209 protein-coding genes, 3 tRNA genes, 2 pseudogenes, 1 riboswitch and 1 other annotated feature (2 of these 216 only partly in view) are annotated in these 230686 nt (G+C 57.2%); of the genes and pseudogenes, 126 read left to right on the top strand and 88 right to left on the bottom strand.

From position 1 onward, the window contains the following. Positions 1–43, bottom strand: a pseudogene (locus DTA24_RS28510) (hypothetical protein); it reaches 122 nt to the left of the window's first position. A 64-nt stretch (positions 44–107) separates the two neighbouring features. Here DTA24_RS28510 and hpaR point away from each other — a divergent pair. Further along, positions 108–548 carry a homoprotocatechuate degradation operon regulator HpaR gene (hpaR, locus tag DTA24_RS24520; protein ID WP_002887503.1) on the top strand — a complete coding sequence of 147 codons (441 nt, stop codon included), beginning with the start codon at positions 108–110 and terminating at the stop codon, positions 546–548. Between the two features lie 3 nt (positions 549–551). Here the strand turns inward: hpaR and DTA24_RS24515 are convergent, their stop codons facing one another. Genes DTA24_RS24515 through DTA24_RS24500 form a run of 4 tightly spaced genes read right to left on the bottom strand, consistent with a single transcriptional unit; the run spans position 552 to position 4108 of the window. Beyond that, positions 552–1814 (bottom strand): FAD/NAD(P)-binding oxidoreductase, encoded by a 1263-nt coding sequence (locus tag DTA24_RS24515; protein ID WP_050887437.1) that lies wholly within the window; start codon positions 1812–1814, stop codon positions 552–554. Beyond that, positions 1795–2058: a (2Fe-2S)-binding protein gene (locus DTA24_RS24510; RefSeq protein ID WP_039102812.1), complete on the bottom strand. Its 264-nt coding sequence runs from the start codon at positions 2056–2058 to the stop codon at positions 1795–1797. The genes DTA24_RS24515 and DTA24_RS24510 overlap by 20 nt, the downstream gene beginning before the upstream one ends. Beyond that, positions 2055–3164 carry an NAD(P)/FAD-dependent oxidoreductase gene (locus DTA24_RS24505; RefSeq protein WP_038422079.1) on the bottom strand — a complete coding sequence of 370 codons (1110 nt, stop codon included), beginning with the start codon at positions 3162–3164 and terminating at the stop codon, positions 2055–2057. The genes DTA24_RS24510 and DTA24_RS24505 overlap by 4 nt, the downstream gene beginning before the upstream one ends. Further along, on the bottom strand, positions 3161–4108 hold the full coding sequence (locus DTA24_RS24500; protein WP_016160240.1) for a 4-hydroxyproline epimerase: 948 nt from the start codon (positions 4106–4108) through the stop codon (positions 3161–3163). The genes DTA24_RS24505 and DTA24_RS24500 overlap by 4 nt, the downstream gene beginning before the upstream one ends. A gap of 310 nt (positions 4109–4418) precedes the next feature. Here DTA24_RS24500 and DTA24_RS24495 point away from each other — a divergent pair, with 310 nt between their 5' ends. The 5 genes from DTA24_RS24495 to DTA24_RS24475 all read left to right on the top strand — a co-directional run bounded on the left by DTA24_RS24495 (position 4419) and on the right by DTA24_RS24475 (position 10573). Continuing rightward, the gene (locus DTA24_RS24495; RefSeq protein WP_008807566.1) at positions 4419–5243 is read left to right on the top strand and encodes a helix-turn-helix domain-containing protein; all 825 of its coding nucleotides are present in this window, start codon (positions 4419–4421) and stop codon (positions 5241–5243) included. A gap of 151 nt (positions 5244–5394) precedes the next feature. Next, positions 5395–6315 (top strand): dihydrodipicolinate synthase family protein, encoded by a 921-nt coding sequence (locus DTA24_RS24490; RefSeq protein WP_008807565.1) that lies wholly within the window; start codon positions 5395–5397, stop codon positions 6313–6315. Positions 6316–6329: 14 nt separating this feature from the next. Then, positions 6330–7934: an aldehyde dehydrogenase (NADP(+)) gene (locus DTA24_RS24485; protein ID WP_038422081.1), complete on the top strand. Its 1605-nt coding sequence runs from the start codon at positions 6330–6332 to the stop codon at positions 7932–7934. Between the two features lie 15 nt (positions 7935–7949). Further along, the gene (locus DTA24_RS24480; RefSeq protein WP_012542949.1) at positions 7950–9551 is read left to right on the top strand and encodes an APC family permease; all 1602 of its coding nucleotides are present in this window, start codon (positions 7950–7952) and stop codon (positions 9549–9551) included. 11 nt (positions 9552–9562) lie between these two features. After that, positions 9563–10573 carry an Ldh family oxidoreductase gene (locus tag DTA24_RS24475; RefSeq protein WP_008807562.1) on the top strand — a complete coding sequence of 337 codons (1011 nt, stop codon included), beginning with the start codon at positions 9563–9565 and terminating at the stop codon, positions 10571–10573. A 28-nt stretch (positions 10574–10601) separates the two neighbouring features. Here DTA24_RS24475 and DTA24_RS24470 read toward each other — a convergent pair whose 3' ends face one another. Then, a complete protein-coding gene (locus DTA24_RS24470) occupies positions 10602–11135 on the bottom strand; it encodes a GNAT family N-acetyltransferase (RefSeq protein WP_022065571.1) in 534 nt (177 codons plus the stop codon). Between the two features lie 32 nt (positions 11136–11167). On the opposite strand from DTA24_RS24470, the gene DTA24_RS24465 reads away from it, so the two are divergent. After that, complete coding sequence (locus DTA24_RS24465; RefSeq protein ID WP_008807560.1) at positions 11168–12004, top strand: GNAT family N-acetyltransferase; 837 nt, start codon at positions 11168–11170, stop codon at positions 12002–12004. A 3-nt stretch (positions 12005–12007) separates the two neighbouring features. Here the strand turns inward: DTA24_RS24465 and DTA24_RS24460 are convergent, their stop codons facing one another. Both DTA24_RS24460 and DTA24_RS24455 read right to left on the bottom strand, forming a co-directional pair. After that, positions 12008–13369 (bottom strand): MFS transporter, encoded by a 1362-nt coding sequence (locus DTA24_RS24460; protein WP_012542946.1) that lies wholly within the window; start codon positions 13367–13369, stop codon positions 12008–12010. 179 nt (positions 13370–13548) lie between these two features. Next, on the bottom strand, positions 13549–14463 hold the full coding sequence (locus tag DTA24_RS24455) for a GntR family transcriptional regulator (protein ID WP_008807558.1): 915 nt from the start codon (positions 14461–14463) through the stop codon (positions 13549–13551). Between the two features lie 136 nt (positions 14464–14599). Between DTA24_RS24455 and DTA24_RS24450 the strand changes: the two genes are divergently transcribed. From DTA24_RS24450 to DTA24_RS24405, 10 genes are all read left to right on the top strand, one after another. After that, positions 14600–15622: a zinc-binding alcohol dehydrogenase family protein gene (locus DTA24_RS24450; RefSeq protein ID WP_023339546.1), complete on the top strand. Its 1023-nt coding sequence runs from the start codon at positions 14600–14602 to the stop codon at positions 15620–15622. A gap of 11 nt (positions 15623–15633) precedes the next feature. Next, on the top strand, positions 15634–17079 hold the full coding sequence (locus DTA24_RS24445; protein ID WP_008807556.1) for a tagaturonate reductase: 1446 nt from the start codon (positions 15634–15636) through the stop codon (positions 17077–17079). A 134-nt stretch (positions 17080–17213) separates the two neighbouring features. Next, positions 17214–19979, top strand: a complete 2766-nt coding sequence (locus DTA24_RS24440) for a sigma 54-interacting transcriptional regulator (protein ID WP_123837092.1) — start codon at positions 17214–17216, stop codon at positions 19977–19979. Positions 19980–20078: 99 nt separating this feature from the next. Then, the gene (locus DTA24_RS24435) at positions 20079–20501 is read left to right on the top strand and encodes a PTS sugar transporter subunit IIA (protein WP_012542942.1); all 423 of its coding nucleotides are present in this window, start codon (positions 20079–20081) and stop codon (positions 20499–20501) included. A gap of 14 nt (positions 20502–20515) precedes the next feature. Continuing rightward, on the top strand, positions 20516–20986 hold the full coding sequence (locus DTA24_RS24430; protein WP_038422774.1) for a PTS sugar transporter subunit IIB: 471 nt from the start codon (positions 20516–20518) through the stop codon (positions 20984–20986). Positions 20987–21002: 16 nt separating this feature from the next. Beyond that, complete coding sequence (locus DTA24_RS24425) at positions 21003–21782, top strand: PTS mannose/fructose/sorbose/N-acetylgalactosamine transporter subunit IIC (protein WP_008807552.1); 780 nt, start codon at positions 21003–21005, stop codon at positions 21780–21782. Next, positions 21760–22611, top strand: a complete 852-nt coding sequence (locus DTA24_RS24420) for a PTS system mannose/fructose/sorbose family transporter subunit IID (protein ID WP_012542940.1) — start codon at positions 21760–21762, stop codon at positions 22609–22611. The genes DTA24_RS24425 and DTA24_RS24420 overlap by 23 nt, the downstream gene beginning before the upstream one ends. Before the next feature lie 12 nt (positions 22612–22623). After that, positions 22624–23685: an SIS domain-containing protein gene (locus DTA24_RS24415; protein WP_043875835.1), complete on the top strand. Its 1062-nt coding sequence runs from the start codon at positions 22624–22626 to the stop codon at positions 23683–23685. A 17-nt stretch (positions 23686–23702) separates the two neighbouring features. Continuing rightward, positions 23703–24713, top strand: a complete 1011-nt coding sequence (locus tag DTA24_RS24410; protein ID WP_008807549.1) for an SIS domain-containing protein — start codon at positions 23703–23705, stop codon at positions 24711–24713. Positions 24714–24846: 133 nt separating this feature from the next. Then, positions 24847–25797 (top strand): Rpn family recombination-promoting nuclease/putative transposase, encoded by a 951-nt coding sequence (locus tag DTA24_RS24405; protein WP_162823402.1) that lies wholly within the window; start codon positions 24847–24849, stop codon positions 25795–25797. Positions 25798–25857: 60 nt separating this feature from the next. Here the strand turns inward: DTA24_RS24405 and opgB are convergent, their stop codons facing one another. The 6 genes from opgB to DTA24_RS24375 all read right to left on the bottom strand — a co-directional run bounded on the left by opgB (position 25858) and on the right by DTA24_RS24375 (position 31590). Beyond that, on the bottom strand, positions 25858–28149 hold the full coding sequence (opgB, locus tag DTA24_RS24400; protein ID WP_012542938.1) for a phosphatidylglycerol--membrane-oligosaccharide glycerophosphotransferase: 2292 nt from the start codon (positions 28147–28149) through the stop codon (positions 25858–25860). A 257-nt stretch (positions 28150–28406) separates the two neighbouring features. Next, complete coding sequence (locus DTA24_RS24395) at positions 28407–28901, bottom strand: DUF2501 domain-containing protein (protein ID WP_008807546.1); 495 nt, start codon at positions 28899–28901, stop codon at positions 28407–28409. A 65-nt stretch (positions 28902–28966) separates the two neighbouring features. After that, on the bottom strand, positions 28967–29704 hold the full coding sequence (gene dnaC / locus DTA24_RS24390) for a DNA replication protein DnaC (RefSeq protein WP_008807545.1): 738 nt from the start codon (positions 29702–29704) through the stop codon (positions 28967–28969). A 2-nt stretch (positions 29705–29706) separates the two neighbouring features. Further along, a complete protein-coding gene (gene dnaT / locus DTA24_RS24385) occupies positions 29707–30246 on the bottom strand; it encodes a primosomal protein DnaT (RefSeq protein WP_008807544.1) in 540 nt (179 codons plus the stop codon). Positions 30247–30349: 103 nt separating this feature from the next. Continuing rightward, positions 30350–30823, bottom strand: a complete 474-nt coding sequence (locus DTA24_RS24380) for a threonine/serine exporter (protein WP_012542936.1) — start codon at positions 30821–30823, stop codon at positions 30350–30352. Beyond that, positions 30814–31590 (bottom strand): threonine/serine ThrE exporter family protein, encoded by a 777-nt coding sequence (locus tag DTA24_RS24375; protein WP_008807542.1) that lies wholly within the window; start codon positions 31588–31590, stop codon positions 30814–30816. Before DTA24_RS24375 ends, DTA24_RS24380 begins: the two co-directional genes overlap by 10 nt. Before the next feature lie 281 nt (positions 31591–31871). On the opposite strand from DTA24_RS24375, the gene pobA reads away from it, so the two are divergent. The 4 genes from pobA to bglJ all read left to right on the top strand — a co-directional run bounded on the left by pobA (position 31872) and on the right by bglJ (position 35576). Next, positions 31872–33056 (top strand): 4-hydroxybenzoate 3-monooxygenase, encoded by a 1185-nt coding sequence (gene pobA / locus DTA24_RS24370; RefSeq protein WP_022065581.1) that lies wholly within the window; start codon positions 31872–31874, stop codon positions 33054–33056. A 16-nt stretch (positions 33057–33072) separates the two neighbouring features. Continuing rightward, positions 33073–33954 (top strand): helix-turn-helix domain-containing protein, encoded by an 882-nt coding sequence (locus tag DTA24_RS24365; RefSeq protein ID WP_023297031.1) that lies wholly within the window; start codon positions 33073–33075, stop codon positions 33952–33954. A gap of 264 nt (positions 33955–34218) precedes the next feature. After that, the gene (locus tag DTA24_RS24360; RefSeq protein WP_012542932.1) at positions 34219–34941 is read left to right on the top strand and encodes a helix-turn-helix transcriptional regulator; all 723 of its coding nucleotides are present in this window, start codon (positions 34219–34221) and stop codon (positions 34939–34941) included. Then, positions 34902–35576, top strand: a complete 675-nt coding sequence (gene bglJ / locus DTA24_RS24355; protein ID WP_023339553.1) for a DNA-binding transcriptional activator BglJ — start codon at positions 34902–34904, stop codon at positions 35574–35576. The genes DTA24_RS24360 and bglJ overlap by 40 nt, the downstream gene beginning before the upstream one ends. Positions 35577–35581: 5 nt before the next feature. Here the strand turns inward: bglJ and DTA24_RS24350 are convergent, their stop codons facing one another. After that, entirely contained in the window at positions 35582–36040 is a 459-nt protein-coding gene (locus tag DTA24_RS24350; protein WP_008807537.1) for a YbaK/EbsC family protein, read from the bottom strand. Positions 36041–36373: 333 nt separating this feature from the next. Between DTA24_RS24350 and DTA24_RS24345 the strand changes: the two genes are divergently transcribed. Then, complete coding sequence (locus tag DTA24_RS24345; protein WP_008807536.1) at positions 36374–37717, top strand: PTS cellobiose transporter subunit IIC; 1344 nt, start codon at positions 36374–36376, stop codon at positions 37715–37717. 48 nt (positions 37718–37765) lie between these two features. On the opposite strand, the gene fhuF is transcribed toward DTA24_RS24345, so the two are convergent. From fhuF to DTA24_RS28505, 3 genes are all read right to left on the bottom strand, one after another. Further along, positions 37766–38554 (bottom strand): siderophore-iron reductase FhuF, encoded by a 789-nt coding sequence (gene fhuF, locus DTA24_RS24340; protein ID WP_012542930.1) that lies wholly within the window; start codon positions 38552–38554, stop codon positions 37766–37768. Positions 38555–38665: 111 nt separating this feature from the next. Beyond that, positions 38666–39712, bottom strand: a complete 1047-nt coding sequence (locus tag DTA24_RS24335; protein ID WP_008807534.1) for a GGDEF domain-containing protein — start codon at positions 39710–39712, stop codon at positions 38666–38668. A gap of 23 nt (positions 39713–39735) precedes the next feature. Then, positions 39736–39906: a hypothetical protein gene (locus tag DTA24_RS28505; RefSeq protein ID WP_012542929.1), complete on the bottom strand. Its 171-nt coding sequence runs from the start codon at positions 39904–39906 to the stop codon at positions 39736–39738. Positions 39907–39976: 70 nt separating this feature from the next. On the opposite strand from DTA24_RS28505, the gene DTA24_RS24330 reads away from it, so the two are divergent. Continuing rightward, a complete protein-coding gene (locus tag DTA24_RS24330) occupies positions 39977–40216 on the top strand; it encodes a DUF1435 domain-containing protein (protein ID WP_012542928.1) in 240 nt (79 codons plus the stop codon). A 21-nt stretch (positions 40217–40237) separates the two neighbouring features. Here the strand turns inward: DTA24_RS24330 and DTA24_RS24325 are convergent. The 4 genes from DTA24_RS24325 to rsmC all read right to left on the bottom strand — a co-directional run bounded on the left by DTA24_RS24325 (position 40238) and on the right by rsmC (position 41757). After that, positions 40238–40324 (bottom strand) — tRNA-Leu (locus DTA24_RS24325). 31 nt (positions 40325–40355) lie between these two features. Next, positions 40356–40442: transfer RNA gene (locus tag DTA24_RS24320), tRNA-Leu, on the bottom strand. Between the two features lie 28 nt (positions 40443–40470). Continuing rightward, positions 40471–40557, bottom strand: a tRNA-Leu gene (locus DTA24_RS24315). A gap of 171 nt (positions 40558–40728) precedes the next feature. Continuing rightward, positions 40729–41757 (bottom strand): 16S rRNA (guanine(1207)-N(2))-methyltransferase RsmC, encoded by a 1029-nt coding sequence (gene rsmC, locus DTA24_RS24310; RefSeq protein ID WP_123837091.1) that lies wholly within the window; start codon positions 41755–41757, stop codon positions 40729–40731. Positions 41758–41859: 102 nt separating this feature from the next. Here rsmC and DTA24_RS24305 point away from each other — a divergent pair, with 102 nt between their 5' ends. The 12 genes from DTA24_RS24305 to deoD all read left to right on the top strand — a co-directional run bounded on the left by DTA24_RS24305 (position 41860) and on the right by deoD (position 52929). Next, entirely contained in the window at positions 41860–42273 is a 414-nt protein-coding gene (locus tag DTA24_RS24305) for a DNA polymerase III subunit psi (protein WP_023339555.1), read from the top strand. Further along, positions 42242–42688: a ribosomal protein S18-alanine N-acetyltransferase gene (gene rimI, locus DTA24_RS24300; protein ID WP_008807531.1), complete on the top strand. Its 447-nt coding sequence runs from the start codon at positions 42242–42244 to the stop codon at positions 42686–42688. The genes DTA24_RS24305 and rimI overlap by 32 nt, the downstream gene beginning before the upstream one ends. Positions 42689–42702: 14 nt before the next feature. Further along, a complete protein-coding gene (yjjG, locus tag DTA24_RS24295) occupies positions 42703–43380 on the top strand; it encodes a pyrimidine 5'-nucleotidase (RefSeq protein WP_008807530.1) in 678 nt (225 codons plus the stop codon). Between the two features lie 90 nt (positions 43381–43470). Next, positions 43471–45060: a peptide chain release factor 3 gene (gene prfC / locus DTA24_RS24290; RefSeq protein WP_008807529.1), complete on the top strand. Its 1590-nt coding sequence runs from the start codon at positions 43471–43473 to the stop codon at positions 45058–45060. A gap of 219 nt (positions 45061–45279) precedes the next feature. Next, the gene (osmY, locus tag DTA24_RS24285; protein WP_008807528.1) at positions 45280–45900 is read left to right on the top strand and encodes a molecular chaperone OsmY; all 621 of its coding nucleotides are present in this window, start codon (positions 45280–45282) and stop codon (positions 45898–45900) included. A gap of 129 nt (positions 45901–46029) precedes the next feature. After that, the gene (locus DTA24_RS24280; protein WP_002887716.1) at positions 46030–46191 is read left to right on the top strand and encodes a DUF1328 domain-containing protein; all 162 of its coding nucleotides are present in this window, start codon (positions 46030–46032) and stop codon (positions 46189–46191) included. Between the two features lie 153 nt (positions 46192–46344). After that, positions 46345–47418, top strand: a complete 1074-nt coding sequence (locus tag DTA24_RS24275; protein WP_008807527.1) for a patatin family protein — start codon at positions 46345–46347, stop codon at positions 47416–47418. Then, positions 47415–48200, top strand: coding sequence for a TatD family hydrolase (locus DTA24_RS24270; protein WP_123837090.1), 786 nt, complete (start codon positions 47415–47417; stop codon positions 48198–48200). Before DTA24_RS24275 ends, DTA24_RS24270 begins: the two co-directional genes overlap by 4 nt. A 415-nt stretch (positions 48201–48615) precedes the next feature. Continuing rightward, the gene (gene deoC / locus DTA24_RS24265; RefSeq protein ID WP_002887784.1) at positions 48616–49395 is read left to right on the top strand and encodes a deoxyribose-phosphate aldolase; all 780 of its coding nucleotides are present in this window, start codon (positions 48616–48618) and stop codon (positions 49393–49395) included. Positions 49396–49508: 113 nt separating this feature from the next. Then, a complete protein-coding gene (gene deoA, locus DTA24_RS24260; protein WP_008807525.1) occupies positions 49509–50831 on the top strand; it encodes a thymidine phosphorylase in 1323 nt (440 codons plus the stop codon). Between the two features lie 52 nt (positions 50832–50883). Continuing rightward, the gene (gene deoB / locus DTA24_RS24255; RefSeq protein ID WP_012542922.1) at positions 50884–52107 is read left to right on the top strand and encodes a phosphopentomutase; all 1224 of its coding nucleotides are present in this window, start codon (positions 50884–50886) and stop codon (positions 52105–52107) included. A gap of 102 nt (positions 52108–52209) precedes the next feature. Continuing rightward, the gene (gene deoD / locus DTA24_RS24250; RefSeq protein WP_004886539.1) at positions 52210–52929 is read left to right on the top strand and encodes a purine-nucleoside phosphorylase; all 720 of its coding nucleotides are present in this window, start codon (positions 52210–52212) and stop codon (positions 52927–52929) included. Between the two features lie 89 nt (positions 52930–53018). Here the strand turns inward: deoD and lplA are convergent, their stop codons facing one another. Together lplA and DTA24_RS24240 are read right to left on the bottom strand one after the other, a co-directional pair. Beyond that, positions 53019–54035, bottom strand: a complete 1017-nt coding sequence (gene lplA / locus DTA24_RS24245; protein WP_123837089.1) for a lipoate--protein ligase LplA — start codon at positions 54033–54035, stop codon at positions 53019–53021. Beyond that, positions 54035–54682: a YtjB family periplasmic protein gene (locus DTA24_RS24240; protein WP_012542920.1), complete on the bottom strand. Its 648-nt coding sequence runs from the start codon at positions 54680–54682 to the stop codon at positions 54035–54037. Before DTA24_RS24240 ends, lplA begins: the two co-directional genes overlap by 1 nt. A gap of 104 nt (positions 54683–54786) precedes the next feature. Between DTA24_RS24240 and serB the strand changes: the two genes are divergently transcribed. Genes serB through nadR form a run of 3 tightly spaced genes read left to right on the top strand, consistent with a single transcriptional unit; the run spans position 54787 to position 58404 of the window. Then, positions 54787–55758 (top strand): phosphoserine phosphatase, encoded by a 972-nt coding sequence (gene serB / locus DTA24_RS24230; protein WP_012542919.1) that lies wholly within the window; start codon positions 54787–54789, stop codon positions 55756–55758. Positions 55759–55767: 9 nt separating this feature from the next. After that, the gene (gene radA / locus DTA24_RS24225; RefSeq protein ID WP_002887800.1) at positions 55768–57150 is read left to right on the top strand and encodes a DNA repair protein RadA; all 1383 of its coding nucleotides are present in this window, start codon (positions 55768–55770) and stop codon (positions 57148–57150) included. 21 nt (positions 57151–57171) lie between these two features. Beyond that, complete coding sequence (nadR, locus tag DTA24_RS24220; protein ID WP_002887802.1) at positions 57172–58404, top strand: multifunctional transcriptional regulator/nicotinamide-nucleotide adenylyltransferase/ribosylnicotinamide kinase NadR; 1233 nt, start codon at positions 57172–57174, stop codon at positions 58402–58404. Between the two features lie 93 nt (positions 58405–58497). Here nadR and ettA read toward each other — a convergent pair whose 3' ends face one another. Then, a complete protein-coding gene (ettA, locus tag DTA24_RS24215; protein WP_012968984.1) occupies positions 58498–60165 on the bottom strand; it encodes an energy-dependent translational throttle protein EttA in 1668 nt (555 codons plus the stop codon). Positions 60166–60393: 228 nt separating this feature from the next. On the opposite strand from ettA, the gene sltY reads away from it, so the two are divergent. Then, a complete protein-coding gene (sltY, locus tag DTA24_RS24210; protein WP_008807519.1) occupies positions 60394–62331 on the top strand; it encodes a murein transglycosylase in 1938 nt (645 codons plus the stop codon). A gap of 88 nt (positions 62332–62419) precedes the next feature. After that, the gene (gene trpR, locus DTA24_RS24205) at positions 62420–62749 is read left to right on the top strand and encodes a trp operon repressor (RefSeq protein ID WP_012542918.1); all 330 of its coding nucleotides are present in this window, start codon (positions 62420–62422) and stop codon (positions 62747–62749) included. Here trpR and yjjX read toward each other — a convergent pair. Beyond that, positions 62736–63251 carry an inosine/xanthosine triphosphatase gene (yjjX, locus tag DTA24_RS24200; RefSeq protein ID WP_123837088.1) on the bottom strand — a complete coding sequence of 172 codons (516 nt, stop codon included), beginning with the start codon at positions 63249–63251 and terminating at the stop codon, positions 62736–62738. The two genes, trpR and yjjX, sit on opposite strands and share 14 nt — an antisense overlap. A gap of 113 nt (positions 63252–63364) precedes the next feature. On the opposite strand from yjjX, the gene gpmB reads away from it, so the two are divergent. Then, positions 63365–64012 carry a 2,3-diphosphoglycerate-dependent phosphoglycerate mutase GpmB gene (gene gpmB / locus DTA24_RS24195; RefSeq protein WP_008807516.1) on the top strand — a complete coding sequence of 216 codons (648 nt, stop codon included), beginning with the start codon at positions 63365–63367 and terminating at the stop codon, positions 64010–64012. Here gpmB and robA read toward each other — a convergent pair. Further along, positions 64009–64878, bottom strand: coding sequence for an MDR efflux pump AcrAB transcriptional activator RobA (gene robA / locus DTA24_RS24190; protein WP_008807515.1), 870 nt, complete (start codon positions 64876–64878; stop codon positions 64009–64011). The genes gpmB and robA overlap by 4 nt on opposite strands. 209 nt (positions 64879–65087) lie before the next feature. Here robA and creA point away from each other — a divergent pair, with 209 nt between their 5' ends. From creA to creD, 4 genes are read left to right on the top strand one after another with little or no spacing between them, the layout of a single operon-like run. Beyond that, positions 65088–65561 carry a protein CreA gene (gene creA / locus DTA24_RS24185; protein WP_012542917.1) on the top strand — a complete coding sequence of 158 codons (474 nt, stop codon included), beginning with the start codon at positions 65088–65090 and terminating at the stop codon, positions 65559–65561. 12 nt (positions 65562–65573) lie between these two features. Beyond that, positions 65574–66263 (top strand): two-component system response regulator CreB, encoded by a 690-nt coding sequence (gene creB, locus DTA24_RS24180; protein WP_123837087.1) that lies wholly within the window; start codon positions 65574–65576, stop codon positions 66261–66263. Next, positions 66263–67687 carry a two-component system sensor histidine kinase CreC gene (gene creC, locus DTA24_RS24175; RefSeq protein ID WP_049153333.1) on the top strand — a complete coding sequence of 475 codons (1425 nt, stop codon included), beginning with the start codon at positions 66263–66265 and terminating at the stop codon, positions 67685–67687. The genes creB and creC overlap by 1 nt, the downstream gene beginning before the upstream one ends. A 60-nt stretch (positions 67688–67747) precedes the next feature. Beyond that, the gene (gene creD / locus DTA24_RS24170; protein ID WP_032736643.1) at positions 67748–69106 is read left to right on the top strand and encodes a cell envelope integrity protein CreD; all 1359 of its coding nucleotides are present in this window, start codon (positions 67748–67750) and stop codon (positions 69104–69106) included. A 62-nt stretch (positions 69107–69168) separates the two neighbouring features. Here creD and arcA read toward each other — a convergent pair whose 3' ends face one another. Continuing rightward, a complete protein-coding gene (arcA, locus tag DTA24_RS24165; protein ID WP_002887843.1) occupies positions 69169–69885 on the bottom strand; it encodes a two-component system response regulator ArcA in 717 nt (238 codons plus the stop codon). Between the two features lie 95 nt (positions 69886–69980). On the opposite strand from arcA, the gene yjjY reads away from it, so the two are divergent. The 7 genes from yjjY to DTA24_RS24130 all read left to right on the top strand — a co-directional run bounded on the left by yjjY (position 69981) and on the right by DTA24_RS24130 (position 76737). Continuing rightward, positions 69981–70121 (top strand): protein YjjY, encoded by a 141-nt coding sequence (gene yjjY / locus DTA24_RS24160; protein WP_001541509.1) that lies wholly within the window; start codon positions 69981–69983, stop codon positions 70119–70121. A gap of 396 nt (positions 70122–70517) precedes the next feature. Next, entirely contained in the window at positions 70518–71204 is a 687-nt protein-coding gene (locus tag DTA24_RS24155) for a tRNA/rRNA methyltransferase (RefSeq protein ID WP_008807510.1), read from the top strand. Between the two features lie 211 nt (positions 71205–71415). Then, the gene (gene thrL, locus DTA24_RS24150) at positions 71416–71484 is read left to right on the top strand and encodes a thr operon leader peptide (RefSeq protein WP_004222578.1); all 69 of its coding nucleotides are present in this window, start codon (positions 71416–71418) and stop codon (positions 71482–71484) included. Beyond that, positions 71423–71540 (top strand) — a sequence feature (Thr leader region). It overlaps the preceding gene by 62 nt. Before the next feature lie 25 nt (positions 71541–71565). Beyond that, entirely contained in the window at positions 71566–74028 is a 2463-nt protein-coding gene (gene thrA, locus DTA24_RS24145) for a bifunctional aspartate kinase/homoserine dehydrogenase I (protein ID WP_050887447.1), read from the top strand. A 1-nt stretch (position 74029) separates the two neighbouring features. Continuing rightward, a complete protein-coding gene (gene thrB / locus DTA24_RS24140) occupies positions 74030–74959 on the top strand; it encodes a homoserine kinase (RefSeq protein WP_008807508.1) in 930 nt (309 codons plus the stop codon). Positions 74960–74962: 3 nt separating this feature from the next. Continuing rightward, the gene (gene thrC / locus DTA24_RS24135) at positions 74963–76243 is read left to right on the top strand and encodes a threonine synthase (RefSeq protein ID WP_008807507.1); all 1281 of its coding nucleotides are present in this window, start codon (positions 74963–74965) and stop codon (positions 76241–76243) included. A 194-nt stretch (positions 76244–76437) separates the two neighbouring features. Further along, positions 76438–76737 carry a DUF2502 domain-containing protein gene (locus DTA24_RS24130; RefSeq protein ID WP_012968980.1) on the top strand — a complete coding sequence of 100 codons (300 nt, stop codon included), beginning with the start codon at positions 76438–76440 and terminating at the stop codon, positions 76735–76737. Positions 76738–76776: 39 nt separating this feature from the next. On the opposite strand, the gene yaaA is transcribed toward DTA24_RS24130, so the two are convergent. Together yaaA and DTA24_RS24120 are read right to left on the bottom strand one after the other, a co-directional pair. Continuing rightward, entirely contained in the window at positions 76777–77550 is a 774-nt protein-coding gene (gene yaaA, locus DTA24_RS24125; protein ID WP_008807505.1) for a peroxide stress protein YaaA, read from the bottom strand. Between the two features lie 77 nt (positions 77551–77627). Beyond that, the gene (locus DTA24_RS24120; RefSeq protein WP_123837086.1) at positions 77628–79058 is read right to left on the bottom strand and encodes an alanine/glycine:cation symporter family protein; all 1431 of its coding nucleotides are present in this window, start codon (positions 79056–79058) and stop codon (positions 77628–77630) included. A 202-nt stretch (positions 79059–79260) separates the two neighbouring features. On the opposite strand from DTA24_RS24120, the gene tal reads away from it, so the two are divergent. The 3 genes from tal to DTA24_RS24105 all read left to right on the top strand — a co-directional run bounded on the left by tal (position 79261) and on the right by DTA24_RS24105 (position 82325). Further along, entirely contained in the window at positions 79261–80214 is a 954-nt protein-coding gene (tal, locus tag DTA24_RS24115; RefSeq protein ID WP_004204228.1) for a transaldolase, read from the top strand. 99 nt (positions 80215–80313) lie between these two features. Continuing rightward, the gene (mog, locus tag DTA24_RS24110) at positions 80314–80901 is read left to right on the top strand and encodes a molybdopterin adenylyltransferase (RefSeq protein ID WP_008807503.1); all 588 of its coding nucleotides are present in this window, start codon (positions 80314–80316) and stop codon (positions 80899–80901) included. Between the two features lie 119 nt (positions 80902–81020). Further along, positions 81021–82325: an MFS transporter gene (locus tag DTA24_RS24105; RefSeq protein ID WP_016160273.1), complete on the top strand. Its 1305-nt coding sequence runs from the start codon at positions 81021–81023 to the stop codon at positions 82323–82325. 56 nt (positions 82326–82381) lie between these two features. Here DTA24_RS24105 and satP read toward each other — a convergent pair whose 3' ends face one another. The 3 genes from satP to DTA24_RS24090 form a co-directional block, all read right to left on the bottom strand. Next, complete coding sequence (gene satP, locus DTA24_RS24100; protein ID WP_012542907.1) at positions 82382–82948, bottom strand: acetate uptake transporter; 567 nt, start codon at positions 82946–82948, stop codon at positions 82382–82384. Positions 82949–83036: 88 nt separating this feature from the next. Beyond that, positions 83037–83786 (bottom strand): acidic protein MsyB, encoded by a 750-nt coding sequence (msyB, locus tag DTA24_RS24095; RefSeq protein ID WP_117108744.1) that lies wholly within the window; start codon positions 83784–83786, stop codon positions 83037–83039. Between the two features lie 27 nt (positions 83787–83813). Then, positions 83814–84218, bottom strand: coding sequence for a DUF2541 family protein (locus DTA24_RS24090; RefSeq protein WP_008807499.1), 405 nt, complete (start codon positions 84216–84218; stop codon positions 83814–83816). Between the two features lie 386 nt (positions 84219–84604). Between DTA24_RS24090 and dnaK the strand changes: the two genes are divergently transcribed. The 4 genes from dnaK to nhaR all read left to right on the top strand — a co-directional run bounded on the left by dnaK (position 84605) and on the right by nhaR (position 90044). Further along, the gene (gene dnaK / locus DTA24_RS24085) at positions 84605–86521 is read left to right on the top strand and encodes a molecular chaperone DnaK (protein ID WP_008807498.1); all 1917 of its coding nucleotides are present in this window, start codon (positions 84605–84607) and stop codon (positions 86519–86521) included. An 87-nt stretch (positions 86522–86608) separates the two neighbouring features. After that, on the top strand, positions 86609–87742 hold the full coding sequence (gene dnaJ / locus DTA24_RS24080; protein WP_008807497.1) for a molecular chaperone DnaJ: 1134 nt from the start codon (positions 86609–86611) through the stop codon (positions 87740–87742). A 175-nt stretch (positions 87743–87917) separates the two neighbouring features. Beyond that, positions 87918–89093, top strand: coding sequence for a Na+/H+ antiporter NhaA (gene nhaA, locus DTA24_RS24075; protein ID WP_008807496.1), 1176 nt, complete (start codon positions 87918–87920; stop codon positions 89091–89093). Between the two features lie 54 nt (positions 89094–89147). Then, a complete protein-coding gene (gene nhaR, locus DTA24_RS24070) occupies positions 89148–90044 on the top strand; it encodes a transcriptional activator NhaR (RefSeq protein WP_047667409.1) in 897 nt (298 codons plus the stop codon). A 119-nt stretch (positions 90045–90163) separates the two neighbouring features. Here the strand turns inward: nhaR and rpsT are convergent, their stop codons facing one another. Continuing rightward, a complete protein-coding gene (rpsT, locus tag DTA24_RS24065) occupies positions 90164–90427 on the bottom strand; it encodes a 30S ribosomal protein S20 (protein WP_002887965.1) in 264 nt (87 codons plus the stop codon). Positions 90428–90543: 116 nt separating this feature from the next. Here rpsT and DTA24_RS29120 point away from each other — a divergent pair. From DTA24_RS29120 to DTA24_RS24025, 8 genes and pseudogenes are all read left to right on the top strand, one after another. Next, positions 90544–90749, top strand: a pseudogene (locus DTA24_RS29120) (DUF2575 domain-containing protein); the annotation flags it as partial. Positions 90750–90756: 7 nt separating this feature from the next. After that, positions 90757–91695 carry a bifunctional riboflavin kinase/FAD synthetase gene (gene ribF / locus DTA24_RS24055; protein WP_008807494.1) on the top strand — a complete coding sequence of 313 codons (939 nt, stop codon included), beginning with the start codon at positions 90757–90759 and terminating at the stop codon, positions 91693–91695. A gap of 43 nt (positions 91696–91738) precedes the next feature. Continuing rightward, a complete protein-coding gene (gene ileS, locus DTA24_RS24050) occupies positions 91739–94555 on the top strand; it encodes an isoleucine--tRNA ligase (protein WP_039104211.1) in 2817 nt (938 codons plus the stop codon). Further along, entirely contained in the window at positions 94555–95055 is a 501-nt protein-coding gene (gene lspA, locus DTA24_RS24045) for a signal peptidase II (RefSeq protein ID WP_008807492.1), read from the top strand. Before ileS ends, lspA begins: the two co-directional genes overlap by 1 nt. A gap of 117 nt (positions 95056–95172) precedes the next feature. After that, positions 95173–95622: an FKBP-type peptidyl-prolyl cis-trans isomerase gene (gene fkpB, locus DTA24_RS24040; protein WP_002887976.1), complete on the top strand. Its 450-nt coding sequence runs from the start codon at positions 95173–95175 to the stop codon at positions 95620–95622. 1 nt (position 95623) lies between these two features. Next, complete coding sequence (gene ispH, locus DTA24_RS24035) at positions 95624–96574, top strand: 4-hydroxy-3-methylbut-2-enyl diphosphate reductase (protein WP_002887979.1); 951 nt, start codon at positions 95624–95626, stop codon at positions 96572–96574. A 67-nt stretch (positions 96575–96641) separates the two neighbouring features. Then, positions 96642–97556, top strand: coding sequence for a ribonucleoside hydrolase RihC (gene rihC, locus DTA24_RS24030; RefSeq protein WP_080929080.1), 915 nt, complete (start codon positions 96642–96644; stop codon positions 97554–97556). A gap of 30 nt (positions 97557–97586) precedes the next feature. Continuing rightward, positions 97587–97952 (top strand): DUF805 domain-containing protein, encoded by a 366-nt coding sequence (locus tag DTA24_RS24025; protein WP_110196185.1) that lies wholly within the window; start codon positions 97587–97589, stop codon positions 97950–97952. Here the strand turns inward: DTA24_RS24025 and DTA24_RS24020 are convergent. After that, positions 97900–98829, bottom strand: a complete 930-nt coding sequence (locus tag DTA24_RS24020; RefSeq protein ID WP_023339571.1) for a LysR family transcriptional regulator — start codon at positions 98827–98829, stop codon at positions 97900–97902. The genes DTA24_RS24025 and DTA24_RS24020 overlap by 53 nt on opposite strands. 92 nt (positions 98830–98921) lie before the next feature. On the opposite strand from DTA24_RS24020, the gene DTA24_RS24015 reads away from it, so the two are divergent. From DTA24_RS24015 to DTA24_RS23995, 5 genes are all read left to right on the top strand, one after another. Next, on the top strand, positions 98922–99551 hold the full coding sequence (locus DTA24_RS24015; RefSeq protein WP_016160278.1) for a hypothetical protein: 630 nt from the start codon (positions 98922–98924) through the stop codon (positions 99549–99551). A gap of 294 nt (positions 99552–99845) precedes the next feature. Then, on the top strand, positions 99846–100667 hold the full coding sequence (gene dapB / locus DTA24_RS24010) for a 4-hydroxy-tetrahydrodipicolinate reductase (RefSeq protein WP_008807487.1): 822 nt from the start codon (positions 99846–99848) through the stop codon (positions 100665–100667). A 457-nt stretch (positions 100668–101124) separates the two neighbouring features. Beyond that, complete coding sequence (gene carA, locus DTA24_RS24005; protein WP_012542883.1) at positions 101125–102273, top strand: glutamine-hydrolyzing carbamoyl-phosphate synthase small subunit; 1149 nt, start codon at positions 101125–101127, stop codon at positions 102271–102273. Positions 102274–102290: 17 nt separating this feature from the next. Then, positions 102291–105515 (top strand): carbamoyl-phosphate synthase large subunit, encoded by a 3225-nt coding sequence (gene carB, locus DTA24_RS24000; RefSeq protein ID WP_008807485.1) that lies wholly within the window; start codon positions 102291–102293, stop codon positions 105513–105515. A 168-nt stretch (positions 105516–105683) separates the two neighbouring features. Next, positions 105684–105917, top strand: a complete 234-nt coding sequence (locus tag DTA24_RS23995; RefSeq protein ID WP_002888059.1) for a YgdI/YgdR family lipoprotein — start codon at positions 105684–105686, stop codon at positions 105915–105917. Positions 105918–105964: 47 nt separating this feature from the next. Here the strand turns inward: DTA24_RS23995 and DTA24_RS23990 are convergent, their stop codons facing one another. The 3 genes from DTA24_RS23990 to idnO are packed head-to-tail and all read right to left on the bottom strand — an operon-like array spanning position 105965 to position 107739. Continuing rightward, positions 105965–106432, bottom strand: coding sequence for a YhcH/YjgK/YiaL family protein (locus DTA24_RS23990; RefSeq protein ID WP_008807484.1), 468 nt, complete (start codon positions 106430–106432; stop codon positions 105965–105967). Next, positions 106429–106959, bottom strand: coding sequence for a gluconokinase (locus DTA24_RS23985; protein ID WP_008807483.1), 531 nt, complete (start codon positions 106957–106959; stop codon positions 106429–106431). Before DTA24_RS23985 ends, DTA24_RS23990 begins: the two co-directional genes overlap by 4 nt. A gap of 15 nt (positions 106960–106974) precedes the next feature. After that, positions 106975–107739 (bottom strand): gluconate 5-dehydrogenase, encoded by a 765-nt coding sequence (gene idnO / locus DTA24_RS23980; RefSeq protein WP_008807482.1) that lies wholly within the window; start codon positions 107737–107739, stop codon positions 106975–106977. A gap of 236 nt (positions 107740–107975) precedes the next feature. Here idnO and DTA24_RS23975 point away from each other — a divergent pair, with 236 nt between their 5' ends. The 6 genes from DTA24_RS23975 (at position 107976) to folA (ending at position 114645) form a co-directional block, all read left to right on the top strand. After that, the gene (locus tag DTA24_RS23975) at positions 107976–108968 is read left to right on the top strand and encodes a LacI family DNA-binding transcriptional regulator (RefSeq protein WP_012968956.1); all 993 of its coding nucleotides are present in this window, start codon (positions 107976–107978) and stop codon (positions 108966–108968) included. Positions 108969–109178: 210 nt separating this feature from the next. After that, entirely contained in the window at positions 109179–110129 is a 951-nt protein-coding gene (locus DTA24_RS23970) for a 2-hydroxyacid dehydrogenase (protein WP_123837085.1), read from the top strand. Between the two features lie 70 nt (positions 110130–110199). Continuing rightward, the gene (locus DTA24_RS23965) at positions 110200–111504 is read left to right on the top strand and encodes an MFS transporter (RefSeq protein WP_023297059.1); all 1305 of its coding nucleotides are present in this window, start codon (positions 110200–110202) and stop codon (positions 111502–111504) included. Positions 111505–111599: 95 nt separating this feature from the next. Then, positions 111600–112133, top strand: a complete 534-nt coding sequence (kefF, locus tag DTA24_RS23960; RefSeq protein WP_008807478.1) for a glutathione-regulated potassium-efflux system oxidoreductase KefF — start codon at positions 111600–111602, stop codon at positions 112131–112133. Next, entirely contained in the window at positions 112126–113991 is a 1866-nt protein-coding gene (gene kefC, locus DTA24_RS23955; RefSeq protein WP_123837084.1) for a glutathione-regulated potassium-efflux system protein KefC, read from the top strand. Before kefF ends, kefC begins: the two co-directional genes overlap by 8 nt. A gap of 174 nt (positions 113992–114165) precedes the next feature. Then, positions 114166–114645, top strand: coding sequence for a type 3 dihydrofolate reductase (folA, locus tag DTA24_RS23945; protein WP_008807476.1), 480 nt, complete (start codon positions 114166–114168; stop codon positions 114643–114645). 537 nt (positions 114646–115182) lie between these two features. Here the strand turns inward: folA and apaH are convergent. The 6 genes from apaH to lptD are packed head-to-tail and all read right to left on the bottom strand — an operon-like array spanning position 115183 to position 121918. Beyond that, positions 115183–116031, bottom strand: coding sequence for a bis(5'-nucleosyl)-tetraphosphatase (symmetrical) ApaH (gene apaH / locus DTA24_RS23940; RefSeq protein ID WP_008807475.1), 849 nt, complete (start codon positions 116029–116031; stop codon positions 115183–115185). A gap of 4 nt (positions 116032–116035) precedes the next feature. Further along, positions 116036–116413, bottom strand: coding sequence for a Co2+/Mg2+ efflux protein ApaG (gene apaG / locus DTA24_RS23935; RefSeq protein ID WP_004204274.1), 378 nt, complete (start codon positions 116411–116413; stop codon positions 116036–116038). A 2-nt stretch (positions 116414–116415) separates the two neighbouring features. Continuing rightward, entirely contained in the window at positions 116416–117237 is an 822-nt protein-coding gene (rsmA, locus tag DTA24_RS23930) for a 16S rRNA (adenine(1518)-N(6)/adenine(1519)-N(6))-dimethyltransferase RsmA (protein ID WP_008807474.1), read from the bottom strand. Beyond that, the gene (gene pdxA / locus DTA24_RS23925) at positions 117234–118223 is read right to left on the bottom strand and encodes a 4-hydroxythreonine-4-phosphate dehydrogenase PdxA (protein WP_008807473.1); all 990 of its coding nucleotides are present in this window, start codon (positions 118221–118223) and stop codon (positions 117234–117236) included. Before pdxA ends, rsmA begins: the two co-directional genes overlap by 4 nt. 5 nt (positions 118224–118228) lie before the next feature. Continuing rightward, positions 118229–119515: a peptidylprolyl isomerase SurA gene (surA, locus tag DTA24_RS23920; RefSeq protein ID WP_008807472.1), complete on the bottom strand. Its 1287-nt coding sequence runs from the start codon at positions 119513–119515 to the stop codon at positions 118229–118231. Positions 119516–119569: 54 nt separating this feature from the next. Further along, on the bottom strand, positions 119570–121918 hold the full coding sequence (gene lptD / locus DTA24_RS23915) for an LPS assembly protein LptD (RefSeq protein WP_008807471.1): 2349 nt from the start codon (positions 121916–121918) through the stop codon (positions 119570–119572). 243 nt (positions 121919–122161) lie between these two features. Between lptD and djlA the strand changes: the two genes are divergently transcribed. Beyond that, positions 122162–122989 (top strand): co-chaperone DjlA, encoded by an 828-nt coding sequence (gene djlA / locus DTA24_RS23910; protein WP_008807470.1) that lies wholly within the window; start codon positions 122162–122164, stop codon positions 122987–122989. A 32-nt stretch (positions 122990–123021) separates the two neighbouring features. Here the strand turns inward: djlA and DTA24_RS23905 are convergent, their stop codons facing one another. Further along, positions 123022–123720, bottom strand: a complete 699-nt coding sequence (locus DTA24_RS23905; protein ID WP_008807469.1) for a response regulator — start codon at positions 123718–123720, stop codon at positions 123022–123024. Then, a complete protein-coding gene (locus DTA24_RS23900; RefSeq protein ID WP_117137964.1) occupies positions 123710–125335 on the bottom strand; it encodes a sensor histidine kinase in 1626 nt (541 codons plus the stop codon). Before DTA24_RS23900 ends, DTA24_RS23905 begins: the two co-directional genes overlap by 11 nt. A 323-nt stretch (positions 125336–125658) precedes the next feature. On the opposite strand from DTA24_RS23900, the gene DTA24_RS23895 reads away from it, so the two are divergent. Both DTA24_RS23895 and citX read left to right on the top strand, forming a co-directional pair. Continuing rightward, positions 125659–127023: a 2-hydroxycarboxylate transporter family protein gene (locus tag DTA24_RS23895; protein ID WP_008807467.1), complete on the top strand. Its 1365-nt coding sequence runs from the start codon at positions 125659–125661 to the stop codon at positions 127021–127023. 179 nt (positions 127024–127202) lie between these two features. Further along, positions 127203–127742, top strand: a complete 540-nt coding sequence (gene citX / locus DTA24_RS23885; protein WP_008807466.1) for a citrate lyase holo-[acyl-carrier protein] synthase — start codon at positions 127203–127205, stop codon at positions 127740–127742. A 42-nt stretch (positions 127743–127784) separates the two neighbouring features. Here citX and rluA read toward each other — a convergent pair whose 3' ends face one another. The 6 genes from rluA to araB all read right to left on the bottom strand — a co-directional run bounded on the left by rluA (position 127785) and on the right by araB (position 138067). Beyond that, positions 127785–128444 carry a bifunctional tRNA pseudouridine(32) synthase/23S rRNA pseudouridine(746) synthase RluA gene (gene rluA / locus DTA24_RS23880; protein ID WP_008807465.1) on the bottom strand — a complete coding sequence of 220 codons (660 nt, stop codon included), beginning with the start codon at positions 128442–128444 and terminating at the stop codon, positions 127785–127787. Between the two features lie 12 nt (positions 128445–128456). Then, positions 128457–131363: an RNA polymerase-associated protein RapA gene (rapA, locus tag DTA24_RS23875; RefSeq protein ID WP_016160286.1), complete on the bottom strand. Its 2907-nt coding sequence runs from the start codon at positions 131361–131363 to the stop codon at positions 128457–128459. A gap of 186 nt (positions 131364–131549) precedes the next feature. After that, a complete protein-coding gene (polB, locus tag DTA24_RS23865) occupies positions 131550–133907 on the bottom strand; it encodes a DNA polymerase II (protein ID WP_110209657.1) in 2358 nt (785 codons plus the stop codon). Between the two features lie 104 nt (positions 133908–134011). Further along, positions 134012–134707: an L-ribulose-5-phosphate 4-epimerase gene (araD, locus tag DTA24_RS23860; protein WP_012968949.1), complete on the bottom strand. Its 696-nt coding sequence runs from the start codon at positions 134705–134707 to the stop codon at positions 134012–134014. Positions 134708–134844: 137 nt separating this feature from the next. After that, positions 134845–136347 (bottom strand): L-arabinose isomerase, encoded by a 1503-nt coding sequence (gene araA, locus DTA24_RS23855; protein ID WP_008807461.1) that lies wholly within the window; start codon positions 136345–136347, stop codon positions 134845–134847. A 10-nt stretch (positions 136348–136357) separates the two neighbouring features. Beyond that, entirely contained in the window at positions 136358–138067 is a 1710-nt protein-coding gene (gene araB, locus DTA24_RS23850; RefSeq protein ID WP_123837083.1) for a ribulokinase, read from the bottom strand. Positions 138068–138403: 336 nt separating this feature from the next. Here araB and araC point away from each other — a divergent pair, with 336 nt between their 5' ends. Both araC and DTA24_RS23840 read left to right on the top strand, forming a co-directional pair. Further along, complete coding sequence (gene araC, locus DTA24_RS23845; protein WP_004204301.1) at positions 138404–139249, top strand: arabinose operon transcriptional regulator AraC; 846 nt, start codon at positions 138404–138406, stop codon at positions 139247–139249. A gap of 128 nt (positions 139250–139377) precedes the next feature. Continuing rightward, positions 139378–140145, top strand: coding sequence for a DedA family protein (locus tag DTA24_RS23840; protein ID WP_008807458.1), 768 nt, complete (start codon positions 139378–139380; stop codon positions 140143–140145). Here the strand turns inward: DTA24_RS23840 and thiQ are convergent. From thiQ to sgrR, 4 genes are all read right to left on the bottom strand, one after another. Continuing rightward, positions 140132–140833 carry a thiamine ABC transporter ATP-binding protein ThiQ gene (thiQ, locus tag DTA24_RS23835; RefSeq protein WP_012542868.1) on the bottom strand — a complete coding sequence of 234 codons (702 nt, stop codon included), beginning with the start codon at positions 140831–140833 and terminating at the stop codon, positions 140132–140134. The genes DTA24_RS23840 and thiQ overlap by 14 nt on opposite strands. Then, entirely contained in the window at positions 140817–142427 is a 1611-nt protein-coding gene (gene thiP, locus DTA24_RS23830) for a thiamine/thiamine pyrophosphate ABC transporter permease ThiP (RefSeq protein WP_123837082.1), read from the bottom strand. Before thiP ends, thiQ begins: the two co-directional genes overlap by 17 nt. Continuing rightward, the gene (thiB, locus tag DTA24_RS23825) at positions 142403–143386 is read right to left on the bottom strand and encodes a thiamine ABC transporter substrate binding subunit (protein ID WP_123837081.1); all 984 of its coding nucleotides are present in this window, start codon (positions 143384–143386) and stop codon (positions 142403–142405) included. The genes thiP and thiB overlap by 25 nt, the downstream gene beginning before the upstream one ends. Positions 143387–143418: 32 nt before the next feature. Then, positions 143419–143638: riboswitch (TPP riboswitch) on the bottom strand. Positions 143639–143675: 37 nt separating this feature from the next. Beyond that, positions 143676–145331, bottom strand: a complete 1656-nt coding sequence (gene sgrR / locus DTA24_RS23820; protein ID WP_060619523.1) for an HTH-type transcriptional regulator SgrR — start codon at positions 145329–145331, stop codon at positions 143676–143678. A gap of 87 nt (positions 145332–145418) precedes the next feature. Between sgrR and sgrT the strand changes: the two genes are divergently transcribed. Together sgrT and DTA24_RS23805 are read left to right on the top strand one after the other, a co-directional pair. Beyond that, entirely contained in the window at positions 145419–145571 is a 153-nt protein-coding gene (gene sgrT, locus DTA24_RS23815; protein ID WP_012542866.1) for a glucose uptake inhibitor SgrT, read from the top strand. A 271-nt stretch (positions 145572–145842) separates the two neighbouring features. Then, positions 145843–147027 (top strand): sugar efflux transporter, encoded by a 1185-nt coding sequence (locus DTA24_RS23805; protein WP_008807453.1) that lies wholly within the window; start codon positions 145843–145845, stop codon positions 147025–147027. Between the two features lie 44 nt (positions 147028–147071). Here the strand turns inward: DTA24_RS23805 and DTA24_RS23800 are convergent, their stop codons facing one another. Next, positions 147072–148382: an MFS transporter gene (locus DTA24_RS23800; protein WP_012542864.1), complete on the bottom strand. Its 1311-nt coding sequence runs from the start codon at positions 148380–148382 to the stop codon at positions 147072–147074. Between the two features lie 231 nt (positions 148383–148613). Between DTA24_RS23800 and DTA24_RS23795 the strand changes: the two genes are divergently transcribed. Next, positions 148614–149510 carry a LysR family transcriptional regulator gene (locus DTA24_RS23795; RefSeq protein WP_012542863.1) on the top strand — a complete coding sequence of 299 codons (897 nt, stop codon included), beginning with the start codon at positions 148614–148616 and terminating at the stop codon, positions 149508–149510. A 37-nt stretch (positions 149511–149547) separates the two neighbouring features. Here the strand turns inward: DTA24_RS23795 and aroD are convergent, their stop codons facing one another. The 9 genes from aroD to leuL form a co-directional block, all read right to left on the bottom strand. Continuing rightward, the gene (gene aroD, locus DTA24_RS23790) at positions 149548–150303 is read right to left on the bottom strand and encodes a type I 3-dehydroquinate dehydratase (RefSeq protein WP_032701155.1); all 756 of its coding nucleotides are present in this window, start codon (positions 150301–150303) and stop codon (positions 149548–149550) included. Positions 150304–150333: 30 nt separating this feature from the next. Then, positions 150334–151548 carry an MFS transporter gene (locus DTA24_RS23785; RefSeq protein WP_012542861.1) on the bottom strand — a complete coding sequence of 405 codons (1215 nt, stop codon included), beginning with the start codon at positions 151546–151548 and terminating at the stop codon, positions 150334–150336. Positions 151549–151558: 10 nt separating this feature from the next. After that, positions 151559–152422: a shikimate dehydrogenase gene (locus DTA24_RS23780; RefSeq protein ID WP_008807448.1), complete on the bottom strand. Its 864-nt coding sequence runs from the start codon at positions 152420–152422 to the stop codon at positions 151559–151561. Positions 152423–152433: 11 nt separating this feature from the next. Next, positions 152434–154467, bottom strand: coding sequence for an FAD-dependent oxidoreductase (locus DTA24_RS23775; protein ID WP_016160290.1), 2034 nt, complete (start codon positions 154465–154467; stop codon positions 152434–152436). Positions 154468–154864: 397 nt separating this feature from the next. Beyond that, positions 154865–155470 carry a 3-isopropylmalate dehydratase small subunit gene (gene leuD, locus DTA24_RS23770; RefSeq protein WP_008807446.1) on the bottom strand — a complete coding sequence of 202 codons (606 nt, stop codon included), beginning with the start codon at positions 155468–155470 and terminating at the stop codon, positions 154865–154867. A 10-nt stretch (positions 155471–155480) separates the two neighbouring features. Then, positions 155481–156881, bottom strand: coding sequence for a 3-isopropylmalate dehydratase large subunit (gene leuC / locus DTA24_RS23765; protein WP_008807445.1), 1401 nt, complete (start codon positions 156879–156881; stop codon positions 155481–155483). A 2-nt stretch (positions 156882–156883) separates the two neighbouring features. Further along, the gene (leuB, locus tag DTA24_RS23760; protein ID WP_008807444.1) at positions 156884–157975 is read right to left on the bottom strand and encodes a 3-isopropylmalate dehydrogenase; all 1092 of its coding nucleotides are present in this window, start codon (positions 157973–157975) and stop codon (positions 156884–156886) included. Beyond that, complete coding sequence (leuA, locus tag DTA24_RS23755; protein WP_008807443.1) at positions 157975–159546, bottom strand: 2-isopropylmalate synthase; 1572 nt, start codon at positions 159544–159546, stop codon at positions 157975–157977. The genes leuB and leuA overlap by 1 nt, the downstream gene beginning before the upstream one ends. 95 nt (positions 159547–159641) lie before the next feature. Continuing rightward, complete coding sequence (leuL, locus tag DTA24_RS23750; protein ID WP_004222662.1) at positions 159642–159728, bottom strand: leu operon leader peptide; 87 nt, start codon at positions 159726–159728, stop codon at positions 159642–159644. Positions 159729–160340: 612 nt separating this feature from the next. On the opposite strand from leuL, the gene leuO reads away from it, so the two are divergent. From leuO to mutT, 23 genes are all read left to right on the top strand, one after another. After that, positions 160341–161309: a transcriptional regulator LeuO gene (leuO, locus tag DTA24_RS23740; RefSeq protein ID WP_072121929.1), complete on the top strand. Its 969-nt coding sequence runs from the start codon at positions 160341–160343 to the stop codon at positions 161307–161309. 394 nt (positions 161310–161703) lie between these two features. After that, entirely contained in the window at positions 161704–163428 is a 1725-nt protein-coding gene (gene ilvI / locus DTA24_RS23730; RefSeq protein WP_023297065.1) for an acetolactate synthase 3 large subunit, read from the top strand. A 2-nt stretch (positions 163429–163430) separates the two neighbouring features. After that, entirely contained in the window at positions 163431–163922 is a 492-nt protein-coding gene (ilvN, locus tag DTA24_RS23725; protein WP_002888536.1) for an acetolactate synthase small subunit, read from the top strand. A gap of 180 nt (positions 163923–164102) precedes the next feature. Then, positions 164103–165107, top strand: a complete 1005-nt coding sequence (gene cra / locus DTA24_RS23720; protein ID WP_004145952.1) for a catabolite repressor/activator — start codon at positions 164103–164105, stop codon at positions 165105–165107. Positions 165108–165747: 640 nt separating this feature from the next. Then, positions 165748–166206, top strand: a complete 459-nt coding sequence (mraZ, locus tag DTA24_RS23715) for a division/cell wall cluster transcriptional repressor MraZ (RefSeq protein ID WP_012542858.1) — start codon at positions 165748–165750, stop codon at positions 166204–166206. Between the two features lie 2 nt (positions 166207–166208). After that, entirely contained in the window at positions 166209–167150 is a 942-nt protein-coding gene (gene rsmH / locus DTA24_RS23710; protein ID WP_008807438.1) for a 16S rRNA (cytosine(1402)-N(4))-methyltransferase RsmH, read from the top strand. After that, entirely contained in the window at positions 167147–167512 is a 366-nt protein-coding gene (ftsL, locus tag DTA24_RS23705; protein WP_002888550.1) for a cell division protein FtsL, read from the top strand. Before rsmH ends, ftsL begins: the two co-directional genes overlap by 4 nt. 15 nt (positions 167513–167527) lie before the next feature. Further along, entirely contained in the window at positions 167528–169294 is a 1767-nt protein-coding gene (locus tag DTA24_RS23700; protein ID WP_008807437.1) for a peptidoglycan glycosyltransferase FtsI, read from the top strand. Beyond that, a complete protein-coding gene (gene murE, locus DTA24_RS23695; protein ID WP_008807436.1) occupies positions 169281–170768 on the top strand; it encodes a UDP-N-acetylmuramoyl-L-alanyl-D-glutamate--2,6-diaminopimelate ligase in 1488 nt (495 codons plus the stop codon). Before DTA24_RS23700 ends, murE begins: the two co-directional genes overlap by 14 nt. Beyond that, positions 170765–172123, top strand: coding sequence for a UDP-N-acetylmuramoyl-tripeptide--D-alanyl-D-alanine ligase (gene murF / locus DTA24_RS23690; RefSeq protein WP_012968939.1), 1359 nt, complete (start codon positions 170765–170767; stop codon positions 172121–172123). The genes murE and murF overlap by 4 nt, the downstream gene beginning before the upstream one ends. Further along, on the top strand, positions 172117–173199 hold the full coding sequence (gene mraY / locus DTA24_RS23685; RefSeq protein ID WP_008807434.1) for a phospho-N-acetylmuramoyl-pentapeptide-transferase: 1083 nt from the start codon (positions 172117–172119) through the stop codon (positions 173197–173199). Before murF ends, mraY begins: the two co-directional genes overlap by 7 nt. 2 nt (positions 173200–173201) lie before the next feature. Then, on the top strand, positions 173202–174518 hold the full coding sequence (gene murD / locus DTA24_RS23680) for a UDP-N-acetylmuramoyl-L-alanine--D-glutamate ligase (RefSeq protein ID WP_008807433.1): 1317 nt from the start codon (positions 173202–173204) through the stop codon (positions 174516–174518). Beyond that, positions 174518–175792: a cell division protein FtsW gene (ftsW, locus tag DTA24_RS23675; RefSeq protein ID WP_004204337.1), complete on the top strand. Its 1275-nt coding sequence runs from the start codon at positions 174518–174520 to the stop codon at positions 175790–175792. The genes murD and ftsW overlap by 1 nt, the downstream gene beginning before the upstream one ends. Continuing rightward, complete coding sequence (gene murG, locus DTA24_RS23670) at positions 175789–176859, top strand: undecaprenyldiphospho-muramoylpentapeptide beta-N-acetylglucosaminyltransferase (RefSeq protein WP_008807432.1); 1071 nt, start codon at positions 175789–175791, stop codon at positions 176857–176859. The genes ftsW and murG overlap by 4 nt, the downstream gene beginning before the upstream one ends. Positions 176860–176907: 48 nt before the next feature. Then, complete coding sequence (gene murC, locus DTA24_RS23665; protein WP_008807431.1) at positions 176908–178383, top strand: UDP-N-acetylmuramate--L-alanine ligase; 1476 nt, start codon at positions 176908–176910, stop codon at positions 178381–178383. Further along, a complete protein-coding gene (locus DTA24_RS23660; protein WP_008807430.1) occupies positions 178376–179296 on the top strand; it encodes a D-alanine--D-alanine ligase in 921 nt (306 codons plus the stop codon). Before murC ends, DTA24_RS23660 begins: the two co-directional genes overlap by 8 nt. Before the next feature lies 1 nt (position 179297). Continuing rightward, a complete protein-coding gene (ftsQ, locus tag DTA24_RS23655) occupies positions 179298–180128 on the top strand; it encodes a cell division protein FtsQ (RefSeq protein ID WP_008807429.1) in 831 nt (276 codons plus the stop codon). After that, positions 180125–181387 carry a cell division protein FtsA gene (gene ftsA, locus DTA24_RS23650; protein ID WP_004204343.1) on the top strand — a complete coding sequence of 421 codons (1263 nt, stop codon included), beginning with the start codon at positions 180125–180127 and terminating at the stop codon, positions 181385–181387. Before ftsQ ends, ftsA begins: the two co-directional genes overlap by 4 nt. Positions 181388–181449: 62 nt before the next feature. After that, on the top strand, positions 181450–182601 hold the full coding sequence (gene ftsZ / locus DTA24_RS23645; protein ID WP_002888628.1) for a cell division protein FtsZ: 1152 nt from the start codon (positions 181450–181452) through the stop codon (positions 182599–182601). Positions 182602–182701: 100 nt separating this feature from the next. Next, positions 182702–183619: a UDP-3-O-acyl-N-acetylglucosamine deacetylase gene (lpxC, locus tag DTA24_RS23640; protein ID WP_002888632.1), complete on the top strand. Its 918-nt coding sequence runs from the start codon at positions 182702–182704 to the stop codon at positions 183617–183619. A gap of 323 nt (positions 183620–183942) precedes the next feature. Next, on the top strand, positions 183943–184440 hold the full coding sequence (secM, locus tag DTA24_RS23635; RefSeq protein WP_049245540.1) for a secA translation cis-regulator SecM: 498 nt from the start codon (positions 183943–183945) through the stop codon (positions 184438–184440). A gap of 62 nt (positions 184441–184502) precedes the next feature. Further along, entirely contained in the window at positions 184503–187208 is a 2706-nt protein-coding gene (gene secA, locus DTA24_RS23630; protein WP_008807427.1) for a preprotein translocase subunit SecA, read from the top strand. A 57-nt stretch (positions 187209–187265) separates the two neighbouring features. Continuing rightward, positions 187266–187658 carry an 8-oxo-dGTP diphosphatase MutT gene (gene mutT / locus DTA24_RS23625; RefSeq protein WP_012968936.1) on the top strand — a complete coding sequence of 131 codons (393 nt, stop codon included), beginning with the start codon at positions 187266–187268 and terminating at the stop codon, positions 187656–187658. A 52-nt stretch (positions 187659–187710) separates the two neighbouring features. Here mutT and yacG read toward each other — a convergent pair whose 3' ends face one another. The 3 genes from yacG to coaE are packed head-to-tail and all read right to left on the bottom strand — an operon-like array spanning position 187711 to position 189278. Continuing rightward, positions 187711–187905 carry a DNA gyrase inhibitor YacG gene (yacG, locus tag DTA24_RS23620; protein ID WP_008807425.1) on the bottom strand — a complete coding sequence of 65 codons (195 nt, stop codon included), beginning with the start codon at positions 187903–187905 and terminating at the stop codon, positions 187711–187713. Between the two features lie 9 nt (positions 187906–187914). After that, entirely contained in the window at positions 187915–188658 is a 744-nt protein-coding gene (zapD, locus tag DTA24_RS23615; protein ID WP_023322067.1) for a cell division protein ZapD, read from the bottom strand. Continuing rightward, a complete protein-coding gene (gene coaE / locus DTA24_RS23610) occupies positions 188658–189278 on the bottom strand; it encodes a dephospho-CoA kinase (RefSeq protein WP_016160296.1) in 621 nt (206 codons plus the stop codon). The genes zapD and coaE overlap by 1 nt, the downstream gene beginning before the upstream one ends. 343 nt (positions 189279–189621) lie before the next feature. On the opposite strand from coaE, the gene DTA24_RS23605 reads away from it, so the two are divergent. Beyond that, on the top strand, positions 189622–190665 hold the full coding sequence (locus DTA24_RS23605) for a GMP reductase (protein WP_012542849.1): 1044 nt from the start codon (positions 189622–189624) through the stop codon (positions 190663–190665). 36 nt (positions 190666–190701) lie between these two features. Here the strand turns inward: DTA24_RS23605 and hofC are convergent, their stop codons facing one another. The 4 genes from hofC to nadC all read right to left on the bottom strand — a co-directional run bounded on the left by hofC (position 190702) and on the right by nadC (position 194799). Beyond that, positions 190702–191907, bottom strand: a complete 1206-nt coding sequence (hofC, locus tag DTA24_RS23600; protein ID WP_016160297.1) for a protein transport protein HofC — start codon at positions 191905–191907, stop codon at positions 190702–190704. After that, entirely contained in the window at positions 191897–193282 is a 1386-nt protein-coding gene (gspE, locus tag DTA24_RS23595) for a type II secretion system protein GspE (protein WP_032756219.1), read from the bottom strand. Before gspE ends, hofC begins: the two co-directional genes overlap by 11 nt. Positions 193283–193292: 10 nt before the next feature. Continuing rightward, positions 193293–193724 carry a prepilin peptidase-dependent pilin gene (gene ppdD / locus DTA24_RS23590; RefSeq protein WP_008807418.1) on the bottom strand — a complete coding sequence of 144 codons (432 nt, stop codon included), beginning with the start codon at positions 193722–193724 and terminating at the stop codon, positions 193293–193295. 181 nt (positions 193725–193905) lie between these two features. Beyond that, positions 193906–194799 carry a carboxylating nicotinate-nucleotide diphosphorylase gene (gene nadC, locus DTA24_RS23585; RefSeq protein ID WP_002888684.1) on the bottom strand — a complete coding sequence of 298 codons (894 nt, stop codon included), beginning with the start codon at positions 194797–194799 and terminating at the stop codon, positions 193906–193908. 133 nt (positions 194800–194932) lie between these two features. Between nadC and ampD the strand changes: the two genes are divergently transcribed. Next, a complete protein-coding gene (ampD, locus tag DTA24_RS23580) occupies positions 194933–195496 on the top strand; it encodes a 1,6-anhydro-N-acetylmuramyl-L-alanine amidase AmpD (RefSeq protein WP_012968932.1) in 564 nt (187 codons plus the stop codon). Next, positions 195493–196347, top strand: a complete 855-nt coding sequence (gene ampE, locus DTA24_RS23575; protein WP_012542846.1) for a beta-lactamase regulator AmpE — start codon at positions 195493–195495, stop codon at positions 196345–196347. Before ampD ends, ampE begins: the two co-directional genes overlap by 4 nt. A gap of 119 nt (positions 196348–196466) precedes the next feature. Here the strand turns inward: ampE and DTA24_RS23570 are convergent, their stop codons facing one another. The 3 genes from DTA24_RS23570 to aroP all read right to left on the bottom strand — a co-directional run bounded on the left by DTA24_RS23570 (position 196467) and on the right by aroP (position 200378). Then, positions 196467–197417: a family 43 glycosylhydrolase gene (locus DTA24_RS23570; RefSeq protein WP_044649833.1), complete on the bottom strand. Its 951-nt coding sequence runs from the start codon at positions 197415–197417 to the stop codon at positions 196467–196469. Beyond that, entirely contained in the window at positions 197417–198823 is a 1407-nt protein-coding gene (locus DTA24_RS23565) for a glycoside-pentoside-hexuronide (GPH):cation symporter (protein WP_123837080.1), read from the bottom strand. The genes DTA24_RS23570 and DTA24_RS23565 overlap by 1 nt, the downstream gene beginning before the upstream one ends. A 184-nt stretch (positions 198824–199007) precedes the next feature. Continuing rightward, the gene (aroP, locus tag DTA24_RS23560) at positions 199008–200378 is read right to left on the bottom strand and encodes an aromatic amino acid transporter AroP (protein WP_008807413.1); all 1371 of its coding nucleotides are present in this window, start codon (positions 200376–200378) and stop codon (positions 199008–199010) included. Between the two features lie 644 nt (positions 200379–201022). Between aroP and pdhR the strand changes: the two genes are divergently transcribed. The 5 genes from pdhR (at position 201023) to DTA24_RS23535 (ending at position 208596) form a co-directional block, all read left to right on the top strand. After that, complete coding sequence (gene pdhR / locus DTA24_RS23555) at positions 201023–201802, top strand: pyruvate dehydrogenase complex transcriptional repressor PdhR (RefSeq protein ID WP_002888699.1); 780 nt, start codon at positions 201023–201025, stop codon at positions 201800–201802. 137 nt (positions 201803–201939) lie between these two features. Further along, entirely contained in the window at positions 201940–204603 is a 2664-nt protein-coding gene (aceE, locus tag DTA24_RS23550; protein WP_123837079.1) for a pyruvate dehydrogenase (acetyl-transferring), homodimeric type, read from the top strand. Positions 204604–204617: 14 nt separating this feature from the next. Further along, the gene (gene aceF, locus DTA24_RS23545) at positions 204618–206516 is read left to right on the top strand and encodes a pyruvate dehydrogenase complex dihydrolipoyllysine-residue acetyltransferase (RefSeq protein ID WP_032731619.1); all 1899 of its coding nucleotides are present in this window, start codon (positions 204618–204620) and stop codon (positions 206514–206516) included. Positions 206517–206722: 206 nt separating this feature from the next. After that, positions 206723–208147, top strand: a complete 1425-nt coding sequence (gene lpdA / locus DTA24_RS23540) for a dihydrolipoyl dehydrogenase (RefSeq protein WP_002888731.1) — start codon at positions 206723–206725, stop codon at positions 208145–208147. A 164-nt stretch (positions 208148–208311) separates the two neighbouring features. Continuing rightward, positions 208312–208596: a hypothetical protein gene (locus DTA24_RS23535; protein ID WP_008807410.1), complete on the top strand. Its 285-nt coding sequence runs from the start codon at positions 208312–208314 to the stop codon at positions 208594–208596. 44 nt (positions 208597–208640) lie between these two features. Here DTA24_RS23535 and DTA24_RS23530 read toward each other — a convergent pair whose 3' ends face one another. Next, the gene (locus DTA24_RS23530) at positions 208641–209447 is read right to left on the bottom strand and encodes a DUF2950 family protein (protein WP_032701154.1); all 807 of its coding nucleotides are present in this window, start codon (positions 209445–209447) and stop codon (positions 208641–208643) included. A gap of 11 nt (positions 209448–209458) precedes the next feature. After that, positions 209459–211084: a DUF3300 domain-containing protein gene (locus DTA24_RS23525; protein WP_123837078.1), complete on the bottom strand. Its 1626-nt coding sequence runs from the start codon at positions 211082–211084 to the stop codon at positions 209459–209461. Positions 211085–211515: 431 nt separating this feature from the next. On the opposite strand from DTA24_RS23525, the gene acnB reads away from it, so the two are divergent. Continuing rightward, complete coding sequence (gene acnB / locus DTA24_RS23515) at positions 211516–214113, top strand: bifunctional aconitate hydratase 2/2-methylisocitrate dehydratase (RefSeq protein WP_008807407.1); 2598 nt, start codon at positions 211516–211518, stop codon at positions 214111–214113. Between the two features lie 187 nt (positions 214114–214300). Beyond that, entirely contained in the window at positions 214301–214663 is a 363-nt protein-coding gene (yacL, locus tag DTA24_RS23510) for a protein YacL (protein ID WP_004204373.1), read from the top strand. A gap of 157 nt (positions 214664–214820) precedes the next feature. Here yacL and speD read toward each other — a convergent pair whose 3' ends face one another. From speD to DTA24_RS23485, 5 genes are all read right to left on the bottom strand, one after another. Further along, positions 214821–215615 carry an adenosylmethionine decarboxylase gene (gene speD / locus DTA24_RS23505; RefSeq protein ID WP_008807406.1) on the bottom strand — a complete coding sequence of 265 codons (795 nt, stop codon included), beginning with the start codon at positions 215613–215615 and terminating at the stop codon, positions 214821–214823. A 24-nt stretch (positions 215616–215639) separates the two neighbouring features. Further along, positions 215640–216500: a polyamine aminopropyltransferase gene (gene speE / locus DTA24_RS23500; protein WP_008807405.1), complete on the bottom strand. Its 861-nt coding sequence runs from the start codon at positions 216498–216500 to the stop codon at positions 215640–215642. A gap of 146 nt (positions 216501–216646) precedes the next feature. Next, entirely contained in the window at positions 216647–217909 is a 1263-nt protein-coding gene (locus DTA24_RS28475; protein ID WP_131027579.1) for an FKBP-type peptidyl-prolyl cis-trans isomerase, read from the bottom strand. Between the two features lie 680 nt (positions 217910–218589). Beyond that, on the bottom strand, positions 218590–219000 hold the full coding sequence (locus DTA24_RS23490) for a hypothetical protein (RefSeq protein WP_023297070.1): 411 nt from the start codon (positions 218998–219000) through the stop codon (positions 218590–218592). A 253-nt stretch (positions 219001–219253) separates the two neighbouring features. After that, positions 219254–219601 carry a YacC family pilotin-like protein gene (locus DTA24_RS23485; RefSeq protein ID WP_002888808.1) on the bottom strand — a complete coding sequence of 116 codons (348 nt, stop codon included), beginning with the start codon at positions 219599–219601 and terminating at the stop codon, positions 219254–219256. A 146-nt stretch (positions 219602–219747) separates the two neighbouring features. Here DTA24_RS23485 and cueO point away from each other — a divergent pair, with 146 nt between their 5' ends. Next, a complete protein-coding gene (gene cueO / locus DTA24_RS23480; RefSeq protein WP_008807402.1) occupies positions 219748–221358 on the top strand; it encodes a multicopper oxidase CueO in 1611 nt (536 codons plus the stop codon). An 82-nt stretch (positions 221359–221440) separates the two neighbouring features. On the opposite strand, the gene DTA24_RS23475 is transcribed toward cueO, so the two are convergent. Continuing rightward, the gene (locus DTA24_RS23475; protein WP_008807401.1) at positions 221441–223831 is read right to left on the bottom strand and encodes a glucose/quinate/shikimate family membrane-bound PQQ-dependent dehydrogenase; all 2391 of its coding nucleotides are present in this window, start codon (positions 223829–223831) and stop codon (positions 221441–221443) included. 79 nt (positions 223832–223910) lie between these two features. Here DTA24_RS23475 and DTA24_RS28465 point away from each other — a divergent pair, with 79 nt between their 5' ends. Together DTA24_RS28465 and hpt are read left to right on the top strand one after the other, a co-directional pair. Then, positions 223911–224030, top strand: coding sequence for a hypothetical protein (locus DTA24_RS28465; protein WP_012542835.1), 120 nt, complete (start codon positions 223911–223913; stop codon positions 224028–224030). A 4-nt stretch (positions 224031–224034) separates the two neighbouring features. Continuing rightward, positions 224035–224571: a hypoxanthine phosphoribosyltransferase gene (hpt, locus tag DTA24_RS23470; protein WP_004204384.1), complete on the top strand. Its 537-nt coding sequence runs from the start codon at positions 224035–224037 to the stop codon at positions 224569–224571. Between the two features lie 57 nt (positions 224572–224628). On the opposite strand, the gene can is transcribed toward hpt, so the two are convergent. Next, positions 224629–225291 (bottom strand): carbonate dehydratase, encoded by a 663-nt coding sequence (can, locus tag DTA24_RS23465; protein WP_004204385.1) that lies wholly within the window; start codon positions 225289–225291, stop codon positions 224629–224631. A gap of 184 nt (positions 225292–225475) precedes the next feature. Here can and DTA24_RS23460 point away from each other — a divergent pair, with 184 nt between their 5' ends. The 4 genes from DTA24_RS23460 (at position 225476) to DTA24_RS23445 (ending at position 229044) form a co-directional block, all read left to right on the top strand. Next, a complete protein-coding gene (locus DTA24_RS23460) occupies positions 225476–226402 on the top strand; it encodes an ABC transporter ATP-binding protein (RefSeq protein ID WP_039102852.1) in 927 nt (308 codons plus the stop codon). Next, positions 226399–227169: an ABC transporter permease gene (locus tag DTA24_RS23455; protein ID WP_008807398.1), complete on the top strand. Its 771-nt coding sequence runs from the start codon at positions 226399–226401 to the stop codon at positions 227167–227169. Before DTA24_RS23460 ends, DTA24_RS23455 begins: the two co-directional genes overlap by 4 nt. A 122-nt stretch (positions 227170–227291) precedes the next feature. Next, entirely contained in the window at positions 227292–227732 is a 441-nt protein-coding gene (locus DTA24_RS23450; RefSeq protein WP_008807397.1) for a PTS sugar transporter subunit IIA, read from the top strand. Between the two features lie 58 nt (positions 227733–227790). Then, positions 227791–229044, top strand: a complete 1254-nt coding sequence (locus tag DTA24_RS23445) for a polysaccharide deacetylase family protein (RefSeq protein WP_023297072.1) — start codon at positions 227791–227793, stop codon at positions 229042–229044. A 35-nt stretch (positions 229045–229079) separates the two neighbouring features. Here the strand turns inward: DTA24_RS23445 and panD are convergent, their stop codons facing one another. The 3 genes from panD to panB all read right to left on the bottom strand — a co-directional run. Further along, positions 229080–229460: an aspartate 1-decarboxylase gene (panD, locus tag DTA24_RS23440; protein WP_004204397.1), complete on the bottom strand. Its 381-nt coding sequence runs from the start codon at positions 229458–229460 to the stop codon at positions 229080–229082. Positions 229461–229553: 93 nt separating this feature from the next. After that, positions 229554–230408 (bottom strand): pantoate--beta-alanine ligase, encoded by an 855-nt coding sequence (gene panC / locus DTA24_RS23435; protein ID WP_008807394.1) that lies wholly within the window; start codon positions 230406–230408, stop codon positions 229554–229556. An 11-nt stretch (positions 230409–230419) separates the two neighbouring features. Beyond that, positions 230420–230686, bottom strand: the end of a protein-coding gene (panB, locus tag DTA24_RS23430; protein ID WP_012542832.1) for a 3-methyl-2-oxobutanoate hydroxymethyltransferase. It continues 525 nt past the right edge of the window; the window shows 267 of its 792 coding nt (coding positions 526–792); the start codon falls outside the window, past its right edge — the gene reads right to left on this strand; the stop codon is at positions 230420–230422.

The following is a 230686-nucleotide window of genomic DNA, read 5'->3' as shown; positions in this document are numbered from 1 at the left end:
GGAAGGGGCTGGTACTTTTCAGGTGCAGAAACCGGTTGTACATGGCAGGATTAAAGCTAATTATTAAGTTGTTAATAAGTTTTGGATGAGGCTGTAGAGGGGATACTATGCATGATTCATTAACCATTGCCTTGTTGCAGGCGCGTGAGGCGGCGATGGCCTACTTTCGGCCGATCGTCAAACGGCACAATCTCACCGAACAGCAGTGGCGGATCGTGCGAATTCTCGCCGAACGTCCGTCGATGGATTTTCACGATCTGGCCTTTCGCGCCTGCATCCTGCGCCCCAGCCTGACCGGGATTTTGACGCGCATGGAGCGGGATGGGCTGGTGCTGCGCTTAAAGCCGGTTAACGATCAGCGCAAGCTGTACGTCTCGCTGACGCCTGCCGGAACCGCGCTGTATGAAAGCGCTCAGGCCGAGGTGGAAGAAACCTATCGTCTGCTGGAGGCCCAGTTCACCACGGAAAAGCTGCAGCAACTGACCTCGCTGCTGGAGGAGTTTATTGCGCTTGGCGTCCCTGCCGGGCGCGGTGATGAGGAAGAGTAGCGGTTACGGCTCGGCGCTCGGCCGGGCGAGGGCAATAAGCGTTTCCGCGCGGGCGGGGGCCAGCGGTTCTCTTGGCTGCGGCAGCGGCCAGCCGTACAACCAGCGGGCGCTGGCGGCGCAGGTACGCCCCTGACAGGCGCCCATTCCGCAGCGCTGGGTCAGTTTGGCCTGCAGCCAGCCTCCGGCGGCCGCCACATCGCCGCAGCGTACATCCTCGCAGCGGCACAGCAGGCTCTCCGGCGTTGCGGCGTCTTTCAAGGATTCCGTCAGCCGGAAGGTACGGTTGATTGCTTCGGCGAAACGCTGCCAGCGGGCGCGGCGGGTAAATAACGCCTGCGCTTGCTGGCTGGCCCCGGCGGCGGCATACCCGGCGATTTCGCCCTCCGCCAGCGCCAGCTCGCTACCGCCGAAACCGGTACACTCGCCGGCGGCATAGATATCCGTGACGCTGGTCTGCTGCCAGCGGTTAACCTGGATCGCCTCCTGTGCCGTGGCGCAGCCAAACAGCAGCCCCGTCTCGATATTGGGTATCAGCCCGTAGCCGATAGCCAGCCGATCGCAGGCGATAGTTCGCTCGACGCCGCGCTGGCGAAGCGTAACGGCTTCCAGCCGCGTTGCGCCGTGAGCGCGGATCGCCTGCGCGCCGCTCAGATAGCCTTTCGGGGCCAGCGTCGCTAACTGGCGCAGCTTCTGCGGCCAGCGCCACAGCCCGCTGGCGAAGCGCAGTAGCGCCGGGAGCGGCGCTTGCTCAATGATATTCGTCACGTCGCCTCCGGCCTTGTTCACCGTATCCGCCACCGCCAGCAGTAGCGGACCGCTGCCGGCAATCACCACCTTTTCTCCTTTCAGCGACAGGCCCTGTTTGATTTGCGCCTGCAGGCCGCCCGCGCCGGTCACGCCGGGTAAGGTCCAGCCGGGAAAGGGCAGCGACAGCTCGCGCGCGCCGCAGCAGAGGATCAGTTTCTGCCAGCAAACCACGCCGCCGCCGTCAGCGGTTTCAAACAGCACGCTGTGCGCGGAGGGGCGGGCAATCAGCCGCGCGCCGTTCACTACCCGGATGGCGGCAGATGCGGCGATGGCGTCGCGGTAGCGCCGGGCCAGGGCGGGCTGCGTCGCCTGCGGACCGGCCCGCCAGATTTGCCCGCCAGGGGCGGGATTATCGTCGAGAATAATCACCTGTTTATCGCAGGCGGCGGCGGAGAGCGCGGCCGCCATGCCGGCGGGGCCGGCGCCGAGGATTAAAATGTCACAGCGCAGCGTGTTCATCGTGGCTCCTTTCTATTTGCATACCGGCCCGGCACAGGGTCTGGCAGGCCAGCACCCGTAGGCCATCGACGGTGACCCGGCACTCCTGGCAGACGCCCATGCCGCAAAACGGCGCGCGGAGATCGCCGTTAACCGCCTGGCGGGTGGTGGGGTCGCCGGTCAACGCCAGCGCCGCCGCCACGCTAATGCCTTCCGGCACCGTCAGCGCTTCGCCATCAATGGTGATAGTGAGCGTGGCCTTCATGCAATCGCCTCCTGTTGACACAAACGGGCCGGGAGCCAGGCGTCGGGCGCCACTGGGCAGCGTTCATCGAGGATCTGCGCCGCCAGCAGTTCAGCTGTGGCCGGAGCGGTGGTGACGCCCAGCCCTTCATGGCCCAGCGCCAGCCATACGCCACGGCGCGTGGGATGCGGGCCGATCAGCGGGTTGCCATCCTGCGAGGCGGCGCGCAGGCCGCTCCAGCAGCGGATGATATTCAACGTCGCCAGCGCCGGCACGAAATGGCGGGCGCGATCGAGCATCTGCGCCAGCAAGGGCAGATCCAACTCGCGCTCACGGTTATCAAACTGACGCGAAGAGCCAATCAGCAGCTGGCCGGTTGGCCGCGGCTGAAGGTTAAACGCCACCGAGGTGCCGCCGCCATGGGCGCTGGCGCCGTAACCCAGCTCAACCAGCTGGTGATGCACCCGCGGCCGGTAGCGATCGGTAATCGCCAGTTGGCCTTTTTTCGGTCGCAGCCAGTTTTCCGCTAACAGCGCGTTGGCTTCAAGTCCGCAGGCCACCACGATGGCCCGCGCCTGTAGCCGTTGGCCGCTGGCGAGCAGCACCTGCGGTTCGGTAATCGCCTGCGCGCTGTCGTGCAGGCAGGTAAGATGGTCTCCGGCATCGGCCATCAGCCAGCGGGCGACGTTTGGCGCGTAGACGATACCATCGCCTGGCACCCACAGGCCGCCCGCCAGCCCGCCGCGCAGCAGCGGCTCGCGTCCGGCGATCTGCTGCGGGGTCTGGCGTTCGCTGGGTACCTGATGGCCGGCCAGCCGCCGCTGTTTTTCGCCCGCGACGGCCATCTCTTCTTCGCTTTCCGCCAGCCACAGCGTGCCGCAGCCGCGCCAGGCGCAATGGTCGGGCATCCGTGGCGTGATAGCGCGCCAGCGTTCCAGCGACCATGCCGACAAGGCAAGCTCGGCGGGGTCGTCATCCATGCACACCAGATGGCCCATACCGGCCGCCGTCGCGCCGGGCTGACCGTCGTCGATAAGCGTCACGCTCTGCCCCCGCTTCGCCAGCTGCCACGCGCAGGCGGCGCCGATGATCCCGGCGCCGATCACGATGACGTCGCACTGCTTCACGGCGCGATCCCCCAGCAGAAGGGATCGTCAGGGTTGAGGATCAACTGGTTGTCTCCACACACCCAGGCTTCGCCGCGGATCGTTGGGATGATGCTTTCCGCGGTGCGCTGGTAGCTGGCGGTAAACTGGCTGCCGATGATGCTGGCCTGACGCCAGATTTCCCCCGGCTGCAGCTTGCCATCCTGCGCCAGGCAGGCCAGCTTGGCGCTGGTGCCGGTACCGCACGGCGAGCGATCCCAGGCCTTTCCCGGACAGAGTACGAAGTTGCGGCTGTCGGCGGTATCGTCATCGGCGAAGAGTTCGATATGGTCGATAACGCCGCCGTCGTCGCCGCGGATCCCCGCGGCTTCCAGCCCCTCGCGCACTGCCCAGGCGTAGGCGGTGAGCTGTGGAATATGTTCGGGGGTAATGGCGAACGGGTGGTCGTTAATCAGGAAAAACCAGTTGCCGCCCCAGGCAATATCGCCGATGACGGGACCATGCGCGGTCTCAACGCGGATCTGTTTTTTCCAGCGGCGGGCCGGGACGTTTTGCACCGATACGCTGCCATCGTCGTGCAACGTAGCGCTTACGTCGCCGACCGGTGTTTCAATCAGATGTACGCCGGGCTGGATACGCCCAAGCCAGGCCAGCGAGGCGATAAGCCCGATTGTGCCGTGGCCGCACATATTCAGAAAACCGGCATTGTTGAAGAAAATCACGCCAGCGGTAGCCGCCGCCGAGACCGGTTTGCACAGCAGCGCGCCGACCAGTACGTCATTACCGCGCGGTTCGAGAATGGCCGCCTGACGCCAATGGTCAAAGTCGCGGGCGAAGCGGTCGCGGCGCTTCGCCATGCTGCCGCCGCCGAGATCGGGGAATCCGTCAACGATCAGGCGGGTCGGTTCGCCGCCGGTATGTGAATCAATAGCTCTCAACGTAACAGGGGGGCGTGGCGCGGTCATCAGGCTCTCCGGAAGTTAACAACATGTTTCATCATGCTGGCGCAACCTTTCCCGACCTGCTTGAGCGCTTTCGTCAGAGAAAATGACGAAATCTGCACAGTCATGAGCGCGGTATATTTCTATTTCACATAGTTATTTCTTATTAATCATTTGCTTAATGCTGTGGTAAACCGAAAGTGACCATTGCGCCAGTGGCTAAATCAGGGGAAGGCGTAAAGCGGATCCAGGATCGCAAAACCGAGGGATGCTGCTTGAGGTGTTAACGGAAAGTGAATAAATATCCTTCGGTCACTTACCATGAGGAGGCCTTATGATCGGTGTTTCTGATGCGGCGCCGCCGCGCGCGGTTAACCAACCTGAGCTGGCCGTCGATGAGCTGAGCCAGATCTGCGAAGGGCTGGCGCGCCAGCGGCCGGAAAATATGCCAGCGCTGCTGAATGCGCTGGCGCTGATTGCGCCCCTGCTCAATGCCATTCCTAATGTGGTCTTTTTTATCAAAGATCGTCAGGCGCGCTATCTGCTGGCGAACCTGACGCTGGCCCGCCGCTGTGGTTTCAAAAGCGTCTCCTCGCTGCTGGGCAAAACCTCCGCCGATGTCTTTCCTTCCGCGCTGGGTCAGGGTTATACCGAACAGGATCTGCGGGTGTTGCGCGAAGGTGTGACCCTGCGCGATCAGCTGGAAATGCATCTCTACAATGGCCGCGAGCGCGGCTGGTGCCTGACGCAGAAACTGGCGCTGCGCGATGTCCGCGGGCAGGTGATCGGCATGGCCGGGATCTCGCACGATCTGCAGGAGGCTCATGCCCGCCATCCGGCGTGGCAGCGGCTGGCGATCGTCGACGATCATATCCGCCGCCATTATCACCGGCCGATCGCCATGGAAGAGTTAACCGCCTTAAGCGGGATGTCGATTGCGCAGATCGAACGCTACTGCAAACGGATCTTTCATCTCACTCCGCGGCAGATGATCCACAAAGTGCGGCTGGAAAAAGCGACCGAACTGCTGGCTGGCGATACGCCGATTACCGATATCGCCCTGCAGTGCGGGTATACCGATCACAGCGCCTTTAGCCGCCAGTTCAAGGCGATGACCGGCTCGACGCCGCGCGATTTTCGCCTCACGCTGCTCGGATAAACGCTGGCTCACACTTTTGCCGACTGTGCTAATTTCGTCATCGTATTGAGGGAAAACCGACAAGCCGCCGGTTCCGCGACACGTCAATCTGTCAGTGAATATTCACCATTCATTCACTTCGACTTAACAAAATGACGACAAGGAACCGAGCATGAGCAAAAAAGCGATTCACTGGAGCGGCGTATTCCCGGCGGTCAGCACGCAGTTTCGTAGCGATTACTCCCTCGATTTAGACGCCACTCACGCGGTGATGAAAAACCTGGTGAAAGATGGCGTTTCCGGGCTGGTGGTATGCGGCAGCGTGGGTGAAAACACCTCGCTGAGCACCGATGAAAAACTACAGATTATCGAGGTGGCGAAGGATGCCGCCGGCGGCAAAATTCCGGTCATCGCCGGGGTGGCCGAGTTCACCACCGCCTTCGCCCAGAAAATGGCGAAAGAGGCGGAGCGCGTCGGCGTCGACGGGATCATGGTGATGCCGGCGCTGGTCTACTCCTCAAAACCGCATGAAACCGCGGCCCACTTCCGCAGCGTGGCGAGCGCTACCGACCTGCCGATTATGGTCTACAACAACCCGCCGATTTACAAAAACGACGTGACGCCGGACATTCTCGCCACCCTGACTGACTGCGACAACATCGTCTGCTTTAAAGACTCCTCCGGCGATACCCGCCGCTTTATCGACCTGCGTAACACCGTTGGCGACCGCTTCGTGCTGTTTGCCGGGCTGGATGACGTGGTGGTGGAAAGCATCGCCGTCGGCGCGGAAGGCTGGATCTCCGGAATGTCCAACGCCTTCCCGCGCGAAGGGGAAACGTTATTCCGTCTCGCCCGCCAGCAGCGTTACGAAGAGGCGATGGCGCTGTACCGCTGGTTCATGCCGCTGCTGCATCTCGATGCGCGTCCGGATCTGGTGCAGTGCATCAAGCTGTGTGAAGAGTTGCTGGGCCGCGGCAGCGCCATTACCCGTCCGCCGCGTCTGGCGCTGGAAGGCGAAACGCGCCAGCAGGTGGTGGCGATCGTTGAACAGGCGCTGGCCACTCGTCCGACGCTGCCGGATGTCGGCCTCTGAGCACAGGAGTCAATATGAATGCATCTCAGACCATGGCGGGACGGCAGTTTATCGCCGGACGCCGTATTGCCAGCGGTGAGGCGACGCTATTGAGCCTGCGGGCGGTGGACGGCGAAGCCACCGGCCACCGCTTTTATCCGGCTTCCTGTGAGGAAGCCGCTCAGGCCGCAGAAGCCGCGCAGGAGGCCTTTGCCGTCTATTCACAAACCACGCCGCAGCAGCGGGCGCGCTTTCTCAACGCCATTGCTGATGAACTCGATGCGCTGGGCGAGCCGTTTTTTGCTATCGCCGGGCAGGAGACCGCGCTGCCGCTGGCGCGGCTGCAGGGAGAACGGGCGCGCACCAGCGGCCAGTTGCGGATGTTTGCTGGCGTGATCCAGCGCGGCGATACCTTCGCCGCCCGTATTGATACCGCCTTAGCCGACCGTCAGCCGCTGCCGCGACCGGACCTGCGCCAGTATCAGCAGGCGTTAGGGCCGGTGGCGGTGTTTGGCGCCAGCAACTTTCCGTTGGCCTTTTCCACCGCCGGCGGCGATACCGCCTCGGCGCTGGCGGCTGGCTGTCCGGTGGTGGTGAAGGCCCATCCGGGCCATATGGCCACCGCCGAGCTGACCGCCGAGGCGATCGTCAGGGCGGTGGTACGGTGCGGTTTACCCGGCGGCGTATTCAATATGATTTTCGGGACCGATATCGGCGCCGAATTGGTCCGTCATCCGGCGATTCAGGCCGTTGGCTTTACCGGTTCGTTAGCCGGCGGTAAGGCGCTGTATCAGCTGGCGCAGCAGCGCCCGCAGCCAATTCCGCTGTTTGCTGAAATGTCGGCGATTAACCCATTGATTATTCTGCCGCAGGCGCTGCAGACGCGGGCCGAAGAGCTGGCAAACGAGCTGGTGGCGTCATTTACCCTCGGCGGCGGCCAGTTCTGTACCCGTCCGGGGCTGATTCTGGCGCTGCGCGGCGCCGGGCTGGAACGCTTTAAGTCGGCGCTGTGCGCGGCGGTAGCGGGCTCCACGCCGCAGGTGTTGCTCAATGCGCCGACCCTTCAGCACTACCGTCAGGGCGTGGCGGCGCTTGCGGCGCACCCGCGTATCGAGAAGTTGGCGAGCGGCATCGCCGCCGGCGCCGGGCAGGCGCAGACCCTGCTGTGGCAGGCTCAGGTCGAGGATCTGTTGGCGCAGGATACGCTGCTGCAGACCGAAGTTTTCGGCCCGCTATCGCTACTGGTGGAAGTGGATGATGAGGCCCAACTGCAGGCGGTGGTGAAAGCGCTGCAGGGGCAGCTCACCGCGACGGTGCATGCTGAGGCGGATGATGGCCCGCTGGCGGCGAGCCTGCTACCGCTGCTGTGTGAGAAGGCCGGACGGGTGCTGTTTAACGGGTATCCCACCGGCGTGGAAGTGTGCGATGCGATGGTCCACGGCGGCCCGTGGCCGGCGACCACCGACGCACGCGGGACCTCGGTCGGCAGCCGGGCGATTGAGCGTTTTCTGCGCCCGGTCTGTCTGCAGAACGCGCCGGCTGCCCTGTTACCGCCGGCGCTGCAGGATGCGAACCCTTTGAACCTGCTGCGCCTGGTCAACGGCCAGTGGACCCGGGAAGCGATTTCCTCCTCTCATTGACGCAAGGGCATCACCATGACCATTCACACTACGCATAACAGTCAAACCCGCGTTGCTGAGTCGGGTAAGTTTAAAAAACAGCTGACCCTGACCGATCTCACCTTTATCGGCCTGGGGGCGATATTCGGCTCCGGATGGTTATTCGCCGCCAGCCACGTGGCCTCCATCGCCGGTCCGGCCGGGATCGCCTCGTGGGTGATCGGCGGCTTTGCAGTATTGCTGCTGGGGATTGTCTACTGCGAACTGGGGGCGGCGCTGCCGCGCGCCGGCGGCATTATTCGCTACCCGGTCTTTTCCCACGGTGAGCTGATGGGCTATCTGCTGGGGTTCATCACCTTGATCGCTTTCTCCAGCCTGATCTCAATTGAAATCGTCGCCGCCCGGCAATATGCCGCGGCCTGGTTTCCGGCGCTGACCCAGCCGGGCTCCAGCTCGCCGACGCTGCTGGGGTGGGTGGTGCAGTTCCTGCTGCTCTGTTTCTTCTTTGCGCTTAACTACTACAGCGTTAAGACCTTCGCCCGATCGAACAACTTCATCAGCGTGCTCAAGTTTTTGGTGCCGCTGCTGGTGGTGGTGACGCTGTTCGCCTTCTTTAAACCGGAGAACCTGCACGCGCAGGGGATTGCGCCGTTTGGCATGTCCGGGGTGGAAGCGGCGATCAGCGCGGGCGGAATTATCTTCGCTTATCTGGGACTGACGCCGATTATCTCGGTGGCCAGCGAAGTACAAAAGCCGCAGCGGACTATCCCTATTGCGTTGATTTTATCAGTGGTGCTGTCGACGATTATCTACGTGCTGCTGCAACTGGCGTTCCTTGGCAGTATCCCCACCGAAATGCTGAACGGCGGTTGGGCCGAGGTGAGCAAACAGTTCTCGCTGCCGTATCGCGATATTGCCATTACCCTCGGCATGGGCTGGCTGGCCTTTATGGTGATAAGCGATGCGATCATCTCCCCGAGCGGCACCGGCAATATCTATATGAACGCGACGCCGCGGGTGATCTACGGCTGGGCGAAGGCGGGTACTTTCTTTAAAGCCTTTACCCATATCGATAAAGCGTCCGGGATTCCGCGTCCGGCGCTGTGGCTGACCTTCGGGCTTTCAATCTTCTGGACGCTGCCGTTCCCCTCCTGGGAACAGCTGATTAGCGTGGTGTCGGCGGCCCTGGTGCTGAGCTACGCCATCGCTCCGGTGACCGCTGCCGGGCTGCGCCGCAACGCGCCGGATCTGCCGCGGCCGTTCCGCGTGCGCGCCTTCGGCATCATCGGCCCGGTATCGTTTATGATCTCGGCGCTGATTGTCTACTGGTCAGGCTGGAATACGCTCTCGTGGCTGCTGGGGCTGCAAATCGTGATGTTTGTCGTCTACGTGATGTGCAAAGGTAAGGTGCCGGAACATACCGTGAGCCTGGCGCAGCAGGTGAAGTCTTCGCTGTGGCTGATCGTGTTTTATGCGTTGATTATCCTCTTTTCCTGGCTGGGCAGCTTCGGCGGGCTTAATGTTATCGGTCACCCCTGGGATACGGTGCTGGTGGCGGCGATGTCGTTGGGGATTTACTACTGGGGCGCGCGCAGCTGCCTGCCGCAGGCTAACTTTAGCGGAGACGAAGAAGAGTAAAGGAGAACAGTATGGAGTCGGTAACTCTATCGTTACCTGAAGCTTATGACCTGGCGCTGGAGGTACTCAGCGCCAATGGATTTAGCGCCGACCACGCGGCGGCGATTGCCCGCAATGTGACCGCCGGGGAACGCGATGGCTGCGCTTCCCACGGCCTGTGGCGGCTGTTGGGCATTGTCGATACCCTGCGCAAAGGTAAGGTATCGCCCGATGCCGAGCCGCAGATCCATGACCAGGCGCCGGCGATTGCGCGGGCGGACGCCGGGGGCGCTTTTTCACTGCTGGCCTACGAGCGCGCGCTGCCGCTGCTGCTGGAGAAGGCGCGGCAAAACGGCATTGCGGCGCTGGCGATTAACCGCTGCGTCCATTTTTCCGCGCTGTTTGCCGATATTGAGCCGTTGACCGAGGCAGGGCTGGTGGGGCTGGCCTGCACGCCAAGCCACGCCTGGGTCGCCCCGGCGGGCGGCACGCGTCCGCTGTTCGGCACCAACCCTATTGCCTTTGGCTGGCCGCGGCGGGATAAGCCGCCGTTTATTGTTGATATGGCGACCAGCGCCGCGGCGCGTGGTGAGATCCAGCTGCATCAGCGTGCCGGCAAAGCGCTACCGCAAGGATGGGGAATCGACAGTCAGGGACAGCCAACGACCGATGCTGCAGAGGTGCTGAACGGCGCGATGTTAACCTTTGGCGGCCATAAGGGCTCGGCGCTGGCGGCAATGGTTGAGCTGCTGGCCGGGCCGCTTATCGGCGATATGACCAGCGCCGAATCGCTGGCGTGGGATAACGGCGCGGGTGGGCTCCCCTACGGCGGCGAGCTTATCCTGGCGCTGGATCCGCAGCGCTTTCTCGGCGCGCAGGCACAAGAGCAGCTGGCGCGCGCCGAAACGCTGTTCAATGCGATGCAGGATCAGGGGGCGCGGCTGCCGGGCGAGCGGCGTTTCGCCTGCCGTCAGCAGAGTGAGCAGCAGGGGGTTACCATCAGCCGTTCATTGCATGATGAGATTTGCGCCTTGCGGCCATAGTAAAGCGCGGAGCGCGGCGGGCCGACCATCAGAGCGACAGGCGCATGGCGCAGCGCGACTCGGGCGGCAGGCCGTGCCGGGTCTCCTGTTCCCTTTTTGCCGCCAGTCCGGCAGGCAGGGTCAGCTCATCGAGCATGGTGAATCCCAGACGGGTATAAAACGGCGCATTCCACGGCACCTCGCGGAAGGTGGTGAGGGTTACCGCCGGATAGCCCATCTGCTGTGCGCCCTCAATAACCTGCTTCAGCAGCATCCGGCCGATGCCCTGATGCTGCCAGTTCTGATGGACGGCGACTTCGACGATAAATAATGCATCGTCGAGCGGTTCGGTCAGAATAAAGCCAATCGGCTGCCCGGCGGCTTCCGCCAGCAGGCTATGCTCGGTTTCCAGATAATCATGATGACGCGCAACGCTAATCACCTCGCTGTCCGCCAGCCAGGCGAGAGAGGGGATCTGGCGAAATGCCTGGGCGGCAGAACGTTCAATGGCGGGCAGAAGGGCGATATCGCTCTCCTGAGTCAGGCGTAATACGGCATCGGCAGTTATAGTGTTAGTTTTCATCACCTCAGCATAGCAGCCTTCGGGAGAAAAGTATGGAGCTGACCGCCGTTCCCGCCACGCAGTTCAGCAGCGTGCAGTTAACGGATATTCTCAACGCCTGTTTTGAAGCCTATCTGGTGCCTGTTACCCAGTCGGTGGCGGGATTTGTACAGCGTTTCAGCGCCGAGGGGATGAGCCTGATCGATTCCCGCGTCTGGCTGGCCGGAGATGAACCGGCGGCGATCGCGATTGTCGCCCGCCGGGGAAGTGCCGCTCGCCTGGCGGCCTTTGCCCTGCGCCCGGCCTGGCGCGGCAAAGGCCTGGGCCGGGAACTGATGCAAGATCTGCTAATGCTCCTGCAACAGCAGGGGGTTGAGACGGTATCTCTGGAGGTGATCCGCGATAACCATGCGGCCGTCGCGCTATATCAGACGCTGGGCTTTACGCGACGCTACGGGCTCTGCGGCTACCTGAGCAATGAACCTCTGGCTCCGGTAGCGGGCGTATTACAGCTTTATCCCACCCTGGCCCTGCTACGGCGCGCCATTGACGAGAGTAACAGTCAGCTCCCCTGGCTGCTGGATCCGCTCACCTTCGCCACCCTGCCATGTCAGGTCGTGACGCTGGAACAGCGCGCCTTCGCGGTTCTAACAACGGCGGGCTCACGGCCTGTACTGCAATTTTTGTGGGTGGAGCCCGCCGCCCGCCGTCAGGGGCTGGCGCGTGAGCTGCTGGTGACGCTGGCGCAGCAGCTCCCGGGTGTGGGGACTTCGGTGACGGTCCCGGAAACGTTTACACCGCTGTTTGCCGCGGCGGGATATGCGCCGCTATCGCTGCAGCAGTATGAAATGAGCGCAACGATGAATGCCCTGCGGTCAGCAGGGCGTTAAGATTCAGTCGTTACGCGGGTCACTAATCGGCTGGCGAACCAGGAAAATGTAGGCCAGTGCGCCGAGAGCGGTCACACAGCCGCATATAACCAGTGCCAGCTGGAAGGAATGGGTGGTATCGACAATAAATCCGGTCACCACCGGTGCGAATGAAGCGCAGATAAAGCTGGCGAAATTCTGAATACTGCCGACGGAAGCCGTCATTCTTGATGCTACGGCGACGTGGATCAATCCCCAGCAGGACGTTCCGGCAAAATGAATACAGAACAACGCCATACCGATTAACAGCACCGCCGCGATTGAGGTGGTGGCATGCGGCACGATCAGCGTAAACGCCGCGGAGCAGAACATCCCGGCAATAATGCAGATCTTGCGGCTTTTGATCGGGGCCATGCCGCCTTTGACCAGCCAGTCGGTGACGTAGCCATTGATCAGCATACCGGCGGCACCAAACAGGAAAGGAATGGCGGCCATAAACCCGGTACTTTTCAGATCGAGGTTATACGCCGTTTGCAGGTAACCCGGCAGCCATGCCAGATATAGCCAGGCGGTATAGTTGATGCCGCTGAAGCCGAACATCATTCCCCACATGGTTTTGTTTTTAAACAGACTGCGCCATTCGGCAAAGCTCAGCGGGTCGCGGCGCACGTTGACGCTTCCGGCATTAAGGTAGGCCTGCTCCTCGGCGGTGAGGGGGATATCCTCCCGGTTGCGATAAAGCATATACCAGCCGATAGCGACAAAGATCCCCAGTACGCCGATGGTAATAAACATCCAGCGCCAGCCCATCATCAGCATCATCGCGGCAAGGATCGGCGGGCTGATCGCCACGCCAATCGTCGAGGCGGCGTTAAAGAAGCCCATTGGGCGACCGCGCTCTTTAATATTAAACCAGTCGTTGATCACCTTGACGCCGCACGGGTTCATCGGCGCTTCGCCGATCCCCATGCCGATACGCACCAGGACAAACTGCGTAAAGCTGTGCACCATCCCGGAGACCGCCTGAAATAGCGACCAGAAAAACATGCCCAGCCCCAGCATGATGCGTGGACCTTTGCGATCCAGCAACGGCCCGCAGGGCAGTTGCGCAATGCCATAGGCCAGAGAGAAAACCGATAACAGCGCCCCGATTTCAGTGGCGGTAAGCCCTAACTCCTCGCGAATCGTTAAGTTCGCAACGGACAATGAACTTCGGTCGAGGTAGTTAATCACCGCCGCCAGAAATAACAGAATCATTGCCGTTGTTTGAATCTTTTTAATACGAGAACTACGTTGTAGTGTATTTTCTAAGGGAACTGAAAGGGTTTCCGCTTCCCCCTTTTTAAAGTCGGTCTGCGGGTCTATGGTTATATTTTGTGATTCCACGCCTGACTCCTGATTATTATGTTTGAATACCAAGTGACAACGAAGGGGGTAAACATCACCCACCTGTTTCACAGTAAAGTAAGTCGACTTGTTTTCAGCATAAATAACCTTTTTGAGGGCGCCGGATTACGTTTTTGGATTTGTGCTGTTGCTAATCATTTTCTGTTTTTAATCGGTACTTAATGTGCCAGCGATTCACTTTGCTTGAGAGAGTTAATCATGGATTGCTTCGCGGAGTTCAGGTGGTTACGTAGCGCCAGGTTGGCATCCAGATCGCTGCGACAGATGAGTGCGCTCAGGATCGTCATATGTTCATCAATGGCGATGATATTGCGCTGTTTAAGGTCACTTTCATCCCACTGATAGTGGAAGTGAAAGATCACGGAAATAATTTCAAGTGATTGATTAAAAAATATATTATCAGCAGCGGAAAGCAGCAGCGAATGAAAATCACGATCGAGCTGGGAGAACATACGAAAGCTGTTGCCGATGCTGTCCCGCAGGGTGCGGTGGCGCTCGAGCAGGGTTTTGGCCTGCAGCCAGCGGGCATCGCTGTCCGGCAGATTAAGAAAATGTTGAAGTGCGTGGGTTTCCAGCATTTCCCGCAATTCGAACAGTTGCTCGGCCCAGGATTGCTCAAATTTTTTCATGTTCCACTGGCCGCGCTTTTCGCTTTCAATCAGGTTGTAGCGGCTGAATTTCAGTAAAAATTCTCTGACCACGACCGGGCTGACGCCCGCGGCACGCGCCAGTTGCAGTTCGGAGAACCGCTCCCCGGCGCGTAGCTGACGCTGGTTAATCATGGTAAAAAACGCTTGTTCAAAGAGACGGTTTTGTTCGGTCAGCGAGGCGCTGGAACCATCGAAGCCGTCCTGTACTTCCGGCTGACGAAGGATCTGGTAGTCGTGATTGACCTGGCTCAAGACGCCGCGCTCGCATAAGTGGCAAAGGATATGGCGCACCGTGGTGCGGCTGATGTTATACATCTCCGCCAGTGCGCTTTGCGAGGGTAGCGGCGAGGGGATAAAGCCACGCGCCATATCGTTGATGACCTGGTTAATAACATTGTGACGTAGGTTTTGTGAGCGACTCATAACGTTTTCCTTTTTTATCCATTAAAGCCGGATTTAAAACAGTTTTGTGCGCGACATTTCACAGATTTTGCAATGAGTTTCACTCTGTTTCTATTTTTCATCGATATCTAAGCCAACAAATACGGAGGCAATTATTATGACATCGATGAATACTTTAGTGTGTCAGGAACCTAAAAAACTACACTGGGAAAAACGCCAGATTCCCATTCCCGGCGATGATGAAGTGCTCATTAAAATAAAGGCAGTGGGGATTTGTGGGACAGACATTCATGCATGGGGCGGCAATCAGCCTTTTTTTAGTTATCCGCGTGTTCTTGGACATGAAATATGCGGTGAGATAATTGGGCTGGGTAAAAATATTCTTAATTTGAAGAGCGGCCAACAGGTTGCTGTGATTCCCTATGTCGCCTGCCGCCAGTGTCCGGCCTGTCTGAACGGCCGGACAAACTGCTGCGAGAAGATTTCGGTGATCGGCGTGCATCGGGACGGCGGGTTTAGCGAGTATCTCTGCGTGCCGGTAAACAATCTGCTGGTGGTGGATGACGTTGAGCCGGAAGCCGCAGCGCTAATTGAACCCTTCGCCATCAGCGCCCACGCGGTGCGCCGCGCCGCTATCCGGGCAGGGGAGCAGGTGCTGGTGGTTGGCGCGGGCCCCATCGGCCTTGGGGCGGCGGCGATCGCTAAGGCTGACGGCGCGCAGGTGGTGGTGGCGGATACCAGCCCGGCGCGGCGCGATCATGTGGCACAGCACCTTGGTCTGACAACGCTCGACCCTTCCGACCCGCAGTTTATCGAACAGCTGTGCGCAGCCTTCGGCGGTTCTCTGGCGCAGAAAGTGATTGACGCGACGGGAAATCAGCAGGCGATGAATAACACCGTTAATTTAATCCGTCACGGCGGCAGCATCATTTTTGTTGGTCTGTTTAAGGGAGAACTGCAGTTCTCCGACCCGGAATTTCATAAGAAAGAGACGACGATGATGGGCAGCCGTAACGCGACGGAAGAGGATTTTGCCAAAGTTGGGCGGCTGATGGCCGAGGGGAAAATCACCGCCAGGATGATGCTGACCCACCGTTACGATTTCAGGTCGCTGGCGGACATTTACGAAAGCGAAGTGATTAACAATCGTCAGCTGATCAAAGGCGTTATTCATTTTTAGCAGGTAAGCTTATGAAATCGTTAAACCGACAAGATTTTCCCGGGCCGCAGTACCCGACGCGCGCGATTCAGTTTGGCGAGGGCAACTTCCTGCGGGCATTTATTGACTGGCAGCTGGATCTGCTGAATGAGCAAACCGATCTGGCGGCGGGCGTGACCATTATTCGCCCGATCAACACCGCGTTTCCGCCGTCGTTAAATACCCAGGACGGACTCTATACCACGATCATTCGTGGGTTGAATGAACGCGGCGAGGCGGTGAGCGAATCGCGGATTATTCGCTCCGTTAATAACGAGCTCAATCCCTGGCAGGATTTTGCCAGCTATCTGGCGCTGGCTCGTAATCCGGCGATCGCGTTCGTATTTTCAAATACTACCGAAGCGGGTATTAGCTATCATGCCGGAGACCGGCTTGACGATAAGCCGCCGGTTAGCTTCCCGGCGAAGCTGACCCAACTGCTGCTCGAACGTTTCCGCCATTTCAATGGCGCTGCGGATAAGGGGTGGACGATTATCCCCTGCGAGCTAATCGACTACAACGGCGAAGCGCTGAAGGCGCTGGTGCTACGCTACGCCAAAGAGTGGCAATTGCCCGCGGCTTTTCGCGACTGGGTTGAGACCGCCAATACGTTTTGTTCAACGCTGGTTGACCGCATCGTCACCGGCTACCCGCGTGATGAAGCAGAAAAGCTGGAAGCGGAGCTGGGCTACCATGATGCTTTCCTTGATACCGCCGAATACTTTTGGTTATTCGTCATTCAGGGTCCGCAGGCGCTGGCGGAAACGCTGCGGCTGGATCGCTACCCGCTTAATATCCGCATCGTAGAGGATATCCGGCCCTATAAAGCGCGCAAGGTTGCCATTCTTAACGGTGCGCATACCGCGCTGGTGCCGGTAGCATGGCTGTGCGGGGTGGATACCGTTGGCGAAGCGATGCAGGACGAAGCCATTCGCCATTATGTACAGCAGACGATTGATGAAGAGATTATCCCGGCGCTCGATTTACCGGCCGAGGAGCTTCGTCAGTTTGCCGATGCGGTCACCGGGCGCTTTCTTAATCCCTATATTCGCCATCAATTGCTCGCCATCGCCCTGAACGGCATGACTAAGTTCCGCACCCGGATCCTGCCGCAGCTGCTGACGACAATCCGCCAGCACGGCGCGATCCCGCCGCGGCTAACGTTTGCCCTGGCGGCGCTTATCGCCTTCTATCGCGGCCAGCGCGACGGACAGGTGTATCCGCTGCAGGATGATGACGTCTGGTTAACCCGCTTCTCGCAAGGATGGAAGCAGGTGGCGAACGGGAGCCCGCTGCATGGACTGGTGCTGGAGGTTTTACAGGATAACGCGCACTGGGGCGAGGATCTGACGGCTATTCCCGGCCTTTCCGACCAGGTCACGCGCTATCTGGAAATGATTTTGCGCTCAGGAATGCGGGAGGCCCTGGCGCGGCTGTAACGGTTTTGTTATGCGGCGTCCGCGGATTTGGGCGCCGTTTTTTTTGTGCTCCGAACCGCAAAAAGTGAATTTAGCGCCAACGCCTGGTGGATTTCCCGCATCATAAGCCTCTGTAAGGTGAAGAGGGGGATGTCATGCGTAAAACGGAACTGTTGGCTTTTCTGCAAAATCAGACCGATTTTTTTGATCCGGATAACCTGAGCGAGGTCTTCACCGCTGGCTACCTGGCCCGGCGTTTTGCGATGCAAAGAAATACCGCCAGCCACTATCTGAATCAGTTGGTGGCCCAGGATGTGCTGTTGAAGATCAATACTCGACCAGTCTATTTCCTGCATAAAGCCGCCTTCTGCCAGCAGTTTTTCCCTCTTTCCCGCAGCGAGTACGCCAGCATGGCGGAACTGCTCGCAGAGAGCGACCGGCAGCCGGAGCAGGCGGATCATTTCTCATTGCTGACCGGCCATGACGGTAGCCTGCGCAAGCCTATCGAACAGATGAAAACCGCGCTGTTTTATCCCAACGGTGGGCTTCCGCTGCTGATCGTTGGCGACAGCGGAACTGGCAAGAGCTATATGGCGGAGCTGATGCATGAGTTTGCTATCGCCCAGGGGCTGCTGCCGCCCGATGCGCCTTTTGTCAGCTTTAACTGCGCCCAGTATGCCAGCAACCCGGAGCTGTTGGCCGCCAACCTGTTTGGCTACGTCAAAGGCGCGTTTACCGGCGCGCAGAGCGATAAAGCCGGGGCGTTTGAAGCGGCAAACGGCGGCGTGCTGTTTCTCGACGAAGTCCACCGTCTGGATGCGCAGGGGCTGGAGAAGCTGTTCACCTGGCTGGACCGTAAGGAGATCTATCGGGTGGGGGAAACGGCGCAGGGGATGCCGATTTCGCTGAGGCTGGTGTTTGCCACCACCGAAGATATTCACAGCACGTTTCTGACCACCTTTATTCGTCGTATCCCGATCCTCGTTAGCCTGCCTGATTTACAGACCCGCAGCCGCCACGAAAAAGACGCGCTCACGCTGCAGTTTTTCTGGCAGGAGGCGCGCACGTTGGCTACCCGGCTGCAGCTGACGCCCCGGCTGCTACAGGTGCTGACGCACTATGTTTATCGCGGTAACGTCGGTGAGCTGAAGAATGTGGTGAAATACACCGTGGCGTCGGCCTGGGCCAGGTGTCCGGGCAGCGAGATGCTTACCGTGACGCTGCACGATCTGCCGGAAAATATCATGGCTGCGACGCCAGCGCTCAGTGAAGCGATGGGCCAGCAGGAGCCGCTGCTTATCGAGCCGCAGACCAGCCTGGTCTGGCTGCTGCGCGCGCGCGACCCGATTCAGGGGCTGATTTACGATACTCAGTGCCGCGTTCTCGCGCTGTATGAGGCGGTGCAGAGTAAAAAAACGCTTTGGGATGAGGCGCAAAAAAGCATGGGCGAGGAGATTGAAACCCTCTTCGATCGGCTGATTTTCGATAATCACGATGCCAATAGTTCGCATATGCTGCTACTGATAACGCATCAGGTGCGGGAGGAGTTTTATCGCCTTGAAAAGCGCTTCAATATCCAGTTTAACGGCAACTGTATCTACGCTATAAGCCACTACCTGATACATCGTTCCCGGCAGGGGCCGTCCACGATGAGCAACGAGAAAAGCCGCCTGCTGGAGGATTTTCTGGCGCAGAAATATCCGCTGCTGTATCGCTTTTGCGAAGAGATCCTCGCTGCGCTGGCGCTGAAGCTGGACATTGAACCCCGGCGCATTGACCTGCTGCTGCTGGTGCTGTGGTTACATAAAAATGGCGCCATCAGCCAGCAGCAGGTGACCCGGGCAATTATCCTCGCCCACGGTTACGCCACCGCCAGCAGCATCGCCAACGTGGCGAACCGGTTGCTGAAAAGCCAGCTGTTTGAGTCATTCGATATGCCGCTCGACGTGACGCCGGAGGCTATTGCTAACCAGGTGATGGCCTATATTGAGAGCCACGCTCTGGCGTCAGGGTTGATCATTCTGGTCGATATGGGATCGCTGAACGCCATTCATCGCCATTTTAATCGTCGGCTGAGTACGCCGATGGCGATAATTAATAACGTCTCGACCGGGATGGCGATGTACGTTGGGGAGCGCATTTTGCAGGGCGTTATGCTGGAAGATATCGTCCGCGACCTCGGCGATGACCTTGCGGTTGAGCACCAGCTCTATTACCCGCAAACCGATAAACCGCGGGCGATTCTTACGACCTGCGCGACCGGTCTGGGCGCGGCAGCGAATCTGTCGGCGCTGTTAAAAGCCAGCATTCCTGAAGCGCTGGGGATCGATATTGTGGCCTGTGATGTGGAAACGCTCGCCGATCCCGCGCGGCGGCAACCGATGCTCAGCCGCTATGAGGTGCTGGCGATCGTCGGTACCCTGGATCCGCAGCTTGCCGATCTGCCGTGGATCTCGCTGGATTCGCTGATTTCCGGCCAGGGCAGCCGCCCGCTGATGCGTATCTTCGGCGAGCTGGCCTCCTCTGAACAAGTCAGCGAGATCAATAACCTGATCCTGAAAAATTTCTCGCTGCGCCGGGTGATCGAGTCGGTGACGATCCTCGATACCGCAAAGGTCATCAATCAGGTCGAGCAGTTTTTACTGCGCTATGAGCATCTGGCCGGCTGCGACGTGCCCAACGATCGCAAGGTGGCGCTGTATGTGCATATCAGCTGTCTGATAGAGCGCCTGATCCGCAACGCGTCGCCATCCCATTATTCCGGAAGGCAGTGTCCGCAGAGCGAGCTGGCGACGCTCCGCGAGGCTTTTAGTGTCATAGAGAGCGGGTATAGTGTCAAAATCCCCGTCGTCGAGCTCTGCTACATTCATGATATCCTGACGCGGGAAACGGAATTTATTCAGGAAGATCAAGAGTTTTAGTTCCCTCAGTCCGTTCGTCTTTGCGCTAACCAGCGCGTCACTGTTTCTGGCACGCCGGTTGCAATTAAGAAAGCAGTGGAATGCGCTTTCGAGGTAAGGATGAAACGACACTATATTTTTGCCAGCCATGGCACCTTTGCTAACGGTTTGCTGAACTCCGTGGAGCTGATCCTCGGTAAACAGCCGGATATTCATACCCTGTGCGCCTATGTAGAAGAGGAGTCAGATCTCACGCAGCAGGTGGAGGCGCTACTGGCGCGTTTCCCGGCACAGGATGAGCTGATAGTGATTACGGATATTTTCGCCGGTAGTGTGAATAACGAGTTTGTGCGTTTTTTATCACGCCCACACTTCCATTTATTATCCGGTTTAAATCTGCCGTTAATTATTGACTTGCTGATTTCCGCAGCGGAAGAGAATACTGAAAAATTAATTACTGAAGCATTAACCAGCGCCAAAGAGAGCATTCAGTACTGCAATCAAACGATTGCCAGTGCGATGACTATGGATAAAGACTTCTGAAATGAGGAAGCATGATGATTACGTTATTAAGGGTAGACCATCGATTACTTCACGGCCAGGTGGCCTTTTCCTGGACCCAATATGTCAGCGCCGATTGCATTTTGATCGCCAACGACAGTGTCCCTGAAGATGAACTGCGGAAAACCACCATTAAGCTTGCCAAACCGTCCTCGGTAAAACTGGTGATTAAAAATATCAATGATGCTATTGAGGCGATAAAAAGTGGGGTGACCGATAAATATAATTTATTTATTGTCGTGGAATCGGTCAATGACGCCTGGCGTATTGCCTGCGCTATCGGGGAAATAAAAAGCATAAATCTCGGCGGAATTAAGGCTAAAGAGGGCAGTAAAAATATCTCTAAGGCGATTAATTTACTGCCGACAGAAATAGAGCAGCTACAACAACTGGTGGGGAAGGGCGTCGAGGTGGAGATTCGCCAGGTCCCGAACGATCGCAAACAGCTTTTTACGGAATGCGTGTAATTCCGGAGGACAGATTATGGTAGAGGCTCTCTTACTGGGTCTGGTGGCGTTTATCGCGCAATCGGAATATGCCTTAGGGACGTCGCTGATTTCCCGGCCTATCGTCACCGGGCTGTTGACCGGACTGGTGCTGGGGGATGTACAGACCGGCGTCATTATGGGCGCGACGCTGGAGCTGGCGTTTATCGGCTCTTTCTCCGTTGGTGCCTCGATCCCGCCCGACGTGGTGACGGGCGGTATTCTCGGCGTGGCGTTCGCCATCACCTCCGGCGCGGGCACGGAAACGGCGCTGTTGCTCGGCCTGCCTATCGCCACCCTGACCCTGATCCTGAAAAACGTTTATCTGGGGATGTTTATCCCGATGCTCAGCCAGAAGGCGGACGGGTATGCGGAACGGGCGGATACGCGGGGCATTGAGCGGATGCATCTGATTGCCGGCTTCGGGCTGTCGCTGATGCTGGCCACGGTGGTCACCGTTTCATTCCTGGTGGGCAGCAACGCGGTGAAATCCCTGCTCGATACCATCCCGGAATTTATCAAACACGGGCTCAGCGTCGCCACCGGCATGATCCCGGCGCTCGGCTTCGCGATGCTTGCCAGGTTGCTGATTAACAAGAAAGTTGCGCCGTACTTTTTCCTCGGCTTTGTGCTAATGGCTTATTTGAAAATCCCGGTGACCGGCATCGCCATTCTCGGCGCCATCGTGGCGGTGGTCATGGTTAACGTCACCGCGTTGAATTCACCTCGTACGACGACAGAACAAGGAGTCAGCGATGACGACGAAGACGATTTCTGAAGAGACCCTGCAACCGCAGGAGCAGGAAGAAACCCGGATTACGCCACGAGATTTACGCCGGGTGTTCTGGCGCTCCTTCCAGATGGAGTTCTCGTGGAACTATGAGCGGCAGATGAATCTCGCCTTTGTTTACGCGCTGATTCCGGTGCTGAAAAAGCTCTATCCGCGCAAAGAGGAGCTAGCCAGGGCGCTGAAACGTCATCTGGTGTTTTTCAATACCACGCCGCATATCGTCACCCTGCTGCTGGGGATCACCACGGCGATGGAGGAGAAAAACAGCCAGCAGAAAAACATGGATGCCACTGCGATTGATAACGTCAAAGCCTCGCTGATGGGGCCGCTGGCCGGGCTGGGGGACTCTTTCTTCTGGGGGACGCTGCGCCTGATCGCCACCGGGATCGGCACCAGCCTGGCGCTGAAGGGCAACATCCTCGGGCCGATCCTGTTTCTGCTGGTGTTTAACGTGCCGCACATTCTGGTGCGCTGGTGCTTTACCCGCTGGGGCTACGTGCTGGGAACCGGGGTCCTGCAGCGGATCCAGAAGAGCGGAATGATGGAGAGCCTGACCTACGGAGCGTCGATTATCGGCCTGATGGTGGTCGGGGCGATGACCGCCTCAATGATCGATATCACCATCCCTCTCTCCTTTGGTGCCGGAGAAGCCAAAACTCAGGTGCAGGACATTATCAATGACATTCTGCCCTGCATGCTGCCGCTGGTGAGTTTTGGCATCGTCTACTGGCTGCTGGGACGGAAAGTTAAACCGCTCTCAATTATTGGCGGCATGGCGCTGGTGGGCATTCTGGGTTCGTGGATCGGATTGTTTTAACGGGAGTGAGTTATGCGACCAACAATGATGACCTATATCAGTGAAGAGCCGGCCTGCCTGGCGCAGATCCTGCGTGGCTACCGGCAAAAGCTGGCGGCGATTGAGACCTTTGCCCGCCAGCACCCGGTACGCCGAATTTTGCTGCTGGCGACCGGATCGTCGCTGAATGCCGCGCTGTGCGCGCGCTATTTCTTTGAACAACGCTTCGGCGTGCTGGTTGACATTAAAGAGCCGTACAACTTTATCCATTACGAAGCGATCGACCCGCATACCGATCTGGTGGTGGCGATTTCACAGAGCGGGAAAAGCGCGTCAACGCTGGAGGCGATGCGTAAGGTACAGGCCTCAGGACTGCCGGTGTTTGCCCTGACCTCCGACCCGCAAAGCCCGATAGCCCGCGCTTGCGATGGCGTTCTGGATATCAATACCGGGATCGAGAGCGTAGGGTTTGTGACCCGCGGTTTTAGCGCGACGGTGCTGAATCTGTTGCTGATAGCGCTGATCATTGCTCGTCAGCAGGGGAAAGTCAGCGAGGTCGAGGAGCAGCACTATCTCGCTGAATTCCAGCGGCTGCTTGCGGCGATCCCGGATGTTATCGCCCGCACCTCGCGCTTTATCGACCGGTATAGCGAAACGCTGCGGAGCGGGGAGCGCTTTGTCGCCACCGGCTACGGTGCGCTGGTTGGCGTGGCGAAGGAATTTGAAACCAAATTTACTGAAACGGTGCGCGTGCCTTCCAGCGGCTTTGAGCTGGAAGCCTATATGCACGGTCCCTATCTGGAAGCCAACGCCCGCCATGTGATGCTGTTTATTGAAGATGCGCCGGATGCGCGAACCCGGGCGCTGCGGGACTATATGGCGCCGTCCATTGCCCGGGCTTTTACGCTAACGCTGAGCGATGACGAGGATGCGCAGACGCTGGCGCTAAACTGTCCGTGCGAGCATCACCTGGCGCCGCTGTTGCTGATTGTTCCCGTCCAGATGCTGGCCTGGCATACCGCCGGACTGAAAGGCATCGATCTGGCTAAACGTATTTTTGACGATTTTGACCGCGTATTAAAAAGTAAAATCTGAATATTCAGGAGAAAACTATGTTGGGTTTTAATCAGGACGAGTACCTGACCAGTGCTCGCGAGATCATCGCTGCGCGTAAACAGGCTGAAACCGTGGCCGACGATATTTATGACAGCGGCTGCAGCGCATTATTTTTTGCCTCGGTAGGCGGTTCTCTGGCACCGATGATGGCCATTAATGAGTTTGCCAAAGAATTAACCAGTGTGCCGGTATATCTTGAGCAGGCGGCCGAATTAATTCATCGCGGACATAAAAAATTAAATAAAGATGCAGTTGTCGTAACGTTATCTAAATCCGGTGATACCAAAGAGTCGGTAGCTATTGCCGAGTGGTGCAAGGCGCAGGGGATCCGCGTGGTGGCTATTACCCGTCATGCCGACTCGCCATTGGCCGCCGCCGCCAGCTGGCATATTCCGATGTGCCACAAAAACGGTGTGGAATATGAATATATGCTGCTGTACTGGTTATTCTTCCGCGTTATTTATCGTCACGGCGAGTTTGAAAATTATGCGCGATTTGCCAGCCAGCTCGAATTACTGCCGGAAAATCTTCTGCAGGCCAAACGCCAGTTCGATCTCCAGGCGGATAGCATTGCCGCACAATACCACGACTGCGACTATATGATGTGGATTGGCGGCGCGGAAATGTGGGGCGAGGTTTACCTGTTCTCAATGTGTATTCTCGAAGAGATGCAGTGGAAGCGGACGAAATCCGTGAGCTCGGCTGAATTTTTCCACGGCACCCTGGAGCTGCTGGAAAAAGAGGTCCCGCTGTTTCTGGTGAAAGGAGAGGGGAAATGCCGGGCGCTGGACGAGCGCGTCGAACGCTTTGCCGAAAAGATAACTGACCATCTGGTGGTGATCGACCCGCGCGACTATCCGCTGAACGGCATTGATGACGCGTTCCGCTGGATTATGGCGCCGTGCGTGGTGTCCACCCTGCTGGTGGATCGGCTGGCGGCCCACTTTGAACACCATACCGGCCACGACCTCAATATCCGCCGTTACTACCGTCAGTTTGATTACTAAGCCATGTTGATGGCGGCCAGCCGGGCTGGCCGCCATGCTATTCTCCGAGGCGCTTCCCAGAAAATTATCGTCAAATCCATTCGGGTAAAAACCGGTGGTAGAGTCCGGCTTTCCTTCTCTTTCAGGCAAGCGGATGGCCATGAAAAAACGGATGACCTCGACGCCGCACGATGCGGTCTTTAAACGATTTCTTCGCCACCCGGAGACGGCGAATGATTTCCTCGCCCTCTACCTTCCCGAAGCGATCCGCCAGCAGTGCGATTTCGCTACCCTGAGACTGCAATCGGCGAGCTTTATCGATGAGGATCTGCGCGCCTGGTATTCGGACGTCCTCTGGTCGGTGCAAACTACCTGCGGTGCGGGGTATGTTTATGTGGTGATAGAGCATCAGAGCTCACCGGATAACCATATGGCGTTTCGCCTGATGCGCTATGCGATTGCCGCAATGCAGCGCCATCTGGATGCCGGGCACAAAACGCTGCCGTTGGTGGTGCCGATGCTTTTTTATCACGGTGTGACCAGTCCATACCCCTTTTCCCTCAACTGGCTGGATGAATTTGCCGACCCGCAGCTGGCGAAGAGGCTCTACGGCAGTCAGTTTCCATTGATCGACGTCACGGTCATGCCGGACGATGACATCGTGCAGCATCGGCGGGTCGCCCTGCTGGAGCTGATGCAAAAACATATTCGCCAGCGCGATCTCAGCGGCATAACGGAGTCGTTGGCGGCCGTTGTGATGCTGGGATACACTAACCGTCGGCAGTTGAGAATGCTGTTTCACTATATGCTGCAGTATGGTAATACGGCCGAGCCGGGCGTGTTTCTCCGCCGGCTGGCCCGCCGTCTGCCACAGTATGAGGAGACACTGATGTCTATCGCGCAAAAGCTTAAGCAGGAAGGTCGGCAAGAAGGTCGGCAGGAAGGTCGACTAGAAGGCCGGGAAGAAGGGCACCAGGAGGGCTTGCAGGAAGGAAGCCGGCGCGAGGCGCTGCGCATTGCCGGCAGTATGTTACAAAATGGCCTCGACAAAGAGATGGTTCAGAAAATCACTGGACTGTCGGCTGATGAACTACAGCCGCTGTAGGGTTAACGCCCTGCCACGGCAACCGTTGCCCGGCGCGGAAACCCGCCGGGCAGGATGGTTTTAGCCTTCACTTTTCACCACTTTGATCTCCACCATGCCGATCCCCAGCTGACGTGGGGAGTGACCGAGGATATTGCCCTCGTTGGTGGACTGCGGGTCCGGCGGAGTGATGGTCAGGGTGTTGCTGCGCGACGGGTTGTCGAAATGCAGCGTCGTAGTGGTCACATCATTGGCCAGCGTAAGCACTTGCTCACTTTCACCTACCCGCACCGGGATCGGCTTATTGGCGTTTGGGCCGTAAGCTTTGGCGGTGATCACCAGATCAAATTTTTCCGGTAGCGGCTCTTTATATTCAATCTTCACGTCGCTGCCCAGCTGGGCATTGGACCACCGACCCCAGGACTCGGGACGCGAAATGCCGCTGAACTGCTTGACCTCTTCCGGGGCGCCGGCGACGTTAAACACGAAGCTGTCGGCCTTGTAGCGAATATCGTTGTCGACGACTTTTAGCGTATCGACGTTCCCCTTATAGCGCTCCATATCGATAAGGGTATCCCTGAAAGCGGTTTTGCCTTGCCACTGCGGCTTATCGACGTGCTGAACCTTTTGCTCACCGCCCAGCTGCCCCTGCGAGACGCACCAGTCGGTAGAGAGCGCGAGTTCAGGCGCCCACAGCTGCCCCATTTTATAGCAGCGATCGACCCAGACGAAATTATCCCGCGGCGCGAAATCGGCCAGCTGGAAGCGCAGCGGCGCGGAGTATTCGCTCTCCGGCAGCGGTTCAACGCGCTGGTTTGATACCCTGAGCAGTAGCGGCAGACGGAAATGGCTGCCGGAGAAGGCGATCATGTTCTTCTGCGAATCGATGGTGAAGTTTTTCATCTCTTTCGGGAAGTTCCACAGGCGGATCACGTCCGGTTTCCAGGCCAGGACCTTCTCTTTCATATTCATGAAAATACCGGAGAGCGACTGGCCGGAGAGGCTGCTGCGCCCGAGGCCGATATAGTTATCGCCGCCGAGAATATCGAGCACCGTCGCGCCGTTATCCATGGTGTTGCGTTTCACCGCCAGGGTCTCCTGCTGCGGTTTATCGCCGCGCAGGACGAAGAACAGATTGCTGCGATCGTGCTTGTTGAGGTAATCCCAGGCGCTGTTCTTCATGGCCAGGTGATCGGAAGAGACCACGATGACCGTGTTTTTGAAATAGGGTGAGGCTTTAATCTTCTCTATCAGCGCGGCGATATGTTCCTGGCTGCAGCTAACGGCGCTGAAGGAGAGGTTTTTCTTACCGTCCACGTCATAGCGTTTACGCTCGCAGGTGCGCGAGATAAAGCCGTCGGGGTGGTGGGTATCCACCGTCAGGGCGAACAGCGAGAAGCGTTTACCGGAGCGCGACAGCTCTTCGAATTTTTTCCACGTCTCATCGAGCACGGTGTCGTCATAGAAGCCCCAGTCGTTGCGATAGGCGGGATCCGCTACCGTAGTTTTGAGCTCTTCCGCCCCGTACAGGTGATCGAAGCCGTGGGATTTGAGAAACACGTCTTTGCCGGCAAAGCGCAGGTTGGCTCCCTGCACAAAATAGTTTTCATAGCCGGAGTTTTTCAGGATATCGCCAAGGCAGATATTCTGGGGAAAGAAGCTGGAGACCGAGGCCGAGGCGTTGCCTTCAAACGGCGCGAACAGCGGAATGCCGCACTGCGAGGCGACCATACCGGCGATGGTGTAATCCGTCCCCGGGAGCTGCATGGTATTGCTGAAATCGAGGCCCTGATCTTTTATTTTGCCGAGCTCAGGGGTGAGGTTAGGAAAGGCGTCGTTATCAAAATAGGTACGCTCGAGGCTTTCGCCATAGATATAGACCAGGTTCAGCTGTGGATTGTCGATACGCTTCGACGGCTCTTTGTAGTATGCGGCAAAGTCCGGGTCACCTTCCCGTGACTGCGATTTCACCAGCTCGCTGATCTGATGGAAGGCTGGGCTGGCATCCACGGAGGCCAGCGCCAGCAGCAGCGCCGCCAGGCTGTAACCGACGTGATGAGGATGATGCCGACGGCGGCGCAGCACCCAGCCCAGCGCGCCAAAGACGGCAACCAGCGCGACGCCCACCCCGACGCCCGGCAGAATGTATTTGCCGATCCCGGCGCCAGTCAGGCTGTTGGTCAGGGTATAGAGCACCGCGTCGTTGATGCCGTCGCCGGTAAAGTAGTCGCTGGCGTAGAGGGTGATATTCAGCACCACGAACAGACCTAACACCGTGAGCGTGGCGGCAAACCACCAGGTGTTACGACCCGCTTTCCAGGCATACAGCACCACCGAAGCTAAAAATAAGGCGATGGATAACAACTCTGACACAGCTCATCCTCATTAGCGCCAGTTGTCGGCTGGCAGAATAGATTACTTTTCACGCCACACTGTAATTGCAGCGCCATCTTGCTGCAATTCTAGCGTCATGAAACTGTGCAGTTATTCAGAATTGGTTTAGATGTTGCCTTTTTTGATCGGTGTCGCATCGGGTGTGGCGGGGAAGCGGAGAGGGAAAAAGGGTAAAAAAACCGTTTCAGGCCGCGCTGCCGTCGCGAAGGCAACAAACGCGGCATGAGCAGTACGTATCAGGAGAGGAAGTTAACGCCCTGTTTTAAGACCAGATCGCAGGCTTTGGTTTTCACCTGTTTCGCCAGCGAGCTGTTGCCAAGCGTATTCAGGTCCAGCTGCTGGCCGTTATTACTGTTGAGCAAGCCCTGCAGGCCATCAAGATAGTTGGTGTCTTGTTTCTGTTTTTCCGGCGTGCTGAGTCCCAGTTTATCCAGCACCTGGTTTTTGACGTTATCGGCGCTGGTCACGGAGGCCAGTTTCTGTTGCGCGCAATATGACAGGATCCCGGCCGCATTATTCATGCTGCTGGCGGTCAGAGACTGGCTGCTGCCGCTGAGCAGGCTGGTTAGCGAGGAGACGGACATGCCGCCGCTGCCAGCCTGGGTGCTGCTGCCGCTAAGCTGGCTGGCGGCGCTGTTAAGAGAATCCTGCCAGGAGGCAGCGTGAGCGCCGGCGAGGGTAAATGCACTGGCGGCAAAAGCGGCAAGTAAGCCATTTTTAAACGATTTCATAGACGGACTCATAAGCGTGACTGAATAATCGCTTTAGTATAACGCCGTCATCGTCCGGAAATCTCTTAATACTCCTTGCCAGTGACGCGGTGCCGGTAACTTTCCCAGTTGAAGATAACCCACAGACTGTTCCCCAGCCGCATACGGTCCATTACCCGTTCGCCGAGCAGCTTGTTCATCTCTTCCATATTACTGTTGGTGAGCATCCCGGTAGGCCGTTTGGATGAAGAACGACGGTCAACTATCTGATTGATAATGACCTTCTCATAGCGAGACTCCGTCTGCATACCAATTTCATCAATCACTAACAGGTCGACTTTGCTGAGGTCGCTCAGCAACTGCTCTTCGCTCGTTTCCCGGTTGCCAAAGGTATCTTTCATCGCCGACATAATATCGGCCACGGTGATGATTAAGACCGACTTCCCGCGCAGCAGCAGCTCGTTGCAGATGGCTGCCGCCAGGTGATTTTTACCGGTCCCCGGTTTACCGGAGAAGATAAAGCTGGCGATATTGCCATCGAACTCTTCCACATACTGACGTGCGCGGGCGAGGGCGTTCATCTGTCCTTCGCACTCGACGCGGTAGTTATCAAAGGAACAGTTCTGATGCAGCGGGCGGATCCCTGAGCGGTTGAAGGTGCGCTGCATTTTCATCGCGCGATTCTCCCGCTCCAGCGCTTCGGAACGCAGCCGGCCTTGCTCTTTTTGCCAGGCCAGCAGTTCTTCGCCGGTTTTAAACGCCGGTTCGATATGGGCCGGCATCATTTTCTGCAGACGCTTCATCAGGTCGCCCACGTTTTTCATGCTCATCCTCGGAAACCTCGCGGAATATGACTGTCGGGTTCGCTCACGCTGTTCACATCGCGCTTCGGCTGTCCGCCGTTGCTGGCGCGGCTGATTTGCACGCTACGTGCCAGCTTCTGCTGCCACTGCACGTGGTGAAACACTTTACCTTCCGCCTGCCAGTAAGCGACGAAGGCAGCCAGCTCTTCCGGCGTGACTGGCTGGCTCAGGGCAATGCCCCATAGCGCGGCCAGGCGCTGAAAATCGGCGTCCGGCTGCCAGTCGGCGTACATGGCAAATTTGCCCATTGGCACCGCAACTGGCGCCGCGGATGGCTCCTCGAAAAACTGCGGGTCAAGGGCGATGTCGCTGCCGGGGCGCGCCAGCCTGGCTTCCAGCTCCAGCAACTGCGCCAGCCGCGCTGGCGTCAGCGCATAGAATGCCGGCGCGTTATTGGCAAAAACGGCAACGGTGCCGTCAGTTGATTTCGCCAGCAGCGCCGCGTGCTGCTGGAGGAACTCTTCCAGGCCGCTAAAATGGGAGGTTAAAATTCGCGAAGACATAACTCTATCTCAACTCTGAACTGCAAAGAGTGGGGTGATCTGCACATAGTAGCACAGAGCCCGTCGCGGAAGGAGCGTCGCGGCTGTACCGCGACGCCGGGGGTCAGACGCGAGGGCGCTTACGATACAGCCACAGACCGGGTATCGACAGGCCAATAGAAAGGGCGCCCACAATAGACGATGCCTTTAAAAAATTGCTCAGCAGCAAAATCATCATCTCTTCAGAATAGCCAAAATGGCTGATCTTTACCGCGGAGATCATCGCGGTGTAGGCCGAGATGCCGGGAAACATCGGGATCACGGCGGCGACGGTAAAAATCTTCGGATGCGCCAGATACCAGCGTGACCACTGAATGCCGATGCTGCCCACCAGCAGCGCGGCGAGAAAGGTGGCCCATTCAATGTTAAAACCGGCGCTCATCATGACCATGCGCGAGCCGTGACCGATCGCCCCCAGCAGCGCGCACCAGCGCAAGGCGCGCTGGGGGACATTAAAGACCATGGCAAAACCAACGGCGGGGATTGCCGCCAGCAGCATGTCTTCCGCCAGTGCGAAAATAAACGAGATTATGCCCATCCGCGCAGCCCCCATACGGTCATCGCCATCACCACGCCAATGCAGGTGGCAAGGGTTAACAGGCTGGCGATCGCCCAGCGGGCGAGCCCCGTATTAATATGCCCTTTAAACATATCGGCGACGGCGTTGATCAAAGGAAAACCCGGAACCAGCAGCAGGACGCTGGCGGCCATGGCAATGGTCGGCGTACTGGCAAAGGCCGGGAGGCGCAGCAGCAGCCCGGAGATGGTGGTGGCGACAAAGGCGGTGATGCAGAAGTTGATCTGCGGATGCATGGACCGGTGGGTCAGCACCTGGCGAATGTACATGGCTACAGTACTGGCGCAGAAGCTGACCAGCGCGCCGTCCCAGCCGCCGTTATTCAGTTTGCAGAAACAGGCGCAGGAGAGCCCCACCATGATGACCAGCAGCCAGCGCGGATAACGCAAGGGAACGATCTGCGCAAAGCGCTTCTCGACATCGCGATAGTCGAGCAGCTTATGTTCGGCGAGGATCACAATGTGCTGCACTTCCGTTACCACATGCATATTGATGCCGCGGTCGACATTTTTACGCGTTGAGGTGAGACATTCGCCATCTTTAATGGTGGTCAGCACGATGGCATTAGACGAGATGGCGCTTTCGACGCTATCCATTCCCAGCGCCCGTCCGAGGCGGGTGGATAGCTCTTCCACCAGCGCACTTTCGGCGCCGTGCTGTAACAAAAAAAGACCACACTGGATGCACAATCGTGTGATTGCCCGCTGCTGTGACCGATCAACCTGCATAATTCCTCTGCTGTCCGCGACGTCTGGTTATCTGTCGATACTTTAACCTGAAGCGCCGTAGCGGCTGAGGGGGGCGGGATCAAATAATATGCAAAAATGTCCCGGCTGGCGGGGCGGCAGAATTTGAAGCGTCCCACACTTTTGCCAGTTTGGTGAAAAGTGCAATTTTTGCCGCCATTCATCCCTTCTTTTTCCCGTCTGACTTATCAAAAATGCAGGAAAGCACTTTTATTAAACAAAAAATATACAAATAATTAACCCTGCAAGAGTGAGACAACCCTATGAAAACACAGGTCGCGATTATTGGCGCAGGCCCCTCCGGGCTGCTGCTGGGGCAGTTGTTGCACAACGCCGGGATCCATACCGTGATCCTCGAGCGTCAAACGCCACAGTATGTGCTGGGGCGCATCCGCGCGGGAATTCTGGAAAGCGGCACCGTCGATCTGCTACGCGAAGCGGGCGTGGCGCAGCGGATGGATGCCGAAGGCCTGGTGCATCATGGGGTGGAGTTTCTGTTTGATGGCCAGCGGGTACCCGTCGCACTGAGCGAGCTGACTGACGGCAAGAGTGTGATGGTTTATGGCCAGACGGAAGTGACCCGCGATCTGATGGCGGCCCGGGCCGCCAGCGGCGCGCCGATCGTCTATGGCGTGAGCGAGGTGGCTATTCATGACGCGAAAAGCGACCGACCGACGGTCACCTACCTCAGCGAAGGTGAAACCTGCCGCCTGGAGTGCGACTTCATCGCCGGTTGCGACGGTTTTCACGGGGTGTCACGGCAAAGCATTCCCGCTGACATTCTCAAAACCTACGAGAGCGTGTGGCCGTTTGGTTGGTTAGGCCTGCTGGCGGATACGCCGCCGGTCAATCCGGAGCTGATTTATGCACACCATCAGCGGGGGTTTGTATTGTGTAGTCAGCGCTCACTTACGCGCAGCCGCTATTATCTACAGGTTCCGCTGAGCGATAAGGTTGAAGCCTGGTCGGACGAACGTTTCTGGCAGGAGCTGAAAAGCCGCTTGCCGGAGGACCTGGCATCCAGGTTAGTGACTGGTCACTCACTTGAGAAGAGCATTGCCCCGCTGCGCAGTTTCGTGGTGGAGCCGATGCAGTATGGGCGGCTGTTTCTGGTGGGAGATGCGGCACATATCGTTCCGCCAACCGGCGCCAAAGGGTTAAACCTGGCGGCATCGGATGTTAACTACCTGTGGCGGATCCTGCGTGAATACTATCATCGTGGCCGCAGCGATCTGCTGGCGACCTACTCGCAACTGGCGCTGGATCGGGTGTGGAAAGGGGAACGCTTTAGCTGGTTTATGACTCGCCTGCTGCATGATTTCCCGGACCAGAATGCGTTTGACGCCAAAATGCAGGCCGCCGACCGCCGCTACTACCTTGGCTCCCGCGCCGGGCTGACCACCATCGCGGAAAACTACGTGGGCTTGCCCATGGAACGCGTTACCTGACTAAAGAGGAGTGATTATGCCGCCCATGCAAGTCGTCCCCGTATTTAAGCTGTATGGCGAAGAGCGCGGCTGGCCAACGCCGGACCTGCTGCACTGCGAGTCGATTTTGCAGCGTAGCAGTCTGTATGAGTGGCATATTCGCGTTCATCAGCATGCGGAAATGGTCCAGCTCCTCTACCTGCATCAGGGCCGGGCGGAGATCGAAATTGAAGGCGCCACCGCGGTGATGACGGCGTCCTGCATCCAGGTGGTTCCCGCCCTTTGTATTCATGGGTTTCATTTTTCACCCGGGACACAAGGGTATGTGCTCTCTCTGGCGCTGCCGCTGCTGAGCCGGTTTGAAAACCAGTTCGGCCGGCCGCTGGATGTGCTTAGCGTACCGCAGTGCGTGCCGGTAGGCCGTTCCCGGGGGCATATGCATACGCTATTTTCGGCGCTTCGCGAGGAATATTGCGAAGAGCATGATGCCCGGGAGATGATGTTGTACTCGTTGCTGGGGACGCTGCTGGTCTGGCTGAACCGGCAGTGCCGCCCCGCACCGCCCGCGGAAGATAAAGCGGAGCGGAAGCGCAGTATGATGCGCCACTTTTCCCGGCTTATTGAGAGCCACTACCGGCAGCATCTCCCGCTGGCGGAGTATGCGAAGCTAATTGGGTTGTCGGTCACGCACTTAAATTATTTATGCCGCGAGTTCTATGGCTGTAGCGCGCTGGGAGTATTGCATCAACGCCTGATGCTGGAAGCGCGACGCAATCTGCAGTACACCCGCATGACGGTAACACAACTCTCTGATTACTTAGGGTTTAGTGATGCTGCCTATTTTTCTCGCTTTTTCCGCCGCTATAGCGGGATGTCGCCTAAAGCATTTAGAGAAACAATCAAAGATAATGCTTTATAACTCACGTGCCTGAAATTACTTTTGCTAAATAATAGTTTTATCTTTTCTAATTTATTAGCGCAGGAGCGTCTGTGCTAATATTAATCGCAAGTATACACAGCAATAATATTTACACGGTATGACCACGGTTCGGTCGTTACGTATACCGTGTACGCAGGCCATGAATATACTTTTTATATTCATTCAGAGAATGATAAGGCGATGATGTTAAGCGCCGATTGTTTGCCGGCAGGCGAAGGAACTTCGACAGGAAGCGGAGGTGTTATGTTACCAGGACAAGGTAAGTTTGGTGTTGTTATTAGTAAAATTCCCGTCATGCAGTCAGGGTTAAAGGTTATCTTCAATGAAAATCTCCCTGATTACGAACTCAGTTTTTGTCGTTCTCATGATGAGCTCACCCTTTTGCAACTGCGGCGGGCAGTGCTGGTCGTCGCGGATATCTCCGGCGAGATTGCGCATCCCCGTGCCGTCTGCGAGCGGTATTACTCTCTGATGACGCAGTATCGTGATATTCACTGGGTTTTTATGGTCAGTGACAGCCTCTATCCATTGGCCGTTGAGCTTTTAATTCGCCCTGAAAGTTCGCTGATCTCGGAGAGTGAGCCGGTTAACCGGTTGATTGAGGTGATTTGCGCCGGCAGTCGTGCCGCTGAGCAAATTAGCCGGACGTTGTTCACCGGAGACGAGGATAGCGATTTCGCAAGCTACCACTCTGCGGCGATGCTGACCCTTTCGGAACGCAAGGTTTTGCGTCTTCTGGCAAAGGGATGGGGAATCAATCAGATCGCTGCGCTGTTGAAAAAGAGCAATAAAACCATCAGTGCGCAGAAAAATAGCGCAATGCGACGCTTATCACTGCGAAGCAATGCTGAAATGTATGCCTGGATCAACAGCGTGCAGGGAATGCAAGAGCTGAATATCAATTCAGCTTACGGGGAGCAAATGGAATGGAAAAAAATAGCACAACCCACCATGTCGCCATCGTAGAGAAATGTGTGATGACGGAAATGGCCTGGCGCTATATCTTTAGTCGTGAAGATAATAGCCGATATCATATTCATCTGTTTAAAAATGTCAGTATGCTCAGGGCGGCGGAAACATCGTTTTCCTGGTCGGCCATTATCTTTTCTCTTTCGGGAAGCCGTTCTTCACGAGCTGAGAGTCTGCTTTTTGTTCATGAAATGGCGCGGTGTCGGCCGGAAGTCCAGGCAATTATTCTGGCTAATAATGAAAGTGAAATGCATCTGATCGGCCATCTTATGCCGGCCTGTCTGCACGGCATACTGAATAAATCCGCGCCGCGACGCGGGTTACAGGAGCGTTTGTTACAGTTGCTGGACAATCATCACCTCAGCGGCAGCGAACAATTTTGCGACAGAGAGGCGTGCAACGATCCGCTAAGTCCAACGGAGCACGCCATCCTTCGGTATATGTCGTGGGGATATTCGCTTTCTGATATTGCGATACAGCTGAACCGGAACATTAAAACTATCCGCGCGCATAAATTTAACGCCATGACCAAGCTCGGGGTTCGCTCAGACATCGGTTTATTAAACGCGGCGGATATCTTGCTGCATTTACCGATGAGCGGCGCGAACAACGCCGTTAAACAGGTGGCGTAACGCGGCTATAAACACACGTCTACCCATGTCGCATCGGTGAGCTGCGCCAATCGTTCTGGTTCAATACGAACGGCGCTGTGAATGGCTCCCGCTGCGGGTAGCACCTCCTGATAGTGCCTGAGCGAGACGTCGCAATAGACGGCCAGCGGATTTTCCAGACCAAAAGGGCACACGCCGCCTACCGGATGACCGGTCCAGGTCACCACCTCATCGCTGCTTAACATTCTGGCTTTCGCACCAAAGGTCTCTTTCAGCTTTTTGTTATCCAGCCGCGCATCGCCCCTGGCGACGATCAGTACAATCTTATCCTTGATCTTGAGCGACAGCGTTTTGGCGATTTGTCCAGGCTCAACGTTGTGTGCGGCAGCGGCGAGCGCGACGGTGGCGGTACTCTGATTTAACTCAATAATTTCGATATCGGGGGCGTGTTCGGCAAAAAACTGCCGTACAGACTGCAGACTCATTGGATTCTCCTGATTTAAGCCTGGTTAAATCTGTCACAAGCCTGGCGGAGTGTAAATAACAGCACGGACAATCCAGATTCTTTCTATTTTGTCGATCTCCTTCACATTCACCGTAACCGGTTACTGTAACCGGTTGCGGTTGTGCGCGTAGAGATGAATACTGGAACAGTCACTTCTCACTTTATTTATAACATAAGAGCCGTGTATGAATCGTTGCGTCATGAGCAGTATAGCCGGTAATCCATCAGCGGCCTGCTGCATCAAAAAGCGGTCATCGTAACGGCAGGGTAATCGTTGTTGGGCCAGTATCAATAGCCTGTCAGGAGGGCTACTATGTCTGCTAACCATGCTGCGTTTAATTTGATATTTCGCTTTGTAGAAAATTACATAAGCCCCATAGCAGGGCGGATCTCATCGCAGCGCCACGTCATGGCTATCCGTGACGGTTTTATCTCAGCGATGCCATTTATGATCGTCGGATCGTTCCTGCTGGTGTTTGCTTATCCACCTTTCTCACCGGATACCACCTGGGGTTTTGCCCGCGCCTGGCTGGATCTGGCAAAAGAGTTTGAGGGGCGTATTCTGACCCCCTTTGATATGACGATGGGGATCATGTCGATCTACATCTGCGCGGCGATCTCCTATAACCTCGGTAAGCACTACGAGAAATCCAATCAGCTCGATCCCTTTATGTGCGCAATGCTGTCGATCATGGCCTTTTTGCTGATTGCCGCGCCGAAGACCAATGGCACGCTGCCGGTGGATAGCCTCGGGGGGACCGGGATCTTTACCGCGATTCTGGTGGCGATCTATTGCGTGGAAATGATGCGTTTTTTGAAAGCGCACAACATTGGGATCCGCTTGCCGGACCAGGTTCCGCCGATGATCAAAAACTCCTTTGATCTGTTGATCCCAGTGCTGGTGGTCGTGCTGACGCTGTATCCGCTGAGTCTGTTTATCCAGCACCATTTTGACATGCTGATCCCGCAGGCCATTATGGCCATCTTCAAACCGCTCGTTTCGGCAGCCGACTCTCTGCCGGCAATTCTGCTGGCGGTGCTTATTGGCCACCTGTTGTGGTTCGCCGGGATCCACGGTGCTGCGATTGTGTCCGGGATGCTGCAGATGTTCTGGCTGACCAACCTCGGTATGAACCAGCAGGCGCTGGCCCAGGGGGCGCCTCTGCCGCATATCTTCATGGAGGCTTTCTGGACATTCTTCATAGTGGTTGGTGGTTCCGGGGCGACCATGGGGCTGGTGTTCTGTTATCTGCGTAGCCGCTCAGCGCATTTGCGCTCCATTGGTCGTCTGAGCGTGGTGCCAAGCCTGTTTAACATTAACGAGCCGGTTATCTTTGGGACGCCTATCGTCATGAATCCGGTGTTCTTTATTCCGTTCCTGCTGGCGCCAATGGTGAACGCGGTGCTGGCCTGGGCAGCAATGAAGCTGGATCTGATTGGCCGCGTTATCTCGGTGGTACCGTGGACGGCGCCAGCACCGATTGGCGGCGCCTGGGCGCTGGGCTGGGATTTTCGGGCGGCGGTTCTGGTGATCGTTCTGGCCTGCGTATCGGCGATTATCTACTTCCCGTTCTTTAAGGTGTATGAGAAACAGCTGCTTGCTCAGGAAGCGGAAGAGGCCGAGCGAGCAGAGCAGGAGAGTCAACAGACCGCATAAATAGCAACGGGCGGCAAGGGCCGCCCGTTAATTTTGAGGTAGGGGGCGTTATTTCAGCGTGCAGTCGCCGCACTGTTGGACATCCGGCAGGCGATAGCGCTGGCAGCAGGTGCGTCGGACTAACAGCCCTTCACGCAGCACCACCGTTCGCCACAGCGGGTTATCCTGACCATCGGCGAGCTGTTTTTCAAAAAAACAGTGTTGACGCAGAGCGGCGACCTGCTCATCGCCCAGCAGCGTGCGCATTTCACCTAAATACCAGTTGATCAGATAGCCGGTATTACTCCAGATAAGTTTGCCATTGATCTCGCCCGTCGCTTCCAGCGCCTCAACAATCGGCTGCAGGGTACGAATCACCAGGGCATCTATCCGCGCCTGCGGTGAAAGCGCTGCTATCCTGGCATCGCTATGCACATCAATCCAGAAGCAGGCAGCCCGACCGCTCTCGTGAAATTCGACATGGAAATGTTCTGGCGCCAGGCTGAGTCCCTGCGGTTCATTAAGCAGCGCCAGCATCAACGGCGGCACCAGCAGGCCGATATACCACTGGGCCCAGAGCGAGAGCAGGGGCTTCTGTTCACGCGGCTGCGTGGGCTGATGACGATAGATATGATCGGACCAGGTGGCCAGCAGGGAGCGTAACGCGATGGGTTGCGACCACTCGGCGAGCGTTAACGCATGCGGCGGGGCAGGCTCATCCAGACGCAGGAAATCCAGCAGATGAGGGCGCAGGGCAGTGATTTTTGCCCGAAGACTCTCCGCCAGCGCGCGTTCAGCCGTCGGGAAGGGAGCCCGCCAGATGAGTTCGTCGCTAAGAGAAGGGGAGCGCCAGGCCATTTGATTTCCAGATACAAATCTAAATGATAATGATTCCTGATATTAGTTGTTTGCAGGCGGCATGGCAAGGAGTTTGTCGGCGCCGCGATACCGCGGCGCGCGAAGGAAAAGCTAACTGGCAAGAATAATATTGCGTCCTTTATTTTTGGCCTCATACAGTGCGCCATCGGCTCGTGCCAGCGCTTGCTCAATGTTGTCATCAATGAGCGGCGTCAGGCCAATGCTGATGGTCACGTTGGTGGCGACACTTTCATTAAACATATGCGGGATCTTCAGATCATAGACCCGCTGGCGAATGCGTTCGGCAGCCTGCCAGGCGGTTTCCTCGCTGCTGTTGGTCAGCAGGACCATAAACTCTTCCCCACCAAAACGAGCGACAATATCGCGTGAGCGCACGGCGTTGCGGATCGCGGCAGAGACGCGAATCAGCGCCTGGTCGCCCATCATATGACCATAGTGGTCGTTATAGGCTTTAAAGTGATCGATATCGAGGAGCAGCACAAAGTGGTTGTCTCCGTCCAGCGCCAGCAGGGTGTCGAGGCGGTTCTGTAGCCCGCGGCGATTATACAAACCGGTCAGGGGATCCAGCATACTGAGATCGTTGAGCGTGTTGCGTTCCTGCATCAGTTTATCCATTAATCCTTGCGTGAAGGCATCGTTGCGCTTCTGGATAATATTTTGCAGGGTAATACCGGCAATAGGCAGCACAAAACAGTAGGTCATGCGCAACCATTGTTCCCCCTCTGACATTATCAGGCAGATAAGGAAAGTCGGTAAAGAGTGAAGGGTAAAGGCAGTGATATTATTGGAAAAAGCGATGGTGCCGATAAACAGAATGCTTAATAGGGCGATTACCAGATAGTTAAAATGCGGCGGTGTCAATAGCATCGCTTTTGCCACCACGTGCCATGCCCAGAGCATGCCAAATAACAACGAGATAGCCGGAATATTTATTTTCGCTTGCGGCCATTTCCAGTGCCAGAGCAGCAACAGCCCGCTGCAGGCCACGATCAGGGCGCAGGGCAGCGTAAAACGAACTACCGTAAATAGTGGGCTGACCAGCGACAGAGAGGAGGAAATGAAATTAAGCAGTAAAAAAAGCCGTAAGGAATATTGATATTTTTGTGCGTAGTGTGCTCGCCAGGTTTGTGCAGTCATATCGGAAGAATCATTATTAGTCGTTAAATTTCAAAATGATGAAAGCCAAAAATGAAGAGTCTGATAACAATGTGCAAAAAAAGGTTATTTGCAAAATAAGCAAAATATTTAATATATATCGATAATCCGCTTAATTTATCACCTTCATGAATGTATGTCATTACCGCGAACGTAAAGAAAAAGACGCAAAGCACATCGCAAATGACAAATGATAAATGTTATCATATGATATTGGTTATCATTATCGTTTTGAGAGGTGAAACCATGTTGCAGCGGGCATTAGGGAGTGGTTGGGGTGTGGTGGTTCCCGGCGTGCTGATTGCCGCTCTCGGGTATGCCGGAGTCTCGGCCGATGTGTGGCGGGCGCTGGTCACGGTGGGCATGCTGATGTCTGCAGCGATGATATGGCATCGTCAACTGCGCCACTTTATCCTGCTGCCATCTTGCGTTGCATTGATTGGTGGAATAATGCTGATGATTCTGGATTTTAAACTGGGGGGATAATGCCGGAAGAGAAAAGAATATTGGTGCGAGGGGGGGGACTTGAACCCCCACGTCCGTAAGGACACTAACACCTGAAGCTAGCGCGTCTACCAATTCCGCCACCTTCGCACAGTATTCTTTCTTTAGGATATTGCCTCGTTGGTGCGAGGGGGGGGACTTGAACCCCCACGTCCGTAAGGACACTAACACCTGAAGCTAGCGCGTCTACCAATTCCGCCACCTTCGCCCAGTGCGAGCAATATCTTTGTGGATTATGGTGCGAGGGGGGGGACTTGAACCCCCACGTCCGTAAGGACACTAACACCTGAAGCTAGCGCGTCTACCAATTCCGCCACCTTCGCATACCATCGACACTATGAAAGTATCGTTACCACGGAGGCGCATTCTAGTGGTTTTCGGCGGCACGTCAATAGTTAATTATGCAGGTTGTATCGATTGCTGCAAAAATGGTCGGGTTTGCCGCGAAGAAGAGCCAGCGGCACCGCAAGTGGGCCGCTGGCGCCAGAAGACGATTATTTTTTCGCCTGGCGGGTCATGATGGTGCGATAGACCTTAAACCGTCCTGTTTGGGCGATCACTTCATGGAAGCCAAATGTCTCATCCAGTACCTGGGGATACGGCAGGAAGGCGTTGGCGACAATGCGCAGTTCGCCGCCGCTGTTCAGATGGCGAACCGCGCCGCGGATCAGCGCCTGGGCCGCTTCGAGGCTGGTCTGCAGCCCATCATGGAATGGTGGGTTGGAGATGATCATGTCGAAGCGACCATTGACCTCCGAAAAGACGTTGCTGGCAAACACATCGCCTGCAAAACCATTAGCGGCAAGCGTCGCGCGGCTGGCTTCGACCGCCGGGGCGCTGACGTCGCACAGGGTCAGACGTACCTTCGGCGAATGGCTGGCCAGCACTGCGGCCAGCACGCCCGCGCCGCAGCCGACGTCCAGCACTTTCCCTTTGGTATGCGGCTCGAGAGTGGACAGCAGCAGCTGACTGCCGACGTCCAGACCGTCGCGACTAAACACGCCAGGCAGCGTTTTAATCGTCAGATTATCCAGCGCATACTCGCCCCAGAATGCTTCGGCGTCGAAGGTCGGCTGCTTTTCCAGACGACCATGGTAGAGGCCACAGCGACGGGCGCTGTCGATTTTATTCAGCGGGGCATATTCGGCCAGCATTTGCTCTGCGCTGCGAACGCCGCTACGGTTTTCCCCGACGACGAAAATATCGATTCCCACCGGCAGCAGAGAGAGCAGGTTCATCAGCTGGAACTGCGCCTCGGGTTTGTTCTTCGGCCAGTAGTAGATCAGGGTGTCGCAATCGGCGACGTCGGCGGCCTCGGCCACTAAGCTAAAACGGACGTTGTCACCCATCTGACGGTTCAGCACCTGCCAGTGGTGGAGCTGTTGGGTATGAGCGCGGCTGGCCGCGGTATCCAGACGCGCAGGCAGGTCATCCTGCAGGTCACCGGCAAACAGAACGCGGGCGGACTCGAAATCATCACTGTGGCGCAGCAAGACTTCACTTGCCGGGGTAAAAGCGGACATGAAACACTCCTTCATTAAGACTGGCGCCGATTATAGTAGTTTGTTGGCGCAGATACGACGGATTTGCTATATTGCGCGCTTGTTTACCAGGAGTGTTTCGCTATGACATCCCGACGAGACTGGCAATTACAGCAGCTGGGCATTACCCAGTGGTCGCTGCGCCGACCGGGGGCGTTGCAGGGCGAAATCGCTATCTCGCTTCCTGAACATATTCGTCTGGTGATGGTGGCAGAAACCCCGCCGTCGCTGACAGAGCCGCTGATTGGCGACATATTACGCGCGCTGTCCGTGACGCCAGATCAGGTCCTGCAGCTTACCCCCGAGCGGGTGGCGATGCTGCCGCAGGACAGCCGTTGCAACAGCTGGCGGTTGGGCACAGAGGCGTCGCTGCCGCTGGCGGGCGCCCAGGTGTCCACCCCCGCTTTTGATGAACTTCAGACCAGCGCGCCTGCTCGCAGGGCGCTCTGGCAACAAATCTGCGCACATGAACACGATTTCTACCCTCAGCACGGCTGATTTATCCAACGCCTGGCAAATCGAAAAACGCGCCCACGCTTTCCCGTGGAGCGAACAGACCTTTGCCAGCAATCAGGGTGAACGTTATCTGAATTACCAACTGGCAGTGGATGGGGAAATGGCGGCATTTGCCATTACTCAGATTGTCCTTGATGAAGCGACGCTGTTTAACATCGCCGTCGACCCCGCATACCAGCGCCGTGGCCTGGGACGGGAACTGCTGGAACATGTTATTGATGAAGTTGAAAAACGCGGCGTCGTCACGCTGTGGCTGGAGGTGCGCGCTTCCAACGCTGCCGCCATTGCGCTCTATGAAAGCGTGGGTTTTAACGAAGCGACCATCCGCCGCAACTACTATCCGACGGTCGACGGGCGCGAAGACGCCATCATTATGGCTCTGCCAATCAGTATGTAAGACAAGGTGATACGATGAAATGGGACTGGATTTTCTTTGATGCCGATGAAACGTTGTTTTCGTTTGATTCTTTCAGCGGCTTACAGCGGATGTTTCTCGACTACAGCGTGACATTTACCGCCGAAGATTTTCAGGACTATCAGGCCGTGAATAAGCCGCTGTGGGTGGATTATCAAAACGGCGTCATTACCTCGCTGCAGCTGCAGCACCAGCGCTTTGACAGCTGGGCGGAACGTTTGAATGTTAAGCCGGGTGAGCTCAACGACGCGTTTATGAATGCGATGGCGGAAATCTGTGCCCCGCTGCCGGGGGCGGTCTCGCTGCTCAACGCGCTGCAGGGCAAGGTCAGGATGGGCATCATCACCAACGGTTTTACCTCGCTGCAGCAGACTCGTCTGGAACGCACAGGTTTACGCGATCACTTTGATTTACTGATTATTTCTGAAGAAGTCGGCGTCGCCAAGCCGGATGCGCGCATCTTCGATTACGCGCTGGCGCAGGCGGGTAATCCACCGCGCTCGCGAGTACTGATGGTCGGTGATACCGCTGAGTCGGATATCCGCGGCGGCGTGAATGCCGGCCTGGCGACCTGCTGGCTGAATGCGCACCAGCAAACGCTGCCGGTAGACCTGCAGCCCGACTGGACGGTGACCTCGTTAAGCGAACTGGAGCAGCTCCTGTGTAAACACTGATTGCCTCCCCCCCATTGATGGGTAAAATAGCCGCAATTTTTCGTATTCCACATGCGCAGCCCGTTGCTGCGTTTACTTAGAAGATTAATTATGACGTTGTCTCCTTATCTGCAAGAGGTGGCCAAACGCCGCACTTTTGCCATTATTTCTCACCCGGATGCCGGTAAGACCACCATCACCGAAAAGGTGCTGCTGTTCGGACAGGCGATTCAGACCGCCGGTACCGTAAAAGGCCGTGGCTCCAGCCAGCATGCAAAGTCCGACTGGATGGAGATGGAAAAGCAGCGTGGGATCTCAATCACCACCTCGGTGATGCAGTTCCCGTATCACGACTGCCTGGTGAACCTGCTGGATACGCCGGGGCACGAAGACTTCTCCGAAGATACCTACCGTACTCTGACGGCGGTTGACTGCTGTCTGATGGTGATCGACGCGGCGAAAGGCGTTGAAGACCGGACCCGTAAGCTGATGGAAGTTACCCGTCTGCGCGACACGCCGATCCTCACCTTTATGAACAAACTCGACCGTGATATCCGCGATCCGATGGAGTTGCTGGATGAAGTTGAGAATGAGCTGAAAATCGGCTGCGCGCCGATTACCTGGCCTATCGGCTGCGGCAAGCTGTTCAAAGGCGTTTATCATCTCTACAAAGATGAAACCTACCTGTATCAGACCGGTAAAGGCCACACCATTCAGGAAGTGCGCATCGTGAAGGGGCTCAACAACCCGGAACTCGACGCAGCGGTGGGGGAAGACCTGGCGCAGCAGTTGCGCGACGAGCTGGAGCTGGTGCAGGGCGCGTCAAACGAGTTCGATAAAGATCTGTTCCTGGCGGGCGAAATCACCCCGGTGTTCTTCGGGACCGCGTTAGGTAACTTCGGCGTTGACCATATGCTGGATGGCCTGGTGGAGTGGGCGCCGGCGCCGATGCCGCGTAACACCGACACGCGTGAAGTCACCGCCACGGAAGAGAAATTCACCGGCTTCGTGTTTAAAATTCAGGCCAACATGGACCCGAAACACCGCGACCGTGTGGCTTTCATGCGCGTGGTGTCCGGCAAATATGAAAAAGGCATGAAGCTGCGTCAGGTGCGTATCGGTAAAGACGTCGTGATTTCCGACGCGCTGACCTTTATGGCCGGCGACCGTTCTCACGTTGAAGAAGCGTATCCGGGCGATATCATCGGCCTGCATAACCACGGCACCATTCAGATTGGCGATACCTTCACCCAGGGCGAGATGATGAAGTTCACCGGTATTCCGAACTTCGCACCGGAACTGTTCCGTCGTATTCGCCTGAAGGATCCGCTGAAGCAGAAACAGCTGCTGAAAGGGCTGGTTCAGCTCTCTGAAGAGGGCGCGGTACAGGTCTTCCGTCCGATCGCCAATAACGACCTGATCGTCGGCGCCGTTGGTGTGCTGCAGTTTGACGTGGTGGTAGCGCGTCTGAAAAGCGAATACAACGTGGAAGCGATTTACGAATCGGTCAACGTGGCCACCGCGCGCTGGGTTGAATCCACGGATGTGAAGAAATTCGAAGAGTTCAAACGTAAAAACGAAGTTCAGCTGGCGCTGGATGGCGGCGATAATCTGACCTATATCGCCCCGACAATGGTCAACCTGAACCTGACGCAGGAGCGTTATCCTGACGTGGTGTTCCGCAAAACGCGCGAGCACTAATCCCTGATGAAGCGCGGCATAGCCCGCGCTTTTTTCTTTCCAAGCTCGCGTTTCCCTCCTTCTGGAAAGTTCTTAAAACACCGCTAATTCGTCTGTTTTTTGTCCATATCATCCGCAACCCCTTCGTCTGTCTACTATATTTAATTCGTGATTTTAAAAATGCTGGCGTAATTCACTGCTTTCAGACGCCAGCGCTGGTGAAAAAACGAGGACATCACGATGACCAGACTAAAGAATGCCAATATGTTGCTGGCGCTCTTCTTAGGCTTAGCCGCGTTGAACGCCTCGGCAGAGACGGAAAAAACAACGGTAGACAGTGCGAAGTCGGCTGCCAGCAATGCGGGAGAGGCGGTAGACAATTCGATTAATAAAGTCGGCGATTTTATGGATGACAGCACCATTACCGCGCGGGTAAAAGCGGCGTTGATCGACCATAAAGATATTAACTCCGGCGATATTTCGGTGAAAACGGAGAATAAAGTGGTCACCCTCAGCGGCGACGTCACCAGTACTGAACAGAAAAGTCAGGCACTGAGCGTAGCGAAAGGGGTCGAAGGCGTCTCGCACGTTAACGACAAGCTGACGGTCCATCATAAATCATCGAGCGAGACGGCGACGCTGAAAGGCTATGCCGGGGATACCGCCATTACCAGCGAAGTGAAAGCCAAGCTGCTGGCGGATGACATTGTCCCTTCGCGCAATGTGAAAGTCGAAACCAACGCCGGCGCGGTGCATCTGACCGGTACGGTGGCTTCCGCGGCGCAGGCGGAGCGTGCGGCAGAGATTGCGAAAGCGGTCTCCGGCGTGAAAAGCGTCCGCAACGATCTTAGCGTTAAGTAAATCGAGTTATTAACAAAAGTGTTGTCTGGCCAAGGTTGCCGAACGAATAGCAGCATCCTCTGAGCGATGAGCTATACAGAAAGGGTGCGCAAACCGCTGTTCACCGTCCATTATGGTAAGGAGAAAAGTATGTTTCGATGGGGAATTATTTTTCTGGTCATTGCATTAATTGCTGCGGCCCTGGGCTTTGGTGGTCTGGCGGGTACTGCCGCTGGCGCCGCGAAAATCGTCTTTGTCGTCGGGATTATCCTGTTCCTGGTGAGCCTGTTTACAGGACGCAGACGTCCTTAGGTGGCCCGCGATGCGGGCGATGCTGAAGCCTGAGCATTTTTACTGACACGTCATCTTACACAAAGCCAGTCCTGCGGACTGGCTTTCGCGGTTTAAGCGGTGGGCAAATTGCGTTACCTTGTCAGGAGAAGACCAATCGAACAGGAAAGCAGGGTGGGGCAACGCATTCCCGTCACGCTGGGCAATATCGCCCCGCTGGCGGTTAAACCCTTCCGACCAGGTAAGCTGGCGCTGGTATGCGAAGGCGGGGGACAGCGAGGGATTTTTACTGCCGGGGTGCTGGACGAATTTATGCGCGCCGGATTTAACCCCTTTGATCTGATGTTGGGGACCTCCGCTGGCGCGCAAAACCTCTCCGCCTACATGTGTAATCAGCAAGGCTATGCCCGCAAAGTTATCACCCGCTACACCACCTCACGCCAGTTTTTCGATCCGATGCGCTTTGTGCGCGGCGGCAACCTTATCGATCTCGACTGGCTGGTGGAGGCCACTTCGCAGCAGATGCCGCTGGCCATGAATTATGCTGAAGCGCAGTTCGCGTTGGGGAAAGAGCTGTGGCTGTGCGCCTGCCGCGGTGACGATTACTCTGCCAGCTATTTTTCGCCGACGCCGCAAACGTGGCTGGACCTGATCCGCGCCTCCAGCGCCATCCCCGGCTTTTATCGCAGCGGCGTGTTGCTCGACGGCGTCAGCTACCTTGACGGCGGCGTCAGCGATGCGATCCCGGTGCAGGAGGCGGCCCGCCGCGGCGCGCAGACCATCGTGGTGATCCGTACCGTCCCCTCGCAGATGTTTTATACCCCGCAGTGGTTTAAGCGGATGGAGCGCTGGCTGGGGGAGAGCAGCCTGCAGCCGCTGGTCAATCTGGTGCACCACCACGAAAACACTTACCGCGCTATCCAGCAGTTCATCGAGAAGCCACCCGGCAAGCTGCGGATCTTCGAAATCTACCCGCAGCGGCCATTGCGCAGTATGGCGCTTGGCAGTCGGCTGCCGGCGCTGCTGGAGGACTACAAAACCGGACGTCAGTGTGGCCGCTATTTCCTGGCGACGGTGGGTAAACTGCTGGCCGACCAGCCGCCGCTGCTGCGCCATGCGCCGCGTATTGCCCGGCCTGCGCCGGTGGTGGTGCCGCCCGTACCGGTGGCCAATGAAGCGCCTCAGGCGACTGTCATTCCTGCACCGCAGGCGAATGACGCCAGCTTTGATCATGAGGATCTGGCATGAGCCACCGTTTTATCGATACCCACTGCCACTTCGATTTTCCTCCCTTCGCCGAGGATGAAACCGCCAGCCTGGCGCGCGCGGCCCAGGCCGGTGTCGGGCAGATCATTGTCCCGGCCATCTCCGCTGCGCGTTTTAACCGGGTGCTGGCGCTGGCGGCGCAGCATGAGGCGCTGTACGCCGCGCTGGGCATGCATCCGATCGTCATTGAGCAGCATGCCGATGAGGGGTTGGCGCAGCTGGAGAGGTGTCTGTCCCTGCGTCCGCCAAAACTGGTGGCGGTGGGGGAGATTGGCCTCGATCTCTATCGCGACGATCCGCAGTTTGACCGCCAGCAAGCGCTGCTGGAGGAGCAACTGAGGCTGGCGAAGCGTTACGATCTGCCGGTGATCCTCCACTCCCGACGTACCCACGATAAGCTGGCGATGCTACTGAAAAAACATGCCCTGCCGCGCACCGGCGTGGTACATGGCTTCGCCGGCAGCCTGCAGCAGGCCGAGCGCTTCGTTCAGCTCGGCTATAAGATTGGCGTTGGCGGCACTATTACCTATCCGCGCGCCAGCAAAACCCGCGAAGTGATGGCGTGTCTGCCGCTTTCCGCGCTGCTGCTGGAGACCGATGCGCCGGATATGCCGCTGAATGGTTTTCAGGGTCAGCCCAACCGCCCTGAACAGGTGGCGCGCGTATTTGACGCGCTATGTGAACTGCGCGCGGAACCGGCACCGACGATTGAAGCCGCGGTGATGGCGAATACAAAAAGCCTCTTTTCCGCGCTGGCGGGCTAAGCCTCTCCTTTTCCGCCTGAGACGAAGCAGGTCTCGATTTTGGCCTGCTGTGATAATTCCATCATTTTTTGTCCATCAAAAATTCTTTATATCTCAATAATAAACTGTTGTTTATGGCGACGATGTGCACAAATTGTGCGCCATGGCGTCGAGAAACCTTAGTAGGATATGTTAGAATAATAACATCATCACTCACTGCGCTTTGCCGGTTATGCTTAAACAGGACGTAAAGGTAAGCGTTGCGATAGTGAATGATTAATTGTGACTTGAATCACATCACAGTAATGCAAATTAGTAAGTAGTTTTCATTAACTGTGATGAATGTCGAAGTGTAACAGCGAGTGGATGTTACAATAGTAACAGACTCGCAAGGTGAACAAACTATTGATCCGGCATGACGCCGGCGGAGTATGAAATGACTGATTTAAAAGCAAGCAGCCTGCGCGCGTTAAAACTGATGGACCTGACCACCCTGAATGACGACGACACCAATGAGAAAGTCATTGCCCTGTGTCATCAGGCGAAAACCCCGGTGGGTAACACTGCGGCGGTGTGTATCTACCCGCGCTTCATCCCGATTGCCCGTAAAACGCTGAACGAGCAAGGAACGCCGGATATTCGCATCGCCACGGTCACCAACTTCCCGCACGGTAATGACGATATCGACATTGCGCTGGCGGAAACCCGCGCAGCGATCGCTTACGGTGCCGATGAAGTGGACGTGGTCTTCCCGTACCGCGCGCTGATCGCCGGCAACGAGCAGGTCGGTTTCGAGCTGGTGAAAGCCTGTAAAGAGGCCTGCGCGGCGGCCAACGTGCTGCTGAAAGTGATCATCGAAACCGGTGAGCTGAAAGAAGAAGCGCTGATCCGCAAAGCGTCTGAAATCTCTATCAAGGCAGGCGCTGACTTTATCAAAACTTCGACCGGCAAAGTGCCGGTGAATGCCACGCCGGAAAGCGCGCGCATCATGATGGAAGTGATCCGCGATATGGGCGTTGAGAAAACCGTAGGCTTCAAGCCTGCCGGCGGCGTACGCAGCGCGGAAGATGCGCAGCAGTTCCTGGCGATCGCTGATGAACTGTTCGGCGCCGACTGGGCCGATTCTCGTCACTATCGTTTTGGCGCATCCAGCCTGCTGGCTAGCCTGTTGAAAGCGCTGGGTCACGGCGACGGCAAGAGCGCCAGCAGCTACTAATCCCTTGATTTGCCGGATGGCGCTGCGCTTATCCGGCCTACGAATGGATGCCTGTAGGCCGGATAAGGCGCTCGCGCCGTCATCCGGCAATTTATTCTCTTTGGGAGGTTACCGTGTTTCTCGCACAAGAAATTATTCGTAAAAAACGTGATGGTCATGCATTAAGCGATGAAGAGATCCGCTTTTTCATCAACGGCATCCGCGACAATACTATCTCAGAAGGGCAGATCGCCGCGCTGGCGATGACCATTTTCTTCCACGATATGTCCATGCCGGAGCGTGTTTCGCTGACCATGGCGATGCGGGATTCCGGCACCGTTCTCAACTGGAAAAGCCTTAACCTCAACGGCCCGATCGTCGATAAACACTCCACCGGCGGCGTGGGTGACGTGACCTCGCTGATGTTGGGGCCAATGGTGGCCGCCTGCGGCGGTTATGTACCGATGATCTCCGGGCGTGGCCTCGGCCATACCGGCGGTACGCTGGATAAACTGGAAGCGATCCCGGGCTTCGATATCTTCCCGGACGACAACCGCTTCCGCGAGATTATTAAAGATGTCGGCGTGGCGATTATCGGGCAGACCAGCTCGCTTGCTCCGGCCGACAAACGTTTCTATGCCACCCGCGATATTACCGCGACGGTGGACTCCATCCCGCTGATTACCGCCTCGATTCTGGCCAAGAAACTGGCGGAAGGGCTGGACGCGCTGGTGATGGACGTCAAAGTCGGCAGCGGCGCCTTTATGCCGACTTATGAACTCTCTGCCGCGCTGGCCGAAGCGATCGTGGGTGTTGCTAACGGCGCCGGCGTGCGTACCACCGCGCTGCTGACCGATATGAATCAGGTGCTGGCATCCAGCGCCGGCAACGCCGTTGAAGTTCGCGAAGCGGTGCAGTTCCTGACCGGCGAATATCGCAACCCACGCCTGTTCGACGTGACGATGGCGCTGTGTGTGGAAATGCTGATCTCCGGCAAGCTGGCGGCGGATGACGCCGAGGCGCGCGCGAAGCTGCAGGCGGTGCTGGATAACGGTAAAGCGGCGGAAGTCTTTGGCCGCATGGTCGCGGCGCAGAAAGGGCCGACCGACTTTGTCGAGAATTATGATCATTATCTGCCGACGGCGATGCTGAGCAAAGCGGTCTATGCTGATACCGAAGGTTTTATCAGCGCGATGGATACTCGCGCGCTGGGAATGGCAGTGGTTTCTATGGGCGGCGGCCGCCGCCAGGCATCAGATACCATTGACTATAGCGTTGGCTTTACCGATATGGCGCGTCTGGGTGACCACGTTGACGGACAGCGTCCGCTGGCGGTGATCCATGCCAAAGACGAGAACAGCTGGCAGGAGGCCGCGAAAGCGGTCAAAGCGGCCATTAAACTGGACGATAAAGCCCCGGAAATTACACCGACAGTCTATCGCCGCATCACTGAATAGCGATATACTGATCTGATCGCTTTTTTGCAGCGCAAGATGTATGGAGAACAAGATGAAACGTGCATTTATCATGGTGCTGGACTCCTTTGGGATTGGTGCAACGGAAGACGCAGACCGCTTTGGCGACGTCGGCGCCGATACGATGGGCCACATTGCGGAAGCCTGCGCCAAAGGCGAGGCTGACAATGGCCGCAAAGGCCCGCTGAATTTACCGAACCTGACCCGTCTGGGTCTGGTGAAAGCGCATGAAGGTTCTACCGGTAAAATTGCCGCCGGAATGGATGGCAATGCCGAAGTGATTGGTGCCTATGCCTGGGCGCATGAACTCTCTTCTGGTAAAGATACGCCGTCCGGTCACTGGGAAATCGCCGGTGTGCCGGTGCTGTTTGACTGGGGCTACTTTAGCGACCATGAAAACAGCTTCCCGCAGGAGCTGCTGGATAAGCTGGTGAAGCGTGCGAACCTGCCGGGCTACCTCGGCAACTGCCACTCCTCCGGGACGGTGATCCTCGATCAGCTCGGCGAAGAACATATGAAAACCGGGAAACCGATCTTCTATACCTCCGCTGACTCGGTGTTCCAGATCGCTTGTCACGAAGAGACCTTTGGCCTCGACAAGCTGTATGAGCTGTGCGAAATCGCGCGTGAAGAGCTGACCGAAGGCGGCTATAACATTGGCCGCGTCATCGCCCGTCCGTTTATCGGCGACAAAGCCGGTAACTTCCAGCGTACCGGCAACCGTCACGATCTGGCGGTCGAACCGCCGGCGCCGACCGTGTTGCAGAAGCTGGTTGACGAGAAGAACGGCCACGTGGTGTCCGTGGGTAAAATCGCCGACATCTACGCCAACTGCGGCATCACTAAGAAAGTGAAAGCCACCGGGCTGGACGCGCTGTTCGACGCGACCATCAAAGAGATGAAGGAAGCGGGCGACGAGACCATCGTCTTCACTAACTTCGTCGACTTTGACTCCTCCTGGGGCCACCGTCGCGATGTCGCCGGCTACGCGGCGGGTCTGGAGCTGTTTGATCGCCGTCTGCCGGAGCTGATGGAGCTGGTTGGCGAAGACGACATTCTGATCCTCACCGCCGACCACGGCTGTGACCCGACCTGGACCGGTACCGACCATACCCGCGAGCATATTCCGGTGCTGGTGTACGGCCCGAAAGTGAAACCGGGTTCGCTCGGTCACCGTGAAACCTTCGCGGATATCGGCCAGACTATTGCGAAATACTTTGGTACGTCTGACATGGAATATGGCAAAGCCATGTTCTGAGGTCATTGCCCGGTGGCGCACAGCGATCCGGGCCTACGATTTGTAGGCCGGGTAAGGCGTAGCCGCCACCCGGCAAAAACAACAATGTAAAAGGAACTGAAGATGGCAACTCCTCACATTAACGCAGAAATGGGCGATTTCGCTGACGTCGTTTTGATGCCGGGCGACCCGCTGCGCGCGAAGCACATTGCAGAAACCTTCCTTGAAGACGTGCGTGAAGTGAACAACGTGCGCGGCATGCTGGGCTTCACCGGTACTTATAAAGGCCGCAAAATCTCCGTGATGGGCCACGGGATGGGTATCCCGTCCTGCTCAATCTACACCAAGGAGCTGATCACCGATTTCGGCGTGAAGAAAATCATCCGCGTTGGCTCCTGCGGCGCGGTGCGTGAAGATGTCAAACTGCGTGACGTGGTGATCGGCATGGGCGCGTGCACCGACTCTAAAGTGAACCGTCTGCGTTTCAAAGACCATGATTTCGCGGCAATTGCCGATTTCGGCATGGTGCGTAACGCGGTAGACGCGGCGAAAGCGCTGGGCGTTGACGCGCGCGTAGGCAACATCTTCTCCGCTGACCTGTTCTATACGCCAGACCCGTCCATGTTCGACGTGATGGAAAAATACGGCATCCTGGGCGTGGAAATGGAAGCGGCCGGGATCTACGGCGTGGCGGCAGAATTCGGCGCGAAAGCGCTGACCATCTGCACCGTCTCCGACCACATCCGTACTCACGAGCAGACCACTGCCGCTGAGCGTCAGACGACCTTCAACGATATGATCAAAATCGCGCTGGAATCGGTACTGCTGGGCGACCAGGAGTAAGCGTGGTATAGCCCGGTGGCGCTTTGTTTACCGGGCTTGCATCAAATCTGTAGGCCGGATAAGGCGTAGCCGCCATCCGGCTTTTTTTATCAGCGCACCGCGCCGGCTATCCACGCCGACAGTTCTTTGAGTTCCGCTTCCTGCTCCGGGAAATCGCCGACCAGCGCCTCACACTGCTGCTGCAAGACTTCCGCCCGATACTGACAGCCAACTAAGCGTGCCGCCAGGGCCTCCAGCGGCGCCGGGTTCAGGCTATCGGTAAAGGCTTGCGTGCGGGTGATATGGCCTTTCTCGACATCAAAATGCAGCTCAACGCCGCCCCAGCGAAAGCGCTCGTCCAGCAGATGAGAGAAGGCCGGCGCCTGGCCGAAGTTCCACTCCCAGCTGCTCTGGCGGGCGAAGGTCTCAGCAAAATTCGGCAGGTCCGGCGTGTTGTCCGGGGAGATCACCTCGGCGTCCACCCGTTCGCCGTAATGGTTGAAGAACGCCTCCTGAATCGCCTCGCAAATGTGCTGATGGGTAATGCCCGGCAGCAGCTCAACCAGGTTCGCCACGCGACCGCGCACCGAGGTAATGCCTTTGGCCTGTAGCTTTTTCTGGTCCGGGTTAAGGTAGTTAGCGAGGCGACTTAAATCGGCATTCAGCAGCAGGGTGCCGTGATGGAAGCCGCGGTCCATGGTTTCGCGATAGGCGGAACCAGACACCTTGCGGTCGCCGCTGTCGGTTTTGACCACCAGATCGTTGCGCCCGGAGGCTTCGGCGGTTACGCCGAGTGAATTGAGCGCCGCCAGCACGATAGCGGTGGAGACGGTTTTGTCGTACTCCGGTTTGCCTGCCATAAAGGTAAAGCAGGTATTGCCGAGGTCGTGGAACACCGCGCCGCCGCCGCTGCTGCGACGGGCCAGCCGCACGTGATCTTCCTCCATGCGGCGAGTATTACACTCCTTCCACGGATTCTGCGCGCGGCCGATGACCACGGTATCGGCATTGCGCCACAGGAACAGCACCCGCTGGGTGGCGGGCATCTGGCGGAAAATACACTCCTCGACCGCCAGGTTGAACCACGGGTCGTAAGAGTCAGAGAGCAGGAGGCGCAATGTGGACATTATAGATTTCCTTTCTTTTCATCGTCTTCATCCTCAACCGGCTTGTTGGCGGTGAGCAGGAAGGGCGATTGCTGCCAGCGGGTGCGTTTGCCCTGCAGCAGCGTGCGGGTCAGCACCACGCCGATAGCCAGGGACAGCAACAGCATCAGGCGTAATATATTGGTGGTATTATCCACCTGCTTCGCCTCGGTCGCCAGGGTATGAGTATCGAGGGTCAGACGCAGGTAGCCCAGCGGGCCGTTTTTTCCCGGAACCGGCTCGACAATCTGCTGGTTGAAGTAGCCGCCGGCTTTTTTGCCATCCAGCGCCAGCCGGTCGCGAACCTCGACGCTTTCGCCAGAGCGTGCCACCAGGTCGCCCTGTTCGTCATACACGCCGGCGTCCAGTACGCGGCTGTTATGGGTCAGCTGCGTCAACAGTTGATTAATGCGCTTCTCGTCCGGTGTTTCGCTGCGCATCAGCGGCACGAGATTCAGTACCACCTGCTGCGCCAGCGTGCGGGCCAGCTCTTCCAGCTGCGGATTGCGTTGTTTCTGACTGTTCTGACTGAACCACGAGGCGCCCTGCATCAGTGCGACGAGCAGCGCCAGACAGATAAGGACAATGACCGCACGATGCAGCCGGAATTTCAGTTTTGCGCGAACCATATTCCACCTTTGAAAATTTGCAGCTTAATGTTGCCAGAAGCGCTGGTTACAAGGTAGCCTCATGCGTTATTTTCCTCGCCTGAATGAAGAGATGTGGAGCCGTAATGCCTAACAGTTTGACCTGGTGCGACCTGCCTGAAGACGTTTCCCTGTGGCCTGGGTTGCCGCTTTCCCTGAGCGGCGATGAGGTCATGCCGCTGGATTATCACGCCGGGCGCAGCGGCTGGCTGCTGTACGGGCGTGGGCTGAATAAGCGCCGTCTGACGGACTGGCAGCGCGAGCTGGGCGCCGCGTTAGTGATCGTTGCCTCCTGGGTGGTCGAGGATTACCAGGTGATCCGCCTGGCCGGTTCGCTGACTCCCCGTGCGACGCGACTGGCGCATGAGGCGGGGCTGGACGTCGCGCCATTGGGTAAAATCCCCCATCTGCGCACCCCAGGGCTACTGGTGATGGATATGGACTCCACGGCGATCCAGATCGAATGCATCGATGAGATTGCGAAACTGGCTGGCACCGGCGAGCTGGTCTCGGAAGTGACCGAGCGGGCGATGCGTGGGGAGCTGGACTTCACCGCCAGCCTGCGCCAGCGCGTGGCGACGCTGAAAGATGCGGATGCCACTATTTTACTGCAGGTGCGCGACGCGCTGCCGCTGATGCCGGGCCTGGCACAGCTGGTGCTCAAGCTGGAAACGTTAGGCTGGAAAGTGGCGATCGCCTCCGGCGGCTTCACCTTCTTTGCCGAGTACCTGCGCGACAAGCTACATCTCGACGCGGTGTTCGCCAATGAACTGGAGATCCGCGACGGCAAGCTCACCGGCAACGTGCTCGGCGATATCGTCGATGCGAAATATAAAGCCAATACGTTGCGCAAGCTGGCGGAAAAGTATGAGATCCCAACGGCGCAAACTGTGGCTATCGGTGATGGCGCCAACGACCTGCCGATGATTAAGGCGGCAGGCCTCGGCATCGCCTATCACGCGAAGCCTAAAGTGAATGAACAGGCGGAAGTGACTATCCGCCACGCTGACCTGATGGGGGTATTCTGTATTCTCTCGGGCAGCATGAACCAAAAGTAAGAGGTAAACGTGGCGAAAGCTCCAAAACGCGCATTTGTCTGTAATGAATGTGGTGCGGATTATCCGCGCTGGCAGGGGCAGTGCAGCGCCTGCCATGCCTGGAACACCATCACCGAGATGCGCATCGCCGCGTCGCCGCAGGTGGCGAGAAACGAGCGTCTTTCAGGCTATGCCGGTAACGCCGGCGTGTCGAAGGTGCAGAAGCTGTCAGACATCAGCCTGGAGGCGCTGCCGCGTTTCTCCACTGGCTTTAAAGAGTTTGACCGCGTGCTGGGCGGCGGCGTAGTGCCGGGCAGCGCGATCCTGATTGGCGGCAACCCCGGCGCCGGGAAATCGACGCTGCTGCTGCAAACCCTCTGCAAACTGGCGGAGGGGATGAAAACCCTGTACGTCACCGGGGAGGAGTCCCTGCAGCAGGTGGCGATGCGCGCCCATCGTCTCGGGTTGCCGACGGCCAACCTGAACATGCTCTCGGAAACCAGCATTGAGCAGATCTGTCAGATCGCCGATGAAGAAAAGCCGCAGCTGATGGTGATCGACTCCATCCAGGTGATGCATATGGCCGACGTGCAGTCGTCGCCGGGCAGTGTCGCCCAGGTACGTGAAACCGCAGCCTATTTGACGCGCTTTGCTAAAACTCGCGGCGTGGCGATTGTGATGGTCGGCCACGTCACCAAAGACGGCTCGCTGGCCGGTCCGAAGGTGCTGGAGCACTGTATCGACTGCTCGGTGCTGCTGGACGGGGATGCCGATTCCCGTTTCCGCACGTTACGTAGCCACAAAAACCGCTTTGGCGCGGTCAATGAACTCGGCGTTTTCGCCATGACCGAGCAGGGCCTGCGCGAAGTCAGCAACCCCTCCGCTATCTTCCTTAGCCGGGGAGATGAAATCACCTCCGGCAGTTCGGTGATGGTGGTCTGGGAAGGGACCCGCCCGCTGCTGGTGGAGATCCAGGCGCTGGTGGATCACTCGATGATGTCCAACCCGCGCCGCGTGGCGGTGGGGCTGGAACAGAACCGTCTGGCGATCCTGCTGGCGGTGCTGCATCGTCACGGCGGCCTGCAGATGGCCGATCAGGACGTCTTCGTCAACGTGGTTGGCGGGGTGAAGGTCACCGAAACCAGCGCTGACCTGGCGCTGCTGCTGGCGATGGTTTCCAGCCTGCGCGATCGCCCGCTGCCGCAGGATCTGGTGGTCTTTGGCGAAGTCGGGCTGGCCGGGGAAATTCGCCCGGTGCCGAGCGGTCAGGAGCGTATATCCGAAGCGGCGAAGCATGGTTTCCGCCGCGCCATCGTCCCGGCGGCCAATGTGCCGAAAAAAGTACCGGAAGGCATGCAAATCTTTGGTGTGAAAAAGCTTTCAGACGCGCTAAGCGTTTTTGACGACTTATAATAAGTTAAAAGGAGATTAGCGATGTCGTCATTTGACTATTTAAAAAGCGCCATTAAGCAGAAAGGCTGTACCCTGCAGCAGGTGGCGGAAGCCAGCGGAATGACCAAGGGGTATCTCAGCCAGCTGCTGAATGCCAAAATCAAAAGCCCGAGCGCGCAGAAGCTTGAAGCGCTGCATCGTTTCCTCGGGCTGGAGTTTCCCCGCCGGCAGAAAAGCGTCGGGGTGGTGTTTGGTAAGTTTTACCCGCTGCATACCGGGCATATCTACCTGATACAGCGCGCCTGTAGCCAGGTCGATGAGCTGCATATCATTATGGGCTATGACGATACCCGCGACCGCGAGCTGTTTGAAGAGAGCGCCATGTCGCAGCAGCCGACGGTGCCTGACCGCCTGCGCTGGCTGCTGCAGACCTTTAAATATCAGAAGAATATTCGCATCCACGCCTTCAATGAAGAGGGGATGGAGCCCTATCCGCATGGCTGGGACGTCTGGAGCCATGGGATCCGCGCTTTTATGAGTGAAAAAGGGATCGAGCCGAACCGGATCTATACCTCGGAAGAGGCCGATGCGCCGCAGTACCTTGAGCATCTGGGGATCGAGACGGTGCTTATCGATCCTAAGCGGACCTTTATGAATATTAGCGGCGGGCAGATCCGCGAGAACCCGTTCCGCTACTGGGAATATATTCCGACGGAAGTGAAACCGTTCTTTGTGCGGACGGTGGCGATCCTCGGCGGCGAGTCGAGCGGTAAATCGACGCTGGTCAATAAGCTCGCCAATATCTTCAATACCACCAGCGCCTGGGAGTATGGTCGGGATTATGTCTTTTCGCATCTTGGCGGCGATGAGATGGCGCTCCAGTATTCGGATTACGATAAAATTGCCCTCGGACATGCGCAGTATATTGATTTTGCAGTGAAATACGCCAACAAGGTGGCGTTTATCGATACCGACTTCGTCAGCACTCAGGCCTTCTGCCTGAAGTACGAGGGGCGTGAGCACCCGTTCGTGCAGGCGCTGATTGATGAATACCGTTTCGACCTGGTGATCCTGCTGGAGAACAATACCCCGTGGGTGGCCGATGGGTTACGCAGCCTTGGGAGTTCGGTGGATCGTAAAGAGTTTCAGTCGCTGCTGGTGTCGCTGCTGAAAGAGAACGAGATCGAGTTTGTCCATGTTAAGGAGTCGGACTACGATGCCCGGTTCCTGCGCTGCGTTGAGCTGGTGAAGCAGCTGATGGGCGAGCAGGGGTAGGTCCTCTGCGGGCTGTTGCCCTCACCCCAACCCTCTCCCGGTGGGAGAGGGAGCAAACCCTAAAAAAGGCAACTTGCGTTGCCTTTTTGCGTTTTATTTCGCGATACGCTTGTACTTGATTCGCTTCGGCTCCAGCGCGTCGGCGCCGAGGGTGCGTTTCTTATACTCTTCGTATTCGGTAAAGTTACCTTCGAAGAACTCAACCTTACCTTCATCCTGGTAATCCAGAATGTGGGTGGCAATACGGTCAAGGAACCAGCGGTCGTGTGAGATAACCATCGCGCAGCCCGGGAACTCCAGCAGGGCGTTTTCCAGCGCGCGCAGGGTTTCGATATCCAGGTCGTTGGTTGGTTCATCGAGCAGCAGGACGTTACCGCCGACCTGCAGCAGTTTCGCCAGGTGCAGACGACCACGCTCACCGCCGGACAGCTCGCCAACGCGTTTACCCTGGTCGACGCCTTTGAAGTTAAAGCGGCCCACGTAGGCGCGGCTCGGCATCTCGGTGTTGCCGATCTTCATGATATCCAGGCCGCCGGATACTTCTTCCCACACGGTCTTGCTGTTGTCCATCGCGTCGCGGAACTGATCGACGGAGGCCAGCTTAACGGTTTCACCCAGGGTGATGGTGCCGGAATCTGGCTGCTCCTGGCCGGACATCATGCGGAACAGGGTGGATTTACCCGCGCCGTTCGGACCGATGATGCCGACGATAGCGCCTTTCGGTACCGAGAAGCTCAGATCGTCAATCAGCACGCGGTCGCCGTAGGATTTGCGCAGATGGCTGACTTCCAGAACTTTATCGCCCAGACGCGCGCCTGGCGGAATGAACAGTTCGTTAGTCTCGTTGCGTTTCTGGTATTCGACGTTGTTAAGCTCTTCAAAGCGCGCCAGACGGGCTTTGCCCTTAGACTGACGGCCTTTCGCGCCCTGGCGAACCCACTCGAGCTCTTTCTCGATGGATTTACGACGCGCCGCTTCCTGAGAAGCTTCCTGCGCCAGACGCTGATCTTTCTGCTCCAGCCAGGAGGAGTAGTTGCCTTCCCACGGAATACCTTCGCCGCGGTCAAGTTCGAGGATCCAGCCGGCGACATTGTCGAGGAAGTAACGGTCGTGGGTAATCGCCACCACGGTGCCTTCGAAATCGTGCAGGAAGCGTTCCAGCCAGGCGACGGACTCGGCGTCCAGGTGGTTAGTCGGTTCGTCGAGCAGCAGCATATCTGGTTTTTCCAGCAGCAGGCGGCACAGCGCGACGCGGCGGCGTTCACCACCGGAAAGATTCGCGATTTTCGCATCCCAGTCCGGCAGGCGCAGGGCATCGGCCGCGCGCTCCAGCTGCACGTTCAGGTTGTGGCCGTCGTGCGCCTGGATAATCTCTTCGAACTTGCCTTGCTGGGCGGCAAGCTTATCGAAGTCCGCATCCGGCTCGGCGTATTTGGCATACACTTCGTCCAGACCCTTCAGCGCGTTAACCACTTCGGCGACCGCTTCTTCAACGGACTCGCGCACGGTGTGTTCCGGGTTGAGCTGCGGCTCCTGCGGCAGGTAGCCGATTTTGATGCCTGGCTGCGGACGCGCTTCACCTTCGATCTCGGTGTCGATACCGGCCATGATGCGCAGCAGGGTAGACTTACCGGCGCCGTTCAGACCGAGCACACCGATTTTCGCGCCAGGGAAGAAGCTGAGGGAGATATTTTTCAAAATATGACGTTTCGGCGGAACCACTTTGCCGACACGATGCATGGTATAAACGAATTGAGCCACGTTGGACTTCGCCTCTTTCTATTTTGATAGATAGTTCAAAGCCGAAGTGTAGCCTTTTTCGCGCGCTAATCCCAGCGAGGCGACAGGATTCACAGAAGCGTAAAAAAATGTCCAGGACATGGCGCGTTTAGCGTTGTCTGATTAGCATAAGTAAAGCTGCCTGCCGAACCGGCGGGGGCTTTTAAGCGGCACGATGCTGCGAAAATGCACCGGAAAGAGGAAGAGCTTGTGGAAAAAGCCAAAAAAATGGCGTGGCATCTTTTGGCTGCCAGCGTTGGTCTGTTGACGTTGAGTCAGCTGGCGCATGCGGATTCACTGGATGAACAGCGCAACCGCTACGCACAAATTAAGCAGGCGTGGGATAACCGGCAGATGGATGTGGTCGACCAGCTGATGCCCACGTTAAGCACCTATCCCCTGTACCCCTATTTGCAGTACCGGCAGATCACCGACGATCTGATGAACCAGCCGGCGCTGGTGGTGAAAAACTTTATTGACGCCAATCCGACGCTGCCCCCAGCGCGTTCCTTACGTTCGCGCTTCGTGAATGAACTGGCCCGGCGCAGCGACTGGCGCGGCCTACTGGCGTTTAGTCCCGATAAGCCGACCAGCACCGAGGCACAGTGCAACTATTACTACGCCAAGTTGAGCGTGGGGCAGTCGCAGGAAGCCTGGAGCGGGGCGAAAGACCTGTGGTTGACGGGCAAGAACCAGCCTGGCGCCTGTGAGCCGCTGTTCAGCGCCTGGCGTGACTCCGGACAGCAGGATCCGCTAGCCTATCTCGAACGGATCCGCCTGGCGATGAAGGCCGGCAATATCGGGCTGGTCAAATCGCTGGCTCAGCAAATGCCCGGCAACTATCAGAGCATCGCTTCCGCCGTCGTCGCCCTGGCTAACGATCCAAACAGCGTTCTGACCTTCGCCCGCACCACCGGGGCGACAGACTTTACCCGTCAGATGGCCGCCGTCGCCTTCGCCAGCGTCGCCCGTCAGGATGTGGAAAATGCCCGCCTGATGATCCCTTCGCTGGTGCAGGCTCAGCAGCTCAATGAGGATCAGACTCAGGAGCTACGTGATATTGTCGCCTGGCGCCTGATGGGTACCGATGTAACCGAAGAGCAGGCTATCTGGCGCGATGACGCGATCATGCGCTCACAGTCCACGCCGCTGGTGGAGCGGCGCGTGCGGATGGCGCTGGGGACGGGCGATCGCCATGGTCTGAACACCTGGCTGGCGCGCCTGCCGATGGAGGCGAAAGAGAAAGACGAATGGCGCTACTGGCAAGCGGATCTGCTTCTGGAGCGCGGTAGGGACGAGGAGGCGCAGGCGATCCTTCGCTCGTTGATGCAACAGCGAGGCTTCTATCCGATGGTCGCTGCGCAGCGACTTGGCGAGGAGTATACCTTCCGCATCGATAAAGCCTCGGGAACGATCGATCCGGCGCTGGCTTCCGGTCCGGAGATGGCGCGGGTACGCGAGCTGATGTACTGGAATATGGATAACACCGCGCGCACCGAATGGGCGAACCTCGTCACCAGCCGAACCAAATCCCAGCAGGCGCAGCTGGCGCGTTACGCTTTTGATCAGCACTGGTGGGATCTGAGCGTGCAGGCGACGATCGCCGGCAAACTGTGGGATCAGCTGGAGGAGCGCTTCCCGCTGGCGTATAACGATCTGTTCGCGCGTTACATCAGTGGCAAAGATATCCCGCAGAGCTATGCGATGGCGATTGCCCGCCAGGAGAGTGCCTGGAACCCGAAAGTGCGCTCGCCGGTTGGTGCCAGCGGACTGATGCAGATTATGCCGGGCACCGCGACGCATACCGTCAGCATGTTCAGCATTCCCGGCTACAGCGGCCCGTCGCAGCTGTTGGATCCGGAAACCAACATCAACATCGGCACCAGCTATCTGCAGTATGTCTACCAGCAGTTCGGCAATAACCGTATCTATGCCTCGGCGGCCTATAACGCCGGGCCGGGCCGGGTTCGTACCTGGCAGGGGAACAGCGCCGGACGGATCGATGCGGTGGCGTTTGTCGAGAGTATTCCGTTCTCTGAAACCCGCGGCTACGTGAAGAATGTCCTCTCCTATGATGCCTACTATCGTTACTTTATGGGGCAGCAGGATAAGCTCTTCAGCGATGCGGAGTGGCGGCAGCGTTACTGATCGCCGGGAAGTATGTTATGCTTTGTACTCGTTGAAGAGTACATTCGACGGGCAGCGTAAGCTGCCCGTCTCAATATGGTGGCGCGATATGACCCAACAATCTCCTTATTCCGCGGCCGTTGCCGAACAACGTCATCAGGAGTGGCTGCGCTTTGTGGCGCTGTTACAGCAGGCCTATGCTGAGGATCTGCATCTGCCATTGCTGCAGCTGATGCTGACCCCCGACGAGCGCGAAGCGCTGGGCACCCGGGTGCGCATTATTGAAGAGCTGCTGCGCGGCGAGATGAGCCAGCGCGAGCTGAAAAATGAGCTCGGCGCCGGGATTGCGACCATTACCCGCGGGTCGAACAGCCTGAAATCAGCGCCGGCCGAACTGCGTCAGTGGCTGGAACAGACGCTGCTGACTAGTGATAAATAGCGTTATGAAACGGGCTTAACGCCAGCACGACCGCCTGATGGTAAACGCTGCTGCGGGTTAATTTTCCACCGGTGAAAACCCCAATCGCTCCCTCTTTACGACCGATCTGGTCGATGCCGGTATACTGCGACATGACCGGTCCCAGGGCTTCACCAGCGCGAACCTGCTCAAGAATAACCTCAGGTAACGGCAGCGTGGCTGAGCGCGCTTCTCCGCGCCGATCAGCGCTTTCAATGACCACCCAGCTAAAGGTGCTGCCATCGTCGATACCGGCCTCAATGGCCACCCAGAAATCGGCACTGGGTTGGACAAGACGCGCATTGGCGACGCGATTTCGTGCGCCAGCGCGCGTTTCCTCGCTGCCGAAGGGCTGTTCCGGCACGCCGCTCTCGACGGAGACGGACTCAATATGGCAGGATCCTTCGCCGAAAATCTCGTTAAAAGCCTGCAGAATTGCCTGAATTTTGGCGGGATTAGTGGTCGCTGAGACAACATGGTGCATAATCAAAACAACTCAGAATAAACTAACGTCATCGCAGTATACTCTAAATCACCCTCAGGGCAGGCGGTAATGCCCAAACCCGGTTGATAACGAGTCCAGAACGGAAAAAAAGCATGTTACAGGTATACCTTGTTCGCCACGGTGAAACGCAGTGGAACGCCGAGCGACGTATTCAGGGTCAGTCCGATAGCCCGCTGACCGCACACGGTGAGCGCCAGGCCTGGCAGGTTGGCGAGCGCGCCAGAACGCTGGGGATCACCCATATTATTACCAGCGATCTGGGACGAACCCGCCGCACAGCAGAGATTATCGCCGAAGCCTGCGGCTGCAGCGTGATCGCCGATGCGCGTCTGCGCGAGCTGGATATGGGGGTGCTGGAGAAGCGCCATATCGACTCGCTCAGCGACGAAGAAGAGGGCTGGCGTCGCCAGCTTGTCAACGGCACGCCGGATGGCCGTATTCCGCAGGGCGAATCGATGCAGGAGCTCAGCGAGCGGATGCATGCGGCGCTGGCATCCTGTCTGGAATTACCGGCCGGTAGCCGACCACTGCTGGTGAGTCATGGGATTGCGCTGGGCTGCCTGGTGAGCACGATTTTAGGGCTGCCGGCATACGCTGAGCGTCGTTTGCGACTGCGCAACTGCTCTATCTCGCGCGTTGACTATCAGCAAAGCCCGTGGCTGGCTTCCGGCTGGGTGGTGGAAACGGCGGGCGACGTCTCGCATCTTGACGCCCCCGCGATGGACGAGCTGCAGCGTTAACGACGAATCGGGATCAGATACTCGCAGCGTAACTGAATCGGCGTAGCCTGATCCCGGTTTTCATCTTCAGGGTAGAAGCGTTCAATATCCAGCCCCTTGCGACGGGTCAGGTTTAGCATCGGCATGCAGGTACCGTAGACCGTCAGGATGAATTCCTGCAGGCCGGTGCCCAGTCCTTCATACGTGAACATGACATACTCGCCGCCCTCCAGAGTGACCGGGTGGGCGTTCTGCAGATGGCCATTAGCCATCTCCGGCGTCAACGCGGTGGTATAGAACACTTCCTGCTCATCGTCTTTCTCCAGGCTCGGACGCGGCTCATGCAGCCCGTAGAGCACCGGGGGGATAGACGGCGAATTGCCGAGGAAGTCCCGCCAGAACTGGACGCGCATCTGGTTGCGGAAATCGGAGATTTCCTCGAGCTTACAGGTATAGCTCTGGGTGACGCCGAGCAACTGAGTGGTGGGCAGGGCAACAAATTCATGTTTTGGCAGCGTGAATTCGCCAAGACGCAGCGGCGGACGCATACCGAACGAGCTCCAGTCCGGGGAGCGGCGGTAGAGCGCCGGCGTCAGCGAGAACTGCTTTTTAAATGCCCGGGTGAAGGTCTGCTGGGAGTCGAAACGGTACTGAAGCGCAATATCAAGGATTGGACGGGCGGTTAGACGTAATGCGACAGCAGATTTCGATAACCGGCGCGCGCGAATATAGGCACCGATGGCATGGCCGGTGACATCCTTAAACATTCGCTGTAAATGCCACTTGGAATAACCTGCCTTCGCCGCCACATTGTCCAGAGAAAGCGGCTGATCCAGGTGACCTTCCAGCCAGCTAAGGAGATCGCGAATAATCCCTGCTTGATCCATAAAATGTCCCCATCCTTAAACACAGGTGCCTGATATTAAAGTAGCGGATAATAGCATTTTTTGATGTTTTAGCATTCAGTGTTTTTTTTGCTTTTAAATGCGGAAGGTCAGTGGAGCTGAACGATAATTTTGTAAAGCTGTGATCTATAAACCTTTTCTGCTAAGTGCGTGATAATCACTCAGCTATATTTTTTAATAATGGTAACAATATGAAATACAAGAAGTTTGCGATGGGCCTGCTGCTGCTGGCCGGCTGCCAGATGGCTCAGGCGGAGCAGATTGGTTCCGTGGATACGGTCTTCAAATGGTTAGGGCCGGATCACAAAATTGTCGTCGAAGCCTTTGACGATCCGGATGTGCAGAACGTGACCTGCTATATCAGCCGGGCGAAAACCGGCGGGATCAAAGGCGGGTTGGGGCTGGCGGAAGATACCTCTGACGCGGCCATCTCCTGCCAGCAGGTCGGGCCGATTGAGCTGACGGACAAAATCAAAAACGGCAAAAGCCAGGGTGACGTGGTGTTCCAGAAGCGCACCTCGCTGGTATTTAAAAAACTGCAGGTCGTGCGTTTCTATGATGCCAAGCGCAATGCGCTGGTCTATCTGACCTACTCGGATAAAGTGGTTGATGGCTCGCCGAAGAACGCCATCAGCGCCGTGCCGATCATGCCATGGAATAAATAAACGGGAGCGCGCATGCAGCAGCCACGGATTTGGTTAGTTGAGGATGAACAGAGTATCGCTGATACCCTGGTTTACATGCTGCAGCAGGAGGGCTTCCAGGTCACCGTCTTTGGCCGCGGGTTGCCCGCGCTGGAGGCGGCGGCGCATCAGGCGCCCGATGTCGCCATCCTTGACGTCGGCTTGCCGGATATCAGCGGCTTTGAGCTCTGTCGGCGCCTGCTAACGCGTTATCCGGCGCTGCCGGTGCTGTTTCTGACGGCGCGGAGCGACGAGGTCGATAAGCTGCTGGGGCTGGAAATCGGCGCTGACGATTATATCGCCAAGCCGTTTTCGCCGCGCGAAGTCTGCGCGCGGGTGCGAACCGTGCTGCGGCGACTGCAGAAGTTTGCCGCGCCTTCGCCGGTGGTGCGCGTCGGCGAGTTTGTGCTCGATGAGCAGGCGGCGTCGATAAGCTGGTTCGGCCAGCCGCTGAACCTGACGCGCTACGAATTCCTGCTGTTGAAAACCCTGCTTCACGCGCCTGGTCGCGTCTTCTCCCGTCAGCAATTGATGGAGCTGGTGTGGAGCGAAGCCTGGGAAAGCCTCGACCGTACCGTCGATACCCATATCAAAACCCTGCGCGCCAAGCTGCGGGCCGTGAATCCCGAGGTTACGCCGATCAATACCCATCGCGGCATGGGCTACAGCCTGGGGCGTGGCTGATGCGTATCGGCATGCGCCTGCTGCTGGGCTATTTTCTTATCGTCGCTATCGCCGCGTGGTTTGTGCTGTCGATCTTTGTCCAGGAAGTGAAGCCAGGCGTGCGCGGGGCGACGGAGGGGACCCTCAACGATACCGCCACGCTGCTGGCGGCGCTGGCGCGTGAGGACCTGCTGGCGGCAAATCCGCAGCAGGGCAGGCTGGCTCAGGCCTTTCAACAGCTCAACCAGCAGCCGATCAACGCCCATATTGGCGGAATTAAAAAGGTGCGTAATGAGTACCGTGTCTATCTGACCGATGCCAGGGGCAAGGTAGTGTTTGACTCCAGCGGACAGGCGACAGGGCAGGACTATTCGCGCTGGAATGATGTCTGGCTCACCCTGCGCGGCCAGTACGGCGCGCGCAGTACGCGCAGCGATCCGCATGATGAAACCAGCTCAGTCATGTATATCGCCGCGCCAGTGATGGATAAGGGGCGGATTATCGGGGTGCTGAGCGTCGGTAAACCCAACCTGGCGATGACGCCGGTCATCAAGCGCAGCGAACGGCGGATCCTCTGGGCCGGCGGCGCCCTGCTGGGCATTGCGTTGTTGATTGGCGTCGGCGTCGTCTGGTGGATCAATTTCTCTATCGGCAAGCTGGTGCGCTATGCGGACTCGGTGACCGCTGAGCGCCCGCTGCCGCTGCCGGAGGTTGGCAGCAGCGAATTGCGCAAGCTGGCCCAGGCCCTGGAGAGCATGCGGGTAAAGCTCGAAGGTAAGAATGCCATCGAAAACTATGTCTATGACCTGACCCATGAACTGAAAAGCCCGCTGGCGGCCATCCGCGGCGCGGCGGAGATCCTGCGCGAAGGGCCGCCGCCTGAGGTAGCGGCGCGGTTTACTGATAATATCCTCGCGCAAAACACCCGGATGCAACTGCTGGTGGAGCGGCTGCTCCAGCAGGCGCGACTGGAAAGCCGGCTGGAGATAAAGCCGCAGCCGGTGTCGATAGATGCGCTATACCAACGGCTGACGGAGGAGCGTGACATCGCTCTGGCGGCGAAAGCTATCACCCTGCGCTGGCGGGAGAGTGGGATGCTGGTCAATGGCGATGGTGAGCTGCTGGCCCAGGCGCTGGGTAATCTGCTCGACAACGCGATTGACTTTACCCCCCAGGGCGGCGAGATCGCCCTGGCTGCGGAGAAGCGAAATGAAGAGGTGCAATTGAGCGTTATCGACAACGGATGCGGTATTCCGGACTATGCCCTGGAACGAATCTTTGAGCGATTCTACTCGCTACCGCGCGAAGACGGCCATAAGAGCAGCGGCCTGGGACTGGCGTTCGTTCGTGAAGTCGCGCGCCTGCATCACGGCGATATCAATCTGCACAATCGGCCCGAAGGCGGCGTGGTCGCCACGCTGCGACTTCACCGTCCCTTCACATAGCTTCAGGTTCCCCCCACATAGCCGCTCTACAGTGAGGCCATCACGATAGGGAGAAAGGCTATGTTGAAATCACCGTTATTCTGGAAAATCACCACGTTAATCGGTTGTGTTGTGCTGTTATCTTTGCCGTTAATGATGGTCAGGGAGCTTATTAATGAGCGGGCGGATTATCGTAGCGAAGTGGTGGACGCCATTGAGCAAAGCACCAGTGGTTCGCAAAAACTTGCCGGGCCGCTGATCGCTATTCCGATAACCGAGACCTTGACCCGCATGGAGAACCAAAAAGAGGTCAACTATCAGCGGAGCTGGGAGTACTACTGGCTGCCGGAGTCGCTGGCGGTCACCGGCAAACAGACCGTGGAGTCGAGGAGGGTGGGCATCTACAGCGGCCAGGTCTGGCATAACGCCTTGCAGATTAAGGCCTCGTTTGATCCGCTGCGTCTGGCGGCGCTGAGAAAAACGAATATCGTCTTAGGCCCGCCGCGGCTGGTGGTGAGCGTCGGCGATGCCCGCGGTATTGGCGCCATCCATGCCCCGGAGGTCAACGGTAACGTATTAAGCGTGGAGCCGGGGCTGGGGATAAGCGGCGATGGCGCAGGTATTCATATGCCGATGCCTGCGCTGGCGGAGGACAACAAGCCGCTTGAGATAGCCTTTTCTCTCGAGCTGAACGGGACGGGAGAATTTTCACTGGTGCCGATCGGGCGTAACAGCGAGCTGCAGTTGACCAGTAACTGGCCGCATCCCGGCTTTCTCGGCAGCTTCCTGCCAACGCAACGGGAAGTGAGTGCTGCCGGCTATCGCGCCCACTGGCAAAGCAGCTGGTTTGCCAACGATATGGGGAGCTATTTTAAGGATGATATGGAGATCCCGTGGTCACGGCTACCGGCGTTCAGTGCCGATGTGATGACGCTTGCCGACCAGTACCAGCTAACCGACCGGGCGACAAAATACGCCATCCTGTTAATCGGGCTGACCTTTATGGCCTTTTTCGTGTTCGAGAGCCTGACTCATCGTCCCCTGCATCCAATGCAGTATCTGCTGGTGGGTTTATCGCTGGTGCTGTTTTACCTGGTGCTGCTGGCGCTCTCGGAGCACGTTGGGTTTACCGCCGCGTGGCTGGCGGCCAGCCTGTCCGGCGCGGTGATGAACGGGGTCTATTTACAGGCAGTGCTCAGGGGATGGCGTAACAGCCTGCTGTTTGTCGCCGCGCTGCTACTGCTGGATGGGGTGATGTGGTTTCTGCTGCATTCCGAGGACAGCGCGCTGCTGCTGGGTACCGGGGTACTGGCGCTAGCGCTGAGCGTCCTGATGTTTTTGACCCGCCGGGTGGACTGGTATGCGTTATCGTTACCGAAAGGCAGTGCGCCCCCGCCGCCGGCTGCCGATGATGACAAGCTGCGCCTCTGGAAAGAGTGACGGCATAAAAAACGGCGCCCTTGGGGCGCCGTTTTCACATCATGACTGCGGAATAAAACGCATTATTCCTGCAGATCGCCACAGAAACGGTAGCCTTCACCGTGAATGGTGGCGATGATTTCCGGGGTATCCGGAGTGGATTCGAAGTGTTTACGAATCCGACGAATGGTCACGTCAACGGTACGGTCATGCGGCTTCAGCTCACGACCGGTCATTTTCTTCAGCAGCTCGGCGCGAGACTGAATTTTGCCCGGGTTTTCGCAGAAGTGCAGCATCGCGCGGAATTCACTGCGCGGCAGCTTGTACTGCTCGCCGTTCGGGCTCACCAGTGAGCGGCTGTTGATATCGAGTTCCCAACCATTGAACTTGTAGCTCTCCACGCTGCGGCGCTCTTCGCTCACGGTACCGAGATTCATGGTACGGGAGAGCAGGTTGCGCGCGCGGATGGTCAGCTCACGCGGGTTAAACGGTTTAGTGATATAGTCGTCAGCGCCGATTTCGAGGCCAAGGATCTTATCCACTTCGTTGTCGCGGCCAGTTAAGAACATCAGCGCGACGTCAGCCTGCTCACGCAACTCGCGCGCCAGCAGAAGACCATTTTTACCCGGCAGGTTGATATCCATGATTACCAGGTTGATATCATTTTCAGACAGGATCTGATGCATTTCCGCGCCATCGGTCGCTTCGAATACATCGTAACCTTCTGCTTCGAAAATACTTTTTAACGTGTTGCGTGTTACCAACTCGTCTTCAACGATAAGAATGTGCGGGGTCTGCATGTTTGCTACCTAAATTGCCAACTAAATCGAAACAGGAAGTACCAAAGTCCCTGACCTGCCTGCTGCATGTCGCAAATTAACATGCGCGGCGTAACATGACTAAAGTACGTAATTGCGTTCTTGATGCACTTTCCATCAACGTCAACAACATCATTAGCTTGGTCGTGGGTACTTTCCCTCTGGACCCGACGGTGTCAAAAACGGCTGTCATCCTAACCATTTTAACAGCAACATAACAGGCTAAGAGAGGCCGAACACCCAATAAAACTACGCTTCGTTGACATATATCAAGTTCAATTGTAGCACGTTAACAGTCTTGTGAAATCATTGCATCGTCATGCTCTTTATAGTCACAATCCTTACACAGCTCAACTAGTTGCGTGGATAAATTAATAAATACAGTGAATCCAATGCATGGAACGATGGCTCAGATGAAATTTCATTGCCCATCATATGGATAAATGGGTTCTGTTAACATACTCCTCGTCATGGCCTCCTGAGAACAGTTTAGATTTTTTTATGGGTAAGCAAACGCAATTTTAGTGATTTTTGTTGCAAATTTGTAAATTTTCACCGCGTAAAATGGTGGGGCCAGCGCTTCGCCAACGCCTGAGAGAGAGAAAGAAACCGCAATGCGTTTAACGATTATTTTAGTCGCCCCAGCCCGGGCAGAAAACGTCGGTGCCGCTGCCAGAGCAATGAAAACGATGGGATTTCGCGATCTCAGGATCGTGGACAGTGAAGCCCACCTGGCGCCAGCGGCACGCTGGGTGGCGCATGGTTCAGGTGATATCCTCGATGGCGTCACTACCTATCCAACCCTTGCTGCGGCGCTGCACGACGTCGATTTTACCGTCGCCACCACCGCCCGCAGTCGCGCGCGGTTTCATTACTACGCCACGCCGCAGCAACTGTTGCCGCTGCTGGAGGAGAAGGCGCAGTGGATGACGCACGCGGCGCTGGTTTTTGGCCGTGAAGACTCCGGGTTGAGCAATGAGGAACTGGCCCTGGCCGATGTGCTCACCGGCGTGCCGATGGTAGCGGATTATCCATCGCTCAATCTCGGCCAGTCGGTGATGGTCTACTGTTATCAATTAGCATCGCTTATGCAACAAACGGCTCCCGCCGCCGCCGCGGCAGATCATCATCAGCTGCAGGCATTACGCATCCGCACCGAGGCATTGCTTTCGCGTTTAGGCGTGGAAGAGGATGCCAAACTGGCCGACTGGCTGGCGCAACGAATGGGGCTGCTGCAGCAGCGCGACACGGCAATGTTGCATCGATTGCTGCATGATATTGAAAAAAACCTGCCAGAATAAAGCTCTGTCATATTTTTTGTTTATAGTTATCTGTGCTGTTTTTGTGGGCTGAATTCCGCCGAACTGGATGTTTTTTCTTGCCATGACGGCGCAATACGTAAGCTGGCTGAAATGGGGTTAATTGAGAAATTCATTGACTTAAGAAGGCAGATACTTTAACCAATATAGGCAGGACACACAGACAGATAAAAATACAGAGTACACAACATCCATGAATCGCATCGGCATGATTACCACCATTATCACCACCACCATTACCACAGGTAACGGTGCGGGCTGACGCGTACAGGAAACACAGAAAAAAGCCCGCACCTGAACAGTGCGGGCTTTTTTTTTGACAAGAGATCAAGGGGTAAGAACCATGCGAGTGTTGAAGTTCGGCGGTACATCAGTGGCAAATGCGGAACGTTTTCTGCGGGTTGCCGATATTCTGGAGAGTAATGCCAGGCAGGGGCAGGTAGCGACCGTACTGTCTGCCCCGGCGAAGATCACCAACCACCTGGTGGCGATGATTGAAAAAACGATCGGTGGCCAGGATGCCCTCCCGAATATTGCCGACGCTGAACGCATTTTTGCCGAACTTCTCCAGGGCCTTGCCGATGCCCAGCCCGCTTTCCCGCTTGCCCAACTGAAAGCCTTCGTTGAGCAGGAATTTGCTCAGATTAAGCATGTCCTGCACGGCATCAGCCTGCTGGGCCAATGCCCGGATGGGGTTAATGCCGCGCTGATCTGCCGTGGCGAAAAGCTCTCCATCGCCATCATGGCGGGTCTGCTGGAAGCCCGTGGACATAAAGTCAGTGTGATTAACCCGGTCGAAAAACTGCTCGCCGTGGGCCACTATCTGGAATCCACCGTCGATATCGCCGAATCCACCCGCCGCATTGCCGCTAGCCAGATCCCGGCAGACCATATGATCCTGATGGCCGGATTTACCGCCGGCAATGAGAAGGGCGAACTGGTGGTGCTGGGGCGTAACGGCTCCGACTATTCGGCGGCGGTACTGGCCGCCTGCCTGCGCGCGGACTGTTGCGAAATCTGGACCGATGTCGACGGGGTGTATACCTGCGATCCGCGCCAGGTGCCAGATGCACGTCTGCTGAAATCAATGTCTTATCAGGAGGCGATGGAGCTCTCCTACTTTGGCGCGAAAGTGCTGCATCCGCGCACCATTGCCCCTATCGCTCAGTTTCAGATCCCATGCCTGATCAAAAATACCGGCAACCCGCAGGCGCCGGGAACGCTCATCGGCGCCAGTCGCGATGAAGACGACCTGCCGGTGAAAGGCATCTCTAACCTCAACAATATGGCGATGTTCAACGTCTCCGGTCCGGGGATGAAAGGTATGGTCGGCATGGCGGCACGCGTCTTCGCCACCATGTCTCGCGCTGGCATCTCGGTGGTATTGATCACCCAATCCTCTTCGGAGTACAGCATCAGTTTCTGCGTGCCGCAGAGCGATTGCGCGCGTGCCAAACGGGCGATGGAAGATGAGTTTTATCTCGAGCTGAAAGAGGGGCTGCTGGAGCCGCTGGCCATTATGGAGCGTCTGGCCATCATCTCCGTGGTGGGCGACGGGATGCGTACCCTGCGCGGTATCTCGGCGAAATTTTTTGCGGCGCTGGCCCGCGCCAATATCAATATCGTGGCGATTGCCCAGGGCTCTTCCGAGCGCTCTATTTCGGTGGTGGTCAGCAATGACGACGCCACCACCGGCGTGCGCGTGACCCATCAGATGCTGTTCAACACCGACCAGGTGATTGAAGTGTTTGTCATCGGCGTCGGCGGCGTCGGCGGCGCGCTGCTGGAGCAGATCAAGCGCCAGCAGGGATGGCTGAAGAACAAACATATCGATCTGCGCGTCTGCGGTGTAGCCAATTCTCAGGCGCTGCTGACCAGCGTTCATGGCCTGAATCTGGAGAACTGGAGTGAAGCGCTGGCTGAGGCGAAAGAGCCGTTTAATCTTGGCCGTCTGATCCGCCTGGTGAAAGAGTACCACCTGCTCAATCCGGTGATCGTCGACTGTACCTCCAGCCAGGCGGTCGCCGATCAGTACGCCGACTTCCTGCGCGAAGGTTTCCATGTGGTGACGCCGAACAAAAAGGCCAATACCTCTTCGCTGGATTACTATCACCAGCTGCGCCATGCAGCCAGCAGCTCGCGCCGTAAATTCCTCTATGACACTAACGTTGGCGCTGGCCTGCCGGTGATTGAGAACCTGCAGAACCTGCTCAACGCGGGCGATGAGCTGCGCCACTTCTCCGGGATCCTTTCCGGCTCTCTGTCCTTTATCTTCGGCAAGCTGGACGAGGGGGTGAGTTTCTCAGCCGCGACGGCGCTGGCCCGTGAGATGGGGTATACCGAGCCGGATCCGCGCGACGATTTATCCGGAGTGGATGTCGCGCGTAAGCTGTTGATTCTGGCCCGTGAGACCGGGCGTGAACTGGAGCTGTCAGACATTATCGTGGAGTCGGCGCTGCCGGCGGACTTCGACGCCAGCGGCGACGTCGAAACCTTTATGACCCGTCTGCCCTCGCTGGACGATGGGTTTGCCTCGCGGGTTGCTAAGGCACGTGATGAAGGTAAAGTCTTGCGCTACGTCGGTAACATCGAAGAGGATGGTACCTGCCGCGTGAAAATTGCCGCCGTTGACGGCAACGATCCATTATTCAAAGTCAAAAATGGTGAGAACGCGCTGGCCTTTTACAGCCACTATTATCAGCCACTGCCGCTGGTGCTGCGCGGCTATGGCGCCGGGAACGACGTCACGGCGGCCGGCGTATTTGCCGACCTGCTGCGCACCTTGTCCTGGAAGTTAGGAGTTTAAGATGGTCAAAGTATATGCCCCGGCTTCCAGTGCCAATATGAGCGTCGGGTTTGATGTGTTGGGCGCGGCGGTCACGCCGGTGGATGGCACGCTGCTGGGCGATAACGTCACTGTTGAAGCGGCGGAGCAATTCAGTCTGCACAATCTGGGACGCTTCGCCAGCAAACTGCCGACGGCGCCGCAGGAAAACATTGTTTATCAGTGCTGGGAAAGCTTTTGCCGGGAGATCGGTAAGACGGTACCGGTGACGATGACCCTGGAAAAAAACATGCCGATCGGCTCCGGGCTCGGCTCCAGCGCCTGCTCGGTGGTCGCCGCGCTGGTGGCCATGAACGAGTTCTGCGGTAAGCCGCTCAACGAGACGCGGATGCTGGCGCTGATGGGGGAGATGGAAGGGCGTATCTCCGGCAGCATTCACTACGATAACGTGGCGCCGTGCTATCTTGGCGGCATGCAGTTGATGATCGAAGAGAACGGGATTATCAGCCAGCAGGTGCCGGGGTTTGATGAGTGGCTGTGGGTGTTGGCCTATCCGGGGATTAAAGTATCCACCGCCGAAGCGCGGGCGATTCTGCCGGCACAATACCGCCGCCAGGATTGTATCGCCCATGGTCGCCACCTCGCGGGCTTTATTCATGCCTGCTACACCCGCCAGCCGCAGCTGGCGGCAAAATTGATGAAAGATGTCATTGCCGAACCGTACCGTACCAAACTGTTGCCGGGCTTTAGCGAAGCGCGCCAGGCGACAATGGAGATCGGTGCGCAGGCTTGCGGCATCTCCGGCTCTGGCCCGACGCTGTTTGCGTTGTGTGATAAACCGGACACCGCACAGCGCGTCGCCGACTGGCTTGGCGCGCACTATCTGCAGAATCAGGAAGGCTTTGTTCATATTTGCCGGCTGGACACGGCGGGCGCACGCGTAGTGGGATAACCAATGAAACTGTATAACTTAAAAGATCATAACGAGCAGGTCAGCTTTGCGCAGGCCGTCACCCAGGGACTTGGCAAGCATCAGGGTCTGTTCTTTCCGCACGATCTGCCGGAATTCAGCCTGACTGAAATCGACGACATGCTGGCGCAGGATTTTGTCACCCGCAGCGCCAAAATTTTATCGGCCTTTATCGGCGATGAGATCCCGCAGGATGTCCTGCAGCAGCGGGTGCGCGCAGCGTTTGCGTTTCCGGCGCCAGTAAGCAAGGTTCAGGACGATGTCGGCTGCCTGGAGCTGTTCCACGGCCCGACGCTGGCGTTTAAAGATTTTGGCGGCCGCTTTATGGCGCAGATGCTGACCCATATCGCCGGCGATAAGCCGGTCACCATTCTCACCGCAACCTCCGGCGACACCGGGGCGGCGGTGGCGCATGCCTTCTACGGTCTGCCGAACGTTAAGGTCGTGATCCTCTATCCGCGCGGTAAGATCAGCCCGCTGCAGGAGAAGCTGTTCTGTACCCTCGGCGGCAACATTGAAACCGTGGCGATTGATGGCGACTTTGATGCCTGCCAGGCGCTGGTGAAGCAGGCGTTTGACGATGAAGAGCTGAAGGCCACGCTGGGGCTCAACTCGGCTAACTCCATCAACATCAGCCGCCTGCTGGCGCAGATCTGCTACTACTTCGAAGCGGCGGCGCAGCTGCCTCAGGAAGCTCGCAATCAGCTGGTGATTTCCGTGCCAAGCGGCAACTTCGGCGATCTGACCGCTGGTCTGCTGGCCAAGTCGCTGGGTCTGCCGATTAAGCGCTTTATTGCCGCCACCAACGCGAACGACACCGTTCCCCGTTATCTGCAGGGCGGCGAGTGGGCGCCAAAAGCTACCCAGGCGACGCTGTCTAACGCCATGGACGTCAGCCAGCCGAACAACTGGCCGCGCGTCGAGGAGCTGTTCCGCCGTAAAATCTGGCGCCTGAGCGAGCTGGGTTACGCCGCGGTCGATGATGAGACCACCAAAGCGGCGATGCGCGAGCTGAAGGCCATCGGCTACATCTCTGAGCCGCACGCGGCGATTGCCTGGCGCGCGCTGCGCGATCAGCTGCAGCCGGGAGAGTACGGCCTGTTCCTCGGTACCGCGCATCCGGCGAAATTCAAAGAGAGCGTGGAAGAGATCCTGCAGGAAACCCTGCCGCTGCCGAAGGAGCTGGCTGACCGCGCCGACCTGCCGCTGCTGTCCCACAATCTGCCGGCGGATTTCGCCGCGCTGCGTAAGCTGATGATGGGCTAGTATTGTCGTTCATCCACCAGCTAAACCGGGCCTGGTGCCCGGTTTTTTTACGCTCGAAGATGGAGATATTGTGTACGAACGAGCAATAAATGCGGCGCACTCTAGATTCAGATTGCAGAGAATAATCAGAATAGTTTTGTGGCGTTAATATTTTGCTATCGGCCCATAACGGGGACGGATAGAAGAGGTCACTTATGACAACGCTGAAATCTGCTTTGCTGGCACTTTCTATATTGCTGGTCGCTCCTGCGTTGGTTCATGCCGACGAAATCACCCTGCTCCCGGCGGTGAAGCTGCAAATCGGCGATCGCGATGATTATGGGCACTACTGGGATGGCGATCATTGGCGCGATCGTGACTGGTGGGCTCACCATTATGACTGGCGTGACGATCGCTGGCGCCCGCATGATGATTATCGCCACCATGATCGCGACGATGATGACGATCAAGGCCATCATGGCCATGGGCACGAGCGGCATCACCACGACGACTGATCATCTTTGCCCCCGCTGAGAGGCCGGGGGCATCGAGGCCTACTGCTCGTGGCGTTTAAACACCAGCTCACCTTTCTCCGAAGCCTCCGCATCAAAGAAATAGCCTTCGCTATTAAAGGCTTTGAGCTGCTCCGGCTGGGTTAAGCGGTTTTCGATAATGTAGCGACTCATCAGACCGCGCGCCTTTTTCGCATAGAAGCTGATCACTTTGAATTTGCCGTTTTTCTCATCGAGGAAGACCGGCTTGATCAGCTGACCCTGCAATTTTTGCGTTTTCACCGATTTAAAATACTCATCGGAAGCCAGATTGATGACGATATCGTCGCCCTGAGCCTGCAGGGCCTGATTCAGCTTCTCGGTAATGGTCTCGCCCCAGAACTGGTACAGATCTTTGCCGCGCGGGTTTTCCAGACGGATCCCCATCTCCAGGCGGTAGGGCTGCATCAGGTCCAGCGGGCGCAGCACGCCATACAGGCCGGAGAGCATGCGCAGGTGTCGCTGGGCGAAGTCAAAGTCGTCCTCGGTGAGCGTCTCTGCCTGCAGGCCGGTGTAGACATCGCCCTTAAAGGCAAGGATCGCCTGGCGGGCATTTTGCGGCGTAAAGTCAGGATGCCAGTCGTGGAAACGGGTGGCGTTCAGATCCGCCAGCTTGTCGCTAATGCTCATTAGCTTGCCGATTTGCGGCGCGGTCAGCTTACGAGCGATGCCGATAAGCTGTTGAGAGTACTCGAGGAGTTCGGGCTGGGTATAGCGAGTCGTTGCCAGCGGGCTTTGATAATCGAGCGTTTTAGCAGGTGAAATCAGAATCAGCATATCCAGTCCTTGCAGGTAATTTCGACGAATTTTAACAAAAAAAGTGCATGGTGGGATCGATAGCTGCGATTGCCGCGCTATTCGCGCGGCAGTTCATTCCAGGCACCCGGGGCCAGCTGCTGGTGAATATCCGGGTAGCGGGCGGCATCGAAAGTGGGCTGGATACCCAGCCGCCGCTGGCGCAGATAATCGCTGGCGATAATCCGCACCGTCGGGGAAAGCAGCAGGATGGCCGTCAGGTTGGTCATCGCCATCAGCGCCATGATGATATCCGCGCTCTGCCAGACGACAGGCAGGCTTACCAGGGTCCCCAGCAGCACCATCAGGACGGTGAGTATTCGCAGCCCCCAGATGTAGCGAGGCTTATCCAGACGCAGAAAGACCAGATTATTTTCCGCATACACGTAGTTGGCCACAATAGAGCTAAAGGCGAACAGCAGCACGATGAGGGCGATAAAATCGGCTCCCCAGCCGCCGACCAGCACGCTCATCGCGTGTTGCAAGTCCTGAATGCCATTGAGCGTATATTCATTGTCGGGGCGCGGCGCCAGCATGACGATAATCGCGCTGGCAGTACAGATCACGATGGTATCGATAAACACGCCAATCATCTGCACGATCCCCTGCGCTGCCGGGTGCGGCGGCCAGGAGGCGGCGGCCGCGGCGGCGTTAGGCGAAGAACCCATCCCTGCTTCATTGGAGAACATGCCGCGCTGGAAGCCACTGGTCAGTGCCTGGCTGATGGAGTAGCCCACCGCGCCGGCGGCGGCTTCCTGCCAGCCGAAGGCGCAGCGAAAGATGGTGGCAAAAATGGTCGGCAGGGCGGTGACGTGCCACAGGCCGATGAGCAGGCTGGTGGCGATCCACAGCAGCGCCATGATGGGCACCAGCCACTGCATCAGGCGCGCCACGCCGCGCAGGCCACGGAGAATGGCCAGGAAAACGAAAATGGCCAGCACGCCGCCGCTGACTGCCGCTGGCAGATCGAACGCATAGTGCAGGGCATGGGCCACCGAGTTGGCCTGCACGGTGTTAAAGATAAATCCATAGGCCAGCAGCAGGAGGATCGAAAACAGAACGCCCATCCAGCGCATGCCGAGACCGCGCGCCATATACCACGCCGGGCCACCGCGAAACTGTCCCTGGCTGTCGCGCTCTTTGTATAGTTGCGCAAGAGAACACTCAGCGAAGCTGCTGGCCATGCCGAGCAGGGCGGAAACCCACATCCAGAATACGGCCCCAGGCCCGCCGGCGGCGATCGCCAGCGTCACCCCGGCAAGGTTGCCGCTGCCGACCCGGGCGGCAAGACTGGTACAGAGCGCCTGGAAGGACGTTAAACCGCCCGGCTGCGGGTGCAGGCTTTTTTTCAGACTGCGGCCGAATTTGCGCACGTAACGGAACTGAATACCCCGGGTTTGCCAGCTAAACCAGAGCCCCGCCCCCAGTAACAGATAAATCATCACTGAGCCCCAGAGTATTTCATTGATAAATGAGAGAAAATCAGGCATTAAACATCCTCTTGTCCATGCCGGTACGCTTGTGTAAGCGTTACCAATTAAGTGACAATCCTTTCGCTTTCAGCAAATTAAGCGGCACAGTTTATCACACTCTGCGCTCTTCTCTCGTCGGCGGTTGCGCTGACCCGGCAGCGTGTTATCATCTGGGCAGACCGGTTACATCCCCTTAACTGCTGTTTAAGAGAAATATATCATGACGGATAAATTAACTTCTCTGCGTCAGTACACCACTGTCGTCGCTGACACCGGAGATATTGCGGCAATGAAGCTGTATCAGCCTCAGGATGCCACCACCAACCCTTCCCTGATTCTCGGCGCGGCTCAGATCCCTGAGTACCGTAAGCTGATTGATGACGCTGTGGCCTGGGCACGTAGCCAGAGCAGCGATCGCGCGCAGCAGATCCTCGATGCTTCCGACAAGCTGGCGGTGAACATCGGTCTCGAAATACTGAAACTGATCCCGGGCCGTATTTCCACTGAAGTGGATGCACGCCTCTCCTATGATACTGAAGCGTCTATCGCGAAAGCCAAGCGCATCATCAAGCTGTATAACGACGCGGGCATCAGCAACGATCGTATTCTTATCAAGCTGGCTTCCACCTGGCAGGGCATTCGCGCCGCTGAACAGCTGGAAAAAGAAGGCATCAACTGTAACCTGACGCTGCTGTTCTCCTTCGCTCAGGCTCGCGCTTGCGCCGAAGCGGGCGTCTTCCTGATTTCGCCGTTTGTTGGCCGTATCCTCGACTGGTACAAAGCTAACACCGACAAGAAAGAGTACGCGCCGGCAGAAGATCCGGGCGTGGTTTCCGTCAGCGAAATCTACGAATACTACAAGCAGCACGGCTATGAAACCGTAGTGATGGGCGCCAGCTTCCGTAATGTTGGCGAAATCCTGGAACTGGCCGGCTGTGACCGTCTGACCATCGCCCCGGCGCTGCTGAAAGAGCTGTCTGAAAGCGAAGGCGCCGTTGAGCGTAAACTGGTTTATACCGGCGAAGTGAAAGCGCGTCCGGAACGTATTACCGAATCTGAGTTCCTGTGGCAGCATAACCAGGATCCGATGGCGGTAGACAAACTGGCGGAAGGTATCCGTAAGTTTGCGATCGACCAGGAAAAACTGGAAAAAATGATCGGCGAACTGCTGTAATCCCGCAGGTGGCCGACGCCCGTCGGCCACATTACACTGTCTGTCCCGCCTCCGGCAGTGTATCATTTCGTTTAACGCCACAGTTTGAACGGAATAACCATGAATACCTTACGAATCGGCTTAGTTTCCATCTCCGATCGCGCCTCCAGCGGCGTCTATCAGGATAAAGGCATCCCGGCACTGGAAGAGTGGCTGGCGCGTGCCCTCACCACCCCTTTCGAACTGCAAACCCGCCTGATTCCGGATGAGCAGGTGATCATTGAGCAAACGCTGTGCGAACTGGTTGACGAGATGGGGTGCCATCTGGTGCTGACCACCGGCGGAACCGGCCCTGCGCGTCGCGATGTGACGCCTGACGCAACGCTGGCGATTGCCGATCGCGAGATGCCGGGCTTCGGCGAGCAAATGCGCCAGGTTAGCCTACACTTTGTGCCGACGGCTATCCTTTCCCGGCAGGTCGGGGTGATCCGCAAGCAGGCGTTGATCCTCAACCTTCCCGGACAACCGAAAGCGATTCAGGAGACCCTGGAAGGGGTAAAAGATGCTGACGGCAAGGTACTGGTGCACGGTATTTTTGCAAGTGTACCTTATTGTGTACAGTTGCTGGAGGGGCCTTATGTGGAAACCGATGGCCGTGTGGTAGAAGCATTTCGTCCTAAGAGCGCCAGGCGCGAAACTTTATCCTGAATTTAATGCATTTGTGACATAACCTGCATCGCTGATGGTGTGCCGTTTTATTTACGATATAGTGCTGTTTACTTTACACGCTATAAATCACGCTGCACACCTCAGGATGAAATCGCGTTATGTCATATGCAAACCGACCGCTAAACCGCCAGGATTATAAAACGCTGACGCTGGCCGCCCTGGGCGGCGCGCTGGAGTTTTATGACTTTATCATTTTCGTTTTCTTTGCCGCCGTCGTCGGTGAGCTCTTCTTTCCCGCAGATATTCCCGAATGGCTCCGTCAGGTACAAACCTTTGGCATTTTCGCCGCCGGTTATCTGGCGCGCCCGCTGGGGGGGATCATCATGGCCCACTTTGGCGATCTGGTGGGACGCAAGAAAATGTTCACCCTCAGCATCCTGCTGATGGCGCTGCCGACCCTGGCGATTGGCCTGCTGCCAACCTATAGCTCGGTGGGCATCGTCGCGCCGTTGCTGTTACTGCTGATGCGTATTCTGCAGGGGGCGGCGATCGGCGGGGAAGTTCCTGGCGCCTGGGTGTTTGTCGCCGAGCATGTCCCGGAAAAACGCATTGGTATCGCCTGCGGTACGCTGACGGCCGGCCTGACGGTTGGCATTCTGTTGGGGTCGGTGGTGGCGACGCTTATCAACACCAGCCTGACGCCGCAGGGGATCCACGACGGCGGCTGGCGGATCCCCTTCCTGCTGGGCGGTGTATTTGGTCTGATTGCGATGTATCTGCGTCGCTGGCTGCAGGAGACGCCGATTTTTCTTGAGATGCAGCAGCGTAAAGCGCTGGCGCAGGAGCTGCCGGTAAAAGCAGTAGCGCTGAAGCACCAGAAGGCGGTGGTGATCTCTATGCTGCTGACCTGGCTGCTGTCGGCAGGCGTGGTGGTGGTGATCCTGATGTCGCCGGTCTGGCTGCAGAAACACTATGGCTTCGCGCCGGCGATTACCCTGCAGGCCAATAGCATCGCCACGATTATGTTGTGCATCGGCTGTCTGCTCGCCGGGCTGGCGGCGGATCGCTTTGGCGCCAGCCGGACTTTCATCGTCGGCAGCCTGCTGCTGGCGGTTGCCAGCTGGGCATTTTACCACCTGTCCGGCGCCAGCCCGCAGCGGCTGTTTCTGCTCTACGGCACGGTGGGGCTCTGCGTCGGGGTGGTAGGGGCGGTGCCTTATGTCATGGTGCGGGCCTTCCCGGCTGAAGTGCGCTTCACCGGCATCTCATTTTCCTACAACCTGTCGTACGCGATCTTTGGCGGCCTGACGCCGATTGCGGTCACCATGCTGATGGGCGTGTCGCCGATGGCGCCAGCCTGGTATGTGCTGGCCCTCTCGCTGATGGGGCTAGGATTAGGTATCTGGCTGCGTCAGGGGATGACGGCGTCGGCGGGATTGCCGGAAGGGGAACTGCAGCGTTGAGTCTGGTTTACCGATGATGACCTGCCGCCGCCCTGTGACAGGACGGCGGCGGACGATTAACGTGGTTCGCCGATCGGCAGCACGGTGCGGCCGAACTGCTCGTTCAGCACTTCACCCATCGCCAGGTAAATAGCGCTGGCGCCACAAACCAGGCCGACCCAGCCAGCGACTTTCACAATGCCTTCGTTATCCACCAGATGACCAATCGCCAGCAGCGCGAACAACACGGTCAGGCTCAGGAAGACAAACTGCAGCATGCGGGCTGCTTTCAGGGTGCCAAAGAACATAAACAGGGTAAAGACGCCCCACAGGCCGAGGTACATGCCGAGGAAGTGCGCGTTAGGCGCTTCCGCCAGACCCATTTTCGGCATCAGGAGGATAGCCACCAGCGTCAGCCAGAAGCTGCCGTAGGAGGTAAAAGCGGTTAAGCCAAAGGTGTTGCCTTTCTTGTATTCAAGCAGGCCGGCAAAAATTTGCGCAATGCCGCCGTAAAAAATGCCCATCGCCAGGATAGCTACATCGAATGCGAACAGGCCGCTATTCGCCAGGTTAAGCAGAATAGTGGTCATGCCGAAGCCCATAAGGCCCAGCGGTGCCGGATTAGCCAACTTAGTGTTGCCCATAATTCCTCAAAATTATCATTAAAAGGGAAGCATTACCCCGCGACTTGGCGGCGGGGCGCGGCATAATAATGAGGCGCTGAAGGGCTGTCTATGATCTGGCGGGGTATTTTTCACCAATTTCTGTTGCGCCCGACGGCGGCTGGATCATTTGCCGTAAACAGGCAATATGCAGGACCGCAGGGATGGTGACCCGGTAAGCGCTGCCGCTCACCGCTTTGACGCTGTTCAGCGCGGCGCCGAGCGGCCCGCCCAGCCCGGCGCCGCGCACCAGACCATGACCAAGAACGCTTACGGCGGCATGGGTGCGCAGAATGGCGGTTAAGCGCTCGTCCAGCAACAGGGCGACCCCTTCGCTTAGCTTGCGGTGCCTCAGCAGATGGGGCAACAGATTTTCCAGCTCATGGCTCCGGCAATCCACCGCGGCAAGAAATTGTGCCTTTTGCTCCGCATCCAGCTTATTCCAGCTGTGCTGCAGGAAATGTTCCAGTAACTGCTGTTCGATCTGCGGCGTCGTCATCTGTTTGTCGACCTTCGCCTTCAGCCGTTTACACACATCCAGCAGGATCGCGCGATAAAATTTGCCGTGGCGGCGTAGGGTGTTGGCGATGCTGTCGCCGCCAAAATGCTGTAGCTCTCCGGCAATCAGCTGCCAGTTGCGGCGATAGCGTTCAGGGTGGCCCTCCATTGCTAAAAAGGTCTCGTTGCGCAGCAGCGTGCTGGAGAGGCGGGGTTTGCCGTTATCGCCGTGGGTCAGAATACGGGTAAAAGCTTCCAGATGCGCCTCGCTGCACTCAGGAAGAAAGGCCAGATCGTCATCTGCCAGATAGTTAATATGCATAAATCATCCCTCCTCAGGATAACGAGGTTAGTCGTCGCCGATAATTTTTAATGAGGCCATATCTGAGGAGTGGACCGTGTGGCCGGAGAAGGCGATTTTCTTCACACAGCGTTTGCTGTCGTTATCGCTATTGATGTTGATCCAGCCGGAGGTGCTGCCCTCTTTTATCCCGGCGGGGACGTTCAGCGTATGGCTGGCGCCGCGGCTGGCCTTAAAGTAGACCGTCGCCCCGGAGAGCTGTACATCGCCGCGCTCGGCGCTGAGCTGAATGCGTTTGACGACCCGACAGACCGGGAGTTTCAGCGTCAGGTCGTTGGTTTCATTGCGCGGCATGGCTACCACACCGAGGATTTTATGGTCGTTGGCGGCCGCCGAGGTGATAAACGATAAGCCGAGGATAAGCCCCGCGGAAATCCGGAATAGTGGTTTCATCAATCTGTCCCCTGAATAAGTAAAGTGCGACGGCGAGGGATATTATCACCAGGGGCGTGGGGCCATTAGCGCGCAAGTATTGCGGGTTATGTCAATGATATTATGAATATATTTTGTTTTCACATTCATCATTTATATATGCATTTCGCTGCCTCTTTTGGCGCCTGACAATGTCGCTCGGGACGCTTTTCACGACTCAGGTCGGGGCCCGGTGCAAAAAATTTTTAGGCTTGCCCCTTGATGCCGGGGTGGGCGACCCCATCTTGTAGTCAACCGCAGTGAAGAACCTGAAAAAAAATGATGTCTGGGCAGTTGAAACCGCACGTTTCGCCCTTATTACAGGTTCACAACCACATGTTGATCGAATTTTTAGTGGAGACGTTTAGATGGGTAAAATTATTGGTATCGACCTGGGTACTACCAACTCTTGTGTAGCGATTATGGATGGCACTACTGCACGCGTGCTGGAGAACGCCGAAGGCGATCGCACCACGCCTTCTATCATTGCCTATACCCAGGATGGTGAAACTCTGGTTGGTCAGCCGGCTAAACGTCAGGCAGTGACAAACCCGCAAAACACCCTGTTTGCGATTAAACGCCTGATTGGCCGCCGCTTCCAGGACGAAGAAGTTCAGCGTGACGTTTCTATCATGCCATACAAAATTGTTGCCGCAGACAATGGCGACGCATGGCTGGATGTGAAAGGCACCAAAACTGCACCGCCGCAGATCTCTGCTGAAGTGCTGAAAAAAATGAAGAAAACGGCTGAAGATTACCTGGGTGAACCGGTAACTGAAGCGGTTATCACCGTACCGGCTTACTTCAACGATGCGCAGCGTCAGGCAACCAAAGATGCCGGCCGTATCGCCGGTCTGGAAGTCAAACGTATCATCAACGAACCAACCGCGGCCGCGCTGGCTTACGGTCTGGATAAAGAAGTCGGTAACCGCACTATCGCGGTATACGACCTCGGTGGTGGTACTTTCGATATCTCTATTATCGAAATCGACGAAGTTGACGGCGAGAAAACCTTTGAAGTACTGGCGACCAACGGTGACACCCACCTGGGCGGTGAAGACTTCGATACGCGTCTAATCAACTACCTCGTTGATGAGTTCAAGAAAGATCAGGGCATTGACCTGCGTAACGACCCGCTGGCCATGCAGCGCCTGAAAGAAGCCGCTGAGAAAGCGAAGATTGAACTGTCTTCTGCTCAGCAGACCGACGTTAACCTGCCGTATATCACTGCAGATGCGACCGGTCCGAAACACATGAATATCAAAGTGACTCGCGCGAAACTGGAAAGCCTGGTAGAAGACCTGGTTAACCGTTCCATCGAGCCGCTGAAAGTGGCCCTGCAGGATGCCGGTCTGTCCGTTTCCGATATCAACGACGTGATCCTCGTTGGTGGTCAGACTCGTATGCCGATGGTGCAGAAAAAAGTCGCTGAGTTCTTCGGTAAAGAGCCGCGTAAAGACGTTAACCCGGATGAAGCTGTGGCGATCGGCGCAGCGGTTCAGGGTGGTGTACTGACGGGTGATGTGAAAGACGTTCTGCTGCTGGACGTAACCCCGCTGTCGCTGGGTATCGAAACCATGGGCGGCGTGATGACAGCGCTTATCAACAAAAACACCACTATCCCGACCAAGCACAGCCAGGTGTTCTCTACTGCAGAAGACAACCAGTCTGCGGTAACCATCCATGTGCTGCAGGGTGAGCGTAAACGCGCGTCTGATAACAAATCACTGGGTCAGTTCAACCTGGATGGTATTAACCCGGCGCCGCGCGGTATGCCGCAGATCGAAGTCACCTTCGACATCGATGCTGACGGTATCCTGCACGTTTCCGCGAAAGACAAAAACAGCGGTAAAGAGCAGAAGATCACCATCAAGGCGTCTTCCGGTCTGAATGAAGAAGAAATTCAGAAAATGGTTCGCGAAGCAGAAGCTAACGCCGAATCTGACCGTAAGTTCGAAGAGCTGGTACAGACCCGTAACCAGGGTGACCATCTGCTGCACAGCACTCGTAAGCAGGTTGAAGAAGCAGGCGATAAACTGCCGGCTGATGACAAAACCGCTATTGAATCTGCGCTGACCGCGCTGGAAACTTCCCTGAAAGGCGAAGACAAAGCGGACATCGAAGCGAAAATGCAGGCGCTGGCGCAGGCTTCTCAGAAGCTGATGGAAATTGCTCAGCAGCAGCACGCTCAGCAGCAGGCGGGTTCCGCTGACGCTCAGGCGAGCAACGCGAAAGACGACGATGTTGTCGACGCTGAGTTCGAAGAAGTGAAAGATAAAAAATAATCGCCCTTTGAACGGGTAAAACACTGGCACGGGCGAAGAGGTTTCCTCTCCGCCCGTGCACGCATGTTAAGGGGCTGAAAAACACCGATGGCAAAGCAAGATTACTACGAGATTTTAGGCGTCTCCAAAACAGCGGAAGAGCGTGAAATCAAAAAGGCTTACAAGCGCCTGGCCATGAAGTATCACCCGGACCGCAACCAGGGTGATAAAGAGGCCGAAGCCAAATTTAAAGAAATCAAAGAAGCGTATGAAATCCTGACTGATGCCCAGAAGCGTGCGGCCTACGATCAGTACGGCCACGCGGCCTTCGAACAGGGCGGCATGGGCGGCGGCGGCGGTTTTGGCGGCGGTGCGGATTTCAGCGATATCTTTGGCGATGTTTTCGGCGATATCTTTGGCGGCGGACGTGGTCGTCAGCGCGCGGCGCGCGGCGCCGATCTCCGTTACAACATGGAGCTGACGCTGGAAGAAGCGGTGCGTGGCGTCACCAAAGAGATCCGTATTCCGACGCTGGAAGAGTGCGACGTCTGTCACGGCAGCGGCGCCAAGGCCGGCAGCAAGCCGCAGACCTGTCCGACCTGTCATGGCGCAGGCCAGGTGCAGATGCGTCAGGGCTTCTTTGCGGTACAGCAGACCTGTCCGCACTGTCAGGGACGCGGTACGCTGATTAAAGATCCATGCAACAAATGTCATGGTCATGGGCGTGTAGAGAAAACGAAAACCTTGTCGGTTAAAATTCCGGCAGGTGTGGACACCGGCGATCGGATCCGTCTGGCGGGCGAAGGCGAAGCTGGCGAGCATGGCGCACCGGCAGGCGATCTGTACGTACAGGTCCAGGTGAAGCAGCACGCTATCTTTGAGCGTGAAGGTAATAACCTGTACTGCGAAGTCCCGATCAACTTCACGATGGCGGCGCTGGGTGGTGAGATTGAAGTGCCGACGCTCGACGGTCGCGTCAGTCTGAAAGTGCCGGGTGAAACCCAGACCGGCAAGCTGTTCCGCATGCGCGGCAAAGGTGTGAAATCCGTTCGCGGCGGCGCCCAGGGCGATCTGCTGTGCCGCGTGGTGGTGGAGACGCCGGTAGGGCTGAATGAGAAGCAGAAGCAGCTGCTGAAAGAGCTGCAGGAGAGCTTCGGCGGCCCGACCGGGGAAAACAACAGCCCGCGTTCGAAAAGCTTCTTCGACGGTGTGAAGAAGTTCTTCGACGACCTGACCCGCTAATTCCGCTTTTCCTGATATCCGGCCCGGGCCTTGCTGCCCGGGCTTTTTTTGCCTTACGCCTCCTCTTTTATTCGTAAAAAACGAACTTTAAAGCAATTTAAATCTGATTTTTTCGAGTTATCAGTGTGTGTATTATGCTTTTATCGAGTTATTCACCAACAGGATGAAAGTAAAAGTGAAACATCTGCAACGATTCTTTAGTAGCGATGCTTCCGGCGGCATTGTCTTAATCATTGCCGCCGCGCTGGCGATGGTGATGGCCAATACCAGCGTGACCAGCGGTCTGTATCACTCCTTCCTGGAGACGCCAGTTCAGCTGCGAGTCGGGGCGCTGGAGATCAATAAAAACATGCTGTTATGGATCAATGATGCCCTGATGGCGGTGTTTTTTTTACTGATTGGCCTGGAGGTCAAACGTGAGCTGATTCAGGGGTCGCTGGCGAGCCGTCGTCAGGCGGTGTTTCCAGTGATTGCCGCGCTCGGCGGGATGATTGTGCCGGCGCTGGTCTATCTGGCTTTTAACGCCCAGGATCCTGTCGCCAGAGAGGGGTGGGCGATCCCCGCGGCGACGGATATTGCCTTTGCGCTCGGTGTGCTGGCGCTGTTAGGTAGCCGGGTACCGACGGCGCTGAAGATTTTCCTGATGGCGCTGGCGATTATTGATGACCTCGGGGCTATCGTGATTATCGCGCTGTTTTATACCCACGACCTGTCCATGCTTTCGCTGGGCGTGGCGGCGGCGGCAATTGCGGTGCTGGTGGCCCTGAACCTCAGCGGCGTGCGGCGTACCGGGATCTATATTCTGGTTGGCGCGGTGCTGTGGACGGCGGTGCTGAAGTCTGGCGTTCATGCGACCCTTGCCGGGGTGATCGTCGGCTTTATGATCCCGCTCGAGGAAAAGCATGGCAAGTCACCGGCCAAAGCGCTTGAGCATGTCCTGCACCCGTGGGTCGCGTTTATGATCCTGCCGCTGTTCGCCTTCGCCAACGCTGGCGTTTCTCTGCAGGGAGTCACCCTGGCCGGACTGACGTCGCTTCTGCCGCTGGGCATTATGGCCGGGCTGTTTATCGGCAAGCCGCTGGGGATCAGCCTGTTCTGCTGGCTGGCGCTGAAGCTGAAGTGGGCCTCGCTGCCGGAGGGGACCACCTGCAAGCAGATCATGGCGGTGGGTATTCTGTGTGGGATTGGCTTTACGATGTCGATTTTCATCGCCACTCTGGCCTTCGGCAGCGTCGACCCCGCGTTGATCAACTGGGCCAAGCTTGGCATCCTGATTGGCTCAGTGCTATCAGCAGTCATCGGATATCTCATACTGCGTCAGCGCGTGACGGAGACTCGCCTCGCGGTATAACCTTTCTGCAGGAGAGCCTGCGTGGCTCTCCTGGACATTATCAGGGAGAGAAGCATGTCACATATCAACTACAACCATCTGTACTACTTCTGGCACGTGTATAAAGAAGGGTCCGTCGTTGGCGCGGCGGAGGCGCTGTTTCTGACGCCGCAGACGATTACCGGGCAGATCAAAGCCCTGGAAGAGCGCCTGCAGGGTAAGTTGTTTAAGCGAAAAGGAAGGGGACTGGAGCCGAGTGAGCTGGGCGAGCTGGTCTTCCGCTATGCCGACCGCATGTTTACCCTCAGCCAGGAGATGCTCGACATCGTCAACTACCGCAAAGAGTCGAATCTGCTGTTTGATGTCGGCGTCGCTGATGCGTTATCCAAGCGGCTGGTCAGCGGCGTGCTGGATGCCGCCGTCGTTGAGAGTGAGCAGATCCATCTGCGCTGTTTTGAATCCACCCATGAGCTGCTGCTGGAGCAACTGAGCCAGCATAAGCTCGATATGATTATCTCTGACTGTCCGATCGACTCGACACAGCAGGAAGGGCTATTTTCGGTGAAGATTGGCGAGTGCAGCGTCAGCTTCTGGTGCATGAATCCGGCGCCGACGAAGCCGTTTCCGGCCTGTCTGGAAGAGCGGCGGCTGCTGATCCCCGGTCGGCGTTCGATGCTGGGGCGTAAACTGCTGAACTGGATTAACGTGCAGGGCCTGAAGGTGGAGATCCTCGGCGAATTTGACGATGCGGCGCTCATGAAAGCCTTCGGCGCCGCGCATAATGCGATATTTGTCGCGCCGACGCTCTATGCGCATGATTTCTACTATGACGAATCGATTGTCGAAATTGGCCGCATGGATAGCGTGATGGAGGAGTATCACGCTATTTTTGCCGAGCGAATGATTCAGCATCCCGCGGTTCAGCGCATCTGTAATCGCGATTACTCGTCACTGTTTACCGAACCCCGATAGCCTGCCGGCGTGGGCTGGCGTTGCGCTGGCCGCGCCAGCGCGCGTTAGCGGGGGAAGATGGCGGGCATAAAAAAACCCGCTTTCGCGGGTTTCTTTAACAAAGTTCAGCAAGCAGGCAATTAAGCCAGTTTGTTGATCTGTGCAGTCAGGTTTGCTTTATGACGCGCAGCTTTGTTTTTGTGGATCAGACCTTTAGCAGCCTGACGGTCCACGATTGGTTGCATTTCGTTAAATGCTTTCTGTGCAGCAGCTTTGTCGCCAGCTTCGATAGCTGCGTATACTTTCTTGATGAAAGTACGCATCATAGAGCGACGGCTTGCGTTGTGCTTGCGAGCCTTTTCAGACTGAACGGCGCGCTTCTTAGCTGATTTGATATTAGCCAAGGTCCAACTCCCAAATGTGTTCTATATGGACAATTCAAAGGCCGAGGAATATGCCCGTTTAGCCTTCTTTTGTCAATGGATTTGTGCAAATAAGCGCCGTTTAACACCACAGCGCTTCATTACGTAGTGATGGCGCAAGATTCTACCAGCTTGTTGCAGGCGAATACAGCTTTTCCACCATAAAAATCGCCTGGCGCGGCCAGTTTTCCCGCTTTCTCGCGCTGAGTGAATGAATTCCTGAGAACTTTCGTTGCCGAGGTGCAATCGCTGGTTAACGTTGACAGTTGTACAAGGTATACTCGGACGATTTTCACTGTTTTGAGCCAGACATGAAGCTGATACGCGGCATACATAATCTCAGTCAGGCCCCGCACGGGTGCGTGCTGACCATTGGTAATTTTGACGGCGTGCATCGTGGGCATCAGGCACTGCTGCAGCGGTTGCGCGAAGAGGGCCGCCAGCGCGGTTTACCGGTGGTGGTGATGATTTTCGAACCCCAGCCGCTGGAGCTCTTTGCCGCCGATAAAGCCCCGGCGCGGTTGACCCGCCTGCGTGAAAAGCTGGGCTATCTGGCTGAAAGCGGGGTCGACTATGTATTGTGCGTTCGCTTTGACCGCCGGTTCGCCGCGCTAACCGCGCAGGATTTTATCAGCGAACTGCTGGTGCGCCGCCTGGGTGTGCAGTTCCTTGCCGTCGGTGATGATTTCCGCTTTGGCGCTGGTCGCCAGGGGGATTTCTTGTTATTGCAAAAGGCCGGAGCGGAATACGGCTTCGACGTGACCAGCACCCAGACTTTCTGCGAAGGTGGGGTGCGTATCAGCAGTACGGCGGTGCGTCAGGCGCTGGCGGATGACGATCTCCTGCTGGCGGAGACGCTGCTGGGCCATCCGTTTAGCATCTCCGGACGCGTCGTTCATGGTGATGAACTGGGCCGTACCATAGGTTTTCCGACGGCGAACTTACCGCTGCGTCGTCAGGTTTCCCCGGTTAAAGGGGTCTATGCGGTAGAAGTGACAGGGCTGGGCGACAAACCCATAGCGGGCGTCGCCAATATTGGCACCCGTCCAACGGTCGCGGGCGTGCGTCAGCAGCTTGAAGTACATCTGTTGGACGTTGTAATGGACCTCTACGGTCGCCATATCAATGTAGTACTGCGTAAAAAGATACGTAACGAGCAGCGGTTTGCGTCGCTGGACGAGCTGAAGGCGCAAATCGCACGTGATGAGTTAACGGCCCGCGAATTATTTGGGCTGACCAGCCAGGCCTGAGCCGCTGGTGTTTATCAAACCGAAATACGGAACCGAGAATCTGATGAGTGACTATAAATCGACCCTGAATTTGCCGGAAACAGGGTTCCCTATGCGTGGCGACCTCGCCAAACGCGAACCGGGAATGCTGGCGCGTTGGACCGATGATGACCTGTACGGCATCATTCGTGCAGCCAAAAAAGGCAAAAAAACCTTCATTCTGCATGATGGCCCTCCTTATGCGAATGGCAGCATTCATATTGGTCACTCGGTTAACAAGATTCTGAAAGACATTATCGTTAAGTCCAAAGGACTGACGGGCTTTGACTCGCCGTACGTTCCGGGTTGGGACTGCCACGGTTTGCCGATCGAACTGAAAGTCGAGCAACAATACGGCAAGCCGGGTGAGAAATTCACCGCCGCAGAATTCCGCGCCAAGTGCCGCGAATATGCCGCGGAGCAGATCGACGGTCAGCGTAAAGACTTTATCCGCCTGGGCGTGCTGGGCGACTGGTCGCGTCCGTACCTGACCATGGACTTCAAAACCGAAGCCAACATCATCCGTGCGCTGGGTAAAATCATCGGCAACGGTCATCTGCATAAAGGCGCTAAGCCGGTGCACTGGTGCGTTGACTGCCGTTCCGCGCTGGCGGAAGCGGAAGTGGAGTATTACGACAAAACCTCTCCGTCTATCGATGTGGCGTTCCACGCGGTAGACAAAGCCGCGGTACTGGCGAAATTCGGCGTAGCCGACGTCAACGGCCCGGTTTCCCTGGTTATCTGGACCACCACGCCGTGGACCCTGCCGGCTAACCGTGCCATCTCTCTGTCGCCGGAATTCGACTACGCGCTGGTGCAGGTTGACGGTCAGGCGCTGATCCTGGCGAAAGACCTGGTTGAGAGCGTAATGAAGCGCGTTGGCGCGACGGACTACACTATTCTGGCGGCGGTACAAGGTTCTGAGCTTGAACTGATGCGCTTTAAGCATCCGTTCCTCGATTTCGACGTGCCGGCGATCCTTGGCGACCACGTGACGCTGGACGCGGGTACCGGTGCGGTGCATACCGCCGGCGGCCACGGTCCGGACGACTACACCATCAGCCAGAAATACGGTCTGGAAATCGCCAACCCGGTTGGCCCGGACGGTGCTTACCTGCCAGGTACTTACCCGTCTCTGGATGGTATCAACGTCTTCAAAGCCAACGACATCATCGTTGAGATGCTGCGTGACAGCGGCGCGCTGCTGCACGTGGAAAAAATGCAGCACAGCTATCCGTGCTGCTGGCGCCACAAATCGCCGATCATCTTCCGCGCCACCCCGCAGTGGTTCGTCAGCATGGATCAGAAAGGCCTGCGCGCGCAGTCGCTGAAAGAGATCAAAGGCGTGCAGTGGATCCCGGACTGGGGCCAGGCGCGTATCGAATCGATGGTGGCCAACCGCCCTGACTGGTGTATCTCCCGTCAGCGTACCTGGGGCGTGCCGATGTCGCTGTTCGTGCACAAAGAAACCCACGAACTGCACCCGCGTACCCTCGAACTGATGGAAGAAGTGGCGAAACGCGTTGAAGTTGACGGCATCCAGGCGTGGTGGGATCTCGATTCCCGCGACATCCTTGGCGATGACGCCGACAGCTACGAGAAAGTGCCGGATACCCTCGACGTGTGGTTTGACTCCGGGTCGACCCACTCTTCCGTGGTTGATGTGCGTCCGGAATTCGCCGGTCACGCCGCGGACATGTATCTGGAAGGCTCTGACCAGCATCGCGGCTGGTTCATGTCTTCACTGATGATCTCCACGGCGATGAAAGGCAAAGCGCCATATCGCCAGGTACTGACCCACGGCTTCACCGTCGATGGCCAGGGCCGCAAAATGTCCAAGTCTATCGGTAACACCGTTAGCCCGCAGGACGTGATGAACAAGCTGGGCGCCGATATCCTGCGTCTGTGGGTGGCTTCCACCGACTACACCGGCGAAATGGCGGTCTCCGATGAGATCCTCAAACGCGCCGCGGACAGCTATCGTCGTATCCGTAACACCGCCCGCTTCCTGCTGGCGAACCTGAACGGTTTCGATCCAGCGAAAGACATGGTTAAACCGGAAGAGATGGTGGTGCTGGACCGCTGGGCAGTCGGCTGCGCGCAGGCGGCACAGGAAGATATCCTGAAAGCCTACGAATCCTACGACTTCCATGAAGTGGTACAGCGCCTGATGCGCTTCTGCTCCATCGAAATGGGCTCGTTCTACCTCGACATCATCAAAGACCGCCAGTACACCGCGAAAGCGGACAGCGTGGCGCGTCGCAGCTGCCAGACCGCGCTGTTCCACATCGTGGAAGCGCTGGTGCGCTGGATGGCGCCGATCATGTCCTTCACCGCGGACGAAATCTGGGGCTACCTGCCGGGCGATCGTGAGAAATATGTCTTCACCGGCGAGTGGTATGAAGGTCTGTTCGGCCTGGCCGACGATGAAGCGATGAACGACGGTTTCTGGGATGAATTGCTCAAGGTGCGCGGCGAAGTCAACAAGGTGATCGAGCAAGCGCGTGCGGATAAGAAAGTCGGTGGCTCTCTGGAAGCAGCGGTCACGCTGTATGCCGATGCCGACCTGGCGGCCAAGCTCAACGCGCTGGGCGATGAATTACGATTTGTCCTGTTGACCTCCGGCGCCAACGTTGCCGATTATGCGCAGGCGCCGGCTGATGCCTGGCAGAGCGATCTGCTGAAAGGGCTGAAAGTGGTCCTGAGTAAAGCCGAGGGCGAGAAGTGCCCACGCTGCTGGCATTACACCAGTGACGTCGGCAAGGTAGCGGAACACGCAGAAATCTGCGGTCGCTGTGTGAGCAACGTCGCCGGTAACGGCGAGCAACGTAAATTCGCCTGATGAGTAAATCGATCTGTTCAACGGGGCTACGCTGGCTGTGGGTCGTCGTAGCCGTGCTGATTATCGATCTGGGTAGCAAATTCCTGATCCTCCAGAACTTCGCTCTGGGGGAGACGGTTCCGCTGTTCCCGTCGCTTAATCTGCATTATGCCCGCAACTATGGCGCGGCGTTTAGTTTCCTCGCCGACAGCGGCGGCTGGCAGCGCTGGTTCTTTTCCGGGATCGCGATCGGCATTTGTGTGGTGCTGACGGTACTGATGTACCGTTCGAAGGCGACGCAAAAGCTGAACAATATTGCCTACGCCCTGATTATCGGCGGTGCGCTGGGTAACTTGTTCGATCGCCTGTGGCACGGCTTCGTGGTCGATATGATCGACTTCTACGTCGGCGACTGGCATTTCGCCACCTTCAACCTCGCCGATAGTGCGATCTGCATCGGCGCAGCGCTGATTGTGCTGGAAGGTTTCTTGCCGAAACCGACCGCGAAAGAGCAGGCGTAAATGTCAATGCCGGGTGGCGCTACGCTTACCCGGCCTACAGAATTTGTGGCCGCCCGTCGGTCCGGTTAGCATAGCGCCACCGGGCAACCGGTGACCTAAAACAAGCGAGCAATTTGCATGTCTAAATCCGTACAGAGCAACAGCGCGGTACTGGTGCACTTCACACTGAAACTGGACGACGGCTCCACCGCCGAGTCCACCCGCAGCAACGGCAAACCGGCGCTGTTTCGCCTCGGCGACACCTCTCTGTCTGAAGGGCTGGAGCAACAGCTTCTCGGTCTGAAAGAGGGGGAGAAAAAGGCCTTTTCGCTGGAGCCTGACGCCGCCTTTGGCGTACCCAGCCCTGACCTGATTCAGTATTTCTCTCGCCGTGAATTTATCGACGCTGGCGAACCAGAGATCGGCGCGATTATGCTCTTTACCGCAATGGATGGCAGCGAAATGCCTGGCGTGATCCGCGAAGTGAACGGCGATTCCATCACCGTCGACTTCAACCATCCGCTGGCCGGGCGCACCGTTCATTTTGATATTGAAGTGCTGGAGATCGATCCGGCGCTGGAGGAGTAACATGCAGATCCTGTTGGCTAACCCGCGCGGTTTTTGCGCTGGTGTTGACCGCGCTATCAGCATTGTAGAAAACGCGCTGACGCTGTATGGCGCACCGATCTATGTTCGTCATGAAGTGGTGCACAACCGCTATGTGGTGGATAGCCTGCGCAAGCGCGGCGCCATTTTTATCGAACAGATCAGCGAAGTGCCGGACGGCGCGATCCTGATTTTCTCCGCTCACGGCGTATCGCAGGCGGTACGGAATGAAGCGAAGAGCCGCGACCTGACGGTGTTCGACGCCACCTGTCCGCTGGTGACCAAAGTCCATATGGAAGTCGCCCGCGCCAGCCGCCGTGGCGAAGAGTCGATTCTGATCGGCCATGCCGGCCACCCGGAAGTCGAAGGCACTATGGGGCAGTACAATAACCCGCAAGGGGGCATGTACCTGGTCGAGTCGCCGGAAGACGTTCTCAAGCTGGAAGTCAAAAACGACGCCCGGCTGTCGTTTATGACCCAGACCACGCTCTCCGTCGACGATACGTCTGACGTTATTGACGCCCTGCGCGCGCGTTTCCCGAAAATCGTCGGCCCGCGCAAAGACGACATTTGCTATGCCACCACTAACCGTCAGGAAGCCGTGCGCGCGCTGGCGGAGCAGGCTGACGTGGTGCTGGTGGTCGGGTCGAAAAACTCCTCCAACTCTAACCGCCTCGCCGAGCTGGCGCAGCGGATGGGCAAAGCGGCTTACCTGATTGACGACGCCTCCGATATCCAGGAAGCGTGGGTCAAGGATGCGGCCTGTGTCGGCGTGACGGCGGGCGCATCGGCGCCGGATATTCTGGTGCAGAACGTCATTACCCGCCTGCAGGAGCTGGGCGGCGGCGAAGCCGTGCCACTGGAAGGCCGGGAAGAGAATATCGTCTTTGAAGTGCCGAAAGAGCTGCGTGTGGATGTCCGTGAAGTAGAGTAAGTTCTTTCCTCCAGCAGTATGAGAAGATGCCAGACTTAACGTCTGGCATTTTTTTTAGGGAGAAACCATGCGCTTACCGATCATTCTTGATACTGACCCGGGCATCGACGATGCTGCCGCCATTGCCGCGGCGCTGTTCGCGCCCGAGCTGGATCTGCAACTGATGACCACCGTGGCGGGCAACGTTTCGGTGGAGAAGACGACCCGTAACGCGCTGCAGCTGCTGCACTTCTGGAATGCCGATGTGCCGCTGGCGCAGGGGGCGTCGATGCCGCTGGTGCGTCCGTTGCGCGACGCCGCCTCGGTGCATGGCGAATCCGGCATGGAGGGGTATGACTTTGTTGAGCATCAACGTCAGCCGCTGGCGAAGGCGGCCTTCCAGGCGATCCGCGATGCATTGATGCACGCTGCCGAGCCGATTACTCTGGTGGCGATTGGCCCGCTGACCAATATAGCGCTGCTGCTGACCCAGTACCCGGAATGCGTGTTCAACATTCGCCGGCTGGTGATCATGGGCGGCTCGGCGGGCCGCGGCAACTTCACGCCGAATGCGGAATTCAATATTGCTATCGACCCGGAAGCCGCCGCGAAAGTCTTCCACAGCGGGCTGGAGATTGTGATGTGCGGGCTGGACGTCACCAACCGGGCGCTGCTGGCGGCAGATTACCTGGCGACCCTACCGACGCTGAACCAGACCGGTAAAATGCTTCATGCTCTGTTTAGCCACTATCGCAGCGGCAGCATGAGCAGTGGTTTGCGAATGCACGATCTCTGCGCTATTGCGTGGCTGGTCCGCCCGGAACTGTTCACTCTCCAGCCGTGCTTTGTGGCGGTGGAGACGCAGGGGGCCTGGACCGCTGGCACCACGGTGGTGGATATCGAAGGGCGACTGGGTCAGCCGGCGAACGCTCAGGTGGCGCTGGATATCGACGTCGAAGGGTTTCAGCGCTGGGCGGCGGAGGTGATTGCCCTGGCGCCGTGATAAATCACTCGATTTTCAAGGAAAGAAGCAATGACCTATGGACAGGCGTATTTGAGCGGCTGGAAAGAGACCTTTAATTTTAGCGGCCGCGCCAGCCGGCAGCAGTTCTGGACGTTTTTTCTCATCAATGTATTGATCGCCACCGCGCCGCTGGCGGCCTGGTGTCTGGCAACCAGCGTTAACCCTCAATACGGCATCCTCAGTTTTGTTGTCATTCCCTTTGCCGCGCTCTGGCTGCTGCTGATGGCGCTCCCCTTGCTGGCTGTTGGCTGCCGGCGAATGCATGATATCGGCCGCTCCGGGATCTGGTTTGTGTTGGGGATTATCATTCCGTGGTTTGCAATTATTTCGCTGGCTCTGTGCTGCCTGCGTTCAACGTCGGCACCGTCTCGCTGAGATAATCAATCATCACCCGCATCCTGGCGGGCATATGCTTATCTCCCGCCCACAGCAGCCACAGGTCGCCGGAGTAGCTGCTGATGAATTCCCACTCGGGCAGCACCTGCACGATATCGCCCTTCGCCAGCGCCTCGCGAGCGGTAAACAGCGGCAGGCTGCCAATGCCCAGATGCTGCTTAACCGCGTCGAGGCGGACGGCGGTATGGTTGGCGGCGTACCGCCCGTAGGTTTGCACTGTTTCGCTTTTCCCTTCCCGGCGGAACTTCCAGCGCGCGTCGGCGGGCGTTTCGCCAAGACTAATGCAGCAATGCGCGCGCAGATCCTGCGGCGTATACGGCGTACCGTGCTGCTGTAAATAGGGCTCAGTGGCGCAGATAACGTGCCTGATTGGCATCAGCGGTTTGCCATGCAGACCAGGGGAAGGGGTATCGGTGATGCGCAGCGCCAAATCAATACCGTCATCGATAAAATCCAGAGGGCGATCTTCCAGCCGCAGGCAGACGTCCACCTGCGGGTAGCGATGGAAAAACGCCATCATCAGCGGGTGGATCACAAAGCGGCCGACGGCTTTCGGTACGCTGAGCGTCAGCTTTCCCTGAGCGACCGTTTGGCGACTGCTGGCGGAATCTATCGCCTGCCGCGCCGCTTCCAGCATCTGCTGGGCATGCTGATACACTGTTTCCCCGGCATCGCTCAGTCGCAGCTTGCGGGTGGTACGATGCAGCAGCTTGCTGCCCATCTCCCGCTCCAGCCGCGACACGCTGCGGCTCACGGCGGAGGGCGTCAGTCCGCTCTGGCGGGCGACGGCGGAAAAGCTTCCCTGGTCGACAATCTGGACGAAGAGGGCGAGGTCCGGCAGGAGGTTTAGATTCATTTGTGCTCCCGGGGCAAAAGTGCATTGGCGGGTGGTGGGATTATCGCTGTCGATATTATCAATATACTGGTCGGACAGAGAGGAGAATCACCATGACTGAACGAGTTTATTACACCAGCGATGCTACCGACGGGCGCGCCCAGATCATCGCCTGCACCGCAGAAGTGGATGGCCGTTACGCCATCGAACTGGATCGGACGTTGTTTCACCCGCAAGGAGGCGGTCAACCGGCAGACCGCGGCTGGATAGCCGGGCAGGTGGTTGAGACGGTTATTGTGCGCGGCGACAGCGTGCTGCATATCCTGTCGCAAGCGCTTCCCCTCGGTGACGTGGAGATGAAAATTGATGCCTCCGCGAGACAGCTGCATGCCCGTCTGCATTCTGCCGGCCACCTGCTTGGCCTGGCGGGCGAACAGCTTGGCTGGCAACCGGTGAAAGCGCACCACTGGCCCGGCGAAGGGCGGATAACCTTTACCAGCAGGAACAATGCCGCGCTGCCGGACGCCAGTGCGCTACTGGCGCCGGTGAAGGCCTGGCAGGCGCAGGACTTACCGCGTCAGGTGACGTTCGCTGATGGCTTGCGCCAGGTGGGCTTCGGCGAACTGCCCGCTTATCCCTGCGGTGGCACCCACGTCGCCCGTCTGGCGGAGCTGGGCGACATTGTTATCAGTCAGATAAAGATGAAGAAGGGGCAGCTGGTGGTCAGCTATATCCTGGCATAAGGCTTTCTGCTCTACCGAAAGTATAATGTTTCCACAGCATTTCAATGCTGGTCGGTCGAGTTTGCCAGATTTAGTGCATCTTATTTCTTGAAACCGACAGATGACGAAAACGTCGATTATTGTCTCCGAGAGAGCACCCGCAAAGCACGCATTTCAGCACAATCGTATAGTTTTTACTGATATCGTCCGCCGTTTGTCATAAATTTCTAATTATCGGCGTTTTTGAGTAGCGGCCCGCTGACGGGCTGGTTACTCTGAAAACAATTTACGTAATGTTAACAAAAGAGAATAGCTATGCATGATGCACAAATCCGCGTGGCCATCGCCGGCGCGGGCGGCCGGATGGGACGCCAGTTAATTCAGGCTGCATTGCAGATGGAAGGCGTGGCGCTGGGCGCGGCGCTGGAGCGCGAAGGGTCAAGCCTGGTGGGCAGCGACGCCGGGGAGCTGGCGGGCGCCGGCAAAGCGGGCGTCGCGGTGCAGAGCAGCCTGACGGCGGTAAAAGATGATTTCGACGTGTTGATCGATTTTACCCGCCCGGAAGGCACGCTGAACCATCTGGCGTTTTGCCGTGAGCACGGCAAAGGGATGGTCATCGGCACCACCGGTTTTGACGACGCTGGCAAGCAGGCGATTCGCGACGCCGCGCAGGAGATTGCCATTGTCTTCGCCGCTAACTTTAGCGTCGGCGTCAACGTCCTGTTAAAGCTGCTGGAGAAGGCGGCAAAGGTGATGGGCGACTACACCGACATCGAAATTATCGAAGCGCACCACCGGCATAAAGTGGATGCGCCGTCAGGCACCGCGCTGGCGATGGGCGAAGCGATCGCCGGAGCATTGAACAAAGATCTGAAGGAATGCGCCGTCTACAGTCGTGAAGGTCATACCGGCGAACGCGTTCCGGGCACCATTGGCTTCGCCACCGTCCGTGCGGGCGATATCGTCGGCGAACATACGGCGATGTTTGCTGATATCGGTGAGCGTATTGAAATCACCCATAAAGCCTCCAGCCGGATGACCTTTGCTAATGGCGCGGTTCGCTCTGCATTATGGCTGAAAGACAAGAAAAATGGTCTGTTTGACATGCGTGATGTGCTGGATTTGAACAGTTTATAACGATTATTACCCATCGTGATGTGGTTATTGCAATCAATAAGTTATTGATGCAAGGGGCAATATATTGTTGCCCTTTTTTATTTTTATGGGTTTGGTGTGTGTTTTACGTTGTGATAGCTATAAATAATAATATTCATGCTGTTTTTGGTGAATGAAATGTAAATTTTGACCATTTGGTCCACTTTTTAGCGCTTCGTCGCCAGGTTTTACACTCTTTCCCGTCCGCAAGCGTTTTCTCAGCCAGGTTTGTTGATCTTTTTGGCGTAAAAATCACATGTTATGCGCCAGTGGCGTAAAATGACATTAAAAATCTCCGCTTTAAGTTGACTTTTATCCGACATCTCTCCAGAATGCCGCCGTTTGCCAAAAATCTGCGGGCAACAGATTTGCATTGATTCAGATCGTGTTTATGAATTAATATGCAAATAAAGTGAGTGGATATTCTCTGGAGGGTGTTTTGATTAAGTCAGCGCTATTGGTTCTGGAAGACGGAACCCAGTTTCACGGTCGGGCCATCGGGGCAACCGGCACGGCGGTTGGGGAAGTCGTTTTCAATACTTCAATGACCGGTTATCAAGAAATCCTCACTGATCCTTCCTATTCCCGCCAAATCGTCACTCTTACTTATCCTCATATTGGTAATGTCGGCACCAACGCCGCCGATGAAGAATCTTCTCAGGTACACGCGCAGGGTCTGGTGATCCGCGATCTGCCGCTGATTGCCAGCAACTTCCGCAATACTGAAGATCTTTCTTCTTATCTAAAGCGCCATAACATCGTGGCGATTGCCGATATCGATACCCGCAAGCTGACGCGTCTGCTGCGTGAGAAAGGGGCGCAGAACGGCTGCATCATCGCGGGCGACAGCCCGGATGCTCAGCTGGCGCTGGAGAAAGCGAAAGCGTTCCCGGGTCTGAACGGCATGGATCTGGCGAAGGAAGTGACCACCGCAGAAACCTACAGCTGGACGCAGGGCAGCTGGACTCTGGCGGGCGACCTGCCGGAAGCGAAAGCGGAAAGCGAGCTGCCGTTCCACGTTGTGGCGTATGACTTCGGCGCGAAACGCAACATCCTGCGCATGCTGGTGGACCGCGGCTGCCGCCTGACGGTGGTGCCGGCGCAGACCTCTGCCGAAGACGTGCTGAAAATGAATCCGGACGGTATTTTCCTCTCTAACGGCCCAGGCGACCCGGCGCCGTGCGATTACGCTATCGACGCGATTGAAAAATTCCTTGAGACCGATATTCCGGTATTCGGTATCTGCCTTGGCCATCAGCTGCTGGCGCTGGCGAGTGGTGCGAAGACCATTAAGATGAAGTTCGGCCACCACGGCGGCAACCATCCGGTGAAAGATATTGATAATAATGTGGTGATGATCACCGCGCAGAACCACGGTTTTGCGGTTGACGAAGCCACCTTGCCGGCCAACCTGCGCGTGACCCACAAGTCGCTGTTCGACGGCACCCTGCAGGGCATTCATCGTACCGACAAACCGGCGTTTAGCTTCCAGGGGCACCCTGAAGCGAGCCCGGGGCCGCACGATGCCGCGCCGCTGTTCGACCACTTTATCGAGTTAATTGAGCTCTACCGTCAGTCCGCGAAATAATCAGGAGTAAAAGAGCAATGCCAAAACGTACAGACATAAAAAGTATCCTGATTCTGGGCGCGGGCCCGATTGTTATCGGTCAGGCGTGTGAGTTTGACTACTCCGGGGCGCAGGCCTGTAAAGCCCTGCGTGAAGAGGGCTACCGCGTTATTCTGGTGAACTCCAACCCGGCGACCATCATGACCGACCCGGAAATGGCTGATGCGACCTACATCGAGCCGATTCACTGGGAAGTGGTACGTAAAATTATCGAAAAAGAGCGCCCGGATGCCGTGCTGCCGACCATGGGCGGCCAGACCGCGCTGAACTGTGCGCTGGAGCTGGAACGTCAGGGCGTGCTGGCAGAGTTCGGCGTGACCATGATCGGCGCCACTGCGGACGCGATTGATAAAGCGGAAGACCGTCGTCGCTTCGACGTGGCGATGAAGAAAATCGGCCTCGACACCGCGCGCTCCGGCATCGCCCACACCATGGAAGAAGCGCTGGCGGTTGCCGCCGACGTTGGCTTCCCGTGCATCATCCGTCCGTCCTTCACCATGGGCGGCACCGGCGGCGGTATCGCCTATAACCGCGAAGAGTTCGAAGAAATCTGCGAACGCGGCCTGGATCTCTCTCCGACCAACGAACTGCTGATCGATGAATCACTGATCGGCTGGAAAGAGTACGAGATGGAAGTGGTGCGCGATAAGAACGACAACTGCATCATCGTCTGCTCGATTGAAAACTTCGATGCCATGGGGATCCATACCGGCGACTCCATCACCGTTGCCCCGGCGCAGACCCTGACCGACAAAGAATACCAAATCATGCGTAACGCCTCGATGGCGGTCCTGCGTGAAATCGGTGTGGAAACCGGCGGCTCTAACGTGCAGTTCTCGGTGAACCCGAAAGACGGTCGCCTGATCGTTATCGAAATGAACCCGCGCGTTTCCCGCTCTTCGGCGCTGGCCTCGAAAGCCACCGGCTTCCCGATTGCTAAAGTGGCGGCCAAGCTGGCAGTGGGCTACACCCTTGACGAGCTGATGAACGACATCACCGGCGGTCGCACTCCGGCTTCCTTCGAGCCGTCCATCGACTACGTGGTCACCAAAATTCCACGCTTCAACTTCGAAAAATTCGCTGGCGCGAACGACCGTCTGACCACGCAGATGAAATCCGTCGGCGAAGTGATGGCCATTGGCCGCACCCAGCAGGAATCGCTGCAGAAAGCGCTGCGCGGCCTGGAAGTGGGCGCCACCGGCTTCGACCCGAAAGTGAGCCTCGACGACCCGGAAGCGCTGACCAAAATTCGCCGCGAGCTGAAAGACGCTGGCGCCGAGCGTATCTGGTACATCGCGGATGCCTTCCGCGCCGGCCTCTCGGTAGACGGCGTCTTCAACCTGACCAATATCGACCGCTGGTTCCTGGTGCAGATTGAAGAGCTGGTGCGTCTGGAAGAGAAAGTGGTGGAAGTGGGCATCAACGGCCTCGACGCCGACTTCCTGCGTACCCTGAAGCGTAAAGGCTTTGCCGATGCGCGTCTGGCGAAACTGGCGGGCGTGCGGGAAGCGGAAATTCGCAAGCTGCGCGACCAGTATGACCTGCATCCGGTCTACAAGCGCGTGGACACCTGCGCCGCCGAATTCGCCACCGATACCGCCTACATGTACTCCACTTATGAAGAAGAGTGTGAGTCCAACCCGTCCGTTGACCGCGATAAAATCATGGTCCTCGGCGGCGGCCCGAACCGTATCGGCCAGGGTATCGAATTTGACTACTGCTGCGTACACGCCTCTCTGGCGCTGCGCGAAGACGGTTACGAGACCATCATGGTCAACTGTAACCCGGAAACCGTGTCTACCGACTATGACACCTCCGACCGTCTGTACTTCGAGCCGGTGACCCTGGAAGACGTGCTGGAAATCGTGCGCATCGAGAAGCCGAAGGGCGTTATCGTCCAGTACGGCGGCCAGACGCCGCTGAAGCTGGCGCGCGCCCTGGAAGCCGCAGGCGTACCGGTTATCGGCACCAGCCCGGACGCTATCGACCGCGCGGAAGACCGTGAGCGCTTCCAGCATGCGGTTGACCGTCTGAAGCTGAAGCAGCCGGCGAACGCCACCGTCACTGCCATTGAGCAGGCGGTAGAGAGAGCGAAAGAGATTGGCTACCCGCTGGTGGTTCGTCCGTCTTACGTGCTCGGCGGCCGGGCGATGGAAATTGTTTACGACGAGCAGGATCTGCGCCGCTACTTCCAGACCGCGGTTAGCGTCTCCAACGATGCACCGGTACTGCTGGATCGCTTCCTCGACGACGCGATTGAAGTGGATGTCGATGCCATCTGCGACGGCGAAATGGTGCTGATTGGCGGCATCATGGAGCATATCGAGCAGGCGGGCGTACACTCCGGCGACTCAGCCTGTTCCCTGCCAGCGTATACGCTGAGCCAGGAAATTCAGGATGTGATGCGCGAGCAGGTGCAGAAGCTGGCTTTCGAGCTGCAGGTTCGTGGTCTGATGAACGTCCAGTTCGCGGTGAAAGATAACGAAGTTTATCTGATTGAAGTGAACCCGCGTGCGGCGCGTACCGTGCCGTTCGTCTCCAAAGCCACCGGTGTCCCGCTGGCGAAAGTCGCGGCGCGCGTAATGGCCGGTAAGACGCTGGCGCAGCAGGGCGTGACCAAAGAGATCATCCCGCCGTACTACTCGGTGAAAGAGGTGGTTCTGCCGTTCAACAAATTCCCGGGCGTTGACCCGCTGTTAGGGCCAGAAATGCGCTCTACCGGGGAAGTGATGGGCGTGGGCCGTACCTTCGCGGAAGCATTCGCCAAAGCGCAGCTGGGCAGCAACTCGACCATGAAGAAACAGGGCCGTGCACTGCTCTCCGTTCGCGAAGGCGACAAAGAGCGCGTGGTCGACCTGGCGGCGAAGCTGCTGAAGTTTGGCTTTGAGCTGGATGCGACTCACGGTACGGCGATTGTGCTGGGCGAAGCCGGTATCAACCCGCGTCTGGTGAACAAGGTGCATGAAGGTCGTCCGCACATTCAGGACCGTATCAAGAATGGCGAATACACCTACATCATCAACACCACCGCAGGTCGCCAGGCGATTGAAGACTCCAAGCTGATTCGCCGCAGCGCGCTGCAGTACAAGGTGCATTACGACACCACCCTGAACGGCGGCTTTGCCACCGCGATGGCGCTGAACGCTGATGCCACCGAGAAGGTGATTTCGGTTCAGGAAATGCACGCGCAAATCACCAAATAAGCGCGCCGGCCTGGCCGGAGAGCAACAAACCAGGGCTGACGACATCGTCAGCCCTTTTTTTTGGCTGCAGTCATCTTCGGAGAGTTCTGCTTTTAACCACCTGTCGGGTCAGGCTAACTATAGTGAGCACCATAACGATACCTATTGATGAAAAGACAGGAGGATACAATGCGGAACAATATTCTGGTGGCATCCGCACTGGCAGCGACGGCAATCATGTTCGTGGCCGGCTGCTCATCGAATCAGTCGATCAAAACCACCGATGGCAAGACCATTGTCACCAGCGGCAAACCGCAGGTGGATGATGATACCGGCCTCGTCTCATACAAAAATGCCGAAACCGGCCGCGTGGAGCAGATTAACCGCGACCAGGTGAAGTCCATGGATGAGCTGGATAACTAATGGTTATCCCAGGCCCCGCGGGGAGTGTGCGGGGCCGAACGAGCGCGTTACAGTAGCGCGCGATCGATTTTAACCACGATTTTACGCAACGCTGCGCCTTGTTCGAGGCAGGCCATCGGGCGGTGTAATTCGCCAGGGAAGAGGATCGCCAGCTCTTCCGGGTAGAGATGAATCAGCGTTTCGCTGTCGATAGCCTGACAGAAACCGATATCCTGCGTCGTGTTGAAGTGACCATCTTCAACGACCGGCAGCCCTTTATTCCCGGCACCGATGATCTCTTCACCTTTCAGCACAATGTGAATGTCGAGATATTGACGATGATATTCCGGGCGTTGCTCGCTCAGCGGCCGGGTATGGCCTTCGACGACGGTAAAAAACACATTATCACTCTCGACGGTATATTTCCCCGGCGGCAGCGCGTGCGGTTGTTGCTGTAACACGGCCTGCAGCGCCTGGCGGATCACCGGCGGATAGAGCTCATTTTCGGCGGCGGCGGTTAAGGTATCGATAATCATGCCGGGATCCTCTGCGGTTGTTGCGAATGAAGTAACGTTAATGAGTGAGCGACAATACTGGCGACGTCGGGGGTAATATCGACGGCCAGAACATCGCTTTCACTGGCGTCTGGCGTCTCCAGGGCGGCAAACTGGCTACGCAGTAACGCTTCTGGCATAAAGTGGCCTTTACGCTGGCGCATTCGCTGCAAAATGCAGTCATAATCCCCGGTCAACCATAGGAAGCGTAGCTTCGCGTTCCCCTCACGCAGGCGGTCGCGATAGCGCTTTTTTAATGCGGAACAGACCAATACACCTGACTCGTTTTTCTGCTCAAGACTGAAAATGACGTCGGCGATACGCGTCAGCCACGGCTGACGATCCTCATCATTCAGCGGCTGGCTGGTGGCCATTTTGACGATATTGTTGCGTGGATGAAGGTCGTCGCCGTCGATAAATTTCGCTCCCAGCGCGTGGGCCAATGCCTGACCGACGGTGGATTTGCCGGTTCCGGAGACGCCCATCAAAATAATGCATTGTCCTGCCATCATGCGCTCCTTCTCTCAGACCGCGACCAGCATGCCGCCGTCAACGAACAGCAGATGGCCGTTGACGAAATTCGACGCGTTTGACGATAAAAAGACGGCAGCGCCGACCAGCTCCTGCGGATCGCCCCAGCGGGCGGCAGGGGTGCGTTTGCATAACCAGTCGGTAAACGCCTTATCCTCAACCAGCGTCCGGGTCATCGCCGTATTAAAGTAGCCCGGGGCAATGCCGTTGACCTGAATGTTGTGCCGCGCCAGCTCAACGCACATTCCGCGGGTTAGCATCTTCACCGCGCCTTTGGCGGCGGCGTAGGGGGTGATGGTGTCGCGCCCCAGCTCGCTCTGCATGGAGCAGATATTGATGATTTTTCCCTGCTGGCGGTCAACCATGCGCTTCGCGACGGCCTGAGAGACGAGAAATACCGCCGTCTGGTTAACTGAAATCACGTCATTCCATTCCTGCACCGGGAATTCGGTAAACGGGTGGCGGCGCTGGATCCCGGCGTTATTGAATAACACGTCAATCGGGCCAAGATGCGCTTCGATATTGGCAATGGCTTCTTCAACGGCCTCGGCATCGGTCACGTTAAATACCGCAGCATGGGCGGTGGCGCCTTCGTCGCGGAGCTTCATCACCGCATCGTCCGCTCGCGGGGCAGAAAGGTCATTAATAATGATTTCTGCGCCATATTGCGCCAGACCCTGAGCCATGACAAAACCGATCCCCTGTCCTGCGCCCGTAATTAAAATGCGTTTACCTTGTAAGCTGAAAAGATCGTTCATCTCGATATCCTGATTAGCGGCTGAAGAAAACCTGTGCCCTATCTCACGGATTTTTACCGGGGGAAACTGTGATGAAGATCACTCGGAACCGTGTTACAAAAAGGGGTTACTTTAAACGTGACGCTGCCGGTAAATCTCGCTGACTCAACAGGTTAACGGCTACGGACTGGCATTCTCTTTTGCCCCCCCGACAGGCATAATGGCCTGAAGCAGTCAGGTATTTGGCGGACACACAGATGAAAGCACAACGCATTACTCTCCATGATATTGCCGAGCTGGCTGGCGTAACCAAGATGACCGTTAGCCGCTATTTGCGCACCCCGGAAAAGGTGAAACCGGAGACGGCGGAGCGTATTGCTAGCGTGATAGCGGAGATCGGCTATCAGCCCGACCCGGATAATCCGGCGATGACCAGCGTCGCCGTGCCGCGGATTGGCGTACTCATTCCCTCCTTTCATAATCAAATTTTTGCCGATCTGCTGGCCGGCATCGAATCTGTCGCCGCCGGGCATGGTTACCAGACGCTGGTGGTGAATTACGACTACGATCGCCAGCGTGAAGAGGAGCAGATTGCCGCCGTGCTGGCGTTTAATGTGAAAGGACTGCTGCTGACCGAGTCGGTGCACTCCCTGCGGGCGGACAAGTATCTGAATGCCGCGAAGATCCCGATCGCCGAAGTGATGGGGCTGGCGGAGAATCCAGGACGCATCAACGTCGGATTCGATAACTTCCAGGCCGGCTTCGATATGACCACCATGCTGCTGGCCAGCGGTAAACGACGGATCATCTACTTCGGCTCGATGTCCGACGTCCGCGACGAGCAGCGTTATCTGGGCTACTGTCGGGCGATGGAGAGTGCCGGGCTGGCGGTGGGGCGCATTGCGCCGAATAAAGTCTCGTCGGTTTCCATTGGCACCGGCATGATGACCCTGGCGCGGCAAATGTACGCCGATATGGACGGTATCCTGTGCACTAATGACGACCTGGCGGTGGGCGTGTTACAGGAGTGCCTGGCATCCGGTATCAGCGTGCCCCAGGAGCTGGCTATCGCGGGCTTTCATGGCCTGGAGATTGGCCAGATCGTCTCTCCCCGGCTGGCCAGCGTCCTGACGCCGCGCTTCGAGATGGGTAAGGTGGCGACAGAGATTTTAATAAAGAAAATCAAAGGACTGCCCACCATTGAAAAGGTGGATCTCCACTACCGCCTGTCGATGGGCGAAACGATTTAACGGCCACCAGCCAGCGCCTGTCGTGTGTTAGCGAAAGGTTAATGCGCGCGCAGTCCATCGCCTGTCTGGTCGCCGTTTTGTCTTCACGATCACGCGTCCGGTAACATGCATTTTTAACACGATTCAGCGTGATACAGATCGCAAAATCCCCCGATAAAAACCCGTTTGATAGTGGCTACCGTCGTAACCAAACGTCAAACAGGTGATCTGATGAAGAGTGTTATTCCCCGCGCCGTCCTTTTAGTGGCCCCCGTAATTGAAACCCTGCAGCTGCAGCTGGCGGAGCATTTCCCGCTGCTGCGTCTCTACGAGCAGGACGATCCGATCGCCTTTCTGCGTGAACAAGGAGAGAACATTGCCGTCGTGGTCACTCGCGGCGACGTCGGCGTAGCAAACAGCGTCCTTGAGTTGCTGCCTCAGGCTGGGCTGATTGCCATCTTCGGCGTCGGTACCGATGCGGTGGATCTGGCGTATGCCCGCTCGCGGCAAATTGCCGTCACCATCACCTCCGGGGTGTTGACGAATGATGTCGCTGACCTGGCGATGGGGCTGCTGCTGGCCGGTTCCCGTCAGCTCTGTCAGGGCGATCGCTTTGTCCGCGAGGGACGCTGGCTGAGCGGTAGTATGCCGTTGGCGACTCAGGTCAGCGGGAAGCGTATCGGCCTGCTGGGTATGGGGAATATTGGCCAGGCGATCGCCCGCCGGGCGCGGGGTTTTGATATGCAGGTGCTGTATACCGACCGTAAAAAGATAGCGGGCCTCGATTATCAGTGGTGTGCCGACCTGCATACCCTGGCGCATGAGAGCGATTTTCTGGTGATTGCCGCATCCGGCGGCGAGGCGAACCGCGGCATCATCGACGCCTCGGTGTTTAACGTGATGCCGGCGCATGCCTGGCTTATCAATATTGCCCGCGGTTCGCTGGTGGATGAAAAGGCGTTGATCCACGCGTTACAAAACGGCGTTATCGCCGGGGCCGGGCTCGATGTTTTCGAACAGGAACCCCAGGTCCCGGCGGCGCTGATCGCCCTCGATAACGTGGTGCTGCAGCCGCATGTCGCCAGCGCCACGCAGGAAACACGACAGAAAATGAGCGAAGTGGTTTTTGCTAACGTCGCCGCCTGGTTTGCCGGCGCAGCGCTGCCAAACGCTATCGATTAATTAGCTTTTTATTTCTGTACCCGCGCGATCTCAATCAAAACAATAACCTCTGCATAGAGAGTGCAAATATATGAACGAGAAAATTCCCAGCACCCGTTGGCTGCGTATCATTGTGCCGGTGTTAATTGCCTGCATTATGTCATTTATGGACCGGGTTAATATTAGCTTTGCCCTGCCAGGCGGCATGGAGGCCGATTTAGGCATTACCAGCCAAATGGCTGGCGTGGCCAGCGGTATCTTTTTTATTGGTTATTTATTTTTGCAAATTCCCGGTGGGCGAATTGCGGTTAACGGCAGCGGTAAAAAATTTATTGCCTGGTCGCTGGTAGCCTGGGCTATCGTTTCCGTGGCGACAGGGTTTGTTACTCATCAATATCAACTGCTGGTGCTGCGATTTATTCTCGGGGTTTCGGAAGGGGGAATGCTGCCGGTAGTGCTGACCATGGTCAGCAATTGGTTTCCGGAAAAAGAGCTGGGTCGCGCGAACGCGTTTGTGATGATGTTTGCCCCGCTCGGCGGCATGCTCACCGCGCCGGTCTCCGGCGCCATTATTGCGGCGCTTGACTGGCGTTGGCTGTTTATCATCGAAGGGCTGTTGTCGCTGGTGGTGCTGGTCGTGTGGTGGTTTATGATCAGCGACCGTCCGCAAGAGGCCCACTGGTTGCCCGCCCGCGAGCGTGACTATCTGGTGACCACCCTGGCCGCCGAGCGTGCGGCGAAGCAGGCAGAAGCCCCTGTCAGCAAGGCGCCGGTGAAGGATGTGTTTGGTAATGCCGGACTGATGAAGCTGGTGATCCTCAATTTTTTCTACCAGACCGGGGATTATGGCTACACGTTGTGGCTGCCGACCATTCTGAAGGGGTTAACCGGCGGCAACATGGCCAGCGTTGGCTTCCTGGCGGTGCTGCCGTTTGTCGCCACGCTGGCCGGGATCTATGTGATTTCGTTGTTCAGCGACCACAGCGGTAAGCGTCGTCTGTGGGTTCGCTTCTCGCTCTACAGTTTTGCGGCAGCGCTGGTGGCGTCGGTGGTGCTCCGCGACCAGATGGTGGCGGCCTATATCGCACTGGTGATCTGCGGTTTCTTTCTCAAATCGGCTACCAGTCCGTTCTGGTCGATGCCGGGGCGTATCGCTTCGCCGGAGGTGGCGGGCAGCGCACGCGGGGTGATCAATGGCCTGGGCAACCTCGGCGGATTCTGTGGCCCCTATCTGGTGGGCGTGATGATGTATCTCTACGGACAGAATGTGGCGGTCTGTGCCCTGGCCGGTTCGTTGATTATCGCCGGCACAATGACCTTTCTGCTACCGAAGCAATGCGATCTGGTCGACAGCGATTCTGATGTGGCGATCAAGAAGCAACCCCGAAATGCGTAACCCACTGCGACATAAATCACAGTTATCATTGTAAGCGGTTGGCTTAACTGTCTACACTCTTGCTGATTACGACAAGAGCAAACGCAGGCCAATCAATGATTCTGATAATTTATGCGCATCCTTATCCGCAGCATTCTCATGCGAATAAGCGAATGCTTGAACAGGCAGGGACGCTTGAAGGCGTAGAGATACGCTCCCTCTATCAACTCTATCCCGACTTTAATATCGATGTCGCCGCCGAGCAGGCGGCGCTGGCCCGTGCCGATCTGGTTATCTGGCAGCACCCTATGCAGTGGTACAGCGTACCGCCGCTGCTGAAGCTGTGGATGGACAAAGTGTTGGCGCACGGCTGGGCCTATGGTCACAACGGTATTGCCCTGCGCGGTAAATCGCTGATGTGGGCGGTGACCACCGGCGGCGGTGAAAGCCACTTCGACATCGGCTCATTCCCCGGTTTTCCGGTGCTGGCGCAGCCGTTGCAGGCAACCGCGCTTTACTGCGGAATGAAATGGCTGCCGCCGTTCGCCATGCACTGCACTTTTATCTGCGATGACGAAACGCTGCAGGCGCAGGCCCGCCATTATCGTCAACGCTTAATCGACTGGCAGGAGGCACACCAGAATGGATAGCCATACGCTGATACAAGCGCTGATTTACCTGGGCGCCGCGGCGCTGATTGTGCCCATCGCCGTCCGCCTGGGGCTGGGGTCGGTGCTGGGCTATCTGATCGCTGGCTGTATTATCGGCCCGTGGGGGCTGCGGCTGGTGACTGACGCCGAGGCGATTCTGCACTTTGCCGAGATCGGCGTGGTGCTGATGCTGTTCGTGATTGGTCTGGAGCTGGATCCGCAGCGGCTGTGGAAGCTACGCGCCTCGGTGTTCGGCGGCGGCGCGCTGCAGATGGTAGCCTGCGGGGTATTGATCGGTCTGTTCTGCATGCTGCTGGGCCTGCGCTGGCAGGTGGCCGAGCTGATAGGCATGACCCTGGCGCTCTCTTCAACAGCCATTGCGATGCAGGCGATGAATGAGCGCAATCTGACGGTGTCGCAGATGGGGCGGAGCGCCTTCGCGGTGCTGCTGTTCCAGGATATCGCGGCGATTCCATTGGTGGCGATGATCCCCCTGCTGGCGGCCAGCGGCGGCGCCACCTCGCTGGTGGCGTTTGCCCTCTCCGCGCTGAAGGTGGCCGCGGCGCTGGCGCTGGTGGTGGCCCTGGGGCGCTATCTGACCCGTCCGCTGCTGCGCTTTGTCGCCCGTTCCGGCCTGCGCGAAGTGTTCAGCGCCGTGGCGCTGTTCCTGGTCTTCGGCTTTGGATTGCTGCTGGAGGAAGTCGGGCTGTCGATGGCGATGGGGGCGTTTCTCGCCGGGGTGCTGCTGGCCAGCTCCGAGTATCGTCATGCGCTGGAGAGCGATATCGAGCCGTTTAAAGGGCTGCTGCTGGGGCTGTTCTTTATCGGCGTCGGCATGTCGATTGACTTCGGCACTCTCGTGACTCATCCGTTGCGTATCGTTATTTTGCTGGTCGGTTTCCTGGCGATAAAAATGCTGATGCTGTGGCTTATCGCCAGGCCGCTGGGTGTGCCGCGCGCCCAGCGCCGCTGGTTTGCAGTGTTGCTGGGGCAGGGAAGCGAGTTTGCGTTTGTGGTCTTTGGCGCCGCGCGGATGGCGGATGTACTGGACGGCGAATGGACTAAGGCGCTGACCCTGGCGGTGGCGCTGTCGATGGCGGCGACGCCGGTCTTGCTGGTCCTGCTGACCCGTCTGGAGAAATCGGCCAGCGGCCAGGCGCGGGATGCTGATGAGATTGATGAAGAGCAGCCGCGGGTGATTGTTGCCGGCTTTGGCCGCTTCGGACAGATTGCCGGGCGACTGTTGCTCTCCAGCGGGGTGAAGATGGTGATCCTCGATCACGACCCGGATCATGTTGATACCCTGCGCAAATTTGATATGAAGGTTTTCTACGGCGATGCCACCCGGGTCGACCTGCTGGAATCGGCCGGCGCCGAAAAGGCGGAAGTACTGATCAATGCCATAGACGATCCGCACGTCAGCCTTGAGCTGGTGGAAAGGGTAAAAGAGCATTTTCCGCATCTGCAGATCATCTCCCGCGCCCGCGATGTCGATCATTACATCAAGCTGCGCCAGGCTGGCGTCGAGGCGCCGGAGCGTGAAACCTTCGAGGCGGCGCTGAAGTCCGGCCGAATGACGCTGGAGGCGCTGGGACTCGGCGCCTATGAAGCCCGCGAGCGGGCCGATCTGTTCCGTCGCTTCAACCTGCAGATGGTCGAAGAGATGGTGGCGATGGCGGAAAACGACGCGGCGTCGCGGGTGGCGGTCTTCAAGCGGACCAGCGATATGCTCACCGGCATCATCAACGAAGATCGTCATCATCTGTCGCTGGTGCAGCGTCACGGCTGGCAGGGGACGGAAGAGGGCAGGCACACCGGGGATATTGCCGATGAGCCGGAAAATAAGCCCTTAGCCTGACGCTCGTCAGTAACATTTTGTTTTCCGTTTAGAACCGGTTCTGGCGGCCCACGGTGTGAACGTGGGCTTGCCAGCAAATCAGAAAATTTTCTTATTCTTTACCTTCCGGCCAGTCGACGAAGTAGTACGCTTTCCGTATAGTGGCGACAATTTTTTGCACTCGGGAATGAATGAATGATCAGTCTGATTGCGGCGTTAGCGGTAGATCGCGTCATTGGTATGGAAAACGCCATGCCATGGAACCTGCCTGCCGATCTCGCCTGGTTCAAACGCAACACGTTAAATAAGCCGGTGGTGATGGGGCGTCTGACCTGGGAATCCATTGGGCGCCCGTTGCCGGGGCGTAAAAATATCGTGATCAGCAGCAAACCCGGCAGCGACGATCGCGTGCAGTGGGTCTCCTCAGTGGAGGAAGCGATTGCTGCCTGCGGCGATGTGGAAGAGATTATGGTGATTGGCGGCGGCCGCGTTTATGAGCAGTTCCTGCCGAAAGCGCATAAGCTCTATCTGACGCACATTGATGCGGAAGTGGAAGGCGATACCCATTTCCCGGATTACGACCCGGACGAGTGGGAGTCGGTGTTCAGCGAGTTTCATGACGCTGACGCGCAGAACTCCCACAGCTACTGCTTTGAGATCCTCGAACGCCGTTAAGCGGGAAGGATAGCAATGAAAAAACCCCGGTCGCGCCTGGCGTGACCGGGGTTTTCTTTTGCGTGAATTCCGCGACGAAGGCGCACTCAGTATCTCGTCATGTTCCCCGTCGCAGGCTTCGTCTTTCGGGAGCGCTGTCCGGGCGACAAATCGCAAGGAAATGTAGGTCGGGTAAGGCGTTAGCCGCCACCCGACACAAAAGTGGCTCCGCGCCCGCCGTTCTTGCCCGGCGGCGCTGCGCTTGCGCGGGCCTACGGGACTGCGTCATGTTTCTGATCGCGGGCTTCGTCTTTCGGGAGCGCTGTCCGGGCGACAAATCGCAAGGAAATGTAGGTCGGGTAAGGCGTTAGCCGCCACCCGACACAAAAGTGGCTTCGCGTCCGCTGTTCTTGCCCGGCGGCGCTGCGCTTTCGCGGGCCAACGGGACTGCGTCATGTTTCTGATCGCGGGCTTCGTCTTTCGATAGCGCTGCCCGGGCGACAAATCGCAAGGCAATGTAGCCCGGATAAGGCGCAACGCGCCGCCATCCGGGAAGACTCAGGACGCGACGGCTTCGCCTTCGTCGAGGCTTTTCTGGCGGTTCGACGGCTGGGTGAAGTACTGCTTATCTTCCCAGCGCAGGCAGGTGAGTTCTCCGCCCCAGCAGCAGCCCGTATCCAGGGCGTAAATCCCCTCCGGCGTACCGCGTCCCTCCAGTGAAGCCCAGTGGCCAAAGGCAATGCTGTAGGCATTGCTGACCGGGCCAGGAATGGCAAACCACGGCTTCAGCGGCGCTGGGGCGTCCTCGGGCGCCTCTTTCGAATACATATCCAGCTGGCCGTTGGGGAAGCAGTAGCGCATGCGGGTAAAAGCATTAGAGATAAAGCGCAGGCGCGCCAGACCGCTCAGCTCGTTGCTCCAGTGATTCGGCATATCGCCATACATGGCATCGAGGAAGAAAGGGTAGGAGTCGCTGGAGAGCACCGCTTCTACATCGCGCGCGCACTGCTGGGCGGTCTCCAGATCCCACTGCGGCGTGATGCCCGCGTGGGCCATCACCAGCTTTTTCTCTTCATCCACCTGCAGCAGCGGCTGGCGACGCAACCAGTTGAGCAGCTCGTCGGCATCCGGGGCTTCCAGCAGGGATTTCAGACGATCCTTCGGCTTGTTACGGCTGATACCGGCGAAGACGGCCAGCAGGTGGAGATCATGGTTGCCCAGCACCAGTCGCACACTGTCGCCCAGAGATTTGACATAGCGCAGGACCTCCAGCGACCCCGGGCCACGGGCCACCAGATCGCCGGTCAGCCATAGCGTATCGGTGCTCGGGTCGAATTCAACCTGCGCTAATAATGCGATCAGTTCATCGTAGCAACCGTGAACGTCGCCAATAAGGTATGTTGACATTGTTTTAATGAATGAGCGTTGGAACTGCGAGACGGAACACAGGGATCTCGATACGGAACGGCGCGCCGTCGATATCGATCATCTCATAATGACCCTGCATGGTTCCCAGCGGCGTTTCGATGACCGCGCCGCTGGTATATTGATATTCACCGCCAGCGGGAATATGTGGTTGCTCGCCGACCACCCCTTCACCCTGAACTTCAGTCTCACGACCGTGGCCGTTAGTGATGAGCCAGTAGCGGCCAAGCAGCTGAACCTGACTCCGCCCCAGATTGCGAATGGTGACGGTATAAGCGAAGACGTAACGCTCTTCTTCCGGAGAAGACTGCGATTCGATATAGACGCTTTGCACCTGAACGCAAACACGAGGCGAATTAATCATGGTTAGCTCTCCTTCGAAGGCAGATTGTTGGATAACCAGTTGGCCATCTTACAGTACTGCTCTACAGAAATATTTTCCGCACGCACTGCCGGGTCGACGCCCAGCTCGGTCAACACTTCAACGCTAAACAGATTGCCGAGACTATTGCGGATGGTCTTACGGCGCTGGTTGAAGGCTTCGGTGGTGATGCGGCTCAGTACCCGGACCTCTTTTACCGGATACGGCATGGTGCGGTGCGGCACCAGGCGAACCACCGCGGAGTCAACCTTAGGCGGCGGGGTAAACGCGCTCGGCGGCACTTCGAGTACCGGGATCACCTGGCAATAATATTGCGCCATCACGCTTAACCGACCATACGCCTTACTGTTCGGCCCGGCAACCAGACGATTGACCACTTCTTTCTGCAGCATAAAGTGCATATCGGCAATGGCATCAGTATAGCTGAACAGATGGAACATTAGCGGCGTCGAGATATTGTACGGCAGGTTGCCGAAGACGCGCAGCGGCTGGCCCATTTTCTCCGCCAGTTCGCCGAAGTTCATGGTCATCGCATCCTGCTGATAGATGGTCAGCTTCGGTCCGAGGAACGGGTGCGTCTGCAGGCGAGCCGCCAGATCGCGGTCCAGTTCGATAACGGTCAGTTGGTCAAGACGTTCGCCGACCGGTTCGGTCAGCGCGGCGAGACCCGGGCCGATTTCAACCATCGCCTGGCCTTTCTGCGGATTAATCGCCGAGACGATGCTGTCGATCACAAACTGATCGTTGAGGAAGTTCTGCCCGAAGCGTTTACGGGCTAAATGGCCCTGATGGACTCGATTATTCATTGGGTATTAACAATCATTTTGATGGCGAGATTAAGCGCCGTGATAAAACTGCCGACGTCCGCTTTTCCCTGACCCGCTAATTCCAGTGCGGTGCCGTGGTCGACGGAGGTACGAATAAAAGGTAAACCGAGCGTAATGTTCACGCCACGGCCAAAGCCCTGGTATTTTAGCACGGGCAGGCCCTGATCGTGGTACATCGCGAGTACCGCATCGGCATGGTCAAGGTATTTGGGCTGAAAGAGGGTGTCTGCCGGCAGCGGACCGCTGAGGTTCATCCCCTTAGCACGCATCTCTTCCAGCACCGGAATGATGGTGTCTATCTCTTCTGTTCCCATATGGCCGCCTTCGCCAGCGTGCGGGTTAAGCCCGCAAACCAGCACATGCGGCTGGGCAATGCCAAATTTCGTGCGCAGGTCGTGATCGAGAATGGTGATGATCTCGCGCAGCAGCTCGGGCGTTATCGCTTCGCTGATGGCTTTCAACGGCAGATGGGTCGTCACCAGCGCCACCCGCAGCTCCTCGGTCGCCAGCATCATCACCACTTTGCTGGCCTTCGCGCGCTCTTCGAAGAACTCGGTATGACCGGTGAAGGCGATGCCGGCGTCGTTGATGTTGCCTTTGTGCACCGGGCCGGTCACTAACGCCGCAAATTCGCCGCTAAGGCAGCCGTCGCAGGCGCGCGCCAGCGTTTCCACGACATAGGCGCCGTTTTGCACGTTCAGCACGCCAGGTTCCGCCGGGACGTTCAGCGGTACATTAAGCAGCGTCAGCGTACCGGCGCGCTGCGGAACGGGCGGTTGCGCAGGATCGTATGGGAGGAGAGATAAAGGAAGACCGAGCCGCTGGGCTCGGTCAGTTAACAAGGCGCCGTCGGCGCAGATCACCAGCTCAACTGGCCAGTCGCGCTGGGCAAGCTGCACGACCAGGTCAGGGCCAATCCCGGCGGGTTCGCCGGGAGTGATGACAACTTTACGGGTTTCAGGCATCGATATTAGTTGCTCAGAATTTTAACATACGCACTGGCGCGCTGTTCCTGCATCCAGGTTGCCGCTTCTTCAGAGAATTTGCGGTTCATCAGCATGCGGTATGCACGATCTTTCTGCGCGGCGTCGGTTCTGTCGACCTGACGGCTATCCAGCAGTTCGATCAGATGCCAGCCGAAGGAGGAGTGCACCGGTCCGCTGGTCTGCCCTTTGTTCAGACGCATCAGCGCATCGCGGAATGCCGGATCGAAGATGTCCGGCGTCGCCCAACCTAAATCACCGCCCTGGTTTGCTGAACCCGGATCTTCAGAGAACGCTTTCGCCGCTTTGGCGAAGGTGGTTTTCCCGCTCTTAATGTCAGCCGCGATCTGTTCCAGTTTGGCCTGGGCCTGGGCATCATTCATGATCGGCGACGGCTTAAGCAGAATATGACGGGCATGCACTTCGGTGACGGAGATGTTCTGAGTCCCGCCGCGCAGGTCGTTGACTTTCAGAATGTGGAAGCCGACGCCAGAGCGGATCGGGCCGACGATATCCCCTTTTTTGGCGGTGCTTAACGCCTGGGCGAAAATACCAGGCAGCTCCTGGATACGACCCCAGCCCATCTGGCCTCCCTTCAGCGCCTGTTGGTCAGCGGAGTAGGTGATGGCCAGTTTACCGAAGTTAGCGCCGTTGCGCGCTTGTTCAACGATGGCATTTGCTTGCTCCTGAGCTGCGGCAACTTCATCCGCGGTCGGGTTTTCCGCCAGCGGGATCAGGATGTGGCTCAGGTTAAGCTCGGTGCTGGCATCGTTCTGGTCGCCAATCTGTTTTGCCAGCGCTTCGACTTCCTGCGGCAGCACGGTGATACGGCGACGCACTTCATTGTTACGCACTTCCGAAATCAGCATCTCTTTGCGGATCTGGCTACGGTAGGTGTTGTAGTTGATGCCTTCATAGGCCAGACGGCTGCGCATCTGATCCATGGTCATGTTGTTTTGTTTGGCGATGTTGGCGATGGCCTGATCGAGCTGGTCGTCAGAGACCTTCACGCCCATCTTCTGCCCCAACTGCAATACGATCTGGTCCATGATCAGTCTTTCGAGGATTTGATGGCGCAGTGTCGCGTCATCCGGCAGCTGTTGGCCAGCCTGACCCGCATTGAGCTTAACTGATTGCATCAAACCATCGACGTCGCTTTCCAGCACGACGCCATTATTGACGACGGCCGCTACTTTATCGACCACCTGAGGGGCAGCGAAACTGGTATTCGCGATCATGGCGATACCGAGAAGCAGCGTTTTCCAGTTCTTCATACTTTTTCCATTTCAATTAACCGCAAATGCGGACGATGTTGTAAACCAGCCGCATCACAGGGAGCTCTGGTACGGTAAAATGTTCGAACGCAGCATCTGCTGGGTGCCGAGGCCGTAGTTAGAGCTCAGACCGCGCAATTCAATATTGATTCCGAAGGTGTTGTCGTATTTGCTCTCGCCGCCGTTGTTGTTGCTATCCCAGCCGTTGACTTTACGTTCGTAGCCAAGACGGATGGCGTAGCAGCAGGAGTTATACTGAACACCCAACATCTGGTTTGCTGCTTTCCGGGTATTGGTATCGAAGTAGTATGCCCCGACCACGGACCAGCGATCGACGATCGGCCAACTGGCGGTCATCCCCACCTGCGAAATACCCTGTTTATATTGTGCCGCCGTGGAATATGAAGGCAGTGTAGCCTGAATATATTCCGGGCTGGCGTAACGATAGTTAAGCTGGACTAAGCGGTTTTCATCGCGACGGTATTCAATGGTGCCGTTACCGGTGGCGACGTTATCCAGACGGGTGTCGTACTGGATCCCTCCGCGTAAACCCCAGTCATCGGCGATGCGCCAGTAGGTATCGCCGGCCCATACTAGTGAACCCGTGGTGTCGTTGTTCTCCCAGTTGATGTTGTCATCACCGGTGCGTGACTCGGTGAAATAGTAGATTTGACCAACGGAAATATTAAAACGTTCCACGGCGGCGGCATCATACACGCGAGAGGTGATGCCGGTAGTGACCTGGTTGGCTGACGCGATGCGGTCCAGACCGCTATAGGTACGGTCGCGGAACAGGCCGGTGTAGTCCGACTGCAATAGCGTGGAGTCGTAGCTACCGATTTCACTCTGATCGCGGTACGGCACGTACAGATACTGCATGCGCGGTTCCAGCGTTTGGGTGAATCCCTCCTGCAGGTCGCGTTCAAAGACCATTTTACCGTCGATTTTAAACTGCGGCATTACGCGGCTGACAGACTCTTTGTAGTCAGTGCCGTTGGCGGCGTTGTACTTATCGAGGTTACTCTGCTGGTAGTGGGTCGCCAGCAGCTTGGCTTCAGTATTCAGACTGCCCCAGGCGTTGGACAGCGGCAGGTTGATCGTCGGTTCGAGGTGAACGCGGGTCGCTTCCGGCATGTTGTTATTCGAGTTAACAAAATGGGCGACCTGACCGTACAGATGGGTATCGAACGGGCCGACATCGTTCTGGTAGTAGTTGATGTCGAGCTGCGGCTCAGCCGAGTAGGAGTTGCTCGATTCCCGGTCAAAGACCTGGAACTGCTTGGTCGATACCGTCGCGTCAAAGTTCTGATTGACGTAACCGGCGCTGAATTTCTGCGTCGCATAGCCGTCGGTACTGGAACCATATTTCGAGCTGAAATCGTTGAAGTAGTCAGGATCGCTGACCTTGGTGTAGTCAGCGTTCAGACGCCATACCTGATCGATAACCCCGGAGTGGTTCCAGTAGAACAGCCAGCGGCGGCTGTTGCTGTCGCTCGAGTGATCGTCTTCGTAGACTTTATCCGACGGCAGGTAGTCGAATTCAGTTAAGCCGCTGCCGAGCTGGGTCAGGTAGCGGAATTCGTTTTCCCACATCACGCCGCCGCGTTTGTTCATATAGTGCGGGGTGATGGTGGCATCGAAGTTCGGCGCAATGTTCCAGTAGTACGGCAGGGAGAATTCCACACCGTTTTTGGTACTGTATTTGGCGTTCGGGATCAGGAAACCGGAACGACGTTTGTCGCCCACCGGCAACTGCAGGTAAGGGCTGTAGAAAATCGGTACTGAGCCCAGCTTAAAGCGGGCGTTCCAGATCTCGGCAACCTGCTCTTCACGGTCGTGGATGACTTCGCTGCCCACGACGCTCCAGGTGTCGGAGCCCGGCAGACAGGAGGTAAAGCTGCCATTTTCCAGAATGGTATAGCGGTTTTCGCCGCGCTGTTTCATCAGGTCCGCCGTGCCGCGTCCCTGGCGTCCGACCATTTGATAATCGCCCTGCCAGACGTTGGTATCTTTGGTGTTCAGGTTTGACCAGGCTTTAGGCCCTTTGAGGATCACCTGGTTATCGTCGTAATGGACGTTGCCCAGCGCATCCACCGTTCGCACCGGTTGCGCCTGGCCCGCGGCCTGCTGCTGATGCAGCTGCACTTCGTCGGCACGCAGGCGGCTGTTCCCCTGGTTAATATCGACGTTGCCGGTGAAGACGGCATTATCCGGGTAGTTGCCCTTCGCATGATCGGCGTTAATCGTCACCGGCAGATCGCCAGGCCGCCCTTCCACGAGCGGACGATCAAAGCTTGGCACGCCAAGCATACATTGCGTTGCGAGATCGGCAGCGAGGCCTTGTTGGCTATACAAGGCGCTGGCAATCATCGTAGCCAGGAGGCTGGGAATACGTTTTTTCATACGTTGTATTTATTGTTCCATCATCTTGTGGCAGCGGCTTGCAAACGGTCAGAGCCTAACTTACTCAACATTATCACGCTAGTGTTAATCCTGCCCGTTTCGAGCCCGAGCGTTAGGCACCCTGTTGAATGACGAGTATGATAAAGCAAATTATAGGCTATGTCCCACAATTGACCGAGGCGCGAGTGCCGGGTAACGTGCGGTCATATTCGAGCTTAACGGCGATAAACAGTTGGGGAGTCTATGCAGTATTTGGGTAAAGTGATTGGCGTGGCAGTGGCTTTGCTGATGGGCGGTGGGTTTTGGGGTGTCGTGCTCGGCTTCCTGGTGGGCCATATGTTTGACCGGGCGCGCAGTCGCCGGTTGAATCTCTTCGCCAATCAACAGGAACGCCAGTCGCTCTTCTTTTCCACCACCTTTGAAGTGATGGGGCATCTGACCAAATCCAAGGGTCGCGTCACCGAAGCTGATATTCATGTCGCCAATGTGCTGATGGATCGCATGAACCTGCACGGCGCATCGCGTACGGCGGCGCAGCAGGCGTTTCGCGACGGCAAGGCCGACAACTATCCGCTGCGCGAGAAGATGCGTCAGCTGCGCAGCGTCTGCTTTGGGCGCTTCGATCTGATTCGGATGTTTCTGGAAATTCAGCTGCAGGCGGCGTTCGCTGACGGCGAATTGCACCCCAACGAACGTGAAGTGCTGTTCGTCATCGCTGACGAGCTTGGCATCTCCCGCGCCCAGTTCGATCAATTCCTGCGGATGATGCAGGGCGGCGCCCAGTTTGGCGGCGGTTCGCAGCAGCAATCGTATGGTCAGCACGGCGGCAATGCCGGCTGGCAGCAGGCGCAGCGCGGGCCAACCCTCGAAGATGCCTGCAATGTGCTGGGGGTGAAACCGACCGATGACGCGGCGACGGTGAAGCGCGCCTATCGTAAGCTGATGAACGAACATCATCCGGACAAGCTAGTGGCGAAAGGGCTGCCGCCGGAGATGATGGAGATGGCCAAACAGAAAGCTCAGGAGATCCAGAAGGCCTGGGAGCTGATCAAAGAGCAGCGCGGCTTCTGAGTTTTCCCGCCCCTCCCGTCCGGCGAGGGGTTTTAGTTTTTAGGCTGTGCGCGTCGGTACAGCCGCCGCGGATGGCCGATTTTTCCATACAGCATCTCCACTTCCAGAAAGCCGGTCTCGACACCGTGTTCCAGATAGCGCCGGGCGGTGGTTTTGCTGAGCCCGGCGGCGCTGACCACCTCATCGACGGAAAAACAGTGTGCTTCCCGGCCGCTAAACAATCCCTGCACCAGCGCCAGCGTCTTCTCTTCAATGCCCTTACTGCCGCTATCCACGCGGAAGTTCTTCGCCTGCAGTTGGTAGAGAGAATCGACGTTCTGCTGATCGACGATTTTCCATTCCCGCTGCTGATCGTAAAACTGGATAAAGCGCTCAAGCGACTGGCTCAGCCGCTTCCAGGAGACGGGCTTAAGGATATAGTCGAAGGCGCCGTTGCGGATGGCCAGGCTGCAGGTTTCCATATCGCTGGCGGCGGTGATAAAGATCACTGAGCAATGGGTGGTTGCCAGCACCGGGTCGGTCATCAGCGTGACGCCTTTGCCGTCCGGTAAATAGTTATCCAGCAGCACCAGCTGCGGCGGACTGGCGTGGAGCAACTGCCGCGCCTGAGCGAGGGAGGCCGCCATGCCTGCCAGCCGCAGTCGCGGGTGTTTTTGCACAAGCTCGGCGTGCAGGCGCGCCAGCTCGCTCTCATCTTCAATGATCAGCACATCGACCAGGTCATGATGCATTGTGGGCCTCCGTTTGCGGACAGGCGGGGGCGTCGGCCGGGATAAACAGGGTGAAGATGGTTCCCCGCGGCGCGTTGTCGGCGACTTCGATGGTGCCGCCCGCCTGAGTGACATAATGTTCAATAAGATACAAACCAATGCCGTGATCGCCACGGGTTTTGGTGGTCACGCCGCGTTCAAAAATGCGGTCGCGAATATCGGGACGAATGCCGACGCCGCGGTCAGCCACTTCGATGATCAGTTCCCGGGCGTTGAGCTGAATCAGCACTTCCACCGGCTCGTGCGGCAGCTCGGCGCGCTGCGTGGCTTCGATGGCGTTATCCAGCAGGTTGCCGATGATGGAGATCAGTTCGGATTCCTTTAACGACGGCAGCGGACGATCGATACGACAGGCCGGGTCGAAGCTCAGGACCACGCCTTTTTCGCGGGCGCGGGTCGCTTTGCCCAACAGCAGGCCGCACAGCGTCGGCGAGTGGAAGTGCGAGGAGATGAAGTCCAGCAGCTCCTGGGCATGCTCCGACTGGGCCTGAATATAGCGGATCGCTTCGTCATAGTGACCCATATGCAGCAGACCGGAGAGGGTGGTCATCCGGTTGAGCTGTTCGTGGCGCATGATGCGCAGGTTGTCGACATAGCGCTTCACCTGGCTGAGCTGGGCGGTGAGGGCATTGATTTCGTTGCGGTCGCGGAAGGTGATCACCCAGCCCTGCAGCGTATTCTCCAGCATAATGCGCACCCGGCTGGCGAGCACGGTCAGCTGGTTGAAGCGGCACAGCTCGTCATGAGTGTCATGCTCGAGCATGTCGCCGCTGGCGAAAAACGGCTGCGGCGAAATGACGCTGTCGATTGACTGGCCGCGCAGCTGACGGGCAGGCTGGCTGAGCCCCAGCAGGCTGCGGGCGGCATGGTTAATCACCTCAATGCGCCGCTGGTGATCGATGACGATCACCCCTTCAAAGATCGACTCCATCATTGCCTTTTGCTGACGTACCAGCAGGCCTATCTCCCGCGGCTCGAGCGAAAAAATCTGCTTCTTGATGCTGCGGGTAAAGTACCAGGAGAAGATAAACAGGGCGATGAGCAGCAGGATGGCGGCGATAAAAATATTGATCACTTTGGTCAGCGTGATGCTGTCGAGATAGCTGGTGAGGTAGCCAACGGAGACAATGCCGATCACCTGCCCCTCGTCATCGACGATGGGCGTTTTGCTGCGCAGCGAGACGCCGAGGCCGCCTTTGCGAATGGTGGTGATGGAGTGCCCCTCCAGCACCGCCTGATTGTCGCCGCCGACCAGCCGCGTACCAACCCACTCCGGATGGACGGAGTGAAACAGATGCACGCCCTGCCGATCGCCGATGACGATAAAACTGGCGTCGCTATGGGCGGCGATTTGCTGCATAAACGCCCGGATCGCCTGCGGATCGTGCTGGCTGACCTGCTGACGCAAATTTGGCATCAGGGCTATCTCTTCAGCCTGAATTTTGGCCCGGCCACTCATCTCCTGATACAGCTGGCGGCTGGCGTCAAAATAATAATAAATGCCCAGCGCTATAAAGAGGACCGAGAAAAAGGCGACCAGCGAAATAAACAGCTTATATTGAAAAGAGAGCTTCATAGGTCCCGTACTGCGTATTCACCATACCGGCACTCTATCATTTTTCTGTCACGTGACGTAAATGTTAAGAAGAAGTTGTGATCGCCTGCGCAGGCGCTGGCTGTCGGCGGGGGACTCAGTGGAAATAACGCGTCAGGGAGAATAAAAACCATAAAAACCACAATAATAAATCAGAGATATATCACCCCTTAGCGGTTCCGTGAATAGAAACCATAAAAACCATAGTGACCATTAAAACTTCTTTTTTAATCTGGGGAGCTTCACATTAACGACGCCGCTGTCCCTTTACGCTGAAAATGAATAATAACGACAGGGCTGAATTTATGAGCACCACAGACAATGCATTCTCTGCAACCCTTGAACCGATCAATACGCCGAAAACCACGCTGAAGCAGCGCTGGTGGCACATCATGGATAACTGGAAGGTAGGGATCGTCCCGCTGCCGCTGTTTTTGCTGGCCGGGGGGCTGATTGCCCTCGACTGCCTTGGCGGTAAACTGCCGAGCGATATCGTGGTGATGGTGGCCACCCTGGCTTTCTTTGGCTTCGCCTGCGGCGAGTTTGGTAAGCGCCTGCCGGTGCTGGGAAAACTCGGCGCGGCGGCGATCTGCGCCACTTTTATTCCTTCCGCGCTGGTCCATTACGGTCTGCTGCCGGATGTGGTTGTGGAATCCACCACCAAATTCTATAAATCCACCAATATCCTCTATCTCTACATCTGCTGCATCATCGTCGGCAGCATCATGAGTATGAACCGTACCACGCTGATTCAGGGCTTTCTGAAGATCTTCTTCCCGATGCTGTGCGGCGAAGTGGTTGGCATGCTGGTGGGCATCGGCGTCGGCACGCTGCTGGGCATGGAGCCGTTCCAGGTGTTCTTCTTTATCGTGCTGCCGATCATGGCCGGTGGCGTGGGGGAAGGGGCGATCCCGCTGTCAATGGGTTACGCCGCGCTGATGCATATGGAGCAGGGCGTGGCGCTGGGCCGGATATTGCCGATGGTGATGCTCGGCAGTCTGACGGCGATCGTTATCTCCGGCTGCCTCAACCAGCTCGGCAAGCGCTCCCCGCATCTCACCGGTGAAGGGCAACTGATGCCGAACCGCAGCAATGAAACCCGTAGCCTCGGCGAGAGCGAAGGCGTGAGCGGCAAAACCGACGTCGGGACCCTGGCCTCCGGCGCGCTGCTGGCGGTGCTGCTGTATATGATGGGGATGCTTGGCCACAAACTGATTGGCCTGCCGGCGCCGGTGGGCATGCTGTTCCTCGCGGTGCTGTTAAAGCTGGCTAACGTGGTTTCTCCACGCCTGCAGGAGGGATCGCAGATGGTGTATAAATTCTTCCGCACCGCGGTGACTTACCCGATCCTCTTTGCCGTCGGCGTGGCGATCACCCCGTGGCAGGAACTGGTAAACGCCTTCACGCTGACCAACCTGCTGGTGATTGTCAGTACCGTCTCGGCGCTGGTGGCGACCGGGTTCTTTGTGGGTAAAAAAATAGGGATGCACCCGATCGATGTGGCGATTGTCTCCTGTTGCCAGAGCGGGCAGGGCGGCACCGGCGATGTGGCGATCCTGACCGCCGGTAACCGCATGAGCCTGATGCCGTTCGCGCAGATCGCTACCCGCATCGGCGGGGCGATAAATGTCTCGCTGGGACTGCTGTTCCTCAGCCACTATCTGGCGTGATTAAACGCTGCGCTAAGCGATAAATCTGCCATTTTCCGCTACAGAACGCAGAAAATATCTGCGTTCTGTATCCTAAATGCTCCGCATTTAGCGTTACAATCAGCGCGCGATCGGCTATCGCATCCATCATCATGACAGCCCAGGCGCTGTCGCATTTATCATATGTAGGAGAGGAATTAATGTCAGTGGATACTCCCGCCCAGGCGGGCGTCAGCATCGATGCATTGCTGGCGGCGAAAGAGCAGCGTGCAGCCCGCCAGGCTGACTGGCTGGCCCATTATCAGCAGCCTGTTATTTCCCTGACCCTGGTGACCCCGGGGGCGGTGAAAGACAGCATTCGCTATCGCAACATGATGGGCGTTGCCCTCCAGGCCTGCGACCAGCTGCTGTGGAAGCACCGCTGGCAAGCGCTGGATCGTCAGGTGCTGTGGTTGCCGACCGGGCCCGAAGCGCTGTGGTGCGTGGCGCACCCGGCCAGCGAAATCAAAGCGATGTGCAGCACGCTGGAGCAGAGCCATCCGCTGGGACGCCTGTGGGATATCGATGTGATCTGTCCACAGAACGGGCAGGTGGGACGTCAGTCGCTGGGTGAGTCGCAGCGCCGCTGTCTGCTGTGTGATGAGCCGGCGCACGCCTGCGCGCGCAGCCGTCGCCACGACACCGATCTCGTCGTGGCGCGCGTTGAGCAGATGATTGATGCGTGGTTTGCCCGCGACTAACGGGTCAGTATTCCCCGGCGGCAAGGCGCTACCGGGGACATCCTAAAAATCGACCGGCGCGCGAAAGGTCATCGCGTTGCCGTAGGCAGGGTGGGTGATGGTGAGCGTCTCGGCGTGCAGCAGCAGACGCGGGGCCATCGCCAGCGCCTCCGGCGTGGCATAAAAGCGGTCGCCAAGGATCGGATGCCCCAGCGCCAGCATATGCACGCGCAGCTGATGCGAGCGCCCGGTAATCGGCTTCAGGCGCACGCGGGCGGTGTTGTCCTCCGCGTACTCCAGCACCTCATACTCGGTTTGCGCCGCTTTGCCGGTTTCGTAGCACACCTTCTGCTTTGGCCGGTTCGGCCAGTCGCAAATCAGCGGTAAATCCACCAGACCTTCCGCCGGCTGCGGATGGCCCCAGACGCGGGCGACGTACTGTTTTTTCGGCTCGCGCTCGCGGAACTGACGTTTCAGCTCACGCTCTGCGGCCTTATTCAGCGCCACCACAATCACGCCGCTGGTGGCCATATCAAGGCGATGCACCGATTCGGCCTGCGGGAAGTCGCGCTGAATGCGCGTCATCACGCTGTCTTTATGCTCCTCAAGACGACCGGGTACGGACAACAAGCCGCTCGGCTTGTTGACCACCATGATGTGCTCATCCTGATACAGGATCACCAGCCAGGGATCCTGCGGCGGATTGTAGTTTTCCATCGCCATTTTCGCGTTCCGTTACTGGTGAGTAACGACGATCAGACGCAGCGCGTCCAGACGCCATCCGGCCTGTCCTAACGCCTCCAGCACCTGCTGGCGATTGCTTTCGATGGCCGCCAGTTCGTCGTCACGGATGTTCGGGTTCACCGCCTTCAGCGCTTCGAGACGCGACAGTTCCGCCGTCAGCTTTTCATCGGCTTCGTTACGCGCTGCGTCGATCAGCCCCTGCGCCGCTTTGGCGATCTGCGCTTCGCCCTGTTGCAGAATGGCGTGAACGTCCTGCTGCACCGCGTTGACCAGTTTGCTGCCGGTGTGGCGGTTGACCGCGCTCAGCTGGCGGTTGAAGCTTTCAAATTCCACCTGGCCGGCGAGGTTGTTGCCGTTTTTATCCAGCAGCAGGCGAACCGGGGTCGCCGGCAGGAAGCGGTTAAGCTGCAGCTGCTTCGGCGCCTGCGCTTCGACGACGTAGATCAGCTCCAGCAGCAGGGTGCCGACCGGCAGCGCCTTATTCTTCAGCAGGGAAATGGTGCTGCTGCCGGTATCGCCGGAGAGGATCAGATCCAGACCGTTGCGGATCAGCGGATGTTCCCAGGTGATGAACTGCGCATCTTCACGCGACAGCGCCACGTCACGCTCGAAGGTGATGGTGCAGCCGTCTTCCGGCAGGCCCGGGAAATCCGGGACCAGCATATGGTCGGACGGGGTGAGGACGATCAGGTTTTCACCGCGGTCGTCCTGGTTGATGCCGACGATATCGAACAGGTTCATCGAGAAGGCGATCAGACTGGTGTCGTCATCCTGCTCTTCGATGCTCTCCGCCAGCGCCTGCGCTTTCTCGCCGCCGTTGGAGTGGATCTCCAGCAGACGGTCGCGGCCCTGCTCCAGCTGCGCCTTCAGGGCGTCATGCTGTTGGCGGCAGGATTTGATCAGATCGTCAAAGCCATCGGTGGATTCTGGCGCCGCAAGATAGTTGATCAGTTCATCATGGACGCTGTCGTAGACGGTACGGCCGGTCGGGCAGGTATGTTCGAAGGCGTCGAGCCCTTCGTGATACCAGCGCACCAGCACCGACTGCGCGGTCTTTTCCAGGTATGGAACGTGGATCTGGATATCGTGTGCCTGACCGATACGGTCGAGACGGCCGATACGCTGCTCCAGCAGATCCGGGTTAAATGGCAGGTCGAACATCACCAGGTTGCTGGCGAACTGGAAGTTACGTCCTTCGGAGCCGATTTCGGAGCACAGCAACACCTGCGCGCCGGTGTCTTCTTCGGCAAACCACGCCGCGGCGCGGTCGCGTTCGATAATCGACATCCCTTCATGGAACACCGCGGCGCGGATGCCTTCGCGCTCGCGCAGCACCTGCTCCAGCTGTAGCGCGGTGGCGGCTTTGGCGCAAATCACCAGGACCTTCTGCGAGCGATGGCTGGTCAGGTAGCCCATCAGCCACTCGACGCGCGGGTCGAAGTTCCACCAGGTGCCGGTATCGCCTTCAAATTCCTGATAGATCTGCTCCGGATAGAGCATGTCGCGCGCGCGCTCTTCCGCGGTTTTGCGGGCGCCCATGATGCCAGAGACCTTGATGGCCGTCTGGTACTGGGTCGGCAGCGGCAGACGAATGGTGTGCAGCTCGCGTTTCGGGAAGCCTTTCACGCCGTTACGGGTGTTCCGGAACAGCACGCGGCTGGTGCCGTGGCGGTCCATCAGCATCGAGACCAGCTCCTGGCGCGCGGCCTGAGCGTCTTCGCGATCGCTGTTGGCAGCCTGCAGCAGCGGCTCGATATCCTGCTCGCCGATCAGATCGCCAAGGGTATTGAGTTCGCTATCGCTCAGCGTGTTGCCCGCCAGCAGCAGGGCGACGGCATCGGCGACCGGGCGGTAGTTTTGTTGTTCTTCAACAAACTGGGCAAAATCGTGGAAGCGGTTTGGATCCAGCAGACGCAGGCGCGCAAAGTGGCTCTCCATCCCCAACTGTTCCGGCGTCGCGGTCAGCAGCAGGATGCCCGGCACGCGCTCGGCCAGCTGTTCAATGGCCTGATATTCACGGCTCGGCGCCTCTTCACTCCACACCAGGTGGTGCGCTTCGTCGACCACCATCAGGTCCCATTCGGCGTCGCACAGATGCTCCAGGCGCTGTTTGCTGCGGCGCACGAAGTCTAAAGAGCAGATCACCAGCTGTTCGGTTTCGAACGGGTTGTAGGCATCGTGCTGCGCTTCGGCGTAACGTTCGTCGTCGAACAGCGAGAAACGCAGGTTGAAACGGCGTAGCATTTCCACCAGCCACTGGTGCTGGAGGGTTTCCGGGACCACAATCAGCACGCGCTCGGCGGCGCCGGAGAGCAGCTGCTGGTGCAGGATCATCCCGGCTTCAATGGTTTTACCTAAGCCCACTTCATCGGCCAGCAGGACGCGCGGCGCGTGACGACGGCCCACGTCATGGGCGATGTTCAGCTGATGCGGGATCAGGCTGGTGCGCTGGCCGCGCAGGCCGCTCCACGGCATGCGGTACTGCTCGCTCTGGAACTTACGCGCACGGTAGCGCAGGGCAAAGCGGTCCATACGGTCAATTTGACCGGCAAACAGGCGGTCCTGCGGCTTGCTGAACACCAGTTTGCTGTCGAGCAGCACTTCACGCAGAGTCACGTTCGCTTCCTGGGTGTCCAGGCGAGTACCGGTGTAGGACAGCAGCCCGTTCTCTTCATTCACTTTGTCAACGTGGAGCTGCCAGCCTTCATGGCTGGTAATGGTGTCGCCCGGGTTAAACATCACGCGGGTGATCGGGGAATCGTTGCGAGAGTACAGACGGTTTTCGCCGATGGCGGGGAAAAGGAGAGTGACCATGCGCGCATCCAGCGCTACCACCGTCCCTAATCCTAGTTCGCTCTCTGTGTCGCTAATCCAGCGTTGACCAAGTGTAAAAGGCATATGTGTTCGGCTCTTTGTTCTTTAATTGCAGGCAATAGTTGATCATCTCCATGAATAATCGGAGATGCGTCAAAATTGGGGCCAGGAATGGAAAGGGCGCTATATTACTGGATGGAGGAACGTTCGTCACCTCCTCCGCACCCTTCATTTTTCGGCTTTTGTGCCTGCGGAATGAGTGAGAAAAAATTAAAATAGCCCCAGCTGTCCTGTCACTATTGTAGCAAAGTCATCGTTGACGAAGGGCAGGATCCCTTCCGCCACCGGCTGCAACTGCTTTGTTAAATAGTGATCGTAATCGAGCGGCGACTGCTGGTAATCCACCGGCTCCGGGCCGCTGGTGGTCCAGACGTATTTGATGGTGCCGCGCTGCTGATACTGCTGCGCCCGCCCAAGCTTCACGTTGTGTTCATCCGCCAGCCTCGCGGCGCGCACGTGCGGCGGCACGTTACGTTGATACTCGGCCAGCGGTCGGCGCAGGCGCTTGCGATAAACCAGCTGCTCGTCGAGTTCGCCATTCATCAGCCTGGCGATAGTCTCCCGCACATAATCCTGATACGGCTGGTTGCGGAAGATGCGCAGGTATAACTCCTGTTGAAACTGCTGGGCTAGCGGCGTCCAGTCGGTGCGTACCGTCTCCAGCCCCTTGAACACCATGCGCTGGGCATCGCCCTCCTGAATCATCCCGGCATAGCGCTTCTTGCTGCCGGTATCGGCGCCGCGGATCGTCGGCATTAAAAAGCGGCAGAAGTGGGTTTCATACTCCAGCTCCAGGGCGCTGGTCAGCTGGCTTTTACCAAGCTCCTGCGCCCACCAGGCATTGACGTCGCTGACCAGCTCGCGGCCGATCTCCGCTGCCTGTGCTTCGCTATGCGGGCGTTTCAGCCAGACGAAGGTGGAATCGGTATCGCCGTAGATAACGTCGTAGCCTTTGGCTTCAATTAGCGCTTTGGTCTGGCGCATGATCGCGTGACCGCGCATGGTAATCGACGAGGCGAGACGCGGGTCGAAGAAGCGGCAGGCGCTGGTGCCCAGCACGCCGTAGAAGGCGTTCATGATAATCTTCAGCGCCTGGGAGAGCGGCTTATTATGCTGGCGTTTGGCTTCATCGCGGCCGTGCCAGATCTGGCTGACAATGCCGGGCAGGCAGTGTTTGTCGCGCGAAAAGCGGGCGCCAAGGAAGCCCTCGATGCTGTGCTGATCATCGGGCTGCGCCAGGCCTTCCACCAGGCCGACCGGATCGATTAGAAAGGTACGAATAATCGACGGATACAGGCTTTTGTAGTCCAGCACCAGCACCGAGTCATACAGACCGGGGCGGGAGTCCATCACGTAGCCGCCGGGGCTGGCCTGCGGGGGGACGTCGCCGAGGTTCGGCGCCACGTAGCCCAGGCGGTGCATGCGTGGGAAATAGAGATGGCTGAAGGCGGCCACCGATCCGCCGTGGCGATCGGCGGGCAGACCGTTAACCGTCGCCCGTTCGAGCAGAAACGGCATGATCTCCGTTTTGTGGAAGATCCGCGTGACCAGCTCGCAATCCTGCAGGTTATAGATCGCCAGCGCCGGTTTGTCTTCATGGAAGCGGCGATCGATCTCGTCCATCCGATCCCACGGGTTGTCAATGGCTTTACCTTCACCCAGCAGTTCGCGGGCCACGGCCTCCAGTGAAAAGGAGGAGAAGTTCCAGAACGCGGATTTTAGCGCGTCGATGCCGTCGATAATTAGCCGCCCGTTGGCCTGGGCGAAAAAGACGCCGTTCTTAAAACCGTGCTCACGCCACTCCAGCTCGCTGTTGCCGCGGCCGAGACGCAGCGGGATACGATAGCGCTCGGCGTGCTTTTGCAGGACCCGCAGATCGAACTGCACCACGTTCCAGCCGATCAGCACGTCAGGGTCGTGTTCGGCAAACCAGGCGTTGAGCTTTTCCAGCAGCAGGGGACGGCTGGCGATGAAGACCAGCTCGAAGTCGACGTCTGGCGGCGTTTCCGGTTCGGGGCCCAGCATGTAGACCACCCGCTGGCCGCAGCCTTCCAGACCGATGCAGTACAGCTCGCCGTGGCGGCTGGTTTCGATATCCAGCGACACCCATTTCAGCGGCGGGCGATAGTCAGGGTTCGGTTTCATGCGCGCGTTGACCAGCTGTGAGCCGCGCGTTTCGCCTTCTACCCACACCGGGGCGGTGATAAAGCGCTCCATCAGGTAGCGCTCCGGCGGACGGATATCACCCTCGTAGACGGTGACGCCGCTGTCGCGGAGCATCTTCTCCAGACGCATCAATTGACGATGGGCGCGACAGTAAAGGCCGACAACCGGCTGACGGTGGAAATCTCTCAGGGCCAGCGGAGCGAAGCGGAAGCCTTTCTCCCCCTGCAGCAGCCGTTCAGCCTGCTCCTGCTGCGCTTCGGGGATAAAGGCAACGGACTCCTGCGGCGGGAGTGTGACCTGCAGCGGGCCGTCGTCGGTGGCCAGCCAGAAGGAGAGCTCGCTGCCCTGCGGGGTGTCCCGCCAGTGACGGGTGAGTAGAAAACCTGCTCGTGGCTGGGTCACGGGTATTCTCGCCGATAAAAAACCAGGCTTGATTATAGCCTGGTTTCATGATGGATGCTGGGGTTTTATACAGGTATTCGGCGCTAAGGTGGCGAGCAGGGTGATTATTGGCCGTAGTAGGCTTTGGCCCCGTGCTTACGCAGATAGTGCTTATCGAGCAGCGTCTGCTGCATATCCGGCAGCTGCGGCGCCAGCTGGCGGCAGAAGATACCCATATAGGCGATCTCTTCCAGCACGATGGCGTTATGCACCGCGTCTTCGGCATTCTTACCCCAGGCAAACGGGCCGTGGGAATGCACCAGCACGCCGGGCATCTGCGCCGGGTCGATTCCCTGCTGACGGAAAGTTTCGACAATCACGTTGCCGGTTTCCCACTCATATTCGCCGTTGATCTCCGCATCGGTCATCAACCGGGTGCAGGGAACCGGGCCATAGAAATAGTCAGCGTGGGTGGTGCCGGTCGCTGGAATGGATTGCCCGGCCTGCGCCCAGATGGTGGCGTGGCGCGAATGGGTATGCACAATACCGCCCAGCGTCGGGAAGGCCTGATACAGCAGGCGATGAGTAGGGGTATCCGACGAGGGCTTCTTGTTGCCTTCCACCACCTCGCCAGTCTCCAGACTGACGACCACCATATCGTCGGCGGTCATCACGCGGTAATCCACGCCGGAGGGTTTGATAACCAGAACGCCCTGGTCGCGGTCGACGGCGCTGACGTTGCCCCAGGTTAAGGTCACCAGATTATGCTGCGGCAGCGCTAAGTTGGCTTCCAGAACCTGGCGTTTAAGATCTTCTAACATAGTGTGCTCCGAATAGCAGGCGAGTCGGGTATCCCTCACCCCGACCCTCTCCCGGCGGGAGAGGGAGAAAGGCGGCATGGCGCCCTGTCGGTATCCTCTCCCCAACGGGGAGAGGGAAAGGGTGAGGGGACGGCCTCTTAGCGTTTTGAACCATAATACACTTCATTCCAGCGCAGCGCGTCCTTGAAGGACGGCAGACGGGTATCGTTGTCGATGACCGTCAGCTCGATATTGTGCAGCTCGGCGAACTGGCGCATATCGTCGAGGTTCAGCGCATGGCTGAAGACGGTATGGTGCGCGCCACCGGCGATGATCCAGGCTTCCGAAGCGGTACGCAGATCCGGCTGCGCTTTCCACAGGGCGTTGGCCACCGGCAGCTTCGGCAGATCGTGCGGCGTCGGGACGGTTTCAATGGTATTGACCAGCAGACGGAAGCGATCTCCCAGATCGATCAGGCTGGCGACAATCGCCGGGCCGGTCTGGGTATTGAAGATCAAACGCGCCGGATCCGCTTTGCCGCCGATACCCAGCGGCTGGACGTCGAGGATCGGTTTCTCGGCGGTAGCGATCGTCGGGCACACTTCCAGCATATGCGAACCGAGCACCAGATCGTTGCCGTTGTCGAAGTGGTAGGTGTAATCCTCCATAAAGGAGGTGCCGCCCTGCAGACCGGTTGACATCACCTTCATGATGCGAAGCAGAGCGGCGGTTTTCCAGTCGCCTTCACCGGCAAAGCCGTAGCCCTGCTGCATCAGGCGCTGCACGGCGAGACCCGGAAGCTGTTTCAGGCCGTGGAGATCTTCAAAGGTGGTGGTAAAGGCGTGGAACCCGCCCTGCTCGAGAAAGCGTTTCATCCCCAGCTCAATGCGCGCGGCGTCCAGCACGTTCTGGCGCTTCTCGCCGTGAACCTGCGCCGCCGGGGTCAGACGGTAGCTGCTTTCATATTCATCGACCAGCGCGCTGATATCGCCGTCGCTGATGCTGTTGACCACCTGCACCAGATCGCCGACCGCCCAGGTGTTCACTGAGAAGCCAAACTTGATCTGCGCCGCGACTTTATCGCCGTCGGTCACCGCCACTTCGCGCATGTTATCGCCGAAACGGCACACTTTCAGATGGCGAGTATCCTGTTTGGAGACCGCCTGGCGCATCCAGCCGCCGATGCGCTGGTGGGCTTCTTTATCCTGCCAGTGGCCGGTGACCACGCTGTGTTGCTGGCGCATACGGGCGCCGATGAAACCGAACTCGCGGCCGCCGTGCGCGGTCTGGTTCAGGTTCATAAAGTCCATATCGATGCTGTCCCACGGCAGCGCGGCATTGTATTGCGTATGGAACTGCAGCAGCGGCTTATTGAGGATGGTCAGGCCGTTGATCCACATTTTTGCCGGCGAGAAGGTATGCAACCAGACCACTAACCCGGCGCATTTGTCATCGTAGTTGGCGTCGCGGCAGATATGGGTGATCTCGTCCGGGGTGGTGCCCAGCGGCTTAAGGACCAGTTTGCACGGCAGTTTGGCTTCCGCATTCAGGCTGTTCACCACATGTTCGGCATGCTTCGTCACCTGGCGCAGGGCTTCCGGGCCGTACAGATGTTGGCTGCCAATAACGAACCATACTTCATAGTTATCAAAAATCGTCATTTTCGTATCCTTAATGGGTGAGCGCTGCCTGAGATTGCGAGGCTTTTTCCGCCTTTGCAGCCGAAGGGAGATAGTGTTGTTCAGCGCTGACCGACCACTGCTGGTAGCGCTGATAGAGTTGTTCGAAACGTTGCGCCTGCGCCGGGCGTGGCTGCAGGGTGGTTTCCACCTGGCTTGCCATCCACTGCTGGGCGGCGGGAATATCGTCATAGACGCCGGCGGCGACGGCGGCGAAGATAGCCGCCCCCAGCGCACAGCACTGATCGGAGGCGACAATCTGCAGCGGGCGGTTCAGCACATCGCAGCAGGCCTGCATGATGACCTGGTTTTTCCGTGCGATACCGCCGAGGGCCATCACGTTGTTAACCGGGATCCCCTGCTCGGTGAAGCACTCCATAATGGCGCGGGCGCCAAAGGCGGTGGCGGCGATGAGGCCACCGAACAGCGCCGGCGCGTCGGTCGCCAGGTTAAGATCGGTGATCACCCCTTTCAGACGCTGGTTGGCATTCGGCGTGCGGCGGCCGTTGAACCAGTCGAGCACCACCGGCAGGTGATCGAGGGACGGATTATTGGCCCAGGCTTCGGTGAGCGCCGGCAGTAACTGTTTTTGGCTGGCTTTGATTTGCTCGCGCAACGCCGGCTGCTGCTGAGCCAGTTGTTCCAGCGGCCAGCCGAGAATGCGGCCAAACCAGGCGTAAATATCGCCGAAGGCGGACTGGCCTGCCTCCATGCCGATAAAGTGCGGAACCACGCTGCCGTCAACCTGCCCGCAGATACCTTTTACCGTGCGCTCGCCGACGCTCTCTTTATCGGCAATCAGGATGTCGCAGGTGGAGGTGCCGATGACTTTCACCAGCGCGTTAGGTTGCGCCCCGGCGCCAACGGCGCCCATATGGCAGTCGAAGGCGCCGCCGGAGATGGCCACGGTCTGCGACAGACCCAGACGCTGGGCCCACTCTGCGCTCAGCGTGCCGACCGGCACATCGGCCGTCCAGGTATCGGTGAACAGCGGCCAGGCCAGATGCTGATTAATGATGGGATCAAGCTCATCGAAGAAGCTGGCCGGCGGCAGACCGCCCCAGCTTTCGTGCCACAGCGATTTATGTCCGGCGCTGCAGCGGCCGCGGCGCAGATCCTGCGGACGGGTGGTGCCGGAGAGCAGGGCGGGTACCCAGTCGCAAAGCTCTACCCACGAGGCGGCAGCCTGGGCGACGGCGCTATCTTCGCGGGTGACGTGAAGGATTTTGGCCCAGAACCATTCGCTGGAGTAGATACCACCGATATAGCGCGAGTAATCCTCTTTGCCCGGCTGGTGACACAGGCGGGTGATCGCCTCGGCTTCCTCGACCGCGGTGTGATCCTTCCACAGGACAAACATGGCGTTAGGGTTGTCAGCAAATTCTTCGCGCAGCGCCAGCACGCTGCCCTCGGCATCAACGGGAGCCGGGGTTGAGCCGGTGCTGTCAACGCCAATGCCCACGACGTCGGCGCGCTGTTCGGCGCTCAGCGAAGCGAGCACGCTTTTCAGCGCCGCTTCCATGGACTCGATATAATCTCGCGGGTGGTGGCGGAACCGGTTGTTAGCCCCATCGCAATACTGTCCTTCGCGCCAGCGCGGATACCACTCTACGCTTGCCGCCAGCTCTGCGCCGGACGCGCATTCCACCGCCAGGGCGCGGACTGAGTCACTACCAAAGTCGAGGCCAATCGCAATTGCCATCTTGTTACTCCATGCAGAAATCATTCATGCAGCAACAGTAGATATCCCCGGCAAAATCCGTCAGGCCGGATTCGCTAATCTTATGGATTATTTTGCTGTCACCTCGCAAAGTGTGACGCCGTGCAAATATTCGATGTGGACTTTCCTGCCGTATTTATAGACACTTTTGTTACCCGGTATATCACGGTGGAATGCACGCTGCTGGCGCTTTTTCGCTTACCGTGCGGCTTTTTAGCGAAATTCCCACCGCCGTCGCAGTCGCGACAGGGCCGAGAGCGATAAAATGATGAATATGGACAATTGGTGTCACTAATACCTTCGGGGAGAACCACGCGTATGGCCGAAACGCAAAACGATCCGCTGCTGCCGGGCTACTCTTTTAACGCTCATCTGGTCACCGGCCTCACGCCGATTGAGGCGCAGGGATACCTGGATTTCTTTATCGACCGCCCGCTGGGCATGAAAGGCTATATTCTCAACCTGACGATCCGCGGCGAGGGTGTTATCAACAACCACGGCGAGCAGTTCGTCTGCCGGCCGGGTGATATGCTGCTGTTCCCGCCAGGGGAAATCCATCACTACGGCCGCCATCCCGACGCCAGCGAGTGGTATCACCAGTGGGTCTACTTCCGGCCACGCGCCTACTGGCACGAGTGGCTCAACTGGCCGACGATCTTCGCCCAGACCGGCTTTTTCCGTCCGGATGAACAGTGGCAGGCGCGCTTTGGCGAACTGTTCGGCCAGATCGTCGATGCCGGGCAGGGGGCGGGGCGCTATTCCGAACTGCTGGCAATAAATCTGCTGGAACAGCTGCTGCTGCGGCGCATGGAGGCGATCAACGAATCGCTGCATCCGCCGCTGGATAACCGGGTGCGCGACGCCTGCCAGTACATCAGCGACCATCTGGCGGACAGCCATTTTGATATTGCCAGCGTCGCCCAGCACGTCTGCCTGTCGCCCTCGCGTCTGTCGCACCTGTTCCGCCAGCAGTTGGGGATCAGCGTGCTCGGCTGGCGGGAAGATCAGCGCATCAGCCAGGCCAAACTGCTGCTGAGCACGACACGGATGCCGATCGCCACCGTCGGGCGCAACGTTGGCTTTGAAGATCAGCTCTATTTTTCGCGCGTATTTAAAAAATGCACCGGCGCCAGCCCGAGCGAATTCCGTGCAGGATGTGAATAAAAAGTAAAGAAAGTGAAATGATGACCCGCTTAAATATCACAGCCAGTAAACTATTAAGACAATTGGTGGCTTGACGAGGGCGCGATGGCTCCGGAGAATCCGGGCTTCGTTTTTTAACCGGGTACATTATGCAAGCATTGCTGGAACACTTTATCACCCAATCCACGGTCTACTCGTTGTTAGCCGTGATGCTGGTGGCCTTTCTCGAGTCGCTGGCGCTGGTGGGGCTTATCTTACCCGGAACGGTGATGATGGCCGGCCTTGGGGCGCTTATCGGCAGCGGTGAGGTTAACTTCTGGCAGGCGTGGCTGGCGGGGATTGTCGGCTGTCTGCTGGGCGACTGGATCTCATTCTGGCTCGGCTGGCGCTTTAAAAAGCCGCTGCACCGCTGGTCGTTTATGAAGAAAAACCGTGCCCTGTTGGAGAAGACCGAGCATGCGTTGCATCAGCACAGCATGATCACCATTCTGATCGGCCGCTTTGTTGGGCCGACGCGACCGCTGGTGCCGATGGTCGCCGGGATGCTCGATCTGCCGGTGGCGAAGTTTGTGCTACCGAATATTATCGGCTGCCTGCTCTGGCCGCCGCTCTATTTCCTGCCCGGCATTCTCGCCGGGGCGGCGATTGATATTCCGGCCGATGAAAACAGCGCCAGCTTTAAATGGCTGCTGTTGGGGGCGGCGCTGCTGGCCTGGCTGGCAGGGTGGCTGTGCTGGCGGCTGTGGCGGAGCGCGAAAACCTCAGGCGATCGCCTGACCCGCTGGCTGCCGCGCGGCCGACTACTGTGGCTGTCACCGCTGATGGTGGTGGTCGCCGCGACGGCGCTGACTCTGGTCTGCCGCCATCCGCTGATGCCGGTCTATCTGGCGATCCTGCACAAGGTTATTGCGCGCTGATGCCCATCAGATGCGAGGCGCTGCTGTTGCCGCTTAACAGCTCGGCGGTGGCGCCATCCCAGACAATCCGCCCTTCGGCGACCACTATCGAGCGCGGCGCGATGCGTGCGGCATCTTCCACGCTGTGGGAGACCATCAGCAGAGTGAGCTGCTGCTGCTCGCAGACATCGGCGACCAGGGACAGCATCTCCTGACGCAGCGCCGGGTCAAGCGCTGAGAAGGGTTCATCCAGTAACAGCACCGGCTGCTGGCGCACCAGACAGCGGGCCAGCGCCGCGCGCTGCCGCTGACCGCCGGAAAGCTCGCCCGGCAGGCGTTCCAGCAGCGCATCAATTCCCATCTGTCCGGCCATCGCCGCCACCTGCGCCTGCTGCTCGCGGCTCAGTTTCAGGCCCGGGTGGATCCCGAGGCTGATATTCTGCCGAACCGTGAGATGGTTAAACAGGTTATTCTCCTGGAACAGCATCGAGACCGGACGCTGCGCCGGCGGCGTCGCGTTATGCACCTCGCCATTGATCCGCAGGCTGCCGCTGGCGGGCGGTAGAAAACCGGCGATCAGATTCAGCAGGGTGCTCTTTCCGGCGCCGCTGGGGCCGAGCACCGCGATGCGCTCGCCGCGCGCGACGTCGAGGGTAAAACGCATCGGCAGATGCTGGTACAGCCAGGTCACATCATTGAGTTTTAGCATCACGCCCCGGAAGTTTTTCAATCAGCGTAAATAATAAGAAACAGAGCAGCAGCAGGAGCAGGGCGGTGACGGCCCCGTCCTGGCTGCGGTAGGCGCCTATCTGCTGGTACAAATAGAAAGGCAGGGTGCGGAACGCCTCGTTGCCGAACAGGGCCACCACGCCGAAGTCACCAATCGACAGCACGCAGGCGAAGGCTAACGCCTGGGCCAGCGGGCGCCGGAGGGCGCGAAGCTCAACCACCCGCAGCCGCGTGAAGCCTTCAATCCCCAACGACTGGCACAGCATACTGTAGCGAGCGGTTACGTCGCGCATCGGGTTTTCCAGCACTTTGAGCGCGTAGGGGATCGCCATCAGGGCATTGGTGAAGATGACGATGCCGTCGGCGGACTCCGGCAGTCCGACGCTGTTACTGAGCAGCAGAAAAAAGCCAGTGGCCAGCACAATCCCCGGCATGGCAAGGATTAACATGCCGCTCAGCTCCATCGCCTGCCCGGCCAGCGGCCGCTGGCGGGCGCGCAGCTCCCGGCTGCTCCACAGCAGCATCATCGTCAGGGTTACGCTCAACAGCCCGGCGGCGATGGCGATGCGCAGAGAGGTACTCAATGCCTGCCAGAGCGCCGGCTGCGCCAGCACGTTCAGCATGTTGCGGTTGATCCCGTCGACGATGACCGCCAGCAGCGGTGGGAGCAGCAGCAGCAGGGCGGCGCCGATCAAGAGTCCGTCGCTCAGGCGGCTGTGCAGACGATCGTCAGGGTCGCGCCAGCCGCGGACATGGCTGACGCCGATAGCCACCGCTTTACTCAGACGCTGGCTGAGCAGTACCAGCGCGAGGCAGCAAAGCATCTGGATCAGCGCCAGCATTGCCGCGCGCGCCGGATCGTAGTCAAAGCTCAGCGCCTGGTAGATAGCCAGCTCAATCGTGGTGGCCTTCGGGCCGCCGCCCAGCGACAGCACGGTGGCGAAGCTGGCGAAGCAGAGCATAAAAATCAGCGCAGCGACGGCGGGAATCTGGCGGCGCATCCACGGCCATTCGACGAGGCGGAAGAAGGCATAGCCGCGCATGCCAAGCTGGGCGGCAATTTGCCGCTGTTCACCAGGGATACTCTCCAGCGCCTGCAGCAGCAGGCGGGTGGCCATCGGCATATTGAAAAAGACGTGCGCCAGCAGGATGCCCTGCAGACCGTAGGGCGAGAAATCCCACTGCCAGCCGAGCGCGTGAAACAGCGAGGCCAGCCAGCCCTGGCGGCCATAGACGCTGAGGATGCCGAACACCGCCACCAGCACCGGCAGGATCAGGGTCATCGCGCACAGGCGCAGCAGCAGTGTGCGGCCCGGGAAGCGACGCCGGTAAAGGGCGCGGGCGAGAAAGATCGCTGGCACCACCGAGAACAGCGCTGACAGCGACGCCTGCCAGAAGGAGAAGCGCACCACGTGCCACAGGTAGCTATCGCTGAAGACCGATTGCCAGCCCGCGCCGGGGGCGCTAAACCACAGCGCCAGAAACGCCGCCAGCGCGACGGCGCAGAGCAGGGTGGCGGCAAAAAGGCCCGGCAATAGCCCGCGAAGGTTTAGCGGCTGACGGCGCGTTGCCATGCATTAATCCAGGTCTGACGCTCGCTGGCGACCTGTTGCGGGGTAAACGCCAGGGTGGTCTGCGGCTTCACCAGGGTATCAAACCCGGCCGGCAGCGCGACCTGAGTCACCGGATACATCCAGTTCCCGGTGGGGATGGCGTTCTGGAAGCCAGGCGAGACCATAAATTTGAGGAACTTCTCCGCCAGTTCCGGCTGCTTGCTGGCGGCGGTACGCGCGGCAACTTCGACCTGCAGATAATGGCCTTCAGCGAAGCTCGCCGCTGCATAGTTGTCTTTCTTCTCTTCAATAATGTGGTAAGCCGGCGAGGTGGTGTAGCTTAAGACCAGGTCGCTTTCCCCTTTCAGGAACAGACCGTAGGCTTCACTCCAGCCCTTGGTGACGGTGATCGTTTTCGCCGCCAGCTTCTGCCAGGCCTCGGGCGCTTTATCGCCATAGACCTTTTGCATCCACAGCAGCAGGCCCAGCCCCGGGGTACTGGTGCGGGGATCTTCGTAGATGACGCGCCATTTCTGCGGGCTCTCAACCAGCTCTTTCAGGCTTTTCGGCGGGTTAGCCAGTTTGTTTTTGTCATAGACGAAGGCGAAATAGCCATAATCGTAGGGGACAAAGGTGTCATTATCCCAGCCGCCCGGCACGCTGACCGCGCTGGCAGGAACGTGGCTTTTGGCGAACAGTTTACTCTGCGCCGCGGCTTCCAGCAGGTTGTTATCCAGGCCAAGCACGATGTCGGCCTTGCTGTTCTTGCCTTCCATGCGCAGGCGATTCAGTAGCGAAACGCCATCTTCCAGGGCGACGAACTTCAGTTCGCAGCCGCAGTCCGCTTCAAAGGCTTTTTTGACCGCCGGGCCGGGGCCCCAGTCGGCAGAGAAGGAGTCATAGGTATAGACGGTGAGGACAGGCTTAGCCAGAGCGGGCATGGCGACCAGCGCCAGCAGCGGGAGTAATTTTTTCAACACTTTGCACCTCAGAAAAAAGGGGTGGCAAAGGATTTTGAGTGAGCCTCAAATCCCTTCGCCGGCGTTATCCGGATCAGGTTCGACGGGTATTTTCTCAGCCCATACGCTTCATCCTTCAAGCCGCATCTGCGTTAGCTTCGCGCGTTCACCCCAGTCACATAGTTATCTATGCTCCAGGGGATTCACCCGCTTGCTGCCTTGATGCAACGTGAATGATATTGCGTATGTTTATTAGCACCCCGTTGAGAACGGCCTTAGTGTAATGATTTTGTCAGATGACGGAAAGCGCTTACGGCTCCGGCGGCGCAAACCACGCGGATTTAAAGTCGAACCAGCCGAGGGTGTTCATCCGTACGCCGCGCATACTGCGCTGCCCCTGAATCATCAGCCAGTGGTGGATCAGCGGCACGATATGTTGCCCGGCCAGCAGCCGCTGGCTCCAGGTGGCCGGATTAAACTCTCCCGCGCGCCAGCGGCAGGCGTCTGCCTGCCAGTCAATGGGGATGCAGCGCTGAATGAGCGGGACTTCGTACAGATAGGCGAAGAGTGAGAATTCGATCGGTAAGGTGAAGTTAACGCTGTTGAGCCAGATATCGCTGACCACCTCGCCGCGATGCCAGGCATCATACTCCAGCTCCTGGATCTCCAGTTTTACCTGATGCGCTGCCAGCAGGTCGCGCATAATCCCGCCTATCACCCGATGTTCGACGTGATCGCGGTAATAGGTGAGGGTGACGGTCTCCAGCCCCGCCGGCTTCTCGCAGGCGTGGTTGCTGGCGTGATGCCAGCGCGGCAGCAGGCCGTAGGCGGGAAACCAGTTGCCCTGGTAGTGTTCGCCCGCATGGTAGAGCAGGTTGGCGGGCTGAAACAGATAGCTTAACCAGCGACGCACCGCGTCGTTGGTCCCCAGCGGGCTTCGCGAGTCGAACAGCAGGTAATAGCAGCCCTCTTCCAGGCGACTCTCCACCGCTTTTTCGCTTTCGGTATTGCCCTGCAGCGTCAGGCCGCCATTGGGCTCTTCACTAATTTCCGGCAGCACCCAGACGTTCACCTCATCGATCAGCGCCCGGTAGCCAAAATAGTCTTCAAAGGCATGGATCTTGAGCTGGTTCTGATTGTTACGCACCACGGCATAAGGGCCGGTGCCGACCGGCATGGAGGAAAAGTGGTTCATGGTCTGCCACTCCTGCGGCAGCACCATCGCCGGCACCTGACCCAGCAGCCAGGGCAGCCAGCGGTCGGGCTGGCGCAGATGAATATCCAGGGTCCAGGCGGTGGGCGATTCGATGCGTTCGATATGTGAATAGAGCGGCAGGGCATTGCTGCGCTGCAGAGAGGCGATCACATCCGCCATCTCCAGCTCACGGCCGTGGTGAAAATGGATGCCCGGGCGGAGGAAAAAGCGCCAGTGGGTGGGGGTCAGCTGCTGCCAGTGGTGGGCAATATCGGCTTCCAGTTCCCCATTTTCCTCATTTACCCGCGTCAGGGCGCTGAATATTTGCCGGGCAATATGCGTTTCCGAACGCCGCAGCGCACTGCCGGGCAGTAAATTCTTCATCGGACGGTAGTAGAGCACGCGCAGGATATGGCGTCCCTGGCGGAAGCTGCGGCCAAGATGAGAGATCAGCATCTGGCGGACGGCGGCCTTATCGCCGACCAACTGCACCAGCTGATCGATGCGATCCTGCTCGAGGAGATCTTCGGCACGCTGCTGCTGCAGGGCGAGACCGGTATAGAGAAAGGTTAGCCGCGAACGCTTGCCGCGGCCTGCCTCCGCCTCCCAGGCCAGCCAGCCGCGGGACTCCATCATATTGAGCAGGGTGCGCATATGGCGACGCGAGCAGCTCAGCATTTCCGCCAGCTCGTTGAGGGTGGTCTCCTGCGACTTGCCGTCGCAGCACTGCCATAAGCGGATGAACTGTTGTTGCAGACGGCTGGAAGACATAAAAGGGGAACTCCTGCGCAAAACTCAGCAATTTATTACTCCCCATATTAAGCCAATAATGAATCCCGATGAAGCGAGGAGGTGAATATGATGAGGTCTACCGCAAAATCGTTCTACCAGCGCTATTTTTCTGCGACGCAGGATGCGTCCTGGCTGGCCCGCCTGATGGCAGGACGACAACAGGAAATCCTGGGAGAACTGATGCAGTGGGGAGTGACGTCAAAGGCCTCTGATCATTGACTTGCAGACATCATGTGTGACTGAGTATTGGTGTTATACTCGTCGTTTTTCACGCTGCAGGGGCGTTGGCCGCGACCGCTCGTTTCGCTGTCGATGCGCTCAGGGCCTGACGTTCTGGCCACGCTCACCCTTTCAGGGCCAGCACAAGCGCTGTGCAAAACGGTTAACCGTTTTGTCCTGCAACATGAAACCCATAGAGTATAGAATCACCCGCCAGCAGAAATCCTCTGCTGGCTTTTTTCGTTTACTTCGCGTGTGTTAAGGACATTCCATGCTGTGGTTGATGACGATGGGACGACGGCTAAACGGCGTGTATGCCGCCTTTATGCTGGTTGCTTTTATGATGGGCGTGGCGGGCGCGTTGCAGGCGCCGACCTTGAGTTTGTTTCTCAGCCGCGAAGTAGGGGCGCAGCCGTTCTGGGTGGGCCTGTTCTACACGGTAAATGCCATTGCCGGGATCCTGGTGAGTCTGGCGTTGGCTAAGCGCTCTGATAGCCGCGGCGATCGGCGGCGGTTAATTATGCTCTGCTGCCTGATGGCGGTGGGCAATGCGCTGCTGTTTGCCTTCAACCGTCACTACCTGACGTTAATTACCTGCGGGGTGATGCTGGCGTCCATCGCCAATGCCGCCATGCCGCAGCTCTTCGCCCTGGCCCGGGAGTATGCCGACAGCTCGGCGCGGGAAGTGGTGATGTTCAGCTCGATCATGCGCGCCCAGCTGTCGCTGGCGTGGGTGATTGGCCCGCCTCTGGCCTTTATGCTGGCCCTCAATTATGGCTTTACCACCATGTTTTCCATTGCGGCGGGCATCTTTGTCATTAGCCTGGCGCTGATTGCCATTAAACTGCCCTCGGTCCCGCGGGTGGAGCAGCCTTCGGAAGAGGCGGCGGCGCTGGTGCAGGCCGGCGGCTGGCAGGATAAGAACGTGCGCATGCTGTTTATCGCCTCCACGCTGATGTGGACCTGCAACACGATGTATATCATTGATATGCCGCTGTGGATCAGTAACGATCTCGGTCTTCCCGACAGCCTTGCCGGGATCCTGATGGGCACCGCCGCCGGACTGGAAATACCGGCGATGATCCTCGCCGGCTACTACGTGAAGCGCTTTGGTAAACGTAAAATGATGGTGGCGGCGGTCGCGGCCGGTGTGCTGTTTTATGCCGGGTTGATTCTGTTTCATGGCCGTACGGCGCTGCTGGCCCTGCAGCTATTTAACGCGGTCTTTATCGGTATTATCGCCGGGATCGGTATGCTGTGGTTCCAGGACTTAATGCCGGGTCGGGCGGGGGCGGCGACCACCCTGTTCACCAACAGTATTTCCACCGGCGTGATCCTCGCCGGCGTGATGCAGGGGGCGCTGTCGCAAAGTTATGGCCACGCCAGCGTCTACTGGACAATCGCCGCGATTTCGCTGGTGACACTGTTTTTGACCAGCAGGGTGAAGGATATCTGACAATCTGCCTTGCCCCGGCGAGCCGCGTCGCCGGGGCAAGCTGACTACTCCAGGACGATACGCTTGATATCGCCGATGATAAAAATGTAGGCAATCACGCCGATCAGCGCCGTCAGGCCGACATAGATCAGCGCGTAAAAGAAATTACCCGTTGCGGAGATAATCACGCCAATTATCAGTGGCGCAATAATAGATGCCATATTGGCGCAAAAGTTAAATATGCCGCCGGTGAGGCCTGCCATATTTTCCGGGGCAATATCAGAAATTAAGGTCCAGCCCAGACCGACCATCCCCTGGCCAAAAAATGCCACCGACATAATAATGATAACGGTGCTGTTAGCGCTTACCCAGTTCGCCGCAATAATACAGCTGGACAGTAGTAAACCGGAAATTATTGGTAACTTTCGACTGATGTTGACGGAGCCGGTTCGCTTCAGCAACCGGTCCGAGATCCAGCCGCCGAAGAGGATGCCGATCGCGGCGGCGAGGAAGGGCCAGGTGGCGAAAAATCCGACGTGAAGCCAGGGAAGATGGCGCTCGTTGGCAAGATAGCTGGGAAACCACGTCAGGAAAAACACCAGCGTGGTGTTCCCGGCGAACTGGCCCAGACTGGCGCCTACGATCTGACGACAGCCCAGCAGACGCCTGGCGTCACGCCAGTTAAATGGAACGTTCTGGATTTTATTGTTAATGTTGTTTGCGCCGATGTAATCCAACTCTGCTTTATTAGCCGTGCGTGATTCATGCGGTTCGTGATAAAAACGCCACCACACCAACGTAAATAAAATACCTAATCCGCCGGTGAGAAAAAACAGCGTTCTCCAGCCATGGTGTTCGAGGATTAAAAATAACAGCGGCGAGAAAGCGGCCAGCCCTATATATTCGCCAACTGTATATGTTGCCGTCGCCCGCGCGCGCTCATGCTGGGGAAACCAGGTGCTGACGATGCGGCTGTTGGCCGGAAAGCAGGGCGCTTCGCTGACGCCAAGCCCCAGGCGCAGGAGGAGCAGGGTTTTCAGCCCGAGGGTAAAACTTTGCAGCAGAGTAAACAGCGACCAGAAGAAAATAGACAGGGCATAGGTGAGCTTGTTACCAAAACGGTCTAAAAATACCCCGCCAGGGATCTGCGCCAGCGCATAGGTCCAGGCAAAGGCGGAGAAAATGATGCCCATCATCGCTGGATCGATATGAATTTCCTGGGTTAATTGTGGGGCGACAATACCCAGGATGGTGCGATCGAGATAATTGATCATCGTTCCGACGGACAACAGCAGTAAAATAACTATCCGAACGCGGCTTCTTTTTTTCGTCCCCGATGAGGAAGTGAGTACTTCCTGAGAGTTTGACATACTCATAGCGAGTTCCTTTAAAGTTTAAAATATTTTTGCATATATTCGCACATGCAAAAACATCTCCAGGGACTATAGATAGTATCTATGAATGGCAACGCTTTGTTGCACATTCATACGCTTCACAAAAGAATATTTGATGTAACGCCGATATTTATCCGCTCCCGCACATTATTGGTGGCTTGCATGGTATATTAGCGTCAGTGCATTTATTCTTATATTATACGGGCAAAAATAATGAACCTAAAGCAACTTTATTATTTTAAACGTCTGTCTGAAACCGAACATTACACCGAAGCCGCCTCCAGTCTGTGCATCACCCAGCCCTCGCTAAGCCATGCGATATCGGAGCTGGAGAAGGAGTTAGGGGTCGCGCTGTTCGCCAGACAGGGACGGAACGTTAAAATTACGCAAAACGGCAAGCGTTTTTTGCCGTATGTCGAAGATGCGCTGGCCTCGCTGGAGAATGGCCGGATGACATTACAAAAAAATGGCGCCGAGAATAAAGAGAATATTCGCATCGCCTTTATTTACACGATGGGCGAATATGTTGTTCCGCAGTTAATTAATCAATATTCTCTTTCACCTGAATGTCACAACGTTACTTTTTCTTTTACTCAGGGGACATCGCTGACCCTATTGCAGGAGCTGAAAGCTGGCAAAGTCGATCTGGCGATTTGCTCTTATATTGCGGATGAGCCGGATATCGATTTTATTCCTGTTATTCAGCAGGAGCTGGTGGTGGTCACGGCGAAGGATCATCCGTTGGCCCGCCTGTATGAACATGAGGTCGATCTGGTAGAGACGATTCATTATCCCTATATCTATTTTTCAGAGAATAGCGGTTTACGTCCGTTTATCGATAATGTGTTTATGCAGCAAAAGCTGGTGCCGGAGATCGCCTGCTACGTGGATGAGGATACCGCGATGGCCGGGTTGGTCAGTATTGACTATGGGATCGCGATTATGCCGCGGATCTCCGCGCTCTCCTATTACAACGTTCACATCCTGAAGATTAAAAACACCATCCCCCCACGCTATATCTATCTGGCGACAATGAAAGATCGGTTACTTTCCCCGGCGCTACAGTCATTTAAAAATGTGGTTATCCACGACAGCCAGAATCTCTGTTAGCGGATGGCCCGGAGATCGCCTCCGGGCCATTCGGGCATCAGGAGAGAATATCCATCACTTCACGTAGTTTGGCGATGGCGATCTGTCCTGGCGCAGAAGCCTGTCCTACGGTACCGAAGGTCATCGCCGAGCCGAATAAGCGCCCGGTAACCCGGCTAACGCCACCGGATTTGCCCATCGACATGGTAATCAGCGGGCGAGTGGCATATTTTTCTTTCATGGTCAGCGTAGCGGCAAGCAAGGTCAGAACGTCCTGCGGCGACTGCGGCATCACCGCGATCTTCGGCAGGTCGGCGCCCAGATCCTGCATGCGGCGCAGGCGATAGATAATATCTTCCTGAGCGGGAGTCTTGTGGAAATCATGGTTACTCATGATCACCTTGACGCCCGCGGCATGCGCATCGTCAACCAGCGCGCGGATCTGCGCTTCATCATTGAATAGCTCGATATCGATAACATCAACCAGTCCGCTGCGCGCGGCTTCGCGATTGAGCGCGAAGTACGCTTCGTCGCTGATCTCGGTTTCGCCACCTTCTTTCTTGCTGCGGAAGGTGAACAGCAGCGGGAGCGCTTTCAGCGAGCCACGGATTTCCGCCAGCGCGGCCATCACCTGGGTCATGTCTCTGACCTGGGTAAAGTGGTCAACGCGCCATTCGATAATATCGGCGCCGGCATCGACCAGACCATGGGCGTTACCCAGTATCTCATCGAGGGTTTTGCCGATCAGCGGTACACAAATGAGGGTTTCCCCTTCCTGAAAGGTGATGTTCTTTACGGTTACTGCATTTGTCATGTAGGTATCCATTATTGTTCGCGTTGAACCTCAGGCGGTGACTGCGGTGCGGGACACTTTTTGCGCCGCCCGAGCCTGCAGTTGACGATAGCCGATGTACAGGGCGATCACAAAGCCGATCACGGCGATTGCAAAATCAAACCACATAATGCTGGCAATACTGATCTGCGAAAGCTTTGCGGTGATCAGGGGGATCGTGAAGCTGGCGATACTGCCGGCGGTGTAGAAGATCCCGGTTGCTTTGCCTTTTCCGTTCGGGAAACTCATTGCCATGATTGTTGCTCCCAACTGCAGTACCCCGCCGGCGGCGGCAAAGCCGATGATAAAGGCGAAGCCGGTGACCATCATCGGCGTCGGGAACAGGCACACCAGCAGCAGCGAAATCATCGACAGGCCAGTATATATGATCATGGCGATGGCTGAGCTGAACACCTCTTTGACGAAGGCGGCGGTCACGAAGACGCAGACCAGCGAACCGACGGTATAGATGCTAAGCAGTTTAATCGCCGAGGCGTAGGGCAGGCCGACCACGAATTGACCGTACTGCGCCAGCCACTGGCTGACCAGATAGAAGGTTGCCATGCCAATGTAGCCGTACAGGGTGAAGATCACCATATCCAGCTTATTAGCCTGCGGCCGGGCAGTTGCTTCCGCCTGCGCCGTAGGGGCCTCCTCTTTTTTCGCCGACTGGCTATCCGGGAATGGCATTTTGAGCAGGTAGATGCCGCTCAGGACAAACAGTCCCGCCGCAATGACGAACGACCAGCCGAACCACAGATTCGCCCAGATCAGGAAGCTGATAATGAATGGCAGCAGGAACTGTCCGGCGGAAACGAAGGCTTTGATCAGCACGTTGGCCCGGCTGGCGGAGTGCGGGAAAGACTCCATTAGCGCCGGATAGGTTCCGGAGTCGAGGAAGCTATTCGCCAGGCCCGCCATAATGCCGAAGACGTAGGCCAGATAGATATTTTTAGTCAGCAGGATGCCGACGAAGAAGATCAGATAGCTGAGGATCCCCAGATAAATAAAAGGCTTACGGCCAAAGCGATCCGACAAAAAGCCGGTCACAATGGTCGCCAGCTTGCCGATACCTAACGAGGAGATAACGATGGATACGCCAGCAGCGTCTGTTCCCCACTGTTCCTGAAGATGGGCCATGTTGAGGGTGATTAAGAGCACCCCCATGCCGTGAATCAGGTAGTTGAGATACAGCCCTGCCGCAGTAGGGATGTATTTATTTTTCATCATTCGCCTCTTAGAACAGAATGCTCTTGATGTAATCAACCGGCATCTGTTTACCCGTCCAGATTTCGAACGCGCGCGCGCCTTGCCACAGCATCATCCCCAGACCGTTCAGGGTGCGGCAGCCTTTTTTCTCCGCCACTTCCAGCAGGTGGGTTTTACGCGGGTTGTAGACGACGTCAGAGACGATCAGATCCGGGCGCAGGAAGCTGTCGTTCGGCAGCAACATTTGGCCTTCGAACGGCTTCATGCCAACGCCGGTGGCATTGGTCAGGATCACGCTGCTGTCGATTTCGGCGCGCAGCTTGTCATGATCGTCGAGATCGAACAGATGGATCTCGCAGTTGGTGTTGTTGCGGATCTTAGCTACCGTTTCTTCGGCGTTGGCGAAGAATTTATCGCGGCGGTTAAAGATGGAGATCGCCTTCACGCCATCCAGAGCCGCCTGGACGCAGAGCGCGGTCGCCGCGCCGCCGGCGCCGAGGACGGTCATCTTCTTGCCGATGATATCGATACCCGCTTCGCTAAGGGCGCGCATATAGCCGGTGCCGTCGGTGATATGTCCGGTCAGTACGCCATCGTCGTTGACCACGGTGTTGACCGCCCCGACCAGCTGCGCCGCCGGCGACAGCTTATCGAGATACTGGCAAATTTCGGTTTTGTTCGGCATAGAGACATTAAAGCCGCGCAGCTTCATTGCCCGAAAGCCCTGCACAACGTCCTTCAGCTCCTGATTACCGACTTCAAAAGCCAGATAAACATAGTCCAGCCCGAGATGGGCGAAAGCCTCGTTATGCATGGTGGGTGACATGCTGTGGCGAATCGGGGTGGCGATCAGGCCAATCAGCTCAGTGTGTCCAGTAATACGTTCTGCCATGACAAAAATCCTCAATAAGTTAGAAAGGGAATTCGTTGTGCTTCGCGACTGCCCAGCGCACCCATGTCTTCCAGGGTATCCAGCACGTTGCGGCCTTCGCGGATGCCGTCGATAATGCGCCGCGCCATCAGGCTGTCGCCGATATTCATGATTTTGACGTTATTGGCATTGGCCCAGCGCTCGATCTCGTCGAGACCCGTCCGGTTGGCGCGCATCCCCAGGCAGACAAAGCCGTAGTCAAAGGGGATATCGAAGGTTTGCTGTGTATTTTTCACCCGGAAATGGTCGGCAGCGACTGCCATCAGTTGGGTATTCATGTGCTGTTCGACCTGGTGCTCGTCGAGCATGGTCAACATGGCATTTTTGGTAATGATGTCGAGGTCGCGACCGGCGGCGTCCTGCATTTCGATTAATACCGCCTGCGCGCCGCGCGCCGTAAAGTATTCGATAACGTCGAGGCCAACGGCGCCTGCGCCGACGACGGCGATACGTTTACCCTCGATATCGGTAAATTTCGCCAGGTTGTCGATCATGCCGGTAATGGAAAAGACTTTGCCGTCCGCGGTATCAATGTTTTCCCGCAAGCCCTCAATGGGCGGCAGCAGCGGCGTTGAGCCGGTGGCGTTGACAATCAGATGCGGATGTAGGGCGGAAACTGAGGCCACGTCGGCACATTTGCCGACCTGCAGCATCAGGTTGTCCAGCGAGGCGATGCGATTTTTCATAAACTGCGGGAAATCAGCGATGCGTTTTTTCTCCGGCAGGCGGGAGATTTCGCTGGCGAGGCCGCCGACGTGGTTTTTCGCCTCCAGCAGCCAGGTATGGCAACCGACTTCCGCCGCCGTGCAGGCGGCTTCCATCCCGGCGGTGCCAGCGCCGATGACCACCACGTTCGTTTCGCGACTGACGCGGCGCATTTTGTAGGCATCGCCGTGGATGATGTCCGGGTTAATCGAACAGCGCAGCGGGCGCGAGCGGGCGATACGATGGTCAGCGCAACCGATATTGCAGGAGATGCATTTGCGCATCAGGCGCTCTTTACCGCCTTGCACCTTCTGCACCCACTCCGGCTCGGCAATCAGGCCGCGGCCAATGGCAATAAGGTCGGCATCGCCGCTGGCGAGAATATCCTCGGCCACCTGTGGTGAGCGAATATTGCCGGCGATGACCGTGGGCTTATGGAATTTATCGCGCACCGCGCGGGAGAGGTAGCGCTTCCAGCCATCCTCCAGCGACATCTGGTCGATTTGCAGATTCAGGTTGTCATTCTGCGCCGCAGAGACGTTGATGATATCGACCTTATCCTGGCAGAGTTCAAGGATGCGCAGGGAATCTTCGAGGGTATTGCCCCCCTTGAGGAAGTCGTCGGCGCTGATGCGCAGGCTGACCGGAAAACGCGGCCCCACGCAGGCGCGCACTTTATCGATAATCAGACTTAATATCCGGGTGCGATTTTCGACGCTGCCGCCAAATTCATCGGTGCGTTTGTTAAATAACGGCGATAAAAACTGGCTAATTAAATAGGAATGACCGGCATGAATTTCGACGCTGTCAAAACCCGCACGACGAACGCGCTCCGCGGCATCACCAAACTTTTCAACGGCATGATAAATTTCCTCATGCGTCATTGGGCGTGGAATATTTCCGTGCTTTTTCGAGGGCGTCGTGGAGGAAGAGAGTGGCGTCTGACCGTCAAGGCGGTAGGCGTACGCCGAAGCGCCGGCATGATTTAACTGAATGGATACGCAGGCGCCATGTTTATGCAGGGTCTCGGTTAATTTAAACAGTCGCGGAATATATTGATCGTTATCGATGCGTAACTGCGTGGTGCCGTTGGAAGCAAAGGGAAAATCAATACAGATGTTTTCGATGGTGATAAGTCCGGTGCCGCCTTTGGCCCGCAGTTCATAGTATTCCAGCTGTTCCTGCGAGACCTCGCCGTTGAGCGTGGCCATATTGGTGCCCATAGGGGGCATGATAATGCGGTTTTTTAGCGTCATGCCGTTGATGGTCAACGGACTGAAAAGGTGCGGATAGTGGCTCATCTCTTCTCTCCACAGGAGGCCGGGAGGCCGATATGCGGGGGCCCGGGCGTGTCCTTAGTTAATATTTCTCTGTGGGCAAAGATAGCGAGGGGAAAAATCGAAAAATAATGTTTTTTTTTGTTCTGAGCTATAGGGGTTCTCTATGAGATTAACGCTTCTTTCACATTCTTATATTTTTATATTAAACACTCGTGCCTTATTTTTACTTGCAGTGAAGGGATAATACATAAACAACGAAGAGGAAGAGAAGGAAAGCGGAATGATTCTTCTTTATGGTGTGGGGCAGGGTGGGGTCAAGGCCTGACAATCAGCGAATCAATATTGGTTTTTGTGCGTGAGATCGCAATTTCCGCCGCGATAAAATTAAAAAGCCCGGTCAAATGACCGGGCCCGAAGGTTAATTCATAAACGCCGGCAGCTTGCGTTCATAGTCGGAAATCGCCTCTCCGTGCTGCAGCGTCAGGCCGATGCTATCCAGGCCGTTGAGCATACAGTGGCGGCGGAAGTCGTCGATCTTAAAGCTGTAGGTTTTATCCCCAGCTTTAACCACCTGCGCTTCCAGATCCACTTCAAACGTCATGCCCGGGTTGGCCTGCACCAGCTTGAACAGCTCGTCGACCTGCTCGTCGCTCAGGGTCACCGGCAGCAGCTGGTTATTGAAGCTGTTGCCGTAAAAGATATCGGCAAAGCTTGGCGCAATCACGACCTTAAAGCCGTAATCGGTCAACGCCCACGGCGCGTGCTCGCGCGAGGAGCCGCAGCCGAAGTTTTCACGTGCCAGCAGGATTGACGCCCCTTTGTATTGCGGGAAATTCAGCACAAAATCCGGGTTCGGCTGCTGGCCTTTATCGTCGAGAAAGCGCCAGTCGTTAAACAGGTGGGCGCCGAAGCCGGTGCGAGTCACTTTCTGCAAAAACTGCTTGGGAATAATCGCGTCGGTATCGACGTTTGCAGCATCCAGCGGAACCACCAGGCCGGTATGTTGGGTAAATTTCTCTGCCATGATGGTCTCCTTACTTCAGATTACGGATATCGGCGAAATGACCGGTAACAGCTGCCGCTGCGGCCATTGCCGGGCTCACCAGGTGCGTGCGTCCGCCGCGGCCCTGACGGCCTTCAAAATTACGGTTGCTGGTGGAGGCACAGCGCTCGCCCGGATTCAGGCGGTCATTGTTCATTGCCAGACACATCGAGCAACCCGGTAAGCGCCACTCAAAGCCGGCTTCGATGAAGATCTTATCCAGGCCTTCCGCTTCCGCCTGCGCTTTCACCGGACCGGAACCCGGCACCACCAGCGCCTGGACACCCGGCGCCACTTTACGCCCTTTAGCGATTTCCGCCGCGGCGCGTAAATCTTCGATTCGCGAGTTGGTGCAGGAGCCGATAAACACTTTATCGATAGCCACATCCGTCAGCGGGATCCCGGATTTCAGGCCCATGTAGGCCAGCGCTTTTTCGGCGCTGGCGCGTTCCACTGGATCGCTGAATGACGCCGGATCGGGGATATTATCCGTCACTGAGATCACCTGGCCCGGGTTGGTGCCCCAGGTCACCTGCGGGGCAATCTCCGCCGCCTGCAGCGTCACCACGGTATCAAACGTCGCGCCATCGTCGGTTTTCAGGGTTTTCCAGTACGCGACGGCATCGTCAAAATCTTTGCCTTTCGGCGCATGCAGACGGCCGCGTACGTAATTGAAGGTGGTTTCGTCCGGCGCGACCAGGCCCGCTTTGGCGCCCATCTCGATCGCCATGTTGCACAGGGTCATACGCCCTTCCATGCTCAGATCGCGGATCGCTTCGCCGCAGAACTCAACCACATGGCCGGTGCCGCCGGCGCTACCGGTTTTACCAATGATGGCCAGCACGATATCTTTGGCGGTAATGCCCGGCGCCGCTTTGCCTTGCACGTCGATTTTCATGGTCTTCGCGCGGCCCTGTTTCAGGGTCTGGGTCGCCAGCACATGCTCCACTTCGGAGGTGCCGATACCGAACGCCAGGGCCCCGAACGCGCCGTGGGTGGCGGTATGGGAGTCACCGCAAACAATGGTCATCCCCGGCAGGGTGACGCCCTGCTCCGGGCCCATGACGTGGACGATACCCTGGTATGGGTGATTTAAGTCATACAGCTCAACGCCAAACTCTTTACAGTTCTTAATCAGCTCCTGCATCTGGATACGGGCCATCTCGCCGGACGCGTTGATATCTTTGGTCTGCGTCGAGACGTTGTGATCCATGGTCGCGAAGGTTTTACCCGGCTGGCGCACCTGGCGGCCATGCGCGCGCAGGCCGTCAAACGCCTGCGGGGAGGTCACTTCGTGCACCAGATGGCGGTCGATGTACAGCAGCGGGGTTTCGTTCTGCGCCTCATACACTACGTGCGCATCAAATAATTTTTCGTATAACGTCTTCGCCATGATTACACCCCTTCTGCGACATAGCGGGCAATGATATCGCCCATTTCATCAGTACTGACCGCCGCCGTTCCGCGCGCCAGGTCGCCAGTACGAACCCCTTCCTCTAAGGCACGGTTGATGGCGCTTTCAATGGCGGTCGCCGCTTCGTCAGCGTCGAGGCTGTAGCGCAGCAGCAGGGCCAGAGAGAGGATCTGCGCGATCGGGTTAGCGATATTTTTGCCCGCGATGTCCGGCGCCGAGCCGCCCGCTGGTTCATACAGGCCAAAACCTTGTTCGTTAAGGCTCGCGGACGGCAGCATACCCATCGAGCCGGTGATCATCGCGCACTCGTCGGAGAGGATGTCGCCAAACAGGTTGGAGCACAGCAGCACGTCGAACTGGGACGGATCTTTAATCAGTTGCATGGTGGCGTTATCGATATACATATGCGCCAGCTCAACGTCCGGATACTCCTTGCCGATCTCGGTGACGATTTCGCGCCACAGAATGGACGACTGCAGGACGTTGGCCTTATCGATGGAGGTCACTTTGTGACGACGCTTACGAGCGGATTCAAAAGCGATGCGCGCGATACGTTCGATTTCAAAGCGGTGATACACCTCGGTATCAAAGGCTTTCTCATGCTGACCGCTGCCTTCGCGGCCTTTTGGCTGGCCGAAGTAGATGCCGCCGGTCAGTTCGCGAACGCAGAGAATGTCGAAGCCGTTGGCAGCGATGTCGGCGCGCAGCGGGCAGAACTCCTCCAGCCCCTGGTACAGTTTGGCCGGACGCAGATTGCTGAACAGTTTGAAGTGCTTACGCAGCGGCAGCAGCGCACCGCGCTCTGGCTGCTCGGCGGGCGGCAGGTGTTCCCATTTCGGACCACCGACGGAGCCGAACAGGATCGCATCCGCCTGTTCGCATCCGGCGACGGTCGCCTGCGGCAGGGGAGTCCCCTGACGGTCAATAGCCGCCCCACCGACGTCATACTGGCTGGTGGTAATGTGCATGGCAAAACGTTGGCGCACGGCTTCCAGTACTTTCATCGCCTGGTTCATCACTTCCGGGCCAATGCCATCACCCGGCAAAACGGCAATATGGTAATTCTTCGACATTACACGGTTTCCTTATTGTTCTCTTTATTCTGAGCTTTGCGTTGCAATTCTTTTTCGACTTCGGCGGCGCGCCAGATGTTGTTCAGCACGTGAACCATGGCTTTTGCTGACGACTCAACGATATCTGTGGCCAGACCAACACCGTGGAAACGGCGGCCGTTGTAGTCAACGACGATATCCACCTGGCCCAGGGCGTCTTTGCCGTGGCCTTTCGCACTTAAGCCATACTTCACTAAATCAATGTTGTAGTTTGTCACGCGGTTAATAGCCTGGTAGATGGCGTCGACCGGACCGTTGCCATTAGCGGCTTCGGTTTTGATTTCATCCCCGCAGACCAGCTTGATTGAAGCAGTGGCGATATCGCTGGAGCCAGACTGGACGCTGAAGTAGTCCAGGCGGAAATGCTCCGGCTCTTCCTGCTGCTTGTTGATAAACGCCAGCGCTTCCAGATCGTAATCGAAGACCTGGCCTTTTTTGTCCGCCAGCTTCAGGAACGCGTCGTACAGATGATCCAGGTTGTAATCGCTCTCCTGGTAACCCATCTCTTCCATCCGGTGTTTCACCGCCGCGCGACCGGAGCGGGAAGTCAGGTTCAGCTGTACCTGGTTCAGGCCGATGGATTCCGGAGTCATGATTTCGTAGTTTTCGCGGTTCTTCAGTACGCCGTCCTGGTGGATGCCGGAGGAGTGGGCGAAGGCGCCGGTGCCGACGATGGCTTTGTTGGCCGGGATAGGCATATTGCAGATCTGGCTGACGGTCTGGCTGGTGCGCCAGATTTCATGATGATTAATGTTGGTGTGCACGTTCATGATGTCTTTGCGCACTTTGATCGCCATGATCACTTCTTCCAGCGCACAGTTGCCAGCGCGTTCGCCGATACCGTTCATCGCGCCTTCTACCTGGCGCGCACCGGCGTGGACCGCGGCGAGGGCGTTACCGACGGCGATGCCCAGGTCATCATGGGTGTGGACGGAAATAATCGCTTTGTCGATATTCGGCACGCGATCATACAGGCCGCTGATAATGTTGGCGTATTCGAACGGCATGGTGTAGCCGACGGTGTCCGGGATATTAATGGTGGTGGCGCCAGCGTTGATCGCCGCTTCGACGACGCGAGCCAGATCGGCAATCGGCGTGCGGCCGGCGTCTTCACAAGAGAATTCGACATCGTCAGTGTAGTTGCGCGCCCGCTTCACCATATAGATCGCGCGCTCAATCACTTCATCCAGCGTGCTGCGCAGTTTGGTGGCGATATGCATCGGCGAGGTTGCAATAAAGGTATGGATGCGGAAAGCTTCAGCCACCTTTAAGGATTCTGCTGCCACATCGATATCTTTCTCAACGCAGCGCGCCAGAGCGCAAACACGACTGTTTTTGATGGTGCGCGCGATACTTTGCACCGATTCAAAATCGCCCGGGGAAGAGACCGGGAAACCGACTTCCATTACGTCGACCCCCATACGCTCAAGGGCCAGAGCGATCTGCAGCTTCTCTTTGACACTCAGGCTTGCCTGTAACGCTTGTTCGCCATCACGTAAGGTCGTATCGAAAATAATGACTTGCTGGCTCATGGTTTGGATCCTTAGTCTGTGTCCTGGCGCCTTGTTGACGAGCATAAAAAAACCCGCGCCAAGGCGCGGGTTTTATAGTCTTGCTGGAAGATGACTTAACGCTGAACGTCGCCCAACAGCCTACCGCGCAAATGGCATGCGTTTAGTAGTAGTAGGCTGGTGATACGAGCGGTGCGAATCATTGCGTCAAACTCCAGATGAAATCGTTATGCTTTTAGAGTTACTGGATAGCCGTTTTAAAGTCAACCCCTGGCACGGAAAAAGCGTTATTGGCTCTCGATGTGAATTAGCAAATTGTGCTGATGCAAGCCCTGTTTTGCCGAAGATCCTATTTTGGACAAAGGGAGGCGCGTCCTCAATTGTTTCATTTGAAAAAGTGCTTTGCATTCAACGCATCGGCCACGATGAACCGTGAACGAGGCGGCAAAAAAAGCTATCTGAATGAAAATATTATATTTATTTTCCTTATGAATGTATTTGCTCATTAGCGGATTATTTTTCAATGATAAGCAGTTGTTAATTTTATGAGGTTAAAAATAAAATACTTTATTATTGCTTAAGTTACAGTTAACTAGTGGTGTTGTTTTTATTTTTACGGATTATGGGTACACTCATCATCATTAAGTAACCGGTATGGTTTGAGCGGTTCATTTTCCTGGTAGTCCCGCTTTTTCACTGCCACTCATAGCCTTGATATATTCCTAAAAATCTCCTTTGCTATTTTGCAAATGTCATTTGCATGATAAATGATATTTTCGACGCTAATTATAGCGGTTTAGTAAAGGGAATTCATCGTGACGGCGGAATTAGATATGTTAATTGACACTCCAGAATATAAATCAGCCCCCGGACAGGAAGTCGTTAAACCTCAACTACGGATGGTTGATCTCAATCTGCTCACCGTTTTTGATGCGGTTATGCAAGAGCAGAATATCACCCGTGCCGCCCATACGCTCGGCATGTCTCAACCCGCGGTGAGTAACGCGGTTTCACGTCTGAAAGTGATGTTTAATGATGAGCTGTTTGTGCGCTATGGCCGCGGTATTCAGCCGACGGCGCGGGCCTATCAGCTTTTTGGTTCTGTGCGCCAGGCGCTGCAGCTGGTCCAAAACGAATTGCCGGGCTCCGGTTTTGAACCGCTAAGCAGTGAGCGCGTTTTCCATCTGTGCGTCTGCAGCCCGCTGGATAACATCCTGACGTCGGTTATTTTTAATAAAGTTGCGGAGATCGCACCCAATATTCATTTGGTCTTTAAATCCGCGCTGAATCAAAATACGGAACATCAGTTACGTTATCAGGAAACGGAATTTGTGATCGGTTATGAAGAGTTCCGTCGCCCTGAGTTTGCCTGCGTCCCGTTATTCAAAGACGAAATGGTTTTGGTGGCCAGTCGCAACCATCCCCGTATTTCCGGGCCGGTGATGGAGGCGGATATTTATCGTGAGGAGCATGCTACGGTGGCTCTCGATCGGTATGCCTCATTCAGTTTACCGTGGTATGACACGGCCGATAAACAGGCGCGTATCGCCTATCAGGGTAATGCGATGGTCAGCGTATTAAACGTGGTATCGCAAACTCAGATGGTGGCGATTGCCCCGCGCTGGCTGGCCAATGAGTTTGCCGATAAATTAGCCCTGCAAATATTACCTTTGCCGTTGAAGGTTAACAGCCGGACCTGCTATCTCTCGTGGCATGAAGCGGCTGGCCGCGATAAAGGCCATCAGTGGATGGAAGAGCTGCTGGTGGATATTTGCAAGCGCTGAGCCGATGGCAACGAGGGTAAAAGGAGCTTCGGCTCCTTTTTTTATATGATGTAAATTCGATAATGCAGAATTTTGTTCTGTTTGACCTGTTCGAGGCATTCGTTGGGTTCGTGAAAAATGGATCAATTCCTGCTATCACGCCTTTTCTCCGAGCATTTACCATTCCCTTTTCTTATCTCTGAAGCAATCCACCATATTTTCACTTCTCCGCTTTCTTTTCTTCTTATTACGGGGATAACACATCCCCTGCGGCGAATTGCCTGCCTGCTGGCGAGCAGTTATGGTAGTGGCATGCAGTCCATTCACCTCAGTGCGGAGGGTCTCTCCTCCGCATCGTGCGAGCGCGCGGAAATTGAGTTCCGCTGTCGTAAAACAATAAGCCTGGAGGCAAACCATGGAGATGTTGTCAGGAGCCGAGATGGTCGTCCAATCGCTTGTCGATCAGGGCGTCAAGCAAGTATTCGGCTATCCCGGAGGCGCAGTCCTCGATATCTATGATGCGTTACATACCCTTGGCGGTATCGATCATGTGCTGGTTCGCCACGAGCAGGCGGCAGTGCATATGGCGGATGGCCTGGCGCGGGCGACCGGCGAGGTTGGCGTCGTGCTGGTCACCTCTGGACCAGGGGCGACGAACGCCATCACCGGTATCGCGACGGCCTATATGGATTCCATTCCGCTGGTGATCCTCTCCGGGCAGGTGGCGACATCGCTGATCGGCTACGATGCCTTCCAGGAGTGCGACATGGTGGGGATTTCCCGTCCGGTGGTGAAGCACAGTTTCCTGGTGAAGCAGACCGAAGATATTCCCGGTGTCCTGAAGAAAGCCTTCTGGCTGGCGGCCAGCGGTCGCCCCGGACCGGTGGTGGTCGATCTACCGAAAGATATTCTCAATCCGGCGAAAAAGCTGCCGTACGCCTGGCCGGAGGCGGTGAGTATGCGTTCGTATAACCCGACCACCAGCGGTCATAAGGGACAGATTAAACGCGCCCTGCAGACCCTGGTGGCGGCGAGTAAGCCGGTCGTTTACGTCGGCGGCGGGGCGATCAATGCGCATTGCGAACCCCAGCTGCGTGAACTGGTGGAAAAGCTGAAGCTGCCGGTTGCTTCCTCCCTGATGGGGCTTGGCGCTTTCCCGGCGACGCACCCGCAGGCGCTGGGGATGCTGGGTATGCACGGCACCTATGAAGCCAACATGACCATGCACCATTCGGACGTCATTTTCGCCGTCGGCGTCCGCTTTGACGATCGGACCACCAACAATCTGGCCAAGTACTGTCCGAACGCGACGGTGCTGCATATTGATATCGATCCGACCTCGATCTCGAAAACCGTGCCGGCGGATGTGCCGATCGTCGGCGATGCCCGGCTGGTACTGGAGCAGATGCTGGAGCTACTGGACCAGGAAGAGACGCAGCAGCCGCTGGACGACATTCGCGACTGGTGGCAACAGATCGAGCAGTGGCGTGCCCGCCATTGTCTGCGCTACGACGACCGGAGCGATAAAATCAAACCGCAGGCGGTGATTGAAACTATCTGGCGGTTGACCCAGGGCGATGCCTACGTCACTTCCGATGTGGGCCAGCACCAGATGTTCGCCGCCCTGTATTACCCCTTCGACAAACCACGGCGCTGGATTAACTCCGGTGGTCTCGGCACCATGGGCTTTGGCCTACCGGCTGCGCTGGGGGTCAAAATGGCTCTGCCGGACGAAATGGTGGTCTGCGTGACCGGTGACGGCAGTATCCAGATGAACATTCAGGAACTCTCTACTGCGCTGCAGTATGAGTTACCGGTTCTGGTGCTTAACCTCAACAACCGCTATCTCGGGATGGTGAAGCAGTGGCAGGATATGCTCTATTCCGGGCGCCACTCCCAGTCCTATATGGAATCGCTGCCGGACTTTGTGCGTCTGGCGGAAGCCTATGGTCACGTCGGGATCCGCATCAGCGAGCCGCAGGAGCTGGAGTCAAAGCTTGCTGAAGCGCTGGAGCAGGTGCGTCAGCGCCGGCTGGTGTTTGTCGATGTCACCGTCGACGGCAGTGAGCATGTGTACCCCATGCAGATCCGCGGCGGCGGCATGGATGAGATGTGGTTGAGCAAAACGGAGAGGACCTGATTATGCGCCGGATATTATCGGTATTACTGGAAAACGAATCGGGCGCATTGTCCCGCGTTATCGGCCTCTTTTCCCAGCGCGGCTATAATATAGAAAGCCTGACTGTGGCGCCGACGGACGACCCTACGCTCTCCAGAATGACCATCCAGACCGTGGGCGATGAAAAAGCGATCGAGCAGATTGAAAAGCAGCTGCACAAGCTGGTGGATGTGCTGCGAGTCAGCGAATTGGGGCAGGGGGCCCATGTCGAACGCGAAATCATGCTGGTGAAGGTTCAGGCCAGCGGCTATGGCCGTGAAGAAGTGAAACGCAACACCGAAATCTTTCGCGGACAGATTATCGATGTGACGCCTTCTATCTATACCGTTCAGCTCGCCGGAACCAGTGATAAGCTTGATGCTTTCCTGGCTTCGCTGCGCGATGTCGCTCGGATCGTAGAAGTGGCTCGCTCCGGTGTGGTCGGCCTGTCTCGCGGTGATAAAATCATGCGCTGAGGATCGGGAACTGATGCAAAAATAGCCTGGCAGCGACTGTCGGGCTTTTTTTTTGCGAAATCAGTAGGAACTGTAAGCGAAAGCGGTTGCTGCGCTAACTATTCTGCGCTTAGATGTTATAAAAAGGGTTCCATACCTGAATAATGGTTATGTTTGGCACTTCTTACCCAAGGGGCAATTGTGAAACTGGATGAAATCGCCCGGCTGGCCGGTGTTTCAAGAACCACCGCGAGCTATGTGATTAATGGCAAAGCGAAGCAGTACCGCGTAAGCGATAAAACGGTCGAAAAGGTGATGGCTGTGGTGCGGGAGCATAACTATCATCCGAATGCGGTCGCCGCTGGCCTGCGTGCAGGACGCACACGATCTATCGGTCTGGTGATCCCGGATCTCGAAAATACCAGCTATACCCGCATTGCAAATTATCTCGAACGTCAGGCGCGTCAGCGTGGCTATCAGCTGCTGATTGCCTGTTCTGAGGATCAACCCGATAACGAGATGCGCTGCATTGAGCATCTGCTGCAGCGCCAGGTGGACGCTATCATTGTCTCTACCTCGCTGCCGCCGGAGCACCCTTTCTATCAACGCTGGGCTAACGATCCATTTCCGATTGTCGCGCTTGACCGCGCCCTTGACCGCGAGCATTTCACCAGTGTGGTCGGCGCTGATCAGGATGACGCTGAAATGCTCGCTGCCGAGCTGCGGACCTTCCCTGGCGAAACGGTACTTTATCTCGGCGCGCTGCCGGAACTGTCGGTGAGCTTCCTGCGCGAGCAGGGCTTCCGCAAAGCCTGGCAGGACGATCCGCGCGAGGTGCATTATCTCTATGCCAACAGCTATGAGCGCGAAGCGGCGGCTCAGCTGTTTGAGAAATGGCTTGAAACCCATCCGATGCCTCAGGCGCTGTTTACTACCTCTTTCCCGTTGCTGCAGGGCGTGATGGATGTGACGCTGCGCCGTGAGGGCAAACTGCCCTCCGAGCTGGCGATCGCCACCTTCGGCGATAATGAGCTGCTCGATTTTCTGCAGTGCCCGGTGCTGGCGGTGGCTCAGCGCCATCGCGATGTCGCTGAGCGGGTGCTGGAGATCGTCCTCGCCAGCCTCGATGAACCGCGCAAGCCAAAGCCGGGCCTGAGCCGTATTCGCCGTAATCTCTATCGTCGTGGTAGCCTGAATCGCCGCTAAGCGCGCAATATCGCCAGAGCCCAGGAATATTCCTGGCGGGCCTGCCGGAAAGCAGGCCTTTGGCGATTAATCAGGCAATTGACGTCCAAAATGCAAAACTGAATATATTTCAGACAAATCCCTAAACTTCTTTACGTGTTATTTTGTTTAATTCGCTGGCAATCGTTTTGTTACTCAAAACGGGACACAAAAAATGATTGCGCAGGCTTTAATTGTATTATTTTGTTACATTCACCAGGTTAATTGCTGAATTAACACTCATTTTGTACGCCCCAGCCTTTCTCTTCTGCCCTATCCCGCGTCTGGTCCGCCCCTCAGCCAGCAACAGGTACTGTTAACGACCGGCATAATGGCCTAAAATGCCGCTCGCGTCGCAAACTGACACTTTATATTTTCCCGCCGAAGATATTTTGTTGTTTATAACTGTTACGAGTTTGTTGGTTATTTTCTTACACGTATTCATAACGTTAATTTGCCTCGCCTGTTGATGATTTTTTCATCAGGGCTAATGTCGGCTGTAAATAATGGGTTTTTGAGCTCTGTTGGCATCCGTGCTGGCTTGACAAGCTTTTCCTCCGCTCCGTAAACTCCTTCTGGTGGGAATTTGTGGGATAAAGTGGCGAAAAGGGGTGAGGCTGGCATGTTCCGTGGAGCAACGTTGGTCAATCTCGACAGCAAAGGCCGCCTGGCCGTGCCAACGCGCTATCGCGATGGGCTGATCGAGGACGCTGCCGGTCAATTGGTATGCACCATTGACATTCATCACCCGTGCCTGCTGCTTTATCCATTGCCTGAATGGGAAATCATCGAGCAGAAATTGTCGCGTTTATCGAGCATGAATCCCGTTGAGCGGCGCGTACAGCGTTTGCTTCTGGGTCATGCCAGCGAATGTCAGATGGATAATGCCGGACGATTGCTCATCGCGCCGGTGTTACGGCAGCATGCCGGGCTGACAAAAGAAGTGATGCTGGTCGGGCAGTTTAATAAGTTTGAACTGTGGGATGAAACGACCTGGTATCAACGGGTCAAGGAAGATATCGACGCTGAGCAGTCCGCGACCGGTGAACTGTCGGAGCGCCTGCAGGATTTGTCCTTATAAAAATGATGGAAAATTATAAACATACTACGGTACTTCTGGATGAAGCCGTCAACGGCCTCAATATTCGTCCAGACGGTATCTATATTGATGGTACTTTTGGCCGCGGTGGTCACTCGCGCCTGATCCTCTCCCGGCTGGGAGCGGAAGGACGCTTGCTGGCAATCGATCGCGATCCACAGGCGATTGCCGTCGCGAAAACCATCGATGATCCCCGCTTTTCCATCGTACATGGTCCTTTTTCACAGCTCGCTGACTACGTCGACGAGCGTAATCTTACCGGTAAGATCGACGGTATTCTGCTCGATCTCGGCGTCTCTTCCCCGCAGCTTGACGATGCGGAACGCGGCTTTTCCTTTATGCGCGACGGGCCGCTGGACATGCGCATGGATCCGACGCGCGGTCAGTCCGCGGCCGAGTGGCTGCAGACGGCAGAAGAAGCCGATATCGCCTGGGTGATTAAAACCTTCGGCGAAGAGCGTTTCGGTAAACGTATCGCCCGCGCGATCGTCGAACGTAACCGTATTGAACCGATGACCCGCACCAAAGAGCTGGCGGAGGTCATTGCTGCGGCGATGCCGGTAAAAGATAAGCATAAACATCCCGCGACCCGTACCTTCCAGGCGGTGCGCATATGGGTAAACAGTGAACTGGAGGAGATAGAGCAGGCGCTAAAAAGCTCGCTCAGCGTGCTGGCCCCGGGTGGGCGGCTATCGATCATTAGTTTTCATTCGCTGGAAGATCGCATTGTGAAGCGCTTTATGCGTGAACAAAGCCGCGGTCCGCAGGTTCCGGCGGGAATACCGATGACCGAAGCGCAGCTCAAAAAACTGGGCGGCCGTGAGTTACGAGCACTAGGCAAGTTGATGCCGGGCGAAGAAGAGGTGGCAGAGAATCCACGTGCCCGTAGTTCAGTGCTGCGTATTGCAGAGAGGACGAACGCATGATCGGCAGAGTGACAGAGGCCTTAAGCAAAGTTAAAGGGTCGATTGGAAGCAACGAGCGCCATGCTTTGCCTGGCGTGATCGGGGACGACCTTCTGCGGTTTGGGAAACTGCCACTCTGCCTGTTCATTTGCATCATTATTACGGCGATTACCGTGGTCACCACCGCGCACCATACGCGCCTGCTGACCGCGCAGCGTGAACAACTGGTTCTGGAACGCGACGCCCTGGATATCGAGTGGCGCAACCTGATCCTCGAAGAGAACGCGCTCGGCGATCACAGTCGGGTTGAGCGGATCGCGACCGAGAAGTTGCAGATGCAGCACGTCGATCCATCACAAGAAAATATCGTTGTACAGAAATAAGGATTATTGCGACGGATGAAAGCAGCGCCAAAAACGCCAAAAGCAAAGCGTCAGGAAGAACAGGCCAACTTTATCAGTTGGCGTTTTGCGTTGCTGTGCGGCTGTATTCTGCTGGCGCTGACTTTCCTGCTGGGTCGTGTCGCCTGGCTCCAGGTGGTCAGCCCCGACATGCTGGTGCGTCAGGGCGATATGCGCTCGCTGCGCGTCCAGGAAGTGTCTACCGCGCGCGGGATGATTACCGACCGCTCCGGGCGGCCGCTGGCGGTCAGCGTACCGGTGAAAGCTATCTGGGCCGATCCGAAGGAGCTGCATGATGCCGGCGGGGTCACCCTGGATACGCGCTGGAAGGCGCTGGCGGACGCCCTCAATATGCCGCTGGATCAGCTGGCAACGCGCATCAATACCAATCCGCGGATGCGTTTTATCTATCTGGCGCGTCAGGTAAACCCTGACATGGCCGACTACATCAAAAAGCTAAAGCTGCCGGGCATTCATCTGCGTGAAGAGTCCCGTCGTTATTACCCTTCCGGAGAAGTGACTGCTCACCTCATTGGCTTTACCAACGTCGACAGCCAGGGGATTGAAGGGGTCGAAAAAAGCTTTGATAAATGGCTTACCGGCCAGCCGGGCGAGCGTATCGTGCGTAAAGACCGCTATGGCCGGGTCATTGAAGATATCTCTTCTACCGACAGCCAGGCGGCGCACAACCTGGCGCTGAGCATCGACGAACGTCTGCAGGCGCTGGTCTATCGCGAGCTGAACAACGCCGTGGCCTTTAACAAAGCCGAGTCGGGCAGCGCCGTGTTAGTGGACGTTAACACCGGGGAAGTGCTGGCGATGGCCAACAGCCCCTCCTATAACCCGAACAACTTCGCCGGTACGGCGAAAGACACCATGCGTAACCGCGCTATCACCGACGTATTCGAACCGGGTTCGACGGTGAAACCGATGGTGGTGATGACGGCGCTGCAGCGCGGCATCGTCAACGAAAATACCGTGCTGAATACCATTCCCTATCGAATTAACGGCCACGAAATCAAAGACGTGGCGCGTTATAGCGAATTGACCCTGACCGGGGTGCTACAGAAGTCGAGTAACGTCGGTGTTTCTAAGCTGGCGTTAGCGATGCCGTCCTCAGCGTTAGTAGATACTTACTCACGTTTTGGGCTTGGAAAGGCGACCAATTTGGGGTTGGTCGGAGAACGCAGTGGCTTATATCCTCAAAAACAACGGTGGTCTGACATAGAGAGGGCCACCTTTTCTTTCGGCTACGGGCTAATGGTAACCCCGTTACAGTTAGCGCGAGTCTACGCAACGATTGGCAGCTATGGCATCTATCGCCCGCTGTCAATTACCAAGGTTGATCCACCGGTTCCGGGCGAGCGCGTCTTCCCGGAATCACTCGTTCGTACCGTCGTTCATATGATGGAAAGCGTGGCGCTGCCCGGCGGCGGCGGCGTGAAAGCGGCGATCAAAGGCTATCGCATCGCGATTAAAACCGGTACGGCGAAAAAAGTGGGGCCGGATGGCCGCTATATCAACAAATATATTGCTTACACCGCAGGCGTTGCGCCCGCCAGCCATCCGCGCTTCGCGCTGGTGGTGGTGATCAACGACCCGCAGGCAGGTAAATACTACGGTGGCGCCGTTTCCGCGCCGGTCTTCGGTGCCATCATGGGCGGCGTATTGCGCACCATGAACATTGAGCCGGATGCGCTGGCAACGGGCGAAAAAAGTGAATTTGTAATTAATCAAGGCGAGGGAACAGGTGGCAGATCGTAATTTGCGCGACCTACTCGCTCCGTGGGTGCCAAACGCACCGGAGCGCATTCTGCGAGAGATGACGCTGGACAGCCGGGTGGCTGCTTCCGGCGATCTCTTTATCGCGGTACAGGGTCATCAGGCGGACGGGCGTCGTTATATCCCGCAGGCGATAGCGCAAGGTGTGGCTGCCATTATTGCTGAAGCGCAGGGCGAGGCTGAAGACGGTGAGATCCGTGAAATGCACGGCGTGCCGGTTATTTACCTGAGCCAGCTTAACGAACGCTTATCGGCGCTGGCCGGGCGTTTTTATCATCAGCCGTCGCAGCAGCTGCGTCTGGTGGGCGTCACCGGTACTAACGGTAAAACGACCACCACTCAACTGCTGGCGCAGTGGGCGAAGCTGCTCGGCGAAACCAGCGCAGTGATGGGGACCGTTGGCAACGGCCTGCTGGATAAAGTCGTGCCGACCGAAAATACCACCGGTTCTGCGGTAGACGTTCAGCATGTGCTCTCCAGTCTGGTCGGGCAGGGGGCAACCTTCGGCGCGATGGAAGTCTCTTCCCACGGTCTGGTGCAACACCGCGTGGCGGCGCTGCAGTTTGCCGCCTCGGTGTTTACCAATCTGAGCCGCGACCACCTCGACTACCATGGCGACATGGAGCACTACGAAGCGGCGAAATGGCTGCTGTACTCGACCCACCATTGCGGCCAGGCCATCGTCAACGCTGACGATGAAGTGGGGCGTCGCTGGCTGGCGAAGCTGCCGGATGCGGTGGCGGTGTCGATGGAAGATCATATCAATCCGAACTGCCACGGCCGCTGGCTGAAGGCCACCGCGGTCAACTATCACGACAGCGGCGCGACCATTCAGTTTGACTCCAGCTGGGGCAACGGTGAAATCGAAAGCCGCCTGATGGGCGCCTTTAACGTCAGCAACCTGCTGCTGGCGCTGGCGACGCTGCTGGCGCTGGGCTATCCGCTGGCCGATCTGCTGAAAACCGCAGCGCGTTTACAGCCGGTATGCGGCCGTATGGAAGTGTTCAGCGCGCCCGGTAAACCGGCCGTGGTGGTGGATTACGCCCATACGCCTGACGCGCTGGAAAAAGCGCTGCAGGCCGCGCGCCTGCACTGCAGCGGCAAGCTGTGGTGCGTTTTCGGCTGCGGCGGCGACCGTGACAAAGGCAAGCGTCCGCTGATGGGCGCTATCGCTGAAGAATTTGCCGACATCGTGGTGGTCACTGATGACAACCCGCGCACCGAAGAGCCGCGGGCGATTATCAACGATATTCTGGCCGGCATGCTCGATGCGGGTCATGCGAAGGTGATGGAAGGCCGCGCGGAAGCGGTCACCAACGCCGTGATGCAGGCGAAAGAGAACGACGTGGTGCTGGTGGCGGGTAAAGGCCATGAAGATTACCAGATCGTCGGCAATCGCCGTCTGGATTATTCCGACCGCGTCACCGTCGCGCGTCTGCTGGGAGCGGTAGCATGATTCGCTTTACGTTAAGCCAGCTCGCCGCGATCGCCCATGGCGAACGGCAGGGTAGCGACATCGCTATCGACGAGGTGACCTCCGATACCCGTAAAGTGACGGCGGGCTGCCTGTTTGTGGCGCTCAAAGGCGAGCGTTTCGACGCTCATGATTTTGCCGAACAGGCGAAAGCAGCTGGCGCCGGCGCGCTGCTGGTGAGCCGTCCGCTGGCCTGCGATCTCCCGCAGGTGATCGTGAAAGATACCCGCCAGGCTTTCGGCGAGTTAGCCGCCTGGGTGCGTCAGCAGGTACCGACCCGCGTCGTCGCCTTGACCGGCTCGTCCGGTAAAACCTCGGTCAAAGAGATGACCGCGGCGATCCTTAGCCAGTGCGGCAACACACTGTATACCGCTGGCAACCTGAACAACGATATCGGTGTACCGATGACGCTGCTGCGCCTGACTAAAGAGCATCAGTACGCGGTGATCGAACTCGGCGCCAACCACCAGGGCGAAATCGCCTGGACCGTCAGCCTGACGCGTCCGGAAGCCGCGCTGGTCAACAACCTTGCTGCGGCGCACCTCGAAGGTTTCGGCTCGCTGGCGGGCGTGGCGAAGGCGAAGGGCGAAATCTATACCGGTCTGCCGGAAAACGGCATCGCCATTCTCAATGCTGATAACAACGACTGGCTGAACTGGCAGGCGGTGATTGGCGATCGCAAAGTGTGGCGCTTCTCACCGAATGCGGCCAACAGCGACTTCACGGCGACCAACGTGCAGATCACCAGCCACGGTACCGAATTTACGCTGCAGACCCCAACCGGCAACGTTGACGTCCTGCTGCCGCTGCCGGGACGCCATAACATCGCTAACGCGCTGGCGGCGACCTCGCTGGCGATGGCGGTAGGCGCCGATCTGGCGGCGGTAAAAGCCGGTCTGGCGCAGCTGAAGGCCGTTCCGGGGCGTCTGTTCCCGATCCGGCTGACGGAGAGCCAGCTGCTGCTGGATGACTCCTACAACGCCAACGTTGGTTCGATGACCGCGGCGGTGCAGGTACTGTCAGAGATGCCCGGCTTCCGGGCGATGGTGGTCGGCGATATGGCGGAGCTTGGCGCGGAAAGCGCGGCCTGCCATCGCGAAGTCGGCGAGGCAGCGAAAGCGGCGGGGCTGGATTGCGTCCTCAGCGTCGGCACCTTGAGCGCGGATATCAGCCGCGCCAGCGGCGTGGGCGAACATTTTAATGATAAAGCCGCAGTAGTGGCTCGCCTGCGCGAGCTGCTGGCGGAGCACAAGATAATGACCATTTTAGTGAAGGGTTCACGTAGTGCCGCCATGGAAGAGGTAGTACGCGCATTACAGGAGACTGGGACATGTTAGTATGGCTGGCCGAACATTTGGTCAAATATTATTCCGGCTTTAACGTCTTTTCTTATCTGACGTTTCGCGCCATCGTCAGCCTGCTGACCGCGCTGTTCATCTCGTTGTGGATGGGCCCGCGCATGATCGCCCGTCTGCAAAAACTCTCCTTCGGCCAGGTCGTACGTAACGACGGTCCGGAGTCCCACTTCAGCAAACGCGGCACGCCGACCATGGGGGGGATCATGATCCTCACTGCGATCACCGTCTCCGTTCTGCTGTGGGCTTACCCCTCCAACCCGTACGTCTGGTGCGTACTGACGGTATTAATCGGCTACGGGATCATCGGCTTTGTTGATGATTACCGTAAAGTCGTGCGCAAAGATACCAAAGGCCTGATCGCCCGCTGGAAGTATTTCTGGATGTCGGTGATCGCGCTGGGCGTGGCGTTCGCGCTCTATCTGGCCGGGAAAGACACCCCGGCGACCGAGCTGGTGGTGCCATTCTTTAAAGACGTGATGCCGCAGCTGGGCCTGCTCTATATCCTGCTGGCTTACTTCGTTATCGTCGGTACCGGCAACGCCGTCAACCTGACCGATGGCCTCGACGGCCTGGCGATTATGCCGACCGTCTTCGTCGCTGCCGGCTTTGCGCTGGTGGCATGGGCCACCGGCAACATGAACTTCGCCAACTACCTGCACATTCCCTATCTGCGCCATGCTGGCGAGCTGGTGATCGTCTGTACGGCGATTGTCGGCGCGGGTCTGGGCTTCCTGTGGTTTAACACCTATCCGGCGCAGGTCTTTATGGGCGACGTCGGTTCGCTGGCGCTCGGCGGCGCGCTGGGCATTATCGCCGTGCTGCTGCGTCAGGAATTCCTGCTGGTGATTATGGGCGGTGTTTTCGTCGTGGAGACTCTGTCGGTGATCCTGCAGGTTGGCTCCTTTAAGCTGCGCGGTCAGCGCATCTTCCGTATGGCGCCGATTCACCATCACTATGAACTGAAGGGCTGGCCGGAGCCGCGCGTTATCGTGCGCTTCTGGATTATTTCGCTGATGCTGGTGCTGATTGGCCTGGCGACGCTGAAGGTACGTTAATCATGGCAGATTATCAGGGTAAAAAAGTCGTCATTATTGGGCTGGGTATGACCGGCCTGTCATGCGTGGACTTTTTCATGGCGCGCGGCGTGACGCCGCGTGTAATGGACACCCGCGTCGCGCCTCCGGGGCTGGATAAATTACCCGAATCGGTCGAATGCCATGTCGGCGGACTCAATGATACCTGGCTGCTGGCGGCGGATCTGATTGTCGCCAGTCCCGGCATCGCGCTGGCCCATCCTTCACTGAGCGCGGCAGCCGATGCAGGCGTAGAGATCGTTGGTGATATCGAGCTGTTCTGCCGCGAGGCGCAGGCGCCGATTATCGCCATTACCGGCTCTAACGGCAAAAGCACTGTCACTACTCTGGTGGGCGAGATGGCGAAAGCGGCCGGGGTTAACGTCGGCGTGGGCGGTAATATCGGCCTGCCGGCGCTGATGCTGCTGGACACCGATCGTGAGCTATATGTGCTGGAGCTCTCCAGCTTCCAGCTGGAAACGACCTCCAGCCTGCAGGCTGTGGCGGCAACCATCCTCAACGTGACTGAGGACCATATGGACCGCTACCCGCTGGGGCTGCAGCAGTATCGCGCGGCGAAGCTGCGGATTTACGAGAATGCAAAAACCTGCGTGGTGAACGCGGACGATGCGCTCACGATGCCGGTACGCGGGGCGGACGATCGCTGCATCAGCTTTGGTGTCGATGTCGGTGACTACCACCTTAACCGTCAGCAGGGCGAAACCTGGCTGCGCGTTAAAGGTGAGAAAGTCCTCAATGTGAAAGAGATGCCTCTCACCGGTCAGCATAACTACAGCAACGCCCTGGCGGCACTGGCGCTGGCCGATGCCGCGGGCCTGCCGCGGGCCAGTAGCCTCAAGGCATTAACCACCTTTACTGGCCTGGCCCATCGCTTTCAGCTGGTGCTGGATCACAACGGCGTACGCTGGATTAACGACTCGAAGGCAACCAACGTCGGCAGCACCGAGGCGGCGCTGAACGGCCTGCAGCTGGATGGCACGCTGTATCTTCTGCTGGGCGGCGACGGCAAGTCCGCTGATTTCACCCCGCTGAAGCGCTACCTCGGCGGCGATCGTATCCGTCTGTACTGCTTTGGTCGCGACGGCGCCGAGCTCGCCGAGCTGCGTCCTGACGTGGCGGTACAAACTGAAACCATGGAACAGGCGATGCGTCAGATAGCGCCCCTGGTGAAAGCGGGCGACATGGTTCTCCTGTCGCCGGCGTGCGCCAGCCTGGATCAGTTTAAGAATTTTGAACAACGGGGCGATATGTTTGCCCGTCTGGCGAAGGAGTTAGGTTGATGCGTTTCTCTCTCCCACGCCTGAGAATGCCGCAGCTGAGCTTGCCACGGTTGAGACTGCCGCGACTGCCGGGGATGTTTATCTTCGCCTGGCTGTTCGCCGCGCTGAAAGGCTGGGTGATGGGCTCGCGCCCGAAAGATAACGACAGTCTGGTGATGTATGACCGGATGCTGCTATGGCTGACCTTCGGCCTGGCGGCGATCGGCTTTATCATGGTGACCTCGGCGTCGATGCCGGTGGGGCAGCGCCTGGCGAACGATCCTTTCCTCTTTGCCAAGCGTGACGGCCTGTACATTGTGCTGGCCTTTGTCCTCGCGCTGGTGACGCTGCGCCTGCCGATGGATTTCTGGCAGCGCCACAGTACCGCGATGCTGATCGCTTCGATCGTTATGCTGCTGATCGTGCTGGTGGTGGGTAGCTCGGTAAACGGCGCATCGCGCTGGATCGCCCTCGGCCCGCTGCGCATCCAGCCGGCGGAGTTCACCAAGCTGTCGCTGTTCTGCTATATCGCCAACTATCTGGTGCGTAAAGCGGATGAAGTGCGTAACAACCTGCGCGGGTTCTTAAAACCGATGGGCGTGATTTTCGTGCTGGCGATCCTGCTGCTGGCGCAGCCTGACCTCGGTACCGTGGTGGTGCTGTTCGTCACCACGCTGGCGATGCTGTTCCTTGCCGGCGCGAAGCTGTGGCAGTTCATCGCCATTATCGGCATGGGTATCTCGGCGGTGGTCCTGCTGATCCTCGCCGAACCGTACCGTATTCGCCGCGTGACCTCCTTCTGGAACCCATGGGAAGACCCGTTCGGCAGTGGTTACCAGCTGACCCAGTCGCTGATGGCCTTTGGCCGCGGCGAGATGTGGGGGCAGGGCCTCGGCAACTCAGTGCAAAAACTGGAGTATTTGCCGGAAGCGCACACTGACTTTATCTTCGCCATTATCGGCGAAGAACTCGGTTATATCGGTGTGGTACTGGCGCTTTTAATGGTATTCTTCGTCGCTTTCCGCGCCATGTCGATTGGCCGTAAAGCGCTGGAGATCGATCATCGCTTCTCCGGCTTCCTCGCCTGTGCGATTGGTATCTGGTTTAGCTTCCAGGCGTTAGTTAACGTCGGGGCGGCGGCGGGGATGCTGCCGACGAAAGGTCTGACGCTGCCGCTGATCAGTTATGGTGGTTCCAGTCTGCTGATTATGTCGACGGCCATCATGTTGTTGTTGCGAATAGATTATGAAACGCGTCTGGAAAAAGCCCAGGCGTTTACACGGGGTGTTCGATGAGCGGTCAGGAAAAGCGGTTGATGGTGATGGCGGGCGGTACCGGCGGGCATGTGTTCCCGGGGCTGGCGGTCGCGCACCATTTAATGGACCAGGGCTGGCAGGTTCGCTGGCTGGGTACCGCCGATCGTATGGAAGCGGATTTAGTGCCGAAAAACGGCATCGAGATTGATTTTATCCGTATCTCCGGCCTGCGTGGCAAAGGGATAAAAGCGCAACTGTTGGCGCCGGTGCGTATCTTCAACGCCTGGCGTCAGGCGCGAGCGATCATGAAGCGTTTCCAGCCGGATGTGGTGCTGGGCATGGGCGGCTATGTCTCCGGGCCTGGCGGTCTGGCGGCGTGGTCGTTGGGGATCCCGGTGGTCCTCCACGAACAAAACGGTATTGCCGGTCTGACCAACAAATGGCTGGCGAAGATTGCGAAGAAAGTGATGCAGGCGTTTCCCGGCGCGTTCCCGCATGCGGACGTGGTCGGGAACCCGGTGCGTACCGATGTACTGGCGCTGCCGCTGCCGGGTCAGCGTCTGGTGGGGCGTCATGGACCGATTCGCGTGCTGGTGGTCGGTGGCTCTCAGGGCGCGCGCGTCCTGAACCAGACTATGCCGCAGGTGGCGGCGAAGCTCGGTGATGCGGTGACCATCTGGCATCAGAGCGGCAAAGGTGGCCAGCAAACCGTGCAACAGGCCTATGCCGCTGCGGGGCAGCCGCAGCATAAAGTGACGGAATTTATTGATGACATGGCCGCGGCCTATGCCTGGGCTGATGTCGTGGTTTGCCGTTCCGGCGCGCTGACGGTCAGCGAAATCGCGGCTGCAGGTTTACCGGCGCTGTTTGTACCCTTCCAGCACAAAGATCGTCAGCAGTACTGGAATGCGCTGCCGCTGGAGAAAGCCGGCGCGGCGAAAATTCTTGAACAGCCTGAGTTCACGGTAGAGGCGGTTGCCTCTACCCTGGCGAGCTGGGATCGGGAAACGTTGCTGGATATGGCGGAACGAGCGCGTGGCGCTTCGATTCCGGACGCTACCGAGCGAGTAGCAGAAGAGGTCAGCGCCGTAGCTTTGGCGCGCTAATTGCGGTGATTTTCACCGCCCGAATGACAGAAGTTGATGGCGTAAAGAATGAATACACAAGATTTGGCAAAACTGCGTTCCATAGTGCCCGAGATGCGTCGCGTCCGGCACATTCACTTTGTCGGCATCGGCGGTGCCGGTATGGGCGGTATTGCCGAAGTGTTGGCTAATGAAGGTTACCAGATCAGCGGCTCCGACCTGGCGCCGAATCCGGTGACCCAGCAGCTGTCGCAGCTTGGCGCCACTATTTATTTCAACCATCGCCCGGAAAACGTGCGCGATGCCAGCGTTGTGGTCGTTTCCAGCGCGATTTCCGCAGATAACCCGGAAATCGTTGCCGCACACGAAGCGCGCATTCCGGTGATCCGCCGTGCGGAAATGCTGGCGGAGCTGATGCGCTTCCGCCACGGGATTGCGATTGCCGGAACTCACGGCAAAACCACTACCACCGCGATGGTGTCCAGTATTTACGCCGAAGCCGGGCTCGACCCGACCTTCGTCAACGGCGGGCTGGTGAAAGCGGCGGGCGTGCATGCCCGTCTCGGCCATAGCCGTTATCTGATTGCGGAAGCGGATGAGAGCGATGCGTCGTTCCTGCATCTGCAGCCGATGGTCGCGATTGTGACCAACATCGAAGCCGACCATATGGATACCTACCATGGCGACTTCGAAAATCTGAAGCAGACCTTTATTAACTTCCTGCACAACCTGCCGTTCTACGGACGCGCGGTGATGTGCGTGGACGATCCGGTTATTCGTGAACTGCTGCCGCGCGTCGGCCGGCAGATCACCACCTACGGTTTTAGCGACGACGCCGACGTTCGCGTCGAGGACTACCGTCAGCTTGGGGCTCAAGGCCATTTTCGCCTGGTGCGTCAGGATAAAGAGATCCTGCAGGTCACGCTCAATGCCCCGGGACGCCATAACGCATTGAACGCGGCGGCGGCGGTGGCCGTGGCGACGGAAGAGGGGATTGACGACCAGGCGATCCTGCGCGCGCTGGAAAGTTTCCAGGGAACCGGACGCCGCTTTGATTTTCTTGGCGAGTTTCCGCTGGCGGAAGTCAACGGCAAGCCGGGCAGCGCGATGCTGATCGATGACTACGGCCACCACCCGACGGAAGTGGACGCCACCATCAAAGCCGCGCGCGCTGGCTGGCCGGATAAAAATCTGGTGATGCTGTTCCAGCCGCACCGTTATACCCGTACCCGCGATCTGTATGACGATTTCGCCAACGTGCTGACCCAGGTCGATGCGCTGCTGATGCTGGATGTCTATCCGGCGGGCGAAGCGCCGATCCCGGGCGCCGATAGCCGTTCACTGTGCCGTACGATCCGCGGTCGCGGTAAAGTTGACCCAATCCTGGTCTCTGACCCGGCCCAGGCCGCGGAGATGCTGGCGTCGGTGCTGACCGGTAACGATTTAGTGCTGGTGCAGGGCGCGGGCAATATCGGAAAAATTGCCCGTCACCTGGCTGAAATCAAACTGGCTCCGCAAAAAACGGAGGAAGAGCGCCATGGCTGATAAAATCGCGGTGCTTTTCGGTGGAACCTCCGCTGAACGTGAAGTGTCGCTGAATTCAGGCGCCGCGGTGCTGGCCGGGCTGCGTGAAGGCGGGGTGGATGCCCATCCGGTCGACCCGCGCGACATCGATATTACCCAGTTAAAAAATCTGGGCTTTAAGAAAGCGTTTATTGCCCTCCATGGCCGCGGCGGGGAAGATGGCACATTGCAGGGGCTGCTGGATCTGATCCAGTTGCCTTATACCGGCAGCGGGGTGATGGCCTCTGCGCTGTCGATGGATAAACTGCGCAGCAAATGGCTGTGGCAGGGGGCGGGATTGCCGGTCGCGCCGTGGGTCGCGCTGACCCGCGCCCAGTTTACTGCAGGACTTTCTGCTGCCGTTGAACAACAGATTGCGGCGCTGGGCCTGCCGGTCATCATCAAGCCGAGCCGTGAAGGCTCCAGCGTCGGGATGTCGAAAGTCAGCGAAAGCTGTGATTTACCGAGTGCATTGGCGCTGGCTTTTCAGCATGATGATGAAGTTTTGGTCGAAAAATGGCTTAGTGGGCCGGAATTTACCGTCGCCATCGTCGGTGAAGAAATTTTACCGTCAATACGTATCCAGGCCGCGGGAACCTTCTATGATTATGAGGCGAAGTATCTGTCTGATGAGACGCAATATTTCTGCCCTGGATTTGAAGATCCCGCGCGTGAGTCAGACATCCAGAGCCTGGTGCTTAAAGCCTGGAATGTTCTGGGGTGTAAAGGCTGGGGCCGTATTGACGTGATGCTGGACAGCGATGGCCAGTTTTATCTGCTGGAAGCAAATACTTCCCCGGGCATGACCAGCCATAGCCTTGTACCGATGGCGGCGCGTCAGGCAGGAATGAGCTTCTCCCAGCTTGTTGTACGAATTCTGGACCTGGCGGGGTGATATGTCGCAGGCTGCGCTGAATACGCGGAACCATGAAGAGGACGTTTCTTCTTCGCGTCGGAGTAATGGAACGCGGCTGGCAGGGATCGTTTTCCTGCTGGCGGTGCTGTTTACCGTGCTGGTCAGCGGGTGGATGGTTCTTGGCTGGATGGAAGATGCGCAGCGCTTGCCGCTGTCGAAGATGGTGGTGACCGGCGAGCGTCACTATACGCGCAATGATGACATCCGCCAGGCGATTCTGGCGTTGGGTTCACCGGGTACTTTCATGACTCAGGATGTGAACATTATTCAGAGTCAAATTGAACGCTTGCCGTGGATTAAGCAGGCGAGCGTCCGTAAGCAGTGGCCCGATGAATTGAAGATTCATCTGGTTGAATATGTGCCGATTGCGCGCTGGAATGATCAACATATGGTGGATGCAGAAGGAAATGCCTTCAGCGTACCGGCGGATCGCACCAGCAAACAGAATTTACCGATGTTATACGGCCCGGAAGGCAGCGAGAACGAAGTGCTGCAAGGGTATCGTGACATGGGGCAGGTGCTGGCAAAGGATAAATTCACGTTGAAAGTGGCGGCGATGACCGCCCGTCGCTCCTGGCAGTTGACGCTTAATAATGACATTAAGCTCAACCTTGGCCGTGGCGATACCATGAAACGGCTTCAGCGCTTTATGGAACTCTACCCGGTTCTCCAGCAGCAGGCGCAGACCGACGGCAAACGGATTAGCTACGTTGATTTGCGTTATGACTCGGGTGCGGCAGTGGGCTGGGTACCTGCTCCCGTAGAGGAAACTAATCAACAACAGAATCAGGCACAGGCAGAACAACAATGATCAAGGCGACGGACAGAAAACTGGTAGTTGGACTGGAGATTGGCACCGCTAAGGTGGCCGCTTTAGTAGGGGAAGTTCTGCCCGACGGCATGATTAATATCATCGGCGTGGGCAGTTGCCCATCACGTGGTATGGATAAAGGCGGTGTGAACGACCTCGAGTCGGTGGTGAAATGCGTACAGCGCGCCATCGACCAGGCCGAACTGATGGCGGATTGCCAGATTTCATCAGTTTATTTGGCACTTTCGGGTAAACATATAAGCTGTCAGAATGAAATCGGGATGGTACCGATTTCGGAAGAAGAAGTGACGCTGGATGACGTTGAGAACGTGGTCCACACCGCGAAGTCGGTTCGCGTCCGCGATGAACATCGCGTCCTGCACGTGATTCCGCAGGAATATGCCATCGACTACCAGGAAGGGATTAAAAATCCGGTAGGGCTGTCTGGTGTGCGTATGCAGGCGAAGGTGCATCTGATTACCTGCCATAACGATATGGCGAAAAACATTGTTAAAGCGGTGGAACGTTGCGGTCTGAAAGTTGACCAACTTATTTTCGCCGGGTTAGCGGCCAGTTATTCGGTATTAACAGAAGACGAACGTGAGCTGGGCGTCTGCGTCGTGGACATCGGCGGTGGTACAATGGATATCGCCGTCTACACCGGCGGCGCATTGCGTCACACCAAAGTGATCCCGTACGCCGGGAACGTGGTGACCAGCGATATCGCCTATGCCTTTGGTACGCCGCCGAGCGATGCCGAAGCGATTAAGGTTCGTCACGGTTGCGCATTAGGTTCCATCGTCGGTAAAGACGAAAACGTCGAAGTCCCGAGCGTAGGCGGACGTCCGCCGCGCAGCCTGCAGCGTCAGACGCTGGCAGAGGTGATTGAACCGCGTTATACCGAGCTGCTTAATCTGGTCAACGAAGAGATCCTGCAGCTGCAGGAACAGCTTCGCCAGCAGGGTGTCAAACATCATCTGGCGGCAGGGATTGTGTTAACCGGCGGCGCGGCGCAAATTGAAGGCCTGGCGGCCTGTGCGCAGCGGGTATTCCATACCCAGGTGCGTATTGGCGCGCCGCTGAACATTACTGGTTTAACGGATTACGCCCAGGAGCCGTATTATTCGACGGCGGTTGGGCTGCTGCACTACGGCAAAGAGTCACATTTGAGTGGTGAAGCGGAAGTCGAAAAACGCGTGACGGCGTCAGTGGGCTCGTGGATTAAACGACTCAACAGCTGGCTGCGAAAAGAGTTTTAATTTTTTAAGAGAACGCAGACAATTAGCGTTCTCAGGCGACAGGCACAAGACGGAGAGAAACTATGTTTGAACCTATGGAACTGACCAACGACGCGGTGATTAAAGTCATCGGCGTCGGTGGCGGCGGCGGTAACGCCGTTGAACACATGGTGCGCGAGCGCATTGAGGGTGTTGAATTCTTCGCGGTGAACACCGATGCGCAGGCGCTGCGTAAAACGGCTGTTGGCCAGACTATCCAGATCGGTAGCGGTATTACCAAAGGTCTGGGCGCTGGCGCGAACCCGGAAGTCGGCCGCAATGCGGCGGACGAAGACCGCGAAGCGCTGCGTGCGGCCCTTGATGGCGCAGACATGGTGTTCATCGCGGCAGGCATGGGCGGCGGTACCGGTACCGGTGCGGCGCCAGTGGTTGCGGAAGTGGCGAAGGATCTGGGTATCCTCACCGTTGCGGTGGTCACGAAGCCGTTTAATTTCGAAGGCAAGAAGCGCATGGCGTTTGCTGAGCAGGGGATCACCGAGCTGTCCAAGCACGTTGACTCACTGATCACCATCCCGAACGACAAGCTGCTGAAAGTACTCGGCCGTGGTATTTCTCTGCTCGACGCGTTCGGCGCGGCAAACGATGTACTGAAAGGCGCGGTGCAGGGTATCGCCGAACTGATTACGCGTCCGGGCCTGATGAACGTCGACTTCGCGGACGTCCGTACCGTGATGTCAGAAATGGGCTACGCGATGATGGGCTCCGGCGTGGCGAGTGGTGAAGACCGTGCGGAAGAAGCGGCTGAAATGGCTATCTCTTCTCCGCTGCTGGAAGATATCGACCTGTCCGGCGCGCGCGGCGTACTGGTTAACATTACTGCGGGCTTCGACCTGCGTCTGGATGAGTTCGAAACCGTGGGTAACACCATCCGTGCCTTTGCGTCGGATAACGCGACCGTGGTTATCGGGACCTCTCTGGACCCGGATATGAACGACGAGCTGCGCGTGACCGTGGTGGCGACTGGTATCGGCATGGACAAGCGTCCGGAAATTACCCTGGTGACCAACAAACAGGTTCAGCAGCCGGTGATGGATCGCTACCAGCAGCACGGTATGTCGCCGCTGACGCAAGAGCAGAAGCCGGCAGCAAAAGTGGTGAACGACAATACGCCGCAAACCGCGAAAGAGCCGGATTATCTGGATATCCCAGCCTTCCTGCGTAAGCAAGCCGATTAAGAATCGACTGGAAGTTGGGCATCTGCGCTCTTTGTGCTAAACTGGCCTCCCGATAGTGGTGTACACTTCGGTTGGATAGGTAAATTGGCGAGATTATACGATGATCAAACAAAGGACTCTTAAACGTATCGTTCAGGCGACTGGTGTCGGTTTGCATACCGGCAAGAAAGTCACACTGACGTTACGCCCTGCGCCGGCAAATACCGGGGTCATCTATCGTCGCACCGACTTGAATCCACCGGTAGATTTTCCGGCTGATGCCAAATCTGTGCGTGATACCATGCTCTGTACTTGCCTGGTTAATGAGCATGACGTGCGGATTTCTACGGTTGAACACCTGAACGCCGCATTGGCTGGCCTGGGTATCGACAACATTATTGTTGAAGTCGATGCGCCGGAAATCCCGATTATGGACGGCAGTGCGGCTCCGTTCGTTTATCTGTTGCTGGACGCCGGCATCGATGAACTGAACTGCGCCAAGAAATTTGTTCGTATCAAAGAGACGGTTCGCGTCGAAGATGGCGACAAATGGGCTGAATTCAAACCGTACAATGGTTTTTCGCTGGATTTCACCATCGATTTTAACCATCCGGCGATTGATGCCAGCACCCAGCGCTATACGCTGAACTTCTCGGCCGATGCGTTCATGCGTCAGATTAGCCGTGCGCGTACCTTCGGTTTCATGCGCGATATCGAATATCTGCAGTCCCGCGGCCTGTGCCTGGGCGGCAGCTTCGATTGTGCCATCGTTGTTGACGATTATCGCGTACTGAACGAAGACGGTCTGCGCTTTGAAGACGAATTTGTTCGCCACAAAATGCTGGATGCGATCGGTGACCTGTTTATGTGTGGTCACAACATTATCGGCGCATTCACGGCGTACAAATCGGGTCACGCGTTGAATAACAAACTGCTGCAGGCGGTCCTGGCAAAACAGGAAGCCTGGGAGTATGTGACCTTCGAAGACGACGCAAAACTGCCTATGGCGTTCCGCGCACCGTCGATGGTTCTGGCGTAAGCCTGACCATTCAGTAAATTCGACTGGTAACCTGGTACTCTCTCCGACCAGGGAACCAGTCGTTTTTCTTTTATAACCCCTTCCAGTTATTTTTCGCAGTGATTGTCGGGCAATAATTAGCGCGCGTTCGCTGTTTTATTAAGCGTTTTCCCCGGGCAATCGCCTTCATTCATGCTGCCTCAGCGCGGTAATAATGTTAGTATTTGAGCGCAAAATTATTTCTCCGGGTTGCTTTACCCCGTGGATGTCAGGGTGTCCTGCAAAAAACGCTAATTAAGAGGCAGCCTGAACGACGACGGGTATACCAACGAAAGGTAATGAAAGTGAGTGGATTGCTGACGCGCTGGCGACAGTTTGGCAGACGGTATTTTTGGCCGCATCTCCTGTTGGGGATGGTCGCGGCCAGCTTCGGCCTGCCCGCGCTTAGCAACAGCCACGAAACCGCGACGCCGGCGAAGGCAACGTCCAGCAACCATAATCCGAGCAAAGTTAACTTCTCTCAGCTGGCGCTGCTGGAGAGTAATCGTCGGCCGAACTTTACCGTCGACTACTGGCATCAGCACGCCATTCGCACCGTTATTCGTCATCTCTCCTTCGCGATGGCGCCACAGGCATTGCCGGTGGCGGAAGAAACTTCCCCGCTGCAGGCCCAACATCTGGCGCTGCTTGATACGCTCAGCGCGCTGCTGACCCAGGACAGCACGCCGCCGGTGGTGATCCGCCAGGTGGCTTACATCTCTTCCTCATATTCTGCCTTCCGCGTGAGCGCCTGGATTAGCCAGGTTGCGGGGATCCGCGCAGGACCTCAACGTCTCAGCTGAAAATAACCACGGACCATCCTATTTTTTGTGACTCCGCACCGCGGGGCGTTTGAGATTTTATTATGCTTATTAAAATGTTAACTAAGGTTTTCGGCAGCCGTAACGACCGTACGCTGCGTCGTATGCGCAAAGTTGTCAATATCATCAACGGTATGGAACCGGCGATGGAAAAACTCTCTGATGACGAGCTGAAAGCGAAAACTGCTGAATTCCGCGCGCGCCTGGAAAAAGGCGAAGTGCTGGAAAACCTGATCCCGGAAGCCTTTGCCGTCGTTCGCGAAGCCAGTAAGCGTGTGTTCGGCATGCGCCACTTCGACGTCCAGCTGCTGGGCGGTATGGTGCTTAACGATCGCTGCATCGCCGAGATGCGTACTGGTGAAGGTAAAACGCTGACTGCGACCCTGCCGGCGTACCTCAACGCGCTGACCGGTAAAGGCGTCCATGTGGTGACCGTCAACGACTATCTGGCGCAGCGTGACGCCGAAAACAACCGTCCGCTGTTCGAATTCCTTGGTATGAGCGTGGGCATCAATATGTCCGGTCTGCCGGCGCCGGCGAAGCGTGAAGCCTACGCTGCCGATATTACCTACGGCACCAACAACGAATACGGCTTCGACTATCTGCGCGACAACATGGCCTTCAGCCCGGAAGAACGCGTTCAACGTAAACTGCACTATGCGCTGGTGGATGAGGTGGACTCCATCCTGATCGACGAAGCGCGTACCCCGCTGATCATTTCCGGCCCGGCGGAAGACAGCTCTGAAATGTACCGTAAGGTAAACAAAATTATCCCGCACCTGATCCGTCAGGAAAAAGAGGATTCGGATACCTTTACCGGTGAAGGCCACTTCTCTGTTGATGAGAAAGCCCGCCAGGTTAACCTGACCGAACGCGGTCTGGTGCTCATCGAAGAGCTGCTGGTGCAGGAAGGCATTATGGAAGAAGGTGAGTCGCTGTACTCCCCGACCAACATCATGCTGATGCACCACGTGACCGCCGCGCTGCGCGCCCATGCGTTGTTCACCCGCGACGTTGACTACATCGTTAAAGATGGCGAAGTTATCATCGTCGATGAGCACACTGGCCGTACGATGCAAGGCCGCCGTTGGTCCGATGGTCTGCACCAGGCGGTGGAAGCCAAAGAAGGCGTGGAGATCCAGAACGAGAACCAGACGCTGGCCTCTATCACCTTCCAGAACTACTTCCGCCTGTACGAGAAACTGGCGGGGATGACCGGTACAGCGGATACCGAAGCCTTCGAATTCAGCTCTATCTATAAGCTGGATACCGTTGTCGTGCCGACCAACCGTCCGATGATCCGTAAGGACATGGCGGATCTGGTCTATATGACCGAAGCGGAAAAAATTCAGGCGATTATCGAAGATATTAAAACCCGCACCGCTGCCGGCCAGCCGGTGCTGGTGGGGACTATCTCGATCGAAAAATCCGAAGTAGTTTCGCGCGAGCTGACCAAAGCCGGCATCAAGCACAACGTACTGAACGCCAAGTTCCACGCCAGCGAAGCGGATATCGTCGCCCAGGCGGGTTATCCGGCAGCGGTGACCATTGCCACCAACATGGCGGGTCGTGGTACCGATATTATGCTCGGCGGTAGCTGGCAGGCGGAAGTCGCCGCGCTGGAAAATCCGACGCCGGAACAGATTGAAAAAATCAAAGCGGACTGGCAGGTGCGCCATGATGCGGTTCTGGCCGCAGGCGGTCTACACATTATCGGTACTGAGCGTCATGAATCACGCCGTATCGATAACCAGCTGCGTGGCCGTGCGGGTCGTCAGGGTGATGCCGGTTCGTCTCGCTTCTACCTGTCGATGGAAGATGCTCTGATGCGTATCTTCGCCTCCGATCGTGTGTCCGGCATGATGCGCAAACTGGGGATGAAGCCGGGTGAAGCCATCGAGCACCCGTGGGTAACTAAGGCTATCGCCAACGCTCAGCGTAAAGTGGAAAGCCGTAACTTCGATATTCGTAAGCAGCTGCTGGAATATGATGATGTGGCCAACGACCAGCGCCGCGCGATCTACACTCAGCGTAACGAACTGCTGGACGTGTCTGATGTCAGCGAAACCATCAACAGCATCCGCGAAGACGTCTTTAAAGCGACTATCGATGCGCATATTCCGCCGCAGTCGCTGGAAGAGATGTGGGATATTGAAGGCCTGCAGGAGCGTCTGAAAAACGACTTCGACCTCGAGCTGCCGATCAAAGAGTGGCTGGATAAAGAGCCGGAGCTGCATGAAGAGACCCTGCGTGAACGTATTCTGCAGAGCGCGGTAGAAACTTACCAGCGTAAAGAAGAAGTGGTCGGTGCCGAGATGATGCGTCACTTTGAGAAAGGCGTGATGCTGCAGACCCTGGACTCCCTGTGGAAAGAGCACCTGGCAGCGATGGACTATCTGCGTCAGGGTATCCATCTGCGTGGCTATGCGCAGAAAGATCCGAAGCAGGAGTACAAGCGCGAATCGTTCTCTATGTTTGCTGCGATGCTGGAGTCACTGAAGTATGAAGTGATTAGCACCCTGAGCAAAGTCCAGGTGCGTATGCCGGAAGAAGTCGAAGCGATGGAGCAACAGCGTCGTGAAGAAGCCGAGCGCCTGGCGCAGATGCAGCAGCTCAGCCATCAGAGCGATGATGAGGCCGCTGCCGAGGATCTGGCGGCACAAACCGGCGAGCGTAAAGTGGGGCGTAACGATCCCTGTCCGTGCGGTTCCGGTAAAAAATATAAACAGTGCCACGGCCGTCTGAGCTAAGGCCTGATAAAAAAACAAAGGCGCAGAGTTCTGCGCCTTTTTTATGGAGCTGATCCAATGAAAAAACTGCAAATCGCCGTCGGGATAATTCGCAATCCACAAGGCGAAATCTTTATTACCCAGCGCGCCGCTGATGCCCATATGGCGAATAAGCTGGAGTTCCCGGGCGGGAAGATTGAATCTGATGAGACGCCGGAGCAGGCGCTAATTCGCGAGCTGCAGGAAGAGGTTGGAATTACGGTAAGGTCTGCAACGCTATTCGATAAGCTGGAGTATCAGTTCCCTGACCGCCATATAACGCTGTGGTTTTTCCTTGTGGAAAGTTGGCAAGGCGAGCCATGGGGTAAAGAAGGGCAACCGGGACGGTGGATGGCGGGTCAGACACTGGATCCAGAGGCGTTCCCCCCGGCGAATGAACCGGTTATCAACAAACTTATCGGCCTGGGCTGAGCGTCAAGCTACAACGCTAACCCGATAATTATCGGGTTAGCGTGCCGGTAAATCAGGGCTGCTGCTCGCTCCAGTCATCGCTGTCGGAGAGATCGCCCGCACTGGGGATGCGTTTCTCTTCTGCGGCCCATTCTCCCAGATCGATCAGCTGACAGCGCTTGCTGCAGAATGGACGAAAGGGACTCTGCTCGCCCCACACCACGTTTTTGCCGCAGGTCGGGCAGTTGACGATGGTCTCTTCAGACATGTTATCTCCTTAGCAGCAGGCCAGTTCAAAATCAAAGCGCTCCGGCACGATCCCATACTCACTGTCCAGCGGCAGGAAACGAATAGCGAAACGGCTCTTATGGCCGGAGATCTGCGGATACAGCTGGTGAGCCAGATCGAGACGCAGACGTAGCAGATCGGCATCTTCGCCATTATCCTGGTAAAAGCCGTTGAGGCTAGTCTGTTTGCGAAACAGCGCAGAGTTACGGATCAGGTCGAGGATCAGGTTCAGGGACTGGATCAGCGGATCGAGGCTGGCGAGCCAGTTGGCCACCTGCTCATCCCGATGCGCCTGTGGCATATGGAGCCAGATATGCAGGGTCGGTAAATCGAAGCTGCAGCAGCCGCCTGGAATACTCAGGCGCTGACGCACCAGCGCAATCAGGCGATCTTCACGCAGAAACTGGCCAATACGCGGCGCGGCCATCAGGGTGCTGGAGGATTGCTTCAGCTGCTGGCGTAGTTCGTTAATGCGCTCCTGATCGACGCCCGGTACTTCAGCCCAGGACTGGAGCTTGCGCTGCTGGCGCTCCAGTTCTTTAACCAGGTCGGTACGCACCTCGCCACGCTCCAGCACATCCAACAGATCGCCGGCGTTACGGAAAAAATGGAGCGCATCGGCATGAGTGGCAATCATCGGATGGAAAGCCATTTGCTGGATCAGAAATTCGATGCGCAGCCAGGTACGCATTTTCTCATTAAGAGGATGTTCAAACAGAACGGGGGTATGCATTACGAGTTTTCCTGTGAGGCGGCCTGCGATGCCAGCATTAAATACTTTTCGTGCAGGCGGGCAACATCCGATGCCACTGCATCCGGCGTGCCAGTGTTTTCAATAACATCGTCCGCGGCGGCCAGGCGCTGCTCGCGCGTGGCCTGAGCGGCAAGAATATGTTCTGCATGTTCGCGGCTGACCTTGTCACGCAGCATGGTGCGTTCGATCTGCGTTTCTTTTGGCACATCGACGACCAGTACGCGATCGGCCTGACCGGACAGGCGGTTTTCGACCAGCAAAGGTACGACCCAGAGGAGATAAGGGGAGGTAGCAGCCTGCATCTGGCGGCGCGTTTCCTGCTGGATCAGCGGATGCAACAGCGCGTTAAGCCAGGCTTTATCCTCCACGTGAGCAAAAATTTTTTCCCGCAGCAGGCGGCGGTTCAGCGTGCCGTCGGGGGCAATCATCTGCGACCCAAAGTGGCCGGCGATGGCCTGGAGCGCTGGGGTGCCAGGTTCGACCACCTGGCGGGCGATAACATCGGCATCAACAACGTTAACCCCGAGCTGCGCGAAGGCGTCGGCGACCGTGCTTTTACCGCTGCCGATCCCACCTGTTAACGCGACTGTGTACCCCATATCTTCTGACCCTGAAACGGATTGCTCGTATTTTTTGCATTCAGACAGCGATGACTGGCCGCACGTCGGAGAGGTGATAGTGATCATGTCGTGATAGTCACGTGCCAACCGGGATCGCCGCCCGCTATTCTGTTTCTTTTAATCAAGCAAATCAAATGGTTAAAAATAATACGCTGGCGAGGAAAGGCATAAGCGCTTTTTTCTCCATTCACCAGGTAAATTTATACGATTGTAGCGTAAAAAAAGTGAAAATCGCAGTCTTGCGCAGGCCTGATTCGTGCGTATGATAACGTCACTGGAGTTGTGCTCTCACAATAATGCAATTAACCCCAGGAATTCGCACATGCGTATTGAAGAAGATCTGAAGCTTGGTTTCAAAGACGTTCTTATCCGCCCGAAACGCTCTACTCTCAAAAGCCGTTCTGATGTTGAGCTGGAACGTGAATTCACTTTCAAACATTCAGGCCAGACCTGGTCCGGTGTGCCAATTATTGCGGCCAACATGGATACCGTCGGCACCTTCAGTATGGCGAAAGCGCTGGCCACTTTTGGTATTCTGACTGCGGTACACAAGCACTACACCGTTGAGGAATGGCAGGCGTTTGTACAGGGCGCGTCCGCAGATGTCCTCAAGCATGTGATGGTTTCCACCGGCACTTCCGATGCGGATTTCGAAAAGACGCAACAGATCCTCTCTCAGAATCCGCAACTGAAATTTGTGTGCATCGACGTGGCTAACGGCTACTCTGAGCACTTCGTGCAGTTTGTGGCGAAAGCCCGTGAAGCCTGGCCGCAGAAAACCATTATCGCCGGAAACGTGGTCACTGGTGAAATGTGCGAAGAGCTGATCCTCTCCGGCGCCGATATTGTGAAAGTCGGGATTGGCCCGGGTTCCGTCTGCACTACCCGCGTCAAAACTGGCGTCGGCTATCCGCAGCTCTCCGCCGTGATCGAGTGCGCTGATGCGGCGCACGGCCTGGGCGGCCAGATCATCAGCGACGGCGGATGCACCATGCCGGGTGATGTGGCGAAAGCTTTCGGCGGCGGCGCCGATTTCGTGATGCTCGGCGGCATGCTGGCGGGCCATGAAGAGAGCGGCGGAACCATCGTTGAAGAGAACGGGGAAAAATTCATGCTGTTCTATGGCATGAGCTCCGAGTCGGCGATGACGCGCCATGTTGGCGGTGTCGCGAAATACCGCGCGGCGGAAGGTAAAACCGTTAAGCTACCGCTGCGTGGCCCGGTGGATAATACTGCTCGCGATATCCTTGGCGGCCTGCGTTCAGCCTGCACCTATGTTGGCGCGTCGCGTCTGAAAGAGCTGACCAAACGGACGACCTTTATCCGCGTTCAGGAACAAGAGAACCGGATATTCAATAGCCTGTAAGCGGCTTCGCTGGCGCCTGTGCTGCGCCAGCGTTTCTCACCCTCCCGCCCCGCCAATGGCATCGCCCAGATGAAAAACGGGCAAATACATCGCCACCACCAGAATGCCGACCAGTGAACCGGTTATCACCAGCATGATGGGTTCGAGATGCGCAGCCAGACTGTCGGCTCGCTGATGCGTTTGCTCTCGATGATGGTGCGCCAGATTTTCCAGCATTTGATCCAGCGCCCCCGCGCTTTCACCCGTACGGATGAGCTGCAGGCACAGCGGAGTAAAACCGCCGCACCGGCTTAACGCCTGCCAAATCGGTTCCCCCTGGGCTATCAGCGTACGGGCTTGCGCCAGGCGCTGGCGCCAGAGTGGGCACGACAGAGTTGCTTCAACACTTTGCAAACCCTGCAGAAAGCTAATACCGGCGCTTTGGGTTAACGCCAGGATGGTAAAGATCAGGCTCAGCTGTTGGCCGCCGATCAGGGGGCCGATGAGAGGGAGCGCGTTCAGCAATCGCTGGCGACGCAGCAACCAGTCGCTACGCCGCCGGACCAGCTGGTTGAGCAGCAGCGGGCTCAGGAAAAGGGCCAGCAGTAGCGGCCAGCCGCGACTTAGCATGTCGCCTGCCGCAACGACCATCCGCGTCAACAGCGGCAGCGGCGTACTGAACGTCTGGTAGATGGCGGTGAACTCGGGCAGGACAAAATAGAGCATTCCCAGCACCACCAGCAGCGCCAGGGCGAGTACGATCAGCGGGTAACGCAGCGCTTTTTTGACCTTGCCGGCGAGCCGCTGCTGCTCCTGCTGTTGGTTGGCCAGCTGCAGGCAGCAGATATCAAGCTTGCCTGTCAGTTCGCCGGTGCTAATCATCGCCAGATAAAGCGGCGGAAAGGCTTGCGGCCACTGCGCCAGCGCGGTAGAGAAAGCTACGCCCTGAGCCAGCTCGCGGCCCAGGGACTCAAGCAGCGCTTGCCATTGCGGGTGTGGTTGCTGCTGCGCCAGCAGAGATAAACCGTCCGCCAGCGGCAGGCCGGCCTGCAGCAGGGTGGCGAGCTGACGGATCGTTTCGCTACTGTAGCGTGGGTGCCAGAGATTCAGCTTCACTGCACAGCGGCGCACGGCCAGCGGCATGACGCGCTGCTGCTGAAGGTCGTGCAGCACCTCCAGACGACTGGCTTGCCATAGCATCCCCTGGCAAGGGGCGCCGTGCGCATCGATACCGCGCCAGCGCCAGAGACGCTTAGTCGCCATGGGGGATCCCCAGCACCCGCACCACCTCTTCAAGGCTGGTCAGCCCCTGTTCGATAGCCTGACAACCGCTTTCAAAAAGCGTCATCATCCCCGCGGCTCGCGCCAGAGATTCAATTTCAATGGCATTCAGCCCCTGGACTATTCCCTGGCGTAACCCGGGGGTGACAGGCATGACCTCAAACAGCGCCAGCCTGCCGTGATAACCGTGATAACAGTGATCGCAGCCAGCCGCCTGCCAGCGCGGCAGCGGGCGTGGCCACAGGCTGTGCGGCAGGTCGGCGGCGCTACCGACATTGCGCCGACAGTGGGGGCACAGCTTGCGGACCAGGCGCTGGGCGATAACCAGCGAGAGCGCTGAAGATATCATCCAGCGGGCGATGCCCATCTGCTGCAGGCGGGTGAGGGTTTCGCTGGTGGAGTTGGTGTGCAGGGTGGAAAGCACCAGATGGCCGGTCTGGGCGGCTTTCAGGGCTATTTCAGCGGTCTCGGCGTCACGAATCTCGCCTACCATGACAATATCCGGATCCTGGCGTAACAGGGCGCGGAGTACGCTGTGAAAGGTGAGCCCGGAACGCGGATTAATTTGCGTCTGATTCATCCCGGCGATGGGGATCTCCAGCGGATCCTCGACGCTACAGATGTTCACTTGCTCCCGGTTTCTGGCCTGCAGGGCGCTGTAGAGGGTCACCGTTTTACCGCTTCCGGTCGGGCCGGTGACCAGCAGTAGACCCTGCGGCTGATTAAGCGCCTGGCGAAAAGCCGCCAGCTGGGAAGAGGAGAGTCCGAGGGCCTCCAGATCCAGGGCCTGGTCAACCTGATGCAGAAGACGCAGGACAATTTTTTCGCCATAGCGGCAGGGTAGAGTGGCGATGCGAAAGGAGAGCGGTCGTCCGCCGAGGTTCAGCGCGAACTGACCATCCTGTGGTAAACGATGCTCGGCGATATCGAGACTGGCCATGACCTTGAGTCGCGCGATAACCGGTGCCGCCAGCTCGGGGGCCAGCAACGGCAGGGCATGGAGGACGCCATCGACCCGCAGGCGGATGCGTAAATGCGTTTCCGTGGGTTCGATATGAATATCGGACGCCCGCTGACGCAGAGCCTGTTCGAGGATCTGGTTGACCCGTTCGGCGATATTCTCTGGCCCCGCGTTTTGCGCCAGTTGCGCCTGCTTTTCCTGGGCCTGCAGACGCTTGTCCATTTGTTCCTGGCTCCAGCATTCAATATCGATTCGCTTTTGCGTCGCGAAGCGCAGCGCCTCCATCAGCTCCGCCGGTGGGGTATCGACCACCGCAATGGCTATTGTCTGCTCGTCGCTATGCAGCAACATGGCGTGATAGCGGCGACAGAGAGGGATCAGCTGTTCTGTTTTCATGTGTTTGCCCTTACTTCACCCGGAAGACGTCTTCGCAGGCCTGCTGAAGGGCGCTGTTGCCGGTGATAGTGCAGACGCGCTGCCAGCCAGTGACGCCCTCGGCGTTATCCCAGGTCGGCGTCAGGGTGACGCCCAGTCCGTTCAGGCTTTCCTGGCCGGTGAGGGTGACGACCCCTTTGGCCACGCTCATGGCGGAGAGGTAGCGAGTGGTTGTCGGCGAGGGAATGCCGTTGCTGCCGCCGTCACATACCGTCAGGCCGCCATGATCGAGCGCGCAAAGTTCGATGGCCGTCCGGTAAGGGACAAAGGTCTGCAGCAGGTCGGTGAGGGCGGCTTTACGCAGGTAGTTCTGGTAGGCCGGGATGCCAATGGCGCTGAGAATAGCGATGATCCCAATGACCACCATCAGTTCAATCAGGGTGAAACCACGTTGTTTATCCATAAGTCGCTCCTTGTTGTGACAGGAGCACTGTGACGGGATTCGGGATGTCAGGCGAGAAGGCGAAAACGATCCGGGAAACCAGATTCCAGGGTTTTTACTTTGCTTACATGGTGGGCATGAACGGCTGCGAGTCGGCTCGCAAATTCAGGCCCTCACGTCCGGAAGCGTGAAGGCCAATTGCTTAGCGAAAACGCATCGACAGGTCGAGCGCCTGCACATGTTTGGTCAGGGCGCCGACGGAGATATAGTCGACGCCGGTGTCGGCAAATTCGCGGATGGTGTCGAAGGTGACGTTACCGGAGACCTCCAGCGCCGCCTGGCCTGCGGTGATTTTCACCGCCTCGCGCATCAGGTCGGTGGTGAAGTTATCGAGCATAATGATGTCCGCCCCGGCTTTTAACGCCTGCTCCAGCTCATCCAGGGTTTCCACTTCCACTTCCACCGGCACATCAGGATGTAGCCAGAACGCCTTTTCCACCGCCTGACGGATCGAGCCGGAGGCGATGATATGGTTTTCTTTAATCAGGAAAGCGTCGAACAGGCCCAGGCGGTGGTTGGCTCCGCCGCCGCAGAGTACCGCGTATTTCAGCGCGGTACGCAGCCCTGGCAGCGTTTTACGGGTATCCAGAAGTTGGGTTTTGGTGCCGGCCAGCAGGTCGACGTAGCGACGGACGACGCTGGCGACGCCGGAGAGAGTTTGCACAAAGTTCAGCGCCGTGCGTTCGCCGGTGAGCAGAATACGCGACGGGCCTTCCAGCTCGAACAGCGGCTGGTCGGCTTTGACCGCATCGCCGTCGGCCACGTGCCAGGTGATATTCACGTCGTCACCGGCGAGCTGAATAAAGACCTCTTCCACCCAGCGTTTGCCACAGAAGACGCCATCTTCGCGGGTAATGACCACCGCATGGGAGCGTGCATCCTGCGGCAATAATTGCGCGCTAATATCGTTGTTGGCGTCGACTTCGCCGCCCAAATCTTCCCGCAGGGAGTGTGCGACAGCATCGGTAATATCGAGGTTAATACGTTCCAGCAGCACGTCACGGCGGCGGTCGGGGTTGTAACGACGAGGCGACATGATAAAGCTCCAGATAGATAAGATTCAGAAGTGGGAAACATGCTAACCTGAACGACGTTTCAGTACCATACACACTTCATCCTTTGGGCCGGCGTGTGGCCCGGAAGCATGAGTTCGCGAAAGGAGATCCCGCATGCAGTTGAACGAGGGATGGCTGGTCGGCGCGCGTCGGGTTCCCTCGCCGCACCATGACTGCCGTCCGGATGAAGAAGCCCCTTCCTTACTGGTGGTGCATAACATTAGCCTGCCACCGGGTGAATTTGGTGGTCCGTGGATTGATGCGCTGTTCACTGGCACCCTGGATCCGCATGCGCATCCTTTCTTTGCCGAGATTGCTCATCTGCGCGTTTCGGCACATTGTCTGATTCGCCGTGATGGCGAAATCGTGCAGTATGTGCCTTTCGATAAGCGTGCGTGGCATGCGGGGATCTCCTGCTATCAGGGGCGAGAACGCTGCAATGACTTTTCCATTGGCATTGAGCTGGAAGGCACGGATACCCTGGCGTATACCGATGCGCAGTACCAGCAGCTGGCGGCGGTGACGGAACTACTGATCACGATTTACCCGGCTATCGCCGAAAACATCGCGGGCCACAGCGATATCGCGCCCGTGCGGAAAACCGATCCAGGACCGGCCTTTGACTGGATAAAATTCCGGGCGCTACTCAGTGCGCCGTCAGATAAGGAGACATCATGACGCTGTTTACGACGCTGCTGGTGCTTATCGCCGAACGGCTGTTTAAGCTGGGCGAACACTGGCAGCTTGATCATCGGCTGGAGGTGGTGTTCCGCCGGATAAAACATTTTTCGCTGCTGGGCACGCTGCTGATGACGGTGGTGGCTGTCGCGGTGGTGTATCTCATTCAGCGCCTGCTGCAGGGGCAGCTATTTAACGTACCTCTGCTGGTGTTCTGGATCTTGCTGGGCCTGTTGTGCATCGGGGCAGGCAAGGTTCGGCTGCATTATCATGCCTATCTGAAAGCGGCGTCGCGCAATGACAGTCGCGCCTGCGATGCCATGGCCAGCGAGCTGACGCTGATCCACGGCGTACCGCCGGGCTGCGATGAGCGTGAATATCTGAGTGAGCTGCAAAATGCGCTGCTGTGGATTAACTATCGATATTACCTGGCGCCGCTTTTCTGGTTTGTGGTGGGGGGCGCGTGGGGGCCGCTGACGCTTATCGCTTATAGCGTCCTGCGTGCCTGGCAGACGTGGCTGGCGCGCTACCAGACGCCGCATCATCGTTTGCAGTCTGGAATCGATGGTCTCTTGCATATCGTGGACTGGCTGCCGGTGCGTCTGGTGGGGGTTGTCTATGCTCTGGTGGGGCATGGAGAGAAAGCGCTCCCGGCGTGGTTTGCATCGTTAGGCGACCGCCATTCATCGCAGTATCAGGTATTGACCCGCCTGGCACAGTATTCCCTGGCTCGTGAACCGCACGTGGATAAAGTGGCGACCCCGAAGGCCGCGGTGTCGATGGCCAAGAAAACCTCGCTGGTGGTGGTGGTGATCATGGCGCTGCTGACGATTTACGGCACCCTGGTTTAACGGCCTGAGCCCGCGCTCAGCCTGCCACGATGCATGCACCTGCGGGACTCTTGCTGCCGGGTGGCGGCTTCGCCTGACCCGGCCTGCAGAACCGCGTCAGCGGGCTTCATTCCGAACCGCTACAGCGTATCCGCCGGCGGGATGCCGAAGTCGGGCATCCCGTCCTCCCTCCAGCTGACGAGTTTTAACCGCGTATGGCGATTGGGGTCATACAGTGGATCGCCTTCTATCTCGGTGTAATTCCGCGCGTGATACACCAGCACATCTTCCCCTGCCGGCGTTTGGGTAAAACTATTATGGCCCGGGCCATACTGGCGGTTTTCATAGCTGGTACGAAAGACCGGCTGCGGGGCTTTATGCCAGTTCGTCGGCTGCAGCGGATCGGCCTGCAGATCGATCCAGAGTAACCCCATGCAGTAGTTTTCATCGGTGGCGCTGGCGGAATAGCTGATGAACAGCTTATCGCCATGCACCAGCACCGCAGGACCTTCGTTGACCTTAAATCCCCGGCACTCCCAGTCGAACTCCGGCTTGCTCAGCATGACCGGCTCGCCTTTTAGCGTCCACGGGTTGGCCATTTCAGCAAGATATAAGTTTGAGTTGCCTTCGATATGCGGGGATTTTTGCGCCCACAGATACCAGCGTTTGCCCTGATGGATAAAAGTAGTGGCATCGAGGGCGAAGGTATCGAAAGGCGTGACCACCTGGCCTTTTTCCTGCCAGCGACCGGTCAGCGGATCGTTGTCGGCGCACTCGAGAACGAACATGCGATGCTGGAACATCCCCAGCGCATCCAGATCGTGAGTATGGGTGGCGGCAAAATAGATATACCACTTACCGTCTATTTCATGCAGCTCCGGCGCCCAAATCAGCTGGCTCATCGGCCCGCTTTGCGGCGCGCGCCAGACCACTACCGGCTCAGCATCGCGCAATCCTTCAAGGGTGGCCGCGCGCCGGATCTCCAGCCGGTCATATTCCGGTACCGAGGCAATAAAGTAGTAGTGATTAAGGTGGCGCAGAATAAAGGGGTCTGCGCGCTGTTCAATAAAGGGGTTTGGCCAGTTGTTCATCAGGCTTTCCTTACGTGTTCACTGGTTTTCAGTTCCTGGTATTCGTTCAGCTCGCTGTAGTTGCTGCGGCGCTTCTCTAAATCGCTTTGAATCTGGCGCATCAGGGTGCGGTCAACCTTCAGCAGGCGCACCACGCCGGCGGTGATCAGATAGCCGACGCCGGGGATGACCGAGAATAGGAGCACGATGCCGTTGAGGGCGGAGGCGCTTTGCGCTTTCGCGCCGGCGTCGTAGCCGTACCATGACAGCAGGAAACCTACCATTGCTCCGGCGACAGCCAGGCCGACCTTGAGGAAGAACAGATTACCGGAGAAGCTAATGCCGGTGATGCGCTTACCGGTTTTCCACTCGCCATAGTCGTCAACGTCGGACATCAGCGACCAGTGCAGCGGAGAGGGGATCTGATGCAGGATGTTGAGCAGGAAGTAGAGCACCATAATCAGCGTGGTGGCGTGCGGATTAAAGAAATAGAAGGCGCAGGAGAAAATCGCCAGCACGATGTTGGTCCAGAAGAAAACCTGCAGTTTGCACCAGCGGTCGGTGAGGACTTTCGCCAGCATGCTGCCAATCATCATCCCGACCACGCCGAGGCTGATAAACAGGGTGGCAAAATGGGTGCTTTGTCCCATCACCCAGGTGACGTAATACATGGTGGCGGCCATGCGAATAAAGCCCGGGCAGACGTTGCACAGCGTGAGCAGCAGGATGCGCACCCACTGGTCATTTTTCCACACGTCTTTGAGGTCTTTTTTCAGTTCATCATTCGTCTGCACCGCCGGGTGTATGCGTTCACGCACGGTAGCGAAGCAGAACAGGAACATACACATGCCGATAAAGGCCAGCACGGTCATCGCCATCTGGTAGCCCTTCGCTTTATCGGCGCCGCCGAACCAGTCGGCCATTGGCAGCAGCGTCAATGACAGCAGCAGCGTGGCGATACCCACCATCACAAAACGATAGGACTGGCAGGCAACGCGTTCTTTCGGATTAGCGGTCATCACCGTTCCCAGCGAGCAGTAGGGGATGTTAATCGCGGTATAGGTCACCGACAGCAGAAAGTAGGTCACGAACGCATAGATAACTTTGCTGTTATAGGTCCACTCAGGAGTAGTGAACATCAGCACGCTGAACAGGGCGTAGGGGAAGGCAATCCACAGTAGCCATGGACGAAAGCGGCCATATTTACTGCGGGTACGGTCGGCAAGGGCGCCCATAATCGGATCGGTCACCGCATCGATGACGCGCACCGACAACAGCAGTACGCCGACCAGCGCCGGCGCCAGGCCGAAGATATCGGTATAAAAATAGTTAACAAACAGCATGATGGCGCCAAATATGATATTGCATCCGGCATCACCCATCCCGTAACCAATCTTTTCCTTTATTGATAGTCTATTGTCTGCCATGTGCGGTCTCTCCGTTGCAGTATGGAGAGAATTATTGGCTGCTATCGAGGGAAATACGTTGCAGGAACTCGTTAACGATATGGATATATCAGCTATGGAGGGGAAAGTGTGAAGCAGATAACAATGCTCTGCGCCCGTTATTCAGGGAGGGGCGCAGAGCAAAGAGAAATATTTATGAGATGTATTATTGTGCTTTTATGGTGGCGGCGGCTTTCTGTTTAAACAGATAGCCCACGCCCAGCACCGCAATCCATACCGGGATCAGCCAAACGGAAATCGCCATCCCCGGGGTCATCAGCATAATCACCAGCACTGCCGCCATAAACAGCAGGCACACCCAGTTACCCAGCGGGTAGAAGAGGGCAGGGAAGCGAGTGGTGACCCCCTGCTGCTGTTTGGCGCGACGGAATTTCATATGCGCCAGGCTGATCATCGCCCAGTTGATAACCAGGGCCGAGACCACCAGCGCCATCAACAGGCCGAAGGCGGATTCCGGCGCCAGGTAGTTTATCAGTACGCACAGCGCGGTCACCAGGGCCGAGACGAGGATGGTATTCACCGGCACGCCGCGTTTGTCGACGCTGAGCAGCGCTTTCGGCGCGTTACCCTGCTGGGCAAGGCCGAACAGCATACGGCTGTTGCAGTAGACGCAGCTGTTATAAACCGACAGAGCCGCCGTCAGCACCACGACGTTAAGGGCATTTGCCACCAGCGTATCGCCAAGCTCATGGAAAATCAGGACGAATGGGCTGGTGTCCGCGGTCACGCGGGTCCACGGCAGCAGGGAGAGCAGCACCGCCAGCGAGCCAACATAGAAGATCAGGATACGGTAGATAACCTGGTTGGTGGCTTTCGGAATGCTTTGCTCCGGATTATCCGCTTCCGCCGCGGTGATCCCCACCAGCTCCAGACCGCCGAAGGAGAACATGATGATCGCCATCATCATTACCAGTCCGGTAAAGCCGTGCGGCAGGAAGCCACCCTGATCCCACAGGTTACGTACCGTCGCCTGCGGGCCGCCGTTGCCGCTGAACAGCAGCCAGCCGCCGAACAGAATCATCGCCACCACGGCGACCACTTTGATAATCGCGAACCAGAACTCCATTTCCCCGAACACTTTCACGTTGGTCAGGTTAATGGCGTTGATAGCGATGAAGAAGACCGCCGCAGAGGCCCAGGTCGGGATTTCCGGCCACCAGAACTGGATATATTTGCCGACGGCGGTGAGTTCCGCCATGGCCACCAGGACATACAGCACCCAGTAGTTCCAGCCGGAAGCGAAGCCGGCAAAGCCGCCCCAGTATTTATATGCGAAGTGGCTAAACGAACCTGCTACCGGCTCTTCCACCACCATCTCACCCAACTGACGCATGATCAGAAAGGCGATAAAGCCGGCGATAGCGTAACCAAGAATGATACCCGGGCCGGCGGACTGAATGACGGACGCGCTTCCCAGAAACAGGCCGGTGCCGATAGCCCCGCCCAGCGCGATAAGCTGAATGTGGCGGTTTTTCAGGCCGCGCTTCAGCCGATCGCCGTGCTGTTGACCTTCCATATGAAACCTCGTGTGTGGTTATTTTTTGTGTACGTCATCCGTCAGGTTGCTGCTGCTCTGCTGTCCCTGCCAGAAAGCATAGCCAGCGAAAATTTGGGCGAAGTGGCTCACTTTTTACCTGAGTGATGGCGCGCACATATTGTTGTGTTTGTGTATTTAGCGACTTCCGTTTCTGTATTGTTTTGTTTACGGAAGGCGGTGTGGTAATTCAAAAAAAGGCCTTTCGTCTGAGGGAGAATAGTGTTAAGCGCGACCGAATGCACCTGCTTTATGAAGGGATGATGACGATGTGTCTAAAAAGACATCAATAGACACATTCAGTATTATTCCATCGCATTACCCATGAGTGGTTATTTATTCTGTTAATTTGATTTTTTATTCATCTATGGCGCAGTTGAATCGGTTCAGATAGCGTAATTTTTCGTTTCCATAAAGTTAACGCTACCCCTTTGTGAGTAAACGTAACATTTGTGCAAGGTTACATTTCTGAAATGTTATTTCTGTAAGGTTGTTAAAATGTCCGCGGTTTACTGATTTCAATCAAAACCTGTATGGACAGAAGGTGAATACTTTGTTACTTTAGCGCTACGAACTTTAAATTGGTAAGACCAATTGACTCCGGGCTAATGGCAGAGACAGGGAATATGGCCTACAGCAAAATCCGCCAACCAAAATTATCCGATGTGATAGAGCAGCAGCTGGAGTTTCTGATCCTTGAGGGGACCTTGCGCCCCGGTGAAAAACTTCCGCCCGAACGCGAACTGGCTAAGCAGTTCGACGTTTCCCGCCCCTCGCTGCGTGAGGCGATTCAACGCCTCGAAGCCAAGGGCTTGTTGCTTCGTCGTCAGGGAGGTGGAACGTTTGTTCAGAGCCGCCTGTGGCAGAGCTTCAGCGATCCGCTGGTCGAGCTGCTGTCCGATCACCCTGAATCCCAATTCGATCTGCTTGAGACCCGTCACGCGCTGGAAGGCATCGCGGCTTATTACGCGGCGCTGCGCAGCAATGATGAAGATCGCGATCGTATCCGCGAGCTGCATCAGGCCATTGAACGGGCGCAGCAGTCGGGCGATCTGGACGCTGAGTCCGGCGCCGTCGTCCAGTATCAAATCGCCGTCACCGAGGCGGCACACAATGTGGTTTTGCTCCATCTGCTAAGGTGTATGGAGCCGATGCTGGCACAAAACGTTCGTCAGAACTTTGAATTGCTGTATGCCCGCCGGGAAATGCTCCCGTTGGTCAGCAACCATCGTACTCGCATTTTCGAGGCGATAATGGCCGGGGAGCCGGAGCAGGCGCGTGAGGCGTCGCACCGTCACCTGGCGTTCATTGAGGAAATTTTGCTGGACCGTAGCCGTGAGCAGAGTCGTAGAGAGCGCTCACTGCGTCGTTTACAGCAACGAAAGGACGAGAACTCCGGTTCTTAAGCGCCATTTTTAGAGCGCGGCAACTAAACGCAGAACCTGTCTTATTGAATTTTTGGTTGTTCAAAGGTGAAGAACGAAGAGTTCAATGGGACAGGTTCCAGATTAATCAACGATTAGATAGATAAGGAATACCCCCCATGTCAGAACGTTTACCAAATGACGTGGATCCGATCGAAACTCGCGACTGGCTACAGGCGATCGAATCGGTCATCCGTGAAGAAGGTGTTGAGCGTGCTCAGTATCTTATTGACCAACTCCTTTCTGAAGCCCGCAAAGGCGGGGTGAAAGTGGCTGCTGGCGTATCGACCGGCGGTTACGTCAACACTATTGCCGTTGAAGATGAACCGGAATACCCGGGTAATCTGGATCTGGAACGTCGTATCCGTTCTGCGATCCGCTGGAACGCGATCATGACCGTTCTGCGCGCATCGAAAAAAGATCTCGAACTGGGCGGCCACATGGCTTCCTTCCAGTCTTCCGCAACCTTCTACGAAGTGTGCTTCAACCACTTCTTCCGCGCACGCAACGAGCAGGATGGCGGCGATCTGGTGTACTTCCAGGGCCACATCTCTCCGGGCGTGTATGCGCGTGCTTTCCTGGAAGGTCGTCTGACTGAAGAGCAGATGAACAATTTCCGTCAGGAAGTTCACGGTAAAGGTCTGCCCTCTTATCCGCACCCGAAACTGATGCCGGAATTCTGGCAGTTCCCGACCGTTTCTATGGGTCTGGGCCCAATCGGGGCAATTTATCAGGCTAAATTCCTGAAATATCTGGAACACCGTGGTCTGAAAGACACCTCCAAACAAACCGTTTATGCTTTCCTGGGCGACGGTGAGATGGACGAGCCGGAATCTAAAGGTGCGATCACCATCGCCACCCGCGAGAAGCTGGACAACCTGGTCTTCGTTATCAACTGTAACCTGCAGCGTCTTGATGGCCCGGTAACGGGTAACGGCAAAATCATCAACGAACTGGAAGGCATCTTCGCGGGCGCAGGCTGGAACGTTATCAAGGTTATCTGGGGCGGTCGTTGGGATGAGCTGCTGCGTAAAGACACCAGCGGTAAGCTGATCCAGCTGATGGAAGAAACCGTTGACGGCGATTACCAGACCTTCAAATCCAAAGACGGTGCATATGTGCGCGAGCACTTCTTCGGTAAATATCCGGAGACCGCGGCGCTGGTTGCCGACTGGACTGACGAGCAGATTTGGGCCCTGAACCGCGGCGGCCACGATCCGAAGAAAGTTTACGCTGCACTGAAAAAAGCGCAGGAAACCAAAGGCAAAGCGACCGTAATCCTCGCCCATACCATTAAAGGTTACGGCATGGGTGACACCGCTGAAGGTAAGAACATCGCCCACCAGGTTAAGAAAATGAACATGGACGGCGTTCGTTACGTCCGCGATCGTTTCAACGTGCCGGTTGCCGATGCCGATCTCGAAAAACTGCCGTACGTCACCTTCCCGGAAGGTTCCGAAGAGCACACCTATCTGCACGCTCAGCGCCAGAAACTGCACGGCTATCTGCCGAGCCGTCAGCCGAACTTCTCTGAGAAGCTGGAGCTGCCGACGCTGGAAGATTTCGCTCCGCTGCTGGAAGAGCAGAATAAAGAGATCTCTACCACTATCGCATTTGTTCGTGCCCTGAACGTGATGCTGAAGAACAAATCCATCAAAGACCGCCTCGTGCCGATTATCGCCGACGAAGCGCGTACTTTCGGTATGGAAGGTCTGTTCCGTCAGATCGGTATTTACAGCCCGAACGGCCAGCAGTACACCCCGCAGGACCGTGAGCAGGTTGCTTACTACAAAGAAGACGAGAAAGGCCAGATCCTGCAGGAAGGGATCAACGAGCTGGGCGCAGGCGCATCCTGGCTGGCTGCGGCGACTTCTTACAGCACCAACAACCTGCCGATGATCCCGTTCTACATCTACTACTCGATGTTCGGGTTCCAGCGTATCGGCGACCTGTGCTGGCAGGCAGGCGACCAGCAGGCTCGCGGCTTCCTGATCGGTGGTACTTCCGGTCGTACAACGCTGAACGGCGAAGGTCTGCAGCACGAAGATGGCCACAGCCATATTCAGTCGCTGACTATCCCGAACTGTATCTCTTACGATCCGTCCTATGCATACGAAGTGGCGGTCATCATGCATGATGGCCTGGAGCGTATGTACGGTGAGAAACAAGAGAACGTTTACTACTACATCACTACGCTGAACGAAAACTACCACATGCCGGCCATGCCGGAAGGCGCCGAGGAAGGTATCCGTAAAGGTATCTACAAACTCGAAACCATTGAAGGTAGCAAAGGTAAAGTTCAGCTGCTGGGCTCCGGTTCTATCCTGCGTCACGTTCGTGAAGCAGCGCAGATCCTGGCGAAAGACTACGGCGTGGGCTCTGACGTGTATAGCGTCACCTCCTTCACCGAACTGGCGCGTGATGGCCAGGATTGCGAACGCTGGAACATGCTGCACCCGCTGGAAACCCCGCGCGTGCCGTATATCGCTCAGGTAATGAACGACGCTCCGGCCGTGGCATCCACTGACTATATGAAACTGTTCGCTGAGCAGGTTCGTACTTATGTACCGGCTGATGATTACCGCGTACTGGGTACCGATGGCTTCGGTCGTTCCGACAGCCGTGAAAACCTGCGTCACCACTTCGAAGTCGATGCTTCCTATGTGGTCGTTGCAGCGCTGGGCGAACTGGCTAAACGTGGTGAAATCGATAAGAAAGTGGTGGCTGACGCTATCGCGAAATTCGACATCGATGCAGAAAAAGTTAACCCGCGTCTGGCGTAAGAGGTAAAAGAATAATGGCTATCGAAATCAAAGTACCGGACATCGGGGCTGATGAAGTTGAAATCACCGAGATCCTGGTCAAAGTGGGCGACAAAGTAGAAGCTGAACAGTCGCTGATCACCGTAGAAGGCGATAAAGCCTCTATGGAAGTCCCGTCTCCGCAGGCTGGCGTCGTGAAAGAGATTAAAGTCTCCGTCGGCGACAAAACCGAGACTGGCAAACTGATTATGATTTTCGATTCCGCCGAGGGTGCAGCAGCCGCTGCACCTGCGCAGGAAGAGAAGAAAGAAGCCGCGCCGGCTGCGGCTGCGCCAGCAGCTGCCGCGGCAGCGAAAGAAGTTCACGTCCCGGATATCGGCGGCGATGAAGTTGAAGTCACCGAGATCATGGTTAAAGTGGGCGACACCATCGCCGCTGAGCAATCCCTGATCACCGTAGAAGGCGATAAAGCCTCTATGGAAGTGCCGGCGCCGTTCGCGGGTACCGTGAAAGAGATCAAAATCAACACCGGTGACAAAGTGTCCACCGGCTCCCTGATCATGATCTTCGAAGTGGCGGGCGCTGCGCCTGCCGCCGCACCTGCTCAGGCTGCTGCTCCGGCGGCGGCTGCTCCAGCTGCGGCTGGCGGTGCGAAAGACGTTAACGTACCGGACATCGGCGGCGACGAAGTTGAAGTCACTGAAGTGATGGTTAAAGTCGGCGATAAAGTGGCTGCTGAGCAGTCCCTGATCACCGTCGAAGGCGACAAAGCGTCTATGGAAGTGCCGGCGCCATTCGCAGGTACCGTCAAAGAGATCAAAATCAGCACCGGCGATAAAGTCAAAACCGGTTCCCTGATCATGGTCTTCGAAGTGGAAGGCGCTGCGCCTGCCGCCGCGCCGGCTCAGGCTGCTGCTCCGGCACCGGCTGCTGCACCGGCTCAGGCCGCTAAGCCTGCCGCTGCACCGGCTGCGAAAGCAGAAGGCAAAACTGAATTCGCTGAAAACGATGCTTACGTTCACGCGACGCCGCTGATTCGCCGCCTGGCGCGCGAGTTCGGCGTTAACCTGGCAAAAGTGAAAGGCACCGGCCGTAAAGGTCGTATCCTGCGCGAAGACGTTCAGGCTTATGTGAAAGACGCGGTTAAACGCGCTGAATCCGCACCGGCGGCTGCCGCTGGCGGCGGTATCCCGGGCATGCTGCCATGGCCGAAGGTTGACTTCAGCAAGTTTGGTGAAATCGAAGAAGTGGAACTGGGTCGTATCCAGAAAATCTCTGGGGCTAACCTGAGCCGTAACTGGGTGATGATCCCGCACGTTACCCACTTCGACAAAACCGATATCACCGATCTGGAAGCGTTCCGTAAGCAGCAGAACGCCGAAGCTGAGAAGCGTAAACTGGACGTGAAATTCACCCCAGTGGTCTTCATCATGAAAGCCGTTGCCGCTGCGCTTGAGCAGATGCCGCGCTTCAACAGCTCGCTGTCCGAAGATGGTCAGCGCCTGACGCTGAAGAAATACATCAACATCGGTGTGGCGGTTGATACCCCGAACGGTCTGGTGGTTCCGGTCTTCAAAGACGTGAATAAGAAGAGCATCACCGAGCTGTCTCGTGAACTGACCACCATCTCGAAGAAAGCGCGCGATGGCAAACTGACGGCTGGCGAAATGCAGGGCGGTTGCTTCACCATCTCCAGCATCGGCGGCCTGGGCACTACCCACTTCGCGCCGATTGTTAACGCGCCGGAAGTGGCCATCCTGGGCGTGTCTAAGTCCGCGATGGAGCCGGTATGGAATGGGAAAGAGTTCGTTCCGCGTCTGATGATGCCGATCTCTCTGTCCTTCGACCACCGCGTCATCGACGGTGCTGATGGTGCCCGCTTCATTACCATCATTAACAACACCTTGAGCGACATTCGCCGCCTGGTGATGTAATCGAAAAAGCCGGCCTGACGGCCGGCTTTTTTCTGATAACCTCAGGCTGTTGGGGATTATCAGCAACAAAGGACAAAATCGTTTGCCGTTTGTTGTTTAAAAATTGTTAACAATTTTGTAAAATACACGCGGATAGAACGTCCCGGTGGACTTGGGCGTAAGAATAATAGCGTCAGACCCGCCGGATATAAATTACAGAGGTCATGATGAGTACTGAAATCAAAACTCAGGTCGTGGTACTTGGGGCAGGCCCCGCAGGTTACTCTGCAGCCTTCCGTTGCGCTGATTTAGGTCTGGAAACCGTCATCGTAGAACGTTACAGCACCCTCGGTGGCGTTTGCCTGAACGTGGGTTGTATCCCGTCTAAAGCGCTGCTGCACGTGGCAAAAGTTATCGAAGAAGCGAAAGCGCTGGCCGAACACGGCATCGTTTTCGGCGAACCGAAAACCGACATTGACAAGATCCGCACCTGGAAAGAAAAAGTTATCACTCAGCTGACCGGCGGCCTGGCTGGCATGGCTAAAGGCCGTAAAGTGAAAGTGGTTAACGGTCTGGGTAAATTTACCGGCGCCAACACCCTGGAAGTGGAAGGCGAAAACGGTAAAACCGTGATCAACTTCGACAACGCTATCATCGCGGCGGGCTCCCGTCCGATTCAGCTGCCGTTTATCCCGCATGAAGATCCGCGCGTATGGGACTCCACCGACGCCCTGGAACTGAAATCCGTACCGAAACGTATGCTGGTCATGGGTGGCGGTATCATCGGTCTGGAAATGGGTACCGTATACCATGCGCTGGGTTCAGAGATTGACGTGGTTGAAATGTTCGACCAGGTTATCCCGGCTGCCGATAAAGACGTGGTGAAAGTCTTCACTAAACGCATCAGCAAGAAATTCAACCTGATGCTGGAAACCAAAGTGACTGCCGTTGAAGCGAAAGAAGACGGTATTTACGTTTCCATGGAAGGCAAAAAAGCGCCGGCTGAAGCGCAGCGTTACGACGCCGTGCTGGTCGCTATCGGTCGCGTACCGAACGGCAAAAACCTCGATGCAGGCAAAGCCGGCGTGGAAGTGGACGATCGTGGCTTCATCCGCGTTGACAAACAAATGCGCACCAACGTGCCGCACATCTTTGCTATCGGCGATATCGTCGGTCAGCCGATGCTGGCGCACAAAGGCGTGCATGAAGGTCACGTTGCCGCAGAAGTTATCTCCGGCCTGAAACACTACTTCGATCCGAAAGTGATCCCGTCCATCGCCTACACCGAGCCAGAAGTGGCATGGGTTGGTCTGACTGAGAAAGAAGCGAAAGAGAAAGGCATCAGCTACGAAACCGCCACCTTCCCGTGGGCTGCTTCCGGCCGTGCTATCGCTTCCGACTGCGCAGACGGTATGACCAAACTGATCTTCGACAAAGAGACCCACCGTGTTATCGGCGGCGCGATTGTCGGCACCAACGGCGGCGAGCTGCTGGGTGAGATCGGCCTGGCTATCGAAATGGGCTGCGACGCTGAAGACATCGCGCTGACCATCCATGCTCACCCGACTCTGCACGAGTCTGTTGGCCTGGCGGCAGAAGTCTTCGAAGGCAGCATCACCGATCTGCCAAACGCCAAAGCGAAGAAAAAGTAACTTTTTCTTTCAGGCTAAAAGCATAAGCGGCTCCCGGAGCCGCTTTTTTTATGCCTGATGTTTAGAACTATGTCTCCGTTCATAAACCGCTACACCTCATACATACTTTGAAAATAATCACGCCATAAACTTATAGGCAGTTAACGATATAGTTGAGGTGTGAGATGAAACGCTTTTTAACCGCAGCGCTGGTCGCTGCAACGTGCCTATCCGGTGTGGCCTGCGCGGCTGACGCCACCATCCCCTGGGCGGACAACAGCGGTGGCACGGAAACGACCCATATCGCGGCGATGGGGCAGGATCTGAATGCCCAGCATCAGCAGGTGACGAAGACGAATGAGGGGGTATGGGCGGCGAACTCCGGAAGCATCAGCGCTGATGAAGCGGCATTATCCAGCACAAAGCCGACTTTTGCTGGCGATCCGTCTCTGATGCCCCATCAGGGCTAAGCGAATAGAAACGCCAGGTTGCTTGAGGGCAACCTGGCGTTTTTTTATGGTTTGACAACCTGCCAGCCGGCGTCAGCATCGGGGGCAAAGCGCGTGATGGCCTGCGCTTTTGCGGCGCTCTCTTCGCCGAGATTAGCCTGATAAACGGTATCGTGCAGATCGATCATAAAGCTCATCACTCCGGTTTCACCCCATTCCACAGGCCAGGCAAGCAAGGCCGCATCCTGGTCATCGCGGCCTGCGATAATGCGGAAACGATAGCCATGATAACCGGCGCCGGGCTCCGTCGGGCTGAATGCCGGCCCCAGCGGGCTGGGCGTCTCACCCGGCGACGTCGGCCAGTACAACCCATCTTTTTTGCCTTCACTGCTGATGATTTTCTGCGCCCAGCGGTGATTAAGCTGGTAGTAATCCTGCTGGGCGTCAATGTAAGCGTGCATGGCGGCTATCGCTGACAGTTCATTGCGACCGATGGCGCGGGTGAGGATCTCCTCTTCGCCTGCGGCCATATCAAAGCGCCAGCCCTGAGACGTTTTTACGATAGGCACCGGCAACCGCCATGCCTCGCTGCCGACGTCGAGCCAGGCGTTATCACCCTGCTGCACGATGACATGTTTTACCTGCCAGTCGCGCTGAAAACGGTCGACGGCGCTGGGGTCGATCCCATCGGTAGGTAAAAATTGCTGCCAGTTATCGCCGAGCACCTTGCTCAGCGCCGCTTCATTTTGCTGGCTGAGCGCCTCAGCCAGCGCGCTCGCGGCCTGTTCCGGTGTAGAAAACTGCTGCTGGGCGAAGGCGGCTAACGGTGACAGTATCAATGTGAACAGGGCAATAGGTAATAGGTTTCTCATTCTGCTCATCCTCAGCGGCGGCGCAGTTCATGGTGTTCGGAAAGACGTTCTCTGGCGCCGCCACGCTCCTCGCGGTTTACAGCGGAAAACTGCCGACTTTGCAGTCCCCGTTCCTGCTGCGCTTGCCAGGAGGGGGCGCGGCTTTCGTTGCCGCTAAGAGCGCTGGCGCGTAAATGACTAACCTGCTGCTGACGCTGCGCGGGCGTGGCGGACTGGATCTGCTGCCGATGCTGTTGCTGCTGAGGTGTCAGGTTCTGCTCGCGGCTCTTAACGGTTTCCCGACGCTGCTGTTGCTGCGGCGTGGGATTTTTCAACTGCGTTTTCGCCGCCTCGCGACGCTGCTGCTGGGTCGAGGTTGGTGTGCTGTCGTAACCGCGATAGTTGCTGCGCTGGGTGGCTTGTTTCAATTGCGCCGAAGCTGCCTGACGCTGGGCATCGCGTGAGGCGTTGTTTGCCGCCAGGTTGCCCGCTGTCGCCGCCGGTACGTTATGCTGCAGCTGGGTCATCGCTGCCTGGCGCTGCGCTTCGCGATCGACTGGCGCATGTTGGGTAGCGCTCATTCCGCCGGAAACGTTGGTCTGATGGAAGCGTTGAGCAACCGTATTATCGGGATACGGTGTGTGACCGCGATAGGCAGGATTATGCTGCCAGTTAACGTGGTTGCCCGGCAGGTTTTCTCCCGTTATATGATTGAAATTATTTACATTAATATTGATGTTATCGCCATTATGCGAGTAATCGCCGTGGTGATAGTCGTCATCGTGATGGTGGTGGTCATCATCATCATCCCAGTCGATGCTGCTAAACAGCGCCCAGGTAGTGGCCACGCCCAGGCTGTAACCGAAGCCTTTGACGAAGCTATCGGTAAACTGCTCCCCGGGAGGCGGCGGCAGGTAGACCGGCGGATAGGCGCTGTTCGGCCAGGTGCCATAGACGGTGGAGGGGTTATAGCTGGGAACATAGACCACCTGCGGATTGGTCGGTTCTATTTTAATAACCTGCGTGGGCGCAGGCGCCGCCGAGTGGGTGGTGGACGTTGCTGCCGTGCTGCTGGGGGAAACCGGTGCGGCAGGGGTGACAATCACTTTCTGCTGTGGCGTGGATTTCAGGGTTCCGGTCTGCTGGGCAATAGTACGCAGGCGCTGCACCGAGTCCATCACATCATGCGGCTGGGCCAAAAACGCATTGCCGAGGTTCTCCACCCAGGGCGGATTTTCGCCCATCATCGCCAGCAGGGCAGGGAAAGCGACAAGGGATTTGACGCTGGGATCCCACGGCTGACTGGCAACCGCCTGAACCGCCGCATCCCCTTTCATCGCGGGGTTATCCAGGGACCACTGTACCGCCTGCATGACGTTGTCGGGATAAGTGGAGGCCATCAACACCTGCGACAGCAGACTGTCCGGGTAGAGCGCGATGGGCGCGACCCACTGATCAATTTGCGCCTGGGTGTAGGTGGTGGTCACCGGCTGCGCTGCGGCAGGAGGTGAGGTTGGCGTTGGCGCCGGTGCAGGCTGCGCCGCCGCCTCAGTGACCGTCTCTGGAGTACGGCTTTGCACATAGAGTGTTCCCGCCGCCGCGAGTAAGCCAGCGCTACAGAGCAGGGCGATGATATGGGGTTTGAACGGCAGTGACATGGAAGCTCCTGACCCAAAAAGTAACCCATCTCGCTAAAGTATCGGCGAAAACGGCGCGTTTGCTGAGTATAAGTAAGCGGTATGGCTTTTTATTGATTATTGTTGGGATCGGCCCGGGGAGTTGTACGCGGAAAGGAATTTTTGTCGCGGGATTTGAACAGAAAGCCTGCAATATCCTGCCCTTAACGATTCAGCTAAATTTTAATGTTGCTTTTTTGTAAACAGATTAACACCTTTCAAAAATCCTGCTATGCTGCCGACGCGGTATCGGGCATTTACCCTACAAACTGCTGTCTCACAGGAGCGTGAAGAAAATCGCCCAGCCACTAAATCCTTCAAGATGCGTCAAGGCGGCAAACTGCCAATACCGAAGCAGATTGATTGAAGACGTGTAGGCCGCATTATGACAATGAGAAGCGAGGAGAACCGTCGTGCTAGAAGAATACCGTAAGCACGTAGCTGAGCGTGCCGCCATGGGGATTGTTGCCAAACCCTTAGATGCAACCCAAATGGCCGCGCTGGTAGAACTGCTGAAAAACCCGCCTGCGGGCGAAGAAGAATTCCTGTTAGACCTGCTGATTAACCGTGTACCGCCGGGCGTCGACGAAGCCGCCTATGTTAAAGCTGGATTCCTTGCCGCGATCGCCAAAGGCGAAGCGACCTCCCCTCTTGTAACCCCTGAAAAAGCCGTTGAACTGCTGGGCACCATGCAGGGTGGTTACAACATTCATCCGCTGATCGATGCGCTGGACGACGCGAAACTGGCGCCGATTGCCGCGAAAGCGCTGTCTCATACTCTGCTGATGTTCGATAACTTCTACGACGTAGAAGAGAAAGCAAAAGCAGGTAACGAGCATGCTAAACGGGTCATGCAATCCTGGGCTGACGCTGAGTGGTTCCTGAACCGCCCGCAGCTGGCAGAGAAAATCACCGTTACCGTCTTCAAGGTCACCGGCGAAACCAATACCGATGACCTGTCTCCGGCGCCGGATGCCTGGTCGCGCCCGGATATCCCACTGCATGCGCTGGCGATGCTGAAAAACGCCCGCGAAGGAATTGATCCGGACCAGCCGGGCGTCGTCGGCCCGATTAAACAAATCGAAGCCCTGCAGCAGAAAGGCTATCCGCTGGCCTACGTCGGCGACGTGGTCGGTACGGGTTCCTCGCGTAAATCCGCGACCAACTCGGTGCTGTGGTTTATGGGCGACGATATTCCGAACGTGCCGAACAAGCGCGGCGGCGGTCTGTGCCTGGGCGGCAAAATCGCGCCAATCTTCTTCAACACCATGGAAGATGCGGGTGCGCTGCCTATCGAAGTTGATGTGTCAAACCTGAACATGGGCGACGTGATTGACGTTTACCCGTTCAAAGGTGAAGTGCGTAACCACGAAACCAACGAACTGCTGGCCAGCTTCGAGCTGAAGACCGATGTGCTGATCGACGAAGTGCGCGCCGGTGGCCGTATTCCGCTGATCATCGGCCGCGGCTTGACCACCAAAGCGCGCGAAGCGCTGGGGCTGCCGCACAGCGACGTCTTCCGTCAGGCGAAAGACGTGGCGGAAAGCACCCGCGGCTTCTCTCTGGCGCAGAAAATGGTTGGCCGCGCCTGCGGCGTTGCCGGTATCCGTCCGGGCGCCTACTGCGAGCCGAAAATGACCTCCGTCGGTTCTCAGGACACCACCGGTCCAATGACCCGTGATGAACTGAAAGACCTGGCGTGCCTGGGCTTCTCCGCTGACCTGGTGATGCAGTCCTTCTGCCACACCGCAGCCTATCCGAAGCCGGTTGACGTGACCACGCACCATACCCTGCCGGACTTCATCATGAACCGCGGCGGTGTTTCTCTACGTCCGGGCGATGGCGTTATCCACTCCTGGCTGAACCGCATGCTGCTGCCGGATACCGTGGGTACCGGCGGCGACTCCCATACCCGTTTCCCAATCGGTATCTCCTTCCCGGCGGGCTCTGGTCTGGTGGCCTTCGCCGCTGCGACCGGCGTGATGCCGTTGGATATGCCGGAATCGGTGCTGGTGCGCTTCAAAGGGAAAATGCAGCCGGGTATCACCCTGCGCGACCTGGTTCATGCCATCCCACTGTATGCCATCAAGCAGGGCCTGCTGACCGTTGAGAAGAAAGGTAAGAAAAACATCTTCTCTGGTCGCATCCTCGAGATCGAAGGTCTGCCGGATCTGAAAGTCGAGCAGGCATTTGAACTGACCGATGCGTCCGCTGAGCGTTCTGCTGCCGGTTGCACCATCAAGCTGAACAAAGAGCCGATCGTTGAGTACCTGAACTCCAACATCGTCCTGCTGAAGTGGATGATCGCCGAAGGCTACGGCGACCGCCGTACGCTGGAACGCCGTATCCAGGGCATGGAAAAATGGCTGGCGGATCCGCAGCTGCTGGAAGCCGACGCTGACGCGGAATACGCGGCAGTGATCGACATCGATCTGGCGGATATCAAAGAGCCAATCCTGTGCGCGCCGAACGATCCGGACGATGCCCGTCTGCTGTCTGACGTGCAGGGCGAGAAGATCGACGAAGTGTTCATCGGTTCCTGCATGACCAACATCGGCCACTTCCGTGCCGCCGGTAAGCTGCTGGACAGCCACAAAGGCCAGCTGCCGACTCGCCTGTGGGTGGCGCCGCCAACCCGTATGGACGCCGCGCAGCTGACCGAAGAAGGCTACTACAGCGTGTTTGGTAAGAGCGGGGCGCGTATCGAAATCCCTGGCTGTTCCCTGTGTATGGGTAACCAGGCTCGCGTGGCCGACGGTGCGACGGTGGTCTCCACCTCCACCCGTAACTTCCCGAACCGTTTAGGTACCGGCGCTAACGTCTATCTGGCCTCTGCCGAGCTGGCAGCGGTGGCTTCTCTGCTCGGCAAATTGCCGACGCCGGAAGAGTACCAGACCTTCGTGGCGCAGGTGGATAAGACAGCGGAAGATACCTACCGTTATCTGAACTTCAACCAGCTGGATCAGTACACTGAAAAAGCTGACGGCGTGATCTTCCAGACCGCGGTGTAAAACCATTCGGTCAGCCCGGCTGACCGTTTGGCGATAAACTCCCCAATGCCCGGTGAACATTGCATCACCGGGCATTTTTATTTCCAAACCTCCTGCCCGTTACGCTTTTTTTCTTTCTGTCTGCTGCGATAATTACTGCATGGGTACAGTGCAGCGGTGACGCATTGCCCTTGCAGAGGAAAAGACTATGGACTACGAATTTCTGCGCGATATTACCGGAGTGGTAAAGGTGCGAATGTCGATGGATCACGAGGCGATCGGCCACTGGTTCAACGAAGAGGTGAAAGACAATCTTGCCCTGCTTGATGAAGTAGAGCAGGCTGCACGCACCGTGAAGGGCAGTGAACGTTCCTGGCAGCGGGCTGGCCATGAATATACGCTGTGGCTGGATGGCGAAGAGGTGATGATCCGCGCCAATCAGCTGGAGTTTTCCGGCGACGAAATCGAGGAGGGGATGAGCTACTACGACGAAGAAAGTCTCTCTCTCTGCGGCGTGGAGGATTTCCTGCAGGTCGTTGCCGCTTATCGTGAATTTATGCAGCAGCGTTAATGACGCCTTTTATGTCGGGTGGCGCAAGAGCGTAGCCCTGCTAAGCGTAGCGTGAGCAGGGGAAATCCCCGGGTAGCGGCTGGTGCCTTACCCGGGCGACCAGGCGGCGCAGAATCCCAGGCCCGGCAAGCGCAAGCGCCGCCGGGCATTTCCAATATTACACGGCAGGAATATTGCGGCCGTAGTAAATCTCGCGCATCTCTTTCCACAGCAGGTCGGTAATGACCTTGCGCTCTTCGGCGGTCAATTCTTCCGGTCGGGTATGGAACATGTAGTGCTTAAGGTCGAACTCCTTGAGCAACATTTTGGTATGGAAGATATTTTCCTGATAAACGTTCACATCGACCATGTCATACAACGACTTAATGTCATCGGACATAAAGTTCTGAATCGAATTGATTTCATGATCGATAAAATGCTTCATCCCATTGATATCGCGGGTAAAGCCGCGCACGCGGTAGTCAATGGTCACAATGTCCGATTCCAGCTGGTGGATCAGATAGTTCAGCGCTTTAAGCGGAGAAATGACCCCGCAGGTAGAGACTTCGATATCGGCGCGGAAGGTGCACAGTCCACCTTCCGGATGGCTCTCCGGGTAGGTATGCACGCAGATATGGCTCTTATCGAGATGGGCGACCACGGTTTCCGGTAACGGACCTGGATGTTCGGTCTGGTCGATAAGCTTGGGATCGACAGGCTCTTCGCTGACCAGAATGGTCACGCTGGCGCCCTGGGGTTCATAATCCTGGCGGGCGATATTCAGGATATTGGCGCCAATAATAGAACAGGTTTCTGTCAGGATCTCCGTCAGGCGATTGGCATTATAGAGTTCGTCGATATAAGCGATGTAGCCGTCACGCTCCTCTGCCGTTTTGGCGTAACAGATATCGTAGATACAAAAACTCAGGCTTTTGGTCAGGTTGTTAAAGCCATGCAGCTTCAATTTTTTCAATTTAGTTCACCCCCTTACTTCGCGTCACGGTGCGGACAAAGCATCATGCAGATATTGTGGTAAGGCGAAGGCCGCCGTATGGATTGCCGGATTGTAGTAACGGCAGGTCAGGTTGGCTTTGTGAAAGCGCGCCTGAATGATTTCGCTGGAGAGATGGCGCAACGCCTCGTTGTCGCTCGCCCAGGCAAAAGTCATGATCCCGCCGTAATAGGTTGGGATGGCCGCCTGGTAGAAGCTGACGTCGCGAAAATAGTGGCTCAGTTTGCGATGGCTACCGACCGCTTCGTCCTGCTGCAGGAAACAAACGCCGTTTTGGGCAACGAACACGCCCCCCGGGTTCAGGCAGCGTTTGCAGCCTTCATAAAAAGCCGAGGTGAACAGGCTTTCGCCCGGACCGATAGGGTCGGTACAGTCCGAAATGATCACGTCAAACGTTTGCGTCGTCTGGTTAACAAAATTGACGCCATCATCAATCACCAGCGTGAAGCGCGGATCGTCGTAGGCCCCGGCGCTATGGTTGGGCAGGTACTGACGGCAGAATGAGACCACCCCGGCATCGATTTCCACCATGGTGATGGTTTCGATGCTACGGTGACGAGAGACTTCGCGCAGCATCGCGCCGTCGCCGCCGCCGATGATCAGGACATGCTTCGCGTTGCCGTGGGCCAGCAGCGGCACGTGGGTCATCATTTCGTGATAGATAAACTCATCGCGTTCGGTGGTTTGCACGACGCCATCCAGCGCCATCACCCGGCCAAAGGCGCGGTTGTCGAAGATGATCAAATCCTGATGATCGGTTTTTTCGTGGTACAGCACGTTATCAACGCTAAAGTACTGACCAAAATGGTCATGCAGCGTTTCATGCCACAGTGGATTATCGGCCACGGTGAGGCTCCTCCTTCGTTAACATCTGTTACACCCGTAAAACGAGTGCAACATCATAGACAACTATAGATGAGGATGCACGGCGGTTATTGCAGCAATGCGGCAGGAATAACCGCCACCGCCCGGGGAGAGCGGTGGGGGGAGGGTTATTTCGCCGGTGCGGGTTGGCTATCTACTATCCGCACGGAATAAACCATGGTGGCGCCTGGCGGGATTTTCGGCGGTAATCCTTTACTGCCATAGGCTTTTTCGGGCGGGACGACCAGCGTCAAGGAGCCATGGTTCTGCAGGCGTTGCAGCGGGCCGCGAAACACCGGGGGATAGGCATCTAGCTTCTGGGTGAGCGCCTGATCTTTCGCTTCCATATCGTTGATCACTGTCCCGTCCGTCAGCATCTCTTTGATTACTACGGTGACCAGATCGTTACCGCTTATTTTTCCTTTGCCCGGATAATCGACGCGACTGTAGACGCCATCTTTGAAGACCACATCTTTTTTGCGCGCAAACGCCTGCTGATATTTCTTACCGGCACTGATGTTTTTCTGCTCGATTTTATTCAGGTTCTGGAAAACCTGCTGCGAGACGTCAAACAGCGCCTTGTTACGCTCCTGTTCTCCGAGACGAAGCTGGCCGCTAAAAGCATCTTCGATACCCCGCAGCACCAGCCCGGCGTCGACGGTAATTCCCTGAGTGCGACGGGTGGTGAGAACGTTAAGGGCTTCTGCTCCCATCGAGGCGCCGATCGCATAAGCCTGCTGTTCTCCCGATGCGCTGAGTTTGGCGGCGGCGCTCTCGCCGCTGCGCGTTTTAGACTGTACAGAAAGCTGTGTTCTCAGCAGTTGGATTTCATCTTCTTTCATCCGTAGCTGGGCGTTGTCTTTATCCGCCTGCAGGCGGTAGGCTGCAACAACCGCCGCCATTTCCGGCGGCTCATTTTTTGGCGCTGCAGCGGTGTCAGGGCGGGTTGTTGGCGCTTTTTCCGCGGCGGCCAACCGGGCGGTTAACGACTGCTTGTCGGCGTTTAGCGCCTTGACCTGGTCGAGAGCGGCCTGCTGTGTTTTCTCCGCGGCGTCGAGCCGGATAGTCAGCGACTGCTTATCGGTGGTCAGCGCTTTGACCTGGTCGAGGGCGGACAGCTTCTCTTTTTCCGCCGCGGCCAGTCGGCTGGCCAGCGGCTGTTTATCAGCGTTCAGTGTTTTGGCCTGGTCGAGGGCGGCCTGCTGTGCCTTCTCCGCAGCGGCGAGCCGGATAGTCAGCGACTGCTTATCGGTGGTCAGCGCTTTAACCTGCTCGAGGGCAGCCAGCTTCTCTTTTTCCACCACGGCCAGTCGGGTGGCCAGCGGCTGTTTGTCGGCGTTAAGGGCTTTGGCCTGGTCGAGGGCGGCCTGTTTCTCTTTTTCCGCAGCCATCAGCCGGGCGGTGAGTGTCTGCTTGTCTGTGTCGAGGGCGGTGAGCTGGCCGAGTGCGGTCTGCTGTGCTTTTTCCGCGGCGGCCAGCCGGGAGGTCAGCGTTTGTTTATCTGTATTCAGCGTGGTGAGGCTGGTGCTGAGCCGTTTATTTTCCGCTTCGACGCTCTGAAGCTGCGACGTTAATTGTTGGATCTGCTTAAGTGCGGCAACCTGGCTCTGTTGCAGAGTATTATTCCGGGCAACGACTTCCTTTTTAATTAACGTCTCATTTTCCGCCGTGGCGGCGGTTAAGGCGAGCTGTAATTGCTTTATTTTATTATTTAACGCCGCTTGCTCATTCGCAATGGATGTATCCGTGGCTGGTGTGGCGGTAAGCTGTTTTTTTAATTGTTGGATAATTTTATCTTTTTGCGCAATCGTTGCCTGTTGGCTGGCGATTCTTTTTTGCAACTGTGCGTTATTGGCCGTCGTTTTTTTATTGTCCGCGTTCTGGCGAGCGTCTGACGCTTGCTTTGCTGTGGCCGCAGAGCTTTTCTCTTCTTGCGCTTGAGCTTGCTGAGTTTGCTGCTGGGCGTAATCGAGAAAAGCCGGCGTAGCACCGGCGTAGAATGAGGTTGAAAGCGCCAGCGCCGCGACGAGCATCAGCAGTGGTGCTTTAGGGGTCAGCGTGGCGGGTTTGTTCATGGCAGTTTGTTTTCACCACGCTGTACCAGGGTATCGATCAGCGTTTTCTGGATATCGGAACACAGTTTGATGGATTTAAACTGGTACATGGAGTCAATGCCCAGTCGGGTGGGATCGGCCACTTTATCGCGCACATTGTTGTATTGCGATGCCGAACGCACCAGGGCATTGAACTCATTGCTGAGTTTAGTTGCCTGCTGTGGGTTCACCTCTTTAAGTGAATCCAGCGCCTTTCGGCAGGACTCAATACGCTCCTGTTCGCTGGCCGCTCGCTCCTGCTCAGCCTGCTGCTGTGATGTGAGCGGCGTGGTGATCGGTTTTACCTGCTGGCGAGAAGAGGTATTGCTACAGCCCACTAATAAAAGTGCGGCGAGCGGGATAATACAGAGAGTCGGCGAGATATTCACAATTTCAGTCCATGAAGTAGGGATATTTTCACCGGATTCTAGAAGGGTGATTTTTATTTTGCAATATATGGATAATGATATTTTATTAGTTTTTTAGTCATTCATCATTATTAGGGGTTTAATTTATTTGGCGAATTGATAGGTTTGCAATTAAATAATGTTTGTTTATATACAATAATAAATATAGATATAAATATTTAAATGTGACAAATGAAACGGCAAAGGCGCGGAGCGTGACCGTCCGCGCCGGTCATTATTTGACGTAAGCCAACAGGCTGAGCGAATCGCGGGCCAGCGCTTTGCATTTTTTCGCCGTCGGGATGTTAATACCGCTGAGATCGCGGTAGCTATCCTCGCCAAGCGCTTTCATGTTGTAGCTGTCGTAGTTGCTCAGGTCCCACTGGTTCTGTTGGGCAAAGAACACCAGCGCGCGTCGGATCTGTGTATTGGGCAGGTTCTGGTAGCCACAGTCGTTTTTCAGAAACACAAAAACCGCGGTTAAATCAGCCATATCTTCTGCTTCTGATTCGCTGAGCGCGTAGCTGTTGGCGGAGAGAGCAAGCAGGCTGCCGAGTACCATTGTTCTGAAAAGCGTCTTCATTTTTTCTACCATTAGATCACCGACGCTTCAAATTAGCATACTTCTTTACACAGCGCCGATCTTTATTCTTACTCTTCTGCTTGACCTTCCCGTTACGGTAGGGTTTAAGCTCAAATATTCGCCCGCAGAATAAAAAGGATGTGAATATGCAACGTCGAGACTTCCTCAAACTGACCGCCGCGGTTAGCGTGGCCAGCGCATTACCGCTATGGAGCCGTGCGGTTTTTGCGGCCAGTCGCCCGGCTCTGCCGATACCGACGCTGTTAACGGCCGATGCGCGCAACCGTATCGCCCTGACGATCCAGGCGGGCAAAACACAGTTTGGCGCTCTGCACGCCACCACCTGGGGCTATAACGGTTCACTGCTGGGTCCTGCGCTACAGTTGACGCAGGGGAAGACCATTACGGTTGACATTACCAACCAGCTGGCGGAAGAGACCACGCTGCACTGGCATGGCCTGGAGGTCCCGGGCGAGGTCGACGGCGGACCGCAGGGGGTTATCGCCCCGGGCGCCACCCGTACGGTGAGCTTCACGCCGACGCAGCGGGCGGCCACCTGCTGGTTTCATCCGCATCAACATGGGACCACCGGCCGGCAGGTGGCGATGGGGCTGGCCGGCCTGGTGCTGATCGAGGATGAAGAGAGCGGACGCCTGCTGCTGCCTAAGCAATGGGGAATCGATGATGTGCCGGTGATTGTCCAGGACAAGAAGTTCACCGCCGCCGGCGAGATCGACTACCAGCTGGATGTGATGAGCGCCGCTGTCGGCTGGTTTGGCGATACGCTGCTGACCAATGGCGCTCTCTATCCCGAACATGCCGCCCCACGGGGCTGGCTACGTCTGCGCTTGCTAAACGGCTGTAATGCCCGTTCCCTCAATTTTGCCACCAGCGATAAGCGTCCGCTGTACGTGGTGGCCAGTGACGGCGGTCTGTTGGCCGAGCCGGTGAAGGTCGATGAATTGCCGGTGTTGATGGGGGAACGCTTTGAGGTGCTGGTGGACACCAGCGACGGTAAACCTTTCGATCTGGTGACCCTGCCGGTGAGCCAGATGGGCATGGCCATTGCGCCTTTTGATAAACCGCAGCCGGTGCTGCGCGTTCAGCCGCTGGTCATTCCCGCCTCCGGCAAACTGCTGGATACGCTGGCCACGCTGCCGGCGTTACCGTCCCTGACGGGGCTGACGCAGCGTCAGCTCCAGCTGTCGATGGATCCGATGCTCGACAGGATGGGCATGCAGGCGCTGATGGAGAAGTATGGCGACCAGGCGATGGCGGGAATGGACCACGGCATGATGGGGCATGGCGGCATGGGCGACATGAGCAATATGCACCATGGCGACATGAGCAATATGAGCAATATGAACCACGAGGCTGGTCGGGATCATGGCATGTCGTCAGGCAAGGGGTTTGATTTCCATAACGCCAACCGCATCAACGGCAAAGCCTTCGACATGAATGTGCCGATGTTTGCCGCGGCCAGAGGCCAGTATGAGCGCTGGGTGATATCGGGTAAGGGCGACATGATGCTGCATCCGTTCCATATCCACGGCACCCAGTTCCGTATCCTCAGCGAGAACGGCAAGCCGCCAGCCGCGCACCGCAGCGGCTGGAAAGATACCGTCCGCGTGGAAGGTGACGTCAGTGAAGTGTTGGTGAAGTTTGATCATCCGGCGCCGAAGGAGTTTGCCTATATGGCCCACTGCCACCTGCTGGAGCATGAAGACACCGGGATGATGTTGGGATTCACGGTTTAGGGCTCTGCGGCCTGCTGCCATCTTCCATGGGGAGAAGGGATAAACACAAAAAAAACGGCAACTTTCGTTGCCGTTTTGCGTTTTATTTGGCGTCATCCGGGAGCGCATAGGCGACGATGTAATCGCCCATTTTGGTACCGAACGAGCCGTGACCGCCGGCAGAGATGACAACATACTGTTTGCCATTCACTTCGTAGGTCATTGGGGTGGCCTGACCGCCGGCTGGCAGACGGGCTTCCCACAGCTTCTCGCCGTTGCTCATATTGTACGCGCGCAGGTAGTTATCTGCGGTCGCGCCGATGAACAGGACGTTACCGGCCGTGGAGATCGGACCGCCAAGCATCGGCATCCCCATGGTGAACGGCAGCTTAACCGGCATCGGGAACGGCAGGCTGTCCTGCGGAGTACCGATACGTTTTTTCCATACCACTTCGTTGGTTTTCAGATCCAGCGCGGAGATATAGCCCCAGGCCGGTTGTTTGCACGGCAGACCGAACGGCGACAGGAACGGATTCAGAGTGACGCCGTACGGGACACCGTACTGTGGCTGCACGCCGGACTCGGTGCCAGAGCCTTTCGCATCTTTCGGCGGCTCCATCGGGTTGCCCGGGCCGCGTGGGATCAGTTTAGAGACGAACGGCAGCGCCATCGGGTTGGCAATAGCCACCTGACGGTTCGGATCGACGGAGATACCGCCCCATTCAAACATCCCCAGGTTACCCGGGAAGACGAGAGTGCCCTGCTCAGATGGCGGGGTGAAGATACCTTCATAGCGCATCTGGTGGAAGATCACGCGACACACCAACTGGTCGAACATAGTGGCGCCCCACATGTCCGCCCCGGTCAGATCTTTCTTCGGACGGAAGCTCAGATCGGAGAACGGCTGGGTTTTGGCGACGTAATCCCCTTTGGCAGCGCCCTGCGGAACCGGTTTTTCCGGGGCCGGGACCACCAGCTCGCCATTACGGCGATCCAGTACGAAGATGTTGCCGGTTTTCGCCGGGGCATAGACGACCGGTACGGTTTTACCATTAACCTCAATGTCAGCCAGCGTCGGCTGGGAGGGCATATCCATATCCCACAGATCGTGGTGGACGGTCTGGTAGCTCCAGGCCAGCTTACCGGTGGTGGCGTTCAGCGCCACAATCGAGCTGGCGTAACGCTCTTGCTCCGGCGTGCGGTTGCCGCCCCAGATATCCGGGGTGGTCACGCCCATCGGCAGATAGACCAGATCCAGCTTAGCGTCGTAGGCGGCAGGCGCCCAGGAGTTCGGTGAGTTGAGCGTGAAGTGATGTTCATCGCTCGGGATGGCGTTCGGATCTTTCGCACCCGGATCGAAGGCCCACAAGAGTTTACCGGTATTCACATCAAAGCCGCGGATGACGCCAGACGGCTCGCGGGTTGAGAAGTTATCGGTGACCGCGCCGGCAATCACGATGGTTTTATCGGTGATAATCGGCGGAGAAGTGGGTTCATACATACCCGGCGTGGTGACCGGCATGTTGGTCTGCAGGTTGAGAATACCTTTATTGGCAAAGGTTTCGCACAGCTTACCGTTGTCGGCGTTCACCGCGAACAGGCGGCCATCGTTCACCGGCAGGATAATACGGCGCGGACAGTCGGCGACGACGTCGGCAGGCGCGTTATCCGCTTTGGCTTCGTGATAAGAGACGCCGCGGCAGGTGACGTGCTGGAACGACGGATCGGCGTTCAGCTGCGGGTCAAAATGCCACTTCTCTTTACCGGTGGCCGCGTCCAGCGCGAACAGACGCTGGTGGGCGGTACACAGGAAGAGCGTGTCGCCGACTTTAATCGGCGTCACTTCGTTGGTGATTTCACCCGGGTCGTTCGGTTGCTTCAGGTCGCCGGTGCGGAATACCCAGGCTTCCTTCAGGTTCTTCACGTTGTCGGCGTTAATCTGCTTCAGCGGAGAGAAGCGCTGGCCTTCCTGGTTGCGGCCATAGGCCGGCCAGTCGCCGTCGGCAACGTTGGAGATCGGCGCGGCCGGGGTGGCGTCGGCGCTCAGGGTGCCGTTGACTTCCTGCGGGTCGTTAAAACCAGCCCAGGTCAGCATGCCGCCGCTGATCAGCAGGGCGACGACCAGCGCGCCAACGGCGCCAGCGGAAGGCACCGGCAGACGACGCCAGACAAAGGGCAGGATCAGCCAGATGCCAAAGAAGACGAGGATATCGCTACGCGGCGTCAGCGCCCAGAAGTCGAAGCCGACTTCCCAGACGCCCCAGATCATGGTCGCCAGCAGCAGCGCAGCGTACAGCCACAGCGCAGCGCGTTTGCCGCGCAGCAGCATTACGGTCACGCCCAGCATCACCAGACCGGCGATAGGGTAGTACCAGGAGCCGCCAAGCACGACCAGCCATGCTCCGCCGATTAAAAGATAGAGGCCGCAGAACGCTGCAAATAGCGCAGTCAGCGTCACCAGGAGCCTTGATTGTTGAGACTTTGTTTCAGCCATAGAAAGTTACTCATGTGTTTGTTAATTTTTTAACTGCAATTAATTATAGGTTTTAACAAGTGTGATCGGAATCACAAATATGGCTTTATTAATCCCTGCACCGAAGATTTCTTTTTGCTGGTATACTGGGTGGCTTGCCGGTCATCGTCGGGGCGAAAGCAGCGGCTTTGATGATTTATATTTAGAATCAAATGGTTAGTCTTATGAAACATACTGTAGAAGTGATGATCCCGGAATCCGAGATCAAAGCGCGCATCGCGGAACTGGGTCGTCAAATCAACGAACATTACCAGGACAGCGGCAGCGAAATGGTGCTGGTGGGGCTGCTGCGCGGCTCATTTATGTTCATGGCCGACCTGTGCCGTGAAGTGCAGGTGCCGCATGAAGTCGATTTTATGACCGCCTCCAGCTACGGCAGCGGCATGTCCACTACCCGTGATGTGAAAATCCTCAAAGATCTGGATGAAGACATCCGTGGTAAAGACGTACTGATCGTGGAAGACATCATCGACTCCGGCAATACCCTGTCTAAAGTGCGTGAGATCCTCAGCCTGCGCGAGCCGAAATCGCTGGCCATTTGTACGCTGCTGGATAAACCAAGCCGTCGTGAAGTGAATGTCCCGGTTGAGTTCGTCGGTTTCGCCATTCCGGACGAGTTCGTGGTGGGCTACGGTATCGACTACGCCCAGCGCTACCGTCATCTGCCGTATATTGGCAAAGTTACCCTGCTGGACGAGTAAGAGATATCCCCCCAGGACAGCGCGCGCTGCGCTCTTCAGGGGGGCTAAGCCTGAAGGCTATTTGTGGTTGATGTGCTTGATCTTGAGGTTGGAGATGCCGTGGCGATAGCGCTGTTCGAGGGTTTCCCGGCTCACGGCGGTGACATCCAGATCGCGCAGCAGCCCGTCGTGAATGCCATATGCCCAGCCGTGGATGGTGACCTTCTGTCCGCGCTTCCACGCCGATTGCATAATCGTCGAATGTCCCAGGTTGTACACCTGCTCCATCACGTTGAGTTCGCAAAGGGTATCCAGACGGCGCTCCTCCGGCATTTCACCTAGCAGTGAGCTGTGCTTGAACCAGATATCGCGGATATGCAGGAGCCAGTTGTCGATAAGCCCCAGCTCCGGGTTTTCCACCGCCGCCTGCACGCCGCCGCAGCCGTAGTGGCCGCAAATAATAATGTGCTCGACTTCGAGGACATCGACGGCATACTGCACCACCGACAGGCAGTTCAGGTCGGTGTGGATCACCAGGTTAGCGACGTTACGATGGACAAACAGTTCGCCAGGTTCCAGGCCGGTAAGTCGCTCAGCGGGAACGCGGCTGTCAGAGCAGCCAATCCAAAGGAAGCGCGGTTTCTGCGTCTGCGACAGTTTCTCAAAAAAGCCGGGGTCCTCTTCCACCAGCATTTTTGACCATAGTGCATTATTGCTGATGAGTGTATCTATATCATTCATGGACGTTATCGGCCTGTAACCAAGTAAGTGCGTTGCGCTAATATAGGGTAAGCTCACCTTTTTTAAAACCATCTTAACCCGTGATACGTCAGGCTACCGATGCGTTGGCGGCGCCAGCGCCAGTAGAACGCAAACGTGAGTCAGGCGGGTTAATGACGTGTCACGACACGAGAAGAGATATTTAATGACCATTGCTCTGGAATTAAAACAGCTCAAAAAAACCTACCCCGGCGGGGTTCAGGCGCTGCGGGGAATCGACCTGCAGGTCGAGGCGGGGGATTTCTATGCCCTGCTGGGGCCGAACGGGGCCGGAAAATCCACGACTATCGGCATCATCAGTTCGCTGGTGAATAAAACCTCCGGTCAGGTCAATGTCTTTGGCTACGATCTGGAAAAAGACGTCGTCAATGCCAAGCGTCAGCTTGGCCTGGTGCCGCAGGAATTTAACTTCAACCCGTTCGAGACCGTGCAGCAGATTGTCGTTAACCAGGCGGGCTACTACGGCGTCGAACGCAAAGAAGCTGTCACCCGCAGCGAAAAATACCTAAAACAGCTCGATCTGTGGGAAAAACGCAACGAACGCGCGCGGATGCTCTCCGGCGGGATGAAGCGTCGCCTGATGATCGCCCGCGCGCTAATGCATGAGCCGAAGCTGCTGATCCTCGACGAACCGACCGCTGGCGTCGATATTGAACTGCGTCGCTCAATGTGGGGCTTTCTTAAGGATCTGAACGATCGCGGAACCACCATTATCCTGACCACCCACTATCTCGAAGAGGCCGAAATGCTATGCCGCAACATCGGCATCATCCAGCACGGCGCGCTGGTGGAAAACACCTCGATGAAAGCATTGCTGTCGAAGCTGAAGTCAGAGACCTTTATTCTCGACCTCGCGCCAAAAAGCCCGGTACCGAAGCTCGAAGGCTACCAGTATCAACTGGTCGATACCTCGACGCTGGAAGTCGAGGTTCTGCGCGAGCAGGGGATTAACAGCGTCTTTGCCCAACTGAGCGCCCAGGGGGTGCAGGTACTGAGTATGCGTAACAAAGCTAACCGTCTGGAAGAGCTGTTTGTCACGCTGGTGCATGAGCGAAAAGGAGAGTCAGCATGATGCAGCTTTATTGGGTCGCGCTGAAAAGCATCTGGACCAAAGAGATCCACCGTTTTATGCGCATCTGGATCCAGACGCTGGTGCCGCCGGTGATCACCATGACCCTGTACTTCGTGATTTTCGGCAACCTGATCGGGTCGCGCATCGGCGAGATGCACGGCTTTACCTATATGCAGTTTATCGTGCCGGGCCTGATCATGATGGCGGTGATCACCAACGCTTATGCCAATGTCGCCTCGTCGTTCTTCAGCGCCAAGTTTCAGCGCAATATTGAAGAGCTGCTGGTGGCGCCGGTGCCGACGCATGTGATCATCGCTGGCTACGTTGGCGGCGGCGTGGCGCGCGGACTGTGCGTGGGGATCCTGGTGACGGCGGTATCGCTGTTCTTTGTGCCGTTCCAGGTTCACTCCTGGCTGTTTGTCGCCCTGACGCTGATCCTCACCGCGGTGCTGTTCTCGCTGGCGGGTCTGTTGAACGCGGTGTTTGCCAAGACCTTTGACGACATTAGCCTGATCCCGACCTTTGTGCTGACGCCGCTGACCTACCTCGGCGGGGTGTTCTACTCGTTGACCCTGCTGCCGCCGTTCTGGCAGGGGTTGTCGCATCTGAATCCCATCGTCTACATGATCAGCGGTTTCCGCTTCGGCTTCCTGGGTATCAACGATGTGCCGCTGGTGACCACCTTTGCGGTGCTGGTGGTCTTCATCGTCGCCTTCTATCTGCTTTGCTGGTCGTTAATCCAGCGCGGCCGCGGCCTGCGCAGCTGATGCTCATCACGGTTAGCGCTTCCTGATGCCAATACGCGAAGCGCTAACCGCTTATCTTTGACCGCCATCACCGATACGCCATCCTCCCCTTGCTACATTGTTGGCTGGCTAAGGAGGGAAGCATGCTTGGTTGGGTCATTACCTGCCACGATGAGCTGGCGCAGGAGATGCTGGATCGTCTTGAACGAAAATTTGGTCCGCTGGCCCAGTGCCGGGCGGTCAATTACTGGCGCAATCTTAGCAGTAATATGTTGAGCCGGATGATGTGCGATGCGCTGCATGCCACCGACTCCGGGGACGGGGTCATTTTCCTGACCGACAGAACCGGCGCGGCGCCTTATCGGGCCGCGGCGCTGATGAGCCACAAACATACCCACTGCGAAGTGATCTCCGGCGTCAGCTATTCATTACTTGAGCGAATGTATCTGCTGCGGAACACGTTAAGCAGCGAGGCGTTTCGCCAGGCCATCGTCAGCGCGGGCGGGCCAATGGTGAGCAGCTTGTGGCATCAGCAGCAGAAGAATCCCCCGTTCCGCTTGCGCCATGATACCTTCGGAAATTAAGCAGCGTGACAGATGCTGCTTTTGTTACAATAACTGCCGTTGATGGTTTACCGGTTCGATGCGCATGCTTGCCCGATTTTTTACGCTGCTTCTTTTACTGACCTCGCTCAGCGCTTCCGCCAGTCTGCTTAGCCAGCAGGGCAAGCCTGTGCGCTATATGCAAACCACCGAAGACGCGGTTATCTGGGCGCAGGTGGGGAATCATGTGGTCAGCGTCGGCAATGTGCGTGCCGGGCAGATCCTCGCGGTCGTCCCGACGGCGGCTGACTATTATGAATTTCGCTTCGGCTTCGGCACCGGGTTTATTGATAAAGGCCACCTCGAGCCGGTACAGGGTAAGCAGCGAGTGGAGGACCGACTGGGGGATCTCAATAAACCGTTGAGTAACCAGAATTTGCTCACCTGGAAAGATACGCCGCTCTACAACACACCCGCCGTGAGCAGCGTGCCGTTTGGTACGCTGGCCACTAACCTGCGCTATCCGATCCTCAGCAAGCTAAAAGACCGGCTCAATCAGACCTGGTTTCAGATCCGCATTGGCGACCGGCTGGCGTGGGTCAGCAGTCTGGATGCACAGGAAGATAATGGTATTCCCGTACTGACCTATCATCACATTCTGCGCGACGAAGAGAACACCCGTTTCCGCCATACCTCGACCACGACCTCGGTACGCGCCTTCAACAACCAGATGACCTGGCTGCGCGATCAGGGCTATACCACGCTGACCCTGTATCAGCTGGAAGGCTATGTGCGTAATAAAATCAACCTTCCGGCGCGGGCAGTGGTCATCACCTTCGATGACGGCCTGAAATCGGTAAACCGTTACGCCTATCCGGTACTAAAGCAGTACGGTTTTCATGCCACCGCGTTTATTATCTCCTCGCGTATTAAGCGCCATCCGCAGAAATGGGATCCGAAATCGCTGCAGTTCATGAGTATTTCTGAACTCCGGCAGATCCAGGATGTTTTTGATATTCAGTCGCATACCCACTTCCTGCATCGGGTTGACGCCGGCCGCCGGCCGATTTTATTCAGCCGCAATTACCATAATATTCTGTTTGATTTCGCCCGCTCGCGCCGGGCGCTCAGCCAGTTTAATCCGCATGTTCTCTACCTTTCCTATCCCTTCGGCGGCTATAACGCCACGGCGGTGCAGGCGGCGAATGACGCCGGGTTTCATATGGCGGTGACGACGGTGCGTGGGAAGGTGAAGCCGGGGGACAATCCGTTTCTGCTAAAGCGGTTATATATCTTACGCACGGATTCGCTGGAGACGATGTCGCGGCTGATCAGTAACCAGCCGCAGGGGTAATACCGGCGCTGTGCCTGAGCGCAGCGCCGCGGTCATCAGGCGACCTGCACCGGAATGGCTTTCGCCTGGCGCTTCATTTCATTGTCGCCTTCGAAGTAGGCGATGTTGGGCTGCCAGCGGCGCGCCTCTTCGTCCGACATGGTGACGAAGCTGGCGATGATCAGGATATCGCCGACGCTGGCGCAGTGCGCGGCGGCGCCGTTGACGGAGATGATTCTGGAGCCCCGCTCGGCGGCAATGGCGTAGGTGGAGAAACGGTTGCCGTTGGTGACGTTCCAGAGGTGAATGGTTTCATTCTCCAGAATACCGGCCGCATCCAGGAAATCCTGGTCAATGGCGCATGAACCTTCATAGTGCAGGTCAGCCTGCGTGACTTTTACGCGGTGGAGCTTGCCCTGCAGCATATTACGCATCATAACTTCTACCCTTCAACCTTAATGTAGCAGAGCGGACAGGTCGTCCGCCCTGAGAAAAGCCCGGGCAAGTATTGCCCGATTTTTACCCGCTGTCTACTGACCGAGCGTGACGATCTGGTTGTCGATCAGGCGGGCCTGACCCAGCCAGGCGGCCATCAGGATCACCGCGCGCTGGCTGGCATCCGTCAGCTCAAGCAGGGTGTCGGCATCGCGGATCTGAATGTCGTCGGCGCGGAAGCCTTTTTCATTCAGCTCCTGTTCAGCGATAGCGATGATCTCATCGAGCTGGCGATCGCCGGCGGCCAGTTTTTCCGCCACCGCGCTCAGCACTTTGTAGAGGCCGGGAGCGATTTTGCGCTGGTCGGCGGTCAGGTAGCCGTTACGCGAGCTCAGCGCCAGGCCATCTTTCGCGCGGACGATTGGCACGCCGATAATCTCGATATCGTAGCCCATGTCGGCGACCATCTTGCGGATCAGCGCCAGCTGCTGGAAATCTTTCTCGCCGAAGCAGGCGACGTCCGGCTGAACCAGATTGAACAGCTTACTGACGATGGTCGACACGCCGCGGAAGTGGCCCGGGCGGCTGGCGCCTTCCAGCATAGTGGACAGGCCTGGGACGTCGACGTAGGTCTGGCCTTCGGTGCCCTGCGGGTAGACTTCCGCCGGCGTCGGCGCGAAGACAAAGTCGACATGGCGCTTGTTCAGCTTTTCGCAATCATCCTGCAGGGTACGCGGATAGCGCGCCAGGTCGTCGGCGCGGTCAAACTGCATCGGATTGACGAAAATACTGACCACCACCACGTCCGCGCTGGCTTTAGCCTCATCAACCAGCTTCATATGACCATCATGCAGGTTGCCCATCGTCGGAACCAGCGCGATACGCTTACCTTCCTGACGCAGACGGCGGATATGCTGACGCAGCAGCAGCACGGATTCAATAATCAGCACAACAAGACTCCTTAATGGAAACTGTGTTCTTCGCCCGGATAGACCCCGGATTCAACTTCGGCAATATACTGCCGTACCGCGGCGCGGATGTCGCCCGCTTCGGCAAGGAAATTCTTGGCGAATTTAGGGATGTGGCCGCCGGTGATCCCGAATGCGTCATGCATCACCAGGATCTGCCCGTCGGTGACGTTGCCCGCGCCGATGCCGATCACTGGAATGGTCAGGGCGTCGGTAATGCGTTTCGCCAGTTCTACCGGGACGCACTCCAGCACCAGCAG

Origin of the sequence: Klebsiella sp. P1CD1 (assembly GCF_003790505.1) — a bacterium.
In the GTDB taxonomy this organism is placed as follows: domain Bacteria; phylum Pseudomonadota; class Gammaproteobacteria; order Enterobacterales; family Enterobacteriaceae; genus Klebsiella; species Klebsiella variicola.
This window is presented reverse-complemented; position numbering and strand designations above follow the sequence as displayed.

Excerpts from the sequence above, each read along its gene's own strand:
- hpaR (WP_002887503.1), top strand. The coding sequence starts at position 108 with ATGCATGATTCATTAACCATTGCCTTGTTGCAGGCGCGTGAGGCGGCG.
- DTA24_RS24515 (WP_050887437.1), bottom strand. The coding sequence starts at position 1,814 with ATGAACACGCTGCGCTGTGACATTTTAATCCTCGGCGCCGGCCCCGCC.
- DTA24_RS24510 (WP_039102812.1), bottom strand. The coding sequence starts at position 2,058 with ATGAAGGCCACGCTCACTATCACCATTGATGGCGAAGCGCTGACGGTG.
- DTA24_RS24500 (WP_016160240.1), bottom strand. The coding sequence starts at position 4,108 with ATGACCGCGCCACGCCCCCCTGTTACGTTGAGAGCTATTGATTCACAT.
- DTA24_RS24495 (WP_008807566.1), top strand. The coding sequence starts at position 4,419 with ATGATCGGTGTTTCTGATGCGGCGCCGCCGCGCGCGGTTAACCAACCT.
- DTA24_RS24490 (WP_008807565.1), top strand. The coding sequence starts at position 5,395 with ATGAGCAAAAAAGCGATTCACTGGAGCGGCGTATTCCCGGCGGTCAGC.
- DTA24_RS24485 (WP_038422081.1), top strand. The coding sequence starts at position 6,330 with ATGAATGCATCTCAGACCATGGCGGGACGGCAGTTTATCGCCGGACGC.
- DTA24_RS24480 (WP_012542949.1), top strand. The coding sequence starts at position 7,950 with ATGACCATTCACACTACGCATAACAGTCAAACCCGCGTTGCTGAGTCG.
- DTA24_RS24475 (WP_008807562.1), top strand. The coding sequence starts at position 9,563 with ATGGAGTCGGTAACTCTATCGTTACCTGAAGCTTATGACCTGGCGCTG.
- DTA24_RS24470 (WP_022065571.1), bottom strand. The coding sequence starts at position 11,135 with ATGAAAACTAACACTATAACTGCCGATGCCGTATTACGCCTGACTCAG.
- DTA24_RS24465 (WP_008807560.1), top strand. The coding sequence starts at position 11,168 with ATGGAGCTGACCGCCGTTCCCGCCACGCAGTTCAGCAGCGTGCAGTTA.
- DTA24_RS24455 (WP_008807558.1), bottom strand. The coding sequence starts at position 14,463 with ATGAGTCGCTCACAAAACCTACGTCACAATGTTATTAACCAGGTCATC.
- DTA24_RS24450 (WP_023339546.1), top strand. The coding sequence starts at position 14,600 with ATGACATCGATGAATACTTTAGTGTGTCAGGAACCTAAAAAACTACAC.
- DTA24_RS24445 (WP_008807556.1), top strand. The coding sequence starts at position 15,634 with ATGAAATCGTTAAACCGACAAGATTTTCCCGGGCCGCAGTACCCGACG.
- DTA24_RS24440 (WP_123837092.1), top strand. The coding sequence starts at position 17,214 with ATGCGTAAAACGGAACTGTTGGCTTTTCTGCAAAATCAGACCGATTTT.
- DTA24_RS24435 (WP_012542942.1), top strand. The coding sequence starts at position 20,079 with ATGAAACGACACTATATTTTTGCCAGCCATGGCACCTTTGCTAACGGT.
- DTA24_RS24430 (WP_038422774.1), top strand. The coding sequence starts at position 20,516 with ATGATTACGTTATTAAGGGTAGACCATCGATTACTTCACGGCCAGGTG.
- DTA24_RS24425 (WP_008807552.1), top strand. The coding sequence starts at position 21,003 with ATGGTAGAGGCTCTCTTACTGGGTCTGGTGGCGTTTATCGCGCAATCG.
- DTA24_RS24420 (WP_012542940.1), top strand. The coding sequence starts at position 21,760 with ATGACGACGAAGACGATTTCTGAAGAGACCCTGCAACCGCAGGAGCAG.
- DTA24_RS24415 (WP_043875835.1), top strand. The coding sequence starts at position 22,624 with ATGCGACCAACAATGATGACCTATATCAGTGAAGAGCCGGCCTGCCTG.
- DTA24_RS24410 (WP_008807549.1), top strand. The coding sequence starts at position 23,703 with ATGTTGGGTTTTAATCAGGACGAGTACCTGACCAGTGCTCGCGAGATC.
- DTA24_RS24405 (WP_162823402.1), top strand. The coding sequence starts at position 24,847 with ATGGCCATGAAAAAACGGATGACCTCGACGCCGCACGATGCGGTCTTT.
- DTA24_RS24395 (WP_008807546.1), bottom strand. The coding sequence starts at position 28,901 with ATGAAATCGTTTAAAAATGGCTTACTTGCCGCTTTTGCCGCCAGTGCA.
- dnaC (WP_008807545.1), bottom strand. The coding sequence starts at position 29,704 with ATGAAAAACGTGGGCGACCTGATGAAGCGTCTGCAGAAAATGATGCCG.
- dnaT (WP_008807544.1), bottom strand. The coding sequence starts at position 30,246 with ATGTCTTCGCGAATTTTAACCTCCCATTTTAGCGGCCTGGAAGAGTTC.
- DTA24_RS24380 (WP_012542936.1), bottom strand. The coding sequence starts at position 30,823 with ATGGGCATAATCTCGTTTATTTTCGCACTGGCGGAAGACATGCTGCTG.
- DTA24_RS24375 (WP_008807542.1), bottom strand. The coding sequence starts at position 31,590 with ATGCAGGTTGATCGGTCACAGCAGCGGGCAATCACACGATTGTGCATC.
- pobA (WP_022065581.1), top strand. The coding sequence starts at position 31,872 with ATGAAAACACAGGTCGCGATTATTGGCGCAGGCCCCTCCGGGCTGCTG.
- DTA24_RS24365 (WP_023297031.1), top strand. The coding sequence starts at position 33,073 with ATGCCGCCCATGCAAGTCGTCCCCGTATTTAAGCTGTATGGCGAAGAG.
- DTA24_RS24360 (WP_012542932.1), top strand. The coding sequence starts at position 34,219 with ATGTTACCAGGACAAGGTAAGTTTGGTGTTGTTATTAGTAAAATTCCC.
- bglJ (WP_023339553.1), top strand. The coding sequence starts at position 34,902 with ATGGAAAAAAATAGCACAACCCACCATGTCGCCATCGTAGAGAAATGT.
- DTA24_RS24350 (WP_008807537.1), bottom strand. The coding sequence starts at position 36,040 with ATGAGTCTGCAGTCTGTACGGCAGTTTTTTGCCGAACACGCCCCCGAT.
- DTA24_RS24345 (WP_008807536.1), top strand. The coding sequence starts at position 36,374 with ATGTCTGCTAACCATGCTGCGTTTAATTTGATATTTCGCTTTGTAGAA.
- fhuF (WP_012542930.1), bottom strand. The coding sequence starts at position 38,554 with ATGGCCTGGCGCTCCCCTTCTCTTAGCGACGAACTCATCTGGCGGGCT.
- DTA24_RS24335 (WP_008807534.1), bottom strand. The coding sequence starts at position 39,712 with ATGACTGCACAAACCTGGCGAGCACACTACGCACAAAAATATCAATAT.
- DTA24_RS24330 (WP_012542928.1), top strand. The coding sequence starts at position 39,977 with ATGTTGCAGCGGGCATTAGGGAGTGGTTGGGGTGTGGTGGTTCCCGGC.
- rsmC (WP_123837091.1), bottom strand. The coding sequence starts at position 41,757 with ATGTCCGCTTTTACCCCGGCAAGTGAAGTCTTGCTGCGCCACAGTGAT.
- DTA24_RS24305 (WP_023339555.1), top strand. The coding sequence starts at position 41,860 with ATGACATCCCGACGAGACTGGCAATTACAGCAGCTGGGCATTACCCAG.
- rimI (WP_008807531.1), top strand. The coding sequence starts at position 42,242 with ATGAACACGATTTCTACCCTCAGCACGGCTGATTTATCCAACGCCTGG.
- yjjG (WP_008807530.1), top strand. The coding sequence starts at position 42,703 with ATGAAATGGGACTGGATTTTCTTTGATGCCGATGAAACGTTGTTTTCG.
- prfC (WP_008807529.1), top strand. The coding sequence starts at position 43,471 with ATGACGTTGTCTCCTTATCTGCAAGAGGTGGCCAAACGCCGCACTTTT.
- osmY (WP_008807528.1), top strand. The coding sequence starts at position 45,280 with ATGACCAGACTAAAGAATGCCAATATGTTGCTGGCGCTCTTCTTAGGC.
- DTA24_RS24280 (WP_002887716.1), top strand. The coding sequence starts at position 46,030 with ATGTTTCGATGGGGAATTATTTTTCTGGTCATTGCATTAATTGCTGCG.
- DTA24_RS24270 (WP_123837090.1), top strand. The coding sequence starts at position 47,415 with ATGAGCCACCGTTTTATCGATACCCACTGCCACTTCGATTTTCCTCCC.
- deoC (WP_002887784.1), top strand. The coding sequence starts at position 48,616 with ATGACTGATTTAAAAGCAAGCAGCCTGCGCGCGTTAAAACTGATGGAC.
- deoB (WP_012542922.1), top strand. The coding sequence starts at position 50,884 with ATGAAACGTGCATTTATCATGGTGCTGGACTCCTTTGGGATTGGTGCA.
- deoD (WP_004886539.1), top strand. The coding sequence starts at position 52,210 with ATGGCAACTCCTCACATTAACGCAGAAATGGGCGATTTCGCTGACGTC.
- lplA (WP_123837089.1), bottom strand. The coding sequence starts at position 54,035 with ATGTCCACATTGCGCCTCCTGCTCTCTGACTCTTACGACCCGTGGTTC.
- DTA24_RS24240 (WP_012542920.1), bottom strand. The coding sequence starts at position 54,682 with ATGGTTCGCGCAAAACTGAAATTCCGGCTGCATCGTGCGGTCATTGTC.
- serB (WP_012542919.1), top strand. The coding sequence starts at position 54,787 with ATGCCTAACAGTTTGACCTGGTGCGACCTGCCTGAAGACGTTTCCCTG.
- nadR (WP_002887802.1), top strand. The coding sequence starts at position 57,172 with ATGTCGTCATTTGACTATTTAAAAAGCGCCATTAAGCAGAAAGGCTGT.
- trpR (WP_012542918.1), top strand. The coding sequence starts at position 62,420 with ATGACCCAACAATCTCCTTATTCCGCGGCCGTTGCCGAACAACGTCAT.
- yjjX (WP_123837088.1), bottom strand. The coding sequence starts at position 63,251 with ATGCACCATGTTGTCTCAGCGACCACTAATCCCGCCAAAATTCAGGCA.
- gpmB (WP_008807516.1), top strand. The coding sequence starts at position 63,365 with ATGTTACAGGTATACCTTGTTCGCCACGGTGAAACGCAGTGGAACGCC.
- robA (WP_008807515.1), bottom strand. The coding sequence starts at position 64,878 with ATGGATCAAGCAGGGATTATTCGCGATCTCCTTAGCTGGCTGGAAGGT.
- creA (WP_012542917.1), top strand. The coding sequence starts at position 65,088 with ATGAAATACAAGAAGTTTGCGATGGGCCTGCTGCTGCTGGCCGGCTGC.
- creB (WP_123837087.1), top strand. The coding sequence starts at position 65,574 with ATGCAGCAGCCACGGATTTGGTTAGTTGAGGATGAACAGAGTATCGCT.
- creC (WP_049153333.1), top strand. The coding sequence starts at position 66,263 with ATGCGTATCGGCATGCGCCTGCTGCTGGGCTATTTTCTTATCGTCGCT.
- creD (WP_032736643.1), top strand. The coding sequence starts at position 67,748 with ATGTTGAAATCACCGTTATTCTGGAAAATCACCACGTTAATCGGTTGT.
- arcA (WP_002887843.1), bottom strand. The coding sequence starts at position 69,885 with ATGCAGACCCCGCACATTCTTATCGTTGAAGACGAGTTGGTAACACGC.
- yjjY (WP_001541509.1), top strand. The coding sequence starts at position 69,981 with ATGACTAAAGTACGTAATTGCGTTCTTGATGCACTTTCCATCAACGTC.
- DTA24_RS24155 (WP_008807510.1), top strand. The coding sequence starts at position 70,518 with ATGCGTTTAACGATTATTTTAGTCGCCCCAGCCCGGGCAGAAAACGTC.
- thrA (WP_050887447.1), top strand. The coding sequence starts at position 71,566 with ATGCGAGTGTTGAAGTTCGGCGGTACATCAGTGGCAAATGCGGAACGT.
- thrB (WP_008807508.1), top strand. The coding sequence starts at position 74,030 with ATGGTCAAAGTATATGCCCCGGCTTCCAGTGCCAATATGAGCGTCGGG.
- thrC (WP_008807507.1), top strand. The coding sequence starts at position 74,963 with ATGAAACTGTATAACTTAAAAGATCATAACGAGCAGGTCAGCTTTGCG.
- DTA24_RS24130 (WP_012968980.1), top strand. The coding sequence starts at position 76,438 with ATGACAACGCTGAAATCTGCTTTGCTGGCACTTTCTATATTGCTGGTC.
- yaaA (WP_008807505.1), bottom strand. The coding sequence starts at position 77,550 with ATGCTGATTCTGATTTCACCTGCTAAAACGCTCGATTATCAAAGCCCG.
- DTA24_RS24120 (WP_123837086.1), bottom strand. The coding sequence starts at position 79,058 with ATGCCTGATTTTCTCTCATTTATCAATGAAATACTCTGGGGCTCAGTG.
- tal (WP_004204228.1), top strand. The coding sequence starts at position 79,261 with ATGACGGATAAATTAACTTCTCTGCGTCAGTACACCACTGTCGTCGCT.
- mog (WP_008807503.1), top strand. The coding sequence starts at position 80,314 with ATGAATACCTTACGAATCGGCTTAGTTTCCATCTCCGATCGCGCCTCC.
- DTA24_RS24105 (WP_016160273.1), top strand. The coding sequence starts at position 81,021 with ATGTCATATGCAAACCGACCGCTAAACCGCCAGGATTATAAAACGCTG.
- satP (WP_012542907.1), bottom strand. The coding sequence starts at position 82,948 with ATGGGCAACACTAAGTTGGCTAATCCGGCACCGCTGGGCCTTATGGGC.
- msyB (WP_117108744.1), bottom strand. The coding sequence starts at position 83,786 with ATGCATATTAACTATCTGGCAGATGACGATCTGGCCTTTCTTCCTGAG.
- DTA24_RS24090 (WP_008807499.1), bottom strand. The coding sequence starts at position 84,218 with ATGAAACCACTATTCCGGATTTCCGCGGGGCTTATCCTCGGCTTATCG.
- dnaK (WP_008807498.1), top strand. The coding sequence starts at position 84,605 with ATGGGTAAAATTATTGGTATCGACCTGGGTACTACCAACTCTTGTGTA.
- dnaJ (WP_008807497.1), top strand. The coding sequence starts at position 86,609 with ATGGCAAAGCAAGATTACTACGAGATTTTAGGCGTCTCCAAAACAGCG.
- nhaR (WP_047667409.1), top strand. The coding sequence starts at position 89,148 with ATGTCACATATCAACTACAACCATCTGTACTACTTCTGGCACGTGTAT.
- ribF (WP_008807494.1), top strand. The coding sequence starts at position 90,757 with ATGAAGCTGATACGCGGCATACATAATCTCAGTCAGGCCCCGCACGGG.
- ileS (WP_039104211.1), top strand. The coding sequence starts at position 91,739 with ATGAGTGACTATAAATCGACCCTGAATTTGCCGGAAACAGGGTTCCCT.
- lspA (WP_008807492.1), top strand. The coding sequence starts at position 94,555 with ATGAGTAAATCGATCTGTTCAACGGGGCTACGCTGGCTGTGGGTCGTC.
- fkpB (WP_002887976.1), top strand. The coding sequence starts at position 95,173 with ATGTCTAAATCCGTACAGAGCAACAGCGCGGTACTGGTGCACTTCACA.
- ispH (WP_002887979.1), top strand. The coding sequence starts at position 95,624 with ATGCAGATCCTGTTGGCTAACCCGCGCGGTTTTTGCGCTGGTGTTGAC.
- rihC (WP_080929080.1), top strand. The coding sequence starts at position 96,642 with ATGCGCTTACCGATCATTCTTGATACTGACCCGGGCATCGACGATGCT.
- DTA24_RS24025 (WP_110196185.1), top strand. The coding sequence starts at position 97,587 with ATGACCTATGGACAGGCGTATTTGAGCGGCTGGAAAGAGACCTTTAAT.
- DTA24_RS24020 (WP_023339571.1), bottom strand. The coding sequence starts at position 98,829 with ATGAATCTAAACCTCCTGCCGGACCTCGCCCTCTTCGTCCAGATTGTC.
- DTA24_RS24015 (WP_016160278.1), top strand. The coding sequence starts at position 98,922 with ATGACTGAACGAGTTTATTACACCAGCGATGCTACCGACGGGCGCGCC.
- dapB (WP_008807487.1), top strand. The coding sequence starts at position 99,846 with ATGCATGATGCACAAATCCGCGTGGCCATCGCCGGCGCGGGCGGCCGG.
- carB (WP_008807485.1), top strand. The coding sequence starts at position 102,291 with ATGCCAAAACGTACAGACATAAAAAGTATCCTGATTCTGGGCGCGGGC.
- DTA24_RS23995 (WP_002888059.1), top strand. The coding sequence starts at position 105,684 with ATGCGGAACAATATTCTGGTGGCATCCGCACTGGCAGCGACGGCAATC.
- DTA24_RS23990 (WP_008807484.1), bottom strand. The coding sequence starts at position 106,432 with ATGATTATCGATACCTTAACCGCCGCCGCCGAAAATGAGCTCTATCCG.
- DTA24_RS23985 (WP_008807483.1), bottom strand. The coding sequence starts at position 106,959 with ATGGCAGGACAATGCATTATTTTGATGGGCGTCTCCGGAACCGGCAAA.
- idnO (WP_008807482.1), bottom strand. The coding sequence starts at position 107,739 with ATGAACGATCTTTTCAGCTTACAAGGTAAACGCATTTTAATTACGGGC.
- DTA24_RS23975 (WP_012968956.1), top strand. The coding sequence starts at position 107,976 with ATGAAAGCACAACGCATTACTCTCCATGATATTGCCGAGCTGGCTGGC.
- DTA24_RS23970 (WP_123837085.1), top strand. The coding sequence starts at position 109,179 with ATGAAGAGTGTTATTCCCCGCGCCGTCCTTTTAGTGGCCCCCGTAATT.
- DTA24_RS23965 (WP_023297059.1), top strand. The coding sequence starts at position 110,200 with ATGAACGAGAAAATTCCCAGCACCCGTTGGCTGCGTATCATTGTGCCG.
- kefF (WP_008807478.1), top strand. The coding sequence starts at position 111,600 with ATGATTCTGATAATTTATGCGCATCCTTATCCGCAGCATTCTCATGCG.
- kefC (WP_123837084.1), top strand. The coding sequence starts at position 112,126 with ATGGATAGCCATACGCTGATACAAGCGCTGATTTACCTGGGCGCCGCG.
- folA (WP_008807476.1), top strand. The coding sequence starts at position 114,166 with ATGATCAGTCTGATTGCGGCGTTAGCGGTAGATCGCGTCATTGGTATG.
- apaH (WP_008807475.1), bottom strand. The coding sequence starts at position 116,031 with ATGTCAACATACCTTATTGGCGACGTTCACGGTTGCTACGATGAACTG.
- apaG (WP_004204274.1), bottom strand. The coding sequence starts at position 116,413 with ATGATTAATTCGCCTCGTGTTTGCGTTCAGGTGCAAAGCGTCTATATC.
- rsmA (WP_008807474.1), bottom strand. The coding sequence starts at position 117,237 with ATGAATAATCGAGTCCATCAGGGCCATTTAGCCCGTAAACGCTTCGGG.
- pdxA (WP_008807473.1), bottom strand. The coding sequence starts at position 118,223 with ATGCCTGAAACCCGTAAAGTTGTCATCACTCCCGGCGAACCCGCCGGG.
- surA (WP_008807472.1), bottom strand. The coding sequence starts at position 119,515 with ATGAAGAACTGGAAAACGCTGCTTCTCGGTATCGCCATGATCGCGAAT.
- lptD (WP_008807471.1), bottom strand. The coding sequence starts at position 121,918 with ATGAAAAAACGTATTCCCAGCCTCCTGGCTACGATGATTGCCAGCGCC.
- djlA (WP_008807470.1), top strand. The coding sequence starts at position 122,162 with ATGCAGTATTTGGGTAAAGTGATTGGCGTGGCAGTGGCTTTGCTGATG.
- DTA24_RS23905 (WP_008807469.1), bottom strand. The coding sequence starts at position 123,720 with ATGCATCATGACCTGGTCGATGTGCTGATCATTGAAGATGAGAGCGAG.
- DTA24_RS23900 (WP_117137964.1), bottom strand. The coding sequence starts at position 125,335 with ATGAAGCTCTCTTTTCAATATAAGCTGTTTATTTCGCTGGTCGCCTTT.
- DTA24_RS23895 (WP_008807467.1), top strand. The coding sequence starts at position 125,659 with ATGAGCACCACAGACAATGCATTCTCTGCAACCCTTGAACCGATCAAT.
- citX (WP_008807466.1), top strand. The coding sequence starts at position 127,203 with ATGTCAGTGGATACTCCCGCCCAGGCGGGCGTCAGCATCGATGCATTG.
- rluA (WP_008807465.1), bottom strand. The coding sequence starts at position 128,444 with ATGGCGATGGAAAACTACAATCCGCCGCAGGATCCCTGGCTGGTGATC.
- rapA (WP_016160286.1), bottom strand. The coding sequence starts at position 131,363 with ATGCCTTTTACACTTGGTCAACGCTGGATTAGCGACACAGAGAGCGAA.
- araD (WP_012968949.1), bottom strand. The coding sequence starts at position 134,707 with ATGTTAGAAGATCTTAAACGCCAGGTTCTGGAAGCCAACTTAGCGCTG.
- araA (WP_008807461.1), bottom strand. The coding sequence starts at position 136,347 with ATGACGATTTTTGATAACTATGAAGTATGGTTCGTTATTGGCAGCCAA.
- araB (WP_123837083.1), bottom strand. The coding sequence starts at position 138,067 with ATGGCAATTGCGATTGGCCTCGACTTTGGTAGTGACTCAGTCCGCGCC.
- araC (WP_004204301.1), top strand. The coding sequence starts at position 138,404 with ATGGCCGAAACGCAAAACGATCCGCTGCTGCCGGGCTACTCTTTTAAC.
- DTA24_RS23840 (WP_008807458.1), top strand. The coding sequence starts at position 139,378 with ATGCAAGCATTGCTGGAACACTTTATCACCCAATCCACGGTCTACTCG.
- thiQ (WP_012542868.1), bottom strand. The coding sequence starts at position 140,833 with ATGCTAAAACTCAATGATGTGACCTGGCTGTACCAGCATCTGCCGATG.
- thiP (WP_123837082.1), bottom strand. The coding sequence starts at position 142,427 with ATGGCAACGCGCCGTCAGCCGCTAAACCTTCGCGGGCTATTGCCGGGC.
- sgrR (WP_060619523.1), bottom strand. The coding sequence starts at position 145,331 with ATGTCTTCCAGCCGTCTGCAACAACAGTTCATCCGCTTATGGCAGTGC.
- sgrT (WP_012542866.1), top strand. The coding sequence starts at position 145,419 with ATGATGAGGTCTACCGCAAAATCGTTCTACCAGCGCTATTTTTCTGCG.
- DTA24_RS23805 (WP_008807453.1), top strand. The coding sequence starts at position 145,843 with ATGCTGTGGTTGATGACGATGGGACGACGGCTAAACGGCGTGTATGCC.
- DTA24_RS23800 (WP_012542864.1), bottom strand. The coding sequence starts at position 148,382 with ATGAGTATGTCAAACTCTCAGGAAGTACTCACTTCCTCATCGGGGACG.
- DTA24_RS23795 (WP_012542863.1), top strand. The coding sequence starts at position 148,614 with ATGAACCTAAAGCAACTTTATTATTTTAAACGTCTGTCTGAAACCGAA.
- aroD (WP_032701155.1), bottom strand. The coding sequence starts at position 150,303 with ATGACAAATGCAGTAACCGTAAAGAACATCACCTTTCAGGAAGGGGAA.
- DTA24_RS23785 (WP_012542861.1), bottom strand. The coding sequence starts at position 151,548 with ATGAAAAATAAATACATCCCTACTGCGGCAGGGCTGTATCTCAACTAC.
- DTA24_RS23780 (WP_008807448.1), bottom strand. The coding sequence starts at position 152,422 with ATGGCAGAACGTATTACTGGACACACTGAGCTGATTGGCCTGATCGCC.
- DTA24_RS23775 (WP_016160290.1), bottom strand. The coding sequence starts at position 154,467 with ATGAGCCACTATCCGCACCTTTTCAGTCCGTTGACCATCAACGGCATG.
- leuD (WP_008807446.1), bottom strand. The coding sequence starts at position 155,470 with ATGGCAGAGAAATTTACCCAACATACCGGCCTGGTGGTTCCGCTGGAT.
- leuC (WP_008807445.1), bottom strand. The coding sequence starts at position 156,881 with ATGGCGAAGACGTTATACGAAAAATTATTTGATGCGCACGTAGTGTAT.
- leuB (WP_008807444.1), bottom strand. The coding sequence starts at position 157,975 with ATGTCGAAGAATTACCATATTGCCGTTTTGCCGGGTGATGGCATTGGC.
- leuA (WP_008807443.1), bottom strand. The coding sequence starts at position 159,546 with ATGAGCCAGCAAGTCATTATTTTCGATACGACCTTACGTGATGGCGAA.
- leuL (WP_004222662.1), bottom strand. The coding sequence starts at position 159,728 with ATGATTCGCACCGCTCGTATCACCAGCCTACTACTACTAAACGCATGC.
- ilvI (WP_023297065.1), top strand. The coding sequence starts at position 161,704 with ATGGAGATGTTGTCAGGAGCCGAGATGGTCGTCCAATCGCTTGTCGAT.
- ilvN (WP_002888536.1), top strand. The coding sequence starts at position 163,431 with ATGCGCCGGATATTATCGGTATTACTGGAAAACGAATCGGGCGCATTG.
- mraZ (WP_012542858.1), top strand. The coding sequence starts at position 165,748 with ATGTTCCGTGGAGCAACGTTGGTCAATCTCGACAGCAAAGGCCGCCTG.
- rsmH (WP_008807438.1), top strand. The coding sequence starts at position 166,209 with ATGATGGAAAATTATAAACATACTACGGTACTTCTGGATGAAGCCGTC.
- ftsL (WP_002888550.1), top strand. The coding sequence starts at position 167,147 with ATGATCGGCAGAGTGACAGAGGCCTTAAGCAAAGTTAAAGGGTCGATT.
- DTA24_RS23700 (WP_008807437.1), top strand. The coding sequence starts at position 167,528 with ATGAAAGCAGCGCCAAAAACGCCAAAAGCAAAGCGTCAGGAAGAACAG.
- murF (WP_012968939.1), top strand. The coding sequence starts at position 170,765 with ATGATTCGCTTTACGTTAAGCCAGCTCGCCGCGATCGCCCATGGCGAA.
- mraY (WP_008807434.1), top strand. The coding sequence starts at position 172,117 with ATGTTAGTATGGCTGGCCGAACATTTGGTCAAATATTATTCCGGCTTT.
- murD (WP_008807433.1), top strand. The coding sequence starts at position 173,202 with ATGGCAGATTATCAGGGTAAAAAAGTCGTCATTATTGGGCTGGGTATG.
- ftsW (WP_004204337.1), top strand. The coding sequence starts at position 174,518 with ATGCGTTTCTCTCTCCCACGCCTGAGAATGCCGCAGCTGAGCTTGCCA.
- murG (WP_008807432.1), top strand. The coding sequence starts at position 175,789 with ATGAGCGGTCAGGAAAAGCGGTTGATGGTGATGGCGGGCGGTACCGGC.
- murC (WP_008807431.1), top strand. The coding sequence starts at position 176,908 with ATGAATACACAAGATTTGGCAAAACTGCGTTCCATAGTGCCCGAGATG.
- DTA24_RS23660 (WP_008807430.1), top strand. The coding sequence starts at position 178,376 with ATGGCTGATAAAATCGCGGTGCTTTTCGGTGGAACCTCCGCTGAACGT.
- ftsQ (WP_008807429.1), top strand. The coding sequence starts at position 179,298 with ATGTCGCAGGCTGCGCTGAATACGCGGAACCATGAAGAGGACGTTTCT.
- ftsA (WP_004204343.1), top strand. The coding sequence starts at position 180,125 with ATGATCAAGGCGACGGACAGAAAACTGGTAGTTGGACTGGAGATTGGC.
- ftsZ (WP_002888628.1), top strand. The coding sequence starts at position 181,450 with ATGTTTGAACCTATGGAACTGACCAACGACGCGGTGATTAAAGTCATC.
- lpxC (WP_002888632.1), top strand. The coding sequence starts at position 182,702 with ATGATCAAACAAAGGACTCTTAAACGTATCGTTCAGGCGACTGGTGTC.
- secA (WP_008807427.1), top strand. The coding sequence starts at position 184,503 with ATGCTTATTAAAATGTTAACTAAGGTTTTCGGCAGCCGTAACGACCGT.
- mutT (WP_012968936.1), top strand. The coding sequence starts at position 187,266 with ATGAAAAAACTGCAAATCGCCGTCGGGATAATTCGCAATCCACAAGGC.
- yacG (WP_008807425.1), bottom strand. The coding sequence starts at position 187,905 with ATGTCTGAAGAGACCATCGTCAACTGCCCGACCTGCGGCAAAAACGTG.
- zapD (WP_023322067.1), bottom strand. The coding sequence starts at position 188,658 with ATGCATACCCCCGTTCTGTTTGAACATCCTCTTAATGAGAAAATGCGT.
- coaE (WP_016160296.1), bottom strand. The coding sequence starts at position 189,278 with ATGGGGTACACAGTCGCGTTAACAGGTGGGATCGGCAGCGGTAAAAGC.
- DTA24_RS23605 (WP_012542849.1), top strand. The coding sequence starts at position 189,622 with ATGCGTATTGAAGAAGATCTGAAGCTTGGTTTCAAAGACGTTCTTATC.
- hofC (WP_016160297.1), bottom strand. The coding sequence starts at position 191,907 with ATGGCGACTAAGCGTCTCTGGCGCTGGCGCGGTATCGATGCGCACGGC.
- gspE (WP_032756219.1), bottom strand. The coding sequence starts at position 193,282 with ATGAAAACAGAACAGCTGATCCCTCTCTGTCGCCGCTATCACGCCATG.
- ppdD (WP_008807418.1), bottom strand. The coding sequence starts at position 193,724 with ATGGATAAACAACGTGGTTTCACCCTGATTGAACTGATGGTGGTCATT.
- nadC (WP_002888684.1), bottom strand. The coding sequence starts at position 194,799 with ATGTCGCCTCGTCGTTACAACCCCGACCGCCGCCGTGACGTGCTGCTG.
- ampD (WP_012968932.1), top strand. The coding sequence starts at position 194,933 with ATGCAGTTGAACGAGGGATGGCTGGTCGGCGCGCGTCGGGTTCCCTCG.
- ampE (WP_012542846.1), top strand. The coding sequence starts at position 195,493 with ATGACGCTGTTTACGACGCTGCTGGTGCTTATCGCCGAACGGCTGTTT.
- DTA24_RS23570 (WP_044649833.1), bottom strand. The coding sequence starts at position 197,417 with ATGAACAACTGGCCAAACCCCTTTATTGAACAGCGCGCAGACCCCTTT.
- DTA24_RS23565 (WP_123837080.1), bottom strand. The coding sequence starts at position 198,823 with ATGGCAGACAATAGACTATCAATAAAGGAAAAGATTGGTTACGGGATG.
- aroP (WP_008807413.1), bottom strand. The coding sequence starts at position 200,378 with ATGGAAGGTCAACAGCACGGCGATCGGCTGAAGCGCGGCCTGAAAAAC.
- pdhR (WP_002888699.1), top strand. The coding sequence starts at position 201,023 with ATGGCCTACAGCAAAATCCGCCAACCAAAATTATCCGATGTGATAGAG.
- aceE (WP_123837079.1), top strand. The coding sequence starts at position 201,940 with ATGTCAGAACGTTTACCAAATGACGTGGATCCGATCGAAACTCGCGAC.
- aceF (WP_032731619.1), top strand. The coding sequence starts at position 204,618 with ATGGCTATCGAAATCAAAGTACCGGACATCGGGGCTGATGAAGTTGAA.
- lpdA (WP_002888731.1), top strand. The coding sequence starts at position 206,723 with ATGAGTACTGAAATCAAAACTCAGGTCGTGGTACTTGGGGCAGGCCCC.
- DTA24_RS23535 (WP_008807410.1), top strand. The coding sequence starts at position 208,312 with ATGAAACGCTTTTTAACCGCAGCGCTGGTCGCTGCAACGTGCCTATCC.
- DTA24_RS23530 (WP_032701154.1), bottom strand. The coding sequence starts at position 209,447 with ATGAGAAACCTATTACCTATTGCCCTGTTCACATTGATACTGTCACCG.
- DTA24_RS23525 (WP_123837078.1), bottom strand. The coding sequence starts at position 211,084 with ATGTCACTGCCGTTCAAACCCCATATCATCGCCCTGCTCTGTAGCGCT.
- yacL (WP_004204373.1), top strand. The coding sequence starts at position 214,301 with ATGGACTACGAATTTCTGCGCGATATTACCGGAGTGGTAAAGGTGCGA.
- DTA24_RS28475 (WP_131027579.1), bottom strand. The coding sequence starts at position 217,909 with ATGGCTGCGGAAAAAGAGAAACAGGCCGCCCTCGACCAGGCCAAAGCC.
- DTA24_RS23485 (WP_002888808.1), bottom strand. The coding sequence starts at position 219,601 with ATGAAGACGCTTTTCAGAACAATGGTACTCGGCAGCCTGCTTGCTCTC.
- cueO (WP_008807402.1), top strand. The coding sequence starts at position 219,748 with ATGCAACGTCGAGACTTCCTCAAACTGACCGCCGCGGTTAGCGTGGCC.
- DTA24_RS23475 (WP_008807401.1), bottom strand. The coding sequence starts at position 223,831 with ATGGCTGAAACAAAGTCTCAACAATCAAGGCTCCTGGTGACGCTGACT.
- DTA24_RS28465 (WP_012542835.1), top strand. The coding sequence starts at position 223,911 with ATGGCTTTATTAATCCCTGCACCGAAGATTTCTTTTTGCTGGTATACT.
- hpt (WP_004204384.1), top strand. The coding sequence starts at position 224,035 with ATGAAACATACTGTAGAAGTGATGATCCCGGAATCCGAGATCAAAGCG.
- can (WP_004204385.1), bottom strand. The coding sequence starts at position 225,291 with ATGAATGATATAGATACACTCATCAGCAATAATGCACTATGGTCAAAA.
- DTA24_RS23460 (WP_039102852.1), top strand. The coding sequence starts at position 225,476 with ATGACCATTGCTCTGGAATTAAAACAGCTCAAAAAAACCTACCCCGGC.
- DTA24_RS23455 (WP_008807398.1), top strand. The coding sequence starts at position 226,399 with ATGATGCAGCTTTATTGGGTCGCGCTGAAAAGCATCTGGACCAAAGAG.
- DTA24_RS23450 (WP_008807397.1), top strand. The coding sequence starts at position 227,292 with ATGCTTGGTTGGGTCATTACCTGCCACGATGAGCTGGCGCAGGAGATG.
- DTA24_RS23445 (WP_023297072.1), top strand. The coding sequence starts at position 227,791 with ATGCGCATGCTTGCCCGATTTTTTACGCTGCTTCTTTTACTGACCTCG.
- panD (WP_004204397.1), bottom strand. The coding sequence starts at position 229,460 with ATGATGCGTAATATGCTGCAGGGCAAGCTCCACCGCGTAAAAGTCACG.